This is a genomic window from Pseudenhygromyxa sp. WMMC2535 (assembly GCF_011083025.2).
Genome location: NZ_JABJWV010000001.1, coordinates 1,667,888 through 1,898,573, shown reverse-complemented (window position 1 = coordinate 1,898,573; position 230,686 = coordinate 1,667,888). Strand labels below are relative to the sequence as shown.

Sequence of the window (230,686 nt, the reverse complement as noted above, 5' to 3'; positions counted from 1 at the left end):
GGGCGGCCGGAGGCGCGCCAGCGCGGGTCCAGATCACCTGTGTCAGCTCAGCCCTTGGGCGGATGCTGGCAGGTGATCTTGTCCTTGGGCACGGTCCAGTGCGGCGGGAGCTCGGGCAGCGGCGGCGGGTTGGGTCCGCAGCCCGGGTCCTCGCCGTCGGCCTGCTGGTCGTAGTCGTTGTCGAAGCCGTCGGCGCAGGCGGTGCCCGAGTCGAGGGACTCGGGGTCGGGGTTCTCGTGGGCCCAGCGCTCGGGGATCGCCGCCCAGATGTGCGCGAAGAACTCGTCGTACTGCTGGACGAGCGCCGCGCTGCGGATGATCAGCGTGTTCTCGTCGTTGTCCCACTCGCCGGCGGAGGTCCAGTTCATCGACCCGGCGATCAGCACGTCGTCGTCGATGATCGCCGACTTCATGTGCATCTTGCCGCCCCAGGCCTCGACCTTGACGGGGATCCCCGCCGCGCGCAGCAGCTCGTGCTTGGTGTAGCCGTTCTTGGCCGCCGTCGCGTCGAGGATCACCCGGACCGCGACCCCGCGGCGGTGGGCGTCGATCAGGTCCTTGGTGATCGCCTTGCTGGTCAAGAAGAACACCGAGATGTCGATGCGCCGCTTGGCCGCCTTGAGGGCCGGGCGCACGCCCTCGGAGATCGCCTTGTCCTGGGGCGAGAACAGCACCTGGACCTCGGCGTCGCCCACCGTGGTCACCAGATCCTGGCCGTAGAGCGCCTTGCTGGCGGTCTTGAGCTGGTGGTGCTTGCCCGCGTACATCTCCTCGAACTCCTGGGTGTACCAGCGGGCGACCGTGGGCGAGTCGAGGACCAGGGCCAAGTTGGCGTTGTAGCCGCCCGTGCCCGAGTCGGACACGTTCGTCGAGCCGGTCCACAGCTGGTGGCCGTCCACGACGAAGAACTTGTCGTGCATGATCTTGTTGAAGGCCTTGCCCGTGTTGCCGTCCTCGCTCGACCCAAAGGGCTCGCGGCTGGCGTGGGTGGCCAGCAGGCAGGTGTCGCCGAGGTCGTAGGCCAGGCACTGCACGTAGCCGGCGAAGCCCTCGGGGCGCTCGCAGGGCGGGTCGGCGGCGAACTTCTTGTCGCGCTCGTCGCGGAGGAACTCGCGCTCGAGCTGCTGATCCGCGCGGCGGTCGTCGTGGACGTGCCCGCCCAGCGCCGCGATCATCGCGTCCGTGCCCGAGTAGTAGTTGTCCCCGTCGACGTCGCGGTCGACCACCCCGCGCACCTGCACGCCCCGGGCCTTGGCGCGGACCAGGGCGTCGAGCAGGACCTCCTGGTTGCGCATCCCGTAGACCGCGAAGTCGATCGACTCCTCGGCGCCCTCGATCAGCTCGAGCAGCGATGTGCAAAGCTCGACATCGCACTGCGAGGTCGGCAGCGCGCGATCGCTGGGGTCGTTGAGGATCAGCCGGATCGACCCCTCGGGGTCGCCCTCGGCCGGCCCCGCCGACATGTGCGAGAGCGCCATGGTCGTGGCCTCGGGGCTGTTGGTGCTCTCGCCGTCGCAGCTTGCGAGGAAGAGCAGCGTGCATGCCAACACCGAGGTGGGCCGGACCATGGAGGCCATCCTAGCGGGTGGTGTGCGACGTGGAGGTGACGAAAACAGTGTTTTGGTTGGCGAATTTGTCGCCGGAGCCACGTTCATGCGGCAAATTCAGAGATCTCTTCGTGGCGCTGATGGCGTATGGACAGGTGGCGCGCCAAACCCGTGATCTGGCACTTCGGTCCAGCTGGTGCCTCGGAGACAGTCGTCGGGGCCGGGAGGTGGAGCAGAAGCGCTGGGGCGAGTGCATCGTGTCGATGAGCTGCTCGAGAATTTGATCTCGGCCTACGCCAAATCCCAGAACATCCCCACTGTACACACGTCGTTGAGCCGATTTGGTGGTGGGAAGGAGTCACGTGCTCGGTAGGGACACGGACAAATGGTGCGACTTTGATGCTCTTTGTTCGGGTCCGGTCAGAATTGGGACAATGTGGTGCTGGGCGCCGTGGCTAGCCGAGCACCACGGTTTTGCTAGATTCTGCCGGTGACATCAGCTGACGCTCCATGTGTCTATTTGATCCACCGCTCGCCGGACAAGGACAAGGTCCGCGAGCTGGCCAGAGCGCTGCGTCAGGACTGGGCTGTCGATGTCTGGCTCGACGAGTGGGAGATCCTCGCAGGGGAGAACGTCGTCGCCAAGATGGAGGAGGGGCTGGCGAGCGCCGATGGGATACTGGTGTTCGTCAGCAGACTCGGTCTGGGCGACGCCCATGCCTACGAGGAGTACACAAAGGGGATCGCTGACGTCATCGCGGGGAAGAAGGGCTTTTTGATTCCGGTGCTCGATGGCGTCGGGGTGGACAGCTTGCCGGGCTTTCTCGGGCAGTACCGCGCGCTGATCCACGACGATGTCGGGACGATCGCGCAGGATATCCACGCTCACATGGGGGTCGACTTCGGCGACAAGCCGAAGCTCGGAGATCGATGTCTGGCCGCGGCGAAGAAGCGCAAGGCCGGGACAGGGGTCCCCGAGTACGTGTTCGTGGCGCATGCGCGTGGGGACACGCTGCGCGTGGCCAGGCTGTGTCGCGGATTGCTTCGTCGCGGCGTGCGGCCATGGTTCGACCTGTGGGATCTGCTTCCCGGCGGTGATCGAAAGCTGCAGTTGCAGGACGCGCTGCGGCGGGCGCCCGCCGTGTTGCTCGTCGATGGGCCGGCGGGCGCGGCGGCGAGCAACAGCGAGTATGGGCGAGTGCTCGAGGAGCGCGCCAGGGACAGCGGTGTGGTGGTCGCCGGCGTCGCCCTGCCTGGGGTGTCGGCGCCGGCCGGGTATGGGGCGCTCGAGGACGAGTCCTGGGAGCAGGCCCTCGACAGACTTGGAGAGCGGCTGGGGAGAGATCACGAGCGCCGGTCATGGCTGGGCCTGGAGCGCCAGGTGTTTGGTGATGACATGAGCCCCTACCTTGGACTGCGTGCGTTCGAGGAGCGAGACGCCCGATGGATGTTTGGACGGGACGAGGAGGTCGACGAGCTTCTCAGGCGGATCGAGGCGGGATCGGAGGCCCGCTTCTTGATGGTGAGCGGGGCGTCGGGCTCGGGGAAGTCGTCGCTGGTGCTGGGGGGTCTGTGCCCGGCGCTGCGCAGCGGCGTGCTCGAAGGCGCTCGAGTTTGGCGGATTGCGACGCTGCGACCTGGGCGTCGGCCCTGCGAGGCGCTGGCGATGGCGGTCCAGCGCCTTCGAAAGGAGTGCGGCGTGGGATCCGATCAGAGCCGCGATGGGGAGGCGCTCGCAGGCCTGAGAGACAGGCTCATGCGCGACTGCGAGACCCTGCGGCTGGAGCTGAGCCAGCTCCTCGAGCTGCGAGCCGGCGAGGCCGAGCAGCCGGCGATGCTCTTGCTGGTCGTGGATCAGTTCGAGGAGCTGTTTGCTCAGGCCGGGCTCGGTAGAGAGGAGGAGGGGGGCGGGTCATCCGACGCGGAGGCCTTCGTCGGCAACCTGATCGCGGCGAGCGAGGAGCCTGGCTTGCCGTGCTGGGTGGTCTCGACCTTGCGCGCAGACTTTTTGCCCAGCTGTGTGAATGTCTCCGCGCTGGCTGGGTTGCTCAATGGCGGGAGCATCTACTCTGCGTTGCCAGCGATGAGTGAGGCACAGATTCGTGATGTGGTAGAATTGCCAGCGCTGCGAGCCGGGTTCGAGGTTCAGGTGCGGCTGGTCGACAAGCTGGTCGATGGGGTGGTTGGACGCAGCGAGCGTTTGCCGCTCTTGGAGCACGTGCTGAGGGAGCTGTGGCGGCGGCGAGACGAGGCGTCCAGGGAGCTGTGCCATGCGTCCTATGCAGACGCGGGCGGGCTCGAGGGGGCGGTTGCGAAGACCGCTGAGGATGCGCTCGCCAAGCTGTGTCGGCCTGAGCATCTCGGCGAGCGAGGGCTGGCGCTGACGCAGCGGTTGATGACACGGCTCGTGAACATTGGGAAGGAGACGCTGAGGGACACTCGGAGGCGGGTGAGCTTGGACGAATTGGGCAGTGACGACGAGACGCGGCAGGTGCTCGGTGTCTTTGTTGGGGAGAATGCGCGGGTGCTGGTCGGCGACGAGGTCGATGGGGTGGAGGTGGTCGAGCTCGCCCATGATGCGCTGTTGCGGGAGTGGGGGACGCTCGTCGAGTGGGTGAACTCCGATCGAAAGGCGCTTCGGTTGCGGGCTGAGATCGCTCGAGACGCCGCGAAGTACCTGGGGAAGGACGTTGGCTGTGAGGGGGAGGACGAGCGCGCCGGGGGTAGAGAGGAGGCGCAGTATCTGTGGAGCAGGGGGCGAGTCGAGGAAGCTCGGCGGGTGCTCGAGGGGAGCTCGGTGGCGCTCAGCGAGCGGGAGGAGAGATTCGTTGCAGCGTCAGAGGAGGTCGCGCAGAGGCGCCGGCGGCGAGGGCTTGGCGCGAGCGTGGGTGTGTTTGTGGCGTTGTTGATCGTTCTCCTGTTCATCGTCGAGCTCAACGCCGAGAACGAGGCGCGGGCCGAGGAGAATGGTCGCTTGGCGAGAAAAAACGCCAAGCGAGCGGATCAAAACGCGGAATTGGCAGAGCGGGAGCGTCAGGCCGTCGCGGGCCAAAAAGGGCTGCGCGCGGCGCTATCAGTCGCGCACAGCGGCTACACGGTCGACGCTGCGCTGCTTGCAATTGAGGCTGCGGGGGTCTACGGCCCCGACTTTTCTGATCCCTCCCCTGCTGTCTACGACGGCATGTTTCGTGTGGAGGCTGCCGACCCGGCTGTCGAGTACGCGACCTTTGGGGGGCACACCGAGACCGTGAAAGTGGTGGCCTTGTCTCCCGAGGGTGAGCGCCTCGCCACCGGCGGGGGCAGGGCCGTGAGGCTTTGGGCGGTTGATACGAGGAAGGCGCTGGCGACCTTCGAAGGGCACACCAAGGCCGTGAACGCGCTGGCGTTCTCGCCTGATGGCAAGTGCCTCGCTAGCGCGGGCGAAGACGGGACGTCGAGGCTGTGGGAGGTGGAGACAAAGCAGGCGCTGGCGATCCTCGAGGGACATCGCGGGAGCGTGAACGCGCTGGCCTTCTCTCCCGACGGGAGACGGCTCGCCACGGCGGGCGAGGACCACACGCTGAGGTTGTGGGAGGTCGCGACCGGGAAGGCGCTGGTGAGCTTCGAGGGCCACACCGGGAGCGTGGAGGTGTTGGCCTTCTCGCCCGACGGTAGGCACATTGCGACCGGGAGCGAGGACAATGGGGCGAGGCTGTGGGGGGTCGAGACAGGAAAGGCGCTGATGAGCTTCGAGGGGCACACCGGGAGCGTGGTGGCGTTGGCGTTCTCGCCCGACGGTCGGCATCTCGCAACAGGGAGCTGGGACCATGGGGCGAGGCTGTGGGAGCTCGGGACAGGGAAGGCGCTGACGATCTTCGAGGGGCACACCGGGAGCGTGGTGGCGTTGGCGTTCTCGCCCGACGGTCGGTGCCTCGCAACGGGGAGCTGGGACTATACGGCGAGGCTATGGGAGGTCGAGACGGGGGAGGCGCTGATGCGCCTCGAGGGGCACACCGGCCTCGTGAGTGCGTTGGCGTTCTCGCCCGAGGGTCGGCGCCTCGTCACCGGGAGCTGGGACGGTATGGCGAGGTTGTGGGAAGTCGAGACAGGGGAGGGGTTGGCGATCCTCGAGGGGCACACTGGGAACGTGGATGCGCTGGCGCTCTCGCCCGACGGCAGGCGGCTGGTCACGGGGAGCTGGGACGGTACGGCGAGGCTGTGGGAGCTCGGGACAGGCAAGGGGCTGACGATCCTCGAGGGGCACACCGGGAGCGTGGTGGCGCTGGCGTTCTCGCCCGATGGTGAGCGCCTCGCCACGGGGAGCTGGGACCGGACGGCGAGGTTGTGGGATGTCGAGACCGGGAAGGGGCTGGCGACCCTCGAGGGGCACACCGTGAGTGTGGATGCGTTGGCGTTCTCGCCCGAGGGGAGGCGGCTGGCCACGGGGAGCTGGGACCAGACGGTGAGGCTGTGGGCGGCCGAGACGGGGGAGGCGCTGGCGATCCTCGAGGGGCACACTGGGTTCGTGGGTGCGCTGGCGTTCTCGCCCGAGGGGAGGCGGCTGGCCACGGGGAGCTGGGATCAGACGGTGAGGCTGTGGGATGTCGAGACGGGGAAGACGCTGGTGATCCTCGAAGGACACAGCAACACCGTGGATGCGCTGGCGTTTTCGCCTGATGGTAGGCGACTGGCCACGGGGAGCTGGGACGGTACGGCGAGGCTGTGGGAGCCGCGGACGGGGAAGGGGCTGGCGACCCTCGAGGGGCATGGAAATGCCGTGAATGCACTGGTGTTTTCACCCGAGGGTGGGCGCCTCGCGACCGCAAGCAGGGATCAGACTGCGAGGATCTGGGGGGTCGAGGCAGGAAAGGCAGAGGCGACCCTCGAGGGACACATCAATACTGTGAATGTGTTGGCGTTCTCGCCCGATGGGCGCTATCTCGCGACTGGGAGTGATGACGGCACGGCGAGGTTGTGGGAGGTCGAGACAGGTGAGGTGCTGGATACCCTCGAGGGCCACATGGGAGGCGTGAGAGGGTTGGCGTTCTCGCCCGAGGGTCGGCGCCTCGCCACGGGGAGCGAGGACCATACGGCGAGGTTGTGGGATGTCGAGACCGGGGAGGCGCTGGCGACCCTCGAAGGCCACAGCGGGAGCGTGAACGCGTTGGCGTTCTCGCCCAGCGGCGAGCGCCTCGCCACCGCCAGCGCTGACGGAACCATCAACATCTGGCCAATGCCCGAACTCGGCATCCGCCTATTGTGCAAACAAGTCGAGCACGCCACCCGCTACGCGGAGGTCGCCGAAATCTGCGACCCTCTCCTCTCCCAAAAATGAGCGGCGCGACCCGCTAATCAACACTCTCCCGCACCCCCGCCGCCACGGCCTCGGGCGCCTCCCAGGGCAACATGTGCCCCGCCCCCGCCACGACCACCTCCCGCCCCCGCGGCAGCGCCTCGACGAGGCTGCGCTGGTGCTTGGGCGGCGTCAGCGGATCCCGCTCGCCGTAGATCACCGTCACCGGAACCTCGACCTTGGCGAGGCGCTCGCGGACGTCGAAGTTGTCGCAGCTTTGCCAGTCACACAGCCCGGTGGGGTTCGGGACCTGGCGGACGCGCTCGGCGTAGGCCTGGCGCAGCTCGGGGCTGGCGTCGGGGCCAAAGGCGAACTCGAAGTCGAGCGGGGCCTCGGGGCCGGCGATGGACACGGCCTCGAGGAGCGCCGGGGCGACGCGCAGGCGGGCGCTCGAGCTGACCATGGCGACGCCAGCGATGGCCTCGGGGGCGTCGAGGGCCAGGCGCAGGGCGAGGCCGCCGCCGAGGGAGTGGCCCACGAGCCAGGGGCGAATCTCGAGGGCGCGCAGCCAGGCCAGCAGCCAGGCGGCGAGGTCTTCGACGTGGTGGTGATCGATGGCATCGCTGCCCTCGCGGCCGGGGAGGGCGATGGCGTGGACGTCGGCCCAGGACCAGGCGTCGGCGACCAGCTCCCAGCTCGACGCGGTCCCGCTCGCGCCGTGGATCAGGACCACGCTCGGGCCGCTGCCGGCTCGGTGCAAGCTGGCGACGGCGCGGTCTTCGACTCGGTGCAGGGCGGGCTTCACTTGGGGGCTCCAAAGAACTGCGGGTAGGCCGAGATCAGCACCTCGGCGGTCTCGCCGAGGTGGGCGGCGAGGGCTTCGCAGGCCTGGTCGGGGTTGCGGCTCACGGTGGCCTCGGCGATCGCCTGGTGCTCGGCGGCGACGTCCCTGCGCCCGCGCAGGCCGGCGTCGCTTTGCGAGGCGAGGTTGCGGTAGCGCTCGGTCAGGGCGTAGAGGTGCTCGCGAAAGCGCAGCAGATAATTGGAGGGGCAAGCCTCGACCAGGACCTGGTGAAAGGCGTGGTGCGGCTCGACGAATTGGGCCCGGGCCGCGGGGCTGGGGTCGTCGTTGGTGACGCGCTCGAGTACGTGGCAGGCGGCCATCACCCGCCCCTCCCAGACCAGGTCGCCGTGCTCGATGGCGTCGCGCAGGGCGAGCAGCTCGATGCGCTGGCGGGTCTGGGTGAGGTCGAGCAGGTCGGCGCGAGAGATCGGCGCGACCCGAAAGCCGCGCTGGTCCTCGCTGGTCACCCAGCCCTCCGCGGCCAGGCGAGAGGCGGCCTCGCGCAGCGGACCGCGGCTCATCTCATAGCGCTCGGCGAGGGAGACGAGCTTGAGCTTGGCGCCGGGGGCGACGCGTCCCTCGACGATCTCTGCGCGCAGGCGGTCGGTCGCGACCGACGCCTCCGTACGACGGATGGGCTGGTCCATGGCTTGGCGGGATTCTAGTGGGCGGGGAAAAGCAGATCCAGATGAAATTTCCATTTGATGTTTTTGCAGACATTTGTAGACTGCCGCTGAATCATGCGACTCGCATCTCTTTGCCAAAACGGCCGTGATTTCCTCGCTGCGCACCACGACGGCCAGATCCGCGATCTCAGCGCCGTCGATGCGACGCTCGGCGCCGACCTCGGAGCTTTGATCGCTTCGGGCGAGGATTGGTACCAGCGCGCGCAGGCGGCAGTGGGTCGGGCACCGGCCGCGGAGCCGGGCGCGAGCTACCGGCCCGTGGTCCCGCGGCCGCCCAAGTTCATGTGCCTGGGCCTCAACGACGTCGTCCACGCCCGCGAGGCCAAGCTGCCGATCCCCGAGTTCCCGGTGGTCTTCTCGCGGGTGGCCTCGTCGCTGATCGGCCACGGTCAGGCGATGCTGCGCCCGGCCGAGTCCGAGGCCCTGGACTTCGAGGTCGAGCTGGCGGTGATCATCGGCCGAGGCGGGCGACGGATCCCCGAGGCCGAGGCGCTCGATCACGTCGCTGGCTACAGCGTGTTCAACGACGGCTCGATCCGCGACTGGCAGCTGCGCGACTCTCAGTGGACCTTGGGCAAGAATTTTCATGGCACCGGAGCGCTCGGGCCGTGGATGGTCACCCCCGAAGAGCTGCCTCCGGGCGCCAGCGGCCTGCGCATGACCACCCGCGTGGGCGACGAGCTGTTTCAAGACGGCGACACGGGCAAGATGATCTTCGGCGTCGCCCGGACGATCGCGCTGCTCTCCGCCGCCCTCGCCTTCGAGCCGGGTGATGTGATCGCCATGGGCACGCCGGCGGGGATCGGCCACGCCCGCACGCCGCCGCGTTACCTTCGCCCTGGGGAGACCTGCACCGTGGCCATCGAAGCCATCGGCGAGCTGGCCAACCCCATCGCCGACGACCCGCCCCGCTGAGCGCGACGCCGGCCCGCACCCCTCGGACCTCAGCCTTCGGAGCAAGCATGAACGAGTCGCAAGACACCCTCGATCGCCGCGCGCAGATCAAAATCCGCGGCCTGCATCACCACGCCTATCGCACCGCCGACATGGCGGCCACCCGGCACTTTTGGGAGGACCTGCTCGGCTGCCCGCTGATCGGGACCTTCGTCGAGACCACCGACCCGGTCACCGAGAAGCCCTCGAACTACGTGCACACCTTCTTCGAGCTCGGCGACGGCTCGGCGATCGCCTTCTTCCAGTTCCAAGAGGGGCTCTACAAGCCCTCGGAGATCCTCGGCAAGCAAGACCCCTTCGACCACCACGTCGCCCTCGAGCTCGAGTCCAAGCAGGCGGTGCTCGCCCTGCGCGATCGTCTGCAGGCCGCCGGCTACGACCACATGGTGATCGACCACGGCTACTGCTACTCGGTCTACCTCCACGACCCCAACGGCATGCAGGTCGAGCTGACCACCAAGGTGCCCGAGACCGTGGAGATCATGGAGCGCCACGCCAAGACGGCCCGCGCGGACCTCGACAAGTGGCTCGCCGGGGTCACCGAGGCCAACAACGCCTACCGTCGCCTGCGCGGCGAGCAGCAGCCGGCCGAGTGAGGGAGTGAGGCGACGTGGGCGAGGTTCATCTGACCTTCGACAACGGCCCGCACCCCGAGGTCACGCCGCGGGTGCTCGACGTGCTCGACGCCCACGCCATCCACGCGACCTTCTTCGTGCTCGGCAAGCACCTGGCCACCGCCGAGGGCATGGCCATGGCCGAGGCCACGCGGGACCGCGGGCATCGCCTCGGCAACCACTCGTTTAGCCACGAGGTCCCGCTGGGCGAGGACCTCGGGCCCGCGGCCGTCGCCCGCGAGCTCGAGGGGACGCAGCGCCTGCTCGACGAGGTCTGGCGAGGCCCGCGGTGGTTTCGGCCCTTCGGCGGCGGCGGCAAGCTGGGCCCGCACCTGCTCTCGCCGGACAGCGTCGAGTGGCTGGTGGCGGGCAAGCACACCTGCGTGCTGTGGAATTCGGTGCCCGGGGACTGGCTGGACGCCGAGGGCTGGGTCGAGCGAGCGCTGGCCGACGCAGCGCGCCTCGAGCATGCGGTGATCGTGCTGCACGACATCTTGCCGGAGGCCATGACGCGCCTCGATGAATTCATCTGTCGGCTGCGCGAGGCTGGGCATCGCTTTGGCGATGACTTTCCTGCGGCGTGTCTGCCGATTGTCGAGGGGGCGCCTCGGGCTGGGCTCGAGGCCTTCGTGCGCGCGGCCGAGTGAGCGGTTGAATGAGCCGTCAGCGGCGGGCCAAGGTCGCGCGAACCTTCGCTCCGACTCGCTCGACAGGCTCGACAGGCTCGTTCCAATTGCCCGATGCGTCAGGGCTCAGGGCGCCGAGCTTTCTCGAGCCAGTCGCGCCGCTGGCTGCTCGAACAAGGGCGGGAAATACAGCCGAATCGAGGTCCCAACCCCGAGCTCGCTCTGAATCTCGAGGTGCCCTCCGCTTTGCTTGACGAAGCCATAGACCATGCTCAGCCCCAGCCCGCTGCCCACGCCCTCGGCCTTGGTGGTGAAGAAGGGCTCGCAGACCCGGGCGAGGAGCTCGGGGCTGATGCCGGAGCCGTCATCGTGGACCTCGACGACGACGAAGTCGCCGACGATGTCCTCACCGTCGACGCTGACGCGGGCGCCGGGGGGCATGGACTGGTTGGCGCAGCGCAGCTTCAGGTGGCCGCGGCGCTGGGTCATGGCGTCGCGGGCGTTGATGCACAAGTTGACGATCGCGCTGACGAACTGGGTGGCGTCGAGGCGGCAGTCGTGGGCGGCGGAGGCGGCGTGGACGTCGACCTCGACGCCGGCGCCGAGGGTGCGGCGCAGCAGCTCGGTGATCCGCTCGAGCTCGGCGCCGGGCTGGACGCGGCGCGGGCACAGCTCGCGCTGGCGGGCGAAGGCGAGCAGCTGCTGGGTCAGGCCCGCGGCCTGCTCGCAGGCGTCGAGGGCCAGAGCGAGCTCGGCCTCGAAGCTGGCGGCGTCCGCCCGGGCCATGCCCATGAGCTCGAGCTGGCCGGTGATGATCGTCAGGAAGTTGTTGAAGTCGTGGGCGAGGCCGCCGGTGAGCTGACCGATGGCCTCCATGCGCTTGGCCTGGTGGAGCTGGGCGTCGAGGCGCTCGCGCTCGCGCTCGAGGGCCCGGCGCGCGGTGATGTCGGCGACGCTGGCCCGGACGAGCAGGCGCTCGGGGTTGGGCAGGGGGACGAGGCGGACCTCGCAGGGGAAGGGCGCGCCGTCGGCCCGGCGGTGTTGCCACTCGAAGGTCTGCTCCTGGCCGGCGGCGACCAGGGCGAGCAGCTCGGTGATCCGCAGCTCGGAGGACTGGCCGTCGGGCTGCGTGGGCGGGCTGAGCTGCTCGACGCTGGCCCCGAGCAGCTGCCCCGGCGGCCAGCCGAAGATCTGCTCGGCCTGGACGTTGGCGTCGATCAGCCGCTGGGTGCCCACGTCGATGATCAAGATCGCCTCGGGGGCGTGCTCGACCAGGGCGCGGAAGCGGTCCTCGCTCTGGCGCAGGTGGGCCATGGACTCGAGGCTGGTGACGGCGTGGGCCAGGCGGGCGGCGATGCGCTCGAGCAGGCGCGCCTCGTGCTCGAAGCGCCTGGCCTTGGCGCAGTCGTGAAAGCCCATGAACCAGCTCGGGCCGAGCTCGGGCTGGATGGCCACGACCATCATGGAGCGCACGCCCTGCTGGTGCAGGACGCTGGTCGCGGGGATCGGCTCGACCCCCGGGCCGGGCTCGGAGCCGTAGCTGAGCACCACCTCGCGGGCGCGGGCGGTGGCGATCACCTTGTGTAGAAACTCGTCTTGCTCGTGGTCCTTGCCCTCGAGCACCAGCGGCCACGGCTCGCGGGTGTACTCGATGACGCCGGCGTCCCCGAGCGGGCGAAAGAGCTGCAAGAAGGCGCGATCGCAGGCGAAGATGTCGATGAAATTACGGATGGCCTCGCGCAGCAGATCGTCGACGCTGCGGCTGACGACGATGAGGTCGTCGATGATCTCGAGTGCGTCGAGGACGCGCTCGGCTTGCGACCGATCGTTCATGCTCGCTGAGGATAACAGCGCAGCTCACTTCCGGGCGGGACCCAAAACGAGCTCGATGGTGCGCGCGTCTGCGAGCCCGAGGCTGAGCTTGGTGCCCGCCGGTGCGCGGGTCAGCGCAAAGAAGCGACTGTAATTTTCACCACGTATATCGTGTCCGTCGATGGTCACGATCTCGTCTTTGGCGGCCAGCCCGGTGCCCGCCGCGGGGCCGCCGTGGCGGACGAGGGCGACGATGGTGCGCTCGTCGTTGGCCGGAGACCTGTCTTCTAGGGTGAAGCCGAGGTCGCCCGGCGCGTCGCCGGGGGAGAGGCGCCGGGCGATGAGGGTGATGTCGTCGAGGTCTTGCTCGGTGGGCTCGGGCGCGAGCTCGAGGGGGAGCCACTGGGTCTCGTAGCTGCTCTCGCCGCCAGTGAGGGGCATGACCATCATGTTCACCATGCCCGAGGGGACGCCCTCGAGCACGAAGCGGCCGTCCTCATCGCTGATGTTCTTGCGCTCGGGATCGGGGACGCTCGGGCCGCTGGTGTTGGCGAGCACCTGGATACTGGGGATGGGCTCGCCGCTTTCGAGGTCGACGACGCGGCCGCGGAGGGTGAGCAGGGGCTGGAGGGTGAGCTCGATGCCCTCGAGCTGCTGGCCGGCGTCGAGCTCGGCCTCGGCGGCGGCGTTGCCGAGCTCGGAGGTCACGCTGATCTCGTAGTGGCCGGCGGGGAGGTCGGCGATCTGCCAGCGCCCCTGGGTGCGGAAGAAGGACTCGCGCCGCCACACGCTCTGGGCCTCGCCGTGGATCGAGAGCTCGAAACGATCGGGCAGCGCGCCTTCGTTGGCGACGCGGACGACTCCGGCGAGGGAGGCACCCTCCTGGATGACGAGCTCGACATCGTCGCCGGGGCTGACGCCCTCGACGGAGGCCTCGCCGCCGCCCTTGCGCTGGGCGAAGACCAAGAAGGTGCCCTCGGGGAGCTGGTCGAGGACGAAGCGTCCGTCCTGATCCGTGAGCGCGGGCGTGTCGCGCCAGGCCGAGCGGACCATGAAGTTCTCACGCGAGCCGCTGGCGCCGGTGCGGTCGGACATGCGCTGGGCGCTGACGAAGGCGTCGACCACCGGGCCGCCGTCGGCGTCGACGACCCGCCCGCGAAGCTCGCGATCGTGGCGCGCGACCACGAGCTCGACCTCGGTGACGGCGTTGGCCTCGATGTTGACGAGCGCGCCTTGATCGTCGTCGTCGGTGGTCCCTGGCGCGCGCATGGTGCTGCCGCCCTTGCGGGCGACGACGCGAAGCTCCCCGGGGCGAAGCTCGTGGAGCTCGAACTTGCCGGCCTCGTCGCTGCGGGTGGAGGAGGCGCCCCTGCGCCGCCTGTCGCCACTTTGGACTTGGATGTCGACGCCCGCGACGGGCTGCCCGCTGGTGTCGATGACCCGCCCGCGCACGCCTCCGACCGCGGGGAGGACGAGGCGCAGGCCGTCGACGCTCTCGTTGTCGAGGGTCACGGAGACCGGCTGCTCGGGGCTCGGTCGGCCGCCGCCCCAGCCACGGCCACCGGCGTTGACCTCGTAGCGCCCGGGGAGCAGCCCGGCGATGACGAAGCTGCCGTCGGTGTCGGTCCGCGAGCCGCCGCGGGTGCTTCGCTCGCGCGCGCCCTCACCCTCGCTGACGGGCTGGGCCCACACGTCGACGTCTGCGACGACCTCGCCGGCGTCGTCGACGACCAGGCCGCGGAGCGCGAGACCTTCGCTGACCTCCCAGGTCGCGTCGGCGAGCGCGCCCTCGCTCAGGCTCAGCGCGGGGTAGTGCTCCGCGGACAGGTAGCCGTCGCAGCGGACGTCGACCTCGTACTCGCCGGGGATCAGCCCGCGAAAGCGGACGATGCCCCCGTCTTCGATGCGCGCGCGGTCGCGGTCGCTGTGCGGGAGGGTGAGGGAGACGTTGCCTCCTGGGCAGGGCTGGGGCTCGCCCTCGGTGTCGCTGGCGATCACCACGTGGCCGACGACGTAGCTGGCCGGGTGGGCGCGGATCACCAGCGGCTCGGAGGCCTCGGCGAGCCCGAGAAAGACGCGCTCTTCGGCCTCGCCATAAAAGGTGTCGCCGCGGGCGATCGGCTTGTAGCTGCCGGGGGGCAGGCCGGTGATGCGGAAGCGGCCCTCGGCGTCGGTTCGGACCACGCCCGAGGTCTCGCCGAGCTCGCTGGCGCCGCCGCCCGACTCGACGACGACGCCGGGCAGGCCCTCGCCAGTCTCGGCGTGGACGACCTTGCCCAGGAGCACGCTCTCGGGGGCCAGCGCGAGCACGACGCGCTCGGCGGGGGCGACGGCCCGGGTGCTGGCTTCGGCGTAGCCCTCGGCGCTGGCGGAGAGCTGCAGCTCGCCGGTGGCCGTCCACAGCTCGAAGTGCCCGTCCTCGCCCGACTCGACCACGGCCGCGCCGATCTCGTGGCTGCGGGCGGGGTTTTGATGGCTGAGGTTGGCGAAGACCTGCGCGCCCTCGATGCCGCCGCCGGCGATGTCCTCGACCACGCCGCTGACCTTCACGGCGCCGGCGTGGAGCTTCAGGTCGATGTCCTCGCGGGTCTGCCCGGGGCGCAGCTGCAGCTCGGTCTCCCAGCGCGGGCGGCCGAGGCCCGCACGCTCGCGCTCGCGCTCGAACCAGCGCCCGGGCACGAAGCCCGGGGCGCTGGCGACGACCTCCGTGGGCACGGGCCACAGGCCCTCGATGCGGTAGTGGCCGTTGTTCTCGCTGCGGACACAGCGGGGGCTGTCGTCGCCGAGACCTCGCAGGGCGCGTGAGTTGGCCATGGCGCAGACCTTCGCGCCGGAGACCGGGGTGTCGGCTTCATCGCGGACGGTCCCGCTGATCGCCGCCTTGTCGGCGCGGGTGAGATCGATGTCGAGGGCCGCGTGGCTCGCGGGGTCGAAGCCCGGGATGTTCGACACGCCCGCGCCCGCGTCCGCGAGCTCGTCCGTGTCGGCGGACTCGCTCGACGCACTCGGGCCGCCCGCGACTCTCCATGCCAAGAACGCGAGCATGACGAGCAGGGTGAAGATCGCGGGGGGCAGCCAGCGCGGCCGCGTGGATTGTGAGCTGGGGGCGTCGGACATCGGCGAGGACACCGAGTATATCGGTCTCCCGCCAAGCTCGCCGGCCGCCTCTTGGTGCTACTGCCCAAAGCCGCAGCCTCGCGACGACTCCTCGGGCGGATAAAAAGGCGGCGGCGCCATGGTGACCCGCGGCTCGACGTCCTCGCTGTCGTCGCAGGAAACTCGACGGAAGACCGTGGGCACGTCGACGTAGCGTCCGCCGTCGTTGTTGACCGACTGAAATTCCTGGATCTCGTGGTCGATGGTCCCGGAGAAGCGGTCGAGGTTGTAGCCAAAGGCGTTGGTCACGGCACAGATCGCGTCTTCCATCTTCCAGCTCAGGCCGTGGAACTCGACCTCGCCGTCGCGGTAGCTGCCGACGGCGTCCATGGACACGAGATACTGGAGCCGGTTCCGGCAGGGGCCGCGGACGGTCTCGGTCTTGGGCCCGTACCAGCTCTCGTTGAGGATCTCGCCCTCGAGCTCGGTCTCGCTGCCCTCGACCCGGCGGATCGTCAGGGTGAAGCGGCCCCATTCCTCGTACATCGGGTTGTAGGCGTGGGACTGCCACACGCCGGCGACCGGATCCTTGCAGGTGGCAGGCGGGGGCAGGCGCGCGCGCTGCTCGGCGACCGTGGCCGGTGCGCGGCCGGGGGTCAGGGTCAGGCCGATCACGAGGGCCGCGAAGGCCGCGCCTGCGAGGACTCGCCGACCCCTGGAACGCTGCATGATGCGCTGCTCGCGTGCTCCGCCCACCAAAGCAGGGTAGTGCGTGCTCTTGGTGACGAAAAGCCTGGCGCCATGACCTGCTGGAATTTCCCTGGTGGTCGTGTTAAGTCCGGCGGCTCGGAGGCAGGGCGGTCGAGAGGATGAGGTGATCGCGGTCGGACCCCTCGGGGTCGCAGATCGAGGAAAGTCCGGGCTCCAAAGGGCAGGGTGCTTGCGAAATGCAAGTCGGGGCGACCCGCAGGAAAGTGCCACAGAAAGCAAACCGCCGGCGTACGCGTCGGTAAGGGTGAAAGGGTGCGGTAAGAGCGCACCGGGCCCCCGGTGACGGGGGTCGCAGGGTAAACCCCACTCGGAGCAAGGCCGAACAGAGCCGCTCGCTGGACCCTCGGGGAAGGCGAGCTAGGGTAGCCCGCCCTCGTGCTCGGGTAGTGCCGCGAAGAAGAATGATCACCACCCGGGGGAGGCGACGAACTCGGGGACAGGACCCGGCTTACGACCCTCTCGCCCGCCTTTGCCTCCACCTTCGATCGTGCCCTCACCAGGTGCACGACCTCGGTGGGGGAGGGCTTCACCTTCGCCTCGCGGTCAGGTCACAGAGGCAGGTGGGTTTGCTAGCCTCGCGGGTCGATGTTTGCCAAATTGCAGAAGCCTCCGTCCAAGGTCAGGGGTTCCGCGACCAAGCGGTCTCCGCGACAATATGAAGCACTGCACGCCGAAGTCTCGAAGGGCGTGAGCCGAGACCTCGGCTCGGTGGAATTCGCCCATGGTCCGGAGGTCGATCGGGCAAATGACGCGCTCTCGTCGGATGCGTTCTCGCTCGGAGATTCTGTGTATCTGTCGTCGTCGGTCGTGCGCGGGGACGGGCAGATTCGGCCGGGGATGGAGCGGACCGTCGCGCATGAGATCGTACATACGACGTAGCCAGACAGCGCTTCGGTTATGAGGCGGTCCTGTCCGAGCAAGCGAGATCCTGGCGAGCGCAAGGGCTCCAAGGATGAATATCCCTACGTCTATACACAGCTGGCCGGCGTCGGCAGCATCCGCTACGAGTGGCCCATTGGGGCGGAGCTGGGCGAGGACACCGAGATGAAGGATCTCGGGAACCTGTTCAAGGTGTGGCGGGTTCAGGGCTTCGCGGTCGCCAAGACGGAGCTCAACGCCGGCGCCAAGGGGAGCGAGCTGCTGTCCAGGATCAAGGACCGGCAGGAGGTCCTGCTGATCGACGAGCAGGACAAGGGGATTGCACGCAGCGAGCGCGGGAAGAGCATCGTGACCGGCGTCAAGCGGCAGGTCGTCATGTTCGGTCGCAACGACTGCATGGGCGACGAGCTCTTCAACCATGGCCTCGCCTCGGGGCGGAGGCAGCACGTCGAGGGGCTCGCTCGCAGCCAGGGGATCTCGGTCATCTCCCCGGATGAAGTCGATCAGCTGATGGGCGCGGAGCAGGGCTACGCGCGCCACCAGGCGAATATCATCGCGTCTGCGATCGACGCGCTGCCGCGCTATCCTTCACTCTCCGGGTCGAACGACTCCGCCAAGGAGCGCGCGCAGAACCGGAGCGTGCTCATCGTCGAGGTGCCGGCGCCGCTAGTGTGCGCGCCAGAGGACTTGAAGGGCCCAGGCTTGGAGCACCGGCCGCTGACTTCGTTGCTCGTCAGTCATTTGTGCCCGACAAACTCCCTCCTCGCGCCTCGTCAGCGACCGGCGGTCCGGCGCCTGAGACCCTTCAAGTCCTCTGGCGCGCACACTAGCGACGTCAGGCGACGCGGCCGATCTGATGATGCAGCACCGCGAACGCAAGTACGACCGAGTCCGCGAGCGCTTCCTCGACGGCTGGCTCGATCAACTGAAGGTCGCCAGCGACAACGGCATCCACGAGTGCATCCTCGCCAAGGCGAGGCCCTACCTCGTCGAGCGCATCGTGACCTTCATCGACAGCGAGGGTTCTGCGACGATCTCCAGGCCCTCCGACAACGAGGCCTACATCCCCGGCGAGGACAGCGGCAAGGGCTGCCAGGGCGGTCGCGTCAAGCACAAGGGCGGCAAGAGCCAGACTTTCTGCGAGTGGTACGACATGGTCAAGGCGCTCTACCGTGAGACCTGCGGGAAGGACGGGATCGATCACGAAGACTGCCCCCTGGAGACACCGCCGATCACGCCGCTCTACGTGAGCGAGGAGCTGTTCAAGTTCTTCGTGCGGGAGGACCTGACACAGAGCTCGTTTCGAGCCCACGCTGCTCGGGTCGCGAACGAGGTCTATAACGGGGTCTATGACTACTGGTCGACCCGCCTGGACTCGACCGAGGGCAACACGGAGGACTCGGCGCAGATCAAGGCGATGCTGAGGTGGTTCATCGGTCGCCAGTTCCACGTCAAGGGCGATCGCGTGGACACCTCCGAGCCGAACAACGCGAACATCTACTCGTGCTTCTCGGCGTCGGGGCTCTTTGCTCCGCGCTACAGCGACTTCGTGTCGAGCTTCAACGAATTCCTGGGGCCGAAGTACGGCTTCCCCTACTGAGCACTCTCAGTAGGGCTCGACGTTCAGCCACAGCGAGAGCCAGGGCCACGAGCAGGCGGTCGAGGCGCTCCGACAGGGCTCGGGGGCGAGCTGCGTCGCGGCGTCGATGATCTCCGCCCAGGTCGCCCGCTCGTCGAGCACGAGCAGATGCGTGGGCGCCGAGGCGCCGCTCGCTGCGGGCTCGACTGGCGTGAGGATCTCGAGCTCCCCGTCGACGAGCGCGGCGAGGGTCGCCGCTCGCTCCCCCGCGACGTGGGGGAGCAGGCAGCGCAGCCCGCCCTGCTCGGTTGCGCAGGCCCGGAGGCGCCGCCGCTCGAGGGTGATCGGGATCCATACGTCGAAGGGGAACGCGTCCCCGTGAGCAATCGAGACGGCGTGGGCTCGGATCTCCTTGTCGAGCACACGTCCCCGGAGCTCGTCCACGCGCGCGCGGCCATCGATGACGAGGGCGTCGCCGGGGGAGCTCGTGGGGCGCTGGCCGGGGCCGATCGGCGTCGGGCTCTCGGCGACGAAGCTCGGCGGGCTGAGCTCGGTGAGCGGTGAGCGTAGGGGCTGGGGGTCGAACCAAGCCTTGCGGCCTTCGCCCGCGACCATGACCCAGACGAGCTGGCGGGCGGCGGGGCTGGAGACGCCGACCTCCTCGAGCATGAGCTGGGTCCTCAGCGCCCGGTTCTCCAGAAGCCCGAGGGCGAGGACCTCCTCGGGGTAGCCGCAGCGCTTCGCGCAAGCGGGGTCGAGGCCTCCGCCCGATCCTGGCGAGCAGCCTTCGTCCGGCGAGTCGACGATCTCCCAATACGCCTGGCCGCGGTCGAATTCGCCGTGGACACGCGCGACGAAGGTCGCCGTGTCCCAGGTGACGATCTCGCACGCGCCGTGGAGCGCGTCGACGACGTCTTGGGTCCGGTCGAGGCGAAGGCCGGGGTCGAGGGCGGAGAGCTCCCGCCCGAGGGCCTCGAGGGCTGCGGCGTCGCAGCGGGGGGGATCGGGCAGTAGCGAGGTGCCGACGAAGACCGCGCCCGCGATCAGGGCGAGCCCGAGGGCGGCTCCGACGAGGGCCTTCTTCTCGCGCGCCCTCATGTCAGTCGACCAGCAGCCCGAGCTCGCGGGCGACCTCGACGCGGCGATCTTGAAAGGGCACCCGCCAGCGCGTCGACCAGTCGAGCTCGAGGGCGTCCATGTCCCAGGCCGGCGCGGGGATCAGGTCGCGGCGGGCGAGCTCGCGGTGCAGGCGGATCTCCGCCTCGGGCTCGCGCGAGAAGGGGAAGGGGTTGCGGGCCTCGTGTTCGTCGAGGTGGGGGTACTTGTGGTCGTCGGCGGCGATCAGCTCGAGGAGCTCGTGGCCGCGGCGGTCCATATAGTCCAGGAAGGTGGCCGAGAAGGGGCCGGGGGGAGCGGCGTGCAGGCTCGGCTCGCGGGCCAGCCACTTGGCCCAGTCGAAGCCGTAGACGAAGTCGTGGACGTAGGAGAAGTTGATGGGGGTGGCCTGGCCGTAGAGGTGCTGGAGACCGCTGGCCTGGGAGAAGCGCCGGGCGAGGCGCTCGCGGGCCGCGGCGGGGGAGCAGCCGGCGTCGAGGGCCGCGACGACGCCCTGGCACAGGGCGAGGGCCGGGAGGTCGAAGTCCCAAAACAAGTTGCCGGGGAAGGCGGCGAGCTCGGCCAGGGCGAGCTGGGCGAGGCCCTCGGCCAGGGGCTGTCCGAGGAGCTCGGCCGCGTGCGCGGGCAGGCGAGCGAGGACGGCGGCGTGGACCTCGGTCAGGGCGCTGGGGCGCTCGCGCTCGGGGTCGAGGCTGCGCAGCGCCGCGGCCTCGCGGGCGAGGCGGGCGTCGACGGCCGCGAGCTCGGCGGTCACAGATCCCATCCGAGCAGGGTCAAGACCACGAGGACCACGGACAGGAGCAGGGCGCTGCGCCACTGGGCCTGGTGGAGCACGTACTTGTAGAGCCGCTGCTCGGCGAAGGCGTTGGTCTTGGCCTGGGGGCTGAGCTTGCGCAGCCTTCGCCAGTTGACGAGGACGACGACGATCACCAGGGCGCCGACCGGGGCCGGGACGACGCCCGACAGGCGCATGGAGATCGCCCAGACCAGCGCGGCCATGAGCACGACCCGCTCGATCAGCGCGCGCGCGGCCCGGTTGCCGTACTCGCTGGCGTAGGTCCGCTTGCCCCCGCGGCGGTCGCTCTGCTCGTCGGACAGGCCGCTGGCCACGGCGCTGCACAGCGCGAGCATGGCGAAGCCGGGCAGCAGCCACAGCTGCGTGACCCACAGGGCGCCGGACTGGAGGTAGAGCCCAAAGCAGGGCAGGGCCACGCCCACGCCGAGGCCCTCGAGCCACTCGCCGCCGCCGCGATAGTTGAGCTTCAGGGGCGGGAGGGTGTAGGCGACGAAGATCCCCAGCAGGCCGATGGCGGCGACGCCCAGGTGCGGGCGCGCGAGGCTGAGCTCGGCGTAGGTCGCCAGGCCGATGGCGGCGAGGCCGGCGACGATGCCCGCGCCGAGCAGCGCGCCCGCGGGCAGGATGCCGTCGGGGATCGTCTTGGGCGAGCAGCCGTCGGGGAACATCTGGCGCTTGATGCGATCCACGCGGCGGTCGCCCCAGTCGTTGAGGAAGACCACGTAGAGCAGGGCGCAGAGCGTGAAGCCGAGGCCGAGGGCGAGGGCTCGCCAGTCGAGCTGGCCGGCCGCGGCGACGCCCAGGGCCTGGCCGAGGACGGTCGGGACGAGGAGCTTGGGCCAGCTGTCGACCTTGGCCGCGTAGATCCAGCGAGCGATCAGGCTGCGCGAGGCCGGGTGCACGGCCGGAAGGTAGCAGAGCGGCGCGCCTGGGCACAGGGAGGCCGGGCAGGCGCGAGTCAGGACGCACACCGACGCCCCCAGGGACGCTCGTTCGCTCCACTTGGGCGCTTGCGCGAGGTCGAGGGGGGGACGTAGCGTCGTCCGGTCATGGGATCTGCCAGGCTTTGTTCATGGGCGCTGGGTTCGGCGCTGGCCGTGGCCGTCGGTGTCGGGCTCCCGGGCTGCGAGCGCGGCGAGGGCGAGACGGTGACGCCGGGCGAGGGCACGGCGACGCCGGGCGAAGGATCGCCGGACGCGAGCGCCGAGGCGCAGCGGGTGACCTTGCTGCGCGGGGCCACGGTGATGACGGCGACGGGGGAGACCTTCGCCCCGGGGGCCGTGCTCGTGACCGGGGCGACGATCACCGCGGTCGGGGCCGCCGACGCGGTCGCGGCCCCGGAGGGCGCCGAGGTCATCGAGCTCGCGGCCGGGCAGGTGCTGACCCCGGGGATCATCGACACCCACTCGCACATGGGCGTCTACGCCTCGCCCGAGCTCACGGCGCACAGCGACGGCAACGAGATGGTCAACCCGATCACGCCCTACGCCCGGGCGGCGGACGGCTTTTGGCCGCAGGATCCCCAGCTGGCCCACGCCCTCGCTGGCGGGGTCACGGCGGCGCAGATCCTGCCCGGCTCGGCCAACCTGATCGGCGGTCGGAGCTTCGTGATCAAGCTGCGCCCCAAGGCCCGCTCGGCCGAGGATCTGCGCTTCGCGGGCGCGCCGGACGGGCTCAAGATGGCCTGCGGCGAGAACCCCAAGCGGGTCTATGGCGACAAGGGCGGCCCGGGCACGCGCATGGGCAACGTCGCGGGCTACCGCGCGGCCTTTCAGCAGGCCGTGGAGTATCAGCGCCAGTGGGACGACTACGAGCGCACGCTCGCGCTGTGGGAGACCGGGCGCAGCGGCGAGGGTGAGGGCGACGACGCCCGCCCCGTGCCCCCGCCGCGGGACTTTGGCCTCGAGACCCTGGCGGCGGTGCTCGAGGGCGAGACCCTGGTCCACATGCACTGCTACCGCGCCGACGAGATGTCGCTGATGCTCGAGCTCGCGGCGAGCTTCGGCTTCCGGATCCGCAGCTTTCACCACGCGGTCGAGGCCTACAAGATCGCCGACCGCCTGGCCGCGGCCGAGATCGCGGCCTCGGTGTGGGCCGACTGGTGGGGCTTCAAGGCCGAGGCCTTCGACGGTGTGCGCGAGAACGCGGCGATGGTCAGCCGCGCCGGGGCCCGGGCGATCATCCACTCGGACTCGCCCGAGGGCATCCAGCGCCTCAACCAAGAGGCCGCCAAGGCGATGTACGCGGGGCGGCGCGCGGGCATCGAGATCAGCGAGGACGAGGCCCTGCGCTGGCTGACCATCAACCCGGCATGGGCCCTGGGCGTCGACGAGCAGACCGGCAGCCTCGAGGCCGGCAAGGCCGCGGACCTGGTGGTCTGGAGCGGCGACCCCTTCAGCGTCTACACCCGGGCGCTACAGGTCTATATCGACGGCGAGCTGGTCTACGCCCGGGAGGGCGCGCCCGGCCGCCCGCGCAGCGACTTCGACCTCGGCCTGCGCGACGCCCTGGAGGACGCACCATGAGCACATTTTGCAAGCACCTGTCGGGCCTGTGTCTGGGGCTGGCCGTGAGCCTGGCCGCGCCCGCGAGCCTGGCCGCGCCACCTGCTGGGCGGCGCGCCGAGGCTGCGGCTGCGCCCGCGGCCGAGTCTCCCGTGGCCGATAAATTGCTGCTCACCCACGCGAGGATCTTCGTCGGTGACGGCAGCGTGATCGAGGACGGCGCGATCCTGATCGAGGGCGGCAAGATCACCAAGGTCGGCGCGGGCGTGAGCGCGGCCGGGGTCACCACCATGGACCTCGGCGGCAAGCTGGTGACGCCGGGGCTGATCGCCGCCGACACCCAGCTGGGCCTGGTCGAGATCAGCCTCGAGGACAGCACCCGCGACGAGAGCCGCCGCGACGAGGGGGCGATCAAGGCCGGCTACGATCCGTCTTCGGCGATCAACGCCGACTCCAGCCTGCTCGCCATCCAGGCCGTGGAGGGCGTGACCACGGCCGCGGTCGCGCCCCACGGCGGGCTGATCAGCGGCGAGATCGCGTGGATCGATCTCCTGCCCGGGGCGCACGGTGAGCTGGTCGCCGCGTCGGCCGTGGGCGTGGCCATGAACTTCGGGCGCAGCTACGCCGGCTCGCGGGCGGCCAGCCTCGCCGAGCTGCGCCGCGCCCTCGACGACGCCGCCTGGTATCGCAACAACGAGAAGGCCTACGAGCGCGGGGCCGCCCGCGAGCTCGTCGCCCACCCCGACGACCTGCGCGCGCTGTGGCCGGTGCTCGACAAGACGATCCCCCTGGTCGTCCGCGCCCACCGGGCCAGCGACCTGCTCGCGCTCGGCGAGCTGGCCAGCGAGCTCGATCTGCGCGTGACCGTGGTCGGCGGCACCGAGGCCTGGAAGGTCCGCGAGCAGCTCGCGGCGGCCAAGATCCACGTGGTGCTCCAGACCACCCACAACCTGCCTGGGAGCTTCGACACCCTGGGCGCGCGCCTCGACAACGCGGCGCTGCTCGACGCCGCGGGCGTGCCCGTGGCCATCGCCCACTTCGACAGCCACAACGCCCGCAACCTCACCCAGGAGGCGGGCATCGCCGTGGCCAACGGGCTGGATCCCAAGGTCGGGCTCCAGGCGATCACGGCCAACGTCGCCGCGGCCTACGGCATGGACGCCGACTATGGAACCGTCACGCCGGGCAAGGTCGCTAGCTTGGTGATCTGGGACGGGGACGACCCGCTCGAGTTCTCGACCTGGGCCGAGCAGGTGATCGTGCGCGGCCACAGCCTCGAGATGCGCTCGCGCCAGACGCAGCTGCGCGAGCGCTACATGGACCTCTCGGACTTCCCCGAGTGAACGCGGCGTAGCCAGGCCCGCCCTGCTTACAAGGCGGGCCGGGGTCGCCCAAAGCTGGAGCCACAGCGCGGTCGAGTTTGATAGCGTCGCGCCATCATGCGTACCCGCGCGACGACCTTGGCCCCTGCATTTGCGCTCTCCATTCTCGGTTTGGGCCTCGGCCTCGGCTCTGGCTGCGGCGGCGAGCCGGCGACGGAGGACGAGGGCTCGACGGAGGACGAGTCGGCGGGCGAGAGCGCGGGCGAGTCGACCGAGGAGAGCGAGAGCGAGTCGAGCGCGAGCGAGAGCGAGTCGGACATCGGCACGCAGAGCGAGTCCGAGTCCGAGTCCGGGAGCGAGAGCGAGTCCGGGAGCGAGACGGACGCGCAGACCGAGACGGACACCGAGACCGGAGGCAGCCTCGGCTGCGTCGACGGGGCGGGCCTCGAGGAGGGCGAGCACATCTTCGAGATCGGCGGCTACGAGCGCCGCTATATCCTGCGCCTGCCGCAAAACTACGCCAGCGATCAGCCCTGGCCGGTGATCTTCGCGCTCCACGGCAACGGCGGAAACACCGACTACTGGGACACGATCGGCGGTGATCGTGACATTCGCACGGCCTTCGCCGACGAGGCGATCGTCGTGGTCGTCGAGGCCATCGACAATCAATGGCGCGACTACGACGCGGACCCCGAGACCTGGCCGGCGCGCATCGAGCTCGAGCTCGCCTACTTCGACGCGATCCTCGACAGCCTGAGCAGCGAGCTGTGCGTCGACGAGGACCAGGTGTTCTCCATGGGCTTCAGCGGCGGCGGGTCGTTCTCCGGGGTGCTGGGCTGCCGCCGCGAGTACATCCGCGCGATCGCGGTCGGTGGCAGCGTGATCTACTTCGACGCCGAGGACTGCGTGTCCACGCCGGCGGCCTGGATCACCATCGGCGACGAGGAATTCACCGACAGCCGCGCGGCCTTCCGCGACTTCTTTCGTGACCTCGCGGGCTGTGCGGAGACCTCGACCGAGGGCTCGCCGGAGGGCTGCGTGGACTATGAAGGCTGCGGGGCGGACACGCCGGTGACCTTCTGCGCGCACCCGGCCGGGCACGTGTGGCCGTCGATCGGCACCGACGCGACGCGGGTCTTCTTTCAGCAGTTCTACGCTGGCTGAGCGGCGGCGTGGGTGCATGCGCCTGGTGACGAGCCTCGACCGTGGCGCGCTGGCCGGATAGGATTGGGCATGCTCCCCCGGTCGAGGAGTCGTCGGCGCAAGGCCCTGCTCGTGGGCGCGGCGTCGCTCGTGGGCGCAGGGGTCGGTTGCGCACAGCGCCAGCTGGAGCAGGACCCGAGCTTCGCGGACATCCACCGGGAGCCTGTCTGCATGGTCCTCGTTGGCACCCACGGCTACTGGGAGGACGGGACCATCGACACGATCAACGACGATGAGAACGGGGGGAGCCTGTCGGCGTGCATGTGCATGAGTGAGGAGGAGTATGAGAAGGGCGAGCGCGACGAGGCGCTCGCGGACCTCATGCTCGAGGTCTGCCTCGCCTACAGTTCGTACCGCGGGTATGACTGGGATGACTGTGAAGAGGACCGCTACGACGGCGAGTGGATGTACTTCATCCACTGGTGGGACACGGAGGGGTTCGACTGGGCCTACGACGGAACCAGCTGTGAGCCGCCCGAGGCGTCCGAGTGCAGCGTGGGAGAAAGTCGGGGTCGCGTACCCATGTTGGGGTTGGGGTTGGGGATCGTGCTGATCTTGGTGGGACTGCGTCGAGGGATATGAGCATAATTGTGACGCAGTCGAATCTGCGGACGCGCCTGTGGTGACGGCGCCCTACGAAGGTGACCCGAGCGACGACTGCCTCAGCGATTGCGCCTACATCAACGAACCCCCCGGCGGGAGCTGCCCCGACAAGGACCCCTTCGAGTGCAACGGCGAAGCGCCCGGTGGCAGCGACGAGACCGGTGGGGAAGAGGCGGGGACGGATGGTGGAGACGAAGCGGGCTGAGCGCACACTGGCCGTCGATCGGCACCGACGCGACGCGGACCTTCTTTCAGCAGTTCTACGCTGGCTGAGCGGCGGCGTGGGTGCATGCGCCTGGTGACGAGCCTCGACCGTGGCGCGCTGGCCGGATAGGATTGGGCATGCTCCCCCGGTCGAGGAGTCGTCGGCGCAAGGCCCTGCTCGTGGGCGCGGCGTCGCTCGTGGGCGCAGGGGTCGGTTGCGCACAGCGCCAGCTGGAGCAGGACCCGAGCTTCGCGGACATCCACCGGGAGCCCGTCTGCATGGTCCTCGTTGGCACCCACGGCTACTGGGAGGACGGGACCATCGACACGATCAACGACGATGAGAACGGGGGGAGCCTGTCGGCGTGCATGTGCATGAGCGAGGAGGAGTATGAGAAGGGCGAGCGCGACGAGGCGCTCGCGGACCTCATGCTCGAGGTCTGCCTCGGCTACAGTTCGTACCGCGGGTATGACTGGGATGACTGTGAAGAGGACCGCTACGACGGCGAGTGGATGTACTTCATCAACTGGTGGGATGATCCGGATTTCGACTGGGCCTACGACGGAACCAGCTGTGAGCCGCCCGAGGCGTCCGAGTGCAGCGTGGGAGAAAGTCGGGGTCGGGCACCCATGTTGGGGTTGGGGATCGTGCTGATCTTGGTGGGGCTGCGTCAACGACGCTTCGTCTGACTGTGCGTTTCGATCCCGTCAGGGTGGACCACATACCTGGTGAGCAGGCTCGCGCGTCAGCTTGTATGTGCTGACCTCGATGGGTATCGTGAAGTATGACTGTGCGACGTCGACGCGCGTTCTTGTTGTCTGCTGGGCTGTGTGCAGGGCTGAGCGTGGCGACGCTCATGCCTGGAGGCTGCATCTTTCCTGACTATTGTATTCTCATTCAGTACAAGGGGATGGACTGGTGCAGTGAAATGAAGGGGGCCTCGATGTGGCCGGAGGGGCAACCCGAACTCGCTGATCCTGTCACGGAGGAGCATGTTGTCGCTTGTGTTTGCTTCAACTCGATCGAGCAGGAGATCCTCGATAATACGCTCCCCGCCGAGGACTATGATGAGCTGGCCGCCGAGATTGAATCCGCGGTCCGCGAGCGCTGCGCGGAGCTGGTCCCCGAGGGATATGAGCATAATTGTGACGCAGTCGAATCTGCGGACGCGCCTGTGGTGACGGCCCCCTACGAAGGTGACCCGAGCGACGATTGCCTCAGCGATTGCGCCTACATCAACGAACCGCCCGGCGGGAGCTGCCCCGACAAGGACCCCTTCGAGTGCAACGGCGAAGCGCCCGGTGGCAGCGACGAGACCGAGACCGAGACCGAGACCGAGACCGATGGCGACGAGGAGACCGGTGGGGAAGAGGCGGGGACGGATGGTGGAGACGAAGCGGGCTGAGCGCTGAGATGAGCGTGGACGCGCGCGTGGTCGGGAGACGAGGGCGGTCGCGGTCGCGGTCGGGAGGGGTGTGGGCGATGCCTGAGTCGTGCGTGTGCCGGTATTGTGGACGCGCCGGATCGCGTGGGTCACACTGTGCCGCGAGTGATGATCCCAAGGCGACCAGAGCACGCGTGGTCAGCGATTTCGACCTTTTCCCTCGCGGCGTGCTGCTGGTGTACGTCTGCCTGCGTCCAGGCCAACCCGGCCTTTCTCGCCGATGGTTCGCTCTCCGACACGGAGGAGAGCGGCGAAGGGGAGAGCGAAGGCGCGGACGCGAGCGGTGCTGAGGGGGAGAGCGGCAGCGGCGAGCAGGGCAGCGGGTCGGAGACGACCGAGGCATCGGAGACGACCGAAGCAATCGAGACGAGCGCGACGGCCGACACCGGCGAGATGATCTGCGGCGACGGTCAGCTCGACCCCGGCGAGACCTGCGACGACGGCAACGCCGAAAACGACGACGGCTGCATGACCAATTGCCTCGTCCCCGAAAGCTGCGCGGAGATCCTGGCCGTGGACGCGGAGGCGGCGAGCGGGGCCTATCTGGTGGATCCCCAGGGCAGCGGCGAGCCCTGGGAGGTGCACTGCGCCATGGACTTCAAAGGCGGCGGCTGGACGGGGTTCTTGGTCCAGGACACTTGCAACGGCCACCTCAGCAGCACCGTCGAGGCGATCTGGGAGGCGACGAGCGGCATCGACGACGCGTGCCGGCCCTACGCGGAGTACGCCGAGGGCGGGTCCCTTGGCTATGTTTGGGACATCGAGTTCCCCCCGGGCTTCTCGGCCTTCTTCTTGAGCGACTACGAGGTCAAGGCCATCGCCACGCCCGAGCTCAGCTACATCCAATTGCTGTGGAGCGTGCCCGCGATCTTTCCCAACGGCGCGCTCTCGTTTGGAGACGCCCACGCCGAGGGCCCGGTTGCGAATTGGGCCGCCAATGGCGGGGCCCTCGAGACCTTTGGCGAGGACGAGATCAAGCCCTACCCCGCACAGGAGACGGTGTTCGAGCTGTCAGAGCCCTCGGACACCCTGCGCATCGCCTGGGGCGAGTACGGTCAGATGCACGAGGGCCTCTACCCCTGGTGGTCGGGGCGGATCTATCTGCGCTAGTGGAACCCAGCGCGGCTCCTCGCGCCGGGGCTCACCACGGGCTCCTAGCTGGCCCAGGCAACCGGGGTCTCGCACTCGATGAAGGCGCCGAGCTCCTCCTCGCTGCGCCGCTCACCGTTGGCGTAGGTGTTGATGAACAGCTGCGGCGCGGAGGTTGTCGGGAGATCGGCGTCCCAGCCCTCGGGCGCGGGGTCGCAGCTCGAGGTCCCGGTGCAGCTCGCCGACTGGGTCGGGCCGATGATCACCACGCTGCCCGCCTCGAGGGTGCAGGTCACCATCATCGAGAGGTCGTTCCAGGCCGGGCAGATGCCCACGTTGTCGCGGTAGGCCTCCTTGGGATCTTGCGGCTCGATCACCGACCACCACGCGCCGATCTCTCCGGCAGGGCTGTCGCTGAGGCACTCGGTCGTCGTGTCCTGGGCCGTGAACGCGCGGTAGATCGTCACGTCCTCGAGCACGACGACCATGTCGCCGCGGGTGACCCCGCCCTGGAGGGCCGCCTTGACCGGGGAGTACTGGCCGCTCGGCGGTGGGTTGGTGCAGCTTTGGCTGACCATCTCGGGGACCTGGTCCGTGTCGAGCACGGTCCACAGCGCGAACTTGGCGATGGTCTCCTCGGGGAGCTCCATGCCCTCGGCGGTCCACGGCTGGAGCGCGCTGTGGTCGACCTCGCAACCAAAGTTGAAGTCCGCGGCCGCGGCGGCCTCGGCGGGGGCGGGCTCGTCGGTCGAGTCGGGGGTCGTGGGCTCGGGGGAGGTGGTGCTCTTGCAGGCCGTCAGCGAGAGCGCGGCGGACAGCAAGGAGAGGGGGAGGAGGGAGGAGCTGAAAAGTTGCATCGTTCGAGACCTGCGCCGTTTGTGTGTTCCGCGCAGGCGGCAATGTTGCCCTAGATGAACTGGGTAGTCACCCCGAGCCCGAACTGCCCCCGGGCGAGCGTCGGCTCGAGCTCAGGGCGCTGCGGGTCATGGTCGCGTCGGTGCGCAGGCGGTCTTTGGTCCGCAGCAAGCTGATCACGGCGACCGGCGGCATGACGAGGCTGAACACCGCCCACAGGTGTGGGGCCCAGCCCGGCCGGAGCGTGGCGAGGGTCGAGAGCCCGAGGTTCAAGGCGATGATCGGCCACAGCCGGCGGTCGACGAGATAGACGATGATCGCGGCCACGCCGGCGATCGCCAGAAAGTCGTAGGCGAACATCAGCTCGAAGCCGGCGCCGCCGAGCCAGGCGATCAGCCGGTGGCCGATCAGAAAGACGCTGATCAGCACGGGCAGGGCGAGGGCTCGCGGGTCGCCGAGGTGGCGGGACAAGACCCCGCGCAGGCTGAGCACGGTGGTGATCATGAGCGCGGCCTGGGCCCCGGAGACCGCGGCCCAGCTCGCGGCCGTGTAGCTGACGACGTCGGCGGATTCGAGCCCCAGCCAGACCGCGGGGAAGGACCAAAACAGCGGGGTGAGCACGCGCAGGGGCAGGCCCGGGCGACCTTCGAAGAGCCCGGGTTGAGCCGAGGCGAGGGCGTCTTCGATGTGCTGGAGCAGCGGCTCGAGGGACGGCCAGCGCTCGATGGGGAGCTTGGACAGGCCGCGGAGGATCGCCTGGTGCAGCGCCGTGGGGACGCGCTCGGGCTTGGGGATGTGCGCCGGCTCGCCCTCGAGCACGGCCTGCATCAGCGCGGGCATGGTCGCGCCGGAGAAGGGCGCCCGGGCATAGAGGGCGGAGAAGAGCGCGACGCAAAAGGCGAACTGATCGCTGCGCGCGTCCGCGGGGATGCCGGACCACTGCTCCGGGGCCATATAGGCCGGGGTCCCAATGAGCGCGCCGGTGCGGGTGAGCGAGGTGTCCGACGCGCGCAGCGATCTCGTTGGGCCGCCCGGATCCGTCATGTGGTCCGTCATGTGGTCCGTCAGGTCTGGGCTCGCGGCGCTGACCGAGGGGCGGCTGGGGGGGTCGTGTGGGCCGGGACCGTGGGGTTCGTCGGGCTGCGTGGCGACCCGGGCCAGGCCAAAGTCGACGACCCGCGGGCGGCCGTGGACGTCGACCAGCACGTTGTCGGGCTTGAAGTCGCGGTGGACCACGCCGAGCTCGTGGGCCGCCGCCAGACCGCGGCCGGCGGCCAGGAACATGCGCAGGATCTCGAGGCGAGTGGGTGCCGGCTCGTCCTCGCCGCGCTCGAGCCAGGCCCGCAAGGTCCGGCCGGAGATCAGCTCCATGGCGAGGTAGGGGACGCCGCGGGCCTCGCCGACCTCGTAGACCGAGACGATGTTGGGGTGGGTGAGGCGAGCGAGGGAGCGGGCCTCTCGGACGAGGCGCTCCCGGGCGACGCCGTCGTGGCTCGCCCGGGTCAGGAACTTGAGCGCGACCTTGCGATCGAGCTGCTCGTCGAGGGCCGCGACCACGACGCCCATGCCTCCCTCGCCGATGTGCTCGAGCACGCAAAAGCGGCCGAGGTGTTCGCCCGGCTCGAGGCGCAGGCGCGGGGTCTCGGGGGCCGCGTCGCCCTCGAGCGCCTCGACCTCCTCGCTGCCCTCGGCGATGGTGTCCTGTGCCAGCCCTTCGTCGAGGGTCTCGTCTTGCTGGCGGTCTGCGGAGAACACCATTTCGAGGTCATCGTAGTGACCCAGGTCCAGGTCAGGAAGGGGCGCGTGATGCCATTGAGCGCGCAATCACAGCAGCGCCATGCTCATGGGCGGCAAGCCCACGGGCAGCGGGGACTCGGGGAGCTCGGTGACCGAGTCCTCATTCAGGTCGAATACCCGTACACCGGAGTGGCCGATCGTGGTGTCTGCAAAAAAGGCTCGGGGGCCAGTGACCTCTAGTGCGCCAGTGACACTATGCAGATCTTCGAATGTGGGGATCAGCGCGTGGTCGTCGAGGGATACTCGCCATAGTGTGAATGACGCGAAGTCCTCGCTGGCTGCGCTGATCCACGGCCGTCCGAGGGCGTCCACGCCGAGATCCGCGAGCTGGAGCCGACCCAGATCATAGGCGGCGAAGGCGGCCGGGTCCATGAGCCATTCGCTCGTTCCTTGCCGTAGGTCAATTCGTTCGAGCCCGGATCCGAGCATGAGAATGACCCCCGGCCCACCCAATTCTGGGGGGGCTGGCACCCAAGGACCGATGCCCGCATTGAGCAAGGTGATCTCGTCGCCGCCCGGGTGGTCGGGGTCGAAGTCGAAGAGTGTGGGGATCTCGCCGTCCACCTTCAGAGGGATCAGCGCGGCGTCGCCGGTCGGCGCCCAGGTGCTGCGGTCGATGCGGTTGGCGCCCACGAACACGAGCGCGCCACAGGCGACGATCTCACCGAGCTCGGGGATCTCGTCGGCGTCGGCGAAGGCGCGAAGATCGACGGCGAGGTCGAAGCGCGCCCGCGCGGCGTCGAGGGTGGGGAAGCGCAGGCGCTGGAGCTCGCCGGCGCCGAACAGGCTGACCCAGGCGCTCGCGCCGTCGGGGCTCAGGGCGAGGTCGTAGGCGTTGGCGCTGGCCGAGGTCGCGCTCGCCGGGGTGATCGCAACTTGCTCGAGGAGCGCGAGCGCGTCGCTCGAGTCGAGCTCGTCGAGCCAGTCGAAGCCGTAGCGGTTGATGACGAACACGCGGCCGCGCTCGACCACGGGCACGGCGTCGGAGGAGGCCATGGCCAGGTCGGCGCGGACCTCGAGGCTGTCGAGGTCGATCAGCCCGACGGCGCCGGTGTTGAAGTCGGTGCTCGTGACCACGAGCTGCGTGGGCGCGGGGGCGGGGCTCGGGCAGTCGTCGACCTCGGGGTAGCCGGCGGTGAGCTCGGCCTGGATCAGCGTCGGCGGCTCGGCGGCGCTCGGGGCCTCGTCGCTGGTGCAGGCCGGGCTCGCGCAGGCGAGGGCGCAGGCCAAGGTGGTCGGGCGGCGAAGGGAGGGGAGAGGCGGATCGGCGCGCATCGTGATCATTGCTTTCGGGGGAGGTCGAGGTCGACGCGCAGCGAGCCCCACACGCTGCGGCCCGGAAGGGGGAAGCCGATGAAGTCGCTGATCCCCGCGGGGTAGGACTGCGTCGGCCCGAGCGCAGGGGTGATGGTGGTCTGGCGCAGGTTGCCGAGGTTGCGGACCTGGACGCCCAGCTCGACGCGGTCGGCCACGCGCAGGCTCAGGCCCGCGCCATGGAGCAGGCGCGGGGGCAGCTCCACGCGCCCCGAGAGGTCCAAGGTGTTGCCGGCGATCCACTCGAGCTCCCAAAACACCCGCGGCTCGAAGCCGACGCCGGCGCGGCCGAGGCGAAAGCGGTGGCCGCCGGCCGGGCGGGCGAGCAGGCTGTGGCGCGGGCGCCCGGGCAGGGGCTGGCCGTACTGCTCGGCCTCGGGGCTCTCGTTGCGGCTGTCGAGCAAGGTGTAGGCGAGGTCGAGGCTCAGGTCGCGGTCCCAGGCGCGCAGGCTCAGGCCAGCCTCGAGGCCGCGGACCCGCGCGCCGGCGACGTTTGTCGGGCGGATCACCGGGCCGCTGCGCACCCACTGGATCAGGTCCTCGCTCCAGGTCGCGAAGCCGACGACCTGGGCGAAGAGATCCACGGCCCCGCCGAGATCCTCGAGGTCGAGGATCAGCCCGCCGTCGACCTTGGTGCCCTGCTCCGGGCGCAGGCCCTCGTTGCCGACGAGGTAGCCGCGGTCGCCGAAGAGCTCGAAGAGCGTCGCAAAGCGCAGGTATCGGCCGACGCTGGCCCGGGCCTCGAGGCCCTCGACGAGCTTCAGCTTGCTGGCCAGGCGCGGCGACCAGCCGAGGACCACGCTGTCGCGGCCGGCGTCGTCGACCTCGCCCTGGCCCTCGGGCACGGCGAAGTTGCTGGCGGCCAGGTCCACGCGCAGCGCCGGGGAGATGGCCCAGCGCCGCGAGAACAGCCACTGCTCGAGCTCGACGCCCAGGCCCAGGCTGGTCCGCCCGCGGGTGGCGTCGCCGGAGGCGAGGACCTGAGCGTCCCCGCTCCCGTCTCCGCTCCCGCTCCCGCTCCCGCTCCCGCTCTCATCGCCGTAGCGCTCGTCGATGGTCACGCGCTCGCCCCGGGCCTCGGCGCTGAGCTCGAGCCACGCGCCGCGCCACAAAGGGGCGCGCAGTCGCGGGGAGATCCAGCCCTCGAAGCTCAGCGCGCGCTGGTCGTTGGCGGCCAGGCCGACCTCGCCGCCGAGGTCGCGAAACAGCCGGTCTTCCACGGCCAAGCTGGCGATCCACTCGACGTAGCCCCCGGGCCCGAGGCCGTCTCGGCGCACGCGGGTGACGTTGCGCAGCGAGGCCGTGCGCCCGCGGGCGTCGGCGGCCGGGGCCGCGGCGGTGCCCGGGATGCCCTGGGTCTTCCACCACCCGAGCAGCTGCGAGGACACGCGCAGGTGATCACGGCGATGATCCACGCGCAGCTGGGCGAAGAGCCGGTCGTAGTCGTTGTTGAGGCGCCGCGAGTAGCCGTCGTCCTCGGGGATCAGCGGGGTGTTGGCGTCGTCGTAGTAGGAGAAGTCGCCGCGCGCGCCCGCGTAGCCGATGCGCGCGGCGATCGACAGGTCGGGGCGCAGGGCGTGGGCGTAGCCGGCCCGGGCCTCGCGGGCCAAAAACGAGCCGAAGCCGCCGGCGAGCCACAGACGATCGTCGCCGCGGTGGACCTCGCCGACGAGATCCATGACGCCGCCGATCGCCGCCGCGCCGTAGCGGGCCGGCGCGTGGCCGCGGTGGAGCTCGATCCGGGCGAGGGCGTCGAGGGGGACCGCGCCGAGATCCACGACCCCCGAGAGGCTCCCGCTCAAGGGCGCGCCGTCGAGGAAGATCGGGACCTGCAAGCTCGTGCTGCCGCGCAGCGAGACCGCGCTGAACTGACCCAGGCCGCCGATCGAGCGCACCGTGACCCCCGGCGCGCGGCTGACCACGCTGGCGAGGTCGTCGGCCGCGGGTCGCCCGGGCTCGCTGGCGAGGTCGATGGCCGTGACGAAGCCGAAGCTGCGCCGGCTGAGGTTGCGCTGGGCGGCGAGGCCGTCGCCGCGCTCTCGACCGACGACGACCTCGGTGCGATAGGGCGAGGCGCTCGGGCGACTCGCGGAGCCGGCGTCGCTGCGTGTGTCCGGAGAGCTGGGCGGGCTCGAAGAGCCGGGCGGGCTCGGAGTCTCCAGCGCGCCTGGAGCGTCTGGAGCGCTCCCGGGCGAGATCTCCGGGGCGCCCTCGCTGGCAGCGTCGCTGCCTGGCGCGTCTTCGGCGGCGGCGGGCGAGGCGGACGCCGCGAGCAGCCCCATGCACGGCTCGGCCGCAGCGGAGGCGGTGGCCGAAGAGGATGGTGCGAGCGCGAGCGCGCACGCGATACGCATGAGGACCAAGGCGAGGGGCTCCCGTCTCACCGATGAATGGGGCGCGGGAGGCAGGTCTCCTGGCTCGCGGGTCGTTCGTCTTCGGCGCCTTCCCAGGTCTCCCCAGTGGCTCGGATGCCTCGACGTCGCCGCTCACAGTGGCGGGAGCCGCCCCGGATTCTCACCGGGTTCCCTCTTCGCCGCTCGCGCGGCACCGCCCGCGCTCGGGCGTCTGACGGCTTTGTTTCGCACAAAAGCCCCTTTCGCGTCCAGCGCCCCGTGAAGATCCCCGTCTTCGTCGCCGGCCCGCGCTCTCGCCACACCCGGGGCCTTCGGCGTATATCCCAGGACCCGACATGCGCACGCCCTTTTTCGCTCTGACCCTCGCCCTGTCGGCCACCGCGCTGACCGCCTGCCACCCCAAGACCGACGCATCACCCGTGAACGACCCAGGCACCAAGACCCAGACCGAGGGCGAAGACAACCCGCTCCTCGTCGCCAGCAGCTTGCAGTACGAGGCGCCCGCCTACGACGCCATCGAGTTCGCCGACTTCCGCCCGGCCTTCGAGCGCGGCATGGAGGCACACAGCGCCGAGATCGCGGCGATCACCAGCAACGAGGAGCCGCCCAGCTTCGAGAACACCGTGGTCGCCATGGAGCGCGCCGGGGCGATCCTCAACCGCACCGCCGACGTGTTCTTCAGCCTCACGGGCACGGTCTCCAACGATGAGATCCGCGCGCTCGAGGCCGAGATGGCCCCGCTGCTCTCGGCCCACGGCGACTCGATCGTCCTCGACCCCGCGCTCTTCGCCCGGGTCGAGGCGGTCTACGAGGGCCGCGACTCGCTCCAGGGCGAGGACCTGCGCCTGGTCGAGAAGGTCTACGAGGACTTCGTGCGCGCCGGCGCCAAGCTCGACGAGGCCGCCAAGGCCGAGATCCGCGAGATCAACGCCGAGCTGTCCAAGCTGACCACGCAGTTCTCCCAAAACCTGCTCGCCGCCGGGAAGGCGGGGGCGGTGGTCGTCGAGGACAAAGCTCGGCTCGCGGGCCTGAGCGAGAACGACATCGCCGCCCTGGCCGCCGCGGGCGAGGCCGCCGGGATGCCCGGCAAGTACGTGATCAACCTGCTCAACACCACGCAGCAGCCGGTGCTCGCCAGCCTCGAGGACCGCGCGCTGCGTCAGCAGATCTTCGAGGCCTCGGCCGAGCGCGCCGCGCAAAACGGCCCGGTGCTCCTGCAGATCGTCGAGCTGCGCGCGCGCAAGGCCGCGCTGCTCGGTGAGCCGACCTGGGCCAACTACGTGCTCGGCGAGCAGATGGCCAAGACCCCCGAGGCCGTGCTGAAGATGCTCGACGACCTCGCCCCGCGGGTCGTCGACAAGGCCAAGGCCGAGGCCGAGGCGATCGAGAAGGCGATCGCCGCCGACGAGCAGCGCTTCGAGCTCGAGCCCTGGGACTGGGCCTACTACGCCGAGAAGGTCCGGGCCAAGCAGTTCGACCTCGACGAGAACGAGGTCCGCGCCTACTTCGAGCTCGAGCGCGTGATGAAGGACGGGCTGTTCTTCGCGATGGGCGAGCTGTTCGGGATCCGCTTCGAGGAGCGCACCGACCTGCCCACCTACCACCCGGACGTGCGCACCTTCGAGGTCTTCGACGCCGACGGGACCAGCGTCGGGCTGTTCTACGCCGACTACTTCGCCCGCGAGGGCAAGCGCGGCGGGGCGTGGATGAACGCGATCGTCGGCCAGAGCGAGCTGCTCGGCCGCAAGCCGGTGATCGTCAACGTGCTCAACGTGCCCAAGCCGCCCGCCGGCCAGCCCACGCTGCTGACCTTCGACGAGGTCGGGACGATGTTCCACGAGATGGGCCACGCGGTCCACGGGCTGTTCTCGGAGGCCACCTACCCGAGCCTCGCGGGCACGGCGGTGCCCCGCGACTACGTCGAGTTCCCCTCGCAGTTCGAGGAGGACTGGGCCATCGACACCAAGGTCCTGGCCAACTTCGCCAAGCACTATCAGACCGGCGAGGCGATCCCCCCCGAGCTGCTCGACAAGCTGCTCGCCTCGCGCGAGTTCAACCAGGGCTTCGCCAGCCTCGAGTACATCGCCGCGGCCTTGCTCGACATGGAGTGGCACATGATCCCCGCCGACGCGAAGATCAGCGACGTCGACGCCTTCGAGCACCAGGCCCTGGCCAAGCACGGGGTGGACTTCGCCCCGGTGCCCCCGCGCTACCGCTCGAACTACTTCGCGCACACCTTCGCCGGCGGCTACTCGGCTGGCTACTACGCCTACCTGTGGACCGAGGTCCTGGCCGCCGACGCCTTCGCCTACATGGGCACTCAGGGCGGCCTGACCCGGGCCAACGGCGACCGCTTCCGCGAGCTGATCTTGTCCAAGGGCAACACCGTCGACCCCATGACCCAGTACGTCAACTACCGCGGTCAGGAGCCCACGGTCGACGCGCTGCTGGTCCGCCGCGGCCTCGTCGACGAGTGATCCCGGCGCAGGGCCGGCGCTCGGCCGGCGCTCGGCCGGCGCTCGGCCGGCGTTGGGGTTGTCGCGCCGCGAGTGAATTGAAGACGCGCCCGGTCCTGAGGACCGGGCGCGTTTTTCATTGGGCCCTGCGGCCTACTCGTCGTCGACGACGAGCTTGATGTCCACCGGCGGGTTCTCGAGGTCGGAGATGTTCGCGACCTTGATCCGCTCGAGGGCGATCGAGTAGACCCAATCCTCCATGAAGATCGAGCGCTTGACCCTCGAGTTGGACTTCGTCCACCAGTTGTTGCACTTGTTGGTGTAGTTGTCCAAGGTCTCGGGCTCGTCGTGGGGGACGCCGCCGAGCAGCTTGAAGCCGTCCTCGGTGGTCACCTGGTAGACCAGCAGACCGCTGAAGGTCATGATGTCACCATAGTCGCCGCCGCCGTTGCTCTCCTCGCAGATCGTCATCGGCACGGCGAGCAGGTCGCGGGCCTTGAAGTAGGTGAACGCGAGGTGGTTGGTCGCGGCGTCCGAGGTCGAGCCGCGGGTGCCGATGATCTCCTTGTGGGTCAGGGTCGGGTTCTCGAGATCGGTGTTATCGATGATCTGGAGCTGGAGGCCCTGGAAGTAGGCGAACGAGTCCATGTCGTCCGCGTCGTAGCCCATGGTCAGGAGGTGATCCTCGTCCATGGGGTGCATGTAGGTCGAGAAGCCCGGGATCTTGAGCTCCCCGAGCACCTCGGGCGCGTTCGGGTCGGCGAGGTCGATGACGAAGAGCGGGTCGGTCTTCTTGAAGGTGACGACGTAGCCGATCTCGTCACGGAAGCGGACCGAGCGGATGTCCTCGGTCGGGGCCAGGTTGTCGACCTGACCGAGCACGACGAGCTGGGAGCCGTCCTGCTCGAGCGCCGAGATCGTGCTGTGCACGTCGGGCGAGGGCAAGAAGCCGCTGGTCGTGGCGATGCGCAGGACCTCGTCGTACTCGTCCATCGAGAACTGGTTGAGCACGCGACCCTTGACCACGCCGCTGGCCTGGTACTTGGGCTTCTTGCCACCCTTCTTGAGCTTGAACTTGTGCAGCGAGGTGGCGTCGTCGATCTCCGGATCGATGTCCGGGAACCAGTCGGGATCGTCGGTGTAGGGCCGACGGTGACGGACCGCGATGTAGAGCGAGTCGGCGTCGGCATACATCGCGCCGGGCTGGCTGAGCATCGTGGTCGCGGCCATCGGATCGACCTCGTCGATCGCGAAGGACATCAGCGACAAGAAGCCCTCGGCGTCGCTGAGCTCCGAGATGTAGAAGTCCTCGCACTCCGACAGCGGCGCCTCGCTGACGGTGACCTCGTCGCCGTCGTAGCGCTTGTCGACGACCTTGGGCAGGAGGTCGAGGATCGGGGTGTTCTCGATCTTCTCGAGGTTCTGCGCGTGCAGCTCGTCGAAGAGCGCGTGGACCTCGGCTACGCTGTAGCCGTACTCGTCCTCGAGCCCGCACCACACGTTGGGCAGGTCGTCGGGCCAGTAGTCGAGGTCGTCGACGGCGTTGAGGCCGAACTCGGAGAACACGATCGCCGTGTGGATGTCCATGCCCACGCGGCGAGAGTTGAGGTAGGCGCCGTCGAACTCGAGCTCGCGGGTGAGCACCGGGTTCTCGCGGTCGCTGATGTCGAGGATCGTGATCCGCATCGGCGCGCCGTCGCCGGTGAAGTCACAACCGTAGCCGTAGGTGCAGTTGGAGGCCGGGTTGTTGGACCAGTAGCCGTCGATCAGCGAGTAGATGATCGCCTTGTCCTCGTGGACGTACATCCGCTTGGGCTCGCCCTTGATCTCGAAGGTCGAGAGCGTGTGCGTCTCGTCGGCCGGCCAGGCGTCGAGGATCCAGAAATTGCCGTCGGCGAGCAGGTAGACGTAGCCGCCGTCGTTCTTGACGAAGTCGGCCTCGTCGACGTCCTCGACCTGGGTGTTGGTCGTGGTGTACTCGCTGGCCTCCTCTTCTTCTTCCTCTTCTTCTTCCTCTTCCTCCCACCACCAGTCTTCACAGCTATAGGTGGCGGCGTCCACGGCCTTGTCGCGCTTGTACTGGAGGTTGGTCTCCATGGCCTCGATCAGCCTGGCCTTGAGCTTGGCGTCGAGGTCCTCGCAAGAGCCCGGGGTGAGATCGGCGTCGCCGGGCTCCTCCTCGACGGGTGGTTCGTCGGGTCCGGGGATGACGCAGCTCAGCGGCTGCGCGGCCATCACGGCCAAAATGAAGGGGTGAATGATTCGTGTTTGTTTCATGGTCGGGCGATCCTCAAGGTGCGTTGAACAGGGTTTCCAGGGGCGCTTCGGGGAGCTCGAGCAGGACCTCGTCTGGCAGGTGGTCGATCATGAACACGTAGGCGTTCATGGCGTGGCAGACCGAGTCCGTGCGTACGCGGCGATCGAGGGGGCTCCAGTACATGCCGCCATTGGCCATGTCTGGGTTCGCGGCCGCGTAGGAATTTTCGGGGGTATAGGTGGACTGCATCAGCAGGCGAAAGAGCGAGACGATCGCGTCGCGGTAGCGGTCGCAGCTGCCGGGGGTCGTGGCCTCGCAGTCGAGGTAGAGCACGGCGAGGACCTCGGCCATCCACCCGCTGCCGCTGCTCGACATCGAGTCGGTCCAGCGGCCGTGGCGGTAGGTGTCTTCGGGCTTGTGGATCTGCCGCGAGAGCAGCTCGTCGGTGCACGCGTAGACCTTGCGGCGCAGCTCGAGGTCACCGCTGGCGCGGGCGTAGTCGAAGAGCGAGAGGATCGTCCACGAGCTCGAGACCGGGTTGGGGCTGCGGTACTCGTCGCCGAGGTAGCAGCCTTCTGCTTCGATCTTGGCGAGCATGACGCCCGCCGTGCGCGAGGCGGCCTCGAGGTAGGTGGCGTCTTTCGTAGCCAGGTACATGCGCGAGAGCGCCGAGAGCACCTGGCCGGTGTAGAGCATGGACTCGCGCTCGACCGGCTCCCACTCGCCCTCTGCGTTTTGGTGGAGCTCGGGTGTCACGTGCCCGTCGGGGCTCTGCATGGACATCAGCCAGCTCGCCGCGAGCTTGGCGCTGCGCATGTACTTGGGGTCTTGGGTCAGCTCGTGGAGCTGAATCAAGGTGAAGATGGTCTTGGACGTGGTCCCCACGACCAGGCGCGGCTCGGGCTGCTCGTGGGTGGTGTCGAGCGAGTAGAAGAAGCCGCCGTAGCCCGGCTGGTCCGGGGCGAGCTGCTGCATCTCGAGCAGGAACTCCGCCGCGCGGTCGATGTGCTCGCGCAGGGCCTCGTCGTGGTCGTGCTCGTAGAGCGCGAGCAATGTATAAATCGTCGACGCGGTGTAGATCGTGTGCAGGCGCGGCTCGAGGTTGTCGTCGGCGGCCTGATAATATTTGTGCGTTCCACCGAGGCGCGGGTCGATCACGCGGAGGAGATATTTTTTTCCCGCGTCGATGTACTGGGCGAGGGCGGCCTTGCTGACGGTACGTACGGGCATGATGCCGTTTTTGAGCTCGAGGCCCCGACCCTCGTACTCGATCGCCCCATACTTGTGATTGCTCAACTCGACCACGAAGCGTGCTCGTGACATTCGGTCCTGGTCGAGCTTGGAGCGTGAGCGAGCTTCGAGGGTGGCCTCACTCAGCGCGGCGCACAGCTCGTCTCGACTCGAAGTGCCCTGAGCCTCGAGCTTGCCGCCGTAATACATCGAGACCACGACGAAGAGCGGGGATGTGGGCGAAGGTAGGTCACAGCTCGCTAGCGGCCCAGAGCTGGCGATCTGGCGTACGGAGGCGATCAGCTGGTCGCGGAAGCTGGCGTTGTCGAGCGCGGCGCTGGGCTGGCTCGAGGCCGCCGCGGCGGGGGCTTCGGCTTCCGGATCGGCGTCTATGTCCGCTGGCTGGCAAGCTCCGAGGAAAGGAGCGATTGCGCTCAGCCAGATTGCGACCAGGCCTGAACGGAGGGCTGGTAGTTCGACTCGCTTGAAATCGAGCAATATTCGTTCTCTTGTTGAGGCTCGAAGTGCCTGCATCTCGCTGGCCTCGGCCTTCGAATGGGCGTAGGTGCCATTCGCTTGACGGAGGAGCAGATAGCTCGACATGTTAGCTCCAGTTGACCTCGCGACAAGTGCGGTTTGAGCGCAAAATTCTGCGTTCAAGTGTCGACAGTGAAAACAACGGGATATCGAACGAGGTTCGCGGGAGACCGCGGTCCAGCAGCGCGCTCAGGGGTGAAGGCATATCCTCGCGAGACCGAGAGACTCATAATTTAAATCAGGTAACTTCGAGTCTTCGAGCGCTCACCGAAAAATCAGCGCACCGCTTCGCTGGCGAGTGAAGACGCTGGCCAGTAGACAAGCCGCTACCAGGCTTGCACGTGGTCGTGGAACCCACAGCTATCCGGCGGTCGAGGCGGCAGCCATGCTATGGTCCCGCCGTGCTCTGGTCCATCGTGACTTCAAGCCCGACAACGTGATGGTCGGCCCTGACGAGCGCCCGCGAGGGCCGTGTGCGACCGCCGCCCCGCACCCGTGTCCCACAGTGGCTGCACCACCAACTCGAGCGCGGCCTGGCCGTGAAGCCGGACGAGCGCCACCCCTCCATGCGTGCTCTGCTGGCGGCGCTGGTGTTCTCCTTCAAGCTCATGCACGGGCTGGCCTGAGCCTGCTACCTTGGGCGCGTGAGCGAACACCAAAACGCGCAGACGCCCATCGGCGAGCTCCCCGTCGAGGGCGTCGAGCTCGAGCCCGGCACGCTCATCACCCAGAGCAAGACCTACAAGATCGTCTCCCGTCTGGGCGAGGGGGGCTTCGGCAAGGTCTACAAGGTCTTCGATCCGATCATGAACCGCTACGCGGCGCTCAAGATGATCAAGACCAACGTGCCGGAGGACGAGCGCCGGCGCTTTCGCCAGGAGGCCCGGCTGTGCGGGACCTTCATGCACCCCAACCTGATCCGCACCCTCGAGGTCGGGACCACCCAGGATCACGGGCTGTTTTGGTTCGCGATGGAGTACCTCGAGGGCTCGGATTTGCTCGGCTACCTCAGCCGCGGCGAGCTGCTGCGCTGGCGACAGATCCGCGAGATCTTCAGCCAGACCCTGGACGCGCTGACCCACGTGCACGCCCGCAAATTCGTGCACTGTGACATCAAGCCGGCCAACATCTTCGTGGCCACGGACCTCTACGACTCCAACTTGCGCCTGGTCAAGCTGATCGACTTTGGCGTGGCTCGGGATCTCTCGGATCCCAGCCCGCCGAGCAGCCGGCGGATCATGGGGGACCCCTTCTACATGCCCCCGGAGCAGACCTACGCCAACCCGCAGCTCGACCCGCGCAGCGACCTCTACGCCCTGGGCATCACCTTTTACGAGCTGATCACCGGGGGGCATCACCCGCTCGAGGACCTCTTCGAGGTCCACCCCCGCGAGGCCCTGATCGCCCAGCGCGAGCGACCCTTCGTGCCGCCCAGCGCCTACTTTGGGGAGCACGTGGACCCCGAGCACAAGAGCGACGTCGACGGCTTCTTCGCCACGGCGACGGCCAAGAACCCGGCGGAGCGCTTCCCCAGCGCGGAGATCATGAAGCGGGCGCTGCTGCACGTGGTGGGGCCCGACGGGACCTGAGCCGCGCCCCGCCGCGCCCCGCCCCGCGACCCACGTTGCGCGGTATCCGTGCTAGTGCTCTGGCATGCCCCGACTCCGCGCGCTGGTGCCCTCGTTGGCCGTGTCCGTCCTCGCCTGTCGAGCCCCTCGGCCGGACGCGGGCGAGCAGCGTGGGGCCAGCCAGGTGGATGAGGGGCAGGCCGGCGAGGCGCAGGCCGGGCAGGTTGGCGAGGCGCGAGCTGGCGAGGCGCGAGCTGGCGAAGCGCGAGCTGGCGAGGCGCCGCCGACCGAGCCGAACACGGTGGCGAGCAAGGCCAGGGCCGATCGCCCGCGCCTGGATGTCCACGTCCACCTCGTCGACGACGCCGTCGACGAGCTGCTCGCGGCCATGGCACGCGAGGGGATCGATCGCGCGGTGGTCATGTCCTCGCCGCACCTCGACCGCGCACATCCGGCGGCGGATCGCTCGCAGCCCTTCTCGGGCTGGCGCGAGGCCAACGATCGCCTGCTGGCTCTGACCGCGGACCACCGCGATCGCCTGCTGCCCTTCATCACCCTCGATCCCGCGGCCGCGACCAGCGAGGAGCTCGAGCGCTGGTTCGAGGCGGGCGCCCGGGGGGTCAAGCTCTACCACGGCCACCGCAGCTTCCACGCGCGCCCGCTGGCGGATCCGGCCCACGACGCGATGTTCTCGTGGCTCGCGGCCAAGCACGCGCCGGTGCTGCTGCACATCAACACCTTTCGCTTCGAGGACGAGCTCGGCGAGCTGCTCGCGGCCTACCCCGAGCTCGAGCTGGTCTGCCCGCACCTGTGCGGCTCGCGGACCGACATCGATCGCCTCGAGCGGATCCTCGCCGCGCACCCGCGCCTGTTGGTGGACACCAGCCACGGCCCTGGCCAGCCGGGGATCGACGGCTTCCTCAACCTCGAGCGCGAGCACGAGCGGGTCCGCGCGTTGATCCAGGCGTCTCCGGAGCGCTTCTTGTTTGGCTCGGATCTGGTCACCGTCGTCCACCCCGACTCGCCCGAGCGCTCGCGCGTGGACTGGGACCAGCAGGTCGACGCCAACCTCGACCTGCTCGAGGCCGAGCGCTTCCACTTCTCGCGCCCCGACGCGTCGGGCAAGGGCTCGAGCTGGGGGGCGTTCGAGGGTCTGGCCCTCGATGACGCGACCCTCGACGCGGTGCTCGAGGGCAACGCCGCGCGCTGGCTGGGGCTCAGCGCGAGCCCGCAGGGCTCGGCGCCGGCGCGGTGATCGGCGAGCCCACGCTGGGCCGGAGCAGGGCGAGGAGCTCCTCGAAGGTCGCGCCGGCGTCGTCGGGGCGGCGCTGGATCAGCGTGACGGCGCCGCCGGGCGCGAGCTCGAGGCAAAACACGCCGGAGAAGCCGCTGGGCTCCACGGAGTAGCGGCCGTCGCAGAGCACCGCGCGCTCGCGGAGCTCGGCGGCGCTGCGCTCGGGCAGCTGGAGCTCGGCCTGGAGCGCGTCCGCGGCGAGGTAGAGCCAGCCGTCGGCGAACCAGTCGAAGCGCGCGAGCTCGGGGCGCGCGGCGAGGGCCGGGGAGAGGTCCAGAGGTGGTTGGCTGCCGGCGCCGAGGTGCCTGGGCGGGGACCACCAGGGCAGGCGCAGGGCGTCCGCGTGCATGGCTCCGTCGTCGTCGCGGTAGAGCGAGCGCCACAGCAAGTTGGTGAGGAAGAGCGGCTGCGCGCGGCCGCGGACGAGGCTGTGTCCGCGCAGCTGCGCCAGCTGAGCCTGGGTGGTCATCGCCCGGTGGTGCTGGACGCCGCACAGGCCCATGTAGAGCGAGCTGATCAGCAGGCCCCAGCGCGCGGGCCGGCGCGGGTCCTTTTGGGTTCGCGCCGCCCAGATCACCGCCACGGCGAGGATCAGCGTGTAGAGGGGATCGAGCACGCTGATCCAGTCCCAGGCCACGCGCGCCGAGGACAGCGGCCACCACAGCATCGTCCCGTAAGAGGTGAAGGTGTCGAGCAGGCCGTGGGTCGCCCAGCCCAAGGTGGTGGCGGCGAGGATCAGCGCGTCGACGCGCAGCTGCTGGCCGTGCTTGCCCTCGACCCAGTCCTGGCGCCGCGCCCACAGCCAGCAGGGGATCGCCGCGAGCAGGCCGCCGATGGGGATGAAGGCGAGGCTGTGGGTGAAGTGGCGGTGAAACTCGATGGCCAGCAGGGGATCGCTGGGGCTGCGGATCAGCACGTCGAGGTCGGGCGCCATGCCAGCGAGGGCGCCGAGCCAGCCGGCCCGTCGACCACCGAGGCGCTCACCGACCACTGCCTGGGCGACAGCTGCGCCGAGCACCCCCTGGCTCACTGGATCCACGGCCGGAGCTTGGCACAGGCGCCCACGCATCTCCACCGCAGCTCGGGTAGGCGGCTCGGGTAGGCGGCTCGCGTCGGCCGGTGCCGTCTGATAGACACCCCGCCATGCCTCTGGTGCGCACCCTCGCCCGCCTGGTCCGTGGTCCACAGCTGGACCTCTCCACCCTCCCCGTGTGGATGGACCCCGTCGAGCTCGCGCAGCTGCGGGCGATCGTCGAGACCCTGGCGCCCACGCGGGTGCTCGAGTGGGGCGCCGGGGGCAGCACCCGGGAGCTCCTCGAGCGCAGCCCCTTCATCGAGCGCTACGTGTCCATCGAGCACAACCGCGACTGGGTCGGGCGCGTCCGCCAGGTCGTCAGCGACCCCCGCCTCGAGCTCCACCTGGTCGAGCCGGCCGAGCCCGAGCCGCTCCTGCCTCGGGATCGCAAGTCGACCCAGGCCGAGCGCGACGCCCTCCAGGCCTGGCGGGATCGGGCCGAGCGCGACATGGCGCTGATGGGGGCCTACGTCGAGGCGCCGCGCCGCCTGGCCGCCGGGCCCGAGGGCGCGGCGCCGGTCTTCGACCTGGTGCTCGTCGACGGCCGCGCGCGCTGCCTTTGCGTGCGCGAAGGCATGACCTTGCTGCGCCCCGGCGGGGTGCTGGTGGTCCACGACGCCCAGCGCGAGGTCTACCACCAGACCTTGCGCGAGATCGGCCGTCCGGTGTTCTTGGAGCCGTGGAAGCAGGGCCAGATCTGCCTCGTCCGCAAGCCGGACGAGTCGGCCTAGCGCGGCTCCAACACCCGAATCAGCGCGTAATTCGCCTACCAAGGCGCAATTGTCGTGGAAGTTCTCACCAAGGCTCACGCCCACCTTTCTTGATACAGTCCGGCGCTCCTCGATGCCTGAAGTGCTCCGACGACTCGCCGCCGACCCGGCGACGCGGCTCCAGCCCAGCGACGGCGCGCGCTGGGACGCGGCCTTCGACATGGCCAGCGCCCTGCTCGGCGCGCTCGTCTTGATGCTGATCGCCCTGACCTTTCAGGACTATGGCATCACCTGGGACGAGACCTGGCACATGAGCTACGGGCGCCATGTGATCCACTGGTACGCCTCGGGCTTCGAGGACGACACGGCGCTCTACTACCGCGCCGACTACCTCTATGGCGGCGGCTTCGACGGCCTGGGCTACCTCGCTCGGCAGATCTCGCCGCTCGACAAGTACGCGACAATCCACCTGTTCGGCGCGCTGATCGGGGCCTTGGGCCTGCTCGGCACCTGGAAGCTCGGGCGCCTGCTCGGCGGCCCGGCGGGGGGCTTTGTCAGCCTGCTGCTGCTCGTGCTGACCCCGGTCTGGTACGGCCACATGTTCGCCAACCCGAAGGACCTGCCCTTCGCCGTCGGCTACGTGTGGGCGCTCTACTATCTGCTGCGCATCTTCATCACGCTGCCCGCGGTGCCAGGGCGCGAGTGGGTCAAGGCCTCGCTCGCCCTGGGCGCGGCGATGAGCGTGCGGATCGCCGGGCTGCTGACGATCTGCTACCTGCTGATGCTGATCGGCCTGTGGATCTTGTGGCGCGCCCGCGAGGCCCGAGACGCCAGGCTGATCCCCCAATACATCCTGCGCTACCTCCCGCCCTTCGCGCTGACCAGCCTGGGCGCCTGGGCGCTGATGTTGGTGCTGTGGCCGTGGGCTCAGCTCGCGCCCTTTCGCCGCCCGCTGATCGCCCTCGCGCGGATGTCGGCCTTCAACCTCCACGAGCGCAACATGCCCTTTGGCGCGCGCCGGGTGTCGACCCTCAACCCGCCGGGCGACTACCTGCTGCGCTACTTTGGCTTCAAGCTGCCCGAGCTGGTGATCGCGCTGGTGCTCGGGGCGCTGGTGGTCTTCGTGGTCCGCCTGGTCCGCCTGCGCCGCCGCGCCAAGAGCGAGCGCCTGGCGCAGGGGGGGCTGACCCCCAAGCGCCGGCGGCAGGCGCGGGTCCTGGCCAAGGTCGCCGACCCCAAGCTCGACGTCGACACCCCGCTGGCCCGCGAGCGCCGGCTGCTGGCGATCTGGGGGTTTTTGGCCTTCGCTATCCTGTTCCCGCCGCTCTACGCCATCGCCAAGCGCTCGCCGCTCTACGACGGCCTGCGCCACTTCTTGTTCCTGGTCCCGCTCTTCGTGGTCATCGCGGGCGTGACCTTGGCCGCGCTCACGCGGCGCGTGGCTCGGCGCTCGAAGGCCGCCGCCTGGGGTCTCCAGGCCGTCGTCCTCGCCCACTGCCTGCGCATGGTCGTGGCGATGATCCAGGTCCACCCCTACCAGTATCTGTGGTTCAACGGCCTCGTCGGCGGCCTGCCCGGGGCCTACCTGCGCTACTCCACGGATTACTACGGGGCCACCTACAAGGAGGCCTACGAGGACCTGCGCGAGCACCTGTGGGAGACCGAGCGCGAGCGCTTCTTGCTCGGGCCCTACGTGGTCTCGGCCTGCATGCCCGAGTTCGTGGCCAAGGAGTATCTCGGCCCCAACTTCGAGTGGCGCCGACGCAGCGGGCCCACGCCCGAGTTTTGGCTGGGCTACACCCGCAACAATTGCTACCTGCAAAAAGAGGAGCACCCCGAGGTCCTTCGGGTCGAGCGCCAGGGCGTCATGCTCAACATGACCCGGGACCGCCGCGCCGAGGACGAGCGCGACATGGTCAGCGGCGGCAGGACGCCGCCCAAGCGCACGGGGACCAAGAAGGACGCTCAGGCCGAAGCCGAGGCAGAGGACGCCGAGGCCGAGGACTCCGAAGAGACCCAGGAGAGCGACGCGGGCGATGGCTCCGACGAGGAAGACAGCATGAGCGAGGGCGCAGACGAGGTCGGTGACGCTGGAGACGACGCTGGCCGCAAGTCCGGGAGTGGTTCGAGCCCGAACCGGCGCTTTGGGATCGAGCCTGGCTCCGACCCCACGCGGCCCCCGCCAGGGCGAGAGGAGGTGGAGGGCTGATGGCTGACCAAGCAATGAAGAAACGAGGCGCCCTCGCGGCGCGCCCGGGCTGGCCCGAGCTGTGCTCGGCCGCCGAGGAGCTGCACGCGGCCGAGATCCTGCTTCAGGATCCGGTGGCCGCGCCGCATACGGCGATCCCCCACCTCCAGGCATTTTGGCGCCAGGCCACGGCCGCGGGCGCGGCCGCCGGGCTCGAGGGAGCCAGCGGCGGCGCCGAGGCCTGGCTGGGCCACGCGATCCCCGGCGTGAACGAGGGCGCCCGCAAGCGCCTGCGCGCGCAGCTGGGCGCGCTCCTGGGTGAGCGCGCGGCGGCCGAAGTCGGCCCTCGGGACCTACGTCGTCACACCAAGGCGGCCCGCGAGCTGCTCTCGGCCCTCGAGCCCGAGCTCGGCGGCCAGCCGCTGCGTCGGCGGAGGCGGCGGATCCTCCTCGGCGTCGCCGGGGTCTTCGTGGTCCTCGCCCCGCTGATCACCTACACGGCGCTCAACACCAACATCCCGGGCACCGGGCCGTGGCGGGCCGCCTACTACCCGGACCGCATGCTCGAGAGCGAGCCGCTGGTCGTCCGGGACGACACCGTCACTCACGCCTGGGAGGACCGCCCGCCCCTCGAGGAGATCCCCCCGGACAAGTTCTCGGTCCGCTGGGACAGCTGCCTGGTCGTCGACGAGGCCGGCCTGGCGATCATGCAGGTCAACGCCAACGACGGCGCCCGCGTGTTCCTGGACGGCGAGACGATCATCGACGCCTGGGACCGCGACACGGCCACCCGGCGCAAGGGCTTTGGCAGCGCGAGCCTCGACCTGGAGCCCGGCGTCCACCACCTGCGCGTCGAGTTCTACGAGAGCCTCGGGCGCCAGTCGATCTCGCTGGTCGCGTCCTTCGATGGGGCGGTGCCCAAGGAGATCCCCCGCGAACGCCTGCGCTATCCCGGCGACGAGATCGACGAACAAGACCCTTGCGCGGCGGTGCGCGCCGAGCTGCAATAGGAAGCCCGTGACCCCCAGCGCCCCGCCAGGCAAGCAAGAGGCGCGCAGCAAACACTGGGCCCGACACCTGCTCGCGCTCGCCTTGTTGGCGATCTGCGGCGTGCTCTCGTGGACCAGCGAGCGCGGCCGGACGCTGACCGCCGACGAGCCGCTGCACCTGATCCGCGGCCAGGCCTGGCTGTGGACCTACGACGCCCAGCTCAGCTACGCCCACCCGCCCCTGGCCAACGTGATCACCGCCCTGCCGCACATCGGCGGGGGCGAGGAGCCCTGGGGAGAGGACCGCGGCGTCGACGGCAGCCCGGATCCAGAGGCCAGGCTGCTCACGCGGATGCGCCGCGGCCTGGTCCAGCCCGAGCCGACGGCGACCCGGGCCGAGGCGATGCAGCAGCTGTGGCAGTGGGAGGTCGCCAACCCCCTGCGCGTCTCTCAGCACTACTTCACCCACGACTTCCAGCGCGCCGAGGCCGAGCTGACCACCAGCCGGCGGGTGATGATGGCGATCACCTTGGCCTTCGCGCTCTTCTTCTACCTGTGGACCGAGCGCCGCTATGGCTGGACCACGGGGATCCTCAGCCTCGCGCTGCTCGTCTTTCAGCCCACGCTGATCGCCCACGGGCGCCTGGTGACCACCGACATCCCAGCCATGGCCGCGGTCTTCCTCAGCCTGGCCGCGACCATCGCGTGGATCGAGCGCCCCGGCTGGGCGCGGGTCGGGTGGTTTTGCCTGGCGACCACCGTCATGGTCCTGACCAAGCACAGCGGGCTGGTGATCGTGCTGGTGCTCAGCGGCATGCTGATCCTCGCGGCGGGCCTGGGCCTCGGGGGCTTTGCTGGCAGGGGGGTCAAAGAGGGCGCGGGGGACGGGGGCGCGGCGCGCTGGCGCGGCTGGGGGCGGCGCGCCGCCGTGGTCGTCGGTCAGCTCGCCGTGGTCGCCGTCGTGATGATCCTGGCCATCGACGCCGCCTACTTCTTCGACCGCGTGGGCCTGAGCGTGTCCGAGATCATCGCCCAGCCCGAGCCCCAAAACTGGCTGTGGCGACGCTACCGCCACCAGCTCGTCGAGCGCAGCTTCCTGGGCAAGCTCCCCGACCCCCTGCCCATGCCCTTCCCCTACACCTGGCTGGTCGGCCTCGCCACGGTGTCCAAGCAAAACGCCTCGGGCCACGGCGGCTACTTCTACGGGCTCAACAGCCACCTCTCGCACCCGCTCTACTTCCCGGTGATGCTCGCCGTGAAGACGCCCCTGGGCGTGCTCGGGCTGCTCGGCCTGGCCGGCGCCAGCGTGGTCGGCATGGTCCGGACGCGGCGCTGGCCGAGCGTGGCCACCGGCGTCCTCGCGGTCTTCGCCCTGGTCAACCTGATCAGCTTGATGAGCTCGCACATCAACATCGGGGTGCGCCACGCCGCCACGCTCTTGCCGATCATGGCGCTCTTCGCCGGCCGGGCTGGGGCGCTGCTCTTCGACCCCGCAGCTCGGCGGGCGCTGTGGGGCGAGCGCTTGGGCCGCTTCTTCGAGCGCCCCCTCGCCCGCGCCGCGGTGCTGAGCCTGTGCCTGGGCAGCGGGGTCGCGGCGGTGGCCACCAGCTTCCCCGCCTACCTGGGCTACTTCAACGCCCTCGCCGGCGGCCCCGGCGGCGGTCGCTGGATCAGCGTGATCGGCGAGGACTGGGGCCAGGACCTCGGTGACGTCGCCGAAGCGGCCGAGGAGCACGGGTGGACGCGGGTGGCCTACTACTCCCACTTCCCCCTGCGCCGCGAAGCCCTCGAAGCCCGCGGCCTCGAGGTCACGCGGATGGGTTGCAAGCGTCGCTATCGCGGACCCGACCCGATGATCGTGCACCTCTCCGACTGGGTCCGGCGGCAGAACTGCTTTCGCTGGCTCGAGGGCCGCGAGCCGGTCGCCTTCGTGAACTACAACGTGCTGCTCTTCGCGCCCCTGGATGAAGCGGACGAAGCGGACGAGCTGCCGGCGCCAAAAGAGGACGCGACCGAAGACGCGGCTGGGGACACGACCGGAAACTGAGACCGGCGCCCGAGTTGATCATCATGCGATCCATTTGCATAGTTGTCCCATGCGAGCGGTCGAGACCAAGCAGGGGTTGGACAGCGCCGGGATCGAGCGGGCGCTCGAGCAGCTCCACGCGCTGGTCAAGGCGCGCGGGCTGAAGTCATCCGCCACGCGCGAGGCTGTCGCGCGGGCGGCCCTGCGCCGGCGCGGCCACTTCTCGGTGGATCAGCTGGTCGCGGACCTCGAGCAGAGCGAGGCGCCCGTCGTCCACCCGGCCACGGTCTACCGGGTGCTCCCGCTGCTGGTCGACGCCGGCCTGCTCCAGGTGACGCTGATCTCTCAGGGCCAGGGCACGCTCTACGAGCGGGCCTTCGAGCGCGAGCACCACGACCACCTGATCTGCACCGCCTGCGGCAAGGTGATCGAGTTCGAGTTCGAGGCCATCGAGGTGCTCCAGCGCGACGTCGCCGAGCGCTTTGGCTTTCGGCTCACGGGCCACGTGCACGAGCTGCTCGGAACCTGCACCGCCTGCCGCGACTGAGACTCCGAGCCACCACCTGCTGGCCCCGAGGCGCACCTGGATGCAACCGTATCCTGGATACAATGAGATTGATTCGCATTGTCTTCGGATCTCGATCGTGAAAGACTGCCGTCTCGAGAGAGCGAGGCGCGACCATGACGACGACGACGAGCACGACGACGAGCAGCAAACCCAACCTCTCCGGCGTCCCCGAGACCATGCTGTGGACGCTCCACAACCGCGCGAGCGAGGCCGCGCGCGCCGACGGGATGATCCGGGATCCAAAGTGCCTCGAGATCTACCGCGCCCTCGACTTCGACTACGAGCGCTCCTTTGGCGCCGCCGAGCCCTCCCATGCGATCCGCTCGGCGATGTTCGACGACGCCGTCCGCGAGTTCATCGCCGCCAACCCCGACGCGGTGATCGTCAACCTCGGGGAGGGGCTCGAGACCGAGCGCTACCGGATCCGCGATGACGACGGGGTCCTGTGGCTCAGCGTCGACCTGCCCGAGGCGATCGAGATCCGCGAGCGCTTCATCGAGGCCGACGCGCGCCACCGACACGTCGCCAAGAGCGCCCTCGACACGACATGGTTCGACGCCGTCCCCGAGGGCCGCCCGGTCCTGGTCACGGCGCAGGGGCTGTTCATGTACTTCGCGGCCAGCGAGGTGCGGGGGCTCTTGCGGGCCATGGCCGAGCGCTGGCCGGGGGTCGAGGTGATGTTCGACTACATCCCGCCCTGGCTCTCGCGCAAGACGACCTCGGAGAAGGGCTGGTGGAAGACGCCGCACTATCAGATCCCGCCGGCGCCCTGGGGGATCAAGCGCTCCGAGCTGCTGCCCACGCTGCGCGCGTGGCTGGGGGACTTCGAGCTCGTGTCCTTCGAGGTCTATAAATTTCCACGTGGGCTGCGGCGCGTGGGCTATGGCGTGCTCGCGGCGCTGCCTTGGATCAAGGACCACGCGCCGGGGGTCGTGCACATGCGGCTGCGCTGAGCGAGGGCGGCCCAGGGGCCGAGCCTGGACGGCGAGGGCTTTCGGCGAGGGTATGCGCTGCGCCATGGGGTGACGCACTTGCTCGAGATCGGCCGTGCCGAGGAAGCCGCGAAGCGCTGTCTCGACGTGGGGTATCTACTCGAGAAGACCCGCGAGCGGGGGGTGCTGGAGGTCGAGCGAGAGGTTCGAGCGGTCGCACGAGCGCAGCGGCTCGACGAGGGGAAAGGGTCTTTGACGACGCTCGGGCGAGCGTTGGGGGCTTGCGCTCACTGGGTGCGCGAGGAGCCGGACGCCCTGCCAGGGCTGCTACACGATCGCTTGTTGACCAACGCACCGGAAGTACTGTCAGCGTTGAAATGGCCGCCCCACCTCCCAGGCAGTCTGGCGCGCTTGCTCCATCCCTTGCAAGGGCATGGCATGTCTCGGGTCGTGAGGGGCCACCAAGGTAGTGTCATGGCGTTGGCCGTGCTCCCCGACGGCCGCGTCGTCTCCGGCTCCCGCGACAACACCCTGCGGGTCTGGGATATCGACTCTGGCCAGACCATCACCATCCACGGCGACGCGAGCTACATGAGCATCGCCGTCATCTCCCAGCACCAACTCGTCGCTGGCGACGATGTGGGTAACGTCCACTTCATCATCCTCCCAGAGTAGAGCCCGAGACCAAGCCTCGGTCTCCAAACCCACAGGGGATCCCCGAGGACAGCCGCGGACTCCCGAGTACTCGCCGACAGCCCAAGCACTGAGTAATTCCGAGTCCTTGCCTCCGAAAGACGCACAATCTCGAGGGCTTGGGGTGAGCATTGGCTTTCGACTTCTCGCTCTTCGACCTCAATCGACTGGTGCGAGTTCTTCTGCGGTGCTGGCCGCGAGCTCGGCGTAGTCGCGCACCGAGCGATTGGGCGATGAGGCGTAGCGCTCAGCGATAGCCAGATAGCACCCACAGCTTCATCACCTCACGCCATGTCGCCTTCGTCCCGGTGTCCGATCCGTAGCGTTCGTACACGTAGTCGTAGATCGCCTGCTCACCCTCACGCCACCAGCTCGGGAGCTCGAAGGTGTAGCCGCCCAGCTCGATGACCGTCGGCCACGTCTCGGGGGCGCGCTCCAAGGTGTAGAGTCTGTAGGACATTGACCGGCCCACCACCTGGCGCGGAGGGGGAGGGGGGCGGAGGGGGAGGGTCCTCATGCCTCATGGCTGCGCGCGCTTCGAACGCGAAAAGAGCGGGGCCATAGCGGTCCCGCTCTTTCAGTATTGGCTGCTCTGCGTGGGCTCAGCCCGCGGTGCGCGAGCGGGCGGTGGCGTTCACACCACCGGGAGTGGGGTCGGGCTCGCCTGACTGCGGGTCGGGATCCTCGTCCGGCTCGCTGACGGGGACGCAGTCGTCGTAGAACGCCCACACGCACTCACCGTCCGCGTCCACGCACTCGCCCCAGCTGACGAACTCGTAGCCCTCGGGGCACTCCGACTCCTCGATCAGCGGGCTGAGAGGGACGCAGTCATCGGGCTCGCAGGGCTCCTCGACCGCGATACCGCGCAGGTCTTCGGACTCGTCGCCGCTGTCGCAGGCGAGGGTGAGCAGAGGGAGGGCGAGGATCATCGTGCGCAGTGCCTTCATGGTGGTCTCTCTCGGGTGGGTGGGGACTCTTTTCCCGGGCTCTCAGTTAGTGTCCTGTATCACCTCTAATCGTGCAAATAATTATTCCTGAAAATTTGATTTTCTCTTTAGACGTGGCTGAGAGGTCATCTGTGGCGTTTCTCCCCGGTCACAATAAGCGCGCGATATGCAATTAGTTTTGGTCGTTTTTGTGACGGGTGAATCGACACACAAAGAGCGCACTTCGCGATACAAAGGGACATGCGCTCGAGTGTCCGGAGCACCCTCTCGGCGGCGGCGTTCATGCTGCTCGGCACCTCGGCTTGCGTTCAGGCCAACCCGGCCTTCGCGGAGCTCCACGCCGAGCTCTCCGACGAGAGTGACACGGGCACGGAGGACTCGGATACGGACACGGGGGGCGGCGAGCTGGTCTGCGCCCTCGAATTTCCGGATCCGCTGCGCGTCGTGGTCACCGAGCCCTGCGGGGAGACCACGGAGAGCGACACGGTCTACGAGCGCCACTTCTTGGTCGAGGCGGTCGAGGGCGAGCTGCTGCGCGGTTTCGATTGTGAGGCGGGCTGCGCGGAAGAGGGTTGCGCGACGGATGTGGCGCTGACCACCCGCTTCGTGGGCATGGACCTCGGCGGCGCGATCGCGGCCGGGCAGTGCGTGACGCTGCGGGCCAAACAGCCGACGCCGGGCTCCGGCTGTCGCTATCACAATGGGGCGGTGTGGCTGTCTGGTGAGCTCACCCCGCGGGTGATCGCGCGGGGCAGCGGCGAGGTCGAGATCCCGCTGACCACGGACATCGACCTCAGCGCCCTGGCACCGAGCTACGACGAGGTCGACGACTGCGACTGCGCCGTCTACACCGAGTCGTGTTGCGAGGGCAGCGCGCCGCCGGTGCGCTACGAGTTCACCGCGCCCCAAGACGGCGAGCTGGTCGAGCTCGGCGGCGAGAGCTACCGCTTCCAGGCCGTGCACGCCTACAACCTCGGGGGCTGCGCGGCCGAGGACGAGCTCGGCTGGGGGCTGGTGTCGGGGATCTGATCGGCGGAACATGGGGCCCGTGACCTCCCGTCCTTCGCGTCGTCGCCCGGGCGCCGGCTGGCTGCTGTGCGCGGCCGCGGCGGTGGGGTCGAGCGTGGCGAGCTCGGGCTGCGCCCACGGCCGGGCCGGCGCCGAGGAGCGTCAGGCCTATGTCGAGGCTCAGCTCCCGGAGCTCCAGGCGTGCTGGACCGACATCGCGGATCAGCACCCCGGGCGCGCGGGCTCGCTGCTCTTCGTGGTCGAGCTGCGCCGCGAGGGCAGCGTCGACTGGGTCGACATCGAGGTCGATGAGCTCGGCGTCGCCAAGCTCTCGGCCTGCGCCGTCAAGGCGATCAAGCGCTGGCGCTTCCCGGCCGGCGGGCGCCAGACGATCCGCTTTGGCGTGGGCTTTGCGAGCCCCGGGTCGAGCTGATCGGGTATCCTCGCGGCCGATGCCCGAGCCCATCGTCTCCCCGATCGACGGTCAGGTCGCCCACGAGTACGAGCTGCTCTCCCTCGACGCCGCGCGCGAGGTGGTCGCGCGCGCGCGGGCGGCTCAGCAGGTCTGGCGGCGCAGCGCGATCGCGGATCGCGTGGCCCTGTGCATGCGCGCCCTCGAGCACCTCGAGGCCAGGGCCGACGACTACGCCCGCGAGATCACCACGATGATGGGCAAGCCCCTGGGCGAGGCCCAGGGCGAGCTGCGCACGGTCCGTGGCCGCGTCGAGGCGCTGTGCGAGCTCGCCCCGCGAGCCCTGGCCGACGAGGCGCTGCCCGAGCAGCCGGGCTTTCACCGCTTCATCCGCCACGAGCCCGTGGGCGTGGTCCTCGACATCGCGGCCTGGAACTACCCGCTGCTCGTCGCGATCAACGTGGTCGCCGGGGCGGTGCTCGCCGGCGACGCGGTGCTGATCAAGCACGCCCCACAGACGGCGCTGTGCGGGGCCCAGCTCGCGCGCAGCTTCGCGGCCGCGGCTGCGGAGCTCGGCGCGCCCGCGGGCCTGGTCGCGGACTTCATGGTCAGCCACGCCGACGTCGCCGCGATCCTCGGCGAGCGGCGCGTGGATCAGGTCGCGTTCACCGGCTCCGTGCGCGGTGGCCACGAGGTGTTCCGGGCCGCCGCCCAGGATAATTTCATGTCCGTGGCCCTCGAGCTCGGCGGCAAGGATCCGGCCCTGGTCCTGCCCGACTGCGACTTCGAGTTCACCGTCGCCAACCTGGTCGAGGGCACGTTTTATAACGCCGGCCAGTCGTGCTGCGCGATCGAGCGCGTCTACGTGCACGAGTCGCTGTGGGACCGCTTCGTCGAGGCCTACGTCGCCGAGACCCGCAAGCTCAGGCTCGGGGATCCGCTGGCCGAGGGCACGAGCTTGGGCCCGGTGGTCAACGCCCACGCGGCGGCGCGGATCCAGCAGCAGGTCGCCGCCGCGGTCTCGGCCGGGGCCCGGCTGCTGACCTCCGACGACGACTTCGAGATCCCCGATCGCTCGCCTTGCTACCTCGCGCCCAAGGTCCTCGTCGACGTCGACCACGACATGGCGCTGATGAACGAGGAGACCTTTGGCCCGGCGATCGGGCTGATGAAGATCCGCGACGAGGTCGAGGCCGTGGCGCTGATGAACGACTCGCGCTACGGGCTGACGGCCTCGGTGTGGACCCGCGACGACGCCCGCGCCGAGGCCCTGGCCGGCGCCCTCGAGGCCGGGACCGTGTTTCAAAACCGCTGCGACTTCCTCGATCCTCAGCTGCCCTGGGTGGGCATCAAGGACTCGGGGCACGGCGTCTCGCTCTCGCACCTGGGCCTGCGCGCCCTGACCCGACCCAAGTCCTTCCACCTTCGCCGCCGCTGACCCCGAGCGCGAGCGCCCTGACCATGCAATTCGAAACTACCGATCAGCTCATCCAATTTCTCGACGACGAGGGCGTCCGCTTCCACAAGGTCGGCGTGTTCGACATCGACGGCGTGTTCCGGGGCAAGTACCTCGACCGCGACAAGTTCGAGTCTTCGCTGCGCAAGGGCTTTGGGTTTTGCGACGTCGTGCTCGGCTGGGACAGCCACGACCAGCTCTACGACAACGCCACGGTCTCGGGCTGGCACACGGGCTACCGCGACGCCCCGGCCAAGCTCGACCTGGGCACGGTCCGCAAGCTGCCCTTCGAGGACGACACGGTCCTGGTCCTCGGCCACTTCGCCGGGGACTACGAGGGCGTGTGCCCGCGCCGGCTGCTACACCGCTGCGTCGACAAGGCCGCGGCCATGGGCTTTGGCGTGCGCGCGGCCCTCGAGTACGAGTTCTTCGTGTTCCAGGAGAGCCCCGAGAGCGTGCGCAGCAAGGGCTTTCGCGGGCTGACCCCGCTGACCCCGGGCATGTTCGGCTACTCCATGCTGCGCTCGGGTGTCCACGCGGAGCTCTATCACGAGCTGCTCGAGACCATGGACGCCTTCGAGTGCCCGATCGAGGGCCTGCACACCGAGACCGGCCCCGGGGTGATCGAGGCCGCGCTGCACCACGACGAGGCCCGGGCCGCCGCCGACAAGGCCGCGCTGTTCAAGACCTACGCCAAGGTCCTGTGTCAGCGCATGGGCCTGATGGCCACCTTCATGGCCAAGTGGAGCAACGAGTACCCGGGCCAGAGCGGGCACATCCACATCTCGCTCGAGGATCCAAAGACCGGGGACAACCTCTTCACCGGCGCCGACGATGGCACGCCGGAGCTGATGCGCTGGTTCATCGGCGGCCAGGTCACGCTCATGCCCCAGCTGCTGGCCATGGTCTGCTCCACGGTCAACGCCTACCGCCGCCTGGTCCCGGGGATGTGGGCGCCGACCCACGCCAACTGGGGGGTGGAGAACCGGACCACGGCGATCCGGGCGATCCCCGGGGGCAAGGGCTCGCGCAGCGAGTACCGGGTCGCGCCGGCCGACGCCAACCCCTATCTGGCGCTGGGTGCGGCCCTGGCCAGCGGGCTGTGGGGCATCGAGAACCACATCGAGCCGCCGGCGGCCATCGAGGGCAGCGCCTACGACGACCCCGGCGCCGACGCGGTCCCGCTCCCGGGCACGCTGAGCGAGGCCACGCGCCTGTTCAAGGGCTCCAAGGTCGCCCGCGATCTCTTTGGTGACGCCTTCGTCGACCACTTCGCGGCCACCCGCGAGTGGGAGGATCGCCAGGCGCGCAAGCACGTCAGCGACTGGGACCTGGCGCGCTACTTCGAGATCATCTGAGCAGGTCCCGAGCGCGCTGCGGCCATCGAGCCGGGTGGGGGAAAAAGCGTGAAGGTGGAGGCCGGGGCGGACATGGAAGGGATCGACCTCGCCAACGGGGATCGCCGCGCTGCCTCTGACCCTTTGACGCCCTCCATGGCCCCGTGCAAGATCGTCCCATGACCCCGCGTGTTGGCCTCGCCTCGATCGGTCTTCTCGGCTGTTGTCTGATCGGCTGCGGCCTGCGAACCGACCCGGACTACACGCCGGTCTGCGTGGACAGTGCGGACGGCGTGGCCGACAGCGGCGGCACCGACGAGACGGCCGGGACCGACGACGGCGACGAGGGGGGCTCGGGCGAGGCGCGGGCCGGCTCCTGCCAAAACCCCATCGACCTCCCCTCGGGCGAGCCGATCGTCGTCCGCGGTCAGCTCGGCGGCTGCTCGGGCACCGAGGGCTGGTGCGGGGGCTCGGGCGGCGAGGACGTCTACCGCATCGGCTCGGTGACCAGCGACGTGTTCATCGACTTTCGCCCGCAGGAGACCGAGTTCAACCCGGTGCTCCGGGTGGTCCGCGAGGATCCCTGCGAGCCGGGCACGGTCGAGGCCTCGGAGGTCTGCGCCGACATCGTCAACTCGATCCCCGGCCGCGGCTTCTACGATCAGGGCGGCGAGGGCGACGTCTACTACATCATCGTCGACACCGAGCTCGGCCAGTCGGGCGCCTACGCCTTCGACCTGCGCTTCGGCGAGGAGGCCTCGCAAGACGAGTGCATGAGCTTCCTCGAGGAGCAGGCGATCGAGCTCGACGTCGGCGGTCAGTTCCTGTGGGAGGACGCCCTCGAGGAGGATCAGGGCCGCCTCGACAGCGGCTGCTCGGCCCCCGGCGCCGAGCTGGTGTTCCCGGTCTACCTCGACCAGGACGGCACCCTCGAGGCCGAGGTCACCTCGCTCGAGGCCGAGGAAGAGGGCTTCGAGCCGATCGTCTCGATCCGCACGGCCTGTGGCACGCCGACGGAGATGTCGTGCGGGTCCACGGCCGTGGCCGGCTTTGGCGGGGCGACCACGGCCCTGCTCGTGGTCGACCAGCTCGGCGTGACGGGCGGGCGCTTCTCCCTCGACGTCCGCTTTCAGTAGCCCGCTCGAGGTCGGCTCATAGCCGCTCGAAGAGCTCGACGAAGTTGCAGGGTTTGTGGCGGATGTCGAGCTGCGAGGCGAGGATCCGATCCCACGCCGTCCGGCACGCGCCCGTCGAGCCCGGGAGCAGGAACACCAAGGTCCGCTCGCACAGCGCCGCCTCGGCGCGGCTTTGGATCGTCGACGTCCCGATCTCCTCGTAGGACAGCCAGCGAAACAGCTCGCCAAAGCCGGGGATGGGCTTGCTGACCAGGGGGGCGAGGGCCTCGGGGGTGCCGTCGCGGGCCGTGATCCCGGTGCCGCCGGTGACCAGGACCACCTGGACGTGCTCGTCTTGGATCCACGCGGCGAGCTGGGCGCGGATGGCCCCAGGATCGTCGCGGACGAGCTCGCGGGCGGCGAGCCGGTGACCCGCAGACTCGAGGCGCTCGACGAGCAGGGCGCCGCTGCGGTCGTCGGCGAAGCTTCGCGTGTCGGAGACCGTCAAGACGGCGATTTGCACTGGCAAGAAGGCGCGCTCGCTCATGGTGGGAGTGTATGCCCGACAGCGCTCGCGTCCGGCGCTTTGCGATTCGGGCTGGCTCGTGGCATTGGATAGCCATGGTGGCCTCGGCGCTCCTCACCCTGCTCGTGCTCTCGCCCCCGGCTCTGCCGCCCGATATTGGTGACGTGCCCGCGGCCGATGATGGGTCTGGGTCCGGGTCTGGGGCCGCGGCCGAGCAGAGCAAGGACAGGGGGGCCGAGGACGCGCCAGGCGAAGACGCGGCCGGTGAGGACGTCGCCAGTGAAGATGTCGCTGGCGAGGACGCGGCAGGCGAGGAGCCGGTTGGCCAGGACGCGGTCAGCGAAGACCCCTCGGCGGCGGAGGTCTCCGCGGGCGAGGAGGAGGCGATCCCAGTCTCGCCAGCGGGGACGGGCGGGGCGGCTGCGGCTGGAGCTGCAGCTGCGAGCGCGCCGACGACGATCCAGACGCCCACCCAGCCCACGCCGCAGGTGCCCACGCAGACCGCCAGCACCGGCGCGAGCGTGCAGCCCGTCACGCCCGCGAGCGCCCAGCCCGTCACGCCCGCGAGCGCCCAGCCCGTGTCGACGTCGACGTCGGCGTCGGCGTACTCGAGCGCTCAGACGGCGCCGACGGGCTCGACGAGCGCGGCCAGCGAGGCGGCCGAGCCCGTCGAAGACGAGGCGCCCGAGGACGAGGAGCCCGAGTACGAGGAGAAGACCTACCGCAAGCTCGGCGGCTTTCGCCTGTTTCGCGTGGGGATCGCCCCGCGGATCGGCTACACCCACGGGACCAGCGATAAAAACGGCATCTTCGACCGCGACAAGTCGATCCAGAGCTCGATCGACAACGGAGAGGTCACCGCGACCGGAGCGGGGGACCTCGGCACGACCAAGTTCGGCGGCTTTCAGTACGGCTTCATCCTCGACGCCGAGGTCGTGGGCATCAACGTCTGGCTCGACTTCCACAAGTTCTTCCGCCCGGGCGGCATGTGGAGCCTGATGCTCGGCTACGACCACGAGTTTGGCTTTGGCGAGCGCCTGCGCCTCGACGTCGGCGTGGGTGGCGGCCTCAACAACGTGTTCTTGGGCGACTCGCTCTCGGCCCTCTACTACGACGAGGACAACCCCGAGTCCGTGAACATCGCGACCTTGGGCGTGGAGGGCCGGGCCATGGCCGACCTGCACATCAAGCTGGTCGGCCCGCTGTTCACCGGGCCTTACGCCTTCCTCGGCTACCACTACCTGTGGTCGGCCAACGTCTCCGAGGTCACCGTGGAGAAGGGCCTGCACTACAGCCTGGGCTGGAGCCTGCGCCTCGACTTCGCCGCGCCCAAGCTGATCGGCGGCAGGCGCACGAAGAAGGTCAAGAAGAAGTAGCGCGCGCCTGGCCGCCCCGGCTGTAGGCCCCGGGGCGGCGCGCGAGGGCGCTCAGCCGGTCGTGCCGGTGTCGGTGTCGGTGGTGTCCGAGTCGGAGCTGGTGTCGCTCGAGTCGGAGCTGGTGTCGCTCGAGTCGGAGCTGGTGTCGGACTCGGAGCCGGTGTCGCTCGAGTCGGAGCCGGTGTCGGTGTCGGTCGTGGCATCCCCGCTGCAGGCCGTCGCGTCCTCGCAGTCTGGGTCGTCGCAGTCCGTGAGCCCGTCGTTGTCGTTGTCGATGTCGTCGTTGCAGCGCGCCCCGGTCTCGGTGCACTTCAGGGAGCAAGAGGGGTCGTTGCAGTTGCTCAGGCCGTCGCAGTCGTCGTCGATGCCGCCGTTGTCGTCGACGTTGGAGCAGGCGGTGGCCGAGTCCTCGCAGGTGTAGCCGCAGGCCACGAGCTGGCCGCTCGCGTTGGTCTCCGCGGTGCTTGGGCCGCCGCAGATCCGGGGGGTGCTGCAGTAGACGCCGCCTTCGGGCAGGGGGATCACGCCGGCGCAGTCGTCGTTGGAATCGCACAGCCCCGTGCCGGCGCGGATCGTCACGGACTCGCCGTAAAAGACGCTACAGCTGCCGCTGGTGTCGCTCGAGCTGCTGTTTGGATCGCTGCTCTGATAGATGTGCAGGGCGAGCTGGTAGCGGCCGACCGGGAGCAGGGAGGTGTTGTGGATCTGGTAGACCAGCTCCGAGCAGCCCCCCGAGGCGATGACCGTCGACGAGTCGGTGGTCTCGAGGATGATCTCGATGCTCTCGATGTCCTGCTCCTCGCAAAAGGAGGTGTCGAGCTTGGTGGTGTCGTCGAGGACGACGCTCGTGTCTTCCGAGTCGCCGCAGGTCGAGAGCGTGCTGTCGAGCTTGTAGTTGATGTTGCTGGTGCCGCGGAGCTCGATCTTGGCGCGGCCCGTGCCGGTGATGCGAGCATCGCCAAAGACGCTCTCCAGGCAGGCGGCGGCGGCGGTGCATCCGCCAGCGTCACACCACCACTTGTATTCTGGCTCGGCCTCATCACCCGTGAACCTGTCGGTCTGGCCGATGCAGTTCTCGACCTGCGCGATGGTCTCGGCGTCGGACGCAGCGCAGCGCGACTCGCAGTTTTGCTGGGCGCTGTAGCTGTGGATGCCCACGTTGTCCGTGGTTCCCAGGGGCGAGGGCAGCATGCCGCAGGTCTCGGCGATCTCGCAGATGTTCTTGCACGCGTCCTCGTTTTGGTTGGTGCAAGCCGAGGTCTGGACAAAACTCAGGGGCAGGCCGAGGCCGAGGGCGAGCAGCAGGGCGTGGCGCTTGAGCGTGGTCATCGGGGCCTCCTCATCCATGCGAAGCCCACCCCGATCACGTTGAGGGCGACGAAGTCATTGGTCACGGCGCCGTCGGGTTCGACGTCACTGTTGAGCAGCGCGTCGAGGTCTGTGACGCTGATGTTGTGATAGAGGTAGACCCCGGCGCGCTCGGACAGGCGGGCCATGACGGAGGCCTGGACGCCGACCTCGAGGTCGAAGTCGCTGACCAGGGTCGAGCCGCTCTGGCTGGTGGCGAGGTCGCCGAAGTTGCTCGGGATCTGCGAGAGGTCGTGGAAGCCGAAGTTGCCGCCGAGCAGCAGGCGCCCGGAGAAGCTCCACCGGCGGTGGAAGGTGCGGGCGCAGCGTTGGCCGTAGTTCTCGACCCGGCGCTGCTTCCTGGGGTTGTCGCCGGGGCGGGGGAAGTCGTAGCCGCAGGGTCCGAGCGGGACGTCGAAGCCGGTGACCACCGCGAAGGTGAAGCCGTGGCGGTTCCAGTGCAAGTTGAGCTTGCCGTCGCCGTCGACCGAGCCGATCGAGTCCGGGTCGACGTCGTTCCACGAGGGCAGCGCGCTGCTGTCGTAGTTGGTGTGGCTGTAGCCGATCTGCCCGCCGAAGCGGCCGTAGCCGCGCTTGCCGAGGGGGTAGAGCATGCCGACGTCGAAGCGGAAGTAGTACAGCCGCTCGACCCGCAAGGCGCCGGGGCGCGAGGTGGTCAGCCCGCCGAACTGGCCGTAGATCGTCACCTCGTGGGCGTCGACCTCGATGCAGGTCGCGGTGATCGCCTGGCTGCTCTGCTTGCCGCTGGTCTGGCGGACCCAGACCAGGTAGCGCCCCGGCCCGCTGAGCGGCGCGTCGAAGTTGGCGCTCAGGCCCAGCAGCGTGTGGTCGGCCTCGAGCTCGGCGTCGCCCGTGTCCAGGGTGCTCCCGGGCTCGACGAGCACGCGCGCGTCTCGGCGCAGCACGATCCCGGGGTCTTCGATGATGAACTCGCGCAGCGGATCTTCATCGAAGGTCGAGAGCTCGGCGAGGTCGTGGGCCCAGTCGCAGATGTTGCCGTGGTCGACCCGGGCGATGCCGTACTCGAAGCTCGCGCGCGGCTTTTGCCCGCGGTTGACGCGCAGCGAGAGCGGGAGCTGGTCTTGAAAGCGAATCTCCGCGGGCAGGGGATCGAGGTGCACGGTGGGCTGACCGAGCAGGCGGCCGAGGACCTCCTCGAAGCCCTGGCGCCGGCCCTGGCGGCTCTCGACCGTGGCCGTGGCCGCGTCGAGGATCTCCGAGACGTCGACCCCCGAGAGCGGGTCGCGCTCGCGGGCGAAGAAGCGCACGAGGTCGATGACCTGGCCGACGACGACCATGTTCTCGCTGCCCTGGGTGCAGCTGACCGAGAGGGTCATCAGCTTGCTGACGCCCTGGCGCTGGAGCTCGCCGGCGAGGGTCGAGAGCTGGCGCTCCGTGCTGCCCTCGAGCCGGTCGGCGCCCACGGCCACGCCGCCTTCGAGGCTCGACTCGATGACCGCGAAGCTCGCGAGCATGTCGACGATCACGTCGAGCTGCTTGAGCGGGATGTTGCGCTGGCGAAAGTAGCGCTCGATCAGGCGGCGGATCTGCGCGGGGACCAGCCCGCGCTCTTCACAGTGGTCGTCGATGACCAGGCGGGTGAGGCCGTAGTCGTTGTTCTCGAGCCCCGTGAGGTCGGCGGTCACGAAGGTGCGCTCTTTGGGCGTGCCCTTGGTCGTGACCGAGACCAGCCCGCGGTCCCGGGTGATCCCGGTCTGCGTCGCGGCGTGGACGAAGTGGAGCTCGTAGTCGCCCTGGGGGACCTTGGAGACCTCGAGGCGGCCGACGAGGACGTCGTCGCGGCCGGGCTTGCGGGTGGTCGTGGCCGGGAGCGGCGAGCCGTCGATGACCACGAACCACGAGCCGCCGTCGTCGGCGGCGTCGAAGCTGACCTCGAGGGTGTCGGGGCCCGAGAGCGGGCGCAGGCCAAAGTCGCTGCGGTGGCCCGGGGCGAGGTGGCGGCGCCAGGGCAGGGCGAGGTCGTGCTGGTCGACGACGAGCACCGCGGCCTCGTCCGGGGGGAGCACGAGCAGCTGGGCCTTGCCCGCGCCGGCCTCGCGCGCGGGGATCTCGACGGCGGCCAGGTGAGCGGGCTGGGGCTCGGCGATCACGGCCTCGAAGCGATCCGCCGCGTCGCCGTAGTAGGCGACGATGACCACGCGCTCGAGGGACGCGAGCTCCCGGGCGCCGACCGCCTCGGTGCAGGCACGCGGGAGGTGGTCGAGGGTCCAGCGCGGGGAGCTGACGGTGCGGTCGTCGTGGACGCGGGCGAGCTGCTCGTCGACGAGGTCGCCGAGGGCGTCGCACTTGGGGTTTTTGGCGAGGGCCGCGAGGGCCCGGCGGGCGGCGACGAGGTCACCCTCGCCGGGCTCGAGCTTGGCCGCGCGGGCGACCTCGAGGGCGATCAGCGCGGGCCAGTCGTTGCTCGTGACCAGCTCGCCAAAGATCGCCGCGAGGGCCTCGTCGCTGGGCGGCGCGCTGTCGGCCGCGGGGCACAGCAGGGCCGCGAGCGAGGCGCGCTCGCTGGCGTCGAGCAGATCCGTGGCCTGGAGGGGGGCGCAGCGCTGGGCCGCGGCGGGCGAGAGCTTCGCGTCCGCGTCCGCGGCCTCGGCCTCGCCCTCCTGCGCGTCGCTGGCCGGAGCCGTGGCTTGGCTGGCCTGGCCGAGGGCTCGGGGCGCGCCCGCGCGGGCCTGGGCGCTGGGCCACAGCAGCGTGGTCAGGATCGCCAGCAGATATGAGAACGCTCGGGTCATGGGCAGCTCACCGTCACCTCGCAGCTGCGTCCGTCGACCTCGAGCCCGGCGAGGGGTCCTCCACGGACCTTGCCGCCGGCGTCGACCTGGATCGTCAACTTGCCTCGGCAGTCTACGTCACGCTGCACGAGCGCACCGCGGAGATCATCGGCGATCCGACTCGAACATCGGCTCGGACCCTTCGAGGGTGAGGCGGTCTTGCCCGCCGCCTCGTCGGTGCTGCCCGACTCTTCGTCGGGTTCGACCCAGCTCAGGCTCTGATCGAGGCTCAGGGTGTCGATCTCCCAGCTGCGCTCGACCAAGCTGGGCGTCGACGCGTTGACCTTGGCCGCCTCGCCGATCAGCTCGGCGCACTCGAAGCTAGCGACGCCCTCGGCGAGGGAGACCGTGGGCCGCGAGGTCCCGACGACGACCTGGACCTCGCCGAGGTTGGTGAAGCGCTGGCCGTCCTGGGTGAAGCGGATCTCGCAGGTCGTCGCCGCGGCCAGGGTCAAGGTCACGCCGCCGCGCAGCGTGTCGAGGTCGACCTCGCGCTTGGCCACGCGGCCGTCGTAGTCGGCGCGCAAGCTCCGGGTGCCGCCGCCGAAGTCGATCGCGAGCTCGCAGGTGCCGTCGCTGTCGGTCTCGCAGCGCGCACCACCTTCGCCGCCGAGCTTCACGGTCGCGCCGTCGACGGGGCGCTGGTCCTGGTCCTCGACGGTGACCGTGGTCTTGCTGCCGCTGATGTAGGCCGCGCGGCAGGCCGAGATCACGCGCGCGCGCAGGTCGTCGTTGTCGACGGTCTCGAGCCTGTTCTTGTCCTGGATCGAGACGTCGAGGGAGGACTCGGAGTCGAGCCCCAAGCTCGAGCCGGCCTCGCGGCTGTCGACCAGGCTCATGGCCAGGCAGGCTTCGAAGCCCGAGCTGGCCTCGCTGAGGAACACGGGCTCGGGGCGCGTGAGCATGTAGACCGCGGCGATCGCCGTGCCGGCGACGAGCGCCCCGAGGCCGAGGGCGGCGGGGGTCTTCCAGCGCGAGGTCTTGGTGAGGGCGCCTGCGTCGACGCTAAGGGTGGGCGCGGTGGCGGGCGCGACGGTGGGCGCGGTGGCGGGCGTGGGGTCGGTGGCGGGCGCGGGGTCGGTGGCGGGCGTGGGCGCGGTGGCGGGCTCGGCCGCGGGCGTCGGCTCTGGCGTGGGCGTTGGCTCGGCCGAAGTCGGGGCGTCTTCGCTGGCGTGTGCGGCGGGGCTCGGCGGGTGCTCGTCGGCCGCGGCCCCCGGCCCGCTGAGCAGCGGCATCTCGCGGCGCTTGCCCAGGGGCACGGGCACCACCTTCTTTTGCCCGGTCAGCCTGCGGTAGAGGTCGTCGTAGCCCGAGGGCAGCGGGTAGATCGTCGACGCGGCCAGCGGCCGGGGCACGTCGGCCTCGCTGGCGTCGTCGGCGAAGTAGACCGGGACATAGCGATGGTTGTCGCCGCCGTCGTCGTAGAGCTCCTGGAGGCTCAGGTGCGACTCCCACTTGACCCCGCGGCCCTTGCTGCGCGGGACCTCGCCCTCACACTTGGCGCGGTAGCCCGCGCTGGCGACGACCACGATCAGCTCGGCCGCGCGCATTTGCTGGAGCATCCAGCGCGGCCAGCCCTGGACCGGGGCGTCGTCGAACTGATCGATGATCGCGTCGACGCCCTCGTCGCGCAGGCGCTGGGCCAGCTCGAGCACGCGCTTGGCGTGCGCGGGCGAGTCGTGGCTGTAGCTGATGAAGACCCGCGTCGTCTCGGGGGCGCTCACCCGAAGATCCTAACGCGGGCGCTGCAAAGCGCGCTACTTGACCTTGCCCTGGGTCCAGGCGAACTGGTAGCGCAAGACCACGCAGTTGGACTTCATCTTCTTGGCGATATCGGAGGACGGCTTGGGGATCTTCAGGCGCTCGAGCTCGCCCTTGATCGCCGAGTCGAGGTCCGAGTTGCCGGAGCTGGCCTTGTTGTAGACCTTGTCGATGGTGCCGTCCTTGCAGATCTTGAGCTGAAACTTGTAGGGCTTCCCGGCCGGGAGCTTGGCTGCCCAGGCGGGGACCTTCATCGAGTTGAGGGCGGCCATCACGGAGGTCGCCCAGGGATCGCCGTCTTTCTTCAGATCCGACCAGCCGTTGGGGTCGCCAAAGGGGTCGCCGGTCGGGTCGAGGTTGTTGGGCAGGTCCTTGTCATAGGGGTTGTTGTCGGTCCGGTTCTTGTCGGAGATCTTGGCGTCCTTGTTTTGATTCTTGGGCTTGTCGTCCTTTTTGACCTCCTTTTCTTCCTTCTTCTCCTTCTCCTCCTCCGGCGGGGTCTCCTCCTCGGTGTAGGCCTCCTGGGTGGCCTCGTCCGGGGTCCGGGTCTCCTCGTTGATCGGCTTTTCGGGGATGTCCTTGGGCTCGACCCCGAGCTTGGTCAGCGCGCCGGGTTCGAAGTCGAGCATGAACTCCTCTTCGTCCTCGCCGCTGTCCTCGGCGGCGGCGCTGTTCTCCATCCAGATCATCAAGCCGACGAGCGCGCCGCAGAGCACGATCGCGCCGAAGAGCCCGCCAAAGAAGGCGATCGGCACCGCGAGCATGCCGCGGACCTCGCGGCCGACGGACACGAAGGGCGCGAGGATGGCCGGCGGTGTCTTGACCTTGAGGGGAGGATCGAGGGGTCGGAGGGGCTGGTTGGCTTGGTTCACGATGACCTTCCCGGGAGCCAGTGCTCAGAGTAGCAGGGGCGAGGGTGGAAACGGCTGACTCGGGCGCGCGCTTTCGCCGATGGCCGACACGCGGTGTCTATCCGGGTGTTCAGACAGCAAAAGAGATCGCCCACTCGCGAGTGGGAGCGAAGGCACAGCCGGCGTGTGCGCCGACCGCTCCCTCCCTACTCTTCATCGTCGAGGCGCGGATCCGTGACGAAGCCGACCTCGGAGACGCCGGCCTCCTGCAGGGCGATCATCACGTCGAGGACGCGCTCGAACTCGACGTTGCGGTCGCCCTGGATGAAGGCCATGCCGTCGTCCTTGATCTTTTGGTTGGCCGCGAGCTGCTCGGTCCACGCGGCCTTGTCGCTGTCGAGGGGGAGCGTGCCCATGAACACGCTGCCCTTGGCGTCGATGGAGATCACGGAGTACTCGAATTCCTCCTCGGTGATCTCCATGCCGGCGGCGTGGGGGACCTCGATCTTGACCTGCTCTTGGTGCATCAGCGGCGTCGCGACCATGAAGCCGATGAGCAGACAGAACATGATGTCGATGAGCGAGGTGACGTTGATCGCGGCCACCGGCTCGTCGCCGGAGGCCGATCCGTCGTGAGTGACGATCCCGCCCATGGGTGCCGACTCCCCTCGCGCCTAGAAGAAGTGGCGGCGAACGATGTTGAGGTAGTCGTTGCCGAAGGTCGACATCTCGGCCGAGAGGACCTTGAGGCGCCGGTTGAAGTAGTTGAAGGCGACGACGGCGGGGACGGCGGAGAGCAGCGCCAGGGCCGTGGTCACGAGGGCCTCGGCGATCGGCTGGGAGATCTCCGCGAGCTCGGCCTCGCCCTTGGCGGCGATGGCCAAGAAGGCGTCCATGATGCCCCAGACCGTGCCGAACAGGCCGATGAAGGGGGCGGCGGCGCCGGTCGTGGCCAGGAAGGGGAGCAGGGTCTCGAGCTTGGTGAGCTCGCTGACCTTGGCGCGCTGGAGGGCGCGCTCGATGTTGGCCGTGTCGTCCATGCGGTCGTGCATCGACTCGGTCGAGTCGCCGCGCTTTTTGACCTTGGACAGCTCGACGTAGCCAGCGCGGAACATGGCCGCGAGCGGGCTGTACTTGAGGCCCTCGGCCACGCGGTAGATGTCGTCGAGGCGCTTGGACTCCCAGAAGCGGTCGAGGAAGGTCACCGACTGGGACTGGGCCTGGCTGATCTGGATCAACTTGTAGATGATCACGAACACGCACAGGAGGATCAGCGCCAGCAGGACGATGACGACCGCGAGCACGATGCCCTTGGAGGCCGTGAGGAGCTCGACGAGCTTGACCTCGGCCAGGAGGGTCGTAGCGCTCAGCCCGGGGGCCTCCAGGAGTGGCTGCAATTGCGCGAAGATCACGGCCCGCGCAGGCTACACGGGGGGCCGGCGCCGGGGCAAGGGGCTGCGTGGCGTGTTCTTCCGCAACCTGCTAGACACGCCTGGTGACCCAGGCCCACCGTCCGCTTCGGCGCCTGCCCGCGCTCGCTTGCCTGACCTGCCTGGCCGGGGCGGCGGCGTGCGCAGAGGAGGCCAGCGTGCGCTTCTCGTGGCGGGTCGCCACCGACGAGGCCGCGCTCGCGGATCCGGACTCGGTCCCGCCGCTGCAGAGCGTGACGCAGTGCGCGGAGGTCGGCCTGGGGACCATCGAGATCTCGGCCATCGCCGCCGACGGCAGCGTGGAGAAGGTCTCGCGCTTCGCCTGCTTCCCGAGCCCCTTCGCGGACGGGGACAGCGTCGAGGGGCCGGTCCTCGAGCCGGGTGAGTACACCTTCGAGCTCACCGCCCTGCGCCGCAGCGGCCTGGAGTGGACCTGCGACGAAGAAGACGAAGAGGCTGGCGCTTGCGTCGGCCGGGCCAGCGCTGGGCCGACCTTGGTCTCCGTGGGCCTGCAGCCGAGCGTTGAATTCGTGCTCCTCGCTCCCCCCGAGTGTGACGACGGCGTGGACAACGACGGCGACGGCCGCGTCGACAGCAAGGACCGCTCGTGCCAGTCCGACCCCACGGGGCCCGAGGACGGCGACATCGGCACGGTCAGCTTCCAGCTCTCGCTGACCATGCTCGACAGCCCGGTGGTCCTGCCCAGGAACGTCCGCGCGAACACCGTGCGCATCGACATCGACGGGGAGACCGTCGAGCAGTTCACCGCCAGCGACCTCGAGCTGAGCAGCTGGCCGTTTCGCCTGCCGCTGTTCGCGGAGCGCCTCGACCCGGGCGCGCACACCCTCTCGGTCGTGCTCCTCGGCGGCGCGCAGCAAGACAGCGCCGAGCTCAGCGAGTCGCTCTCGATCGACTTCGAGGCCGACGACGAGCAGGCCGGCTACGTCGTCGAGCGCTTCGACTTCTCCAGCGATCGCTTCCTCGAGCCGATCGAGGACGACTTCCGGGTGATCCTCAGCGAGATCCCCTACCCCGGCGCCACGGAGAGCAGCGCCACGACCTGTCAGCTGCTCGACGGCGAGGCCCTCGACGCCATGCGCCTGCGGGTGCGCGACGAGAGCGAGCAGGTCCTCGACGCGGCCAGCCTCGGCTTCGACGCCGTCGGCGGCGCCGACGTCGACGACGGCTGGATCGAGCTGCCCTGCCTGGTCGCCCCGCTGAGCTCCTCCGCGCTGATCTGGGGCGGCTACACCCTCGAGGCCCAGGGCCTGCTCGGCGGCGAGGTCTGCTTCGACTCGACCTACCACGGCGTGCTCGGCCCCGACGAGCTCGACTACGTCGGCGTCGTCCCCCTCGCCCCGCAGGGCAACGACAACGCCCAAAACCTCTACCTCCAGCGCGTCGTCGACGACGAGGGCTATCCGCCCGCGGGCTGCGTCGAGTGCAGTGTGGACGACGACTGTCTGGAGGGCGCGTCGAACCTGCGCTGTGAGCAGGGGCTGTGCGTGCCCAACTGAGCCAAAAGAGCGCTTCTTTCATGTCCAGCGAGCCCAGCGAGTCCAGCAAGACCGGCACCAAGCGCCCGCCCCGAGCCGGCCGTCGCCTCAAGCGCGGCCACAAGGCCGAGGCCGAGGCCCAAGCGCAGGCGCAGGCCGAGGCCCAGGCGGCCGCCCCCGCGCCGGTGCGCAAGCGAGCGGTCAAGAGCGTGCGTCAGCTCGACCGCGAGGCCTTCGCCCAGGTCGACCGGATGATCGCCAGCTTCGCCCAGCGCCGCTTCGGCGGGCTGATGCCGAGCGTGGCCCGGGGCTTCTTGGGAGGCGCGCGCAGCGAGGCCGAGACCAAGCTGCCCGAGGTCCAGCAGGCCTTCGCGCTGTTCTTCGTCTACGGCTACCGCGACAACGCCGGCCGGCGGATCATCGACATGTTCCGGGAGTACGGGCTCAAGCTCGACCGTGAGCAGGGCCGGGTGCTCGATGCCCTCGAGCGAACGCGCCTGGTGGTGTTCGCCGTCGAGGGGAAGAACGAGGCCAACAAGCAGATCGTCGGGCGCGACCTGCTGCGCGGCCAGCCGATGACCGGGCTCGATCACAACCTCTTCTCCAAGGTCGGCCGTGGGGACGTGGTCTTGGCCTATATGTTCCCCGTGGGAGATATGTGGCGGCCGCTGGGGATGGCGACGATGGTGCGCCGGGCTCGGGTTCGGCAGTTCGATCAGGGGCTCGGGCAGCTGGCTCGGGAGCAGGGGTTCGCGGCGGCGGAGCTCGGGGAGAGGCGGCCGGGGCAGTTGTTCTGGTTGGCTTATCGGGTGGCTGAAGGGGTCGTGCGTAGTAAGGCCTGAGGGGCTTCGTCGAGGTCGGTGAGGGGCTTCGTCGAGGTTGGTGAGGGGCTTCGTCGAGGTTGGTGGAGGTCTTCGTCGAGGTTGGTGGAGGTCTTCGTCGAGGTTGGGAGTGTCTTGGTCTTTGGCTGAGTGTGTCTCTACGGCGGGCACGCGCACGGGACAGCAGGGGACCCTCTGCGCTCGGACAGTTGCTGACTCAGGCGTTGTTTGGTGGGGCGGATATCGGGGTTTTCGAAGGTCGTCGCGTCGAAGTTGCGGTACGTACGCAAAACTCGCTCAGAGGGTCCCCTGCTGTCCCTTTTGTGCGCGTCTTTGGCGGAGAGAGGCTCCGCTCCGGGTCGGTGGAGAGTGGCGCTGGTCGGTTGGAGGTCTGGGTGCTGGTTGGAGAGTGAGGGTCCCCGGGGCTGCTGAGTGCTGGTTGGTTGGAGGTCTGGGTGCTGGTTGGAGAGTGAGGGTCCCGGGGGCTGCTGAGTGCTGGTCGGTTGGAGGTCTGGGTGTTGGTTGGAGAGTTCGGGTCCCCGGGGGCTGTTGGGTGTTGGTTTGTTGGAGGTCTGGGTGCTGGTTGGAGAGTGAGGTCCCCCAGGGGGCTATTGAGTGTTGGTTGGAGGTCTGGGTGTTGGTTGGAGAGCTCGGGTCCCCGGTGCTGTTGGGTGAGGGGTGAATCCTCGAGGGGGAGGTGGGAGGTCGAGGCTTGGTGGGTGATTGGTTGGAGGCGCGTTTGGGGCGCTGGTTTGAGCGTGGGGTGGTGGGGTGCCGGTCGCTGCTCGTTTTTTGAGGGAGGGGAGATCGTCGTGCTCGTGGCGGGGCTTCGTGGCATGGTCGTGTGGCCATGGAGTTCGGTTGGTCTGAGGAACAAGAGCAGCTCTTCGAGGGGGCGCTGGCTTTCGCTCGTGAGCTGCCGGAGTCGGTCTTGGATGAGCAGAGCTTTCGGCGCGCGTTCGCGCGGCTGGGGGAGTTTGGCGCGCTCGGGCTGTGCATCGCCGAAGAGCTCGGTGGGATGGGGTTGGCGAGCTTGGACGCGGCGCGTGCGGTGGAAGGGCTCGGGCAAGGTTGTGCCGATTTGGGGCTGTTGTTCTCGGCGGCGGCCCATTTGTTTGCGTGCGCCGTGCCGATCGCGGCCCACGCTTCACCGGCGCTGGCGGAGCGCGTGGTGCCCAAGCTCTGCTCCGGTGAGTGGGTCGGAGCGAACGCGATCACGGAGGCGGAGGCGGGGTCGGATGTTGGGGCGTTGCGGACGCGCGCGCGACGCGAAGGGGACGAATATGTCCTCGATGGGGTCAAGAGTTATGTGACCAATGGCCCATTCGCGGATGTCTTCATGGTTTATGCGACAATCGATCCCGCGCATGGATATATGGGGGTGACGGGCTTCGTGGTCGAGCGAGATCGGCCGGGGCTTCGAGTGGGGGAGGCGTTCGAGACCATGGGCCTCGAGAGCTCGCCGATTGCTTCGCTCTACCTCGATGGGTGTCGCATTCCCGCCAGCAACCGCGTGGGGGAGGAGGGCTCGGGGTCGACGATCTTCGCCGAGTCGATGCACTACGAGCGCACGGGGCTGCTCGCGGCGTGGGTCGGGGGGATGCAGCGCGTCCTCGCTCGGGTCGTCGAGCACGCTCGGGAGCGCCGGCAATTTCGCCGGCCAATTGGTAAATTTCAGGCCGTATCGCACGCCGTGGCGGATATGATGTTCCGGCTCGAGTCGGCGCGGCTGCTGCTCTATCGCGCGTGTTGGGCCCGGGATCGTGGGGAGCAGGCGACGGCGGAGGTCGCCCTGGCCAAACTCGCCATTAGCGAGGGGGCGGTTCAAAATGCCCTCGCGGCGATTCAGATCTTTGGCGGCGCGGGCTACATCAAGGAGCTTGGGATCGAGCGCATGTTGCGGGACGCTGTTCCGACTACGATCTTTTCTGGGACGTCCGAGATTCAGCGTGACCTGATCGCCCGCGATCTCGGGTTGTGACCGGCGCCGAGGGGCGCGTGGACAATCGGGCGCGGGAGGCAGGCCAGGGGGCGGGTGTCGCTGGCGAGCCAGGGGGCTAATCTATTCACGTGAGGTCCGCTCGTAGTCGCGCCGGCGCGCCGATGGTCGACGGCTATCGAGTGCTGCGTGCGCTGCGAGACTCCGCGCACACGCAGAGCTTCGCGGCGCTGCGCGAGCGCGACGAGCGGCGTGTGCTCGTCAAGCTCTACGAGGTCGACGAGGCCGAGGTGGATCTGCGGATCGCCCACGAATTTCGGGCGATCCGCGAGCTCGAGATCGAGGGCCTGATCGACGTGCTGAGCTGCGAGCAGATCGGCGGGCGGATCGCGGTGGTTCAAGGCTGGTGCGAGGGGGTCTCGCTCGCCGAATTCGCAGGCGGGCGTGCGGTGAGCGTGGCCGACTTCATGACGATCGCGCGCCAGCTCGCCAAGGTGCTGGTCGAGCTGCATCGCTGCCGCTGCATCCACCGCGACATCAAGCCCAGCAACGTGTTCGTGGCGCCACAGAGCATGGCGCTGACCCTGGCGGCGCCGGGGATCTCGGTGCTGCTCGAGGGCGAGCGCCGGGAGGTCCACGATCCCTGGGTGATCGAGGGCTGCCTGCCCTATGTCTCGCCGGAGCAGACCGGGCGCACGCACCACGCGGTGGATCTGCGCAGCGACCTCTACGCCCTCGGCCTGGTGTTCTACGAGCTGCTGACCGGGCGCCGGCCCTTCGACGCGAGCACGCCCCTGGAGCAGATCCACGCTCACCTGGCGCGGCGGCCCCAGCCGGCGCTGCGCCACCGCCCGGAGCTGCCCACGGTGCTCTCGGCGATCACCACCAAGCTGCTCGAGAAGGCCCCGGAGCGCCGCTACCAGTCGGCGCAGGGCCTGCTCGCCGACCTCGAGCGGGTCGCGGCGGCGCTCGACTCGGGGGGGCCGCTCGAGGGCTTCACGCTGGCGAGCGAGGATCAGCCCTCGGTCCTGCAGCTGCCGCACCGGCTCTACGGTCGCAGCCGCGAGCTCGAGCTGCTCGGTCGGCTCTACCGCGAGGCCTGCAAGGGCAAGGCGCGCTGCGTGCTCGTCCGCGGGCCGACGGGGGTCGGGAAGTCTGCGCTCGTGGATCAGCTCGCCGAGCCGGTCATGGGGCGGCGCGGCTACTTCGCGCGCGGGCGCTTCGAGCGTGACCAGGGCGGCAAGCCCTACGCCGGGGTGTTCGCGGCCTTCGCCCAGATCGCGGATCAGCTGCTCACGCTCAGCGACGAGCGCCTCGAGGCCTGGGGCGTGCGGCTGCGCGAGCGCCTGGGCTCGAGCGCGGCGGTGCTGTGGGAGCTGGTCCCGACCTTGCGCCCGATCCTCGGGGACCTGCCGCCGGCCCCGGGCGTCGGGCCGCTCGAGTCGCGCAACCGCCTGGCGGTGGCCTGCGCGGGGCTGCTCGCCGAGTTCGCCCGCATCGAGCACCCGCTGGCCCTCGCCCTCGACGACCTCCAGTGGGCCGACGCGGCCAGCTGTGAGCTGATCGAGGCGATCTTGGTCGAGCCCCAGGTGGCGCTGCTGGTCGTGGTCACGCTGCGCGACGACGAGATCGTCGAGGGCTCGCCGGCCGAGCGCCTGCTCGACACGCTCGCGCGCGAGGGCAAGGCGGGAGGGGCTGGAGAGAAGGGGAGTGGAGAGAGGGGAGCGGACAAGCGCGCGCTCGGCCTCGCCGAGGTCTTCGACATGGAGCTCGGGCCGCTGCGCGAGGAGGAGGTCGCGGCGCTGGTCGCCGACACCCTGGCCTGGCCGGTGGATCGCGTGCGCCCGCTGGCGCAGATCGTCGCGCGCAACACCAGCGGCAACCCGCTGCTGATCGGTCAATACCTCACCTACCTGTTCGACCACGGGCTGCTGCGCCCGCGCGCCCGCGGCTGGGAGTGGGACGCGGAGGCCATCGACGCGGCGGGGATCCCCGAGGATCTGCTGGGCATGATGGCCGCCAAGCTCGAGCTGCTCGGCCCCGAAGATCGCGCGCTGCTGGCCGCGGCCGCGGTCATCGGCACGCGCTTCGACATCTCGGTGCTCGACGACCTCGTGGCCAGCGAGCGCCTCGAGGTCACCTTGGCCTCGCTGCTGCGCGTGGGCCTGCTCAGCTCCCTGCGCGGCGGTCGCTACGGCTTCACCCACGACCGCCTGCGCGACATGGCCTATCACATGAACGGCCCCGAGCGCCGGGCGCAGCTGCACTCCCTGGTCGGCGAGAGCTGCCTCGAGCGCAGCGGCTTCGGGGAGATGGACGAGTCCTTCTTCGACGTCGTCGATCACCTCGACATCGGCGCGGGGTTGATCCCCCTCGACGACGAGGCGCCCTCGCAGGCGCGCGCGCGGGCCCTGGCCTCGCTGGCCGAGATGGGCGAGGAGCAGCGCTCGATGCTCGCCGAGTTCAACGCGCTGGCCGGACACAACGCGCTGATCGGCGCCGCGCCGCAGGTGGCGATCCGCTACTTCGAGGCGGGGATCAAGCTGGTCGCGGGCCTCGACGCCGTCGACACCCGCGGCGAGGGGGCCACGACGCCGCCGGTGGCCATCGACCACGAGCTGCGCTTCGCCCTCGAGCTCGGGCGCTGCCAGGCCCTGGGCCTGGCGGGGGATCGGGTCGGCGCCGAGTTCTACTTCGAGCGCCTGCTCCAGGCGCCCCTCGACTTCGCCCGGGTCGGCCGCGCGGTCGCCAGCCGGGCGGAGATCCGCATCGCCGACAGCGACCGCAGCGGGGCGCTGCGCTGCGGCCTCGACGGCCTCGCGCGCCTCGGGGTCGAGCCGATCGAGGACTGGAGCACGCCCGACGACTTCCCGATCAACCGCCTGGTCCCGCTGCTGCGCTCGCCGACCCTGCGCGAGATCGGCGAGCGCAAGCCGATCCACAACGCCCGGCTCGAGGCCGCCCTCGAGGTGCTCACGGCGCTGATCCCCGTCTCGCACCTGATCGACCCGGAGACCCACGTGGCCTTCGTCACCGAGCACCTGCAGATCATGGTCGAGCACGGCCGCTTCCGCTCGGCGCCGGTGGCCCTGGCCTACGCGGCGATGATCGTCGGCACGGCCGTGGGTCAGCGCCAGCTCGCCCTCGAGATCGCCGAGCTCGCCCGCGAGCTCGCCCAGCACCGCGGCCCGGGCTCGCACCGCCAGCACATCGAGCCGCCCTACTGGGTCGTGGCCTCGTGGGTCCGGCCCTACGCCGAGGGCCTCGGCCCGCTGCGCGAGTCCGTCGAGCACGCGCTGGCGACAGGAGACCTCGAGGTCGCCGGCTACGCCACGGACATGGCCGTGTCCATGGGCCTGTCGGCGGGCCTGCCCCTGCAGACCATCGCGCGCATGGCCGACGCCGCCGCGCGGCGCCTGCGTCAGTGGCAGGCCGGGCCGCTCGAGGTCCGGGCCGAGGCCTACCTCGAGTTCGCGCGCCAGGTCGGGAGCAGCGAGGGGGCGCCCGGCGAGCTCGGGCCGTTCGAGCTGAGCTTGGCCCACAGGCCCTCGATCTACGTGATCCGCATGCTGCGGGCCTTCCAGCGCTGCCTGTACGGGCGCTGGGCCGAGGCCTACGCCGAGCTCGAGGTCATGGAGGACTTCCAGCGCGTGGTCTTCGGGGCCTGGCAGATGTGCGACGAGGTCCTGCTGCTCGGGCTGAGCGCGGCGGGCTGGGCCGGGACCGGCGAGTTCGAGGATCCCGAGATGCGCGAGGTCTTGCTGTGGACCACTCGCTTGTCCCAGGAGCTGCTCGAGACCGCGGCCGAGCTCGGGCCGGAGAACTGCAACCCGCGCGCGGCGCTGCTCGAGGCCGAGCTGAGCGCGGCCGAGGGCCGGGCGGTCGAGGCCCTCGCGGCCTACGCCAGGACCCACCGCGAGGCCGCGAGCTCCGGCCTGCCCTGGCTCGAGGCCCTGGCCTTCGAGCGCTGCGCGAGCTACCTGCGCGGCCTCGGCCTCGACGAGCTCGCCGACGGCTCGCTCCGCGACGCCCGCGAGCGCTACGCCGCCTGGGGGGCCCTGTCCAAGGTCGTGGCCATCGACCGCGAGTGGCCGGGGCTCGTCGACGACTACGCCAAGGTCGCGCCCACGACCTGGTCGGGCGAGGCCCGCAGCGCGCTCCCGGCGGGGGACCGGGCCCTCGATCTCGCCAGCATCCTCAAGGCTTCGCAGGCGATCGCCGGGGACATCCAGCTCGACGAGGTCGTCGGCCGGGTCATGGCGATCGCGATCGAGAACGCCGGAGCCGAGCGCGGCGCGCTGCTCTTGCTCGGCGAGGCCGGGCTCCAGCTGACCGCGCTGTGCACCGCCGACAGCTCCCTCGGCGGCGTGCTCGAGCGCCCGCGCCCGCTCGCCGAGGCCACCGCCGAGGTCCCGGCCTCGCTGGCGCGCTGGGTCGAGCGGACCCGCGAGCCCGCCGTGCTCGACGACGCCGGCGTCGACCCGCGCTTCGTCGCCGACATTTACATCGCCGCCCGGCGGGTGCGCTCGGCGCTGTGCCTGCCGATCATCAAACACGAGCGGCTGATCGGCTTGCTCTACCTCGAGAACAACCTCAGCCCCGGGAGCTTCACCAGCGAGCGCCTCGAGATCCTGGAGCTGCTCATGGCCCAGGCCGCCAGCGCCCTCGAGAACGCCCAGCTCTTCGAGGCCCTGCGCGGCAGCGAGGTCCGCTGGCGCTCCCTGGTCGAGGGCCTGCCCGACGTCGTGATGCTCGTCGACCCCAGCGGGCGCGTCGAATTCGTCAACCAAGACTCCGCAGGCGCGCGCGGCGAGGACGCTGAGGGGGGGCGCGTGCTCGAGGACCTCGTCCACCGCGAGGACGCCGACGCCCTCCACGAGCAGCTCGGCCGGGCGATGCGGGAGCTCGGTCAGACCGAGCTCGAGCTGCGCGCGCGCCTACGCGGCGGGGAGCTGCGCTGGTACGCTCTGCGCCTGGCCCCGATCGCCGTCGACGGGCGCGTAGACCGGATCATCGCCGTGGGTACGGACATCACCGAGCGCCGGGAGGCCCGGCGTGCCAAGGAGCAGCTCGAGGCGCAGATCCGTCAGCAGCAGCGCCTGGAGTCGATCGGTACCCTGGCCAGTGGGGTCGCCCACGAGATCAACAACCCGGTCCAGGGCATCATGAACTACGCCGAGCTGATCGCTACCATGAAGGACGTCAACGACACCGCGCGGGAGTTCGCCGACGAGATCGGCCACGAGTCCCAGCGCGTCGCGGCCATCGTCCGCAGCTTACTGTCCTTCTCGCGGGCCGAGGGTGAGGCGGCTGCGGCCGCGTCGACGGACGTGCGCGAGCTGATCCGCGCGACCCTCTTGTTGGTGCGCACGGTGATCGGCAAAGATCAGATCCAGCTCGAGGTCCAGATGCCCGAGCGCGCCTTGAACGTGCCTTGCCGCGAGCAGCAGATCCGCCAGGTGTTGATGAACCTGGTCACCAACGCGCGCGATGCCTTGTGCGCGCGCTGGCCGGGCTATCACCCGGACAAGCGCATCGAGATCGTCGCCGGTCGCGTCGAGCTCGGCGGGCGCTCGTGGGCGCGGATCAGCGTCAGCGATCACGGCGGGGGCGTGCCCTCCGAGGTCGTCGGGCGGATCTTCGACCCCTTCTTCACGACCAAGGGCCGGGATCAGGGCACCGGCTTGGGGCTCTCGGTCAGCCACGGGATCATCAGCGATCACGGCGGCGAGCTGCGCCTCGAGAACCGCCCCGGCGTGGGCGCGACCTTCCACCTCGAGCTGCCCCTCGAGACCCCCCTCGAGCTTCAGCAAGCGGGAGACAGCCATGAGTGAAGCCACGACATCGCCAACGACCCCCGACGTCCTCGCCCGCCGGGTCGCGGCGGCGGCCAGGCGCTGGCGGGTGGCGCCCCTGCGCGAGCGCCTGGGGATCTTGCGGGACGCGGGCGCGCGGCTGCGGGCGCGCGAGCAAGACCTGCTCGACTGCCTGCGCGCCGACGGGCTGTCGACGGCCCTCGCGCGCTTCTACGGCGGCTGGATCCTGCGCCAGGGCGCGGCGGATCTGCTCGAGCACACGGCCCGCGAGCTGATGCGGACCACCCCGGCCCCGGGCGAGACCCTGGTCCGCCGCCCCGACGGCGTGGTCGCGCTGATCACCCCGGGCAACTCGCCCACGATCAACACGGCGCCGCTGTTCTCGATCCTGCTCGCCGGAAACGGCGTGCTCATGCGCGCCCCGGCCCGGGACGGGGGCGTGCGGCTGATCGCCTCGGAGTGCATCGGGGCCGCGCTCGCGGACGCCGGCCACGACCCGGCCCTCGTCGAGGTCGTGACCGGTCGGACACGGCCGCTGCTCGAGGCCCTCTATGGCTGCGCGGAGGTCGACACGATCGTGTTCTTCGGCAACGCCGAGGCCGGGCGCGACGTCGCCGAGCGCGGCCACGCCGTCGGCAAGAAGGTCGTGCTCGAGCTCGAGGGCAGCGACTGCATGATCGTGTGGTCCGACGGCGACCTCGAGGGCGCGCTCGACAGCGCCATGGGTGGCTACGACTTCTCCACGCAGCCCTGCCCGATCCCCAAGCACTTCTTGGTCCACCCGGGCATCGAGGCGGACTTCGTCCACGGCCTGCGCGAGCGCGCCGCGGCCCTGCGCACCGTCGAGGCCGACCCCGAAGGCGGGCCGCTGGTGCCCATGGCTCGCCCGGCGCGCTACGAGCTCCTCGTCGAGGAGGCCCGGGCGCGCGGCGAGCTGGTCGTGGGCGGCTACCGCATGGACGCCCGCGGCGAGGCGCGGGCCGAGGGGATCTACGGCGCGCCCAGCGTGGCGCTCGTCGATCACAGCGCCGGCCTGCTCCGAAGCCCGCTCTTTTGCGAAGAGATCAACGTTCCGGTGCTCCCCGTGGTCCGCTTTGGCGAGCCCGAGGGCGAGGCCCAGCCGACCGACTCGGAGATCCTCGCGGCGATGCTCGAGCTCGTCGACGGCGTGCCCTTTGGTCTGCGCGCGTCGATCTGGACGGCCAGCGACGAGGTCGCGGCTAGCTTCGTGCGTGGTCTGGGTGACGTCGGCCTGCTCGTGGTCAACGGCCACCACGCCCAGCACCCGCGCTTCTTGTCGCCCTGGGGAGGACCCAAGCGCAGCGGCGGCCCCCACGGCGAGAGCCACCTGTTTTGGCAGAAGACCTCGCACCTCCAGGGCGTGGTCGCGCCGGCGGCGGTCGTCCGCGCGGCCCTGCTCGGCCCGCCCGACAAGGTCGGCCTCGACTTCGTGGATCGCGTGGCGACGATCACCTTGAACCGCCCCGATCGCCACAACGCCATCGACGCCGACCTCGCCGAGCAGCTCGGCGAGGCCCTGGATCGGGTGATCGCCGCGGCCGAGGCCGACGAGCTGCGCGGGGTGATCCTGCGCGGGGCGGGGTCATCTTTTTGTAGCGGCGCCGACCTGCGCATGCTCGGCCAGCTCGACGCCCGCGGGGCCCGACGCTTCATGCAGGAGGTCACCTGGAGCCTGCGCCAGCTCGAGCGCCTGCCCGTACCGATCCTGGCCCTGGTCCACGGCTTTTGCGTGGGCGGGGGCTTCGAGTTCGCCCTGCACTGCGACACGATCATCGCCAGCGAGGACGCCCGCTTCGGTCTCCCGGAGGTCCAGCACGGGCTGACGACCACCGCGGGGGCCTTTGGTCGGCTGGTCCGCGCCGTCGGCAAGCCGCGCGCGGCCCACTGGCTGCTGACCGGGGAGCGCTTCGACGCGGCCACGGCCCACGCGGCCGGCCTGCTCGCGCACCTCGTCGGCGAGGGGGCGCTCGACGAGGCGGCCGCGCGCTGGTCGACGCAGGTCCGCGCGCTGCCCCGGGCAGGGGTCGCGGCGGGCAAGCGCCTGCTCGCGGGCCTCGCAGGCCCCGACACCTGGCTCCCCGAGCTCGAGGGCTTCGAGGGCATCGTGCGTGCCCGGATCGACGCGCTCGGCCGGGGCCCACGAGGAGGAGGACGAGACGATGGATGATCTATCTGGGCGCGTCGCGCTGGTCTCGGGCGGGTCCCGAGGGATCGGGGCGGCGATCTGTAGCGAGCTCGCCGCGGCGGGGGCCGTGGTCGCCGTCAACTATCGCAGCAGCGCGGCCGCGGCCACGCAGGTCTGCGGGGACATCCAGGCCGCCGGCGGGCGGGCGCAGGCCTTCGCGGCCGACGTCGGGGATCCTCGCCAGGCGGCCGCGCTCGTCGCGAGCGTCACCGAGAGCCTCGGCAGCGTGGACATCCTGGTCCACAACGCCGGGCTCCAGCACACGGCCATGGCCCACAAGATGAGCGATCAACAGTGGGACGAGGCCCTCGCGGTCAACCTCAGCGCGGCCTTCTACCTGAGCCGCGCGGCGCTCCCGGCCATGCGGGCCGCGGGCTCGGGCTGCGTGGTCTTCGTGGCCTCGGCCTCGGGCTCCGTGGCCCAGGTCGGCGCCGCGGGCTACGTGGCCGCCAAGCACGGGCTGATCGGTCTGACCAAGGCCCTGGCCCTCGAGTCAGCGAACAAGGGGATCCGCGTCAACGCCGTGTCGCCGGGCATCACCGACACGGACATGGTCGCGGACCTCGATGAGCGGGCCAAGGCAGGCCTGCTCGCGCGCGTCCCCCTCGGACGAATGGCCAGCCCAGAAGAAGTGGCTGCCACCGTCGCGTGGGTGATCCGTGGAGCGAGCTACTCCACGGGGAACGTCTTTCACGTCAGTGGCGGAGTCGCCATGTGAGGGCAGGGCGCGCCCTCTCCAAGAAGGGATTCGAAATGGCAAAGACAAAGACCTTTTTGTACGAGGTCTCCGGCAAGGCTCACATCGCGGTTCACGGCAAGGTCCCGCCCTCTGACGAGGAGTGGCAGGCCTACCTCGATCACATCGTCAACCACGTCAGCGAGATCCGTGGGGTCCTGGTCAGTACCCTCGGCGGTGGGCCCTCGACGGCGCAGCGCCGGGCCGCCACGGAGCACTGGAACCGCTACGGGAGCACGCCCAAGATGGCGATCATGACCGTCTCGCCCATCGTGCGCGGCATGGTCAAGGCGCTCAGCTGGTTTCTGGGCACGAATTTGCGCGCCTTTGCCCTCGACGACTACGAAAACGCGCGCAAGTACCTCGGGCTTGGCGAGACGGACATCGACGAGATCGCCGAGACCGTCGAGCGGCTGCGTGGCGAGCTCGGCCTGCCACAGCAGTCCGCGATGGGCTCGCGCTCACCCGCCAGCGAGCGTACTCGCGCCTGATCGACCTTCGAGCGCCTCGTCTTCGGGCTGTCAGCATCGCGCTGGTGCCTTGGGTCCATGGGCCCGAGGCACCTCGTCGTTGGTTTCGGCGCCGAGCCCGGTGACGCGAGCGTGGCCGCGGTGAAGCGCCAGCGCGGCTTTCGGGGAGGGTCGGGCTACATGAATGCGCAAGCAATTTATACGGGAATCGGTGGTCTCCCCGTGTCACGTTGGACTATACGAGAGACATGAACCTGGGCCGACTGGTCACCGCGGCCGCAAAGGCGGCCCCCGAGGCGCTCGCCGTGATCGGTCCCAAGCGTCAGCTTCGCTACGCCGAGCTCGACGACGCCGCCGCGCGGGTGGCCGCGGGCCTGTCCGCCGCCGGTGTCCGCGAGGGCGACCGCGTGGCGCTTTGGATGGACAAGTCCTGCGACGCGGTCGTGGCCATGCAGGCCGCGCTGCGCCTGGGCGCCGTCTATGTGCCGATCGATCCCCAGGGTCCAGGACGACGCGCGCGCAAGGTGATCCTCGACTGTGGGGCGCGCTGCTTGATCACCGACGCAGGGCGGCCCAGCCCGCTGGCGGACGAAGATCCGCCGGTGCTCCTCGTCGGGGCCGAGGCCCCGGGCGCGCTCGCCTGGGCCGAGCTCCTGGCCAGCGCGCCGCTCGAGCGCGCGGGGCAGGGGGAGCAGGGCGAGCACGATCCAGAGGCCCTGGCCTACATCCTCTATACGTCGGGCTCGACGGGCGCGCCCAAGGGCGTGGGGATCAGTCACCGGGCGGCCTGGGCCTTCGTCGCGTGGGCCGTGGACACGCTCCAAGCCGGCCCGACGGACCGCTTCTCGAGCCACGCGCCCTTTCACTTCGACCTCTCGGTCCTCGACCTCTACGCGGCCTTCGCCGTGGGCGCGCGGGTCTGCCTGATCCCCCCCAGCCTCGGCCCTGGGGAGCATGTCGGCTTCATCCGTGAGCAGGGCATCAGCGTCTGGTATTCGGTGCCCTCGGTGCTGATGATGATGATGGAGCACGGCGGGCTGCTCGAGCTCGAGGCGCGGCTGCACCCGCGGGCGCTGCTCTTCGCCGGCGAGCCCTTCCCGATCAAGCACCTGCGTGAGCTGCGGGCGCACTTCGCCGACGCGCGCCTGCTCAATCTCTACGGCCCCACGGAGACCAACGTGTGCACGGCCTACGAGGTCACGACCATCGAGCCCGAGCGCAGCAAGCCGGTGCCGATCGGCGCGCCCTGCTGCGGCGACGAGGCCTGGGCCGAGACGGCCGCGGGCGAGCGCGCGGGCCCAGGCGAGACCGGCGAGCTCATGGTCCGTGGCCCGACCACGATGACCGGCTACTGGGGCCAGGCGCCCCTGGGAGATCGGGCCTACGCCACCGGCGACATCGTCCGCGTCCTCGACGACGGCAGCTTCGACTTCGTCGGCCGCCGGGATCACATGGTCAAGGTTCGAGGTATGCGCATCGAGATCGGCGAGGTCGAGGCCGCGCTGCTCGAGTACCCCGGGCTCAACGCGCTCGCGGTGCTCGTCGCCGGGGCGGGCCTCGACGCGCGCCTGGTCGCCTTCGTGCGCCTCGCCGAGGGCGCCAAGCCCCCCTCGCTGCTCGCGCTCAAGCGCCACTGCGCGCAACGAGTGCCGCGTTACATGGTGGTCGATCGTGTGATCTACGTCGATGCCCTCCCCCTGACGAGTACGGGCAAGATCGACCGCCGGGCCCTCGCCGAGCGCCTCGACAAGGAAGTCAGCCATGCAAGCCAGTGAAGTCAACCTCGAGCTCAAGCGCTTCATCACCGAACAATTCCTCGACGGTGATGGCAGCGACCTGGAAGACGCGACCCCGCTGCTCGAGTGGGGGGTGATCGACTCGATCGGGATGTTCGCGCTGCTGCGCTTCATCCAGGACGAGTTCGCCGTACAGGTCCCCGACGCCGAGGTCTCGCCGCGCAATTTCCATAGCGTCGCGGTCATGCAAGCCCTCGTCCTGCGGCTTTGGGACGAACAGGAGAAGAGCAAGGATGCGTGAACAATATGACGTCGTGATCGTCGGCGGCGGGCCTGCGGGCTCCGCCTCCGCCATGTTGCTGGCCGAGCGCGGTCGCTTGGTGCTGATGCTCGAGCGCGACGAGTTCCCGCGCTACCACGTGGGCGAGAGCCTCACGGGCACCGCCGGCGACTTCATCCAGCGCCACGGCCTGCTCGACGACATGGCGCGCTTCGACTTCCCGCCCAAGCCGGGCGTGCGGGTCGTCGGCCGTGACGCGCAAAACGAGTTCTACGTGCCGGTGCTGCGCCCGACCTGGCAGGTCCGGCGCGCCGAGTTCGACAACCTGCTGCTCGAGCGGGCCAAGGCCGCGGGCGCCGACTACGTGCGCGCCTCGGCCAAGGAGGTCCTGCGCGAGGGGGAGCGGGTCGTCGGCTTGAGCCTCGAGACGGCCGCGGGCGAGGAGGTCGTGGTCCGCAGCAAGGTGATGATCGACGCCTCGGGCCAGAGCGTGTTCCTCTCGCGTCAGGAGGTCGCCGGGCCGCGGCGCGTCGCCGCCTTCAACCGCCAGATCGCGATGTACTCGCAGTTCGAGGGCGTCGAGGCCGAGGAGCGCGACGGCGGGCGGACGACGATCATCTTCTACCGCGACACCTACCACTGGGCGTGGATGATCCCCGTGAGCTCGACGGTGGTCTCGATCGGCGTGGTCCTGCCGACGACCACCTACAAGCGCCGCGGCGGCACGGCCAAGGCCGCCATGGCCTGGGGCCTCGAGCACCTCAACCCCGAGCTCGCGCGCCGGGCCCAAAAGCGCGTGCAGGTCGAGGACATGCACGTCTCGCGCAACTACTCCTACTCGGTCAACCCCTTCGTGGGGGAGGGCTGGCTGTGCGTGGGCGACTCGCACGCGTTCACCGACCCGATCTTCTCCTTTGGCGTGTCCTTCGCTCTGACCGAGGCCCAGCGCGCCGTCGCGGCCATCGACGCCGTGCTCGACGCGCCCAGCGAGGAGGCCGAGCGCTTCGAGGACTACGCCCGCTACTGCCGCAACGGCCACAAGCGGGCCGGCGAGCTGATCCGCTACTTCTGGAAATTCCCGGCCTTCTTCTCGTTCATGACCCGCGGGCAGATGGGCGAGGACATCGTCCGCCTGCTCGCGGGCGACTGCTTCACCGACGAGCCCTTCCCGGCCAGCGTCGAGATGCAGCGCAGCCTCGAGGAGTCGCCGGTCGTCGACCAGGTCCCCGAGGGCCGCGCGCGGGAGATCGCGCGCAGCATCTACCAGCGCTTCGACTTCTTCCAGGGCGTCGACGCGGCCTTCTTGGACCTCGAGGGCGGCGTGAAGATCTACTTCATGCTGACCGAGGACGACATCGACCTCTACGACTCGCTCTACGACTTCGAAGAGCAGCTCTTCGAGGACTTCGGCCGCGACGACCTCGCCGTGGTCAGCTACACGCCGGATCTGGTCGACGCGATGCCGCCGCTGGAGGGCGTCTACACCCTCTTCGATCGTCGCAAGCGGCGCGAGGTCGAGCTGTGATCCACATCGGGCGCCCGGTGGTCGCCGCCGGTCGCCACGCGGTGGCCCAGACCGAGCTCGCCGCGGCCATGCGCCGGCGCCTCGAGGCCCTCGAGGGTACCGATGAGCTGCGCAAGATGGTCGGCTTCATCTACGAGCACTCGAGCATCGTCCAGCGCCACCTCGAGCTCGGCCTCGACGAGCTCGAGGCCCGCGAGGACTGGTACCTGGCCGTCAACGAGGCGACCATGTCCCTGGCCCGGCGGGCCCTCGAGCGGCTCTTCGAGCAGCACCAGAGCGACGAGCTCGACGCCATGGTCGTGGTCAGCTCGAGCTTCGCCGGCTTCCCCTCGCTGAGCCGGCGCCTGCAAGACGGCATGGGCCTGCGCCTCGACGCGCCCTGCTACGACCTCGCGGGGCTCGGCTGCGCCGGCCCGACCCACGGCCTGCACCTCGCCGACATGCTCGTGCGCACCGGGGCCGCCCGACGGGTCTGCCTGCTGTGCGTCGACGCCATGGGCACCCACGGCGAGAGCCGCGTGCACCACCAGGCGCCGACGATCTCTCAGGTCGTCGCCCACTGCCTGGCCTCCGACGGGGCCGCGGCGGTGCTCGTGAGCGCCGAGCCCCTGGACGGCCCTGGCCTGGGCTGGGAGGACTGTCGGCTGCGCTCGAAGCTGTGGCCGGACAGCCTGGGCGAGAACGACTTCACCGCCTCGGCCGACAACCAGCCCTTCATCGCCGTGGGCAAGGCGATCCGCACGCGCATCGTCGAGGAGCTCGGGCCGGTGATCAACGGCCCCGACCTCGACCCGGACACGGCGCTCTTTCACCCTGGCGGCGCGGCGCTGATGCGGGCCCTGGCTATGGCCAACCCTCAGCTCGCCCCGAGCCTGGCGATCTCCAGCGGGGTGCTGGAGCAGCGCGGGAACATCGGCTCGGGCTCGGTGCTGTGGGTGCTGCACGACGCCTGGGCGGCAGGGCGGCCGCTGGGGCCGCGCCTGCGATTGATCGCCCTGGGGCCGGGCATCGTTTCGACGATGCTCTGCCTCGACGGGGTCGAGGTGCGCTGAGGTCTCGCGGGCCAGTTGACCTGTCTCCCCGACCGGCGGACCAGGCCGGGCTCAGGCGCCACTGGGGGCGAGGAGCTCGGCCACGTTGGTGACCCGAGGGATGCGTGTGGCCCAAGCCTCCAGCTGTTCCAACGACGCGGTCTCGAGCTGGGCCCACTGGCCAGCATCTGGGACGAGGCCGCGCTGAGACAGCATCATCCCCAGGATGCGCAGGGTTCCCTCTCGTCGGCCCTCCTTTTGGCCTTCGAGGCGGCCCTCCTTTTGACCTTCGAGGCGACCTTCCTCTTGACCTTCGAGGCGGCCCTCCTGCTGGCCAGCGAGAAAGGTCCCGCACCTTCGTTCCAATTGACTGACTTGCATCTGTTCCTCCACGGGCATCGCGCCCAAGATGATCTCGCGGTGTTCCTTCGGGAGCGCCGCCAACACCGTCGCAGTATAGCGCTGTCGTAATTTCGGCGGCTGTCGACGGGCGACTTCCAGGGCGGTGACGGCCGCCTCGAGATCACCGTGATGCCCGTGGACGACCCCCGACAAGATCGTGTCGACGGGCTGTAGAAGTCCTTTGGAGACCGAATCCACCCGCGGGACGCTCCGTCGGTCGAAGACGTAGGGGTGGACCTTCAGGGCGGTCCCGATCTCCCAACTGGCCAGATTACGGGACACATTGTCCTGGAGGCTGACCACACCCAAGTGCACGGGAAGATCGTGACGATCCACGACCAGGCCGAGATAGGAGGCGATCCGTCGCTGCTTGTCGGGGTCGTGGTCGAGCTGAACCTCGAGGACGATCGCGGCGCCGTTGGCCTTGTCTTCTGGATCATCATGGACCAGGAGAAGGTCCATGCTCCGTGGGAGCACCCGCAAGACGCGCTCGGCGTCCCTGTGAAAGGCGGCGTGACGGTCGACGAGGCGGCCGGGGTCCCTGGTGAGGGTCCGGCCGTCGATCCCCCGGACGAGGCGGACGGCGAGGCCGGGGTCTCGATGGAAGAGAGAGACGAGTCCTTCGTGCAAAGTACTGAGCATTCCGAGGGCTTCTTCGGCCCCCGGCGCCAGCGCGTGCATGGTTTCTGACCCTGGCTCTCGACGAGCCCGGCCCAGTCACCGGCCACCGGTCGCTCTCGGGCGCGACACCCGAGGGACCCGTGGACGGTGGCCAGATATGGGGGAGCGCGCCTCCAAACTGATCGCACACTAGAGCGCTCGGACCTGCTCGAGCTGAGGATCATTGCCCTCGAGCAGGTCCTCGGCCGTCGTCGGCACCGACACGTCCGGGAGCGTGGGCCCGTCGCCGCGCGCGGGGTCGGGGCGGGTCATCCACGAGCCGCCGAGGGTGAAGCGCAGGTCGGACTCGGGCACCTCGAACCACAGCTGGTCGCCGGTGGTGTCGCGGTTGGCCCCGGTCGGCTCGCCGACCACCGTCGCGAGATCGTTGTCCGAGAGCTGGCCGACGAAGAGCTGAGCGCTGCTGTAGGTCGTCGGCGAGGTCAGGACATAGACAGCGCCCGAGAAGATCAGCTCGGGCGCTGGCGTGGGCACCACCGAGCCCAGCGCGAAGGAGAGCGCGTCGCCCGGGACCTCGATGGTCGGTCCGTCGAGCGCGACGCCAAAGCTCTCGAGCAGGGCCAAGAAGTCCGCGTTGGTGTAGACCGCCGCCTGCTCGAGGAGCGCGTCCGAGCGTCGCGCGCTGACGCTGAAGGAGGCGTAGGGCTGGCCGAGGTAGGCGAGCAGGGCGTAGGCCACGGTCACGTCGCCGCCGGGGTTGCGGCGCAGATCGATCGCGATCTTGGCGATGTCCTGGGCGTCGACCTCGGCCATGAAGGCGTCGAGGGCGGCCTGAAAGTCCGAGCCGTAGACGCACTCGTCGAGGTAGAAGACGCCGAGGTCGTTCTCGGGCTCGATCCAGTAGCCGACGAATTCACGCTCGGGGAAGGGGCTGACCTCGAGGCCGGCCACGATGGGGAGGGTGAAGGCCATGGCCTGGCCGCCTCGCTCGACCTCGACCTCGACCTCGACCTCACCATCGGCGACCAGGCCCATGGGCCGCAGCCAGTCGGCTCGAGGGAGGCGCTGGGCGGCCGCGTGGCGCAGGTAGTGGTCGTTGTCTCGGCTCACCTGTCGAGCGAGGGCGTCCATGAGCGCGTCGGCGCTCATGCCCCCGATCCCCGTGACCATGTCGCCCGCCTGGAGCTGGCCCGCGTCGCGGGAGACGACTGGGCCGCCCTCGAGCCACATCAGGGGCAGGTCGATGGACTCGACGCTCCCAGCCTCGAGCGAGACCTGGGCGTGGCCGTCCTCGAGCGCGGCGAGCAGCCGGCCGACGAGGAGGGCGAATTCCTCGTCGTCGGCCACGTCTGCGAGCTCGGCCTGGGCCTGCTCGATGGCGGCCTCGAGGGCATCGGAGCGGCCCTCGAGGGTGCGGTAGCTGGCCGCGTCGATCTGCTCGATCACATAGTCGAGGGCGTCTTCATAGGCCGCGGGCTCACCGGCGGTGTCGGACTCGTCTGCGCTCTCGAGGCCGTCGTCGTCCGCGCTCGCGCCGGAGCAGGCGAGGAGCGGACCCATGAGCAGCGTGCAGATGAGGGGAAGCTTTGGAGTGGTCATCGACCACACGAACACCGCAGCGGGGAGCAGGTGTCCCCACGTGGACGCACTCGGTGTTGGGTCAATGTGTGAGGAAGCTTGTCTTCACATTCGAGAAACGTTCAGATGTCGATGTCGAGCGGCGGCCCGCTCGAATTCACACCGCGAATTAGAAAACGAGCTTGGCGAGCGCACCTTCGCAGGGGTTTTGCGCGGGCAAGGTGGGGTCGTCCTGGCCCTCGGGGATGCACTGGTCGAGGTCCTTCTCGCGCAAGGACACCGCCCCGCTGGCGAGGCCGTCGAGGCCGCCGAGGGCCTTGGTGGTGTAGGTGATCGCGCGAGACTCCTGCTTGCGAAAGAACACGCGGTCGCGCTCGCGGTCGAGCTCGTAGCGCAAGGTGAGCGCCTGTTGCCCGTCGAGGACCTCGAGCTCGGCCTGGAGGATCTTCGCGTCGGGGTGGGCCGCCGCGAGGGCGGCGAGCTGCTGGCCAGCCGCGAGCCAGTCGTCGCCGTCGACGATCGCGGGGTCGGGCTCGGTGACGCCGACGGTGCCCCCCGTCCGGGTGGCTCGGACCTGGCCGATGGTCCCGGGGGCGACGCCAAAGTCGGCGAGCAGGGCCGCGTCCTTGGTCTCGAGAGTGGGCGCCGCATAGCGGGCGCGCAGGCGGGCTTCGATGGCTGGCCAGTGGGCCGCGTCGAGCTGAGCCTCGCGGTAGTCGTACTGACATCGGCGCGCGGCGGTCCGCAGCTCGCCGCGGGTCTTGGGCGAGCCCTTGGCGACGCATTCATCGACCACGGCCTCGAGCGCGGCCTGGTCCTCGACGCAGTAGGCGAGCTCGTCTTGGAAGCACGCCTCGGGATCGGCGGCGAGGGCCTCGAGCAGGGCTTGGCGCCCATCGGCGAGGGGCTCTGCGTCCGCGGGGTCGGTCTTGCAGCCGAGCAACGCGAGGGCCAGGGGGAGCGCCAGAGACAGTCGCGACATGGGCCCCATGCTAAGGAGTCGACACGCGCCGCGTCGAGGCCGGTCGGGTTTTCGCGCGGGTTGTCCGCGGGGCGCTGTGTGACAGACTCTCAGTCGACGAAGAGCCCCTGCTGCTCCACGAAGCGCACGATCGCGTCCACGCCCTCGCCTCGGCGGATGCTCGTGAACACGAAGGGCCGGTCGCCTCGCATCGCGCGTGCGTCGCGGTCCATGACCTCGAGCGAGGCGCCCACGTGCGGGGCGAGGTCGGTCTTGTTGATCACCAGCAGGTCGCTCTTGGTGATGCCCGGGCCGCCCTTGCGCGGGATCTTGTCTCCAGCCGCGACGTCGATCACGTAGAGGGTGAGGTCGCTGAGCTCGGGGCTGAAGGTCGCGCTGAGGTTGTCGCCGCCGCTCTCGACGATGATCATCTGGAGCTTGGGGAAGCGCTGGATCAGCTCGTCGACGGCGGTCAAGTTCATGGACGCGTCCTCGCGGATCGCGGTGTGCGGGCAGCCGCCGGTCTCGACGCCGACGATGCGCTCGCGGGGCAGGGCGTCGTTGCGGATCAGGAACTCCGCGTCCTCGCGGGTGTAGATGTCGTTGGTGACCACGGCGATGTCGTAGCGATCGCGCATGGCCTGGCACAGGGCGAGGGTCAGGGCGGTCTTGCCCGAGCCGACGGGGCCGCCGATGCCGAGGCGCAGTGGGTTTGGGGTCGTCATGTCTGGGTCTCCTCAGGAGCGAAACAGGCGGCTGTATTGCTGCTCGTGGCGGGCGCTGGCCAGGGCGAGGCCGGGGGCGAGGGGGCCGAGGGCGTCGTCGTCCAGGGCCTCCGCGGCGTCGATCCACCCGGGGATCTCGGCCATGGCCGCGACCAACACGCGCTGGCCGTCGGTCTGGCCGAGGGGCACGAGCTTGATCGCCGCGGCGACCTGGTTCTCGCAAAAGCCGAACGCGAGCGCGTGCATGGCCGCCCGGACGGGGACCCGCCAGCGCGCGCAGGCCAAGGCAAAGGCGCCCACGTAGGTCGTGTTCGGATCCCCGCGCGAGCCGGCGGCCTCGTCGACGCCGAGGTCGACGAGCAGGCGGGCGAGGGCCAGGCCCATGTGCCGGTCCTCGCGGGCGAGCTCTTCGCTCTCCCGCGCGGCGCACAAAAAATTTGTCCAGTGCGCGACCTGGCCGTGGTCGCCCGCGGCGTAGGCGGGGATCAGCCGGGCCAGCAGCGGCAGCTCCAAGCTGGCGATGGCGTGCTCGGCCACGCCCAGGATCCAGCCCGCGGCGCTCTCGCGGTCGTGGACCCAGCCGGCGCTCACGGCCGCCTCGAGGCCGTGGCTGTAGGCGTAGGCGCCGACTGGGAGCGCTGGGCTCGAGAGCTGGAGCAGGCGCAGGAGCGCCGCGGCGTCGAGCGGCTCGATCATTGCGAACCGTGCTCGTGTTCGTGACCACGAGCGCGCTCGCTGCCGTGCGCGAGGCCGTGCGCGTGCGCGTTGCCGTGCTCGTGCTCGTGCTCGTGCTCGTGCTCGTGACTGTGACTGTGACTGTGACTGTGACCGTGTCCGCCCGCGTAGGCGCCGGCCTCGGGCTCGAAGCTGGCCTGCTCGGCGACGACCTCGAGGCCGAGGCCGCGGACCATGTCGTCGAGGACGTGGTCGTGGAGGTAGCGGACGAAGCCCTCGCCGACCTCGAGGGCGACGTGGCGGTTGCCCAGGTGGTAGGCGGCGCGGGTCAGCGCGGTCGCGTCGGTGCAGCGCAGGGTCGAGACCGACTCGAGCGCGGCGACGACCGCGACGATCCGCCCGTCGCTGGCCCGCAGCCTGTCGCCGCCGCGCAGGCGGGTGCCTCGGGGCAAGATCAGCGCGGCCTCCTCGCCCGAGCCCAGGCGCACGCGCAGGCGGCTGCGCTGGCGATCCGAGAAGGGCAGGGTCAAGGTGGTCGCCGGCGGCAGGCCGGACGGGTCCGGCTCGGATCCGCCGCCGCCGGCCCGAGGGGCGATGCGTTCGCGCAGCTCGAGCATGGTCAAAACAGGAAGTAGCGCTGGGCCAGGGGCAGGACCTTGGCGGGCTCGCAGGTCAGCAGCTGACCGTCGGCCCGGACCTCGTAGGTCTGCGGATCCACCTCGATGGTCGGCTCCCAGGCGTTGTGGATCATGTCGCGCTTGCGCAGCTGCCGGCAGCCCTCGACCGCGCTCACGCGCTTGCGCAGGCCGAGGCTGTCGCCCACGCCGAGCTCGCTGGCGGCCTTGGACACGAAGGTCACGCTGGTCTCGCTCAGCGCCCGCCCGAAGGCCGCGAACATCGGCCGGTAGTGCACGGGCTGGGGCGTGGGGATCGAGGCGTTGGGGTCGCCCATGGGCGCGGCGGCGATCATCCCACGCTTGAGGATCAGCGAGGGCTTGACCCCAAAGAAGGCCGGCTTCCACAGCACGATGTCGGCCATGCGCCCGCGCTCGAGGCTGCCGACCTCGTGGGCGATGCCATGGGCGAGGGCCGGGTTGACGGTGTACTTGGCGATGTAGCGCTTGACCCGAAAGTTGTCGTGCTCGGCGGGGTCGCTGGCCAGGGCGCCGCGCTGGACCTTCATCTTGTGGGCGGTCTGCCAGGTCCGGCAGATCACCTCGCCGACCCGGCCCATGGCCTGAGAGTCCGAGGCGATCATGCTGAACGCGCCGAGGTCGTGGAGGATGTCCTCGGCGGCGATGGTCTCGCGGCGGATCCGGCTCTCGGCGAAGGCCACGTCCTCGGCGATGCTCGGGTCGAGGTGGTGGCAGACCATGAGCATGTCGAGGTGCTCGTCGATGGTGTTGACCGTGTAGGGCCGCGTCGGGTTGGTGCTCGAGGGCAGGACGTTGGCCAGGCCGGCGCACTTGATGATGTCCGGGGCGTGGCCGCCCCCGGCGCCCTCGGTGTGATAGGCGTGGATCACCCGATCTTTGAACGCGGCGACCGTGTTCTCGACGAAGCCCGACTCGTTGAGGGTGTCGGTGTGGATCGCAACTTGGACGTCGAAGCGCTCGGCGGCGGACAGGCAGTTGTCGATCGCCGCCGGGGTCGTGCCCCAGTCCTCGTGGAGCTTGAGGCCCATGGCCCCGGCGCGCAGCTGCTCGTCGAGGGGCTCGGGCAAGCTGGCGTTGCCCTTGCCGAGGAAGCCAAGGTTCATGCACAGGCCCTCGGCGGCCTGGAGCATGCGGTGGATGTTCCACGGCCCGGGGGTGCAGGTCGTCGCGTTGGTCCCCGTCGCCGGGCCGGTGCCGCCGCCGAGCATGGTCGTCACGCCGCTCATCAGCGCGTCCTCGATCTGCTGGGGGCAGATGAAGTGGATGTGGGCGTCGATCGCCCCCGCGGTGGCGATCTGGCCCTCGCCCGCGATCACCTCGGTGCCCGGGCCGACGACGATGTCGACGCCGGCTTGGGTGTCGGGGTTGCCGGCCTTGCCGATGCCGACGATGCGCCCGTCCTTGACCCCGATGTCGGCCTTGACGATGCCCCAGTGGTCGATGATCAGCGCGTTGGTGATCACCAGATCCACGACCTCGGCGGCGACGCGCTGGCTTTGGCCCATGCCGTCGCGGATCACCTTGCCGCCGCCGAACTTGACCTCGTCGCCGTAGACGGTGCGGTCGTCCTCGACCTGAACCCAAAGCTCGGTGTCGGCCAGGCGCACGCGGTCGCCGGTGGTCGGGCCGAACATCTCGGCGTAGGCGCTGCGTTCGATGCGGCTCACTTCAGCGCTCCCATGATCTCGCCGCGAAAGCCGTAGACTTTGCGCTCACCGGCGTAGGCGACCAAGGTGACCTCGCGGGTCTGACCGGGCTCGAAGCGCACGGCGGTGCCGGCGGGGATGTCGAGGCGAAAGCCCCGGGCCTGCTCGCGCGGGAAGTCGAGGGCGGGGTTGGTCTCGTAGAAGTGGTAGTGCGAGCCGACCTGGATCGGCCGGTCGCCGGTGTTGGCGACGCTCAAGCTGACGCGCTCGCGCCCGGCGTTGAGCTCGATGCTGCCTTCGGCGGTGATGATCTGACCTGGGATCATGGCTGTGCTCCTGTCGATTGCTGTCGACGGCTGTCGATGGCTCAGCGGATGGGCTGGTGGACGGTGACGAGCTTGGTGCCGTCGGGGAAGGTGGCCTCGACCTGGACCTCGGGGATCATCTCGGGGATGCCCTCCATCACGTCCTCGCGGGTCAGCAGCGTGGCGCCATAGTCCATCAGGTCCGCGACGCTGCGGCCGTCTCGCGCGCCCTCGAGCAGGGCGGCGGTGATGTAGGCCACGGCCTCGGGGTAGTTGAGCTTGAGCCCGCGAGCCTTGCGGCGCTCGGCGAGCAGCCCCGCCGTGAAGATCAGCAGCTTGTCTTTTTCTCGAGGGGAGAGGTCCATGGCGTCTGTCGCTCGTCCTTCGTCCTAGGTGTTCCAAACGCGGGGCCTGGCGACCCCCTGAAGTCCCGTATGCGCGCGCAGGGCCAGCCACGCGCGCTCGAAGCGGTCGCGCACGGCCGCGGTCGAGGCCGCGAGGCAGCGCCCGACGAGCACGCCGCGGATCCGCGTGAAGGCGATCCTCGTCGCGCCTGCCGTGTCGGCCGTGTCCTCGGTCTCGAGCGCGGCGCAGGCTCGCCGGGCGAGCTCGAGCTCGGCCTCCTCGGCGGGGGCGCACCACATGGTCCCGATCACCGGGCGCCCGTGCAGGCCCCAGGGCGCGTCGAGCAGCGCGCTCCCGCCACGGTAGTCGGCGCGCTCGAGCCAGCGCAGCGCGCCGTCGACCCGCAGCTCGATGCGCTGGCGCAGACGCCCGGCGTCGAAGCGCTCGCCGGCGGCGGGGCGGCCGAGGCAGACGATGTCCCAGCCCACCGCGCGCGCGCCGGTCTCGAGCTCGATGGTCGTGTCCAGCAGCGCGTCGGCGCCCCGAAACGCGATGGTCTCCTGGGGCAGGAGCTCGACGTAGGCCCCGGCCGCGGCGACGACTCGCTGGCTGATCGTGGCCAGCGGCCCGCGCGTTCGATAGAGCTTGCCCGCGCCGGGCGTGGTCAGCAGCGCCTGGCTGCCCGGGCCCGCGCGCAGCGTGAGCTCGAGGCGATCGCTGCCGACCACGCCCCCGGGCGGGTGGAGCATGTAGACGTGGCAAGGGCCGGCGGGGCCCTCGGGGTAGAAGGGCCGCTGGACTCGCAGCGGGCCGAAGTGGCGGCTGCGGGTCATCACGCTGCGCCCGCCTCGGGCCACGAAGCGCAGGTCGAGCTGCGCGAGCCAGCCCTCGTCTGGCGGCGGGCTCATGGCTTCGGCGGCGCTGCGCACTGAAGCAACCTACACCTTTGGCCTGGGTGGCGACCAGCGCGGCGGCTGGGATCGTGGGAGCGGCGGCTGGCTACGCCTTGGTGGGCTGCCCGGGTTCCACGGTCGTCGACCGGTTCATGCGTAGTTCATGACGGCTTGCTTGGTGATCGTTCGGTGATCGTTCGGTGGTGTGTCGATCAGGGTGGATCCTGCATGTGGGCGCGGAGCGATGGGGCGAACATGCAGGCGCCGCGGGCGTCGGCGTGGTGCGTGTCCACGATCAGGTCCGCTAGTCGCGATCGCGAATTGTGCGCAGCGAAAAAATTTGGGGTCCGCGATCAAAACAGCCACGAGCGCGCGCCAAACATTGATCTGCGGCAACTCGAGCGCGGCCTGTCGAGAACCGGCGATCGTATCCAAGCTGCGCGGGGCGGCTTGGATACGATCACCAGGAGCGCTTGGATACCGCGCTCGGCGCTGAGCATCGTCGCTCACCTCGATGTCTGAACGCCTGGAGGCTTGAACAACGAAGAAGGGGCGACCATCGCTGGCCGCCCCCCTCGCGTGCGCTCGAGCTCAGCGCCCGAGCTTCAAGGATCGCCGCAGCTGCATGTACTCGCCGGACACGCTGAAGGCGATCAGCCCCTTGAGCAGCTCGCGGCCCTCGACCTGGCCGCCGAGGCCACCTTGCAAGAACACCCGCGCGCTGACGTCGATGTTGTCGGACAGCAAGAAGCCGACCCGCGCCGCGGTGTGCTCGCAGCCGCGCAGCCAGGACTTGGTGTCCGCGCCGCCGCGCTCGATCACCTTGGCCACGGTCTTGCGCAGGTCGTCGACGCGGGCCGGCGGGAGGACCTTCTTGATCAGCTCGCCCCAGCTGCGCGCGCCCTCGCGCAGCTCCTTGGGGATCGCGACCTGCGGGTGGGTCAGGGCCACGGCGCCGTAGATCACGTCGCGCAGGCTGCCGCTCGAGGGCAGGACCGAGGCGGCGAGCAGGTGCGGGTGGCAGCGGGCCACGGCCCGGCCGGCGCGGACGGCCATGGCGGTGTCGGGCTGCTTGGCGAGGGCGTCGTCGCCAGCGAGCACGGTCGGGTGCACGCCGCCCTCGACGAGGGCGACGACGTTGAGGCCGCCGGGGGTGCCCTTGCGCGTGAACAGGTCCGGCGCGGGCATGTCGATGATCTGGGCGGCGAAGGCCAGCCAGCGGGCGACGCCGGGGGCCTGGAGGTTGACGGCCTCGCGCTTTTGGCGATCGAGGCCCATGGCGCCGTAGCTGCGAGCCTCGCGGGCGGCCATCACCGGCCACAGCAGGCCGTAGAGATCCGAGAGCCGGGCGTCGCTGACCAGCAGCACGTCGCGCCACAGCTTGCGCGAGATCGTCCCGCGCGGGGGCTGGTAGTCGGCGCTGGCCTCGTCGGCGAGCTCGAGCTCGGCCTCGTCGGCCTGCTTGAGGAAGCGCAGCGTCCGGGACACGACGATCGCGGCGTCGCGCTGCTTGCCGGCGAGGTAGAGCTCGACGAGGCGGTGGTAGCTGTCGTAGTCGAGCTGGTTGTCGCGGATCAGCGCCTGGACCTGCTCGATGCCCTTGTCGATGGCGTCGTCGCCGAGCTGGACCGAGAGCGAGATGACCTTGTCGCGGCGCTCGTTTTGCTTGGCGTCGCCCTCGGGGACGCCGCTTTGCCGGGCCAGGGCGATGGCCTGCTCGTAGGCGATCATCGCGGTGCGCTTGTCGTCGAGCTCGCGCTCGTAGAGCACGGCGATGCGATCGAGCAAGGCGATGCGCGGGCCGGGCTCGGCGTCCTCGGGCGTGGCCTTGAGCCGGGCGCGCAGGACCTTGGACAGCTCGCGGACCTCGCCGGCGGCCTCGAGCTGCTCGACGACCAGACCAAAGGCCTTGTCGTGGAGGGGGTCGGCGTCGAGCACCGCGATCAGCCGGGCGCGCAGCTGCTCGCCGCTGGGGTCGAGGTCGTGGGCGCGGACCAGCGAGGCCGCGGCGTAGCGGTACTTGGCCTGGATCGGCCCGTGGTCCTGGAGCGCGGCCAGGCGATCGAGGACGGCGACGGCCTCGGCCCACTGCCCGGCGTTGCTGTAGAGGTCGAGGGCCTTGTGGAGCAGGGCAAGATCCTCGCCGCGGCGGGCGAGCACGGCCTGCATCTGGGCGACGGCCTCCTCGGGGCGGTTGAGGGCCTCGGCCAGGGTGCTGGCGAGCTCGAGGCGCAGATCGAGGAGCTCGCCGTCCTTGGCCGCGCGGCGCTCGTCGTCCTCGGGCAGCGCGGCGAGCTCGGCCGCGAGCACGTCGACGAGCCGGGTCTGGGCCTCGGCCTTGGCTCCCGGGGAGTCGGCGAGCTCGACGAGGAAGCGCGCCGCGTCGGCGTAGCTGGGGTCGTGCTCGAGGGCGCGCTCGATCATCTGCAGGGCCTTGGCGGTCTCGCCCATGCCGCGGCGGGCCTGACCCATGCGCAGGTAGAGCTCGGCCTGGGCCCGGGGATCGGCGGTCTTGGCCGCGTCGCCCTGGCCGGTCTGCAGGGCCAGGCCCTGGTAGGCCTTGAGCGCGGCCTCCCAGCTCTCGGACTCGAGCTCGAGATCCGCGAGCGCGCGGGCGACCTCGGCGTTGCGCGGGTCCGACTCCTTGGCGACGCGCAGCAGCTCGCGGGCCTTGTCCTTGTCGTGGACCGCGAGCGCGCAGCGACCGGCGAGGGCGTGGGCGTGGGCCATGGCCACGCGATCGTCGGGGCTCTTGGCGCGCAGCTGGCTGACCCAGCGCTGGGCGTGCGGCCAGGCCTCCTCGAGGTCGCCGCGCTCGATCAGCAGCTCGGCGAAGCGCGCGGTGGCCTCGTCGTGGTGCGGGTCGAGCTCGATGACCTCGCGCAGCAAGGGCAGGCCGCGCTCGGGCCGGGCGAGGGTCTCGATCCAGGCCTTGGCGGCGGCGAACAGCCCGCGGACCTGCTCGCGCGTCTCCTTGGCGCTGCGGGCCGCCCGGACCTGGGCCTCGAGGGCCTCGAGGGGGCGCTCGCGCTGCTCGAGGATGTGCTGGAGCAGCGTCCAGCCGGCGCTGAGCGAGTCGTCGAGCTCGAGGGCCTCGCGGACCTGGGCCTCGGCCTCCTCGAGCTCGCCGGCCTGCTCGCGCATGCGCGCGACGTCGACGAGCATCTCGGCCCGGTCCTCGGGGCGCTCGGCCTCGGCGATGCGCTGGCGCAGCAGCGACTCGGCCCGGGCCTCGTCGCCCTCCTCGCGCAGCTGGGCGATCAGCTGGTCGCGCCACTTGCCCTGGGCGTCGCCGCCCTTGGGGTCGAGGTTGACGAGGGCCTCGAGGGCCTGGCGTCCGCGCTCGGCGTCGTCGAGGGGGCCCGTGGCCAGGGTGAGCAGCTCGCGGTAGGCCGCGACGCGCAGCGAGTCGTCGAGCACGGTGCTCTTGGCCCGGCGCTCGAGCAGCTCGGCGAGGCCGCGGTGGTTTTGCGCGGCGCGGTAGGCCACGGTCAGGGCCTCGACGGCCTCGACCACCAGCGGATGATCCACCGGCAAGGTCGAGACGATCTGCTCGCGGCAGTCCGCGGCGCGCTCGCTGCCGTCGGCCTCGCGGTCGAGCAAGGCCGCGCTCTCGGCCAGCAGCTCGCCGCGGCGTCCGACGTCGTCGCTGGCCTCGGTGAGCACCGAGAGCGCGTCGATCAGGCCCTCGCGGGCGCTGGCCGCCTCGCCGGTGTCGCTGTCGATCTTGGGCCGCAAGAGCGCGACGAGGGCCTCGGCGGCCTGGCTGTCGCCGCGGTCGCGCTCGATCAGTCGGCGATACTGGGCGATGGCCCCGGCCTCGTCGTCGAGGCGCTCGCGCATGAGCGCGGCGGCCTCGTGGCGCATGGCGCTGGCCTCGGCTGGATCGCTGGCGAGCTCGGCCCGGGCGGCGAGGGCCTCGGCGAGGGTCTCCCAGCGCTCGAGCGCTCGGGCCCAGCGCTCGCAGGCCGCGAGCGCGCGCTCGTCCTCGGGGGCGTCGGCGCGGGCATGCTCGGCCGCCTCGAGGGCGCCCTCGTGCTCGCCGAGCTCACCGAGGAGCTCGGCGGCCTCGAGCAAGGCGTCGACCCGGGCCGCGCCGCTCTCGAGCTCGGCGACGGTCAGCAGCCCGGTGGCGAGCTCGGCCGGCTTGTCGGCCTTGCGGTAGGCCGCGAGCGCGGTGCGCTGGAGCTCGAGGTTCTCGGGCTCGAGGTCGAGGGCGTCCTCGTAGATCGCCAGCGCAGACTCGAGCTCGCCGACCTGCTCGATGTAGATCTGCGCCGCGCGGGCGAGCACGCGCAGCTGATCGTCGAGCTGGGGCAGGCGGCGGCCGATGGCGCGCAGCTTGGCGGCGACCGGCGCCCAGCGCCCGGTGACCTCGGCCAGGCGCAGGAGCTCGTCGACCAGGGGCAGCTGGGCGTTGATCGAGACCGCGTCGACCAGGTCCAAGACCGCGCTCAGGGCGTCGCCCGGGGCCTGGAGGCGCTCTTCGCAGATCTGCGCGAGCTCGCGCAAGAGCACGATCTTCTCGCCCTCGGCCTGGCTGACCCGGGCGCGCACGGCCAGGGCATCGACCACGCGATCCCAGCGCTCGGCGGCCCGCGCCTCGCGCTCGATCCGGTTGATCGCCTCGCGGGCCGGGAGGTTGGCGGGCTTGCGCTCGAGCACGGCGATCCAGCCCTCGAGGTCCTCGGGGTCCGTGGGCTCGATGATCCTCGTGCTCGGCGCGCTGGCGACGGGCTCGGGCGCGGCCATGCGGTGATCGACCTGATCGGCCTTGTGCGGCGTGGTCAGGATCGTCGCGATCTCGGTGCGCAGGGTCTTGGGCTCGGGGCGCTGCTCGGCGTCGGGGTGCATGGCCGCTGCGAGCAGGGCGTCGACGCGGCGGTCGATGCCCGGGACCAGGCGCGAGGGCGCGGGCACGGAGCCCTGCGGCCGGCGCCCGGTGATGCAGCGGTAGAGCATCGCCGCGAGGGCGTAGGTGTCGCTCGCCGGGCTGGGGGCGGCGCTCGCCAGCAGCTCGGGCGCGGCGTAGCCGAAGTTCTCGCGCACGATCGTCGGCCGCGACCACGAGACCAGGGGCAGAAAGCCAAAGCCGCGCAGCTGGGCGCCGTCTTGGGTGATCAGCACGTGGCGCGGGTGGAGGTTGCGGTGGACCAGGCCCTTGGCGTGGACGATGGTCACCACCTCCATGAGCGGGCCGATGATCTCGAAGGCCTTGTCGAGGGCGAGGGGCTCGTGGGTCTCGTCGAGGAGCGTGGACAGGGGCACGCCCTGGACCGGATCCATGATCACCCCGAACATCCGGCCCTCGGACACGCTGCCGAGCAGGCTGACCATCGCGGGGTGATCGATGGCCGCGAGGCTCTCGACCTGGGCCGCGAAGCGCTCGCGCTCGGAGGTGCTCACCGGTCGCCCGATCACGCCGACCTCGAGGCCGACGCGGCGCCCGTCGTGGGCGCGGTCGCGGCACTCGAACCAGATCCGCGAGCCCACGCGCCCGCGCACGGTCTCGACGGCGAAGCGCGGCGGGACCAGGGTCAGCCCGCGGTCTTGCTCGGCGGCGGCCTCGAGGCCGAGGCGGGCCGCGTCCTCGTCGCCCTCGAGCAGCGCGAGCAGGGCGAGGTTGAAGCGGGCCAGGCGCTGATCGTGGGCGTCGGCCTCGCGGGTCACGACCTGCTGAAAGGCCTTGCGCGCGCGGTCGAGGCTGCGCTTGCGCCGGTGCGCCAGCCACACGCCACCGAGGCGCAGGAGATCGCGCGAGGGCAGGGCCTCGAGCCCGCCGGGGAGCGCCTCGACGAGGCGCTCGAGCTCCTGGGGATCCACGCAAAAGGCCGCGTCGACGCCGAGGTCGACGCGCTCGGGCACGCTCGCCAGGGCGCGGGCGAGCTCGAGCGCGGGCAGGTGCTCGCTGGCCCGAGACACGCGCTGCTCCCCGACCTCGGCGGCCTCGGCCAGGTGCGTGAGCAGCTTGGCGAGGTCGTCGACGGCGACGGCCTCGACGGCACAGCGCTCGCGCAGCGAGGCGGCCGCGACGGCGCTGAGCTCGGACACGAAGAGGTAGTGCGTGCGCGCCTGGGAGTCGGGCCGACCGGCGTCGGTGGCCTCGGCGATCTCGGCGAGCATCGCGAGGATCTGCTCGAGGTCCGGGTCGCCGAGCTCGAAGCCGACCAGCGCCAGGGTGCGGGTGCGGGCGGCCTCCTCGACGAGCTCGCGCAGGTCTCGGAGCTGGCTCAGGGGCGCGCTGGGGGAGGTGTAGAGCAAGAAGGGGTCGCCGCTGAAGCCGGCGTTGGCCGCCTCGAGCTCGCTGGCCATGGGGCGCTGGTGGGCGGCGCAGGCCTGGGCGAGGAGGTCGGCGTGCGCCGTGGCCAGGCAGGCGCGCCAGGGCAGGGCCCCGAGCGCGCGCGCGGCCTCGGGCAGCGGGGCGTCGTCCTCGCTCACGCGCCGCGGACCGATCAGCGCTTCCACGGCGTCGCGGCCACGCTCGCGCAGCACCCAGTCGAGCGCCGTCGAGCGATCGCCCGCGTCGATCAGCGCCTCGAGCTCGGCGCGCGCCGGCTGCTCGGCGTCGGCCGTCAGCGTCCGCAGCAAGCTCGGCCAGTTCGGCCGATCGGCGAGGATCCCGATCCCCGCGCCGGTCCAGAGCACGCAGTCACCGGCTTGGATTGCCGCCACCAATTCATGGGAAAGCTCAGGCATGTCGAGGTCTCGAGCGCACCGATGACCGCCCGCATCGCGGCCACTGGGCGCCCGATGGTCGCATCCGTGCGTGAGTTCGACCAGGCTCCTGCGATACAGTGAGGGGATTCACACATGGCTGAAATCATCGTGATCCGCTGCACGCAGCCTGCGCGCAGGGCTGTTCGGCGGCGGCGGGCCTGCTACATGGGGGCATGGCGAACGCCCCGAGCTACCTCCCCCCCCGCGGAAAGACCCTGGTCACCGGGGGCAGCGGCCACTTCGGCGCCAACTTGGTGCGGCGGCTGATCGCCGAAGGTCACGAGGTCCGGGCGCTCTACCAGCCCGAGGCCAACAACCGCGGCCTCGACGGCCTGGACATCGAGCGCTTCGCCGGCGACCTGCGGGACCGCGCGCGCATACTCGAGGCCGTGACCGGCTGCGGCCAGGTCTTCCACGCCGGCGCCAAGGTTTCCACGCGCTCGCCCTCGGCCCAGGAGGAGCGCGAGATCTGGGAGATCAACGTGCTCGGCACCCGCAACATGGTGCGCGCGAGCCTCGAGACCGGCGTGGATCGCTTCTGCCTGACCGGCTCCTTCTCGGGCATCGGCATCGACCCCGAAGATCCCTCGCGCCCGGTCCACGAGGGCATGCCCTTTTACCCCTTCATGGACTGGCTGCCCTACGCGCGCAGCAAGACCCTGGCCGAGCACGAGCTGCTCAAGGGCGTCGCCGACGGCCTCGACGCGGTGATCGCCGTGTCCACGGGCATCATCGGGCCCAACGACTTCTTGCCCTCGCGCACCGGCAAGACCCTCGTCGACTTCGCCGCCGGCCGCCTGCGCGGCTACATCCCCGGGGGCTCCGAGTTCGTGCGCGCCGCGGACCTCGTCGAGGGCCACCTGCTGGCCATGGCCAAGGGCAAGACCGGGCGGCGCTACCTGCTGTCGACGGAGTTTTTGTCCCTCGACCAGCTCCTGGAGCTCTTCATCGAGCAGGCCGGCGGGCGCAAGCCGCGGCTGCGCATGCCCGTGCCGCTGATGAAGGGCGTCGCGCAGCTCTACGCCAGCACCGTGCGCCGCGTGGCCCCCAACGCGCCGCAGCGGCTGACGCCCGGGGCGATCGAGATCCTGGCGATGAACCGCCACGCGGACATCAGCCTGGCGCGCGAGGAGCTCGGGTACGAGCCCACCTCCATGCGCGAGGCGGTGCGGGAGACCTACGCGTTCTTCTGCGAGGTCGGGATGATCCAGCGGCGGGCGGCCTGAGCCGAGGCGCTCGAGCGCTTCTAGGAGTGATCAGAGGCAAAACTGGTCGCCGAGCTCCGGGACGCCTGTGTTTTTGAAGGACATCGGCAGCGAGTCACACCACGACCCGGTGCAGTCCTGCTGGCGGGCGACGTGGAGGTGCGGGCTGCTGGAGTAGCCGGTGTTGCCAGAGTGACCGATGCAGTGGTCGATCTCGACGATGTCCCCGACTGACACTTCTACACGAGGTGGATTCGATCCTGATCAATGGGCGAGCGTGACCTCGTGGCGATGGACAGCGGCATAGGTGGCCCAAACGGCGCGCCAGCGTTTCGAGATGAGGAGGGCTCGCAGTGCGAGCGTTCCTCGCAGGCCAGGCACCTCCCAGGACTGCGCGGGGCGCTTGACGCGGCGTTGCATCGTCCAGCAGGTGCTCTCGGTCGCGCCGCTACCAATGGGCAGGTTGGCCGCGTACGACGACGCATAACGCATCAGTGGTTTGCGATGGCGTATGTAGCTGAGCGCGGCCGCGACCGCCGTGCGAGCGGTCGTGTCCCGGCCCGGCAGTCGCTTCGCCCGTTCCAGAAGACCTCGCCAGATCCGCTCGATCGCTCCGTCGTCGCGCAGGAGCTCGCCGCGATACCAGCTCTTCATGTTGAAGGGATCGCCCTCGGGCTCGCAGGCATCCACGACTGCATCGAGGTAGTTGCTCGTCAGGTGCTCGAAGTCGATCAAGGTCCGGACCTTCGCGTCGCTCGGCAGCACTCGAGCCAACGCCTCGGGCAGCGCACGCAGCTCGGGCGCGGCGTCTTGGACCACGTGAACCGGGAGCTGTGGGTGGCTACGGAGGATCCACGCCACGTCCGCCGCGACCCGCTCGGCGAGCTTTCGGACGTCCTCCCCCGCATCGGCTGCGTATCGCCAGGTGTGCAGCTCCTGTCCCTCCGCGTCGTGGATGGTGACGCTGCCCACCCACGCCTTTCGCCAGTGGTGCTCCTTGGGGGGCGGCGGCTTGCGGACGTACTCCGCGAGCCGCCGCTTCGGTCGCGCCGCCTCCGCGAGGTCGGCGTCGAGCTGCTCAGCCATGCGCACCGAGAAGCGATCGAGCCCGCAGCTGATCGAGGCCACTCCCGGCGGGATGGCCTCCACGGCCCTGCTCGCGGCCTCGAGCATGTCGACGTCTTCGACGATGTCGGCGGACATCAGCTTGACGCGCTTTTCGAGCAACGAACGGCTCGGAGGCCGCATCCCGACCACCCTCAGGATGTTCTCGAGCTCGCGGCTGTTCAGGTCCGCGCTCAGCTCACCAGCGATGCGGGCGAAGTCGGGGGTCAAGCGTCGGGCGATCATACCGACGCACAGCTCCAGCGGCTTGATCGTCGGCCCGTTGTGCACGCCGAGCTCCCGGTAGAGCGCCTCCTCGATCGTGTGCGGCCCCCAGCGTCCGTGGTAGGTCGCCGACGACCGCTGCGACAGGCGAGCGTAGCGTCGGCCTCCGACCTCGACCACGTCGGCCTCCGAGACAGACTCGCGCAAGTCGTCGTCCTCACGCTGCCACAGCACGTCTCGCATCAGCTCCGCCTCCAGATCACGCCGCTGCTCGAAGGTCGCATCTGGCCCGAGCTGCTCGTCGACCTTCTGCTTGATCATCGCCGCGAGCTTCCGCACCAGCTCACTGTTCGGCTTCTTGGGCTGCTTCTTGGGCTTTTTCCGGCTTGCCATGGTGACCTCCAGCCCAGCATGATCTCAGACCTCGGAAACCACAACCGGGGAGTCGCCGTCCTCCTGCAACGCGCTGGGGAGCCTGCTCAGGATCGGATCCGCCCCGCTTCTACATCGCTGAGGTGCGCATAGATCGACTGTGTTCCGTCATCATGGCGAATCGTGACCAGGTTCGCGCTTTGTTTGCAGTCGGCGATCTCGGCCTCGGTGGTGCTGCTGGAATAGCAGACTTCTCCGTCGTCCTTCGTGGTCACGACTTCACCGGAAGCGATGGGGTAGATCGGGGTGCCGACGGGCATGCTGAAGTCGAAGGCATAGTGGGATTGGCCGCCTTCGTTGTGGCTGAACACGCCGCCGTTTCCCTGTCCGACGGAGATGGGGGCGCTGACGTCGCCACAATCGAAGGGCAGCACGAAGTCGACGTTATGGTTGAAGCAGGAGGCCAGGTTACCCCAGATGTAGCCAACATCTCCCTCGAAATCGATCGCGTACCAGTTGCCAGTATAGACGGCGTCGGTACAGCGAGCCACGTCGTCGACCTCGACCTCCGCGCCGTAGGCCAGGGTGCCCAATGAGCTGGAGCTCTCGCGCGGCTCGGTGCGCACGAAGATGGCGTTCTCGGACACCCTCTCGATCACGCGCACGCGGGGGCAGCCTGGGGCTGGTCCAGGTGAGTAGTCAGAGCCCGATAAGACGACGTCGGTGACGGTCGCGCCCTTGGCGTAGAGGCTGGTGTCGATCTCGAGCGGACACTCGGTCGTGCTCGTGCTCTGATAGAAGGGCTCGGCGTCGTTGTTCTTGTAGTAGTTGGCCCGGCCATCGACCATCTCGATACGAAAGACATCGTCCGTACCGTAGCTGCCAAATAACCCTTTCGAATTTCCGCTCTCGTAGACCGCGATATTGCCGTCGCTGCGCAGGTAGATGGCGAAATTGATGTCCTCGTAGCTCTGGTGGGCGTCGTTGTGACCCAGGCCGATCATCTTGGCGATGTTGGTCTCGGAGGTCGAGAATCGCAGCACGCTGTCGTCCGGTGCAACCCTTCGCCGGGAAGACGCGCCGCTTGCCCAACTGGAGCCAGTTCCCGCGAGGCGGGTCAAGGCGGTGGCGGTGGCGGTGGCGAAGCGAACGTTCTTCCACGTCTCGGTGGCGAAGCAGTGGGCGTCGCCGCAGGCGACGACCACGGGCGCGGTGATCGTGGACTGCGTTTTGTAGAGGCTCGTGTCGAGGGCGAGCGGGTAGTCGATGACCGGCAAGAGCCTGGTGTGCACGACGTTTCCATTGTGGCGGTAGCGAACCTGGCCGTCGGCGAACTCGACGCGAAACACATCGCCGGTGTCGTAGGTGCCGAATTCACCCTGGAGGTGCCCGTCCTCATAGATGGTCAGCCTCTGATCCTCGCGCAGGTAGAACGCGAAGTCGATGTCGGCGTAGTTTTGATTGGCGTCGTGGTTGGACAGGCCGGCCATCTTGGGCAGGGAGTTCTCGCTCGTCGAGAACTCGACGTAGCCCTCACCGTCGAGGATCATCTGAGAGGATGATGCGCCCGCACCCCAGCCTTGGCCCTGGCCGATGTTGCGTGTGATCGTCCCCCCGCTCACCGTGACGTAGCGGGCGTTGGTCCAGACCTCCACTGGCATACATGCCGTGTCGTCCTGCGCGCAGTCCTGGACCTCGGCGTTGGTGATGGTAGCGCCGTCTTGATTGAGGCTCGTGTCGAGGGCGAGGGGGTACTCGAAGGTGGACGTCGTGTTGGTGTGAATGACGTCACCATTGTGGCGATAGCGGATCTTTTCATTAGCGACCTCGATACGGAACTCGTCGCCGGCTTCGTAGGTGCCGAAGTAGCCCTGGGAGTGACCATCCTCGTAGATTGCGATCCTCTTGTCGCTGCGCAGGTAGAACGCAAAGTCGATGTCCTGGTAGCTCTGGCTGGCGTCGTCGTGCGAGAGCCCCGCCATCTTGGCGAGAGTGTTCTCGTTGGTGGAGAAAGCCACGTAGCCGTCTCCCTCCGTGACCTTCTGAACCGACGAGGCGCCCGCGGTCCAGCCATTGCCCGCGTTGCGCTCGAGCGCGCTTCCGTCTGCGGTAGCAAATTTGACGTTCTCCCACAGTTCGGAGGGGATACAGCTGTCTTCGAGCCCGGTGCAGTCGTGGATGCTCGCGTTGGTGATGGTCGCGTCCGCATCGTTGAAGCTCGTGTCGAGTTCGAGGGGGTACTGGATGGCGGAGGTGTTGTTTGTGTGGATAACCTGGCCGTTGTGGCGGTAGCGGATCTGACCGTCGACCACCTCGATGCGGAAGAGGTCATCGATCTCGTAGTTGCCGAAGTAGCCTTTAAGGTGGCCGTCTTCGTAGATGGCGATGACTGTGTCATTGCGCAGGTAGAAGGCAAAGTCGATGTCGGCATAGTCCTGGTTGGCGTCGTTGTAGGAGAGTCCGGCCATCTTGGCGTGGTCGGTGTCGCTGGTCGAGAACTCGACGTAGCCGTCGACATTTTCCGCGAGCGAGTCGACCGAGGACGCGCCTGCGACCCAGCCCGAGCCGACGTTGCGAACCAAGGTGGTCGCGTCGGAGGTGACGAAGCGGACGTTCTTCCAGGTCTCAGCTGGCATGCATGAGGTGTCGCCTGCTTCGCAGGTCATGATGCCGGCGTTGGTGATGCTCGCTTCCGTGCCGCTGAGGCTGGTGTCGAGCTGAAGGGGGTACTGGACGACTCCGGCGCTCGAGTGAATTACCAGGCCATTTTTCCGGTAGCGAACTTTTCCCTCTACAACCTCGATCCTGAATATGTCGTCTTTCTCATATTCTCCAAAATTTCCTTTGGGTGAGCCATCCTCGTAGATCTGGAGGTCTCCGTCTTGGCGCAGGTAAAACGCGAAGTCGATGTCGGGGTAGCCCTGGTTGCTGTCGCTGAAAGAAAGGCCAGCCATCAGCGCGCTGTCGTTTTGTGCCGCGGTGAACTCGACGAAGCCGTCTTTGTCTTGGGCGATCTCCTGCACTGACGAGGCGCCCGCGGTCCAGCCCGTGCCTTCGCTGCGGGTCAAGGTGGAGCCATCGACTTCAGCGTTGACCACGTTCTCCCACTCGACCGCTTCGCCCGGATCGAGGACTTGATCGCGCAAGACGGCCTCGGATGCGGCGTCGTCGAGGGCCTCGTCGTCGACCATGCAAGCCAGGGGAGAGAGCGCTGCAGTGGCAAGCCAGCACACGGACCAAGGGGAGACCGAGTGAGTCGTCATCGTGGGCGACCACTTTATCAGTCCGAGCCATCGAAGAGGCCGTGCGTGGGCGGCCGAGGCCCCCGAAGACGAGATTCGGCGTGGCACCTGGTGTGCTATGACAGCCGGGTGTCTTCGCTCAGCGCTGCTCGCCCCCGCTTTGAAACAACCCGAGCTCGGCGCTGTCGATGGCGCGTGACGAAGCGACGCATCACCCTACTCGCGGTCGGTTTGTGTGCCTGCACCCGCCTCCCCGCGCCGACGAGCAGCGAAGACCGAGCAGACCCAGAAGACCCCGCTCCGTTCGAGGAGAGCGAGTTCATCAAGCCGTGCGAGGGCGAGACCTTGGCGCGGGCGAGGGCAGAGCTCGAGGCGATCGAGCAGAGCATCGAGGCGCTGGCACCCGGCGATGATCCCGAGCCGCAGTGGCGAGCGCTCGTGCAGCTGTTCGAGGGCGAGTGCTTCGCGCTGAGTCGGGTCTACGCCATGGACGCCGACGACGAGGCGCCGAGCAGCGGCCTGGCGCTGCGGACCTGGTGGGGGGATGGCGGCGCGCTGTGGGCCGAGGAGTTCCTCTCGCTCGAGACGACCTGGGAGCGGCCGAGCGTGCGCGTGGCCCTGTCCCCCGAGCTCACGCCGCAGCACCCCCTCGTCGACCTGCTCTGCCCCCTCGCCGAGCCCGACTGCGACCCCCAGACTCGCGGCTGGACGCTGCGTGCCAAGCAGGCCTTCGAAGATCACGCGGAGCGCCGCTGGGCTCGCTACCGTAGCGGGGACGAGGCGCTGCCAGGGGTGCGCGACTCGGGCGAGTGCGAGACGCTCGCGATGAGCAAGCCCGAGGCGCTGCGCTACGAGACCTGGCTCGAGTGCATCGATCACGTGTCCTTGCGCCGCTCGGTGTTTCCGATCGGCGGGCTGAAGGCGCCGCAGACGGGGTGGTTCGTGGTCCGTGGTCCGAGCGGCCGGAATTGCGAGGAGACCCGAGCCTTCGAGCTCGCCACGGGCAGGGTGTCCGTGACCGCGAGCTGCTCGGATTCGGCGCAGGCCGACACCGAAGGCGAGCCGCGAACGACGGGGGGGCGCGTACCCGTCGACGCGTTGCGCGAGGCCGTATGGATGGCCCTGTGGACGACGCAGATGCCACACGCCGACCAGCTGCTCGGCGACAGCGGCTATCCGATTCCCGACGCGATCGCGGTGATGAGCAGGGAGGAGGTCGGCGCGGGGGTCATGAGCGCGACCTTCTCCAGCGGCCAGACCACGCTCGAGTGGACGTATGTGCGCGAGGGCGAGCCCACGCTGAGCGGGGAGCTGCGCAGGCCCGAGGACTACGATGACGGCGCGCGGGATCACGCGGGGCGGCTGTTGGCGGTCGCCGAAGCGGCGATGGTCGAGGGCCCCGTGCCCGCGCGGCCCGACTGGCTCGGCGCGGCCGAATAGCCGAAGCCGCACCCTGGTTGGGGGCTCGTTCGCCGAGCCATCGATGTGCGCGGCTCGCCCGCTGGGGGGCAGAGCCGGCGCGCCCGCTGCGGGGAAGGCCCGGCGCAGCCAGCCACGGCCAGCGGCGCACGCGTGACGCTGGCCGGCCTTTTCCGTACCTGGAAAGCTGTCAGACTCCGCCCGTGGGCGAAGACCCGGACGAAGCGAGCCTGCGGGCGGACGAGCACGGGCGCAGGGTCGGCCTGTTGCTCATGCTCCTGGCGACTTGCTGCTTCATCGCGATGGCGTCCTTCGTCAAGCTCCTGCGCGAGGACGGGCTGAGCACGACCCAGGTCATGTTCTGGCGCATGGCCCCGGCGCTCCCGCTGGTCTGGCTCGAGATGCGACGTCGCGGGCAGAGGCTTCGCCCTACGGCGGCCGGCCCGATCCTCTGGCGCTCGCTGTTCGGGATCGGGGCCATGGCCTGCTACTTCTACGCGCTGCGGGCCCTGAGCATGGTCGAGAACGCGGTCTTGAGCCTGCTCCAGCCGGTGTTCGTGGCGGTGCTCGCCCCCCTGGTGCTCGACGAGCGCCTGCGTCGCTCGGCGATCTTCGCCCTGGGTCTGGGCGTGCTCGGCTCGCTCGTCGCCCTGCGCCCGGACCAGGCGCTGAGCCGCGACGTCCCCTTGCTGCCGATGCTCGTCGGCGTCGGTGCGGCGCTGTGCTCCGCCTGCGCGCACATGATGGTCCGCAAGGCCAGCGCCACGGACTCGGCCGAGCGCGTGGTGTTTTGGTTCACGGCGGTGTGCACCTTTGGCGTCCTGGCCCTCGGCCTCGCGCGAGGTGAGTTCTTCGGGCTGCCGGAGGGCCTCGCGCTGCTCCCGGCGATCGGGAAGATCGCCGGCACGGCGCTCTTTGGTCTCTCGGGTCAGGTGCTGATGACCCGCGCTTACGGCCGGGCTGCGGCGCCGATGATCGCCATGGTCGCCTACGCCGCGATCCCGATCTCGGTGGTCGCGGATCTGGTCACCTGGGGCGTGCACCCGGGACCGGACGCGATCCTGGGCTCGCTGATGATGGTCGGGGCCGGGCTGATCCTCGCCCGCGGGCGCTGAAAATCGAATCTGCGCGGGCTGTTCTGGCTCGATCCTCGCCGGTGCTCGAGAGCGACACGACTCGAACTGGAGGGCGGGCGCTCACGGCCGGAGGAGCTCGACCACGGGGCCCTCGCGCCAGCGCGGATCGAAGCTCGCGTTGGGGAGCTGCTGGCGCCCGCGGCTTGGCTGCCCGGCGGCGCCCCGGCGCAGCGCCTCGCACTGGGCCTGGATGCGCGCGAGGGTCTTGGGCGCGTCGGGGGTGAGCGCGGGGTCGAGGCTGCAGGGCGAGCCGATGTAGTGGAGCTGGCAGCTGTCGCCGGGCTCGTCGCCGCGGACATCGTCGAGCTCGCGGCCGTGGACCACGGGGCGGAAGCGGAGCTTCGGCGCGATCAGGGTCAAGGGCGTGCGATCCGGCGCGAGGCAGCAGTCGAGGTCGCGCTCGTTGGCGGGCTGGCGCGGGCGCACGAACCACAGCGTGCAGTCGTCGAGGGCCTGGATCTCGGGGTCGTGGAGGCGCTCGGCGAGGAAGCGATACTCGGCCTGAAAGGTGTACTCGTAGCGCCAGGCCGGGCGGACGACGAGCAGCTCGGCGCCGGCGAGGGCGATGGCGGCGGCGGCTCGCGACCAGCGCTGGCGGCCGAGGATGCGCCGCTCGAAGTGGTCGCCCGCGGCGCTGGCGAGGACCGCGAGCACCGGCAGCAAGAGCACGAAGTAGCGCGCGCCGGTCAGGCCGTCGTGGACCAAGGTGCGCCCGAGAGGGACGAAGATCAGCGCCAAGCTGGCCAGCGCCGCCGCAGGCAGCCGCCAGCGCTGGCCGAGCAGGGAGGCCAGGGCGCCGAGCCCAGCCAGGCTCAGGCAGACCACGGACAGCCAGCCCGGTGGCGTGACGGCCATCTGCCACAGCTGGGGGAGCATGCGCTCGCCGGCCTGGAGCACCGAGTCCAGGCTGGGCCCAGGGTGTTGGCTGCGCGCGACGATCTCGAAGTAGGCGTAGGCGCCGATCACCGCCCAGCACAGCCCAAAGACCAGGGCGTCGACGAGGCGCCGGCGTGGCGGCGCCCAGCTGGGCGCGCTGGACTGCTCGTGCTCGCAGTCGGCGGTGCGCAGCGCGGTCCACAGCGGGATCGCGGCGAGCTGCGGCCAGCAGTCCACCCGCGTGAGCGCGGCGAGCAGCACGAGGGTGATCGCCAGCAGCCGCGGGGCGAGGCTGGGATCCCTGGGCGTGCGCAGCCAGACCGCCCAGGCGGCCACGGCCAGGCTGCCCGCGAGCACGTGCTCGGCGCTCGAGGCCGACAGGCGCAGGGGGATCGGCGCGAAGGTCATCAGCACGCCGGCGACGAGCACCCCGGTCCGCGAGGCCCCGAGGCGGCGGGCGACGAGCATCACGAGAGGGACGGCGAGGGCCCCGATCGTGCGGTTCATGGCGAAGGCGAGGTCCTCGGTCCAGGGCAGCAAGGCGCGCAGGCCGAGCTGCAAGGCGGCGGCGCTCGTGCCAAAGCGCAGCTCTCCCAGGCCCACGCTCGGCAAGAAGGGGCCGTACCAGTTGCCCAGGCTGGAGGGGACGAGCGCGCGCAGGCCGAGGGCGAGGGCAAAGAGCGCGGCCATGGCCACGCCGTCCTCGGCGAGGGCGCGGCGCTGCGCAGGCTCGAGGGCTCGAGCCTCGCGCCAGCTGCGACGCGCCATGACCCCCGCGAGGATCATCGCCGCGAACCAGGCGAGCCCCGCGAGGCTCAGCGCGCGGGTGGGGCGGTCGTGGTCCGAGCGCATGTCGAGGTGCTCGGCGCGGACGAGGGTGACGATCTCTTCGTGGGGCTCGCCGACGAAGGTCCGGAGCGCGGCGTGGACCTCGGGGCAGCGGGCTTCGAGCTGCGCCGGCGCGTGGTAGGCCAGGCGCTCGCCGGTGTGGCTGGGCTCGCGCAGGCAGCCCTCGGGCGCGAGCAGGACCTCGAAGCTGTCGGCGTCGCGCGTCCACTGCATCCGGGTCTGGAAGAAGGCGGTGTCGAGGTGGCCGAGGGTGCAGGCGCCGGACTCCTGGGCGTCGGCCATGGTCGAGATCAGCGCGTCGATCTCTTCTTTGGGCAGGGCGCGCTCGCAGCTCTCGGTGAAGCCGGGGGCGGCGAGGGTGAGGCGAGGGGCGAGCGCGGTCAGGACCAGGACCAAGGCGAGCAAGAGCGCGGCGCCGAGCCGGAGGCGGGCCGTCGCGTGACGCCAGAGGCGTCCCCTCGGGTCACGCCGGGCGCTTGGCTGGAGGCGCATGCGCGAGCAGTGTATTTCAGATGGCGGATCGCACTCAGCAGTTCCGACTGGCGACAACCGAGAGCGCGGGCTGGTCGCGGTGTTCCCCTCTGTGCGCCGATATGCGACAAGCGAGACCATGAGCGCGAACGCCCCGATCCCTCCCCAAGACCTCCGCTGGCCCACTTACCAGCCGGGCCGCGGTGTCACGCTCGAGGCCGCGGTCTTCGACGAGGGTCGCAGCGGCGGCGCGCTGCGGGTGCGCGACAGCGCGGGCAAGGTCTACCTCGACGCCATCGCGGGCATCGGCAGCGCGGTCCTCGGCCACGCCCACCCGCGATGGCTCGAGGCCCTCAGCCGCCAGCTCGAGACCCTGGCGGCGGTGGCCAACACCTTCGTGACGGCGCCCCAGCAGCAGCTCGCGGCGCGCCTGGCCGAGCTCTTCCCGATCAAAAATGCTCGGCCCTTCTTCGCCAACTCTGGCACCGAGGCCACGGAGGCGGCGCTCAAGCTGGCGCTGCGAGCCACGGGGCGCGACGTGATCATCGCCTTCGAGCGGGCCTTTCACGGGCGGACCCTGGGGGCGATCGCGCTGACGGCCAACCCGGCCTACCGCGATCCCTTCGTGACCTGCCTGGGCGAGGACCATCAGCGCTTCGCGAGCATGAATGTGCTGCGCCTGCCCTTCGACGACCTCGGCGCGCTCGAGGCCGCGTTCTCGGAGTACGGCCCGCGGGTCGCGGGGGTCTTCGTCGAGCCGATCCAGGGCGAGGGCGGGATCTGGCCGGCGAGCAAGGCCTTCCTGCTCGGGGCGCGGGCGCTTTGTGATCGCCACGGGGCGCTGCTCGGGGTCGACGAGATCCAAAGCGGCTTCGGGCGCACCGGCTACTGGTCGGCGTGGGAGAGCATCGTGGGCGACGAGGCGCAGCCCGACATCTTGTGGCTGGCCAAGGCCCTGGGCAACGGCTTCCCGATCGGCGCCTGCCTGGCGAGCGAGGAGCTGGCGGCGCACATGGGCCCCGGCACGCACGGGACCACCTTTGGCGGCAACCCGGCGGCCTGCGTGGCGGCGCTCGCGACCTCGAGGATCATCGAGGAAGAACAGCTGCTCGCGTCGGCGGCCGCCCAGCTGCCCACGCTGCGGCGCATCGCCGAGCAAAGCCCCAACGCCGAGGTCGTCGAGCTGCGCGGGGCCGGGGCGATGATCGGCGTCCAGGTCGGGGCCCTCGACGCCGGCCGGGCCAAGGTCCTGGGCCCGGCGCTGCAGGAGGCCGGGGTCCTGGTGACCACGCCCGGCGGGCACACGCTGCGCCTGCTGCTGCCCTACGCGGCGGGCGAGGCCGAGCTGCGCGAGTTCTGGGCGGCCCTGGCCGCGACCTCGGCGGCCAACCCCGCGACCTGAGCTGGCGGCTGCGCGAGGGACTCGAGCGAGCGCCCGAGCTGGTGACCCTCTGGGCGAGCTCGGGCCTACTCGAGCTGCATCAGCCGCCCGTAGAACTGGATCATCGCCATGAAGTCTTCCTCGCGCAGGCGCTCGTCGAAACCGTGGAAGCGGGCGACGTCGGCCTCGTCCATGATGAAGGGCGAGATCCTGTAGATCTGCTCGGCCACGGCCTCGTAGTGGCGAGCGTCCGAGGCCCCCACGAAGAGCGTGGGCGCGACGGCGATCTCGGGCCGAGCCTCGCGCAGCGAGCGGGCGAGCTGCTCGAAGGCCGGGGCGTCGGTGCTCGACAGCCGCGAGACCTCGTTGCCGGCGACGAGGCTGACGGAGACCCGCGGGTCGTCGATGACCTCGATGACGTGATCCATGACGTCCTGGACGGTGTCGCCGTAGTTGAGGCGGTGGTTGATCTTGGCGCTGGCGTGGCTGGGGAGCACGTTGGCTTTGACGCCGCCTTCGATCACGGTGACGGCGGTGGTCGTGCGCACGGTCGCGGCGGTGGTCTCGTCGCCGAGCAGCACGGCGAGGAGCACGGGCTCGAACAGCCACAAGTTTGTGGCGATGAAGCGGATCGGGCCACGCATCTCGGGGCCGGCGGTCTCGAGCGATTCGCGAAACGGCCCGGCGACGGAGGCGGGCATCTGCTGGTCTTCGACGCGGGTGATCGCCTGGGCCAGGATCCCGATCGCGGTGTGCTCCGGGGGCGCCGAGCCGTGGCCGCCGGGGTGCTCCACGCTCAGCTCGAGGATCACGTAGCCCTTCTCGGCCACGCCGACGAGGGCGAGGGGCTGGGTCATGCCCGGGAATAGGCCGTCGGTGATGCCCATGCCCTCGTCGACGAGCAGCTCGGCCGTGACGCCGCGCTCGGCCAGGCGCGCGGCCATGGCCTGGGCGCCGGCGCCGGTGAGCTCCTCGTCGTGGCCAAAGCACAGGTAGATCGTGCGCGTGGGCGTGATCCCGGCGGCGAGCATGGCCTCGGCGGCCTCGAGGATCGCGATCAGCCCGCCCTTGTCGTCCATGCTCCCCCGGCCCCACAGCGCGCCATCGACCCGCTGCGCCGAGAAGGGCGGGTGGGTCCAGCGCTCGAGGTCGCCGGGCGGGACCACGTCCATGTGCGCGGTGAGGATGATCGGCCGGGCGTCGGGGTCGCTGCCCTGCCAGCGGTACATCGAGCTGTAGTCGGCGACGCGCTCGCGGGTGAGCGTGGCGTGGACCTTGGGGTAGGCGCGCTCGAGCGCGGCGTGCAGGGCCGTGAAGGGGGCGGGGTCGAAGTCCGCCGGGTCCTCGGGGCTGATCGTCTGTAGGCGGACGGCGGCGGCGAGGTGCTCGAGGGCCTGCTCGTCGTCGACGGCCAGCGGCTCGAAGGCGCCGGGCTCGAGCTGGCGCGAGGGCGCGCGCAGGGTGTTGACGACCACGATCGCGGCGAGCAGCGCGAGCGCGGCGAAGAGCGCGAGCAGGCCACGCCGCAGCCAGCGACGAGGGGGGGAGGGGGCGATGGTCATGGCGGCTGGCTACTCGAGGGCGCCCTGGCCCTCGCCGGGGAGCATGTCGGTGGTCGTGGCGCGGTAGACGAAGCTGCCCGGCTCGGTGCGCAGGGTCCATAGCGCCTCGCCCCCGGCGTCCTCGTCGAGCTCGCGGATCCGCGACCAGTTGATCGCCGGCTCGAACACCCCGGGCTCCTCGTGCATGGCCGAGTCGGTGACCATGATCCTGCCCGTGGGCATGCGGTCGGCGTCGCCGGCGATGGTCGAGACGAAGGTGTCGACGCTGTCGCGGTCGTCCCAGACCTGGGTGGCGGTCATGGCCTCGAGGTCGAGGGCGTAGCGCACGGCCCTCGACGAGAGCTGGTCGACGCCGAGCTCGGGGTTGCCCACGGCGTTGTCGTAGAGCAGCAGCGAGCCGTCGGCTTGCAGCTGCGGCGAGTGCTGGTGGTAGAACCAGGTGCCGGCGAGCAGCTCGAAGTCGCCCTCGGGGCCCAGGCGCCACACGATCTCGCCGCTTTGGTGGTCGATGGCCACGATCCAGTCCTGGTGGCGCATCGACAGCAAGATCAGGTCGCCCTCGATCTGCATCATGCCGTTGCCGTGGGTCCAGTCGTAGCCGGTGTCGCCGGTGGTCGTGTCGACGTAGGGCAGGCCGGCCCCGGGGATCTCGGTCACGCGCAGCGGGTCGATGTGGTCGAAGGCGTCCCAGGTCCACACGATGTCGCCGGCCGGGTCGATCTCGACGAGCAGGTCGGCGGCGACGAGCAGCTCGCCCCAGCCCATGGTCGAGTAGTCGACGGTCTCGAACGAGTTGCTCAGGGTCAAGATGTTGCCGTTGTCGAGCAGCGTGGCCTCGTGGTGGAAGGCCGAGAGTCCGTAGCTGTAGGAGTCGTGGCGGCGCTGAACCTCGCCGAGCTCGTCGAGGATGATCACGGCGCCGTCGCGGGCGGTGAGCAAGGTGCCGTCGGAGAGCAGCTCGATCCCGGCCCACACGGCGGTCGGCCCGGGGATGATCGGGTCGCTGCCGAAGTACCAGCGGGTCACGCCCTCGGTGTCGACGACGGTCAGGCCGTTGGGCGACCAGTCGGGGCCGACGCTGTAGTCGAAGATCCGAAACGCCGGGTCGATCTCGGCGCCCGCGGCCTGCTCGACGGTGAAGCTGGGGATGAAGCCAGGCAACGCGGCGCCGGTCTCGAAGTCGAGGCTGGTCTCGCCGTCGGGCCAGCGCAGGCTCAGGCTGTGGGCGCTGTCCGGCGCGAGGCCGCGGGCGCGAAAGTGGTAGCGGCGGCCGTCGTCTTCGACGGCGAGGACCTCCACGCGCACGCCGGGGTCGGCGTCCTCGGCCAGCTCGAGCGCGTCGACGGGGGCGTCGAACTCGGCGATCACGTCGACGATCATCGGCTGGTTTTCGTGCAAGATCAGCTCGGGCTCGCCGCTGAGCTCGGCTGGGTCGGCCTCGTCGCCGCAGCCGGCCAGCGCGGTCGCGGCGAGCAAGGGGGCGAAGAGCAGCGAGGTTGAGCACGAGCGAAGCGAAGCCATCATCGAGGGCTCATCTTGGCTGCTGCGCCCGCGATCTGTCCAGGACCGAGGCGCGCGCCCAGAGTTGCGCCCAGCGTTGGGTTCAGTCGAGCTCGAAGCGCTGGAGGGTGTCGCGGCGCACTGGCGTGCCGAGCAGCGAGACGAGGACCATCACGCCCAGGTTGGCGGCCAGGCCGAGGACGCCGATCTCGAGCTTCAGGGGGTTGAGCGCGGCGGCGAGCGAAGGCGCGAACACGCCCAGCAAGAAGAGCAGCACGACGACCGCGAGGCCCGCGCTGAGCCCGGCTTCGGCGCCCGCGCGGCTTGCTTTGCGCCAGTAGAGCCCGAGCGCGACCAGGGGCAGGAACTGGATCGGGATCGCGTAGGCGAGCAGCAGGAGATCGACGATCGAGGTGCCCTCGGTGAGGGCGAGCACGCCCCAGGCGAGCACGGCCATGGCGACGATCAGCAGGCGGATCGCCCGGGTCTGGCCGGCCTCGTCTTCGCGCAGGCGCGCGCCGGGGCTGGGCGGCGGCGGGAGCAGGCGCGCGGCCCGGGCCGCGCGCACCAGGCCGCGGCCCGCGGGGCTGTCTTCGAGGGGCAAGAGCACGTCGCGGACGAGGATCGAGCCGCCGGCGTGGAGCAAGGCGTCGCCGGTCGACATCGAGGCGGCGAGGATCGCAAAGCCGACGAAGGCGAAGAGCAGCGGGTGCAGGGGGTGCCCGGCCAGGCGATCGACGAGCCACAGCAGCACCGAGTCGTCACCCGGGCCGCCGCCGAGCACCGCGGCGAAGCCCAGGAAGAGCAGCGGGACCAGGAAGAACAGGAAGGTGGGGTACCAGACCACGGAGCGCTGCACGAGCCTGGCGCTGCGCGCCGTGAAGCACTTCATGAACACGTGCGGCCACATCGAGAACCCGAGGATCGAGACCAGGATCTCCGAGCTGTAGCGAGCCATGGAGGTCTTGGCGTCGGGGCCCGGCAAGGTCAGGTACTCGGGGGCCTCGACGACGACGCGGTCGAACATCGCGGCGACCGAGCCGAACATCTGCGTGGGGATCCAAAGCCCGAGCACCCACACGACGATCAGCATGGCCACGCCCTGGACCACGTTGGTCCAGCCGACCCCGCGCACGCCCCCGGCGATCACGTAGATCAGCACCGCGGCATAGACGATGGCGCTGCCCCATAGCGGCGGCCAGCCGGTGACGGCGTGCATGACCAGGCCCGCGCCCTTGAGCTGGATGACCAGGTAGGGCACGAAGGCCACGGCCGAGCTGAGGCCCATGAGCACGCTGACCCGGCGGCTCTCGAAGCGCGCGGCGATCAGCTCGGCTTGGGTCACGAAGCCCTCGCGCGCGCCGACGCGGCGGACCCGGGCGCCAAAGAAGAACAGCGGGACCAGGCCGACGGCGCCGTAGGCGAGCACGTAGAAGGCGTCGGCCCCCTTGGCGACCACGCGCTGGGGCGTGCCGAGCAGGGCGTAGGCCGAGAAGATCGTCGCCCCGATCACGAAGTACATGACCAGCGGACCAAAGGCGCGCTCGCCTGCGACGTAGTCGTTGGTGTCGCCCTTGCCCCGGCGCCCGGCGACCACGCCGAGGATCACGGTGGTGATCAGGTAGGCGACGACGACCGCGAGGGCGAGGGGCTTCATGGCTGCTCACCCAAGGGGTTGGACGGGGTGGGCTGGCTGGGCGAGTCGAGCTCGTCGAGCTCGCGGTCATCGACCACGCGCAGGCGGTAGAGCACGACCAGCGCGATGAAGTTGGCGGCGATCACCAGCAGCACCCAGGTCAGCGACCAGGGCAGGCCCAGGACCAGGCGCGGCTCGATGTGGTTGCCCAGCCACGGGTAGATCGGCCAGACCAGCGCGGCCGTGGACAGGGCGAAGTAGAGCAGCGCCAGGCGGGTGCCCCAGGGCCGCGATGGGCGGCCGCGAGCAGGGCGGTTCACGACTTGGACCGGTCGTTGTCCCAGCTCAGCTGCAGGCGCAGGCTCTGCCTGTCCTTCTTGGACTTGGCCTTGACCTCGAGGGTCACGAACTCGCCGGGCTCGAGCTCGACGACCTTGCTGTCGCGCTCGACCCGGACCGCGCCGTCGCGCACGCTGGCGGTGAGCGCTTCGAGGTAGGTGATCGCGCGCTCGCGGGACGAGGTGCCCTCGAATCCAACCTCTCGCTTCTTGTCGCCCATGGCAGCCGATCCATAGCAGCTCCAGCAGCTCCGGGCGAGTCATGCACACTGGGGCAGCTCGAGCACGAAGCAGGCGCCCTCGCTGTGCTCGCTGTCCTCGACCCACACCCGGCCGTGGTGGCGCTCGGCGACGTCACGGACGATCGCCAGGCCGAGGCCCGCGCCCGGGGTGCCGCGGCCGAGGCGGTGGAAGGGCTCGAAGATCACCTCGCGGGCCTCGACGGGCACGCCGGGGCCGTGGTCGCAGATCTCGAAGCGCCACGCCGCGTCGCCCTCGGGGGAGCTGGCCGCCGCGAGGCTCACGCTGATCTCGGTGGCCGCGGGCGAGAATTTGATCGCGTTGCTGAGCAGGTTGTCGAGGGCCTGGCGCAGGGCCGCGGGGGCGAACTCGGTGGCCGCGTGCTCGGGGGCCTCGAGCCGGACCAGGCAGCCGCGCTCTTCGGCCAGGGCTCGGGCGGCGTCGATGGCCTCGATGAGCACGGCCACGAGGTCGCCGCGGCCACGCTCGAGGGGGCTGGCGCGCAGGGCCGCGAGGTCGAGGAGGCTGCTCGACAGCGCCGTGAGCCGGTCGACCTCGACGCGCGCGTGCTCGAGGCTCTCGCGCAGCTGCTCGGCGCTGCGCTCGCGACGAAGCGCGACGTCGATGCCGGCGCGCAGGGCCGCCAGCGGGGTGCGCAGCTCGTGGGCCGCGTCGGCGATCAGCCGATCCTGGCTCGAGCGCGCGGCGGCCAGGCGCACGGTGGTCTCGGCGATGGCCTGGCGCAGCTCGCCGATCTCGTCGCGCTCGAGGTCCTCGGGCGGCGGGCGCTCCAGAGTCCCGGCCCGCAGCCTACGCATGTGATCGCTGAGGTTGGTGACCCGCCGGGCGAGGCGGCGCGCGTGGAGCAGCTGGATGGCCAGCAAGATCAGGCCCACGCCGGCGATCACCGCCGCGGCGATCCGCCGGTAGCTGGCCATCTCGCGATCGTGGCGCTCGAGGGAGGCGGCGAGCCACAGGCCGTAGGGTTGCCCGTCGGGCCCGTCGACGCGGACGAAGAGCTCGCGGTCGCGGCCGCTGGCGCCGTCGATGGTCCGCAGCATGGGCTCGAGGGTCAGGCGCTCGGGCGCCAAGCTGGTGGGGATCGAGGCGTCGAGGGGGTAGCGGGCGATCGCCCGACCCTCGGGATCGTAGAGGGCGCCGCGCGGGGTGAAGTCGCGGATCTGGCTGTCGAGGGGGGAGTCGAGCAGGTGCAGGTGAGGGGTGGCTGCGCGGTCGAAGAGGCTCACGGCTTCGACCCCGGCCTGGCCGAGCAGCGCGCGGTCGTGCTCGGCCAGGAGCACGCGGTCGAAGACCAGCCCGGACACGGTGATCGCCGCGACCAGCAGGATCATCGGCACGAGGGCGCCAAAGACCATCAGCCGCGCGCGCAGCTGCATCAGCGCGCCCCTGGCTCGTTGGCGCTGGCGCTGGCGTCGACGAGCAGGCGAAAGCCCACGCCGCGCACGGCCTTGATCTTGACGGAGTCCTTGCCGACCCGGGCCAGCTTGCCGCGCAGGTAGCCGACGTAGACGTCGAGCACGTTGGGGTCGCCCTCGAAGTTCGAGCCCCAGACCGCGCCGAGCAGGTGGCTGCGCGCGACGACCTCGCCCACGTGGCTGAACAGCTCGCAGGCCAGGGCGAACTCGCGGGCGGTGAGGTCGAGCTCGCCCTCGGGCCCGGTGAGCACGCGCCGGCGCCCGTCGACGCTGACCGGGCCGGCGCGAAAGAGGTCGAGCTGCCCGGCGCCGCGGCGGTGCAGGGCCTCGAGGCGCGCGAGCAGCTCGGCGAAGGCGAAGGGCTTGACGAGGTAGTCGTCGGCCCCGGCCTTGAGCCCCGTGACCCGCTCGCCCACGCTGCCCCGGGCCGTCAGCATCAGCACCGGCGTGCGCATGCCGGCGTCGCGCCAGCGCCGGAGGATCGTGACCCCGTCGACGTCGGGGAGCATCCAGTCGAGGATGATCGCGTCGTAGTCGATGTCGCGGGCCTGGGCCTGGGCCTGGGCGCCGGCGGTGCACAGGTCGACCTGGTGGCCCTCCTCGCGCAGGCCCTGGGTCAGGACCCGGGCGAGGCGGTCCTCGTCTTCGACGAGCAGCAGCTTCATGGCTGGGGCTCCCGCCTGGGGATCAGCCCCAGCTGGACGCTTGGGGGGAGCTCGGGCTCTCGCGCTGTCTCGGGTCCTTGCAGGGCGTAGACGTGGGCTCGGCCGGAGGTGTCGACATGGATCCGGCCCGTCTCGGCGAGGGCCTTGAGTCGGCCGCGGAGCTTCTTTTGGGACCAGCCAATTTGCTCGGCGAGCGCCGAGATGGTTCCGCGCTTTTTTGGGAGCATGGCGAGGGCCTCGAGCACGGGGTCTACGCTCGCTGGAGCGTCGCTTGGCGTAGGCTCGGGCGGGGTCGATGGCCTCCGCGGGCCCGCGCGCTCCTGGCTCGTGACGTGCCCCTCGTGCGCCGCGAGGGCGCCCGAAGGGAGGCGAGCGCGCTGGAGCTCGCGCTGGATCGCCCGCAGGAGCTCAGCGTTCGTCATGCTCGCTGGCGCGTCGAGATGCAAGATGACGCGCGCATCGTCGTGACGAACCGAAAGCCGGGCAGGCTGCGCGGAGTCGACCTGGTCAGGTGCGCTCGAGGGGCCGTCGACGAGCGCTCGAGGGAGCTGGACTGGGCCGCTCTCCCAGGCGAGAGGGGAGGCGCCTGGACGGGTTGCGAGCTCGGACATGAGGGCGCCCTCGCCTCGACCTCGGCGCACGAAGACCGGCATGCGGAGGTCCCGGTGGACGGAGAACTGCGCTGTCGTGCCGCCTTCGGCCACGCAGTCGGCGATGATCAGCGCGCGGCTCGAGCCGGCGAGGGTGTGATTGCGGCGCATGGCGGCCCAGCCTGCCCAGCGAGCCGTTGGCGCGAACTCGGATAGGATCAGTAGTCGGCCCTCTCGAACCTCCGGTCGCGCAGCCGCGCGGGTGTTCAACAGCCCTTCGGCCGACACGCCGACGACGGACCCCCCAGCCTCGAGCGCGCCCTCCATGGCCTCCGAGTCGACGCCGCGGGCGAGGCCGGAGATGAGCACGATGCCAGCCTCCGCGAGGGCGCGGCCTGCAGCCCTGGCGAAGGCGAGGCCGGCACGAGCTGCGCGTCGGCTGCCGCTCACACAGACGCCTGCCCCCTCGAGGAGTCGAAGGTTGCCCTGCGCGGACAAGAGCGTGGGAGCCCGCGCGGGGCCGAGGGACTCGAGGAGCTGGCGGGGGTAGCTCGGGTGGGTGATGGGCAGCAAGCGAGCGTAGGCGTGGTGGAGGCGCTCGACGACGAAGGCCTGCGCGGAGGCGCGACCCTCTGCCGCCAGCAGCCGCGCGTGGGTGCCGGCGAAGGGCTGGAGCGCCGTCGGGAGCTCCGCGGTGTCGAGGTCGACGAGGTCGAGGAGGCCGAGCCCCAGCTCCCGCGACGCGGTCAACACGAGGCCGTTGCGGTCGCGGTTCTTCTCGCCCTCGAGATGAAAGGCGAGCGTGAGCCAGTAGGCCAGCTCTTGACGGTCGTGGACCACCGCAGGGTTCATGTTCCCCCGATGTGCCGGGTCTTGGCCATGGTCAGAGGGAAGACCTGCGCGGGGCGCAGGAGTCGCGCGGCTTCCTTCATGGATTCACCGCTATCCCATACGTCATCGATCAACAAGACCCGAGTCGGGATGCTGACGTCTGGAGGGAGTCGAAAGGCTCCCTGGACGTTGCGCTGCTTGAGCAGACGGGAGCGGAAGTTCTTTTGTTGTCTGGTCTCACGGTGTTTTTCGAGCTCGATGAGCGGAAGCTCGAGCGCTGCGGCGAGGCTCGCGGCGAAGTCGGCGACGAAGCGGCCCGAGCGCGTCGAGGGCATGGAGCATAGGGCGTCGAAGCTGATCCCCGCAAAGACTCCGTCGGGATCGCGCAGCGCCGAGCATGCGGCGTCGAGGACCTCGCGGGGTGCGGGGAGACCGCCGTACTTTGCTCGCGTACGCTGCTTGTCGTGTCGGCGGAGGGCAGGAGTGCGCAGGGCTTCGTACACGACGTGCGGTCCGAGTTTGCCGAACTCACCGAGGCATACCGCGAGTGCGACCCGGCTCTGGCTGCGAAGCTCGCCGACATCAGTAATCGGGTTGCGCGGCTGCAAGGCCTGACTGCGAACCCGACGACGTCGAGCTACCGGAACCAGGTCCACATGTTCCAACGGTGGCTACGGGAGTATGGACTACCGGACGAGCCGCCGGTCGCTTCAGAGAAGGTGCTGGAGTATCTGCGTGAGCGGAGTAAGACGATCGCCGCGGTGACGCTGCGCAAGGACGCGATGGGGATCCGGCGGTGGCACCAGGTCGAGGACTTGGTGGACCCGACAGATGATGAGAGCGTGGTGGCTCTCTTCGTCGAGCTGGGCCAGCCTTGGTCGATGTCTGGGTAGGATCAAAAAAAGAAGTGATCTCTACATCCACCACTGGCACTATTTTACCACAGCGCCATGCAGTACGACTTCTCGGGACATGACAACCAGACGCCGCGCTCGACCGCGCGGTGGCTGTGGGACTTCCTCCAGGCGCGACGAAAGCTCACCCAACCGGATGGTCGAGCGCTCTTTGAGTACCGTACGACCACCGAGGAGCTCGAGCAGCTGCGCCTGCTGCTCATTGATCGCTTCCCCAGAGGTACGCACGACTGTGCCGCGTTTTGCCTCTATGCGGCCGAGTGGTGGCGGAGGCATGGGAAGGGCCTGACGTTCGCGGGCCTGCTCGAGTCGATCGAACTCGACGTCTCCTACACCCGCCTCTACGAGTCCATCGAGCGGGGCATGAAGTACTGGAACCGCCCCCTCCGCTACTTGGAGTCCGGAGGTCGCGGACGACGCGATTTCGTCGGTAGCTTGTCCCGCGAGGGCGGCCTCCCACTCCAGATGCTGCTGGAGACGCAGGGCTCAGTCCGTCGCTTCTTCCGTCGTCTGCTCAAGGAGCGGGCCATCGGCGAGATCGACGTCGAGCATGCCGAGATCGCTGCCCACGACCTGCCCAGGGCCTGGCACCACCCCGACATCTACGAACTCGCTACTAAGCTCATCACCCACGTCTGGGATCTTCGCGCGAGCATCGGCGAGTCCGAGCACCCAGTCGCGGATCTCGATCGCCTACAGCCTGGATGGCAAGAGCGGTTGCCCGTGCTCGTCGATGATGAGGTCGCGGTCGCCCTCGTCCGTGGACTCGTCCAAGACGCCCAGGAGATCGCCACTGGGGCGCGCCTGGGTCTCGTAGTCGAGACCCAGCTGAGCGCCAGTGAGGGAGATTGGCAGCTGCGCCGCGTCGTCGAGCTCCCCACCAAGATCCCCTCGCGAGAAATGTGGAAGCTCCTCGGTCTCGATTCGGCCTCCGAAGACAAGCCGCGCAGGGTTCGGCTACTCATCGACGACGGGAGTGGTCCGCGCCCTCTTGTCGTTGCTACGCAGTGGGAGATTGAAAAGCCCTTTGCCGCCAAGCCTCTGCTGAGCGGCAACTACGCTTCTCCCTCCCCCCACGAACTGGCTGTCGTCGCCCAAGCACGGGATCTATCGTTTCCACCGCGGATCCTCAAAGGCGGTGAAGCCCTCGACGAGGGCCCGTGGGTGTTCGTCTCGGACGAGCAAGACGAGTGCCAGACAGGCTGGAAGTTGGTTGCCCAGGGTTCTGCTCGTGTCCGCGCGACCGAGGTTCTGGTCGCTGTACGCGACAACTTCGAGCCCCAAACCGCCGAACTCCAGCCCTGCGGGCGGATCGTCGTCGAGGGCGTACTCCGCCTGCTCTTTCGACTTCCCAGGGGGAGCACCGAGTTTCTCGAGATCGAGTCTGATACGCGCTTCGTCGTTGAGGCGGCGGCGGACGAAGACGACGCCTATAGCTACCGCACCGACGGTCCGCTCTTTGGCGAAAGCCTTCGCCCTCCGGTCTACCAGGGGATCCCCGCGATCATCGAAGAGTCCCAGTTCGGAGTCCGCCGACAGGTTTCGCCCAAGGAGCTCGAATGGCGGCCGCGTGATGTGGGCAAGGACTGGGGTTCACTAACCAACGAGTGCATCGGACACGTCGAGCTCCGCTTGCGGCGCGCGGCGACGACGATCTTCTCGAAGTCCGTCCGAATCGTCCCGTCAGCGATGACCGTAGAGCTATCCCATGCTGAACTTCCCGGCTCGACGCAGCTCCGGCTCCATGGCACCAGAGCTCAGCAGGTTCAGGTTCAGCCCCACGTTGGCTTCGATAGCACGCCAGAGTCGAGTGGCGCTCATTTCGGCTGGACCTTCACCGCGAACGATGGCGCTCCGCCACGAATCATCATTCGGCTGACTTGGTCGATGGGCCGCAGCCTCTCGTTGCGCCTTCCCTTCCCCAACATAGGTGTGCGCTTCGTGGACCGCTCGTCGCGCGTGCTACCTAACGGTGCGACCATCGCCCTCGAGAACCTCCCGGGGTGCCAACTAGAGGCCATCCTCCCCCTTGGCGATATAGAGCCTATCCTGGAGGCCAAGCTAAAGAAGGCGCGCGACCGCAGTCCAGGCTTCGAAGACGAGTCGAGATTCCTCATCAGACTAAGGGACGCTACCCCCACGGGTACGTGCTCTTTTCGACGCCATACCCTCGATTTGTCGCGTGCAGTCGACGACGTGCGCCTACGCCTTGCGAGTTCGACCGAACTCAACGCCTACGTCCGGCTGCGAGTACAAACCCGTGCGTCCTGTATCGAGATCAACGTCAGGCGCTTCGCCATCGCGGCGATGGTCAATGCCGAAAGTACGGACGTCATCATCCTGCGCGACAAGAGCGAAACCTTTGTCGACGACCTTCTCGGCGAAATGGAGTTCTCGCGCATCCCGATCACTAAGCCCGAAGCTGAGGCGGTGACGATGGTGCAGTCCGAGGTCGGCTGGACGGTCGGAGACCTGACCGAGGACGCGAGTGCTTGGCTAGTTGTCGGCCGTAGTCAAGGTCGCTACCGTGCACGTCCGGTCATCTGGAAGCCGCCCGGGATCAGCCCATCTGTGCCAGAGCTGAGTGAGATAACCACTCTTGCCGAGGCTGTGGCGATCGCCTGGAAAGACAGGCGCATCGCCGCACTCGAACACATCCTCGACACCCTCGCGGCAAATCCTCACCACGTCGAGTGGGCTGCCCTCCTGCCTTTCTTATACTCTTTGGCGGAGCTTCCAGCGTCGACCTACGACCTGCTCGACGTCATGGTCCGGAGGCCCGCGATCTGTGTCTACTCGCTCCTCGGCGCGACGGCACGCCTCGACTTTCGCACTCTGTGGGAGAGCTTTGAAGACCTGAGCTTCGCCTGGGAACTCGTCCCCGTACGAGCCTGGGTCGCCGGCTTTCAAATCTGGTGGGCCCAACAAGAGGCCATGGTAGCCAAGTTCCCCGAAGAGCATCACGCGATGATGCGCGAGAGCCTCCGCTCGCACATGCGTCGCACCCTCAACGCCGTCCATGAGCAGCTGCACGCTTTCAAGTTGATCCGCGATTTGATTGAGGCCGACCTGTTTGAACTCGACCTGGGCCCCTACCTCCATATGGTGTCCAAGGGCCTTGGCCGCAAGGCCTTGTTGGCCGATCGAGACAATGCCCACATGGACCTGCTCCGTACCCATGCGAACGACCCCAACTGGCCAGTGTTCCGAGCGATCCGCGAGCTCTCGGAGAGTTTGCCCGAGCAAATCCCTGCCAGCTTCGACTCCGTCGCGCGCTTCAAAGCTTCTCCTCCCCGCTCTCGGCGATGTGTCGTCTTTGCGCCGGTACAGGCCGCGCTTGCAGCCGTTTGCGATCTCTCCTTGACTGCCGAGCAGATCTTCGCCATCCGACAGATTCAGGCCTTTGACGTCGATTGGTTCGATCATTGCTACGACATTTCGCTGGCGTGCGCCATCGGCATCACCCTCGAGGCCAATCCGAAATCCTTCCAATGAACGACTCCACCGCGACAACCAACTTCTACTCTTCGCTGACCACCGATCTCGTCCAGCGCTCCTCACGGGCAGTGGTCAGCTATCTTAGCCCGCTGTCTCCCGGCTTGCGCCTCTTCCTTCGCCAGCACCTCGACAAGCCCCCTGGACAAGAGGGTAGCTTCCTCGCCGACCCGGTGTTCGAAGCCACCTTCGGCTGGAAGGAACACGCCGAGAACATGGGGGAGCTCGCCGGCAGACTGCTCGACCCGGCGCTCGTCGACTCCATGGACGCCGCGACCAAAGATCGTTTCGAGCGGCGGTTTCACCCCTACACCCACCAGGTTGCGGCCTGGAAGACCCTACAACGTAATCCCCCGCAATCTGTCGTAGTCAGCAGTGGCACCGGATCGGGGAAGACCGAGTGCTTCCTCGTCCCCATTCTCGACTCTCTTGCCCGCCAACGCGTCCAGGGCCAACCTCTCGTGGGTGTGCAGGCCCTTTTTCTGTACCCCCTCAACGCACTCATCAACAGTCAGCGCGACCGGCTGCGTGCATGGACGGCTGGATTCCAAGGTGACATCAAATTTTGCCTGTACAACGGCCAGACGCCCCAACAGGATCCTCCTGTAACCGAGACGCGAAAATATCCGCAAGAGGTGATGGGTCGCCCATCGCTGCGCAAGGCTCCTCCCCCCATCCTCATCACCAACGCCACCATGCTCGAGTACATGCTGGTTCGCCAGGATGATGCGCCGATCATCGAACACTCGAAGGGCCGACTCCGATGGATCGTCCTCGATGAGGCCCACACCTACGTGGGCTCACAGGCCGCCGAGATCTCCTTGCTCTTGCGTCGCGTCCTCCACGCCTTCGATGTCGAGCCCGAACAAGTTCGATTCATCGCCACCTCGGCCACTATCGGGAAGAAGGGTGATCCCGATGCCCTGACGCAGCTACAGCGATACCTCGCCAACGTGGCCGGCCTCCCAACGGATCGGGTCCACGTTATCGAGGGCACCCGTGAGGTCCCACAGCTTCCGCAAGCGCTCGAACGAGAGTCCAGGCCCCTCCCTGACCTCGACCAGCTTGCGGCGTCGCCACCGAAACGGCGCTACTCGACCCTGGCTGCCGTCGATGTCGCGCGAAAGCTACGCAATACTCTGGCGGAGAATCCCGCACCAGTCGGCGATCTTGCGACAAAGGTCTTCGGCTGCGCCGAGCCGGCAGACGTCGCCCGCACGCTGCGTCTGCTCGATATCGCTCGCACGGCCAAGGATGGCGACACACCATTCTTGCCCCTGCGCGCTCATCTTTTCCAGCGCACGCAACCGGGGCTGTGGGCCTGTGTGAATCCCAACTGCACCGAGAGGCAGCCCGAACTCAAAGAGGGCTGGCCCTTCGGCCACGTGTTTCTCGAACACCGCGAGAAGTGCAAGTGTGACTCCCTCGTGTTCGAACTCGTGATGTGCCGTCGCTGCGGGGTCGAGTATCTGGGATGCGAGAGCGGCGAAGGTGATACCGCAGATGGTCGCGCGCGCCTGAGCGTCGTGGGACTGCACGATGGAGACGCCGAGGATGACGATGGCGATGAGGACGATGCCGAGAACACCGACGAACTCGATTTTGCCACCAACTCGAGTCCCAACAACGATCGGCAGCTCATCCGCTGGGTTGCCACTCCAACCGCCGAGCCCGAGGGCGGGCTACCAGTCGAGATTGACGTTCAGACTGGTGTGTGGTCCGAGCGTTCAGATCCCAAAGTTGCAGGTTTCTTCATGTCACAGTGGCTCCCGAACGGTTCGAGGTGCCCACGTTGCGGTGAGCACGAGTACAGCCGCGGCGACATGCTGCGAACCATGAACCTGGGTGCTCCTTTCTTGCTCGGTGTCTCGATACCGACCCTGCTCGAGCACGTTCCGCCCAAGGAGTCGGCGCTCACGCGGCCCTTCGACGGACGGAGGATCATCACCTTCAGCGACAGCCGGCAGGGGACGGCTCGCTTCGCCCTGAAGTCGCAGATCGAGGCTGAGCGGAACTTCGTACGCAGTTATCTGTATCATTCGGTTCAGAGCCGCATTAAGCCTGCATACTCCGAAAGCGATGTCTCAGAGCTAAACGCCAAAGAGCAGGTGCTCGCCATGCCTGGACTTTCGGAGCAGGCGCTCGATATTATCAAAACAGAGGTTGAGGAACTACGAAGGAAAATCGCCGCTCCCGCAATCGGGGTTCTCTCTTGGAGGGAAGCCATTGAAGGTCTCGCACAATCCAACGCGCTCAACTACTGGATCTTGCCCGCATGGAAAATTGCAGGACGGAATTTCTCCGCACAGGGCCTCGCCGAGTTCCTCATCTTGCGGGAGGTAGCACGACGGCCCATGAGGCAGAATTCAGTCGAGACCCTTGGGCTCGTGAGGGTCGCGTACCCAGAGTTCAATGATGTCGAAGCCCACGGACTCCCCTCGGCCGTATCGCGCGAAGGTCTGACAGTGGAGGACTGGTCAAGCCTCCTGAAGCTACTCTTGGATCTCGTCATTCGGAGTAATACTGCCATCGTCATTGACCAAGATTGGAAACGATGGATGGGGACACGAATCGTGCCTAAGTTCATCTTGGGGCCTCATGCCGAAGAAGCTCAACGAAACAAGCAGATGCTCTGGCCCTACATCCGAAGGGGGTCGGTGAGGTCACGCTTTGTCAACCTGCTCGGTCGTGCTCTCGACCTCGATCTTAGCCTTGCTGAAGACCATGCCCGAATCAATGATCTTCTTCTGGCGGCGTGGGATCGGGCGCTCCGAGTGCTTCAACGCTCCAACGATGGGCACCGCCTGAGTTTTTCGAAGTCAGTCATGCTGACTAGCATTCAGAACGCCTGGTTTTGCCCAGTCACTCGCCGCGTCCTCGACACGACCTTCCGCGGTTACACCCCCTACATTCCGCGTGAGGTGACCGGATCTCTAGTTTGCGAGGAGGTCGCCATGCCTCCGCTCAAGTACCCTTTCCCCGAGGGCGGCGACTCGACCGGTCGTGCTGTTTCTGCTCAGACCCTCAAGACGTGGCTTGAATCTGATCCTCAGATAAAGACCTGCCGCGAGCGTGGGATCTGGACAGACTTCAGCGATCGCATCGCCACGTCCGCCCGCTACTACCGAGTGGAAGAGCACTCGGCTCAGCAGTCTGGCCACCGGCTCGAGAAGATCGAGAAGGAATTCAAGGAAGGCGCGGTCAACGTCCTGAGCTGCTCGACGACGATGGAGATGGGTGTCGACATTGGCGGCCTCTCAGCGGTAGCCATGAACAACGCCCCCCCTGGACCCTCCAACTTTCTGCAGCGTGCGGGCCGGGCTGGGCGTCGCGGTGAGACTGCAGCGGTCAGCCTCACCATGTGCAGGGCAACCCCACACGGCGAAGCGATTTTCGCTAACCCCCAGTGGCCCTTCGTCACCCCAATCCACGTCCCTCGCGTCTCTCTCGACAGCGACCGCATCGTCCAGCGCCACATCAACGCGCTGTGCTTGACCCACTTCCTGGCAGAAGCAGGCTCGGAGGCCCTCAAACTTCGTGCGGGGTGGTTTGTTGAGCGCCCGGGCAAAGGCGGGCGCTCCGCTTCCGATCTATTCTTGGAGTGGCTCGGAGATGACTCCCGCAAAACCGACTCGCGCCTCCAAAAGGGCGTGGCCGATCATCTCGTGCGCGACTCCAAGCTTCAAGGACAGTCTCTCGATTACTTGCTCGGGCAGTGCGTTGAGAGGCTCGAGGCTGTGGTTTCGCCGTGGCGCGGCGAGTTTGAGCGACTCGTCTCCGATCTCGAGGAAGTTGGCGGACCGCCAAAGAAGGGAGAGACTGCCAATCCGGCTCAGCTCGGGATTTCGCGCCGCCTTCGCAGGCTCCGCCACGAGTATCTCCTTGGCGAACTCGCCACCCGCGGCTTTCTCCCGGGCTACGGGTTCCCTACCGGTGTCGTGCCCTTCATCAACAGCACGATCGAAGATTTGCGCGCAGAGGAAGAGCGCCGGAAACGACGCCGCGAGGGGGCCGTCGACGACGGAGAGCGGGAAGACGGTCCCTCACGCGGTCGCTCGTGGGCGACCCGTGAGCTGCCCAAGGCGATCCGCGAGTACGCCCCGGGAGCTCGCGTTGTCCTTGACGGCAAAGTGTTCACGAGCGATGGTGTCACACTGAATTGGCAGACGCCACCCGGCGATCAGCCTTTTCGAGAGATCCAAGCGCTCCGTAGTGCCTGGCGCTGTCATGAGTGCGGTAACAGCTCGACCAGCCCCCACGACGTCTCGACATGCGAGGGTTGTGGCGGCACCTCGCTCTATCAGTTGCCCTACTTGCAGCCTCCCGGCTTCGCCACGAACATCTTCTCCGTCGCCGACAACGATCTGAGCAACATGCCTTTCACGCCCGTCGAGGCCCCATGGATCTCGGTTGGCCCAGAGCCGTGGGTCCCGCTCCCGCGGCCAGAAGTTGGCAGGATGCGCGCGAGCGCTGATGGCTCGATCTTCCACCACAGCGCGGGGTCGGCCCGTCACGGTTACGCAATTTGCTTGGTCTGTGGTCGCGCCCAAGCTGAGGTCGAACCACCCGCCCCAAAAACTCCTCCGCTGCCGCGTGCCATGCAAGATCACTACAGGTTGCGCGGTGGGAAGGAGCGCGATAATGCCGGTCACTGTCCTGGCAACCAACGCCATCACGCGATCAAACGCCACTACCGTTTGGGGGTCGAAACCAGGACGGATGTGTTTGAGCTCCAGCTCACGGAGGTGCCGAGCGGACACATAGCGACCTCGCGCAAGGCACTCAGTTCGGTCGCCGTGGCGTTGCGTCGTGCGGCAGCGGAGCATATCGGCGTGGAGGACAGGGAGATTGGCTGGGCCGTCATCCCGGCTCGCGCGATCTCGGGCGGACTCGGAAAGTCCATCGTCTTGTATGACACAGCCGCAGGTGGAGCTGGCTTCGTCGCTTCGATCCCCGCCAAACTCCTCGACCTACTCCGTCGGGCGCGCGAATTGCTCAAATGTCCCGTTCGGCAGTGCGACAAGGCTTGCCACGGTTGCCTGCTCAGCTACGACACTCAGCACGAGATCAAGAACCTCGACCGTCGCGTTGGCGCAGACTTACTCTCAACCGCGCTGCTGGATGCCCTGCAACTCCCGCAGGAGCATCTAGTATTCGGCGACGATACGAAGTCTGAGTACCAGCCACTGGAGGTTGCCGTTTCGCGCGAACTCCGCAATGCTCATGCGCAGGAAATCCGCGTCTACCTCGCTGGCGACCCCGAGTCGTGGGACCTTGCTGGCTGGTCGCTGCGCTCAGCGCTGTTGAGGTGGGCGGCGGCCAACATCGTCATCAACCTCTGCATCCCCGCCGGCATCGTTGACCAACTCGATGTCTCGAACCGAAGCGTGCTAGCGGTTCTCATCAAGGGGCTCGGGTTGGAGGTCCACGAGTACCAGCAGATCTTGCCCACTCACCTAACTGTGGAAATTGGCGGCTCCGAGCGCGTACGCTGGTCGACGTTGAACCAAGATTCGATGGTTCCAGGCCCGGCCTGGGCCAACGTCGATGTCTGCGTCTACAAGCGAGATCAAGATCCGCTTGTCCCTCTAGCGAGCAAGCCCCTCAGCGCGGAGGACATTCGCCCTCCCGCGCCCCAGAACGATACCGGAGGTGACTACCACTGTGTGGAGGTTTTAGGGCAGTTCCGAGGTCCGCTCTCGAACTTCGGCCGGAATTTCTGGAACGTCGTGTTCTCCAGGGTTCCAGCACTTCGACAACGGCTCGAGTCGGGTGTCGAACTCAGCTCGCTCGAGTATACAGACCGCTACCTGAGGAGCCCCCTCATGCTCCGTGCGCTCCTGGAGACCTTGAAGCAACTCCAGGAGCAGTTTCCCCCGGTCCTCACAACGGCGACCCCGATCTCCATTCGGACGACCCCAATGCCGCCTCAGCAAGGTAGGTCGAGTTCATTCGAGGATAACTGGCCCAACGGAAGCGACCGGCGAGATGTCGCCAAGACGGCCGCTGCGCAGCTCGATCTCGCTATACAGTTCACGGAGCTCGACAAGAAGCACCTCGCCCACTACCGAGGGTTTAACTTGAGTTGGAGCACGGGCGAGACGTGGCACATGCGTCTGGACGAGGGCTTCGGTTTCCTAGGAGTGACAGGGTCGTCATCGCGCGTACGCAGCCGGAGTTCTCGAGGGCGTTCATGGCACCGTGCCTTTCCATTCAACAGCCCGATCCAGACACAGACCCAGAGGTTGCTTGGCGATGAGCCTCATGTCGACCGACGAGTGGCTCTGCCGAGCTACTTGTACGTCGAGCACATCCCGGACTAGTGGGGCATCGAAGGCCGTGCAACGGTCGGGTCCAACTTGCAGCTCCTAGCAGAAGTTGTCAACCGGGGCGGATCCGATCCTGAGCAGGCTCCCCAGCGCGTTGCAGGAGGACGGCGACTCCCCGGTTGTGGTTTCCGAGGTTTGAGATCATGCTGGGCTGGAGGTCACCATGGCAAGCCGGAAAAAGCCCAAGAAGCAGCCCAAGAAGCCGAACAGTGAGCTGGTGCGGAAGCTCGCGGCGATGATCAAGCAGAAGGTCGACGAGCAGCTCGGGCCAGATGCGACCTTCGAGCAGCGGCGTGATCTGGAGGCGGAGCTGATGCGAGACGTGCTGTGGCAGCGTGAGGACGACGACTTGCGCGAGTCTGTCTCGGAGGCCGACGTGGTCGAGGTCGGAGGCCGACGCTACGCTCGCCTGTCGCAGCGGTCGTCGGCGACCTACCACGGACGCTGGGGGCCGCACACGATCGAGGAGGCGCTCTACCGGGAGCTCGGCGTGCACAACGGGCCGACGATCAAGCCGCTGGAGCTGTGCGTCGGTATGATCGCCCGACGCTTGACCCCCGACTTCGCCCGCATCGCTGGTGAGCTGAGCGCGGACCTGAACAGCCGCGAGCTCGAGAACATCCTGAGGGTGGTCGGGATGCGGCCTCCGAGCCGTTCGTTGCTCGAAAAGCGCGTCAAGCTGATGTCCGCCGACATCGTCGAAGACGTCGACATGCTCGAGGCCGCGAGCAGGGCCGTGGAGGCCATCCCGCCGGGAGTGGCCTCGATCAGCTGCGGGCTCGATCGCTTCTCGGTGCGCATGGCTGAGCAGCTCGACGCCGACCTCGCGGAGGCGGCGCGACCGAAGCGGCGGCTCGCGGAGTACGTCCGCAAGCCGCCGCCCCCCAAGGAGCACTGGCGAAAGGCGTGGGTGGGCAGCGTCACCATCCACGACGCGGAGGGACAGGAGCTGCACACCTGGCGATACGCAGCCGATGCGGGGGAGGACGTCCGAAAGCTCGCCGAGCGGGTCGCGGCGGACGTGGCGTGGATCCTCCGTAGCCACCCACAGCTCCCGGTTCACGTGGTCCAAGACGCCGCGCCCGAGCTGCGTGCGCTGCCCGAGGCGTTGGCTCGAGTGCTGCCGAGCGACGCGAAGGTCCGGACCTTGATCGACTTCGAGCACCTGACGAGCAACTACCTCGATGCAGTCGTGGATGCCTGCGAGCCCGAGGGCGATCCCTTCAACATGAAGAGCTGGTATCGCGGCGAGCTCCTGCGCGACGACGGAGCGATCGAGCGGATCTGGCGAGGTCTTCTGGAACGGGCGAAGCGACTGCCGGGCCGGGACACGACCGCTCGCACGGCGGTCGCGGCCGCGCTCAGCTACATACGCCATCGCAAACCACTGATGCGTTATGCGTCGTCGTACGCGGCCAACCTGCCCATTGGTAGCGGCGCGACCGAGAGCACCTGCTGGACGATGCAACGCCGCGTCAAGCGCCCCGCGCAGTCCTGGGAGGTGCCTGGCCTGCGAGGAACGCTCGCACTGCGAGCCCTCCTCATCTCGAAACGCTGGCGCGCCGTTTGGGCCACCTATGCCGCTGTCCATCGCCACGAGGTCACGCTCGCCCATTGATCAGGATCGAATCCACCTCGGTTGTCAACGAATCCCTCCCCGCGCCAGCTGCAGCACCCGCCGAGCCTTCTCCACGTTGAATTGATCCGACACCGGGCCAAACCGCATCCACGCGTGGCGTCCCCCGCTGTCCGCCGCCAACCCGGTAGCGAACGAAGAACACCTTATCGAGTGTTTTTGCCAGATTCGAGGGGGACGGGGTGTTTGGGGTATCCGGCCATCGTGGCCGGACACCGGCTCCGTTTGCAGATGCACCTTGCTGACCGCATTCGGAACAGTGACGTTGTGGGACGCTCGTCTGTTGTCATTGACCAATACTGTGGTTGGCCAATCGGGTGTGCGTCAAGTTGGGGTGAGCGGAGCCGGCCAGCTCTCGGGCCGGCTCCGTTCATCCATGCTCGTCATGCGCCGCCCTTTCGGGCGGCGCGCCCCGCCAGCCATGGGTAGAGCGAGGGCAAGATCACCAGCGTCAAGATCGTCGAGGTCACCAGCCCGCCGACGACCACCGTGGCCAGCGGGCGCTGGACCTCGGCGCCCACGCCCGTGGCCAGCGCCATGGGCACGAAGCCCAGGGCCGCCACGAAGGTGGTCATCAGCACCGGGCGCATGCGCTCGCCGGCCGCGTCGCGGGCGGCCGCGGCCGCGCTCGCGCCGGCGTCTTGCTTGGCCAGCAAGGTGCTCATCAAGACCACGCCGTTGAGCACGGCGATGCCGGTCAGCGCGATGAAGCCGACCACGGCCGAGACGCTCACGGGGATGCCCCGGGACCACAGCAGCAAGATCCCGCCGACGCCGGCGAAGGGCACGTTGAGGTAGATGATCGCGGCCGGGCGCACGCGCCCGAACACGAAGATCAGCAGCAGCATGATGCCCACGAGGACCACGGGCACGACGATGGCCAGGCGCGCCCGGGCCTCCTCGAGCTGGGCGAACTGACCGCCCCAGCGCAGGCGCACGCCCTCGTGGGTCTCGGGCTGGGCGTCGACGCGGCGCTGGGCCTCGAGCACGACGTCGCCGAGGTCGCCGCCGCGGACGTTGAAGCCGACGACGATGCGCCGCACGCCGCGGTGGCGGCTGACCAGGCCGGGGGTCTCGAGCTGGACGATCTCGGCCACGCGCTCGAGCGGGACGACCTCGCCGGCGGGGGTGGCCACGGGGACCTGGGCGAGGGTGAAGGCGTCGCCCTCGTGGCCGAGGCGCAGGCGGATCGGCACGCGCACGGGCCCGTCCCAGGTCTCGCCGACCTCCACGCCGGTGCGCAGGCCGGCGACGAGATCGAGGACGTCGCCGGGGCTCATGCCCAGGCGCGTGGCTTCGAGCAGGCGCGGGCGGATCTCGATCAGCGAGACCGCCGGCGGGGCCATGATGCGCACGTCGCTGGCCCCGGGGACCTCCTCGACGATGGCCTCGACGGCCTCGGCGGCCGCGCGCAGGCTGTCGTGGTCCTCGCCGTAGATGTTGATCGCCACGTCGGTGACGGCGCCCTCGAGCAGCTCGTTGAAGCGCATCTGGATCGGCTGGGTGAAGCCGAGCTCGGCCCCGGGGGCGTCGGCGTCGATCGCCGCCTGGACCTCGGCGATCAGCTGCTCGCGGTCGAGGCCCTCGCGCCACTGCTCGCGCGGGCGCAGGCGCACGAATACGTCGGCCTGCTCGAGGCCCATGATGTCCGTGGCGACCTCGGGGCTGCCGATCCGGCTGGTCACCGAGATCACCTCGGGGACGCTGCCCACGGCGCGCTCGAGGGCCATGGCCTCGTCGACGGCGGTGTCGAGGGAGATGTCCGGGGCGCGGGTGGTCTGGATGACCAGGTCGCCCTCGTCGAGCTGGGGCACGAAGGAGCTGCCGCTTTGCGCGAACGCGAACCCGCCGGCGCCGAGCATGGCCAGGGCGGTGATCAGGATCAGCGCCGGGTGGGCCATGGCCGCGCGCAAGATCGGGGCGTAGCCGCGCTCGAGCACCCGGACCAGCCACGGGTCGCGCTTGGGCAGGTGCTCGCGGCGCAGCCAGCTGGCCGCGGCGGGCACGGCCGTGAGGCTGAGCAGCAGCGCGCTGACCAGGGCGAAGACCACGGTCAGCGCCATCGGCCGGAACATCTTCCCGTCGACGCCCTGGAGCGTCAGGATCGGCACGTAGACCAAGATGATCGCCAGCATCGACACGCTCACGGGGCGCGCGACCTGCTGCATGGCGCGGACGATCCGCGCGCGGGTCTGGTCCCGCGCCTCGTCCTTGGCCCCGAGCTGGAGCTCGTGGAATACGCGCTCGACCATGACCACGGCGCCGTCGACGAGCAGGCCGAAGTCGATGGCCCCGAGGCTCATCAGGTTTCCGGGCACGTCGAAGGAGACCATGCCGATCAGCGCGCCGAGCATCGACAGCGGGATCACGGCGGCGACGAGCAGCCCGGCGCGCACGCTGCCGAGCATCGAGAGCAGCACGATGATGACCAGCGCGGCGCCCTCGAGCAGGTTCTTGGCGACGGTCCGCAAGGTCGCCTCGACGAGCACGCTGCGGTCGTAGACGACCTCGGTGTAGACGTCCGGGGGCAGCGCGGCCTCGATCTCGGGCATGACCTCGTGGAGCCTGTCCATGAGCTCGAGGGCGTTGTCACCGCGGAGCATCTGGACCATGACGTAGACGGTCTCGCCCTTGCCGTCGGAGGTGGCCGCGCCGATCCGCGGCTGCGAGCCCTCGACGACCTCGGCGAGCTCGGCGAGGCGCAGCGGGGCGTGGCTCGGGGCGCCGGCGGCCTCGAGGGTGCGGCTGCGCTCGTGGCCGACGCCCGAGGGGCGCTGGGCCTCGACGGCCAGGGCCCCGAGCTCGGCGGCGCTCTGCGGCCAGAACACGCCGCGCAGCAGGGCCTGGCCGGGGCCCGCGGGCAGGGTCGAGCCAGCCACGGCCCCGGTGCCCGCGCGCAGCGAGCCGGTGAGGTCGGCGAAGCTGATGCCCGCCAGGGCCAGGGCCAGGGGATCCGCGACCACGTCCAGGGTCCGCCGGTGCCCGCCCCAGATGTTGACCTCGACGACGCCCGGGGTGGCGCGCAGGGCCGGGGCGATGTCGAGGCGGACCATCTCGTAGAGCTCGGTGGGGGTGCGCTCGCTCGAGCTGACCGAGATCTGGAGGACCTCGCCGAGGCCGCCGGTGAAGGGGCCGAGCTCCGGGGCTTCGACGCCGGCGGGCAGACCCGAGAGGCTGGCGAGGCGCTCGGCGACCTGCTGGCGCGCGAGCCAGGGGTCGACGTCGTCGGCGAATACGGCGGTGACCGAGGAGATGCCGTAGCGCGACAAGCTACGCTGCTCCTCGAGGCCAGGCAGGCCGCCGAGGGCGACCTCGACCGGGCGGGTCACGGTGCGCTCGAGCTCGCTGGGGGTCAGGCCCGGGGCCCGGGTCAGGACCACGACCTGGTTGCCGGTGACGTCGGGCAGCGCGTCGAGCTCGAGCTCGCGGGCGCCGATCAGCCCGGCGATGGCGGCGATCATCAGCAGGCCGAGGACCAGGGCGCGGTGGTCCACGGACCAGCGGATCAGGTCCGCGATCCGCCCGGCGTTCTCGGCGACCTCGAGGGCCTCGCTGTCATCGTTGACGCTCAATGCTGGTGCCCTCCCTCGCCCGCGGAGGGCTCTCGTCCGATGCCGAGCACGGTCTGGGCGTCGGCGGCCACGCGATCGCCCACGCGCAGGACCTCGCTGCGGACCAGCGCCGAGCTCCCGGCGCTGCGCAGGACCTGAACCTCGACGACTTCGGGCTCGCCCCTGTCTTCGCCCCCACCCCTGTCTTCGCCCCCACCCCTGTCTTCGCCCCCACCCCCGCGCCGGGCCACGAAGGCCTTGCCCTCGTGCAGGCGCAGGGCTCGGCGCGGGACCTCGAGGATGCTCGCGTCGGTGCTCGAGATCGACACGCGCCCGCGGACGCCGTCGGAGAGCTGGCGCTCGTCGGCGGGCTCGTACCAGGCCAGGACCCGGCCGAGGCCGGGCTCGATGGCCGTGGCCACGGGGGCCGAGGCGAGCGCGAAGCGGCTGCCGTCGAGGCCGATGAACTCGAGCTCGACGCCCTCGGGCAGGGCCCCGCTGTAGGCGACCTCGATCCGGGCGCGACCCTGGCCGAGGATCTGCGCGAGGCTCTCGCCCGCGTCGACGACCGCCCCGGGGACGGCGTCGAGGTCCGCGACCACGCCCTCGATGGGCGCGCGCAGGATGACGGTGCCGCGGCGCAGCAGGGCCCGGCGCTCGTCGGCGTCGATGCCCGCGGACTGCAAGGTGGCCAGGGCCAGGCGGCGCTCGGCCGAGAGCTTGCCGATGCCGCTCTCGATGTCGAATACGTCGCCGGCGCCGACCAGGCCATCGCCGCGCAGGGCCTCGAGGCGCTCGCGCCGGGCCTGGTGCGAGTCGAGCTGGGCCGAGGTCCCGGCGAGCACGGCCGCGGCCTCGAGCAAGACCGGCACGCGCAGCTCGACCACGCCGTCGCCAACCACAACGCGGTCACCCACGTCCACGGAGGCCGCGACGACCGTGCCCTGGAAGGGCGCGTCGAGGCGCGAGTGGCTGGCGGCGGAGGCGACGACCTGGGCGGGGAGCTCGAGCAGGGCGGCGTCGGTGGGCCGCTCGACGGGGATCCAGGCGGTGGCGGCCGAGCGCTCACCCTCGCCGCCGCCCGCGTTGGCGTGGGCATCCTGGGCCGCGTCGTCCTCGCTCGTCGGCGCGGTGCAGGCCGGGGCCAGGGCACAGATCCAGGTGAGCAGCGCGAGGCCGCGCAGACGATCGAGGTGATCGAGGTAGTCGAGGCGGGGCTGCTTGGGCCGGGCCTTGGCGGGGCGGGTATGCCTCGGAGTCGATGTCACGGGCTTGCAGTCGTGCCGGTCGTTGGGGCGGGTGTCGGGCTGGTTGGGAGGGCGAGAGATGTCGTGGATGGTGGCGCTCATGGCTGGGCCTGTGCTGGCGAAGCGCCGCCCTCGCGGCCGGCCGCGATGGCCTGGAGGTAGAGCCAGGCCTCGACCCGCGCCCACACCCAGTCGGCCTCGGCCGTCGCGAGCTCGCGGGCCACGGCGTCGCGGCGGGTCTGGGCGAGGAGCAGCATGGGCAAGGTGCCCTCGCCCTCGCTCAGGGCGGCCTCGTGGGTCTCGACGAGCTCGACCAGGGCGGGCAGGGTCTGGTCGCGGAGGATCTCCATGCGCTCGCTGGTGTGGTGGAGGTCGTGGAGGGCGACGAGGAGCGTGGCCGAGAGCTCGAGGACGCGCTGGTCGGCCTCGGCGTCGGCGCGCCGGGCCGCGGCGAGGTCGACGGCCTGCTGGCGCTGGTTGTGGTCGCGGACGGGGATCGTGGCCCCGACGACGCCAAAGAGCAGCACGTCGCCGCTCGACTCGAGCTGACCCGAGACGCCGGCGTTCATCACGGTGGCCCGGCTCGCCTTGGTCTCCTTGGCACGGGCCTTGGCCGCGCGGGACTCGAGGCGGCGCAGGGCGACCTCGGGCAGCTGCTCGAGCTCGGCGAAGCGCTGACGGATCTCGTCGTGGCTGGGCAGCTGCGGCGCCGGGTAGTCGCCGCTGGTCCGCATCGGGGCCGTCGCGCGCACGCCGGTCTCGCGGGCGAGGGCGAGGCCGAGGTCGTGGACCTCGCCCGCGACCTCGATGGAGATGGCCTGGATCTGCGCCGCCATGGCCCGGGCGTCGGCGACCTCCAGGCGCGTGACCACGCCGGCCGCGTGGGCGCGCTCGAGGGCCGCGACGCGCTCCTCGGCCGCGCTCAGCTCGCGCTGTACGAGGACCTCGCGGCGCTCGGCCTCGTGCAGGCGGATCCACGCTCGAGCCGCGCCCAGGGAGCGCTCGAGGGCGATGGCCCGGGTCTCCGCGGCCATGACCTCGGTCTCGGCCGCGGCCGCCTCGCGCCGCTTCTCGCCGTAGCCACCCAGCGACCAGCCCTGGGTGATCGTGCCCTGGAGCTCGAAGCCCGCCTCCTGCGAGGGAGGCAGGCGCGCGCCGGGCATGACCTGGACCTGTAGACCCTGGCTCAGGCGCGGGAGCGACTCGTCGCTGGCGCGCTTGTCGGCCACCGCCTCCTCGAGGCCGGTCAGCGCGGGGGCCTGGGCGCTCGCGTTCACGGCCTCCTCGAAGGTCAGCCGAGTCTGGAAGTGATCCTCGGGGTGGCCGTGGCCATGGCCGGGATCCTGGCCATCTGCCTGGATGTCCGGTCGGACATCTGGCTGCGCCTCGGGGAGCGCCGGGGCGGGGGGCGAGGCCGGAGCCGGCGCGACTTGGGCCGTGGCCCCAGCGCCGAGGGCGAAGAGCAGCGCGAGCGTCGAGGTCGATGGCACGGCGGGTTCATGCCACGGACGCGAATTTGGAGTCTGAGAGCAACCTGAGAAAGTCTTTAGAAAAGTCGGCGACCCTCGCGCCTTGTCGCCCAGCCGCGCGAGAGCGCGGCTCTACGGCCCTGCGACAATCGTGCGCACGCAGCCGCGGCGCGGGCCGAAGACCAGATCGATGAACCATCGATCCCGCTTCCCCAGCCGCTGCGCCCCCGAACCATGGCCAGCACCCGTGAGCGCCGCCTGCGTCGAGGCCCCCGCGCCGACCTCGAGCTGCGCCCGCGCCTTTTTCGAGGTCACGAGCGCGCGTTGTTCGAACACGATCGAGTTGGAAGCGGGCACATCGCCCGCGCAGATCGGCTGGTCTTGCGCCTCAGTCATCGTCGCGTGGCCTTTCCAGGTCGACATCATTGAGCAACCTGGCATCGAACATCGCGAGCCTGCGCGAGCGGAGATCACCAGCGGTACCCCAGCGCCAGATCCAAGCGCGGACGCGCAGGAGGGGCCGTACTTTTCCCTCGGATCTTCCCTGTTACAGCTGCCCGTCCTCTACGAGACTGAGCGCGGCTTGAATACAGGTCGGAATTTCGGTCGTCACGTGAGGAGCTTGCGACGCGCGCGGGGAATGACCCAAGAGGCCCTCGCCGAGCGCAGCGGTCTGTCCGCAGACACCATTCGCAGGCTCGAACACGGTAGCTTCTCTCCCAGCCTCGACACGCTGCGCAAGCTGTGCAGCGGCCTCGACTTGATGCTGAGCACGCTCTTCGAGAGCTTCGAGCTCGGTGATCGCAACGAGGCCCGCGAGCTCCTGGATCTCCTGGGGACGAGGGCGAGCTACGAGCTCACTCTCGCCACCACGATCTTGCGCTCGCTCTTCGAGGCTCTCGACTACGCGGCCGCCGAGGCCCGAAAAGGTGGCGATGGCTGAGGCGCTCGTCTGCAATATGTAGGTTTGCCTGGCGCGACCGGGAACATTTGCCGGTCGCCTCTCGCGGCCTCGTGTTCGCGCTCACCTCGCGCGAGCCCGCATCGGTCGAAGTGTGCACAATGAAAATCGGCGCCCCGAGCTGTTGAAGCTCGAAGCGCCGAGGGTGTGCCCGTGAACGGTCCGCAGTGCGGGAGGATGCGCGTCGATGGGCTCAGGCGGCGGCCGTGCGGTCAGGCTGGCCGGGATTCGGGCCGGTGCTGGTGGTGCTGCTGGTATCGGCGTCGGCCGAGATATCGGCGCCGACGTCGTCGTTGGCCGCGGGGACCTGCTCGCCCGTGGGCTCGTAGGGGAACTCGGGCGTCCGGAGCAGCCGCATCAGCGCCTGAAAGCGCCGCTCGGGCAGGCTGGCGAAGTAGCCGATGGCCGAGGGCAGGTCGCCAAAGACCTCGGCGATCCTGGCGAAGTGCGGGTTGTTGAGCACGTTCTCTCGCAGCAGCGGCTTGCAGCCGGCCGGGTTGGCCAGGAACTCGCGCACGTGCTGGAGCAGGCGGTGGTGGTACTCGGGGTCTTCGATGATCGCCCCGATGGACTCGGCCCGGGGGTGGGTGCCGTCGAGCATCTGCTCGATCTGGCGCTCGAGCTCCTCGAGCCCGCCGGGGATCGCCGCGAGCAGCTGCAGGTCGTAGATCGGGTCGGCGTGGGTGACCTGCATCAGGTGGCCGATGATGGCGTCCTGGTGGGTCATGAAGCCGGTGGGATCCATCATCGAGGCCGGATCGTCGAGGAAGCGCAGCAACGCGTGGAAGCTGAAGGTGATGTTCTTGCTGTGGTAGTAGTCCGCCGCACAGGGGATGATGAAGAAGCGAAACATGTCGATCGCTCCAAAGATCATCTGTGTACGGTTGGGATAGGACCCCACGTAGCCAAGGTTTTGAAGGTTGCGCAGCCTGTCCTCGATCCGGCGGGGGAAGGCATAATTCGCAACGGTGTAAGCCGCGCGCTGTGCCTTCCCTCGGATGGCCTCTCGGTCCCCGAGCGTCCGTCGGATCAAGACCCAAGGCCGCTCGGTGAAGCGGGCCAAGTTCTCGTCGTTCACGGTGCGAAAAACGTAGCGCACTACGACGGCGGTGTGCAAGAGGTTTCCGAGAATTTCATTCACATGAGTTACATCCCGTCTTGTAAGTCACATGTGAATAACGTTCACAACATGGATTAAACGTTGTTTTAACCAGGCTCGAGTCCACTCAAAGATCACTCTGAAGCTGATTACAGCGCTTGAATGTGATTCACAAAAATTAGGCGCAGAAGACGCGAGGAAGGTGCGCCCTAAACGCCAAATTGTGTGTCAGATGGTCACGCATGTGAAATCTGATTCGCACTCGATGGTGCCGAGCACACCAAAAAGTCGACCTCTCGGACCCGCGGCTTACACTGCCGGCGCCATGATCCGCACCCGACGCGCTCCCCGAATCTGCGCCGCTCTGGCGTCCCTCGTCGCGCTCTCCACCTTCGGCCTGACGGCCTGCAAGGGCGAGGAGAAGCAGCCAGAAGAGAAGGCGGAGCCCGAGCCCGAGCCCGAGCCCGAGCCGGATCCGACGCCCGCCGAGCCGCGCTTCGATCTCTCCGGGCCGACGCCGCCCGAGACCAGCGCGGCGGTCTTCGCCGTCGACGGCGCGCTGCTGCCGATCGGCTGCTTCGACAAGGACAAGGGCGCGCTGAGCTCGGGCGCCGACTGTGTGGCCCTGGTCGCCGAGGGCTCCGAGGTCTACATGGAGGACAGCTTCGGGAAGAAGGCGCTCGAGAAGACCGAGGCCGGCACCAAGAACTCGACCTGCGGCGACGAGGGGGCCATCCCCGTGGCGGCCCTCGGCTCGGGCGCGAGCTACGACTGGGCCGTGTGGCCCAAGTCCGTCGGCCCGACCCTGACCCAGATCGACCCCGAGACCTGGAGCGACCGCGGCGCTCGCCTCGAGGAGGCCGAGTCCAAGGCGATCCAGGAGGCGATCTCCAAGGTCCGCAACGTCCAGGGCGACTTCCTGCCCAAGCAAAAGGCCAGCGTCGACATCGACGGCGACGGCAAGGAGGAGCTGTTCGTGTCGGCCGTGCTCGACAACCCCGGGGACCCCGGCGCCTACCTCGTCAGCGGCCTGTTCATGGCCCCCGGCGGGGACCTGGCCAACATCGTGCTGATCGACAAGGGGGATCGGGGCAAGGGCGACATCATCCGCCTGCGCGCGGTCGTCGATCTCGACGGCGACAAGACGGCCGAGCTGTGGACGGGCGTGACCTTCGACGGCGGCAACGGAGACCGCATCGTGCAGCTCGTCGATGGCGAGCCCAAGGCGCTGAGCAAGTGGACCTGCGGCGCCTGAGTCTTCGGCCGAGTCTTTGGGTCGTCTCCGACTCGTGATCGTCGGGTCGCGTCTGGCTGTCGCCAGGGCGACCCGACTTCATTTTTGGGCTCCTGAGTTGCGCGCTCAGAGCCCGCTCTCGAGGCAGCTGTCGAAGGTGGCCTTGCAGGCGGCGAGGGCCTCGGGGCTGTCGGCGCAGGTCGTGCACAGCGCGTGCTGCTCGAGGCAGGCGTCGACCACGTCCTGGTCGTAGCTGGACATGCACGGCTCGAGATCGAGCTCGCCCACGCAAAGATCGAAGTCCGCGGCGCAGGCCGCCATGTCCTCGGGGTAGAGCGCCTCGCCGGCACACGCGGCGTAGCCGTCCACGCAGGCGTCGAGTGACTCCTGCGGGCAGCTCGGCTCGCAGGCGTCGCAGGGCTCGGGGTTTGTGCAGTTGTCGAGCAGGGCCTCGCAGGCCGCGATGTCCTGGAGGGTCTGGGCCTCGGCGATGCAAGCGGCGTGGATCTCGTAGCAAGCGGGGTCGCCCTCGCCCTCGGTCTCGCCTTCGGTGTCGGTGTCTTCGCCGGTGTCGGCGTGGGGCGGGGGCTCACCCTCGTCGTCGCCAGTGTCATCATCATCGTCAGCATGGGGCGGGAGCTCACCCTCGTCGTCGCCGCTCTCGCCTTCGTCGTCGCCGCTCTCGCCCTCGCCACCGCTGGATTCGCTGTCGTCACTGTCTTCGTCGTCTGCGCCGGCCTCGTCGGCGTTGCCCGAGCTCCCTCCCTTGCCGCAGGCCTCGACGCAGGCGTCGAGCAGGTCTTCGCAGGTCTCGGACTCCGCGGGGCCCTCGGCGTCCTCCATGCAGTCCTCATAGTCGTCGTAGCAGGCCGCGTAGGCCTCCCAGTCGTCGACGCTGATGTCGATGACGCAGGCCGAGCTCAGGCCGAGGGCCAGGCCGGCGGCGAGGTGGCCCGCGAGGCGCAGGGCGAGGGGCGGGGTCGAGGGGAGCGCACGAAAGTAATCTTCGAGTCGAGCCATGGTCCTGCTGCAACACCGACGGCCCGCGGGGGTGTCACCGCGCTCGGGCAGATTTCACGGGCCTGCCGCTCGCGGCGGCGCGGGGCGTGGCCACGCCTGGCTCTCGGGTGCGCAGCTGCTACGTTTGAGGCCCCATGCTCGGCCCGGGACCCAAGCCCTACGTGGGCATCACGGCGGCGCTGGGTCCCACGAACACCGGCAAGACCCACCGCGCGGTCGAGCGCATGCTCGAGCACCGCAGCGGGATCATCGGCCTGCCCCTGCGCCTGCTCGCCCGCGAGATCTACGATCGCGTCAGCGCGCGCGTCGGCGAGTCGCGGGTCGCCCTGGTCACCGGCGAGGAGAAGCGCGTGCCCGCGCACCCCGACTACTGGGTGTGCACCGTCGAGTCGATGCCCATGGACCGCGAGGTCGACTTCCTGGCCGTCGACGAGATCCAGCTCGCCGGCCACGCCCAGCGCGGGCACGTGTTTTGCGATCGCCTGCTCCACGCCCGCGGCCGCCTCGAGACCTGGTTCATGGGCGCCGACACGATCCGCCCGGTGCTCGAGGCGCTCGTGCCCACGGCCGACGTCCACCGCCACCCGCGGCTGTCGCAGCTGCGCAGCGCCGGGAGCCTGTCGCTGGGCGCCCTCCCGCCGCGCACGGCGATCGTCGCGTTCTCCACGGCCGAGGTCTACGAGCTGGCCGAGCGCCTGCGTCGGCGGCGGGGCGGGGCGGCGGTGGTCCTCGGCGCCCTCTCGCCGCGCACGCGCAACGCTCAGGTCGCGCTCTACCAGGCCGGCGAGGTCGACTACATGGTCGCGACCGACGCCATCGGCATGGGTCTGAACATGGACGTCGACATGGTCTGCTTCGCCTCGCTGCGCAAGTTCGACGGGGTCGAGACCCGCGAGCTCGAGATCGCCGAGCTCGCGCAGATCGCCGGGCGAGCGGGGCGGGCCCAAAACGACGGCCAGTTTTGCACCCTCGCGCCGCTGCCCGAGCTCTCGCCCAAGGTCGTCGAGGCCATCGAGCTCGGGCGCTTCCCGCCGCAGCGCCGGGTGATCTGGCGCAACAGCGAGCTCGACTTCGACTCCGTCGACGCGCTGCTCGAGTCGCTGCGCCGCAAGCCCCCGCGCCGGGTGCTCGAGCTCGTGCGCCGGGCCGAGGACTTCGAGGCGCTGATCCAGCTGGCCGCCCTCGACGAGATCCGGGCGCTGGCTCGCGGTCGCCGGGCGGTGGCGCTGCTGTGGGAGGTCTGCCAGATCCCCGACTTTCGCAAGCTGCTCTTCGACGGCCACGTCAGCTTGCTGGCCGAGATCTACAAGCAGCTCGCCGGCCCGCGCGGGCGCATCGATCCGGGGTGGATGGCCGAGCGCATCGATCGCGTCGACGACACCGAGGGGGACATCCACGCGCTGATGACCCGGATCGCCTTCGTGCGGACCTGGACCTACGTCAGCAATCACCGCCGATGGATCATCGACGCCGAGCGCTGGCAGGCGCGCACCCGGGCGCTCGAGGACCGGCTCAGCGACGCGCTCCACGAGCGCCTGGTCGCGCGCTTCGTCGAGCGCGAGGCTCGGTCCGCGGCCAGCGTGGGCCATCGGCGCGGGCGCAGCTCGAAGCGCGCCGAGGGCGGCGCGCGATCGCGGCGCTCGAGCATCGATCGCGCCGCCGTGGCCGACGGCCCCTTCGCCAAGCTGCTCGAGCTGCGCCCCGACGAGGCCGCGCTGCGGGTCGAGGCGCAGCGCGACGTCGAGGGCTGGATCGAGGGGCTGATCGCGGCCGAGCACGCGCGCTTTGGCCTCGACGATCGCGGGCAGATCCTCGACCGCGAGGAGGACGACTGCCCGATCGCGCGGCTGACCCGAGGCGCGGAGCTGCTGCGCCCCGAGGTCGCGCTGCTGGTCGCCGAGGACCTCGGCGCGGGCGCCCGCGCTCGGCTCCAGCGCCGGCTGATCGCGTGGTCGCGGGACTTCGTGCACCAACTGCTCGGGCCGCTGCGCGGGCCGGCCGTGGACCGGCTGTCGAGCGACGCCCGCGGTCTCGTCTATCAGCTCGAGCGCGGCCTGGGCACGATCCACCGCGAGGCCGCTCGAGATCAGCTCCGCCAGCTCCGCGGCCGCGATCGCGGCCTGCTCGAGAGCATGGGCGTGCGCGTGGGGGCCAAGATGATCTGGGTGCCCAAGCTCTCGCGTCCGGCGGCCCTGCGCGAGCGGGCGCTGCTGTGCTCGGCGGCCCTGCCCCCGGGCGTGCGCGTGGAGATCCCCCGGCCGGGCGCCGTCTCCCTGGCCGTGGACCCCGAGGTCGACCCTGGCGCGTACACTGCCGTGGGCTTCCCGGTGTTCGGCGAGCGGGGGATCCGGGCAGATATCCTCGAGCGCGCCGCGGCCGAGCTCTCGCAGCTCGCAGACGCGGGAGAGGGGCGCTTCGTCGCGCCGCCGCGCCTGGCGAGCCTCACTGGGCTGCGCGCGGATCAGCTGCCGGGGTTGCTCGAGGCCCTCGGCTACGTGCGGGTCGAGGAGGGGGGGCGAGCCGACGATGGTGATCCGCGGGCGACCCTCGAGTGGACGCGCGACCCTCAGTGCCGAGCGTCTTCCCCAAGGACCAAGCGCAGGCGGAGGCGATGAGCGTCGAGATGCTCGAAACAAAAATTCACCGGCCGCTCACCGCTGGCCTGCGACCATCTGTCACAGGACAGGGCGTCGCATGGCCCGCGCGCGCAGAACTCTCTAGATCGACCGGACATGAAGATGAACATGATCTCCCCTCGCACCTCGTTGCCCGCCCTCGTGCTTTGCCTCTCGGCCCTCGCCTGCTCCGACGACGGCGGCAGCGAAGGTGAAGATGAAGACGTCGGTGAGACCGAAGCTGGTGAGACCGACACCGGCGAAGAGGGGCGCGCGGTCGAGCTGAGCTTCGCCGCCGCGGTCGCGGGGGAGCCCGCTGCCTGCGGCACCACCTACGAGGGCGTCGGCAGCTCCGCGAGCGCCGTGGAGATCCAGGACCTGCGCTTCTTCGTGTCCGAGATCGAGCTGCTCGACGCCGAGGGCAGCGCGACGGCGCTGACCCTCGAGCAAGACGGCCTGTGGCAGTACGAGAACATCGCGCTGCTCGACTTCGAGGACGGGACGAGCGCCTGTGCTGATGCCGGGACCACGGAGATCAACGACACCGTCGTCGGCACCGTCCCGGAGGGCGACTACGTCGGCCTGCGCTTCGTGCTCGGTGTGCCCTTCGAGTACAACCACCTCGACGTCGACCTCGCGCCCTCGCCCCTGAACGTGGCCTCGATGTTCTGGGCCTGGCAAAGCGGCTACAAGTTCGCGCGCGTCGACCTGCGCGTCGGCGACGAGGGCGACGCGTGGTTTTGGCACCAGGGCAGCACCGGCTGTGAGTCCGGCGCGTCCGAGGAGGCGCCGAGCGACGCCTGTGCGCGCTCGAACCGGCTCAGCGTCGAGTTCGCGGACTTCGACCCCGCGAGCCAGCGGGTGGTCTTCGACGTCGGCGCGCTGCTCTCCAACATCGACCTGACCACTGACGGCGGCGGCGCGCCGGGCTGCATGTCCGGCGTCGACGACCCGGAGTGCACGCCGCTCTTCACCGAGCTGGGCCTCGATCTCACAACCGGGACCTGCGTGTCCGACTGCTCGGACCAGGCGCTCTTCCACGTCGAGTAGTAGACTCCCGGACATGGCGATGGCGACCCGCGCGACGAGCAACGCACGCTGGCGAGGCCTGGGGGCCGCGCTCGCGGCTCTCGTCTGCGCGGGGGCCTGCGTCGTCGAGGACGAGGGCTCGATCTACGACGAGCTGCTGGTGACCCCGGAGAGCTTCCCGGATCCGCAGATCCCCGAGGACAACCCGCTGACCGCGGCCAAGGTCGAGCTCGGCCGCCATCTCTTCTACGACGAGCAGCTCTCGGCCAACCAGACCCAGGCCTGCGCCGGCTGCCACTTCCAGGAGCTGGCCTTCAGCGACGGCCTGGCGCTGCCTACCGGCTCCACCGGCGAGGTCCTCGAGCGCAACTCCATGGGCCTGGGCAACACGGCCTACGCCACCAAGCTGACCTGGGCCAACCCCACCCTCGACACCATCGAGCAGCAGATCCGCGTGCCGCTCTTTGGCGAGTTCCCCGTCGAGCTCGGGGTCACCGGCCACGAGGACGAGGTGCTCGCGCGCTTCGCCGAGGATCCCTTCTATCTCGAGCTCTTCGAGGCCGCCTTCCCGGAGGCGGAGGTGCCGGTGACCTGGGATAATTTGATCCGCGGCCTGGCCAGCTTCGTGCGTGCCATGAGCACGGCGAGCTCACCTTACGACCGCTTCACCGCGGGCGAGGAGGACGCGATCAGCGAGTCGGCCAAGCGCGGGGCGGATCTGTTCTTCTCCGAGGTGTTCGAGTGTCACCACTGCCACGGAGGCTTCAACTTCTCCTTGGCGGTCAAGCATCAGAACACCACCTTCACCCAGCAGTCCTTTCAGAACAACGGGCTGTACAACATCGACGGTGAGGGCGGCTACCCCGAGGGCAACCGGGGGATCTACGAGTTCACCTTCGAGGACAGCGACATGGGCCGCTTTCGCCCGCCGAGCCTGCGCAACGTCGCCCTGACCGCGCCCTACATGCACGACGGCAGCGTGGCCACCCTCGAGGACGTGATCGAGATCTACGCCGCCGGCGGGCGGGTGATCCCCGAGGGCGAGGCCAACGCTGGCGACGGCCGCGAGAACCCCAACAAGAGCGGCTTCGTCTCGGGCTTCCAGGCCACGGACGAGCAGAAGGCCGACCTGATCGCCTTCCTCGAGAGCCTGACCGACGAGGACTTCGTCACGGATCCTCGGCTCTCGGATCCATTTCAGTGATGGGTTCAGTGATGGGTTCAGTGATGGGTTCAGTGATGGGTCGAGTGATGGGGAGTGGGCGAGATGCGCCGCGGAGATTTTTTCGCGCGCCGCGGTCACGCTCTGCGGGATAGCCCGTAGAGCGGGCTGTCATGCCCAACGCACGCTCACTTCGCCTCCTCCCCACCACCTTGGCCCTGACCGCGCTCTTCGCTCTGACGGGGCTGGGCGCCTGCGCCGGCGGCGAAGAGCTCGATTCCGAGGACCCGCTCCTGCGCGCCGCCGAGGACGTCCAGGGCGTCAGCTACGAGCTCAGCACCGCGGCCGCGCTGTCCGACGCGGACATCCAGGGGATCGTCGACTTCGTCCAGGCCCAGGCGCAGGACGTGCAGAGGGCCGCCGTCCAGGTCCAGCGCGTCGCCGCCGATGCCGACGCTGACGCCGACGCCGACGAGCTGACCACGCTGAGCATCGAGCTGTGGGCCGCCGAGCTCCCCGGTGAGGGGCTCGAGGCGGCGCTGAGCCAGCAGTTCGCGGTCCTCGACGGGGCGGCGCTGAGCGTCGTCGAGCTGGGGATGGGTCCCGCGCCGGACCCCGTGGCGGGTCACGGCATCGAGCCGGGAGACTCGCCCGAGGTGATCGAGCAGAAGATCGTCGATGATCTGCGCGCGCAGGGGATCGAGGGGGAGATCGTGGTCACGGTGACCCCGACCGAAGATGGGCACCACGAGATCTCGGTGGAGGTCCACGACGAGCAGGATCTGGGCGCGCCGGAGTAGGCGGCTCGTGTCATCATGGGCGGGCCGCCCACGGTGATGAGCCACATCACGGCCACGGGCGAGCCCTCGACCGCCGATGCTCGCGCCCCAGACACTCGCACGACGCTCGATGCAGCGGCGCCTCTGGACCCTGTCCGTGGCGCCGCTCGGCCTGGTCGTCGGTCTCGCGTCGGCGGGCCTGGCCGGCTGCCGCGGGGAGCCGCGGGCGGTGTCCAGCGAGGACGGGCCGGTCGAGCCGCGAGGGTCTCGAGACGCCGCGGCGGGCCCGGCGGCACAGGACCCGGAGCTCGCCCTCGACGTCCTCTTCGAGGATCCCGTGCTGCGGAAGATCGTCGCCCTCGCCGAGGCCGACAGCCAGGTCGAGGATCACGCCCGCGTCCTCGCCGTCGACATCGGCGCGCGGCTGACGGGCTCGGCCGGGCTGGTCGAGGCCGAGCTGTGGGCCCAGGGCCAGCTGCGCGACTGGGGCCTCGAGGCGCGGCGCGAGGCCTGGGGCGAGCTGCCGGTGGGCTTCGAGCGCGGCCCCGCCCGCGGCGCGATGATCCGCCCCGAGCGGCAGACCCTCGAGTTCGGGACCTGGGCCTGGACGCCGGGGACGGGCGAGCCCGTGCGCGGCCAGGCCCTGCTCTACCCGCAAAGCGACGCCGAGCTGCGCAAGCGCGAGCCCTACCTGCGCGGCGCCTGGGTCCTGGTCCCGCGGGTCGAGGGCCGGCCGCTGCTGCCGCAGGGAGAGCTCGGTGAGCGCGTCGCTCGGGCGCTGGACAAGGCGGGGATCGCCGGCCTGGTCTACGCCGCGGGCGACCCCGAAGACACGCTGATCCACACCTGGGGCAGGCCGTGGATCGACTGGGACGCGCTCCCGCGCCAGGTCGAGATCCGCCTGCGCGGGGATCAGCACCACGAGCTCAGCGAGCGCGTCGCCGCCGGCGAGTACGTGCAGCTCGAGTTCGCCGTCGACAACCACTTCGTCGACGGCCCGCTGACCCAGCACAACGTGATCGCCGAGCTGCGCGGCGACGAGCGCCCCGAGGAGGTCGTGATCATCGGCGGCCACCTCGACTCCTGGGACGGGGCCGCGGGGGCCGTGGACAACGCGACGGGGGTGGCCACCGCCATGGAGGCCGCGCGGCTGATCGCCGCCGCCTGCGAGGCCACGGGCGAGCGCCCGGCTCGCACGATCCGCGTGATGCTGTGGACCGGCGAGGAGCAGGGCCTGCTCGGCTCCACGGCCTGGGTCGAGGCCAACGCCGAGGCCCTCGCGGGGATCTCGGCGGTCTTCGTCCACGACAACGGCACCAACCCGATCTCCGGCCTGCCCGTGACCCCCGAGATGCTCCCGCAGATGCGCGAGGTCTTCGCCCCGGTCGCGGCCCTCGAGCGCCGCCGCGCCGCCTTGGACCCCGAGGGCGAGGCCATGGAATTTCGCCTGCGCGTGGCCGAGTCGTTGATCGTCGAGCCCAGCGACAGCGCGCCCTTCATCGACGCCGGCGTGCCCGCGTTCTTCTGGGAGCAGCGCGGGCGCTCGGACTACGACTACTTTCACCACACGCAGCACGACAGCTTCGCGGCGATCATCGACGATTACCAGCGGCGCTCGGCGCTGATCGTGGCCTTCGCGGCCTGGGGCGTGGCCGAGGCCGACGCGCTCGTCGAGCGCCACAACAGCGCGCCCTTGCCCCCGCGGCGCCTGGGCGTGGCCCTCGAGGGCAACCAGATCACCGGGCTGACGGGCGACAGCCTCGGGGCCGCGGCGGGCATGGACATCGAAGATCGCATCGTCGAGATCGAGGGCGAGGCCGTGGGCAGCGCCAGGGAGATCACCGACGCGCTCCAGCGCGGAGGCCCGCGCAAGCAAGTGGTGATTCAGCGCGGCGGCGAGCGCCTCGAGCTCGGGGTGGACTGGTCTGGCAGCGCGGGCGAGACCGAGCGCCTGCGCCGACGCGAGGAGCGGGCGCAGGTCGCTGGACCGGAGTCGGGCCCGGACGCGGGCGAGTGAGCCGAGGCCCTGCGCGTCAGCCCTCGGCCGCCCAGGCGACCGCCGCGTCGAGCTCGTCGTAGCCAAAGCTGCGGATCTCGGCTTTGACGAAGTGCTCGGCGAGGTGGGGCGCGAGCTCGGCGAGCTTGATGTCGGTGGCCAGGGCGACCCGGTCGATCTTGCGGTGGTGGTCGCGCAGGAACTTGGCGTGGCGGATGAAGCCGCCGATGCTCTCCCAGCCGGGGAAGTGCTCGGCGTGGATCACCAGGCCGTTGAGCTCGCCCTCGCTCTCGATCCACGGATCCACGAGCAGCGCGAGGTGGTCGAAGTCCGTGGCGCGCAGCGGGCCTTGGGGCTCGACGACCAGCACCCCGATGTCGGTGAGCAGGCGCCGGGTGAGGCCTCCGCTCTGGGGCAGCTCGGCCAGCCAGGCCGCGGCCTGGTCGCGGTCGTCGCTGGCGAACACGCGCATCGGGCAGGGCATCAGCAGCCGGGCGAAGTTCACGGACTCGCGGATCCAGTGGACGTCGGAGACCACCGCGCAGCCCTCCATGAGGCGCAGGCTGCTCGGAGCCATGCGCGCGTCCTCCCAGGCTCCGCCGGCGCTGAAGCGCTCGAACTCCGGGCCGAAGTAGTAGAGCAGGCGGACCTTGTGGCCCTCGCGGCGGGCCGTGTCCATGAGCGGCTCGAGGACCTGGATGTAATCCTCGCGGGTCACGGTCCCCACGGCTTTCACGCCGACCACGCCATCAGGAAGGTCTTCAATCAACTCGAGCATGCTGCGGGTATAGCAACCCACCCCACCCGACCCGACGCAGAGTCTGCACAAAGAGGCAGACCGAGCGCAGATCCCTCGCCATGTCTCGCCGGGGACGGTTGGGTCGATCTCGGGCGAGGAGAATCTCCTCGCTTCGCGTCGCCGCGAGGAGATCCTGGACAGTCATCGAGTGGCGCTCTTGCCTGCGTAAACACCGTACTTTGCAAGTAGTCGGGGTTTTTGAGTTTTTCTGGGGCGGAATGCGGCACGCCAGCTGCAACGCTTGGATGGCACGAGCGCGGCGGGTTGCCGCGTTACACGAAAAGGATTTCCACCATGGGTTCATTTACTCTCATTCTTCTGGTCGCCTGGGCCATCGTCGCCCGCTTCTGAGGCCGGCATGGCAGCGCCCGACGAAAGGTCGACGCGAGGCTCGGCCCTTCGGGCCTACTTCGCCGACTTCAACTTCATCGAAAACCTGCGCGATCTCCACACCAACGTCCGCGGGGACATCCTCGCCGGGCTGACGGTTGCGATGGTGATCTTGCCCATGGCCCTGGCCTTTGGAGAGGCCTCGGGGCTGGGCGCGAGCGCGGGCTTGTGGGCGGCGATCGCCGCCGGGTTGGTCGCCGGTCCCCTCAGCGGCTTTCGCTGGTCCGTGGGTGGTCCGACCGGCCCGATGACAATTCAGCTGCTGGCGATCCTGGCCCTCTATCCCACGGCCGATGGCAAGCCGGATCTGGCTCTGGCCACGACCGCGGTGATCCTCGCCGGCCTGATGCTGATCGCCCTGGGCGCCCTCAAGCTCGGCCGCTTCATCCGCTACACGCCTTACCCCGTGGTCTCGGGCTTCATGACGGGGCTGGGGCTGATCTACATCATCTTGCAGATCAACCCCTTCTTCGGCATCGGCTCGGCGTCGAGCATCGGTGACGCCTTCGCCGAGATCCCCTCGCTGGTCCACGACATGAACACCGACGCCGCCGTCGTCGGTGGCCTGGCCCTGGCCGCGACCTTGGCGTGGTCGCGCTGGGTGAAGATCGCGTGGCTGCCCGCGCCGCTGATCGGCCTGGTGGTCGGCGTGGGCGCGGCCGCGATGCCCGGCATCGACGCGCCGATGATCAGCCCGGTGCCCACGGGCCTGCCCAGCCTCCACGTCCCGGATCCCTCGCTCTTCAATCGCGCCCTCGTGCCCGCGGCGACCCTCGCCGCGCTGTGCGTGTTCGACAGCCTGCTGACCGCGCTGATCGTCGACAACCTGACCTCCACGCGGCACAACAGCGACCGCGAGCTGGTCGCCCAGGGCGCGGCCAACGTCGCCTCGGGCCTCTTTGGTGGCATCGGCAGCGCGACCAACACCATGCCCTGTGTGGTCAGCGTCAACAGCGGGGCCAAGACCCGGCTGGCGACCATCGTCATGGGCCTGGTGCTGCTGGCTCTGGCCCTCGGCCTCGGCCCGCTCGCCAGCTACATCCCCATGCCCGCCCTGGCCGCGATCCTGATCAAGGCTGGCTGGGACATCGTCGACCTGCGCGTGCTCCCGGTCGTCCGTGCCCTGCCGCGCTCCGACAAGCTCGCCTTTGGTCTGGTCGTCGCCGCGACCGTGGGCTGGGACCTGCTCTCGGCCATGGCCCTGGGCCTGGCGGTCGCCTTCTTCCGCTTCGTCAAGGACAGCGCGGACCGCTACGAGCACGCCCTCGACGAGCAGGCCGAGGTCATCGCTCGCCAGCGCGACGTGGCCATCGACCGCTTCTTGGAGCGCTACGAGCTCGACGACCTGCGGGCGATCGTCGCCGAGCACGGCGTGGACGTCGAGGACAGCGAGGCCTGCGCTCGCGCGCTGCGAGCCTCGGTCCGCGAGCGCCTCGAGCTGCTGCGCCCGCACGGGCCGCTCTTCTTCGGCGCGGTGTCGTGGCTACAGGACGCCGTCCAGCAGCTCCAGGGCAAGGACGTGCTGCTGGTCGACTGCGGCGCCCTCGACAGCGTGGATCTGTCCGGCGCCTACGCCCTCGCCGACCTCGTCGCGGCGGCGCACCGCGAGGGCCTGCTGGTCGTCGTCGTCGCCCTCGAAGAGGAGACCAAGCGGGTCTTCGAGGACCTCGACGAGCTCCAGAGCGTGCCTCCGGACTGCCGCTTCGAAAGCTTCGACGAGGCCCTGCTCCGGGCGATCGGCGAGATCGAGGCGAGGGCACACCGCCGGCGCCTGATGCCCAAGCGCGAGGTCTCGACGGCCTCGATGCGCATCGCCAGCGCCAGCGCCTGAGCGCCCCCCGTCGGCCACGGCCGCCGCGAGGGCCGCTGGTGTCGAAGCCGGCGGCCACAGCCGCCGTCGCGGGCGTGGGCGTGGCCGTGCGGGATGACTCTATGTGGACACAGGTGTCCGCTGAGCGTGACATCGGCTATTGTCACCGCGTGAGCGGCCCGATCGTAGAAACCACCGCAGGCGAGGTCGAAGGAGCGCGCGTCGAGGGCGTGCGTCGCTGGCTGGGCATCCCCTACGCCCAGGCCGAGCGCTTCGCCGCGCCCGAGCCTCCCGCGCCCTGGCAGGGCGTGCGCAAGGCCGACGCCTTTGGCCCGCAGTGTCCGCAGATCTTTGGTCACAAGCCCAAGAACGCGCAGTACCAGGCGCCAGGCTACGACGAGGCCCGCTGCCTGGGGATCAATGTCTGGGCCCCCGAGGGTGAGCCCGAGCGCCCGCGGCCGGTGTTCTTTTGGATCCACGGCGGCGCCTTCACCCTCGGCTCGGCCGACATCTATGACGGGGCCGCGCTCGCGCGCAGCGGCGACGTCGTCGTGGTCAGCATCAACTACCGCCTGGGGGCGCTCGGCTTCGTCAATTTCGAGGACGCCCTCGACCTGCCGCAGCTGCCCTCCAACCTCGGCCTGCGCGACATGATCGCGGCCCTCGAGTGGGTTCGGGACAATATCGCGGCCTTCGGGGGGGATCCTGGCCAGGTGACCATCGCCGGTGAGTCGGCCGGATCCATGGCGGTCTCGCTGCTGATGATCTGCGAGCGGGCCTGGCCGCTCTTTCACGGCGCGATCATGCAAAGCGGCGCGATCAGCTTGATCCACGACCGCGCCAAGTCCACGGGCCTCGCCCGCCGCCACCTCGAGCAGCTCGGGATCTCGGGCAGCGGCGAGGCGGCCCTCGAGCAGCTGCGCGGCCTCGACGTGCGCAGCTTGCTGCTCGCCCACGGTCAGGTCGACAAGCTCGAGGCTGGGGGGATCGCCGCGGCGCCGTGGTTCGATGGAGACCTGCTGCCTGCCTCGCTGCCCGAGGCCCTCGAGCAGCGCCACGCCCCGGTCCCGCTGATCGCCGGCGCGACCCGGGAGGAGTCGCGGCTATTCGAGCTCGCGCGCATGGACATCCTGCCGCTGGGCTGGCCGGCCCTCGAGGCCGTGCTCGAGCAGCGCCTCTCGGCCGAAGACGCCGAGCGCGTGCTCGCGGCCTACCCCAGGACCAAGCGCGGGCGCCGGGACCTGGCCACCGACCTGGCCTTTGCGATCCCGACCAGGACCTTCGCCGAGCGCCACGCCTCGCAGGGCAACCCGACCTGGTACTACCGCTTCGACTATTCTCACCCCCTGTTTGGCGCCTGCCATGGCATCGACCTGCTGATGCTGTGGCCGGGCACGAGCTTGCGGGCGACCCTCGCTCGCGGCGGGCCGCAGACGGGCAAGCGCCTCGCCCTCGCCAAGCGCATGCGCGGGCACTGGGCCAGCTTCACGCGCACCGGCGAGCCCGGCTCCGGGTGGCCGCGCTACGAGCTCGACTCGCGCCAGGTCTACCTCTTCGACAAGACCGACGAGGTCGCTAAAAATCCCGACGGCGACAAGCTCGAGGCCTGGCACGGCGTCGTGATCGGCCCCGGGGCGAGCTCCGAGGCGCCCGCTGCGTCTCGAGGCTCCTAGGAGCCCGGTGGTGAAACGCAGCGCGGCTCCTGGCGGCCCGAGCGGGGCGAGTCGGGTGCGGGCGGGCCCCGGGGAGGGCGCGAGGGGAGGCGGGGACCTGCGGCCAGCGTGAAATGGCCGCGGCGTCCGCTATGCTGCCGGCGATGTTCCGCCTCCTCGATCCCCGCAAGCTGAAGATGGTCACCGCCGAGGACGCCCTCCCTGGCCGCGACGCCCCAGCCTTTGGGATCCCCGAGCTTCACTTCGTCAGCGGCGCGCGCATCGTCCCGCCCTTCCCCGAGGGCCTCGAGCTCGTCGACCTGGGCATGGGCTGCTTTTGGGGCGCCGAGCGAAAATTTTGGCAGACCCCCGGGGTCTACTCGACCTCCGTGGGCTACGCCGGCGGCCACACCCCGCACCCCACCTACCGCGAGGTGTGCAGCGGGCAGACCGGCCACACGGAGGTCGTCCGCGTGGCCTTCGATCCCAAGGCGCTGCCCTTCGAGCGCGTGCTCGCCGTGTTCTGGGAGGGCCACGACCCCACCCAGGGCATGCGCCAGGGCAACGACGTGGGCACGCAGTATCGCTCGGCGATCTACGCCCACGGGCCGCAGCAGCTGGCCGTGGCCCGGGCGTCGCGGGAGGCCTATCAGGCGGCCTTGCGCGCGGCTGGACGGGAGCTCGAGATCACCACGGAGCTCCGCGAGGCCCCGGCCTACTACTACGCCGAGGCGGATCACCAGCAGTACCTGGGCAAGAACCCCGGCGGCTACTGCGGGCTCGGCGGGACGGGCGTCGCCTGCCCCACGGGGCTCAAAATCTAAACTGCCAGCCGAGGGTGACCCGCGCCGCGCTGCGCTCCTTTCCGGTGCGCTGCTTGCCGGTGCGCGCCTCGTCGACGGCGAGGAGGACCGTGCCCGCGGAGAAGACGCCCGCGCCGGCGCCCACCAGGGCGAGGCCGGCCGTGCTCGTGGTCCACAGCGAGGGGCATAGGTCGGGCCCGTCTGTGGGCACGATGTCCTTGCTCGCCGCGTCGTTGGCACATTTTCCGCTCATGGTGAAGAGCACCGCCCCGCTGGCGATCAGCCCCGCGCCCACGAGCATGGCGCTGATCTCGGCGGGGAGGGGGAGCAGCCGCTTTTGTCGCGCCGGTTCGGGGGCGACGGGCACGACGGGGACGACAGGGGCAGGTGCGGGTGCGGGCGCAGGTGGCTCGACCACGGGGGCCGGGGCGTCCGTCGAGATGGGCGCTGGCTTGGTGGCGAAGATGAATTCCAGCGCCTCGCCCTCGGCCTCCGGGGGGGAGAAGTCGGTGATCAGCGGCTCGGCCGAGCCATCGACGGCCTCGATCCAGAGCCGATAGCTGCCCCCGGTCAGGGTGCCGAGTCGGACCTGGGCGGCGTAGTCTTCGTCGCCCAGGTCGCCGTCGTCGCCGTCGTCGCTGTCGTTGCTGTCGTCGTCGAGTGAGAGCGCGGGCGGCTCGGTCTGCTCGACCCGCTCGCTGGCCGCGACCGGCCGCTCGTTGAGATAGACGCGGCAGTCCACCCAGCACTTGACCAGGACGTCCTGTCGCGGGAGGGCGTTGGCGGCCTTGATCCGCTCTCTCCACAGGCGCTCGACCTTGGGCCCGTAGCGCTCCGCGGGCAGGGTGTGATCCCAAGGCGCGGAGCGGAGCCCCTCGTCGAGGGCCGCCCGCGCCATGGCCTTGTCGCGGGCCGTGAGGTAGGCCCGCGCGAGGCTCACGTAGGCCTCGGCGCGCAGGGCGAGGACCTCGGGGTCGGCGGCCAGCGCTGGCGTGAACTGGGGGAGTTGGGCCAGGGCCTGCTCGAGGAAGGGGATCGCCTCCTTGGGTCGCTGATCCCCGAGCTCGATGCCCTGGCGCAGCGCCTCGATCGCGCGAGGGTAGGTCATCTCTTCGCTGGTCGCGTCGGCGGGAGCGGCCGCGTTGGTGGCCGCGTCCTCGTCGAGGATCTCATCTTCATCGAGAGTCTCGGTCTCGGTCTCGGTCTCGGTCTCGGTCTCGGTCTCGGCGTCGAGATTGGCCGCGTCGTCGCGCTCGGACTCGAGGCTCGCCTCGTCGTCTCGCTCGGCTTCGGCTTGGGCCGGCGGACTCATCAGCAAGAGCGAAGTGAGTAGACTGTGGATCATCGCGGCCCCCAGTGACGGTGATTGGCCCAGAGCGGATCGTTCATGTGCTCAATCCCTCTCGCTGAGCTTGATGCTGTTCTTGCTGAGTCTGGCTTCATATGATTTTCCTGGCTCGAGCTGGATTGTGCCAACGTCTTTCCACGCGCCATTTTGTCGATACTGGATGCGGTGCTCACCCACTGGGAGGGTCACGAGCTTTCTGGGCTCGGCGATGCCTTTTCGCTGGCCAGAGACTCGAACCTCGGCCCACTTGAGCCGCCCGGCGATGAACGCGACGGAGACCTGGGGCTCGAGGACCTCGACGCTCGCCTCGGCAGCGTCGCCGTCGGCCTCGCCGCCCGTCTCGGTCTCTGTCTCGAACTCGAGGCCCGTCTCGACCTCGAGGAGGAGCGTCTCGAGGCCGGTCTCGGTCTCGAACTCGAGGCCGGTCTCGGTCTCGAACTCGAGGCCGGTCTCGGTCTCGTCCTCGTCGAGGGTCTGGAGCTCGATGATGGCGTCGGGGACCACCCCGGGCTGGAGCTCCAGGCTGAGCAGCTTCTCGGGGAGCTCGGGCGTGATCGCGCGGATCCAGGACACCCCCGGCTTGAGCCCCGAGATGCGAAACTTGCCCTCTTCATCGGTGTAGGAGGAGAGGAGCACGCCGGTCCCCGCGTCGGAGCCATCCTCGTAGGAAGCTTCGATCCTGGCGCCAGCGACCACCTCTCCCGAGCCCTCCATCACGACGGCGCCGGCGATCACGGCCTCGGGCTCGAGCTGGAGGTCGAAGATGTCCTCGGGGGCCTCGCCCGCGTAGGTGCCGTGGGTGTAGCCGCTGGCCCAGGCCATCAGCTGCAGGGGACCCGCCTCGACCCACATGGAGAAGCGGCCCTGGGCGTCGGAGAGCGCCAAGCTGCGCGCGCCGTTGATGATCGTCACGAGCGCGCCCGGGATGGCCTCGTCTTGCATGCCGCGGACGCGGCCGCGGATCTCGACGCCGCCCTCTTCCAAGCTGGCGTCGACCTCTCGGGTCTTCTCGCCGGGCCACACGCAGACCGGCAATTTGTACTGGGGCAGGTAGCCGGTGGCGGAGGTGCTCAGCTCGTAGTTGCCGGGGGACAGCCCGGAGAGCTCGTACTGCCCCTTCTCGTTGGTGAGCGTGCAGCGCGGCGCGCTGGTGAGCTCGATCGGCGCGTCCTCTTCGACGAGCCAGGCGCAGACCTGGGCCTCGGGGACGGCCTTCTTCTCGCCGCGGATCTTGCCGGTCATGCTGCCGGGCTCCTCGGTCCAGGCGCGCGGCGGCAGCGGGGAGAGCTCGCAGCGGGACTTGCCCGCGGGCGCGAGCGCTCTCCCGCCGTCGAGCCAGTTGGGCACGAAGGGGTTGGTCGTCGCGGCGGGCGGGAGGTTGTGCTCGGGCTCGGCCTCCGGCGCGGCGGACGAGGCCTTGGACTCGCTCAGGCGGGCGCGCTCGTTTCTGGCTTCGATGATCAGCGAGGCGACCCAGCCGCCCACGCCCAGCAAGAGCAACAGGCCCATGAGCGCGGGCAGCCGGCGCGAGCTCGCGGGCGCGCCCACCTGGGTCCGCCCCGTGGTCGTGAGCTCGGTCGCCATCGTGTTGGCGTCGATCCTCAGCCCGGTCAAGGTCGCCGGCGCGGTGACGTCGGAGATGTGCTCGAGCACCGCCTCGATGTCCGCCATCGACTGAAAGCGGTCATCGGGGTTCTTGGTCAGCATGCGCATCACGAAGGCCTCGGCCTCGATGGGCAGCTCGGGGGCGAAGCCACGCATGGGCGGCGGCATGGTGTTGATGTGATGGTTGATGGTCTGCATCGGGCTGTCGCCGCGGAAGGGCGGCTGACCCGTGAGCAGCTCGTAGATGACCACGCCCAGGGAGTAGATGTCCGAGCGCGGGTCGGTCTTGCCGGTCAGGACCTGCTCGGGGGCCATATAGGCCGCCGTGCCGATCACCTGGCTGTCCTGGGTCAGCTCCTGCGAGCCGCCCGGGTCCTCGCGCTTGGCGATGCCGAAGTCGAGGACCTTGACGTGATCCCGCTCGAGCCCCGGCCGGTGGTCGAGCAAGAAGCAGTTGGCTGGCTTGATGTCGCGGTGGATGATCCCGTGGCTGTGCGCGGCCGCCAGCGCCTTGACCAGCTGGCGGGTGAGCTTGCGGACCCGGTCCCAGGGCAGGCGGCCCGACTCGCGCAGGAGCTTGCTGAAGTCGCGGCCCTGGAGCAGCTCCATGACGTAGTAGAAGTCGCCCTCCTCGAGGCGACCGAAGTCGAGGACCTGGACGACGTTGGGGTGGTCGATCTCCGAGGCGGCCCGCGCCTCTCGCTCGAAGCGCTTGGCCGCCGTCTCGACGTCGGCGACGTCGGCCCGCAGGGTCTTGACCGCGACCTGGCGGCTGAGCTGGATGTGCTCGGCGATATAGACCGAGCCCATCCCGCCGTCGCTGAGGTGGGAGATGACGCGGTAGCGGCCATCGATGACGCGCCCGATCATCGCGGGGGTGGTCATCTGGCAGGTCGGCTCTTCGGTCTGTGTGGGTTGCTCGGGCGATGGGTCGGTCATCGTGTCTCCTCGCTCTTTGCTGGCAGAGGGCCATGGGGCCAGGCCGGGGTCGCTCGTGCCTTGGTGGGGGCGGTGGGCGCGAAGTCTTCGCGAGAGAACATGGTCGTCGGCGCCGAGTCGTCGGTGGCTGCCGGGCGGGGCAGGCCGAGGACCTCGTCGCGGCTGATGTACTCGGTCACTGGGATCGGCGTGGCGTCGGGCTTGGCTGCGGGCGCCGGTCTGGGGGCGGGCTCGGGCCGCATCAGCACCTGGGTGGCTGGGGTGGGCGCGGGCTGGGACGCAGGTAGCTGGGCGGGCGGCCACGCCGGCGCGTGCGCGGGGGGATCATCGCGCCAGAGGATCTCCGTCCTGGGCTCGTGATCAGGACCCCCGGCGCGGGGTTGTAGTGGCGTCTTTTTCGATCTCGGTCGCGACGCGCGGAGGTTTCGAATCCAGATGACGAGCCCGAGGACGAGCGCTCCGGCGATGACCGTGAGGGATATCTGACCAAGCATGGCGAGCTTTCGGTGGTGGCTCCGCGCGGCCGCGCACCGCCAGACGGGTGGTGACATAGCGAAGCCTCGGGGTGGCCATGACTCATGACCATTGGTCGCCCGACCACCCCGTTCGTTATTTGAGCTGCTCACCCCGATGAGGTGATGCGGCGATGGGGCGCGGGCCAAGCCCGCGGTCTGCCCACCGCGCGGGCGGCTCAGATCCCCTGCTGATCCAGGGCCCGCTGGATCGCCGAGATCGCCCCCTCGGGGTCTCCGGGCATGTCCACGGGGGTGTTCGCGTAGCGGCTGTCGAAGCCGAGCTCGCCGCGGTGGTAGCCGGCCTTGAACTCGGTGAACTTCAGGCCGTGGGCCGTGGAGATCAGCACGGTGCGGTCGTCGGGTCCGATCTCCTTGCGCTCGACGAGCTGCTCGAGACAGGCCAGGGCCACGCCGGTGTGCGGGCAAGAGAACAGCCCGGTCCGGTCGGCGCGGGCGCTGGCGTTGGCGAGCTGCGCTTCGCTGGCCTGGAGCACCATGCCGCGGGTCTCGACCAGGGCGCGCACGGCCTTGGGCAGGCTGACCGGGTTGCCGATCTGGATCGCCGAGGCCAGGGTCGGCTTGGCGGTCACGGCCTCGAAGTCCTGTTCACGCAGGTCGCGGCCCTCGGCGCGGGCGCGCTCGTAGGCCCGGTAGAGCGGGTTGGCGTGCTCGGCCTGGCAGCAGACCAGGCGCGGCGGCTCGCTGATCAGCCCGAGGCGCTGCATCTCCATGAAGCCCTTGGCGATCGCCGAGACGTTGCCGAGGTTGCCGCCGGGGACCAGGATCCAGTCGGGGACCTCCCAGTCGAACTGCTGGACGATCTCGAAGGCGATGGTCTTTTGGCCCTCGACGCGCAGCGAGTTCATGGAGTTGGCGAGGTAGATGCCGGTGGCCCCCGCGGTGGTGTCGGTCAGGCGCTGGACGACCTTCATGCACCCGTCGAAGTCCGTGTCGAGGCTACAGACGATCGCCCCGTTGGCGATGGGCTGGACGAGCTGGGCGGCGCTGATCTTGTCGGCGGGCAAGAGCACGACCACGGGGATGCCGGCGGCGGCGCCGTAGGCCGCGAGCGCCGCCGAGGTGTCGCCCGTGGACGCGCAGGCGATCGCGCGGATCGGCTGACCCTCGGCGCGCATCTGCTTGACCGTCGAGACCAGCACGGTCATGCCGAGGTCCTTGAACGAGCCGGTGTGGCTGGTCCCGCACTGCTTGATCCACAGGTCGCGCAGGCCGAGCTGCTGGCCGTAGCGCTCGGCCCAAAACAAGTTGCTGCCGCCCTCGAAGAGCGAGACCACGTTGGCGTCGGCGATCTGCGGCTGGACCCACTCCTTCTTGCCCCACACGCCGCTGCCGTAGGGCCAGGCGTTTCGCAGGTAGCGCTCGTCGAACAGGCGCATCCACGCGGCGGGCGAGCGGCTGCGCAGGGCCTGCTCGTCGTGGCGGACCTCGAGCAGCCCGCCGCAGCTGGGGCAGCGGTAGATGATCTCGGTCAGCGAGTGCTGGCCGGCGCAGCCGGCGACGCAGGAGAACCAGGCGCGGTGAGGCATGGGCTTCGATTCTTACCGCATGTCGAGGGTGGGGGCGTAGAGCCCGCCCGCGGGCTGCCCTGGAGCAGGGGTTGTCGCGCGCGCAGGCCCGCGCAGGCGCCTCCCCGCGCAAGCGCCTCGAAGCGGGCTCGTCGCTGGCGGCTCAGCCCGGCAGCGGCCCGCGGATGCGCTCGAGCAGGTCCCAGACCATGCGCGCCGTGGCCCCCCACAGCGGGGGCTCGGCGATGCGGTACTCGTGGCGCTCGTAGCTCTGCCCGCGCCACTCGACCTGGCCGGCGTTGACGTAGACGCCGGGGTCCATGAGCTGGCTCAGCGAGGGGGTGAGCACCCGGGCGACCTCGGGGCTGGCGCGGCGCGGCTGCCACGGCCCGCGCACGCGGCCGACGAAGGGGATGATCATGTAGCCCGTGGGCGTGGGCACGGGGCTGAGCCGGCCGAGCACGTCGACCTGCTCGCGCTGGAGCGCGACCTCTTCTTCGGCCTCGCGCAGGGCGGTGTCGAGGAGGTCGCGGTCGCTGGGCTCGGGCTTGCCGCCCGGGAAGGCCAGCTGCCCGGCGTGCTGACGCAGCGCGCTCGAGCGCTCGATCAGCACCAGGCTCGGGTCCATCCCGGGCGCGCGGCCGTTATCGAGGAGCAGGCCGATGACCGCCGCGAAGCGCAGCGCGCCGGGCTCCTCGAGGACGTCGTGGGTCCCGTCGAGGCGCAGGCCCAGGTCGGGGGGCAGGAGCGCAGGGCGCTCGGGGCCAGGCTTCACGGGGCGATGACCGCTGCTAGACGGAGAAGCTGCTGCCGCAGCCGCAGCTGCCCGTGGTGTTGGGGTTGTCGAACTTGAAGCCCGCGCCCTGGAGGCCCTCGACGTAGTCGATGGTCGTGCCCATCAGGTACATGAAGCTCATCTGGTCGCAGACCAGCTTGACGCCGCTGGACTCGAACACGTTGTCGCCCTCGACCTGCTCGTCGAAGTAGAGGTCGTACTGGAAGCCGGCGCAGCCGCCCCCCATGACCTTCACGCGCAGGGCGTAGCTGTCCTCGATGTCCTCGGCCTTGCGGATCTCGACGACCTTCTCGGCGGCGACGGTGGTCATGTTGAGGGCGCCGGCCATCAGCGGATCCGCAGCGGTGGAGGCGTTGTCAGTGGCGGGTGCGGAGGCTTCGGTGGTCATCTCGGACATGGCTTCCTCGACGCTCCCAAGCACACGTTCACGTGCACGGGAGGTTATTGAGAGCATGGTCGGGCTGCGCACAAGGGTCAACCTCTCCATTGGGCTAGAGCGGGCGTGAACGGGGTTCTAACCCAACGTTCATGTCACGGTGGGTGAGGTTGCGGTTGGGGCGCTGAGCTCGATGTCCGCGCGCGCTCTGGGGCGCCAAGATAGCTGGCAGACCGCTCAAATAGCCTTCTAAACGATGTTTTGATGGGATTTTATGGTTTGACAGCGCCGTCGGCGTCCGCCTAGGGTGAGGCCGCCCGGCCCGCAGCAAGGGTCGTGTGTAGACCTCGGTACTTCGAGAGACGAGAAAACCTCATGCAACGAAGCAGCTCGATCGCGCTCGCCCTGGCCGTGCTGACCCTCAGCGCTTGTGAAAGCCGGGAGGAGCGGATGCGCCGGCAGATGGAATTCGACAGCACCGCCCCGCAAGACGGCAACCCCGCCGACGAGGTGGAGAAGATCCCGGCAGACCCGACTCGGGACGCGCTCGAGGCCGTGTTGAGCCCGATCTACGCCGCCGACGGGCTGCCCGATGTCAAGGTTGGCGACGTCGACGCCGAGGACCGCAACTACGCCATCGAGAACCCCGGCGCGCTGGCCATCGTGGTGGTCAAAGACGGGCTGTCCGAGGGAGACAAGGCCAAGGCGATCATCCGCGGCGTGGCCGAGGCCGACGCCTTCGCCGTGCGCAACGACAGCGAGCTCTACTTTTCGGAGCAGCTCAACAAGATCAAGAACAGCTTCGGCGTGGAGCAGCGCGACATGATCCCCCAGGTCTACGCCGACCTGCGCCTGCTCGACTTCTTCGCCTCGGACGCCGCCGACGCGGCCATCGCCAAGCTCGGCGGCGAGCTCAAGACCGCGGCCGAGGAGATGAAGGCCGACTACATCGGGCGCAAGGACGAGATCTGGAGCACGTGGATGGGCGTCAAGCTCTACGCCCGGCGGATCGTCGCCTACGACCAGCCCTTCAAGTCGGTGCTCCGTAGCCTGCGCAAGCAGTTCGACATGAAGGAGCCCGAGTCGATCACCTGGACCACGGCCCACGACCCGGTCTTCGCGGCCTGGGCCAAGGAGATCGACGAGGACGACGAGCTGTTCAAGATGCTCACCAACCTGGCCGAGCTCCGCGATCAGGAGGAGTTCCGCGGCAACACCCACGCGCGCTGGGCCATCCAGGGCTCGGACGCGATCCCCGAGGAGGCCAAGGGCGTCGAGCTCGACGCCGAGCTCGGCTTTGGTGTCTACCGCGAGGACCTCGGCGGCGGCTACCAGGAGATGATCATGGTCTTCAGCCCCAAGCTCAAGGGCAACGCCCTCAAGGAGGCCTACCTGCGCTCGCTGATCTACCGCCAGGTGTTCTCCGACTTCGCGACCTTGTCGGCCGCCGGCGGCGACTTCGAGGACGGCCAGGTCCCCGACAAGCACGACGCCGACTATGCCTTTTGCGCCTCGCGCATGGCCCTGGACGGGATGATCACCGACTTCGGCGACGACAAGGCGATCCTCTCGGGGCTCGCGGCCGAGGTCCCCAACGAGGACAAGCTGATCTCCGAGGCCGTCGACTGCGTGCTCCTGCGCATCCCCGAGGGCATCAACCGCGGCACCCCGGGCGACGACGCCCGCCCGCCGGCGCCGGCGACCCGCAACGCGCTCTTCCAGATGCTCGCCCGCTTCACCAAGGTCGACGTCGACCTCGACAACATGAAAAAGGACGTCGAGAAGACCGCCGAGGTCGAGGACGCCGAGGCCTTCCTCAAGGCCTACAACGAGGACAAGAAGAAGGGCGGCTAGGAGCCCTGGCTCGAGCCCAAGAGGGTCGCGGTCGATGCCGCGGCCCTTTTTGTCATCCGGGTTTTTGTGCGGGGCTCACAGCGCTTGCTGCTGCGTCTGCGTCAGCAAGGGGAAGACCTCGCGCGTGAAGGTCTTCCGCCCGGCTCGCGCTTGCATCTCGCGGTGCTGCTGGGTGCTCATGGCGCGCACGAGAGCCTGGCGGCGCTGCTGCGTTTGGGTCTGCGAGCCGGTGAGCCGCTCTTGTTGGACGTAGCGCCACAGGTCGTTGCCGTCGATGCTCGCCGGCAGCGGGCTCGTGTGGTCGAGATCGGTGATCAGCTGCCGGGCCTGCTGCGCGAGCGCGTTTGTGGTGATCAGGTAGTGAAAGGCCGCGCGGGCATGCTCGTGTTGCCAATCCATGCGTCGGCCGCGAGCGTCACCGGCCCAGGCTAGATAGGCGCGATTGCGGTTGCCGCGGCCCAGGTTGTTGGCGTAGGACCACAGCCGCGCGGCGTCGTCGTGCTCGAGGTTGACGTGGCTCTTGTCGCGCGCGAAGTCCCAGACGACCTTGTCCTTGCTGGCGTACTCCTTGTCGCCGTCGTAGCTGTTCCTATTGTCTCGTTTGTGCTCGCGCAGCGTGCTCGAGGCCGCGTTCTTGATCGAGCGGATCAGAGTTTGGGGGAAGCGCTGCGCAAAGGCCTGGGCCCCGAGCGCCTGGCCGGACTCGATGATCTTGACCTGATCGGTGCGCACGTCCGCTCCGAAGTAATTGTGCTGCGCGCGGAGGTAGCGACCGAGGCTCATGGCCTTGAAGCTGTCCCAGGCGTCGGCGATCATGATGTCGTCGAGCTCGGCTTGGGTGTAGTCGTTGGAGAGGTGATTGTTCTCGCCGCGGCGCAGCTGGTTGGGGCTGGTCACCACCCACCCGTGGTCGGCGCCAAAGCCCGCCGTATAGTCCACGCCCACGACGTAGACCCACTGGTTTTGAGTCGACTGGATGATGCGCGAGGCGACGACCTGGGCGTAGCTCAGGCAGCGCGCGGCCTTGAGCTCCTCGGCGACGAAGCGGTTGAGGTGCATGTTGTTTGCTTTGCCCCAATTCGTTGCGTCGGCGTCGCTGGTGAGGTTGGGATGAGCGCGGCGGATCGCAGCCAGGATCGTGTCGAGGAAGCCCTCGTTTTGCCAAAGTGAGTGGATGATGAACTCGAACTTGGCGTAGACCTCACCGCTGGTCGCGGTGACAGAGGCCCGGCGGTTGGCGGTGCGGATCGAGAGGCCCTTGGTGTTGTTCAGGGCCTCGACCTCGCCGAGGCGCTGAACGCTGTCGCCGCCATCGCCGGCGCGGCTGCCCGCGGGCGTGCGATCGAGGGCCCGCTCGACGCTGTAGCCTTCGACCACGTCGCGGGCGAGGGCGTTGGCCTGGCGCTCGTGGGGGTCTCCCTCGCCGCCCGCGGCCGCTGGCGAGCCGACGCCGCCGCGCTGCTTTTGGACGTAGTGCACGGCCTCGTGGGTGGCCGCGAACAGGTCGGGGCGCTCGCTCGCAAAGCCCACGTGTTCGCCGATGGCGTAGCCGCGGGCTTCGAGCTGCGAGGAGGCGCTCCGGGCCAGGTGATCGGTGTGCGCGACCACGCCGTCGATGCGGTGGCGACCAAAGGCGGCCTGGATCGTGTCGCGGTGAGGGTAGGGAGTTCCCGGTCCGAGCACGCCTGCGCGGGCGATGGCTTGCTGGCGCTTGGGGTCGGTGGGGGCGGGCCCCCTGCGATCGGCGAGGCGCTGGAGCGCGTGGAGGGAGGCGACGCGGGGGCTGGCGTCGGCGAGGCGCTGGAGCGCGTGGAGGGAGGCGACGCGGGGGCTGGCGTCGGCGAGTGCCTGGAGCTCGCCATCGCCCGCTGGCGCGGGCTCTCGGACGTCGGGCTTGGCGCTGTGCTTATCAGTGTCGTGTTGGTGAAGCGCTCGGGGCATGGCACGCTCGCCTGTGTATGATTAGACCATGGCGCTGAACTTCCCGTCTCGCGTGGCTGGGTCGCTGGTAATTTTTGCACTGCCCGTCTTCGCGGATGGTTGCTCGGGCCACGGGGAAGAGCCGCTGGCAGGCGCAGCTTCCGAGGTCCAAGGAGAGCCGGCGGCCGACGCTCCGCCTGAGTCTGCGCTCGAGCTCGAGGTCGTGGTCGAGGCGTCGGGTGGGGCCCAGGAGGAGAAGGTCTCGCCTGGGATCCAGGAGCCTGCGGTCCAGGAGCCCGTGGTCGAGGAGCCCGCGGCCGAAGAGGCCCAGCCCCCGACCGATGCGTCGGCGCTCGAGGTCGAGGCGCTCGAGGGGCAGACGCTCTACCCGATCGCCCTTCGAGACGGCGCGCTCGCGCTCGCGTCGACCTCGACGCACCCCGTGCTGATCATGGATGGCGAGGTGATGGCGCTGCGTCCCAAGCAGAAGGTCACCCGCGAGCCGAGCAGGGGCAGGGGCCTCCCTCCAGCGCACTCTTTGTACGGGTCGAACCTCTACGTGGCCGACTTCGCCGTCGGCAGCCTCGAGGCGCCCGTGTTCGCCGTCATGTCGCTCATCGAGGCGGGGCTGCGCGGAGACTACACCGCCTACGACTACCGCCTCGGCGAGCAGGGCTGGGAGGCGGTCAGCTACGGGGGGGACGAGCTGATCGAGTACTACGCGAACTTGCTGAGCATGCCGGAGGGGGTGGTGTTGGGGGTGAGCGCCTACAAGCTGGCCGGCCAAGACGATGATGATGATGACGACGATGACGATGACGATGATGACGACGACGGTGAGGGGGGCGCGGCCAAGAAGGCGCTGGTCGTCCCGCCGCAGCGCCTCGTGCCCTTGCACGGGAAGCCAGCGCAGCTCCCAAAGCTGCCCGAGGGCAGGCACCTGGAGTCGGCCGTGGTCACGAAAAGCGGGGCGCTCGTCGCTCTGAGCAAGCGCGAGAAGATCTGGGAGGTGTTGGTCTGGTCTCCTGGAGCGGTCGAGCCGCGGGTGGTCGCGCTCCCGCGGGAGGGCAGGGCCAGCTCTCTTTCGCTGTGGACTGCCGACGACCGCGTGCTCGTGGGCGGAGGGGACGTCGAGAACGACTCCTATCTCGTGCTCGGAACGCCCGCGGACGGGAGCGCCGCGTGGCCCGAGATCCCCGTGGACCGCCCGAGCGGCAGCGAGGAGGGGTCGATGATCGAAGCGGCGACGATCACGGACCAAGGCGAGCTGTGGATCGTCACCGGTGACTGGTATCCAAACTCCTTCTTGTCGGAGCCGCACCTGTGGCGACGACCGGCGCCCACGCCTGGAGTCGCGGAGCCGCCGGCTTGGGAGCCCGTGCGCCTGCCCCCGGTCGCGGCGCCCAGCGACGCCCGCACGCACTGGGTCTACGGGCCGAGGGGGCGCTGGGAGAAGGTCCCGGGCGAGCCGGCGCCTGCGGCTGGCGCGAAGCAGGTGCCCGCGGCGGACAGGTCCTACGACGCGGTGCGCGAGCTGCTGTGGGCGGAGGGCACGCTGTGGATCCTCGCCGAGGACTCGCTGGCCTATCGCGGGGAGCTGGGCGACGAGACCGACGGGCTGCGCATGGTCGTCTACGCCAGCGAGCCCGCGCCGCTGGTCGAGCTCCCGAGCGCCGGGGAGCTCTACCTCGAGCGCCTCGGGCCTCACGCCGCGAGCCAGGCGGCCCAGCCAGGCGACGCGGCCTGCCGGCGCTTCACCCTCAGCTTGCTCGTGGATCCCAGCGAGCAAGCCGAGGGGGAGACGAAGGACGCGCTGATCCAGCGCTACCGCAGCAAAAAGAGCCGGCTGATCCGCGCCACGGAGGGGGAGGTCAGCGTGCTCGCGCGGACCCACGCGTTTGGTCGGCCCGAGCCCGAGGCGCTGACGCTCTTCGCTCGAGCCTCGGATCGGGCCAAGGCCAAGCAGCTGATCGCCAAGACCCGCGAGCTGCTCGAGGTCGAGGTGAAGGCCGACTGCGCCGGGCGGGAGATCGTGGAGATGATCGACGGCGAGCAGGCCGACTGAGAGCCTGTGAATCTTTCCCGCACGACGCCATGCACGCCTCTGAGGCGCTGGACTCAAACCGCGTTGATGTTGATCACGGCGGTGCCACCGAAGTCGTAGTTGTACATGTCGACCACGATCAGCACCGTCTGTCCGGCGACGAGCGCGGTGGTGATGCTCGAGGTGACCTCACCGTCGTTGTTGTCGTTGCACGCCAGCTCTTCGCCCCAGCAGACCTCGTCGCGCAGGTAGAGCACCGTGTCCTCGTCGGAGCCGTGGGTGTCGAACACGTACTCGCCGTCCGCGGGGGCGGTCCAGCTGTAGACCAGCTCCTCGCCAAAGCCGCCGCAGCTGCCGACGAAGAGGCCCTCGCCCCAGGAGAGCACGCCCTCGGCGCTCACGGGCGCCATGCTCTCGAGCGCGATCGGCTCGGGGCACTCGAGCTCCTCGATGTGCAGGACATAGTCGCCGATCGAGTTGGCGTAGGCGCCGTCGAGGCTGATGGTGATCGACTCGTTGGCGAGCAGCCCGACCTGGATCCTCGAGTCGGGGTCGACCTCGTCGCCGACGTCGTAGTAGTTGTCGTTGCAGGCTAGCCACGGTCCGTCCTCACACAGGCCGGCCTTCGCCGAGAGCACGGTGTTGTAGCTGCTCCCCAGGCTGTCGATGGAGAACAGCCCGTCCTTGGGGGCGGTCCAGGTGAACTCGACGTCGCGCCCGCCGTCGCCGCCGTCGCAGGCCTCCGAGTCGTCCTCGGCGTCGGCGTTGCTGCCCATCGTCGTGACGGGCAGGCCCTCGAGGTTGAAGTCGCCGCAGTCGGGGAGGCCGCCGGTGTCGGTCTCGCCGGTGTCGGTCTCGGTCTCGGTGCCGGAGTCGGTCTCGGTGCCAGAGTCGGTCTCGGTGCCGGAGTCGGTCTCGGTGCCAGAGTCGGTCTCGGTGCCGGAGTCGGTCTCGGTGCCAGACTCCGAGGAGTCGGTCTCGGTGCCAGACTCCGAGGAGTCGGTCTCGGACTCGGTGTCGCTGGAGTCGGTCTCGGACGAGCTCGAGTCCGTGGTGTCGGTCTCGGAGTCTGTCGAGTCGGTCTCGGACGAGTCGCCGTCTTGGGCCTGCGTGTCCGAGTCGTCCGTGCCAGAGCCGGGGATGCAGCCCACCGAGAGCAGGCAGGTGTGGAGCAGACAAAGAGAGCCGAGGAGCGTCTTGGGATCACGCATGTCGGGGCAGCCTAGCCGATGACATCAGGTGCGCCAGATCGGTCGATGGTACTTTGACCTCGGTTTCGGAGTTCGCGCAGAGTCGAATCATCATGAGATTGAGATACATGTTCGTTACATTGCCAGAACCGCGTGGGAGTGTGCGGACTCGGTGTCATCGCCGAGCTCGTCGCGGACAAAGGTGGAGTAGCACCATGATGAATCCAACACGTTTTCTGGTCCTCGCCTCGTTTCCGCTGATGCTCGCCGCTTGCGATCCGGCGCTCGTCGTCGATGCCGACGACGACGAGCTCCGGGCGCTCAGCGAGCTCCCCTCCACGCTGTTTCAGCCGTATCACGGACGTTGGGAAGGTCTGGCCGTCCAGGTCGACGGTCAGACCAACTACGACTACGAAGCGACGATCCAGCTGGCGCCGGGCATCTGCACGATTGACGGCGTAGATGTCTATACGGCGCAGTGGGACTACTTTCACCTCGGGATCACCTGCACCAGCGAGCTCTCGCTGCAGGGCATGGCCTCTACGATGGATGGGTATACGCGGTGGTACTTCTCCGACACCAACGTCAGCGGGCCCTGCACTGACGGTCTCGTCTCGCTGACGGAGACCGACGACCCGGATGTCATGTGGCATACGTGGCAGGACATCAATGGTGTCCTCGATGCAGAGGGGGAGGTCACGCAGGTGGCGATCTGCGGCGTGAGCACCGGCGAAGACTAATTTCCGATGTTCATTTCATGATGCTCTCTTCATATTTGAAGAGAGCATCATTTTCGCACACGAGTGCGCGGCTAACAGTGTAGCGGGTAGCCGTCCCAGGGCAGGCGCCCGAGCAGGCCGGCGGCCACGGGCACCCACCAGTCGAGGCCGTCTTGGTTGCCGAGCTCGTCGAGGATCATCTGCCGGGTCCGGGCGGCCTCGCCGGCGCGGGCGGCCTCGATCGCAATGACCATCATCGGCCCGAGGTGGCGCTGGTCCGAGAGCTGGGCGCGCTCGAGGGTCGCGGCCGCGCCGTCGAGGTCGCCGAGCAGCGCTCGCATGGCGATGACCTCTTCGCGCTGGCCGTCGTCGGCGCAGACCATCCAGGCGCGATCGAATTCACGCTCGAGCACGAGCTGGAGGTGAGCGGGGGGCGAGCGGCGGACCCGGGCGAACACGGACTGGGGATCGTAGGGCGGATACATCTCGGCCAGCTCGGCGCCGTGGGGCAAGACCGGGTCGCGGCCGTCCTTGTCGTCGTCGAGCAGGCGCTCGGCTCGGGCGGCCAGGCCCCCGAAGCCGCCGAGGATCGCCACCGCGCCGATCTCGCGGGCGCGCCAGCCGTGGCGCTGGCCGGCCTCGGCCTCGAGCTCGAGCCAGGTCACCGCGTTACGGAGCAGCCCGCGAGCGAGGTGGTGATCCAGGGCGACGTTGGCCGGTTGCATCGCATCACCATGCCACGCTCGGGAGCGGTCGGCTAGGAGCCCGTGGTGGAACCCAGCGCGGCTCCTGGCGCTGGGATTTTCGTCGAGGGCGCGAAGCCAAAACGCAGCTGTACCGGGCGTACTGCAAGTTTTGGCGACAACGCACTCGGCGAAAAGACCAAGCGAGGTGTCGTGTTGGGTTTCACCACGGGCTCCTAGTGGGGGCGGCCCCGCCCGCGCGCCCCGAAGCGCAGGCGTGGTGAGGGCGAAGCTCAGGCCGGGGGAGAGGCGGCCTCGTTGCGGACGACGGCCATGATCTCTTCGTCCGCCAGGGTCTCGTTGCGGCCCTTGGCGTAGTTGAACACCCGATCCACGAGCTCGTCGTTGGGCTCGATGCCCCGCTCTCGCAACCAGTAGATCACGTTCGACCGCCCACTGTAGTGACCGATCTCGATCTCTTGCTGGCGTCCGAACACGCGGGCGGGTACCGCCGAGTAGACGCGGTCGGCGAGCTCGAGCTCGCCCTTGGCCTCGGCCTTGATGATCGCCGCCGCGTGCACGCCGGTGGCGGTGCGGAAGGCGTCGCGCCCGACCAGGGGGTAGCTGGGGTGAATCGGCACCCCGGTGTACTCGCTGACCTTCTTCACGTACTCGACCAGACACGAGAGGTCGTGGTCCCGGGGGTCGAGGCGACCGAGCAGGTAGAAGTTGAGCAGCAGGTGGTCCATCGAGGTGTTGCCCACGCGCTCACCGATGCCCAGGGCGCAGCCGTGGGCGCGATCGAAGCCCCACTCGAGGGCGAGGGTCGCCAAGGTCAGCGCGTGGCCGCGGTCGTTGTGCCCGTGCCAGTCGAGCTTGACCCGATCCTCGACGCCCATGCCCCGCAGCAGGCCGCGGGTGAAGTTCAGCAGGCTGCGCAGGCCGTTGGGCACGGCGTGGCCGCAGGTGTCGCAGAGCACCAGGCGCGTGGCGCCAGCGTCGATGGCGGTGCGGAACAGGGTGTCGAGGGTCTGCGGGTGCGAGCGGGTGGTGTCCTCGGTGACGAAGGAGGCCGGGAGCCCGTTGTCGACGATCAGCTCGAGGGCGGTCTTGGTGTGGTGGACCAGGCGCTTGACGTCCCAGCTCTCGGCGAAGGCGCGGATCGGGCTCGAGCCGATGAAGGCGGTGACCTCGATGGGCACGCCGACGCGCTGGGAGATGTCGATGATCGGGCGGATGTCGGCGGCCACGGTCCGCGCGGCGCAGTTCGGCAAGATCCGCAGCTTCTCCTCGACGATCATCCGCAGCAGGGCCTCGACGTCTTCCTGGGCCCGGCGCCCAGCGCCGGGCAGGCCGAGGTTGACGACGTGAATGCCGAGCCGGTCCATGAGTCGGACCAGCTCCATTTTTTGTTCGATGCTTGGGTCGCGCACCGAGGGCGACTGCAACCCGTCGCGGATGGTCTCGTCGACAAAGCGCGGCTTCCGGGCCTGGGGCCGGCGCATGTCGAGTTCGTTCCAGTCGTAGACGAGGGCGGCGACGTCGGTGGTGTCCAGCATAGTTCGGCTCACATTCCCGGGACGAGCCCGTCGATGTCATAGAAGCGGTCGAGCTCTTCGACGATGGCCTCGACCATGGCGTCGTCGAGCTCGTCGTCGTCGTCGATGCTCGCGGCGAGCATGTCGCGGAAGACCACGATGCCCTCGAGCTTGGCCTCGCCGTCGGCGTCGTCGTCGGGGGCGGGGGTGCCCTCGAAGTAGATCGCCGCGCGCGGGTCGGCGCCGGCGCGGATGTGGTCCTCGCCGACCCAGCGCTGGATTGCGATCGGGGCGGTGGCGAGCAGCTTGAGGATCTGGTCGGGGAGGCTCTCGAGCACCTCTTCGAGGCGGCGGACGAGGTCGTCGCGCTCCTCGGCGGGGACTGGGGAGTCGGCCGCGACCCCGACAGCGGCGACGTCGCGGCGGCGCAGCTCGAGCAGGGTCTCGGTCCCGGCCGCGTCGTCGCCAGCTTGGCGCTGGGTCAGGCCGAGCTGGTAGAGCAGCTCGGAGGCGCTGCCCTCGTCCGCTTCGCGCTCGACGGCGGCGACCAGCAGCTCGATGCTCTCGGCGTGGCGGTCGAGCTCGCTGAGGGCGGCGGCGCGCATGCTGATCCAGGCCGGGTCAGCGCGCAGCTCGGGGTCGACCTCGTCGAGCAGCTCGAGGCTCTCTTCGGGATCGGGGTCCTCGTGGGCGAGGCGGACCTGGGCGAGGAGCAGGTAAGCTTCGGCCGCGGGCTCGGGCTCGAGCTCGCCGCGCTCGAGCAGCTTGCGGAGCACATCTTCGGCGGCGTCGAAGTCCATCAGGTCCGCGAACAGCTCGCCGGCTTCGATGTAGACCTGGGGATCGTCGGGCTCGGTCTCGAGGGCCGCGGTGAAGTTGGCGACGGCCGCGTCGGCGTCGCCCTGGGCCCAGGCGACGAGGCCCTGGAGGTGGAGGAAGTTGGGGTCGTCCGCGGCGACGCCGGCCTTGGAGGCGATGTCGAGGACTTTGAGGGCGCCGTTGAGGTCGCCACGCTCGAGGGCAGCGTGGGCCTCGTTGAGGGAGGCGCGGAGGTCGTGACTCATGGGTGGGACCGTAGCCGCCGGCCTCGTGGAAGTCATGCTAAGCCCCGGGGCGTGGACCGAGACGACGTCGTGAGCGCCCTCATGCAGATCCTTGGCGAGCGCTGGGTGACCAGCTTGGCGATGCGCGATCCCGAGGATCACGCGCCCTACGCCACGCCGCTATTTTACGCCCTCGCCGAGCCGCGGAGCATCGGTGATCACGCGGCGCCCGTGCTGATCGTCGCGAGCGATCCCAATAGCCACCACGGCCGCTTGACCGGCGCTGGACCCACGCCGATCGCGGCTTCCGTCTACCTCGAGAGCGAGGCCGTCGGCGAGCTTCGCGGCGCGCAGCTGCGCGGCGTGCTGATCTGCGAGACGCTGTGCACCCCACCCGCACGCGAGGCCCTGCGCGCGCGCTACCTCGAGCGCCACCCGATCGCCACCGACACCCTCGCCGGCGGACGCCACCGGCTCTACGCCCTCGTCCTGACCTGGGCCAAGCTGACCGACAACCGCCTGGGCTTCGGCGCCCACCCGGTCGTCGAGTTCACTTTGGGCTGGTCTGGGGCGCCGGGCTTGTCTGCGAGCCCCGGGCAATGAAAGAGTCGCCCTCGTGAGCGAGCCCGAGCAGACCGCAAAAGACGAGGTAGACAGCGAGCCCAAGGGTCTGAAGCTCTATACGAAGATCCTGATCGGCATGGTCGTGGGCGCGCTCGCGGCGATGATCTGCAAGCAGCTGCTGACCGGCCCCGACGCGAGCCTCGCGCTGTTCGCCGATCTCGACGCGCTGCTGCGCTTTGGCGAGCGCTGGATCGAGCCGATCGGCAGCCTGTTCATCCGCGCGATCATCTTGACCGTCGTGCCCCTGGTGTTCACCTCGATCGCCACGGGCATGCACTCGCTGGGGGACCCGCGCAAGCTCGGGCGCCTCGGCGGGCGGACCTTGCTGGTGTTCATGTCGACGGCCTTCCTGGGCGCCTGCCTGGCCACGGCGCTCTACATGCTGATCCAGCCCGGGGCGGTGATCTCGGCGGAGACCCGCGACCTGCTCGCGGCCCAGTTCAGCGATCAGGCCGGCTCGAAGATGGCCGCGGCCGGCGAGGCCCGCGAGTACTTCTCGGGCTCGGCGCTCCAGATCATCGTCGGCCTGGTCCCCGAGAACATCGTGCTCTCGATGACCAGCAACCGCGACCTGCTCAAGGTGATCTTGTTCGCGCTGGCCTTTGGGGTGGCCCTGAGCCTGGTCGACGAGGCGCGCGCGCGCCCGGTGGCGGCGGTGCTCGAGGGCATCAACGAGGCGATGATCAAGCTGATCGGCCTGCTGATGAAGCTCGCGCCCTACGGCGTGACCGCGCTGGTGTTCATGGTCGTGGCCCGCTTTGGCCTCGACGTGCTCGAGGCCCTCGCGCTCTACACCGCCGTGGTCCTGCTCGCGCTCGCCGCTCACCTGGTCGTGGTGCTCTTCCCGCTAGTCCGTCTGCTGGCGGGGCTCAAGCCCCTCGCGTTCATGCGCGCGATCCGTGAGGTCTGGATCACAGCGTTCTCGACGAGCTCCTCGGCCGCGACCTTGCCGACGACGATCCGCGTGGCCGAGGAGGAGCTCGACGTGCCCAAGCCCATCGCCGGCTTCGTGCTGCCCCTCGGCGCCACGGTCAACATGGACGGGACGACCATCTATCAGGTCATCGCCGTGCATTTCGTGGCCCAAGTCTGGGGCGTGCCCCTCGACGGGTCGGCGCTGCTCACCTTGGTCTTGGTGGCGATGCTGATGGCGATCGGTGCCGCAGGCGTGCCCGGCGGCGTGATCCCGCTGCTTTATGTGGTGATGGTGACCGTGGGCATTCCCGAGGCCGTGGTCGGGACCGGAATTGCGCTCATCTTGGGGATGGATCGCATCCTCGACATGTGTCGCAGCGCGATCAACGTCGTCGGTGATTCGGCCACGGCGGTGATCATCAGTCGGCTCGAAGCGCGCGGCGAACCCGGCGCATCACCGTGAGTCAACATACCCCCGTGCGGATGACAAGGTTTGTGTGCGCCGCCATACTCTCGACGAATCCGGCGTCCTGGGGGGTTTTACCCGGGCGCGGGTGAGAGATCAGCGACCAGCCATGGACACCTTCCCTCAGGCGCAACCGCGCGAGGCCCTCGAGTCTGTGGTCATCCGCTTTGCGGGTGACTCCGGCGACGGGATGCAGCTCACCGGCAGTCAGTTCACCCACTCGACTGCCCTGATGGGCAACGACCTCGCAACCTTCCCCGACTTCCCGGCCGAGATCCGGGCGCCCGCGGGCACGACCTACGGCGTGTCCGGGTTCCAGATCCACTTCGCGGCCCACGACATCATGACGCCGGGTGACGCCCCGGACGTGCTCGTGGCCATGAACCCGGCGGCGCTCAAGACCAACCTCGGCGATCTTCGCGAGGGCGGCTTGTTGATCGTCAACACCGGCGCCTTCGTGAAGGGCAACCTCAAGAAGGCCGGCTACGAGGGCAACCCGCTCGAGGACGGCAGCCTCTCGGCCTACCGCCTCGTCGATCTCGACATCCAGAAGATGACGGTGGCGGCCGTCGAGGCCTTCGAACTCGGGTCCAAGGACGCGCTGCGCTGCAAGAACATGTGGACCCTCGGGTTGGTCCTGTGGCTCTTTGGCCGCGAGTACGCGTCGACCATCGAGTGGCTCGAGCAGAAGTTCGCCAAGAAGCCGATCATCGCCCAGGCCAACATCGCGGCGCTCAAGGCCGGCCACGCCTACGGCGAGACGGCGGAGCTGCCCAGCGGCATCGGGCCCTACGAGGTCCCCAAGGCCAAGCTCGAGCCGGGCGTCTACCGCAACATCCAGGGCAACGACGCCCTCGCCTGGGGTCTGACCGCGGCCTCGCAGCTGTCCGGGCTGCGCATGGTCCTGGGCACCTACCCGATCACCCCGGCCTCCTCGGTGCTCCACGCCCTGGCCAAGCTCAAGAACTTCGGCGTGACCACCTTCCAGGCCGAGGACGAGATCGCGGCGGTCTGCGCGGCGATCGGCGCGAGCTGGGGCGGCGCCCTGGGCGTGACCACGACCTCGGGGCCCGGCGTGGCGCTCAAGGGCGAGGGCATCGGCCTGGCGATCATCCTCGAGCTCCCGCTGATCATCGTCGACGTCCAGCGCGGCGGCCCCTCGACGGGCCTGCCCACGAAGACCGAGCAGTCGGACCTCCTCCAGGCGGTCTACGGCCGCAACGGTGACGCGCCCTTGGCCGTGCTCGCCGCCTGCACCCCCGGCGACTGCTTTTTCATGGCCATCGAGGCCGCCCGCATCGCGGTCAAGTACATGACCCCGGTCATGCTGCTCAGCGACGGCTACCTGGCCAACGGCGCCGAGCCGTGGCGGATCCCCAAGGTCTCCGACCTGCCGCGCATCGAGGTCGAGTTCCCCAAGGACAAGCCCGAGGGCTTCCACCCCTACCTGCGCGACCCCGAGACCCTCGCGCGGCCGTGGGCGATCCCCGGCACGCCCGGGCTCCAGCACCGCATCGGCGGCCTGGAGAAGGGCTACGACAGCGGGAACATCTCCTACGACCCCGACAACCACCACAAGATGACGAAGACGCGGGCCGCGAAGATCGCCGGCATCGCCGACGACATCCCGGTGCAGACCGTCGAGCAGGGCGAGGACAGCGGCGAGCTCGTCGTCGTCGGCTGGGGCTCGACCTACGGGGCGATCACCCAGGCCGTCGCGCGCGCGCGCGCAGCCGGCAAGAAGGTCTCGCAGATCCACCTGCGCTACCTCAACCCGCTGCCGCGCGGTCTCGCCGAGCTGCTCGGCGGCTTCGAGAAGGTCATCGTGCCCGAGATGAACAACGGCATGCTGTCGAAGATCCTGCGCTCCGAGTTCCTGATCGACGCCGTCGGCGTCAACAAGATCGCTGGCCAACCCTTCAAGGTCAGCGAGATCGAAGCCGCCATCGAGGAGAACCTGGCATGAGCCCCTCTGAACTCACCAAGAAGTTCACCCGCAAGGACTTCATGTCCGACCAGGACGTGCGCTGGTGCCCCGGCTGTGGCGACTACGCGATCCTGGCCACGATCCAGCGCACCTTGCCCGAGGTCGGCGCGGATCCGTCGAAGACCGTGTTCATCTCGGGGATCGGCTGCTCGAGCCGCTTCCCCTACTACATGAACACCTACGGCTTCCACAGCATCCACGGCCGCGCGCCCGCGTTCGCCACGGGGCTGAAGCTGCAAAACCCCGAGCTCGACGTCTGGGTGATCACCGGCGACGGCGACGGCCTGAGCATCGGCGGCAACCACCTGATGCACCTGCTGCGGCGCAACGTCGACCTTCAGCTGATCCTGTTCAACAACCGGATCTACGGCCTGACCAAGGGCCAGTACTCGCCGACCTCGCTCGTCGGTCTGCGCTCGCCCTCGACCCCGCTGGGCTCCGTCGACCAGCCCGTGGTCCCGGCGTCCTTGGCCCTCGGCGCGGGCGCACACTTCGTCGCGCGCTCCGTCGACACCTTCGCCAAGCACCTCGGCCCGACCTTCGTCGCCGCGCGCGAGCACAAGGGCACGAGCTTCATCGAGGTGCTGCAAAACTGCCCCGTGTTCCATGACGGCGCTTGGGGCCACATCAAGGACAAGGCCGGCGTCGGCACCGACGCCGCGCTGATCCTCGAGCACGGCAAGCCGATGCTCTTCGGTGAGAACAACGACAAGGGCCTGCGCCTGCGCCCCAACAGCCTCGAGCTCGAGGTCGTGACCGTCGGCGAGGGGGGGATCAGCGAGAGCGACATCCTCGTCCACGACGAGACCAACCGCGCCATGGCCTTCCTGCTCGCCGGGCTCGAGCCGCCGAGCTTCCCCTTGGCCCTAGGTGTGCTCTATCGCCAGGCTGCGCCCACCTACGAGGCGGCCGCGCTGGCGCAGGTCGACGCCGCCAAGGCCAAGGACCCGGGCGATCTCGACGCTTTGCTCCACTCCGGTCACACCTGGACCGTGGAGTAGGGCGAGTCCGTCCAAAACCGAGCGGCCTCCGCCCGGGTGCATCGGCGCCTGCGCGGAGGCGCTCTCACGTTTACGCTAGCGAATTCGACGCGAACGCGGCGCTAGTTCACAATGGCGAAGAACGAATCCTCCGCGCTGGTCGCCGTCCAAGGCCCACCCCCGCGATGATGGACCGGCGCTCGCCGAGATCTGCGAACCCCCCAGGAGAACAATAGACATGAGCCTGAACTCGACCCTCAAGTCCCTCAAGGTCGCCGCGTTGCTCGGCGGTGTCCTCGGCCTCAGCTTCGGCTGCGTCATCAACCTCGAGCAGCTCGAGCCCTGCGACAGCGGCTCCAACAACAAGCTCAACGACGACGGCGAGTGCGTGTGCCGGGTCGGCTACGAGTGGTGCGATCCCTACGACGAGGACGACCTCAACTGTTGCGACGACGACAACGACAGCGTTGGTGACGACGTCGATGACGACGACGACGACGACGACGACGACGACGACGACGAGGTCGGCACCGACACGGACGACGAGACCACCGGCGACGACGACACCGACACCGGCGTGCTCCCGCCCGAGGACTGCTCCGCCGACGAGGAGGGCTACTACTGGTGCACCCATGACGACGACATGGGCCCCGAGGGCAGCCAGTTCTTCATCTGCGTGGACGGCGTTTGGGAAGAGAGCGCCGACGTGATGACGGAGATCTGCGAGTTCGACGGCTACGACTTCGCCTACGGCTGCGTCGACGACGGCAGCGAGGTGATCTTCGAGTGCGGCGAGGGCTCGGGCGACGCCTGCGACAACGACGACCTGCCCTACTGCGCCGACTCGGACACCTACGCCTACTGCGATTGGAGCAAGGAGACCTGGGTGTCCTGCCAGTACTACTGTGAAGAGGTCGGCATCGACGGCGTCACCTACGAGTACGGCGAGTGCGACGACAGCGTCGAGGACGACGTCGCCTGCTACTGCTGCGACAGCGTCGACGAGGACTGCCCGATCAACTTCTGATCCCGCGGTCGATCCTCGAGCGAACCCGTCCCGGCTCCGGCCGCGGCGGGTTCACTCGTTTGGGCTGGTGGTGCGGCGAGCCGCGTGCAGGCCCGCCGCCAGGCGACGGGCGCCCTCCTCGAGCTCCCCGGCCTCGTAGAAGGACACGCTGAGGCGTACGAAGCGGCTCAGGTCGCGGTCGAGGGCGCAGCGCTGGCCAGGGATGACGCGGACCTCGGCGGCCTCGAGGGCGGCCGCGTGCGGGCTGCCCTCGGCGAGCTGGAGGCGCTCGCCGAGGTCGAGCCACAAGAAGTAGCCGCCCTCGGGGGCCTGGAGCTCGAGGCCGGGCAGGGCCCCTCGCAAGGCGGCCGTGAGCGCCTGGGCGCGGCCCGCAAAGGTCTCGCGCAGGCTCGCCACGTGGCCGGGCAAGAACCCGCTCTCGAGGGTGTGGTGGACGATGTGGGCGATCACGGGGTTGAGGCCGCCGCCGCTGCGCAGGGCCCCGTGCCAGGACAGGCGCTCGATCAGCGCGGGGCTGCCCTGGGCCCAGCCCAGGCGCAGGCCGGGGGCGAGGATCTTGGAGAAGGAGCCCAGCGAGAGCACGCGGCCGCTGTCGACGTCGCTTTTGAGGTCGCTGTCTACGCCAGCATGGAGGGCGGCCTCGAAGCCGGCGAGGCTCCCGGGGCCGCTCGGCCCGTAGTGGAGCAGGGCGTAGGGCTCGTCGGCGATGATCGTGAAGTCGAAGGCCTCGGCCAGCTCGATCAGCCGGCGCGCGCGCTCGGGGGCGAGGCTGACCCCGCTGGGGTTTTGAAAGCTGGGGATGCAGTAGAGCAGGTCCGGGCGCAGACCGGCGGCGAGGCGGGCGGCGAGGGCGTCGACGTCGAGGCCGCGCTCGTCGACGCCGACGCCGGTGAGCCGCAGGCCCGCGCTCTCGAAGATCCCGCGGGCGAGGAAGTAGGTCGGGTCCTCGCAAACCACGAGGCCGCCGGGGCGGGCGAAGACCTCACAGGCCAGGCTCAGGGCCGAGGAGATGCCCGCGGTGATCAGCAGCTCGTCGGCGTCGACGGGCTGGCCGTAGCCCGCGCGCAAGAAGGCCGCGAGGCTGGCCCGAAAGTCCGCCGTGCCCGCGAGGGTGCCGTACTGGAGCACCAGCCGGCTCGCGGTCGCGCTCAGCTGGGCCTGCGCGGCCTCGGCGATGGTGGCCAGGGGGAGCAGGCGCGGCGAGGGCTGGCCGAGGCCGAAGTTGATCACCCCGGGCGGCGTCGCGCTCTGGACGAAGCGGCCGCCCTGGGAGGTCAGGCTCACAGGCCGACCACGTCGTCGTGGACGATCAGCGTCCAGCGTAGCTCGACCTGCTCGCGGCCGAAGCCCGCCAGCGCCACGGTCCAGCGCAGCATGCCGTCGCGGTCGGGCTTGACGCCCTGGCTGGCCGAGCCGAACTCGACCTCGACCTTCTCGAGCTCGGAGACCGCGATGCGCTCGCGTAGCTCGATGGTCTTGGCCGCGGCCGAGAGGTTGCTGAGCTTGATCTCGACCTTGCGAGGCTTGCGGGTCCAGGCGCTCATCATCCGCCGCTCGACCTCGAGCTCCTCGACCTCGCGGTGCACTCGCAGGCTCGGGTCGGGGCCCCAGCCGAGTTCGAAGCGCTCGCCCGGGGCGACGTAGGCTAGCGAGGTCCGCCCGACCAGGCCGCTGTTGCGGATCAGGTCGACGGGGCCGGCGAGCAGGGGGAGCTTGGCCGCGTTGGCGTGGCGGCTGCGCAGCATGACCGCGGGGACGAGCTCGGGGGCGCACAGCAGCGCGACCTCGGCCGGCGCCTCGAACTCGAAGATCGGGACGCGGTGGGGGCGGCCGTCGCCGGGGACGCTGGCCTTGGTGGCGGCCGAGAGCAGCCGGGCCTCGCCGCCGTCGTCGATGCCCGGGAGCTCGTCCACGGCCTCGCTGGTCGCCGGCTGATCCGCGCCCAGACCGACGTCGTGGAGCTGCTCTTCGCGGGCCTGGACCTCGACGGTGCTGCCCCTGCGTTGGACTCGCAGGGGGTCGTCGTGGAGCCGGGGCGGGGCAACCCCGAGGCTCGGCCGCTCGGTGCTGAAGCGCAGCGCGACCTCGCTCCAGTCCTCGCCGGTGGCCTGCCAGACCGCGGCGTCGCAGCGCAGGGCGACGCTCGCCTGGTCGTCGCCCTGGCCCTCGCCCTCGCTCTCGATCAGCCGCGCGCGGTGCCAGGGTCGCCACATCGCGCCGGGGACCAGGTAGTCGACGCGCAAGCGGACGCGGCGGGCGACCGGGCCGGTGTTGTGGAGCTCGAGGCTGAGGTCGGCGCGCAGCTGGCTGTCGAGCTTGCTGCTCGCGCCGAGCAGCACGCGGAGATCCTTGAGCGCGTCCTGGAGCTGCTCGAGGCCGACGTCGATGTGCCGGCGCTCGAGGCTGAGCTCGCGCAGCCGCGACTCGAGGTCGAGGACCTGCTCGCGCCAGCGCGGGCGCTCTTGTCGGCCCCAGGCGACGTCCTCGTTGATCTCGCCGAGGGTCAGCTCGAAGAGCTGATGCAGCGAGCCGAGCTCGGCGTCGATGCGCGTGCGGTGGAGGATCTTGGCCTCGAGCTCGCGCTCCTTGTTGCGCAGCTGCTCGCGGATCTCGGCGACGTCGGTGGGCAGCTCGGACTCGGCGCTGACCCGCCGGCGATCGATGGACAGGTTGCGGACCTGGAGGTCCTCGGGCAGGGGCGCGTCCTCGCCGGGGGGCGGGCTCAGGCGCGCGCTGAGGGTCTTGTCGACGAGCACGGGGGCGACGCCGTGGATGAACACGCGGACCCGGCCGGGGGGCAGCTCGATGACGCCCTCGCGGGTGACCATGGCGCGGTCCTCGAGCAAGGTCACCTCGGTGACCGGGACCAAGGCGATGAGCTCGCGGGCGCCCTGGCCAGGCGCCGCGTCGGGGGTGGTGAGTGCGGGGCTGGCCATGCTCAATGCTCCCTCCGGTTACCACCCACGAGCTCGTGATCCTTGGGCAAGGTGATCGTCCAGGCCGCGCTGAGCTTGCGCTGGGCGCCGGCCGGGACCTCGACGGTCCAGTGGCGCCCGCTGGTCAGCGGGGGATCGTCCTGGTCGTAGTCTCGCCAGCTGGGGCTGACGGACTCGAGCACGAGCTCGACGTCGGTGGTGCTCTCGGGCACGTGGGGTAGACGCTCGCGGACCTCGATGGTCGCGGCCTCGGGCAGGTGGTTGGCGACCTCGACCTCGAGCTCGTGGCGCAGCTGGAGGCTGCGCTTGAACATGCCCGAGCTGTCCTCGTTGAAGCGGACGTTGCGGGCGATCTTGATCGCCTGCTCGACGCCGAGGCCGAGCTCGATGCGCCCGTCGGCGGGGACGAGCTCGAGGTCGGTGGTCAGCGTGAAGCGCCCGTCGATGTACACGTCGACGGGCCCCGGGAGCAGCGGCGCCGCGAGGGGGTTTTGCAGGCCGACCACGCGGAACACGTCCTGGGTCTCGCGCGGGATCGCGATGTAGTGGGCCTCGCACGCGGCCCCGCGGGCGTCGATGGTCAGGGTCCGGAAGCTGACGTCGTTGTCGAGGTCGATGGGATCGTTGGCCGCGAAGGCGTAGTCGAAGCCCGCCTCGGAGGTCGGCCAGTGGTGGCGCGAGGGCGGGGTGCTGCCGTCGAGGCCCCTGGCCCGGCGGACCGCGGCGTCGATCAGATCGAAGGCGGCCCCGAGCTCGACCCCGGAGGCCCCGGCCTGCTCGTAGAGCGCGCGGGTCTGGACGCGCTGGAGCGAGCCGCGCTTGGGCTCGTCGGCGGGGGGCAGGCGCAGGCGCCCGTAGTCGAGGAGCTCGCGGCCGACGACCAGGGCTGGCGCGGTGGCGGGCTCGAGCGCCGCGTCGTCGTCTTCGTAGGACAGCCCGAGGTGCCCCGCGCCGCCGCCGGCGTCCTGGGCCTGGATGCCGGCCGAGCCGAACAGGCTGGACTTCGCGGACTTGGGCATGGCCGGCATGGGGGCGCCGGAGGGCATGGCCGCGGCGGGCGGTTTGGAGGGCGCGGGCGGGACGTCCCGCCGAGCGCGGCGCTTGGACGACTGCTGCTGCGGCACCGGGAAGCCCGGCATGGCCTGGCCGCGCGAGGGCGGGGCGCCGGAGGTCATCGCCGCCCGGCGCATCTCGAGCAGGTCCTCGTCGAGGTCGAACTCGGCGCTGTCGGCCAGGGTCTCGAGGCGCTCGCGGGCGCTCGGCGAGCGGGTCACGCTCTGGGGCACCGCGGTCGCCAGCTTGGCGCTCAGCCGCCCGCCGCCGCGGGCCTCGGTCTCGCGGCCGAGGTCGCGGTCGTAGTCGCTGTAGAGCTCGGCTGCGCCCACGGGCGGGCTGCGCCACCCGGTCTTCGCCGGAGGCGGCTGGCGGCGGCCGATCTTGACGGCCTTGAGCTCGGGGAGCTCGGTCCACTGCTGGGGCGTGGCCGTGGACAGGGTCAGGGCCACGTCTCGCCAGTCCTCGCCGGTCGCCTGCCCGACCATGGCGCGCAGCTCGAGGCTGGCCGAGCGCATGCTGCGATCCAAGCGAATGGCATACGCGGGGGCCCAGCGAGCGCCGGGCACGAAGTAGCTCAGCTCGACGTGGATGAGCTCGGCGAGGGCCCCGGCGCCCGGGGGGAGGTCGAGGCCGAGGACCGCGGTCTTGCGAATCTCGTGGGGGCGAAGGTTGCGTTGCGGCGAGGTCATGCGCTCGCGCTCGCGCAGGGTGTCGAGGCGCTCCTTGGCCTGGCGGACGCGCTCTTGGACCGCGGGCAGCTCCTCGGCGAGGCGCTCGCTGAGCTCGCGGCGGAAGGCGAGCAGCTCGAGGCGAGCCGCGGTCGGCGAGGGCTTGGGCGTCTCGCCGAGGGCGGGGGCGCCACGCGGCCCGAGGGTCAGCAGCCCGAGGCGCTCGTTGGCCTTGTTGAGCAAGTTGAGCTCTTCGTTGGCCAGGGCGAGCTCGAGCTTGGCGGCCTCGAGATCGTCGTCGGTCGGCGGGGGGAGCTTGGGATCTTCCGCCGGGACGCCGACGGTGACCTGGAGGCTGCTGGCTAGCGGGGCGCTGCCCTCGGCGCTCGACACCTCGACGCGCACCGAGGCGTCTTCGATGGTCAGGGGGAGCCCGACGAGCTGGACCCTGGGCGGAAAGCTGGGGCCCTCCCGGCGCAGCTCGGCGCGACGGACCACCAATGCGCCCCGGCGATAGACCGTCACGGCGCGCACTTCGGAGCTCAGTTGGGGAAGTTCGGCCGTCACCATGGTGGGCCGCGAGTATGACACGCGGCGCTCCCAAATGGCATGTGAAGCGTCGTGGCCAGGCACGCCGTGAAGCCTGCCCACGGGGTCGGGCGGCCGAGCGGCCGGTCAGCGAGCGCCTCGGTGGTCACCTCGAGGGGCAGGGCACGGCGTCCCCGCGAGCCGAGAGGCGAGACTGATCACGACCACGACCGCGACCTCGAGGGTGTCGCTGGGTCTGACCGCACACTAGCGACGCCCGGGCTTGGTCGCGTTGTAGTTTTCGTGGGAGAGGACTTCGACGGGCTGCGGGGAGCCTTCGTCGGTGCGGAAGAGCAGGCGGTAGCGACGACCGATGGGTACACTGATGACGTCGCGGTCGTGGCGAAGACGCTTGCCATTGAACTGGTGCCAAGGCGCGCCCTTGCTCACCGCGTCGAGGATTGTCCGCGCACGCAAGACCAAGTTCTTGCTGGGGAGGACGTGCAGGTCGATGGGATCATCCTCGAAGGTGGCCAGCCACTCGCGCTTCTCGTCCCTGGGATCTCGATCCCCCTCGTCACCAGGCTCGGCTTCTTCTGACGCGCTCGCACCTCGTTGTTCTTTGGTGGCGCAGATCAGGCAGAAGCTGCCCTTGCCTCGGTGACCGCAGGGGAAGGTCTTCTTTCTAGACATGGCGACCCTCCGCGTTCATCTGTCTTCTCATCGAGATCATGTATACGCCTTTCGTGGGGGCAGGCAAACCCAGCGCCTGCCTCGCGCCAGGGCGTTTTCACCCCGCTCGCAATCCAGTTGTTCAAATCGTAGCTGGAGTTACGAGAACCTTGTCCTGGGTGACCCAGCTCAAGGCCGGTTGGTGAATGAGGCGTCTGCGCAGGCATAAAGGGGGGAGCACCCCCCTGTATGCGCCCTATACGCGTAGCGAGGGCGTCACCAGCCGCAGCTGCGGCCCTCGTTTTGTTGCTCGAGATAGCTCTTCAGCGGCTCGAAATACTCGAGCATGGGGCCAGCATCCATTTGTCGCGTGCCCGCGATCACCTCGAGGGCGTCGGGCCACGGCTTGCTGGACCCGAGCTCGAGCATGGCCCGGAGCTTGGCCCCTGCCTCCTTGCTGCCGTAGATCGAGCAGGTGTGCAGCGGCCCCTCGTGACCGGCGGCTTCACACAGCGCGGCGTGAAACTGAAATTGGAGGATGCGAGCGAGGAAATAGCGCGCGTAGGGGGTGTTCGCCGGGATGTGATACTTGGCGCCCGGATCGAAGTTCGCCTCGCTGCGCTCGACCGGCGCGGACACGCCCTGGTACTCGTTGCGCAGCTTCCACCAGGCCGCGTTGTACTCACCAGGGGCGATCTCGCCAGAGAACACACCCCAGCGCCAGCGGTCGATGAGCAGGCCAAAGGGCAAGAACGCGATCTTCTCGAGGCCGTCGGCGAGCTGCTTGTTGATCACCGCCTCGGGATCCTCGCTGACCTCGTCGAGGAGACCGAGCTGATTGAGGTAGGAGGGCGTGATCGAGAGGGCCAAGGTGTCACCAATGCCCTCGTGGAAGCCGTCGTGCGCGCCGTTTTGAAACAGGATCGGCTCGTCGTAGTAGTAATGGTAGTAGTAATTATGACCAAGCTCGTGATGGATCGTAACGAGGTCCTCCATGTCGACCTTGATGCACATCTTGATGCGTAGATCGTTGTTGAAGCCGACGTCCCAGGCGCTCGCGTGGCACTGGACATCGCGGCCCTCGGGCTGCACGAAGAGCGAGCGCTCCCAGAAGGTCTCGGGCAGGGGGTCGAGGCCCAGGGACACGAAGAAGCCCTCGGCGGTGGCGACCATCTTGCGCTCGTCGAACGCGGCCTTCTTCAGGCCCTCGGTCACGTCGATGCTCGGCTGGTCGGGGTAGGGGACCATGTCCTCGTAGACGTTGGGCCACTCCTGGGCCCAGAGGTTGCCGAGCAGGTGCGCGGGGATCATCCCGTCGGCGGGGACCTCGTCGGCGCCGTACTTCTCGGCGAGCTCGGCGCGGACGTGGCAGTGCAAGGCGGTGTAGAGCGGCTTGACCTGCTGCCACAGCCGCTCCATCTCGGCGGCGAAGGCGTCCGGGGCCATGTCGTAACCCGAGCGCCACAGCTCGCCGACGTCGGCGTAGCCGATGTCGCGGGCGCCCTCGTTGGCGAGCTCGACGAAGCGCTGATACTTGGGTCGCATCGCCGGCGAGATCGTCCGCCAGCCCTCCCAGGCCGCCAGCAGCTCGTCGTAGTCGTCGCTCGTCGCCATGATCTCGATGGCGTCGGCCATGTCCTTGCAGTCGTCGGCGGACTCGTCCTCGCAGCCCCACTTGCCGGTGCCGTACATGCTGTCGAGCTTGGTGGCGATCTTGGCCAGCTCCTCGCGCTTGGCCGCGTCGGCCGGGGCGGGGACGGTTGGCGAGACCTTCAAGAGCTGGAGCTGGCGGGCCGTGGCGGGATCGGCCGCGACCCCCTCGAAGCGCTGCGCCCCGGCGATCGCCGCGTTGAGGTAGGCCATGGACGCCTCGGTGGTCGCGGCCACGGCCTGCTGGTGTGCCTCGGTGATGTCGGTGGCGTTTTGCCACTCGGCCTCGGACTGCGCGACCCACAACTCGCGCAGCTTGGTGTCGACCTCGGCCACGTAGGCCTTGGCTTGCTCGGGGGTGGGCGCGTCGGCGTCCGAACCGCCGCCGGCCTCGGCCGCGGCTTTTGCCTCACCTTCGGCGCTCGCGGACTCGCCGTCTTTGGTCGCGCTGGCCCCCTGCTCCTTGGACTTGCAGGCGATCGTGGGCAGGGTCGAGAGGCAGGCGATGGCGCTGAAGCAAAGTCGCGTGAGCGGTGCGGTGGGAGAGCGCATGGGCGCCACGCTATCAAGGAACTCGGCTCTCGGCGCGGGGGGATCGGCAAATTCCTGCCCCGCGAGGTCGCGCCGAGCAGGTAGGATCGGGGCGTGGTGGACTCCATCCCCGAGTACGACGCGGTGATCATTGGCGCCGGTCTCTCTGGACTGTGTGCGGCGCAGCGCCTGCGCGAGGCGGGCAAGCGCGTGCGGGTGATCGAGGCCCGCGAGCGCGTGGGCGGGCGGACCTATACGACGCAGGTCGACGGTCAGCCCGTCGACCTCGGCGGGCAGTGGGTCGGGCCGACCCAAGACCGCGTGCTCGATCTGTGCCGTCACCTGGGCGTCTCGACCTTCGAGCAGTTCCACGCCGGCGGCGAGGGGGAGGGGCGAGGCAGCGAGCGCATGCTCGAGTTCGCCGGCGAGGTCCGGCGCTACAAGGGCTTCTTGCCCAAGCTGCCGGTCTTCGCCCTCGCCGAGCTCGGGGTCGCGATCGCCCGCCTCGATCGCCTCGCGCGGCACGTGCCCTGCGACGCGCCCTGGCGCGCGCCCCAGGCCAAGCACCTCGACGCGCTCTCGGTCGAGGCGTGGATGCGCGAGAACCTGCGCACGGCGGGGGCCCGGGCGATGATCAGCTCGGCGACGGAGGCGATCTTCGCCGAGCACCCGAGCAAGATCTCGCTGCTCTACTTTTTAAACAGCCTGCACGCGGGCGGCGGCCTCCAGCGCCTCGCCGAGGTCGAAGACGGGGCGCAGTGCTGGCGGATCGACGGCGGCGCCCAGCAGCTGTCCACGGCCCTGGCCGAGCGCGTGGGCGCGGAGCGGATCTCGCTGGGGGATCCGGTCCGCGCCATCGAGCAAGACGAGCGCGGCGTCCGGGTGATCTCGGCCAAGGGCGAGGTCTACGGGCGCCGGGCGATCCTCGCCCTCGCCCCGGCCATGGCCCGGACGATCGAGTTCTCGCCGGCGCTCTCGCCCGCGCGCGCGGACCTCCACGAGCTCATGCCCATGGGCTCGGTGATCAAGTGCGTGGTCGGCTACGAGCGCGCGTTTTGGCGTGAGCGCGGGCTCTCGGGCGAGTCGGTCAGCGAGTCGCTGACGGTGCGCATGACCTTCGACGCCTGCGGCCCGGACTGGCGGGGCACCGAGCAGCGCGGCAGCGGGCCGGCGCGGCTGATCGCCTTCGCCCTCGGGGATCATGCCCGCGGGCTGCGGGGCCTCGAGGCCGGGGCTCGGCGGGCGGCCGTGCTCGCGGATCTCGTGCGCCTGTTCGGGCCCGACGCCGGCCGGCCGGTCAGCTACGTGGATCTCGACTGGAGCGCCGAGCGCTGGTCCTCGGGCTGCTATGTCGGGTTGATGCGCCCAGGTCACATGCACGTGCTCGGGGCGGCGCTGCGGGCCGTCGAGGGTCGGCTGCACTTCGCCGGCAGCGAGGCGGCTACCCGCTGGGTCGGCTACCTCGACGGGGCGATCGAGTCGGGGGAGCGGGCCGCCGCAGAGCTGGCGCTGGCGCTGACCTGAGCTCCTCTGCCAAGATCCGAGGGTGGGAGACAGCTTCGTCCTCGCGCGCCCCGGGCAGCCGGTGTGGGTCGGTAAGAACTGCGAGGGCGCGCCCGCCCAGGCCCAGGTCGTCGAGCTCGCCGCGGCCGCGGAGCACGAGGCCGACGAGGTGCTGCGCGTGGGGTCGCAGCGCCTGGCCCAGGTGCCTCGGACCCACGCGCTGGCGCTCTCGCGGGCGGCGGACGCCTGGGGCTGCGAGATGGGCGTCAACGAGCATGGCCTGGCGGTGCTCGGCGAGGCCGTGTTCACGCGCCTGCCGGTCGCGCGCGAGGATGAGGGCGGGCTCTCGGGCCCGGCGCTCCAGCGCCTGGCCCTCGAGCGCTGCCGCTCGGCCGACGACGCCCTCGCGCTGATCATCGAGCTGCTGGCTCGCTTCGCCCAGCGCGGGTGGGCGGCAGGCGCGGGCGGGCTCGGGCACGCGGCCTTCTTGCTGGCGGACCCGGAGGGCGCCTGGCTGCTCGAGAGCGCCGGCGAGCTGTGGGCCGCGGCCAGGGTCCGCGGGCGCAGGGCGCTGAGCGGCGCCCTGACCATCGACGACGACTTCGACAAGATCCACCCCGGCGCGCTCGCCTTCGCCCGCGCGCGGGGGTGGTGTCGGAGCGGGGCGGACTTTGGTTTCGCGCGCTGCTTTGGGGATCCGCGGCGGAGCTTCTGGGTCGGGGCGGCGCAGCGCCGGCGGCGAAGCACGCGGGGGCTGATCGCCGCCAGCCCCGGGGGCGCCCGGGCCGAGGAGCTCGCCGCGCTGCTGCGGGATCACGCTGGCGCCCCGCCAGGCGCGGGCCTGCGCATGCCCTCGATCTGTGCCCACAGGGCGGGTCACACCTCATGGCTGCCCACGCGCAGCTCCAGCCAGACCTGCGCGAGCATGCTCGCCACGCTGCCCCGAGGCGGCGCCCCGCGGGTGTGGATGACGGGGACCTCCTCGCCCTGCCTGAGCGTGTTCAAGCCGCTTTGCTTCGCGCCCTCGCCGGCCTGGCGCGAGGTCCTGGGGAGCGAGGGGGAGAGCGCCGAGGGGTTGTGGTGGGCCCACGAGGCCTTTCACCGGGCGGTGCTCGCCGACTGGGACGCCCGGGCGCAGGTCGGCGCGGCGGCCCGCGACGCGCTCGAGGCCCGGGCCTTCGCCCATGTCGACGCGCCCCTCGACGACGCGGCCTGCCTGGCCATGTGGCGCGAGCATCGAGCCGCGCTGCCGAGCTGGCGCGCCGAAGCCGAGGCGCGCCCGGTCAGCGCCGGCGGGTCTCGCCTCGGCGACGGGGCGCGCTCGCTTCGTCGCTACTGGCTTGGGCGCACGCGCTGAGGGCTTGGGCGCACGCGCCGAGGGCTTGGGCGCACGCGCCGAGAGTTTGGGCGCACGCGCCGAGAGTTTGGGCGCACGCGCCGAGAGTTTGGGCGCACGCGCCGAGGGCAGGGGGCCGCTCGGCTCAGAAGGGATCGCTGATCATGCTGCCGGCCTGAGGCCTGCACTGCCACGGCCCAAAGAAGATCAGCGAGCGCTTGCAGGTCACCGTCATCACGCCGTGGGTGGTCCGCAGCTCGTAGCGATGTTGAAAGGCGTTGGCCTCGCCGATGCGCGGATCGTCGTCGAGGACGATGCAGCTCGAGTCGAGATCGCAGGCGTGCTGCTTGGCGGCGGCCTGGACCTCTGGCGTGATCTTGCCGTTTTGCCAGGCCTGAAACGAGATCACCGCCGCACCCACGAAGAGCGCGACGGCGAGGATCCTGCTGCCCGAGCCCGACGCCATGGCTCCAAATTGCCACGGCGCCGCGGGGAACACCAGCGCGTCAGCGACCGATGCCGGTATAGAAGAAGCCGAGCGCTTCGACCTCTTCGCGCTCCCACTGGTTGCGGCCGTCGAAGAGCGCCTTGCCCTGCATGATCTCGGCCAGGCGGGGGAAGTCGGGGCTCCTGTACTGGCGCCACTCGGTGGTCATGATCAGCGCGTCGGCGCCCTTGGCCGCCTCGTAGGGGTCGTCGAAGAACTCGATGCCAAAGTTCTCGACGCTGTCCCCCAGCGCCGCCATGAAGTTGGGGCCGGCCTCGGGGTCGGTCAGGCGCAGCTTCGCGCCGTCGCTGGCCAGGGAGCGGACGATGCTCAGGGCCGGGGCCTCGCGGATGTCGTCGGTGTTGGGCTTGAAGGCCAGGCCCCAGATCGCCAGGGTCTTGCCGGCGACGTCGCCGAATTGCGCCCGGATCTTGCGGACCAAGACGAGCTTTTGACTCTCGTTGATCCGGTCGGCGGAGGCGACGATGGACATCGACAGGCCGTGCTCGCGGGCGGTGCGGATCAGCGCGCGGGTGTCCTTGGGGAAGCACGAGCCGCCGTAGCCCACGCCCGGGTACAGGAACTTGTTGCCGATGCGCGCGTCGGAGCCCATGCCCCGGCGGACCTCCTCGACGTCGGCGCCCACGGCGTCGCAGAGGTTGGCGACGTCGTTGATGAAGGAGATGCGCGCGGCCAGGTAGGCGTTGGAGGCGTACTTGGTGAGCTCGGCCGAGCGCGCGTTCATGAACAGCAGGCGCTCGCTGGTGCGGAAGAAGGGGTGGTAGAGCCGGTGCAGGAGCTCGCGGGCGCGCTCGTCTTCGGTCCCGATGATCACCCGGTCGGGGTGCATGAAGTCCTGGACGGCGACGCCCTCCTTGAGGAACTCGGGGTTGCTGGCGACCACGAAGTCCGCGTCGGGGGCGATCTCGTTGATGATCCGCGTGACCCGCTCGGCCGTGCCCACGGGCACCGTGCTCTTGTTGACGATCACCGTGAAGTCGCTGAGGTTCGCGGCGACGTCGCGGGCGGCCTGAAACAGGTAGTCGAGCTTGGGCGCGCCGTCGGTGCCACCGGTGGGGGTGCCCACGGCCAGGAAGATGATCTCGGCGTGCTTGGCCGCGTCGGCGTTGCTGGTCGTGAACTTCAGGCGGCCGGCGGCCACGTTGCGCTTGACGAGCGGCTCGAGGCCGGGCTCGTAGATCGGGATCACACCCTGCTTCAGCCCCTCGATCTTGGCCTCGTCGATGTCCGCGCAGACGACGTCGTTGCCATGATCGGCGAAGGCCGCAGCCGCGACGAGTCCCACGTATCCAGTGCCGATGACGCTGACTTTCATTTGGCCGCGGAGGATACGACAATGAGTCAGCGGCTACCACGCAGGCCGCGTGAGCGCGCACAGGCCGAAACCTCGCGGGCGCGCCTTTGTCCATGGCCAGCCCATGATCCACGACGACGACGCGAACCACGATTCCAGCGCTGAGCAGTCCAAAACCGCGGTCGGGAGCGAGCTGGCGGCTGGGGATGAGGGCGGCGCTGGGGAGGAGGACGGAGCCGGCGCCGAGCTCGAGGGGGAGGCCGCAGACTCTGCGGAGCCGGCTGACTGGGTCGGGGACGCCGGGCTCTCGGGGGAGCAGGTCTTCGCGGCCGAGTCCACGCCGAGGCTGCACTGGGCGCTGATGATCCTCGGGCCGATCGGCCTCGCGGCCGCGATCTTGGCGAGCCTGTGGAGCTCGAGCCGCTTCGTGCAGCGCTCGATCAACCTCCAGGTCGAGGCGCGCTGGCAGCCGGGCTCGCCCCTCGGGGTGCGGGCGCAGACCCTGGGGCCGGACCTGCGCCCTGTGGACACGCAGGTCGCCGTCTCGGCCGCGCTGATCGACGCCGCAGGGCAGACGCACGAGCTGGGCGAGCTCGCGGCCGTGGGCGAGGGCCTCAACCAGGGCACGCTCACCGTGCCCGAGGGCCTCGCCGCGGGCTCCGGCGCGCTGCGCTTGAACTTCTTGGCGCCGGGGCTCGAACCTTTCGAAGAGCGCCTGCCCGTGGAACTCGGCCCGCGCTCGCCCGACGCCTCCGAGGGCCAGCAGGTCATCGCCAAGAGCATGCTCCAGTGGGCCGACGACACGGACCCGCAGCCCGAGGGCGTGCGCATCGACCTGCGCCCCGAGGGGCGGCTGCTCGCGGGCTTCGACAACCGCATGTTCTTGCGGGTCACCGATCCATCGGGCGCGCCCTGGCGACCTGATGCTGGTGATGCCGACGTCCAGGTGCGGCTGATCTCCGGCGAGTTTGGTGGCGAGCGCGGCTCCCTGGACGAGCCGCCGGTGCTCTACGAGGGCCGCGTGGACAGCCTGGGGTTGGCGAGCTTCAGCGGAGTGCTCAGCTCCGACGTGGTCCGCTTCGAGGTCCGCCTGGCCGGCGGGAGCGAGGGCGGCTCGTCCGAGGGCGAAGGCGAAGGGAAGGGGGCGGAGTCCGGGAAGGAGCAGAAGGGGGCGACGCCGGAGAAGGTGGCCGAGCCGGAGAAGGGGACCGAGCCGGACAAGGGGGCGGCGCCAGACAAGGGGACCGAGCCGGACAAGGGGACCGAGCCGGACAAGGGGACCGAGCCGGACAAGGGGACCGAGCCGGACAAGGGAGCGGAGCCGGAGAAGGGAGCGGCGCCGGACAAGGGGACCGAGCCGGTCGGGGGCGAAGTGAAGGGCGAAAGCGCCCGGTTCGGTGGCCCCAAGCGCCGGCTTCGTTTCGTCAGCCACGCAGGCACCGTGCGCGTCCACGCGTCCACGGATCTGGCCCGGCCGGGCGAGGTCGTGCAGGTGGGGATCGCGGCCATCAGCGCGCGCCGGCCGGTCTTCGTCGATGTCCACGGACCCCAGGGCGCGTGGATCGACACCTTCACGCCGCCGCTGCGCATGCCTCAGGAGCGCGAGTGGACGATCCCCGCGAGCTTCGAAGTGGGGGGGGAAGCGGGCGGGAAAGCGGGGACCTTCGTGCAGTTCGAGGCCTACCAGAGCGTGCTGCGCCCGGAGGACTCCTCGGCCTTCGCCCGCGTCCAGCTCGTGGCGCCGGGCTCGTCCTCGCGCGACGCCCTGGGTCCGCTGATCCATCGCCAGCGCGCGCAGCTGGAGCTCCCGCGGGTGGATCGCCAGTTCGAGCGCGAGCGCGAGCGCGCCTACCTGCGGGCGATCGAGGCGGCCCTGGACGCGAAGCAGGCGGCGGGGCCGAGCGAGGAGGAGCTCGCGCGGGCGCGCGCGTTCTTGATCGGCAGCCTCGAGGCCGTGGTCTACGGACCGCCACAGGCGCTGAGCACCCGAGGTCGTGAGGAGCAGGCGCTGGCGGCCACCAAGCGCCGCTGGACGGTCGCGATCCGCTGGTTTTTGCTCGGCGGCGGCGGATTGTTCATCCTCCTGCTCGGGACCATGGTCTGGCGCAACCAAAAGCGGCTCGAGAGTCAGACGAACCTGGCCCTGGGCCTGGCGGGCGGCGACGCTCCGGTCGACGTGGCGCTGGCCGAAGACCAGCAGCTCGCGCTGATCCAGGCGCGGCGTCAGGTGCTGGCTCGCGGGGCGCTGACCATCGCGCTGATGGTCGTGGCCTTGTTGCTCACGGTTGCGATGCTCGAGAGCCTGGTCTGGGAGTACTGATGCGCGCGATGATCTTGGCCGCTGGCTTTGGCACTCGTCTCGGCGAGCTCACCCAACTTCGACCCAAGCCCATGCTCCCGATCTGCGGGGCGCCGCTGGTCCGCTGGGCCGTGCTGTGGCTGCGCGCCCAGGGCGTGCGCGAGATCGTCATCAACCTCCACTACCTCGGGGAGCAGATCATCGAGGACCTCGGGGACGGCTCGGCGCTGGAGGTGGACATCACCTACTCCCACGAGGAGGGCCAGATCCTCGGCACGGGCGGCGGTCTGCGCCAGGCCAGGCGCCTGCTCGACGACGGCAAGGGCGGGCCCTTCGTCGTGGTCAACGGCAAGATCCTCACGGACCTCGAGCTCGCGCCGGCCCTCGCCCGGCACCGCGCCGGCCGCTACGAGGCGACCATGGTCCTGCGCGAGGACAGCGAGGGCGTGTGGGGCGGGAGCCTGGCCGAGGACCAGCGCGAGGGCTCCCTGGCCACCTTCTTGGGCGAGACCCGGCCGGGGGCCGCGGCCGGGCCGGCGATGATGTTCACGGGCGTGCACCTGATGCAGTCGAGCTTCCTGGATCGCGTGCCCCCCGAGGGCGAGCAGTGCATCGTCCGCACGGCCTACCGCCAGCTCTTTCGCGAGGACCGCGTGGGCGCGCACATCCACCGCGGCTACTGGTGGGAGCACTCCACCGTCGAGCGCTACCTTCAGGGCGTCGCCAACGTGCTCGACGGCAAGGCGCGCCTGGCCTGGGCCGAGGCCCCGGTGGTCGGCGTCCACCCCGACGCGATCATCGAGGCGGAGGTCGAGCTGGCCGAGCAGGTCTACGTGGGTCCGGGGGCGCGGGTGGGCCGTGGCGCGGTGATCGGGCCGCACAGCCAGATCGGCGCCGGCGCGAGCGTGGCCGCGGGGGTCCGCGTGGAGCGGGCCGCGGTCTGGCCGGGGGTGCAGCTCGAGCGCGATCTCTGCGACGCCGTGTGCACGGGCGCCTGAGGCTCACTTGCGAGCGGCGCGGGCGGCCTGAACCAGGCGCGCGAGCTCGTGGCGCGAGGCCTCGGCGGCCTGGGCCTCGGGCGACTGGCTCAGGCGCTGGAGGACCTTGTAGGCGTCGGGGTAGCGGCGCTCGGGGTCGCGGTCGAGGTTGCGGCGCAGGACCTCGGAGAGCTTGGGCGAGAGCCCCGACACGCGGCGGCTCGAGTGCGAGATGTCGAAGCGGACGATCTCGTCCATGGTCTCGAGCTCGTTGCCGGCGACGAAGCAGCGCTCGCCCCGGAGCAGCTCCCAGAGCACGACCGCGAGGGAGAAGAGGTCGCTCTTGACGGTGGCCTTGCCGCTGCCGGTGACCCGCTCGGGGGCCTTGTAAGCCACGTGCCCGGCCTCGGCGCTGGTGTAGTCCGCGGCCAGCCACTTGCTGCTCGCCGAGCCGAAGTCGCCGAGGACCACGTCGCCGTCGACGGACAAGAACACGTTGGCCGGGCAGATGTCGCGGTGGAGGACCTCGAGGCACTCGAAGTCGTCGTCGTCGCCATCACCCTCGTCGTCGCCCGCATCGGCGTCGGCGTCGGCGTCGTCGTCGTCCGCGCCTTCGCCGGGCTCCTGGCCGAGGGCATCGGCCACGCTGCCCACGCCCTCGCAGGGGACCTCGAAGGTGTGGACGTAGCGCAGCGCGTCGGCGAGCTGGCCGAGGATGTAGACGGCCAGCTCCTTGCTGAGCGCCCGCGGTTCGCCGCGGTCGTGGCCGAGCAGCACCGAGAGGTCCACGCCCTCGACGTAGTCCATCACGTAGAAGTCGACGCCGTCTTGGGTGCCCGCGGCGCGCAGGCTGGGGATGCCCGTGTGGCTGAAGCTGCGCAGCAGGTTGGCCTCGTGTGCGAACTGCGCCTTGAGCAGGGCATGCTCGGCGCTCTGGCTGGGCATGAGGATCTTCGCCAATTGGGTGGCCGGCGCGTCCTCGGGGGCGCTCTCGGGGCGGGCGTAGTAGAGCCGTGTGACGGAATTCAAGACCGGGATCGGCCCTAACAAGCGATAGCCGCCGAGGCTGTGCAGCTCCATGCTCCGAGTGTGCAAGGCGCGGATCCGCCTGTCCAGCGTCCGTTAGCGGGCCCAGGGGCGCCCCGCCGCGTTCGCGCGCGCGTGGCTCCGAGGGCGTCGAGGCGGCCCTGGCCGGCCTCCCGGGCCTCGGGCAAGGCGTCGACTTTGTTGCTAAAACCCCCGCGGGTGAGCGGGCCGAGGAATTTTTTCGAGGCGAGGCGTGGAGGCAATTCCCGCCCCGCGCCCGTCGTGATCCTCGGCGGTGGGCTCACGGGGCTCAGCGCCGCCTACCACCTCCGAGGCCCGCGCTTCATGCTCGTCGAGCGCGAGGGCGAGGTCGGCGGTCACGCCCGCTCGCGCCGGGAGGACGGCCACACCTTCGACGTCACGGGGCACTGGCTGCACCTGCGCGACGATCGCAGCCGCGCGCTGCTGGCCGCGCTCTTCGACGAGGGCGGCGAGAGCGGGGGCGGGGACCAGCGCAGCGCGCTGCCGAAGTCCTGGGTCGAGGTCGAGCGCAAGACCAAGATCCACAGTCACGGCGCGACCCTCGAGTACCCCTTCCAGGCCAACTTGCACGGCCTCCCCCTCGAGGTCGTGCAGGAGTGTCTGCTCGGGCTGGTCGAGGCCCGCGAGGCCGCGGCCCGGGGCGAGCGCTGGGCCACGGCGCCGAGCAACTTCGAGGAGTACGCGCGCGCGCGCTTCGGCCGGGGCATCGCCCGTCACTTCTTCGTCCCCTACAACACCAAGCTGTGGGGCATGCACCCCAACCGCCTCGCGCCGCAGTGGGTCCAGCGCTTCGTGCCCGAGCCCGACCCCGCGCAGATCATCGCCGGGGCCATCGGTCTGCGTCAGACCGGCCTGGGCTACAACGCGCGCTTCATCTACCCGCGCGCCGGGGGCATCGACGCGCTGCCCAGGGCCCTGGGTCGCGCCCTCGAGGCCCGGGCCAGCGCGGGCGAGGGCGAGCTGCGCACGAGCTGCGCCGTCGAGGCCATCGACCCCGTGGGCCGGCGGGTCAAGCTCGAGGGCGAGCCCGACTGGATCCGCTACCAGTCGCTGATCTCCACCATCCCCCTGCCCGAGCTCATCGCGCGCATGGAGTCGGTCCCGGCCGCGGTCCGCGAGGCGGCGGCGGCCCTGCGCTGGGTGCGGTGGCGCTACCTCGACCTCGCGACGGCGACCCCGGTGCCCGCCGACTGGCACTGGACCTACGTGCCCGAGACCCGCGTGCCCTTCTTTCGCGTCGGCGTCTACTCCAACGCCGTGGCCGCCATGGCGCCGCCGGGGGCCGGCTCGCTCTACGTCGAGCTCAGCGATCGCCAGGCCGCCCCGGACATGGCGGGGATCGCCCGCGCGCTCGTGGACATCGGGGCCCTCGCGGCCGTCGAGGACATCCGCTTTTCTCGCACCCGCGATATCGAGTACGCCTACGTCGTGTTCGACGAGGACCACGGCCCGGCCACGGCCACCATCTTCGACTGGCTCGCCCGCGTGGGCGTGCGCTCCTGCGGGCGCTACGGCGCCTGGATCTACAACTCCATGGAAGACAGCATGCTCTCGGGGCTTGCCGCGGCGCAGTGGGCCGTGGGCGAAGACGAGGACGCCGCGGCCACCGAGGCCGTGGCTCGACGCGAAGCGGGGCGCTCGTGAGCGAGACCTCCCAGACCCCCCCGGCCTCCGCGGCTCCCCCGGCTCCCCCGGCTGGGCCCCAGCCCGCGCGCGAGCCCGAGCTCAGCGTGGTCATCCCGATCTACAACGAAGAGCAGATCCTCGAGCGGAGCGTCGGCGAGCTCGTCGCGGGCCTCGGCGCCCTGGGCATCGACTTCGAGATCGTCCTCGCCGAGAACGGCAGCCGCGACCGCACCGTGGCGATCGCCGAGGAGCTGGCCGCGCGCTGGCCCGAGCGCCTGCGGTGGTTCTCCTACCCCGAGCCCAACTACGGCGGGGCCCTGCGCGAGGGCATCTTCCGCGCCCGCGGACGCTTTTTGGTCTGCGAGGAGATCGACCTGTGCGACGTCGACTTCCACGAGCGCGCGCTCGCCTTGCTGCGCGCCGACGAGGCCGACCTGATCATCGGCAGCAAGGCCATGGCCGGCGCCCACGATCACCGCCCGGTGTTTCGCCGCGCCGCCACCCGGGTCTACAACGCCATGCTGCGCGCGAGCCTGGGCTTCTCGGGCACCGACACCCACGGGCTCAAGGCCATGCGCCGCTCGGTGCTCGCCCCGATCGCCGCGCGCTGCATCGTCGACTACGACGTGTTCGCCTCGGAGCTGGTGATCCGGGCCGAGCGCGAGGGCGTGCGCATGCTCGAGATCCCCGTGGAGATCGAAGAAAAGCGCGCGCCCTCGATCAACTTGGTCCAGCGAGTCCCGCGGGTGCTCGGCAACCTCGGGCGGCTGATGGTCTCGATCCACCTCGGGCGGGACCTCGGTGACATCGGCAAGCGGCGGTCCTGAGCGCGGGCTTCAGACTCCTCGCGCTCGTGCGTCTGTGCCCCCTGTGTCCCCACGCGGTGAATTCGACCCGCGGGGTGCCCGCAAAATGATCGGCGCGGACCGGTGGTGCGACACTCATGGGCATGGACTGGCTGTGGTCGCGCACCAAGGGCTCGCTCTCACTCGCGCTGTGCTCGAGCGCGCTTTGCTTGGGGGCCTGTGTCGAGCAGGGCGAGGCGGACGAGGGCGAGGCGAGCGAGACGGGGGCGGAGAGCGGGACGCAAACGGGGACGGAGGGAGAGCCCGAGACCGACACCAGCACGGACGCCGACGAGGGCGAGGGTGAGGGTGAGGGTGAAGCGGACAGCAGCGAGGGCGAGACGGAGGGCGGCGAGGCGCTGAGCTGCTGGTACATCGCGGAGGCGGGCCACGGCCCCGCGAAGCTCGCGCTCGGCCCCAGCGGGCAGCTCTTCTCGCTCGCGACCCGCGACGATCTCGGCAGCCTGCGCGTGGTCGAGCACGGGCCCGGGGGCGAGGCGCTGTGGGTCGCCGAGTATGCGGACGCGCTCGGAGCGAGCGTCGAGGGCAGCGACGTCGCCGTCGACGACGCGGGGCGGATCTACATCACCGGGCAAGTCAGCGGACAAGACGAGGACAGCGACGCGCTGCTCCTCGCCTACTCGAACATCGGGGAGCTGCTGTGGTCCCAGCGCTTCGGCGCGGGCGCGAGCGGGGCCCGAGGGCTGCGCGTCGACGCCGAGGGCAACGCCTACGTGACCGGCTTCGCCTCGGGGGCCTTCGAGGGCGAGGACCACGAGGGCGGGACCGACTCCTTCGTGGCCAAGTTCTCCGCCGCGGGCGAGCAGCTGTGGCTCGTCGAGTTCGGCAACGCCTACGACGACCGCGGCGAGGCCCTCGACGTGCACGAGACGGGCGTCTACGTCGCGGCCAGGCAAAACCTCGCGGCCGTCGACGACGAGGGCTTCGCCAAGTCGCGGATCATGCTCGTCAAGCTCACGCTCGCCGGCGCGATCTCGTGGACGCGGGTGTTCAACGAGAGCGGCCAGATGTGGTGGCCGCGGGACCTGATCATTCACCCCGAGGGCGTGGTCAGCGTGGCCGGCTCCTACACCATCCCGAGCGACGAGCCCGAGGGCGACACCACGGGGGCGATCGTGGCCGGCTACGACCTCACCGGCCACGCCGAGTGGCTCGAGTACATCTCCAGCCCCGGCGTCGTCAGCGGCGGGGCGCTCGGGCTCGGAGCGGACGGCAACATCTACTACGCCGCGCAGGTCCTCGACATCGGCGGCGGGGCGCTCGGGCCGGACATCTTGCTCGTGGCGCTCACGGCCGCGGGCGCCGTCGCTGGGAGCGTGACGCGCGACTACGGCCTGGACGACTACACGCAGGACATCGCGGTGGGCTCTGGGGACGCGGAGCTCTACCTCAGCGGGGGCTACTCGGGCTGGGGCTTCGTCACCCAATACTGTCCCGCCTGAGCGCCGCGTTGACAGCCAAAACCATGTCCTGTCATCGTGCGGCCCTCCCCTGGAGCGGCCTTGTCCACGATCGTCAGCCTCGACCTCGACGACCTCGACTGTTACCACGCGATCCACGGCCTGGACGCGCCGGCGCAGGCACAGGGCGCGCAGCCGGGCCTCGCCCTCGAGCGCTGGCTGCCGCGCTTCCTCGACGTGTTCGCGGCCAAGGACGTGCGCGCGACGATCTTCGTGATCGGCAAGGACCTCGAGCGAGACCTGCGCGAGCGCGGGGGCCGGGGCGCCGAGGTCCTCGCCCGGGCCAAGCACGACGGCCACGAGCTCGCCAACCACGGCTACGCCCACGCCTACGACATGGTGCGCTGGTCCGAGGCCGAGATCGCCGAGGACCTGCGCCGCTGCGACGACCTGCTGCGCGAGCTCGGGGCCGCGCCCAAGGGTTTTCGCGCCCCGGGCTACACCCACGACCGGCGCATGCTCTTGCAGGTCGCGGGCCTCGGCTACCGCTACGACAGCTCGCTGCTGCCCTCGCCCACCTACTACCTGGGCAAGCTCGGGGTCATGGGCCTGCGTCGCCTGCGGGGGCGCAAGTCGGTCTCGCAGCGCGGCGGCGCGAGCAGCTTCCTGGGTAATACGGCGGTGCACCTGCTGCCGGAGCTCGGCCTGTGGGAGATCCCGATCTCCGTCAGCCGGGCGCTGCGCCTGCCGCTGATCGGCACCTTCTTGCTGCCCGACGCCCCGCCGATGATGACGCGGCTCCAGGGCGAGGCCCTGCGCCGGGAGGCCGCGCAGACCCGCCACCTGCATGTCGAGCTCCACGCCATCGACCTCGCGGATCCCGAGGCCGACGGCCTCGACTCGGCGCTCGTCCGCGCCGCCCGCGAGCTCGGCACGCCCCTGGATCGTCGCCTCGAGCGGCTCACGGCCCTGCTCGCGGCGCGCGGCGGCGGGACCTCGATCGCCCGGGCGATGAACCGCTCGCTCTGAGCCTGCGCCCGGGCTCGACTGCGCAACTCGTCGCACGGGGGCGGTCGTCAATTTGAGGGCGCAGGCGGGTGTTACTCTCCGTCAATGCGGACTCTCGCGCTGGCGTGCTCGGGCACGCTCTTGCTCCTGGCCTGTAGCGACGATGGAACCAGCGCCTCCGAGGAGGGCACGACCGGCGACGACGAGGTCGGGACGAGCTTCTCGGGCACGGACACGGACACGGACGCCGGCACGGGCGAGGACAGCGGGAGCGAGGACTCCGGCGAGGGCGAGAGCGGCGAGACCGACACGGGCACGGGCACGACCGGCGGCGAGCTGGGCTGCGAGGAGCCCTCGAGCTACGACGCCTCGGGCACCCAGGAGTGGCTCGACGGCAGCTACGTGGCGAGCGTGTCCATCGACGACCCGAACAGCTGCACGCGCAGCTACAGCCTGAGCACCACGTCCCCGCTGCGCGACGGCGTCCCCGACAACCCGCGCCAGATCCTCGAGCAGGACACGGGCCCGCGGCTGCGCTCGGGTCACGACCTCTTCGACGCGCTCTACGCCCTGGCCATGGAGGAGGTCGGCGAGTGCAGCGTGTCGATGATCACCGACTACGCCTTCAACTTCGGCGGCTCCGTGCCCTGCGGGGCCGACGGCTGCTTCGAGACCGGGCGGCTGTGGCATTACGTGTGGACGCGGGACACGGCCTACGCCATGGACCTCGGCCTCGCCGACCTCGACCCGGCGCGGGCCCGCAACTCCCTGGACTTCAAGCTGTCCGAGCGGCGCTCGGGCGGGGACCTGCAGATCGTCCAGGACACGGGCAGCGGGGGCAGCTACCCCGTCAGCAGCGACCGCGTGACCTGGGCCCTGGGCGCGGGCGCGACCTTGGCCGCGCTCGAGGACGACGCGCGAGCGGCCTTCGAAGCGCGGGCCTACGAGGCCCTGCGCAACACCACGCAGCACGATCGCGGGATCGTCTTCGACCCCGAAGACGGGCTCTACCGCGGCGAGCAGTCGTTCCTGGACTGGCGCGAGCAGAGCTACCCCGGGTGGACCGCCGAGGACGTGGTCCACATCGCCCAGAGCAAGTCGCTGAGCACCAACTTGGCCCACCTCGCGGCGCTCGAGCTGCTCGCCGAGCTGGCCGAGGCGCGCGGCGAGACCAGCGTCGCCGAGGAGGCCGCGAGCTGGGCGACGGCGCTGCGCTCGGCGCTCCAAGACCGGCTGTGGATCGACGACCTCGGCCAGTTCTCGAGCCACGTGACCACCGGCCTCGACCCCGCGCCGACCCGGCGCATGGACCTGCTCGGCTCGGCCCTGGCGATCCTCCTGGACGTGGCCTCGGACGCGCAGGCCCAGGAGATCCTCTCGGGCTACCCCCACTATGGCCCCGGCGCCCCGGTGCTGTGGCCGCAGCAGCAGTACACGCCGATCTATCACAACCGCGGCGAGTGGCCGTTCGTCACCGCCTACTGGCTGCGCGCGGCGGCCCACGCCGGCCACGACGCCGTGGCCAGCAAGATGATCCGCGCGCTGATCCGCGGCGCCGCGCTCAACCTCTCGAACATGGAGAACTTCGAGGCTGGGAGCGGCGCGGTCTGGGTCGACGAGGGCGACACCAGCGGCCCCGTGGTCAACTCCCAGCGCCAGCTGTGGTCCGTGGCCGCCTACGTGTCCATGGTCCACCAGGTGCTCTTCGGCCTCGAGCCCACCGGCGAGGGTCTGCGCGTCGAGCCCTTCGTGCCCGCGCAGGTCCGCGCCGAGATCTTTGGCCAGACCAACGCCTTGGTGCTCAACGACTACCCGCTGCGCGGACGCAGGATCACCGTGGTCCTCAACCTCCCCGACGACGCCGGCAGCGGGGCGCTGAGCGTGGGCGAGCGCCGCGTCGACGGCCAGGTCGTCGACGCGCTGATCCCCGACGCGCTGCTCGTCGACGGCGCCCGCGTCGAGGTCGACCTCGCGGCCGGGAGCGCCGCCGCGACCAGCCTCAGCGAGCGCGACGCCAGCGACTACCGCGAGGTCTTTGGCCCGCGCACCCCCTCGATCTCCGCCGTCGAGGCCGTGGACGGCAAGCTCCGCCTGAGCTTCGACATCGCCGGCGAGAGCGCGGCGGACCTGAGCCTGCGGGTCTACCGAGACGGCGAGCTCGTCGCCGAGGGCCTCGCCGGCGACGTCGGCAGCTGGACCGACCCGGACAGCGCCGCCGCGGGCGAGGCCTCGCCCTGCTACTCCGTGGCCGCCAGCTACGCCAGCGGCAACGCCTCACAGCACGCCTCGCCCGCGTGCTGGTGGGGCAGCGACCTCGCCCACATCCAGGCCTTCGACGCGACCAACTTCGAGGCCGTGGGCGGCAGCGCCGTGACCAACTGGGGCCGCTTTCACTACGAGGGCTGGGGCGCCGCCGGCGACAGCCTGACCTTGCCCTCGTTCACCGCCACCCAGGGCGGCCGCCACCTGTTTCAGGTCGACTATGGCAACGGGGCGGGCTCCGTGGACACGGGGATCACCTGCGCCGTCAAGCGCCTGCGAGTCGAGCGGGTGTCCGACGACGCCCTCGTCGGCGAGGGCGTGCTCGTCATGCCTCACCTGGGCAGCTGGGACCGCTGGGAGGACTCGAACCTCGTCGCCGTCGAGCTCGAGGCGGGGGTCGAGTATCGCGCGGTCATCGACCAGGACGAGGACACGATCAACATGTCGAGCTTCTCGCACTTCGAGATCTACACGGGCGGGCTCGGGGGCGTGGACGGGGCCTACAACCAGGTCAACATCGCCGAGCTGCGCGTGCTGGCCAAGCCCTGAGGGCGAGGGCCCTGGTGACCGAGTCGAGCGACATCGGCACTTCGTCGCCCGTGTGAGCGGCACTCCAGCCTCCTGCGGACGCATCTACTTCCACAACATAGGCGGGTTCGCCGAACTCTGCGGCGGTCGCACGAAGACGACGTTTCGGAACCGCGGGTTGTACCTCGCTGTCGTTCGCGCCCGGCTGGTCGAGGCCATGCAGCGGCGTCGGGAACATCGACCGAAAACCACAGCGCGTCGGGGACGGTCACCCGGAACCGCTGGGTCTCGAGGCCCTCGCCGAGGTTGACGATGACCCCGCCCGGGTGCTCGGCCAGGAAGCGTCGCACGTGCTCGTCGAACAGGATGGAGCGCAGGGCGTGGGACGGCTCGGCAGCTCCGAAGGACCGCTCGTAGTCATAGTCGATGGCGTCGTAGATCCGCACGGCGTCGGGATCTCGGAGCACGCCGTCGGGCCGCTTGGCTTCGGTCGCCCGGTTGTGGAGTGTCCAGAGCATGGTCTCGGGCACGTCGGTCAGGGTGGGTTGCATGGTGCCTTCCGATTCCGACAAACGCGGGCATGGGGGGCTTCCGCTCTGCGCGTCTCGCTATGAAGCTCGGCGGAGAGGTATCGATCCGGGCTGAGCCTCGGGTCCAGGGGCCCGGAGTTGAAGGAGGGCCTTCGTTGGGAGCGTCCAGGAAAGCCTCATCGACGTCCCGATCCGACATGCCACGCCTTCACGCTCTGCTGGGCCGCCCACATCGCGCCATAGCGCCCCCCCTCCACCAACAGCTCGTCATGGCGGCCCTGCTGGACCACGCGTCCGTCGTCCAGCACGACGATCTGGTCGGCACCGGCGATGGTCGAGAGGCGGTGCGCGATCACGATGACGGTCTTGTTCTTCACGAGCGCGTCGATGGCACGCTGCACGGCACGCTCGCTCTGGGTGTCCAGCGCGGCGGTCGGCTCGTCCAGGATCACGATGGGAGCGTCTTTCAGCAGCGCCCGGGCGATCGAGATGCGCTGGCGCTCCCCCCCCGAGAGCCGGCCGCCGAGGTCGCCCAGGCGCGTGTCCCAGCCATTCGGGAGCCGCTCGATGAAGTCGAGGCACTGGGCATCCCGCGCGACCTGGGACAGCTCGGCCTCGGTCGCCGAGGGGCGCCCCATGAGGATGTTGGCGCGCACGGTGTCGTCGAACAGGTAGACATCCTGGAAGACGACGGACACGAGCGAATTCAGCGCCTCTGGCTCGAGAGCACGCACATCGACGCCGCCGACGGTGATGCGGCCCACCTGCGGATCGGCGTGACGCATGAGGAGGCGGGTGAGGGTGGTCTTGCCGGAGCCCGAGGGGCCGACGAGAGCGGCCATCGCACGGGCCGGCAGCGTCGTGCTCACATCGCGCAGCACGGGCTCGTTGGCGCCTGAGTACGTGAACGTGACCCCGTGGAAGCCGACCTCCCAGGTCTCGGGAGCGCGCCCCTCCGGCGTCACGGGCAGCGGTTCGATGGCGAGGAGCGCCTCGACTCGGGTGAGCGCCGTCTCGATCAGGGCGAAGAGCGCGGTGTAGTTGATGACGTTGGACAGCGCGGCGACGAAACGCGTCATCAGGACGATGACCGCGGCGAGCACGGCGACGTCGAGAGAGCCCCGCACCACGAACGCCACGCCGAGCATAGCGATGGACAGCAGGCCGACCTCGATGACGGTCGAGATGAACACGGATGGACGGGCGTTCTTGCGCTGGTACTGCGTCTGGATGTCCTGGAGGTGCTGGAAGCCGGCGTGCAGCGCCTTGGCACGCGATCCGTCCGCGCGGGAGGCCCGCAGCACCGCGAGCCCCTGGGTGTACTCGACCACGTCGCCGTTGGTCTTCTCGTGGGCGTCGGCGAGGGCCTGGAACCCCAGGTCGAACGCCGGACGCCGCCAGCGGTACAGGAAAGCCACTGTGGGGAAAGCGACGAACAGCGCGAGACCGAGACGGACGTCGAAGAAGAGCGTCACCGCCGCTACCACGAGGGGGGTCACCAGGGCATTTAGGATGAGGTCGGCGACCATGGTGACATACGCGATCTGCTCGTCCACGTTGCCCAGCAGGGCTGAGTGCAGCTCGCCCGAGCGCTTGTCCGCGAGCTTCTCGAGGGGCATGCGTCGCAGCTGCTCGCCGAGAGCCAGCCGGAGTCGGTGGATACTGTGGGCACTGCCGCCTCGGAACTCGTAGCCGCTCGCCCACCACTTGACGGCCGCCGACGCGATCCCGAGCAGCGTCATGGCCGTGAGCCACACGAAGGCCGCGCCGCGGTCGTGCTCCGCCAGTACAGCGACGAACAACGGCAGCACGCACGCCAGGGACAGTCCCTGCAGGACTGCCGCGATGAGCACGCCGAGCAGCGTTCGTCGCATGGTGGGGGCGTCGTTGCCGAGGCTCGCCATCAAGCGACGGTACGTGTGTCGCCAAGGCACAGGCCCGTTCGTGCTCATGGCGATGCCTCCGTGCTGCTGCGCGCGCCGAGCGTCCAGTGCTGGGCGTCGAGGTAGCTCTTCCAGAGCGCTGAATAGACGCCGTCGGCGGCGACCAGTGCATCGTGCCGGCCGTGCTCGACGAGGGCTCCCCCGTCGAAGACGAGGATCTGGTCGGCGTCCCGGATGGTGGACAGCCGGTGGGCGATCAGGAGCACCGTCTTGCCCTGCATGAGCTCGGACAGCGCGGTCACCAGCGCGGCTTCGTTCTCGGGATCGGCGAAGGCGGTGGCCTCGTCCAGGACGAGGATCGGTCGGTTCTGGAGGATGGAGCGTGCGATGGTGATGCGCTGGCGCTGGCCTCCGGACAGGAACAGGCCGCGCTCGCCCACCTGGGTCTCATAGCCGTTGGGGAGGGCCTGGATGAAGTCGTGGGCCTGGGCGGCCTCAGTGGCCGCCACGACGTCTTCCATCGTGGCGTCGGGGGCGCCGAGCCGGATGTTGTCCACCAGCGTGCCGGAGAACAGGAAGGTGTCCTGGAACACGAAGGAGACGTGCTGCATGAGCGCATCGGTCGAGAGCTCGCGCACGTCCACGCCGCCGACCTCGACGCTCCCCCCGGTCGCGTCCCAGAACCTCGGGATCAGACGCGCCACGGTGGTCTTGCCCGCACCCGACGGCCCCACGAGGGCGGTGACCGTGCCTGGTCCTGCGTAGAACGAGACGTCCCTGAGCGCGTCGGACTCTGCTTCTCCATAGCGGAAGCTCACCTCGGTGAAGCGCACGCTGGCGTCCTGGGGCGGGCCCGACTGTGCGGGCGTCGGCAGCGAGGGGAGAGCTAGGACCTCTTGGATACGGACGACCGAGAGCTTCACGGTCTCGACGAGGCGCTTCAGCATCATCGCGGGTGCCATCGCCTCGGCCATGCCCGTGCAGAACAGCAGCACACCGATCCAGGCAGGGGCATCCAGGCTCCCGCCCAGGAAAAACACCGCACCGAGCCAGGAGACCACCGTCAACGTAGGCACGGGGCCGAGCGCAGCATTCATCACCCGCCCGGAGAACGCCGAGTCCCCGTACCACGCGATGACGACGTCCCGGTACTCTCCGAGGGACCGTTCGTATCGACCGAAGGTGCTCACCCCGGTGTCGAAGGTCCGCACGACGGGCATGGCCTGGACGAACTCCACCACCGCGGTGGTGACGTGCTCCCGGGCCTCCGTGTAGCGCCGGAACATCTCGTCCACGTTGTGCATCATCAGGCTCGCCCCCGCGAAGCCAGCGACCAGGACCGCGGTGGCGGCGAGGGCCAGTCGCCAGTCCAGGTACAGCAGCAGGCCGAGGGTCACCAACGGGATGGCGTAGGCGCGGGCGTACAGCGGGGTGCTGTCGGCGACGAAGACATGGAGCGCCTTGACATCGTCGTGGATGATCTTCGACAGCGCGGAGGCGCCGATCCGCTCCGTCTCCCCAAGTGACAGGGTGCCGAGGTGCGCGGCCAAGCGGGTGCGCAGGAGGTTCTCGAGACGGAACGCGGCGTAGTGGGACTGGTTGAACGACTGGGATCGGAGGACATAGGCGGCGACCGTGCACACGAGCGCTCCGACCAGCGGCACCCAAGGCCACTCCGCTTCGTGAGCGCGCATCAGGGCGGCCAGGGTGAGGCTCAGGAACCCCAGGGCGCCGAGGGTGGCCAGGGAGCTAGCGATCGACAGCCCCATGGCAAAGCGGATCTTCGCCTTCACGGGCTCCATGATGTCCCAGGCGCTCTGGGAGGTTCCTTGCTCGCTCATGGCTACAGCCCTCGCTTGCCGTCGGCCCAGAACGGAATCGCGGAGATATCGACCGAGAACCACAACGCGTCGGGGACGGTCACTCGGGAGCGCTGGCCCTCGACGCCCTCGCCGAGGTTGACCCCGGCTGGGTCTGCGACGAGGAACTGCCGAACGGGCTCGTCCAAGCACAGCGCGTGCGAGGGCTCGCCGGTTCCAAAAGACCGCTCGTCGTCGAGCAGGAGATTGTTGGCAGGATCGGGCATGGCTCCAAACCGAAAATGATTTTCAATTTCTTTTATCATATGATTGACAAGTGGTCAAGCTCATCCGGATTCGACCACGATCCCGCTACCGAGACTCATGAACCTCTCTCCCCGTGCCACCACGACGCAACTCGCCATCCTTCGAGCGGCCATCAGCTGCTTCGCCGAGAGTGGCCTGCAGGCCACGTCGATGCGTGAGATTGCCCGTCGGGCCAGAGTGACGCAGCCGCTGATCCACCACTACTTCGGCTCGAAAAACGGGCTGATCGAGGCGGTGCTCGAGGCGTCGCTCGAGGCGTCGCTCGAGGACTACAAGGAGGTCCAGGGCGGGGTTGGGGCCGCGGCCGCCTCCGCGTCGGCGGCGGGTGATGCCGGGGCAACTCGAGCTGAATTTCGCTGCGTGAAACACGCGACCTGATCTGGCCGCGGCGAAGGAGGCACGGCCAGCGGTCGGGTTGCTGATCGAGCGATCAGCGCTGAAGTTGTTCGTCGTCTCGAGGAGAGGAGGGGTTGTTGGGGCCTCACACAGCGAGCAAGCTCTCGTTCCCGCCGAGGCGCCCGAGGCGCCGGGAAGCGTTCCCCGCGCCGCGACCCATGCATCTGACATGAGCTAAGTACGCGCCCGTAATTCATTCGTTTGGAGTTCCTACACGCCGCAGCCTCACCAACCCGGACCCGGTCCACTCCGGTCCAGGTGTCGGGGCTGGCCGACGTAGTCGCGTTGGCGGCGGCGCCCGACCACACCTGCGCGCTCGTAGGGGACGGCAACGTGTGGTGTTGGGGGGGCAACCTCCGCGGTGGTCTCGTGCACCCAGACCCCTGGCGAGCGACTGGGCTTGGGGGCCGGTGCTGAGATTCACCGACTCGAACGAGCGGCCAAAGCGAGGCTCAAAGAAGGCTCGCAAACCCTCTGACATCTGCGAGGGTCCGTTCTCCCCAACTCGTCGGGATGGCGTCTCGACTTCGTGGCCGCCATTCACGGTGCGATGGTCATTCAGGTTGGTCGGCGGCGAGCTCCGCATGACCCAGTCAGCGAGACGGTTGGCCGCGCTCTCCATTGGGTCGTCGGTGCGGCCGATCTCTAGCTTACTCTGAACTCGAGGCGCGAGGGCGTCGGTCCGGGAGAGTCGGGGGCCGCCGTTGCTGCGAGTACGTCAACGTCACGATGATAGTTTTTGAGGGGCCGTGTCAAAACTGTCCGATGATGTAGGTCAGAGCTTCACTATCGTACAGCTCTCCTGACGGTGGGCGCCCACCCCTCACCGCTGGCTCGGCGTGAAGAAGCCGGGAGGCGCGAAGTTGCTCCCACATTCACACGCATAGAGCGTAGTCACCCGATGCTTGCCCTCGCCGAACCACAGCACGAATAGACCAACCCCAAACCCCTCTCCCGTGCCCCACCACAACACCTCGGAGACGCCATCGGCGTCGAGATCCGTGATCCCCGCGACGACGTAGTTCGAGAGCGTAAATTCATCATCCTCGTCGCCGAACACCTCCTTCAGCTCGCTCCCCGCGAATGCAGCGATGACCCGCAAGTACCAATCTCCCTCGTCCTCATCGTCGGGAGGGACCGCCTCGAGCACGGCAAGCGTATCCACGCCATTGCCGAAGTTGCCATGGACCTCGAGTTCGGACTGCCAGACACGGTCACCCATGCCGGCGAGCGTCTTCACCGCACTCGTGCGCGAGGGTTTTGAGGGCGTTACCGGCGTCAAGCGGGCACTCGCCGCGGGGGGCTGGTCGAGCAGCACGAGCACCGGGGTTCGTGGAGGCGGCAAGGTCCCTCCCGAGAGCTCCAGGACGGGCGAGGGGGTGCCCTCACGCGGGATCACCGTCCATGGTTTTGTACCTTCCGCATCGACGACGAAGACGGACTTGGCCTCGGTCGTGCAGGGCGTCCGGTCATCGGACTTGCTAGCGGGGTACTCGTCCGCGTCACACAGGACGTGAAGGTAACCCTCGTCTGGATCGTACCAAGCGATCTCTAGACCCTCGACGATCGACCGGGTAGTGGGCTGCCCCGACGCAGGGTTCGCCGGCGTCATGGATGGTGCGGGAGGCTTCGACGCAGGCGACTTCGACGCGACGGGTGGCACCACATGTTCCTCTGCGTCGGCAGGTGCCATATCGGGTCGAGCACACTGCGTGCCCATCAGCGATATGAGGATGGCTAGTGGTGCCCGCATGCCGCCAGCATATCGTTTGACGCAGCACTCGAGCAATCTCTCAATGGTGGCATCCTTCGCTGCCCAGACCGGAGTCCTCACACGGAAACACGCAGAGCAGGGCCCCGGCACCGCAGGCCGTGCCAACCACCACCTCGATCTGCTCGAGTGTCCTTCGAGCATGGGCGCGTGTCGATGCAGGATTCAAGGATGGATAGCCGGCAGAATTCCGCGGCTCTCGTGCTCTTAGGCCGAATCGATGACTTCTCCGACTTGAATATTTTCTGATGGCCCACTCCCATGCACAAATCGGTTGTCGCGGCAGCTGTCCTCGACATTCTAAAAATATCGACATCTCACGTCGATATGATTGCAGCTCGCTGCCGTCGGAGAGGGTGAAGCCGGCGTACTCAAGTCCAGTCATCGGACACTTGGACGTTTGGCGCGATCGAGGTCTCTGCGCTTCCGGAGCCGGGACCCCAGTCGGATCCCCAGTCGGGCCTCCAGTTCAGTGGAGCGGCGGCTAAGACATCCAATCCAGGGTCGGCGGGGTGTGAACATCGCGCCCATTTCGGACCCACTATAACTACAGGAGAGCCTCATATGTTAGGGGGCTCGTTCTTCAGCTCATTGCCCGAACTCGTCAGCCCGGAGGACGGTGGTCCTGCCTGCGAGGGGGGCGTGCCTTGACTTCGACGCGTTCTAGAAACTCCCGGTCAGCTCCGGCTACGAGCCCGAAGAACTCGTGGTGCCACCTGAACAGGGCCGCGGCCACGTAGACCTCGTATTCGAGCCACCTTTTGTAGCGGGACAACTCTTCCGGTGACGGCGAGGACTCGGTCGAGGTTGTCACTGCCACGAAGACCCACATCTGCTCCTTGGCCGCGAACGGCCCGCCCCCGCCAAACGCGAGTTCACCTCCGAAACCGGGCCCATCTTCGATCTTGGTCAGGCTTGTCTCACCGGTGTCGAGTTCGACAGTGATCCGTGCAGCCACCGGTGAACGCATCACGTGAACCGAGTCAGCTTGGAGGATGCGCGTCTCCGACACATAAAACACGACTGTGCAGTTCCTGGGAGGCCACTCGGTCGGCACCATCGGGCTAAGCAAAAAGCCCTCTTCGACCATCGCTTTTGGCCCGTCCACCTCGTGCTGATCCGGATAGCCTCCTGCACGCTTTGCCTCTTCTGCCAACGCGATGGCCGTGTTCGGGCGTGGCACTGCGGCATTGCAGGCTTTCGGCGGCATCTCCTCGGGCTGTTCCACTTCCGTGACCTCGACAGGGCTGGCTTTCGGCTGTGCGCGGTCGCCGCTCGTACATGCCGCCGCGAGGAAAACGGAGATCGCGAGGTGTCGGTGAACCATCATATGTTCGGGAACTCCTTCCTGAGTTCGTCGTTCGAAAGATGGAGCGACGACAGCTCGCTTGGCCGGCTGGCGAAGCTCGGGGTCGGTCAGGTAGCGGGCCAGCAGGTCATCGGCGTGAGTTCGGGCTCCGAAGGGGTAGGCCGAGGGTCACGACGATGACCTCGGGGTCGGCGAACAGGGCGTCGAGCTCCTCGCTCCAGGCCCGGAGCTTGGCCTCGTCCGCGAACGCCCGGCCGTACTCCTTGAACGGGTGGACCAGCCCCCCTGCGTCGTCCACAGGGGCTCGTCGAGCTGCGCGCGCGAGCCGGCGTAGATCCGCTCGAATTGACGGCCCACTTGCCCGAGGCAGAGCAGGCGCTGTTCATCGCTCGCCGACTCGAGATTGTTGGGGCCTCACACAGCGAGCGAGCTCTCGTTCCCGCCGAGGCGCCCGGAAGCGTTCCCGGTGCCGTGATGGGGCTCGCGCGAAATGCGCGGGTGGGTTTCATGCGGTTGGAGTTCCTACACACCGGAAACCTGTTGCCCTCAGATCAGAGACGAAAATCCCAGCGCCAGGAGCCGCGCTGGGTTCCATCACGGGCGAATAGAGCGGCGACCGGCTTGAATTCGCACCGCCAGGCACATCTTGGCGGCCCCGTGGTCGTTGTCGCTCGGCGCTCGCAGTGGGTCCACCACAGCTTCGGCCTCGCTCCTCGCCACGGAACCGCCAAGACGCACCTGAGGGCGCGCCTTCAAACCGATCGCCGCTCTAGGTCTCTGGCTCGGCCTCGACATCTTCGGGTGCGGCCTCGGCCTCGACATCTTCGGGTGCGGCCTCCGGCTCGGCGTCTTCGGGCTCGGCCACGGCCGCGCCCCCGGAGGCGGGGCGCCCGGCGAAGGACTCGACGTGGCCGTGGCGCACGAAGCAGCCCTGACCCTCGAGGTCCTCGACGGCGCCGAGGGGCATGATCGCCGGCCCGCCGGTCTTGGGCGCCTCGTTGGTCTTCAGCGCGTGCATCGGATCCCAAAAGTAGCCCTCCCAGTCGGTCCAGCGCACCTCGGCCGGGGCGAGCTTCTCGAGCAGCTCCTCGGGGTAGCCGTAGGCGAGGTGGGCGTCGGCGACGGCGACCAGGGCGAGGTCGCAGACCGGGAGCGCGTCGGGCAGGTTGCCGGCGACGAAGCCCGAGGCCGCGTCGTTGGCGAAGAGGGTGAACTCCTGGGGGCCGTCGGCGGTCTCGACCCGGAAGTGGGCGAGCAGGGCGTAGGCCTCGACGCTGCGCACCGGCAGGCGCATGCCGCAGTGGCGGTTGGACACGCTGCAGTTCTTGCCCGCGCCCCAGTGCGGCGCGTGGCTCTCCCCGCGCTCGCCCTGGCGGTAGAACTCGAGGGTGATCGAGATCCCGGGGATCGAGGTCTCGAGCTTGCTCTGCGCGCCGGCGATCTCGTGGCGGTAGTAGAGGTCGGCGCCCTTGCGGCGCAGCACCTTCTTGGTCCCGCAGAGCATCGCGTGGTTGCTGCCGGGGTTGAGCAGGCCCCCGCGCAGGCCGCCGAGGTTGGCGGTGTGATCGTAGTGATCGTGCAGCGGGCAGACGATCAGCGTGTCGACCTCGGGCAGGGCGTCGAGGTCGAGCAGGCGCATGTTCCTGCCCTTGCCGCGCACGCCCTTGGGGATGACCAGCGCCAGCGAGTTCTGGCTCGAGGCGATGTGCAAGATGTTGGTCCCGACGCCGCGGGTGTAGAGGGTAAAGGCAGTCTGTGAGGGTTGGCCGGCCTCGCAGACCGCGGACTGGATCTGCGCTCGGGCCTGTTTGTTCTTGCTCTCGGCGAGGACCGAGCTCGACCACAGCCCCGCGCACGCGAGGCCGCCGAGGCCAGTCAGTCCCTGGAGCATTTGACGCCGCTTCATGGCCATGAGTCTGGCACATCGAGGGCCTCGCGGCCGCCCCCCGGGCGGCGAAACTACTCGGCGACGAAGATACAGGCGCGCATCGATGGCACCACGCCACCCGAGCAATTGCCCAGGCCATCGACGTAGCCCGCCGGCGGGGACCATTGCTTGTCGGCGTCGCGATTGATCGCAACGAACACTTCGTCATCACCCTCACCATCACTACTTTCGTAGGTGACGCGATAGACCCAAAACCAGTCTTCGAGTAGCACGACTTGGCGCAGGCCCCGACGTAAGGCCGGGTGGGCCTCGCGCAGCAGTCCGGCCGCCTGGACGTTGGCCAGCGATGCCTGTTCTTCGCCGCTGAGGTCCGTGAATTTCTGCATCTTGCGGTTGTCGGGATCGGCCTCGCCCTCGGTGCCGATGTCGTCGCCCTGGTAGAGCATCGGCACGTTGCGCGGCGAGGTCATCAAGAAGGTCTGGGCCAGGCGCAGGCGCGCGTAGGCGTCGGCGCTCTGGGCCCCGCCGGCCTCGGTCAGCGCGCGCCACTGGTCGTGGTTGCCAAAGAAGTTACCCATGACCGCGCCGGGGTAGCCGCCCGCGCCGCCCATGGTCTCCTGCTCGACGAGGTAGGCCGTGTCGTTGGGGATCGAGAATACCGCGAGGTCGCGGACGCTCTGGCTGAAGGTCAGCAGCGCGTCGCGGGTGGTCTGGTAGTAGGCCTCGTCGACCTGACCTTGGACCATGTCCTCGCGCACGTGGTAGCGCGCCCAGCCGCCGAGGGACTCGCCGACCATGTAGAAGATCGTCGGCTCGATCGACAGCGCGTGGTCGTCGACGGTGGTCTCGATCTCGTCGACCACGGCCTGCTTGAGCGCGCGGACGAACACGTCGTCCATGTGCTTGAGGGCGTCGGCCCGGAAGCCGTCGAAGTTGAACTCCTGGACCAGCCACAGCGCGTGGTCGACGACTGTGGTCACGGCCTCGGGGTTGCCCCCGTAGTCGAAGTCGGGCATCGCCGGGGTGAACCAGCAGTTGATCCGTCCGGCGTCCCAGTTGCCGTCGCACCACGAGTGCGGGAAGAACCACTCGGGGTGCAGGGAGTAGAGCTCGGCCTCGATCTGCACGTGGTTGGCGACGAAGTCCGGGAGCACGCGGATGCCCCGGCGGTGCGCGGCGTCGACCAGCGCGCGCAGCTCCGCGGCGGTGCCGAAGGCCGGCTCGACCGCCGTCTCGTAGCCCAGGTCGTCGAGGTGGGTGTAGCCCGTGGCGATCGGGTGATAGGAGTGGTAGCTGGAGAAGCGCCGGTCGTCGTCGATGCCGACCGCCGGCTGGGAGTTGTGCGAGTTGATCACCGGCGAGCTGATCCACAGCGCGTTGATGCCCATGGACTCGAAGTAGCCGTCTTCGAGCTTGGCGAGGATCCCCGCGAAGTCCCCGCCCTGCCACTGGCTGCGGAAGTCGTCGACCTCGGCCAGGCTGCCCTGGCCGTTGTCGATGTCGTTGCTCGGATCGCCGTTGAGGAAGCGGTCCGTGAACACCTGGTAGACGATCGCGTCTTGCCAGCGAAAGTCCGCGTAGCGCATGCCCTGGCCGATCCACATCGGGATGAAGAGCGGGCGCAGGTCCGCGCCCTCGCTGGTCTTCCAGCGCAGCAGGTAGCTGTACTTCGAGGCCGGGAGGTCCGCGGCGGCCAGGCGCAGGGTCTGGGTGCTCGCGTCCCAGCCCGAGCTCACGTCGATGTCCTCGCCGTTGAGCCGCGTGCTCCCGCTGGCCAGATCGATCTCGCCGGCGCCCGCGTAGCGGATCACGAGCTCGTAGGCGTCGTCCTCGGTCGCAAAGCAAAACACGAAGTCCCCGACCACGCGATCGGGGGTGCAGTCGGCCGCCTCGATGCACGCGCCGCTGAGCGGGTCGCAGACCTCGCCCTCGCCGCAGCTGACCCCCTCGCACAGGTCGGCGCCCTCGCTCGTATCCGCGCTCGTGTCGGTGCCAGTGTCGGTGTCGTGGCCGAAGCCCGAGGTGTAGTCGTCGCTGGCCTCGTCCTCGCTCTCGCTGCCCGGGTCCTCCGGCGCGCAGGCGATCAGCACCAGGGCGGGGAGCAGGGCGAGGGCGCGATCGGCGAGGGACCCAGGTGTCATGGGCCGAGTGTAGCGAAGCTCGGGCCGAGCGGGGCTGCGGCTCAGCGCTCGCGCAGCTGGTCTCGCGTGCGCTGGCCGTCGACCTCGACGACCTCGGCGTCGACGACCGCGCCTTGGCGCGCGTCCGCGCTTTCACGCCCTGGACCAGGGGATCCAAACCCGCCGCCGAGACCGGAGCCGAAGCCGATGACTTTGATCGAGCCCTCGGCCACACCCTCGCTCAGCCGCTTTTGAAGCCGCTTTTCGATCAGCTTGGCGGTGGCTCGGCGTGCCGGTGGCAGCATCATCGTCAGGCCAAAGAGGTCGGTCAGCACCCCCGGGGTGATCAGCATGACCCCGCCGACGAGGATCAGCAGCCCCGAGAGGACGCCATCCTCCGGGAGCTGACCTCGCGTGAGGGCCTCGCGGTAGTCCGTCAACGCTCGTCGGCCCTCTCGACGCGCGAGGGTGGCCCCAACGAGGCCAGTGATCGCAACCAAGGCGATGGTCGGACCCACGCCCATCAACCCACCGATGGTGATCAACAGGTAGAGCTCGGCCAGGGGGACGAGGGTGAAGAGGAGAAAGAGGCGACCGATCACGCGCGCTCAGGCTAGCACGTGCGCAAAAAATTACTCCCCGCGTGCGCGGGGAGCGTGCTAACCCGAAAGCATGACTCCCAAGCAACGGCGACAGACCAAGCGACGCATCAAGCACCTCGACTCGCGCATCGACATGCTCGAGCGCCAGATCGCAGGCGAGAAGATCGGTAGGCGCAAGAAGGTCGCCGACGTGCTCCGAGCGCTGTTCGAGCGCGCCCTCGAGAACAATCAGGAGCTGCGTGAGATGTATGAGCAGGCCGACAAGGACGGGGACGGGAAGATCAGCTACGAGGAGATGGAGGAGCTCGTCGAGGTCCTCGCCGAGTGGCTCGACGACAACTACGAGCCCGAAAACGAGTGGCTCGAGAAGCTCTCGGATCTGGGCATCGAGATCCTGGCTTGGGTGATCCTGACGATCGCACGCAACTCCGGTGACCGGCTCAAGCGCCGGGCGCGGCGCCTCAAGCGGCGCCGTGCGAAGCTGGATCGCAAGCTCGTCAAGGCGGCCAAGAAGGCCGCGACCGCGAAGGCCCTGGCCAAGACGCCCAAGAAGGCCGCGGCAAAGAAGACGCCCGCGAAGAAGGCCGCGGTCAAGAAAGCCTCGGCCAAGAAGACCTCGGCCAAGAAAGCCGCCAAGAAGACCTCGGCCAAGAAAGCCTCGGCCAAGAAAGCCGCCAAGAAGACCTCGGCCAAGAAGGCTGCCTAGGACTACTTGGTCAGATGGGGATCGACAACGATCCCCAGCTGTGATCTGCTGCGGGGGTGACTCCAGAACAAATCTCCCGGGTGGGGGCCGAACTCGAGGAGTTTCTCGGCTACATCACTCATCAGATGGGTCGCAGCGAGCGGCGCGAGGCCCTCGCCAACTACATGCGTGGGCTTCTCCTCGATGGCGAGCGCAAGAGCATGGTGCCCATCGCTCAGCGCCTCGCAGCCGCGCCCGGTGACAGCGAAGCCATCCGCCAGCGACTCCAGCAGGCGATCACGATCGCTGATTGGGACGAGTGGGAGCTGTTTCGCCGACTCGCCCTGCGCGTCGAGGACAAGCTCCCGGGCCTCGACGCCTTCGTCATCGACGACACCGGCTTCCCCAAGAAGGGCAAGCACTCCGTCGGGGTACAGCGTCAGTACTCGGGGACGATGGGCCGCGTCGACAATTGCCAGGTCGCAGCAAGCCTCCACCTCGCCAGCGAGGCGGGCGGCGCTTGCATCGGCATGCGCTTGTTTCTTCCCGAGGTCTGGGCCAACGACCCAAGGCGCCGGACCAAGGCAGGCGTCCCCGAGGAGCTCTCCCATCAAACGAAGCTCGAGCTCGGCCTCGGCATGCTCGACCGCGCCCTCGAATGGGGGCTCGCGCCTCGACCGGTGCTCGCCGACGCGGCCTACGGCGACTCGACGGAATTCCGCAAGGGACTCGAAGAACGCGGGCTCCACTACGTACTGCGCATCTCCGGCAACGCGGTCGTATGGCCGCCAGGGACGTGCCCGAGCCCTCCTCCGTCCAAAGCTCCCGGCACCAGGGGGCGGCCACGAACAAAGTGGGTCTCCCCCGAAGGAGTCGAGCCCGTCTCGGTCGAAGAGCTGGCGAAGAGCTTGCCTGCCAGGCGCTTCCGTCACGTCGAATGGCGCCACGGGACGCGCGGGCCTCAGCGGCGGCGCTTCGCGGTGCTACGCATCCGAACCGCGCACCGGCATCGGTCAGGGCACCCACCGGGTGAAGTGCAGTGGCTGCTGTGTGAGTGGTCCTACAAGAAGAAGGAGCCAACCGCGTTTTATTTGTCGAACTTGCCCGCGAAGACCACGGTCAAGAGGCTGGTCTACCTGGCCAAGCTTCGCTGGCGGATCGAACGGGACTACCAGGAGATGAAAGGGGAGCTCGGCCTCGACCACTTCGAGGGACGAACATGGCGAGGCTTCCACCACCACGTCGCCCTGGTCGCCGCGGCTCACGCCTTTCTCACGCTCCACCGCGTGATTTTTTCCCCGGAGGACCCGGAGGCGGAAAGCACAGCGAGCCGAGCCGGGGCTGACCATCCAGGCATTCCGAGCGTTGCTACAAGTGGTCCTGCTTCACTTGCTGGGTCACTGTCCCATGTGCGGACGTGACATCGACCCACGGGGGCCACCGATCAGGCCCTCGCGGATGTGATCAAGTCGTACTAGGAGCCCGTGGTGAAACCCAACCCGGCGCCAGGAGCCGCGCTGGGTTCCACCACGGGCTCCTAGAGCGACCCTCGAGGACTCAAGCCTCGCCGGGCCCGTGCGCGGGCCGGGCGGGGAAACGGTCGTGGAAGGCGTCGAGGTACTCGCGCAGCAGGGCCAGCGAGGGCACGCGGCAGCCCAGGGTCCGCATGTTGCCGTAGTGGCCGACGACGGTGCGGTCGAGGAAGATCAGCTCGGTCGCCGCCTGGAAGCTGGACATGCGCTTGACCGAGGCCGGGACGAGCTTGACGACCTCGTCGTGGATCGTGGCGCGGCCGTAGTCGAAGACCGCGGCCTCGAGGAAGGGGTTGGCGAAGGTGTCGCGCCAGCGCTTGTAGAACTCGTCTTCGGGCCGCGGGCCGCTCTCGCGGCGCACGCCCAGGCGGAACAGGGCCTCGTCGACGCCCGCGTAGTCCTCGACCAGGCCGCGCTCGATCACGTCGCGGTAGGCCATGACGATGTCGAGCTCGAGCCACTTGGCGCAGCCAAAGTCGTAGAGGACGATCTTGCCGTCGGGGCGGAAGGCGAAGTTGCCGGGGTTCGGGTCGGCATGGATCACGCCGAGCTCGAAGATCTGGCCGCACATCATGCGAAAGAGGTTGCGGCCGAGCTCGTCGCGCTGGGCCTGGCCGTAGCCGATGTCCTGGAGCTGGGAGAGCTGGTCGCCGGGCTCGTAGCTCAAGGTCAGCACGCGCTTGGCCGAGCGCGTGCCGACGACCTCGGGCAGGACCATGAAGTCGTGGCGGCCGACGTGGTAGTTGCGGAACAGCCGGACGTTGCTGGCCTCGTTGGTGTAGTCGAGCTCCTCGTGGAGCCGGGCCCGGACCTCCTTGAAGGAGGCGTTGAGGGCGTCGCGGCCGACGTCGACGATCCCGCTGGCGCGCAGGGCGATCTTGAGCTGGGCGAGGTCCGAGTCGACGGCGTCCTCGACCCCGGGGTACTGGACCTTGACCACGACCTCGCGGCCGTCGTCGGTGCGCGCGCGGTGGACCTGGCCGATCGACGCGGCGGCGAAGGGGGTCTCGTCGAAGTCCTCGAAGAGCAGCTCCGGCGCGGACCCGAGCTCTTGCTCGATCTGCTCGCGGATGACCCCGAAGTCCATGGGGGGGGCCTCGCGCTGGAGCTTGCCGAGGGCGTCGGAGATCTCCTTGGGCAGCACGTCCTGGGCGATCGAGGCCATCTGCCCGACCTTCATCACGGCGCCCTTGAGCTCGCCGAGGGTCTTGGCGATGCGGTTGCCGGACTCGCGGTTGGCCTCCTCGCGGGCGGCGGCGGCGGCCTCGTCGGACTGGAACAGGGCCTTGACCTTGGTCTTGGCCATGTTGCCGGCGACCGAGGCGGTCATGCCTGCCAGCTTGAAGAAGCGCTTGCCACGGGAGGGAGGGGAGGCCACCGCCACAGACTGTGCCCGGACTCCGGCGAGGGTGCAACACGCGAGCCCGAGCCGAGCCGCTATGCTCCAGGCCGTGCGACGGATTCGAGCGCTCCATGTGGTCCCCTCGTTGTTGATGTCTGCTTCGCTGCTGGGCTGCCCGAGTGAGCCGGAGCCGGGCGACGAGCAAGGTGAAGGCGAGAGCTCGAGCGGCGCCGAGAGCGAGAGCGAGAGCGAGACCGAGGCTGGGACCGAGAGCGAGGCTGGGACCGAGACCGAGGCTGGGAGCGAGACCGAGACTGGGACCGAGACTGGGACCGAGACCGGCAGCGAGACGGAGACGGACACCGGCGCCCTCGCCTGCGAGCTCCTCGACGAGGTCGAGTGCGAGGCGCGGGCGGACTGCTTCCCGATCTCGGGCAGGCCCGCGTCGGCGCAGCTCGACTGCCTCGAGCCCGCGCGCTTCGGCCTGTGCTCGAGCACCGACCTGTGCAGCGACGCCGAGACCATCTACCTCGACCCCGAGGGCGGCTGCTGGTGGTTCTCCTCGGACTGCATCCACGACGCCGCGGGCTGGCAGGCCAACGCCGCGGCCTGCCCAGACCTCGACACCTTCGACGCGCTGCCCGAGTGCGGCGGCTGAGCCTCAGCCGCCCGAGCTGAGCTGCTCGGCCTCGATCCCCGGCGGGGTGTCGTCGTCGAGCTGATCGCGGTAGCCGGCCGGGAGCACGACCTTGGCCTGGCGCCCGCGCTTGCCTCGGACGGCGCGCAGGGCCTGGTCGGGGAAGGGCTCGTCGGCGTCGCAGCCAGCGAGCAGCGCCTCGAGCTCGGCGAGGCTGTCGACCTGCATCAGCTGCTCGCGCAGCGCCGTGCTCCCGCGAAAGCCCTTGGTGTACCAGCTCGCGTGCTTGCGAAAGGCTCGCAGCGCGAGGGCCTCGGGGCTCGGGGGGGCGTCGGTGCGCCGGTGGCTTCGACGCGGGCGTCCGCGAGGTCGCCGGGGCGCCGAGGCGGAGGGGTCCGAGCCGGCGCTGCCCGAGTCCGGGCTGGCCGAGCCGGCGCTTCCCGAGTCGAGCTCGTCCGAGTCGTCGCGCTCGCGCTCGCGTCCTCGCGCGGCCCACTCGGTCATGGCCGCGGCGTGCTCGAGCATGATCTCGGCGACCTCGCCGAAGCGCGGCGGGGCCTCGATGATGCGCCCCGCGCAAGCCTGGGCGAGCTCGCGAAACAGCCACGGCCGGCCGAGGCAGCCGCGCCCGACGATCACCCCCGCGCAGCCGGTCTGGGCCATCATCCGCAGGGCGTCTGGCCACTCCCAGATGTCGCCGTTGCCGAGCACGGGGATGTCGAGCAGGTCGACGAGCTCGGCGATGGCCCGCCAGTCGGCGCCGTCCTCGTAGAACTCCAGGGCCGTGCGCGCGTGCAGGCCGACGGCGGCGCAGCCTTCTTCCTGGGCCACGCGCCCGGCGTCGCGGAAGGTGATCAGCGAGTCGTCGATGCCCTTGCGGAACTTGATGGTCACGGGGACCTCGCCGGCCGCCTTGACGGCGGCGGCGACGATGCGCGCGAGCAGCCGCGGCTTGGCGGGGATCGCCGCGCCGCCGCCACGGCGGGTCACCTTGGGCACGGGGCAGCCAAAGTTCATGTCGAGGTGATCGATGGCGCCCTCGCCGACGAGGCGCGCCACGGCCTGGCCGACGGTGCTCGGGTCGACGCCGTAGAGCTGGAGGCTGCGCGGGTGCTCGCCGGGGGCGAAGGCGGCGAGGCGCTGGGTCTTGGGGTTGCCCTCGACGAGGGGGCGGGCGGTGATCATCTCGCTGACGAAGAGCCCGGGGACGGTCTCGGGCGCGGGCGTGCCCAGGCCGGCGGCGGCGAAGCGCCGGCACAGCGTCCGAAAGGGGGGATCCGTGACCCCGGCCATGGGCGCGAGGACCACCGGCGGCCATAGGCGCAGCGGGCCGATGCGCAGCGGCTGGGGGCCGGCCGGGTTCGTGTCGGCGCCCGCGCTCATTGCCACTGGGCCCAGAAATCGCACTGCTGCGTGCGCAGGCCCTGGCCCTCGCCGGTGGGCACGTCGAGCTCGAGGTAGGGGTCGACGCCGGCCTGGTAGACCGGCCCGGGGAAGTCCTCGCCGGCCGCGAACGCGCCCCAGGCGTCCTGGAGGGTCGCGGCGATCTCGAGGTCGCCGGCGTTTGGCTGGTACTCGAAGCCCTCGAAGAGCGTGGCGAAGTTGCCGAACAGGTAGACGAGCTCGAGGCCGTGGAAGGCGAGCTGCTCGACGCCGGGCAGCACGGTGTAGTCGTCGTAGGAGAACTGGTAGCGCCAGCTGGGCGTGCCGCCCTCGGCCGCGGCCTCGGCCGCGCGGCGGGCGTTGCAGATGAACTTGAGGTCCGTGGTCAGCGAGGCCCAGGCCGCGCTCGGGGAGTCGTAGTCGGCCACGGGGTAGGCGGCGAGCACCTCGTCGGCGTAGATCGAGAAGCTGGCGGCGACCAGCGCCTCGTACTGGGCCTCGCTGAGGTCGCTGGGGGTGTCGCGGAAGGTCTCGTCGCGGTTGCTGCCGACCACGAAGGCGGCGTCGACCTCTCCGGCGCTCAGGGCCTCGAGGGTGGTCTGGGGCAGGACGTCGCCGTCGACCGCGGGCCCCCAGCCGCGGCCGATGCCCGCGACCTCGGGGTAGCCGTTGGGCTCGGCGAACATGATCTCGGCGGCGGGCGTGGCCTGGAGGCAGGCGATGGCGTCGTCGCCCTGGCAGCCCAGAGAGTCCTCGAGGGTCTCGCTCATGTCCTGGATCGAGGCGAGCCCGCGCTGGTCACAGGTGCCGCTTTGGACGATCGCCGCGCGGAACAGCCCCGCCGCCGCCGGCGAGCCGACGAGGGCGCAGGTGTTCACGGCCCCGGCGGACTCGCCGAAGATCATGACCTGCCCGGGGTCGCCACCGAAGCGCGCGATGTTGTCGTGGACCCACTCGAGGGCGAAGATCTGATCGCGCAGCGCGTTGTTGCTGGGGACGCCCAGGTCCGGCGGCGCGTACCAGCCCAGCGCGCCCAGGCGGTAGTTGAGGGTCACGACCACGGCCCCCTGGCTGGCGGCGAGGATCGCCCCGTCGTAGAGCGGATTGACGGCGCTGCCGACCGCGTTGCCGCCCCCGTGGATGAAGACCATCACCGGGCGGTCGGCGCCCTCGCAGGCCTCGGGCGACCACAGGTTGAGCTGAAGGCAGTCCTCGTCGCCGGTGGTGGTGGGATCGCTACCCGAGACCGCCAGCTGCACGCACTCGGGACCGAAGCTGGTCGCGTCGCGCGGCTCGGTCCACGGCTCGGGGGCCTGGGGAAAGGCGAAGCGCAGCGCGCCCACGGGGGGCGCGGCGTAGGGGATGTTCGAGAAGCGGACGATCCCCTCGACCTCGCTGGGGCCGCCGGCCACCGGGCCGTAGGTGGTCTGGATCGTGGTCTGGGCTGGGTCCTCTTCGCAGGACAGGCCGCCCTCGGTCCCGCTGTCTCCAGTGCCCTCGCCCTCGGAGCTCTCGGCGCTCTCGGCATTCCCGGTGTCGATCTCGTCCCCGCCGTCCGCAGAGCTCTGTCCGCCGTCGTCGGAGCAGGCCAGGCCGAGGCAGGCGAGGGCCAGGGCCGCCGCGAGTGCGACCGTGGAGGTCGCTGGAGAAGCTGCCGGGGGATGCGCGAAGGCGACGCGGGCGAGCATGGCCAGACGGTAGCGCAGGCGCCGGCGCCAACGGCGAAACTCTGATCGGCGTGAGCTTTTCCCCCATGATTCAGGCGCAAAGCGGGCTCAGCCCGGCGTTGACCACCCCCCCGGTCATGGCACACTGCCGGCCATGCGTTCGCTGTCGATCCTGTTGACCGCCACCTTCGCCCTGATCGGGCTCAGCGCCTGCGACAAGGGCAAGGAAGCCGACAAGGCCGAGGACAAGGCCGACAAGGCCGAGGACAAGGCCGACGAGAAGGCCGACGCCAAGAAGGCCGGCGAAGACGACAAGGTCTCCGCCGCCCAGCAGGCCGTCGAGGACAACCCCGAGGCCGGCTGCATCCACGGTGAGGAGCCCGTCGAGAAGCCCGAGGGCTCCTGCGAGCACGGCAACACCGCCGCCCCCGGGGCCTCGACCGGCCACTTCGGGGCCGAGTTCGCCGTCGCCGAGGCGCAGTCCCTGTCCACGGTGCTCGCCGCCGGGCTGCCCACCGAGGCCGTCAAGGTCACCGGCACCGTCGAGGCCGTGTGCCAGAAGAAGGGCTGCTGGATGGTGATCAAGGACGGCGACAGCCAGGCCCGCGTGCTCGTCGAGGGCCACGCCTTCGCGATCCCCATGGACGGCAAGGGCAAGGCCGCGACCGTCGAGGGCACCCTCGAGGAGAAGCAGCTCGACGAGACCAACGTCGCCCACCTCAAGAAGGACGGCGACGACACCATCGAGGGCGACGGGCCGCGCAAGGAGTACTTCCTGCACGCGACCGCCGTCGAGCTCGCGCCGAACGCCTGAGCCCGAGCCTCTCACCAAAAAGCCAGCCCGCGATGGGCTGGCTTTTTTGTTGGTGAGAGATGCGAGTGGTGGACCCGGGGGCGGCTCAGCGCTCGATCACCAGGCTGCGCTCGCCGGCCTCGAGCTTGATCCGCAGCTGCCCGCCGAGCTCGTCGGCGACGAAGAGCCAGCCGCGCTCGGCGGCCGCGAGCGCGCTCGCGTCGGCGACCTGGGCGATGGCGCCGTCTTGGTCGTGGACGCCCGTCGGCGCCTGGTCCATGGCGATCACCTCGATCTCGACGCCCTGGACGAAGACCGCCCCGGGGCTGAGCGCGACCTCGAAGCTCGCCCCCGCGTCGCTCGTGTGGACGGTCGTGCC

Annotated in this window: 174 protein-coding genes, 1 other RNA gene and 1 riboswitch (1 of these 176 only partly in view); of the genes, 85 read left to right on the top strand and 90 right to left on the bottom strand. The window is 69.6% G+C overall.

The genetic code is table 11. The annotated features are described in order from the left end of the window. Positions 1-47 precede the first annotated feature (47 nt). Positions 48-1,568, bottom strand: coding sequence for a phospholipase D-like domain-containing protein (locus G6O69_RS07135; protein WP_172302773.1), 1,521 nt, complete (start codon positions 1,566-1,568; stop codon positions 48-50). A 499-nt stretch (positions 1,569-2,067) separates the two neighbouring features. Here G6O69_RS07135 and G6O69_RS07130 point away from each other — a divergent pair, with 499 nt between their 5' ends. Then, positions 2,068-6,861, top strand: coding sequence for a TIR domain-containing protein (locus G6O69_RS07130; RefSeq protein ID WP_172302772.1), 4,794 nt, complete (start codon positions 2,068-2,070; stop codon positions 6,859-6,861). Positions 6,862-6,874: 13 nt separating this feature from the next. Here G6O69_RS07130 and G6O69_RS07125 read toward each other — a convergent pair whose 3' ends face one another. Further along, entirely contained in the window at positions 6,875-7,624 is a 750-nt protein-coding gene (locus G6O69_RS07125) for an alpha/beta hydrolase (protein WP_172302771.1), read from the bottom strand. Next, positions 7,621-8,310, bottom strand: coding sequence for an FCD domain-containing protein (locus G6O69_RS07120; protein WP_172302770.1), 690 nt, complete (start codon positions 8,308-8,310; stop codon positions 7,621-7,623). Before G6O69_RS07120 ends, G6O69_RS07125 begins: the two co-directional genes overlap by 4 nt. 93 nt (positions 8,311-8,403) lie before the next feature. Between G6O69_RS07120 and G6O69_RS07115 the strand changes: the two genes are divergently transcribed. From G6O69_RS07115 to G6O69_RS07105, 3 genes are read left to right on the top strand one after another with little or no spacing between them, the layout of a single operon-like run. After that, complete coding sequence (locus G6O69_RS07115) at positions 8,404-9,264, top strand: fumarylacetoacetate hydrolase family protein (RefSeq protein ID WP_172302769.1); 861 nt, start codon at positions 8,404-8,406, stop codon at positions 9,262-9,264. A 47-nt stretch (positions 9,265-9,311) separates the two neighbouring features. Beyond that, entirely contained in the window at positions 9,312-9,899 is a 588-nt protein-coding gene (locus G6O69_RS07110) for a VOC family protein (RefSeq protein WP_172302768.1), read from the top strand. Between the two features lie 14 nt (positions 9,900-9,913). Then, on the top strand, positions 9,914-10,564 hold the full coding sequence (locus G6O69_RS07105) for a polysaccharide deacetylase family protein (RefSeq protein ID WP_172302767.1): 651 nt from the start codon (positions 9,914-9,916) through the stop codon (positions 10,562-10,564). Positions 10,565-10,669: 105 nt separating this feature from the next. On the opposite strand, the gene G6O69_RS07100 is transcribed toward G6O69_RS07105, so the two are convergent. Genes G6O69_RS07100 through G6O69_RS07090 form a run of 3 tightly spaced genes read right to left on the bottom strand, consistent with a single transcriptional unit; the run spans position 10,670 to position 16,180 of the window. After that, positions 10,670-12,376 carry an ATP-binding protein gene (locus G6O69_RS07100; RefSeq protein ID WP_172302766.1) on the bottom strand — a complete coding sequence of 569 codons (1,707 nt, stop codon included), beginning with the start codon at positions 12,374-12,376 and terminating at the stop codon, positions 10,670-10,672. Positions 12,377-12,400: 24 nt separating this feature from the next. Further along, complete coding sequence (locus tag G6O69_RS07095) at positions 12,401-15,472, bottom strand: carboxypeptidase regulatory-like domain-containing protein (RefSeq protein ID WP_172302765.1); 3,072 nt, start codon at positions 15,470-15,472, stop codon at positions 12,401-12,403. Between the two features lie 57 nt (positions 15,473-15,529). Continuing rightward, positions 15,530-16,180: a hypothetical protein gene (locus G6O69_RS07090; RefSeq protein ID WP_172302764.1), complete on the bottom strand. Its 651-nt coding sequence runs from the start codon at positions 16,178-16,180 to the stop codon at positions 15,530-15,532. 132 nt (positions 16,181-16,312) lie between these two features. Between G6O69_RS07090 and rnpB the strand changes: the two genes are divergently transcribed. Both rnpB and G6O69_RS07080 read left to right on the top strand, forming a co-directional pair. After that, an RNA gene (rnpB, locus tag G6O69_RS07085) (RNase P RNA component class A) lies at positions 16,313-16,689 on the top strand. A gap of 118 nt (positions 16,690-16,807) precedes the next feature. Next, the gene (locus tag G6O69_RS07080) at positions 16,808-17,101 is read left to right on the top strand and encodes a DUF4157 domain-containing protein (protein WP_172302763.1); all 294 of its coding nucleotides are present in this window, start codon (positions 16,808-16,810) and stop codon (positions 17,099-17,101) included. Between the two features lie 203 nt (positions 17,102-17,304). On the opposite strand, the gene G6O69_RS07075 is transcribed toward G6O69_RS07080, so the two are convergent. Then, positions 17,305-17,499: a hypothetical protein gene (locus G6O69_RS07075; RefSeq protein WP_176396687.1), complete on the bottom strand. Its 195-nt coding sequence runs from the start codon at positions 17,497-17,499 to the stop codon at positions 17,305-17,307. A gap of 461 nt (positions 17,500-17,960) precedes the next feature. On the opposite strand from G6O69_RS07075, the gene G6O69_RS07070 reads away from it, so the two are divergent. Then, a complete protein-coding gene (locus tag G6O69_RS07070) occupies positions 17,961-18,701 on the top strand; it encodes a hypothetical protein (protein WP_176396686.1) in 741 nt (246 codons plus the stop codon). 6 nt (positions 18,702-18,707) lie between these two features. Here the strand turns inward: G6O69_RS07070 and G6O69_RS07065 are convergent, their stop codons facing one another. The 3 genes from G6O69_RS07065 to G6O69_RS07055 are packed head-to-tail and all read right to left on the bottom strand — an operon-like array spanning position 18,708 to position 21,494. After that, positions 18,708-19,778 carry a hypothetical protein gene (locus tag G6O69_RS07065; RefSeq protein ID WP_172302761.1) on the bottom strand — a complete coding sequence of 357 codons (1,071 nt, stop codon included), beginning with the start codon at positions 19,776-19,778 and terminating at the stop codon, positions 18,708-18,710. A gap of 1 nt (position 19,779) precedes the next feature. Continuing rightward, positions 19,780-20,550 carry a ferrochelatase gene (locus G6O69_RS07060; RefSeq protein ID WP_176396685.1) on the bottom strand — a complete coding sequence of 257 codons (771 nt, stop codon included), beginning with the start codon at positions 20,548-20,550 and terminating at the stop codon, positions 19,780-19,782. After that, on the bottom strand, positions 20,547-21,494 hold the full coding sequence (locus G6O69_RS07055; RefSeq protein WP_172302759.1) for a prenyltransferase: 948 nt from the start codon (positions 21,492-21,494) through the stop codon (positions 20,547-20,549). The genes G6O69_RS07060 and G6O69_RS07055 overlap by 4 nt, the downstream gene beginning before the upstream one ends. Before the next feature lie 147 nt (positions 21,495-21,641). On the opposite strand from G6O69_RS07055, the gene G6O69_RS07050 reads away from it, so the two are divergent. The 8 genes from G6O69_RS07050 to G6O69_RS07015 all read left to right on the top strand — a co-directional run bounded on the left by G6O69_RS07050 (position 21,642) and on the right by G6O69_RS07015 (position 28,983). After that, on the top strand, positions 21,642-23,117 hold the full coding sequence (locus G6O69_RS07050; protein WP_172302758.1) for an amidohydrolase: 1,476 nt from the start codon (positions 21,642-21,644) through the stop codon (positions 23,115-23,117). Next, a complete protein-coding gene (locus tag G6O69_RS07045) occupies positions 23,114-24,439 on the top strand; it encodes an amidohydrolase family protein (protein WP_172302757.1) in 1,326 nt (441 codons plus the stop codon). Before G6O69_RS07050 ends, G6O69_RS07045 begins: the two co-directional genes overlap by 4 nt. A 96-nt stretch (positions 24,440-24,535) precedes the next feature. Next, positions 24,536-25,582: an alpha/beta hydrolase-fold protein gene (locus tag G6O69_RS07040; protein ID WP_172302756.1), complete on the top strand. Its 1,047-nt coding sequence runs from the start codon at positions 24,536-24,538 to the stop codon at positions 25,580-25,582. 69 nt (positions 25,583-25,651) lie between these two features. After that, entirely contained in the window at positions 25,652-26,203 is a 552-nt protein-coding gene (locus G6O69_RS07035) for a hypothetical protein (RefSeq protein ID WP_172302755.1), read from the top strand. A 40-nt stretch (positions 26,204-26,243) separates the two neighbouring features. Continuing rightward, the gene (locus tag G6O69_RS07030) at positions 26,244-26,429 is read left to right on the top strand and encodes a hypothetical protein (protein WP_172302754.1); all 186 of its coding nucleotides are present in this window, start codon (positions 26,244-26,246) and stop codon (positions 26,427-26,429) included. 137 nt (positions 26,430-26,566) lie between these two features. Then, positions 26,567-27,118 carry a hypothetical protein gene (locus G6O69_RS07025; RefSeq protein WP_172302753.1) on the top strand — a complete coding sequence of 184 codons (552 nt, stop codon included), beginning with the start codon at positions 26,567-26,569 and terminating at the stop codon, positions 27,116-27,118. A gap of 95 nt (positions 27,119-27,213) precedes the next feature. Next, positions 27,214-27,834, top strand: coding sequence for a hypothetical protein (locus G6O69_RS07020; protein WP_176396684.1), 621 nt, complete (start codon positions 27,214-27,216; stop codon positions 27,832-27,834). Positions 27,835-27,981: 147 nt separating this feature from the next. Continuing rightward, positions 27,982-28,983 carry a fibrinogen-like YCDxxxxGGGW domain-containing protein gene (locus tag G6O69_RS07015; protein ID WP_172302751.1) on the top strand — a complete coding sequence of 334 codons (1,002 nt, stop codon included), beginning with the start codon at positions 27,982-27,984 and terminating at the stop codon, positions 28,981-28,983. A gap of 44 nt (positions 28,984-29,027) precedes the next feature. Here the strand turns inward: G6O69_RS07015 and G6O69_RS07010 are convergent, their stop codons facing one another. From G6O69_RS07010 to G6O69_RS06995, 4 genes are all read right to left on the bottom strand, one after another. Next, the gene (locus G6O69_RS07010; protein ID WP_172302750.1) at positions 29,028-29,819 is read right to left on the bottom strand and encodes a hypothetical protein; all 792 of its coding nucleotides are present in this window, start codon (positions 29,817-29,819) and stop codon (positions 29,028-29,030) included. A gap of 67 nt (positions 29,820-29,886) precedes the next feature. Next, on the bottom strand, positions 29,887-31,575 hold the full coding sequence (locus G6O69_RS07005; protein ID WP_172302749.1) for a serine/threonine-protein kinase: 1,689 nt from the start codon (positions 31,573-31,575) through the stop codon (positions 29,887-29,889). Positions 31,576-31,641: 66 nt separating this feature from the next. Further along, positions 31,642-32,889: a hypothetical protein gene (locus G6O69_RS07000; protein ID WP_172302748.1), complete on the bottom strand. Its 1,248-nt coding sequence runs from the start codon at positions 32,887-32,889 to the stop codon at positions 31,642-31,644. A gap of 5 nt (positions 32,890-32,894) precedes the next feature. Further along, on the bottom strand, positions 32,895-35,282 hold the full coding sequence (locus G6O69_RS06995; protein ID WP_172302747.1) for a TonB-dependent receptor: 2,388 nt from the start codon (positions 35,280-35,282) through the stop codon (positions 32,895-32,897). 31 nt (positions 35,283-35,313) lie between these two features. Continuing rightward, positions 35,314-35,495, bottom strand: a riboswitch (cobalamin riboswitch). A 122-nt stretch (positions 35,496-35,617) separates the two neighbouring features. Between G6O69_RS06995 and G6O69_RS06990 the strand changes: the two genes are divergently transcribed. After that, complete coding sequence (locus tag G6O69_RS06990; RefSeq protein ID WP_172302746.1) at positions 35,618-37,759, top strand: M3 family metallopeptidase; 2,142 nt, start codon at positions 35,618-35,620, stop codon at positions 37,757-37,759. Positions 37,760-37,891: 132 nt separating this feature from the next. Here G6O69_RS06990 and G6O69_RS06985 read toward each other — a convergent pair whose 3' ends face one another. Together G6O69_RS06985 and G6O69_RS06980 are read right to left on the bottom strand one after the other, a co-directional pair. Continuing rightward, positions 37,892-40,015: a beta-propeller domain-containing protein gene (locus tag G6O69_RS06985; protein ID WP_172302745.1), complete on the bottom strand. Its 2,124-nt coding sequence runs from the start codon at positions 40,013-40,015 to the stop codon at positions 37,892-37,894. Between the two features lie 13 nt (positions 40,016-40,028). Continuing rightward, positions 40,029-41,723 carry a beta-L-arabinofuranosidase domain-containing protein gene (locus tag G6O69_RS06980; protein WP_176396682.1) on the bottom strand — a complete coding sequence of 565 codons (1,695 nt, stop codon included), beginning with the start codon at positions 41,721-41,723 and terminating at the stop codon, positions 40,029-40,031. Between the two features lie 512 nt (positions 41,724-42,235). Between G6O69_RS06980 and G6O69_RS06975 the strand changes: the two genes are divergently transcribed. From G6O69_RS06975 to G6O69_RS06965, 3 genes are all read left to right on the top strand, one after another. Then, positions 42,236-42,388, top strand: a complete 153-nt coding sequence (locus G6O69_RS06975; protein WP_172302743.1) for a hypothetical protein — start codon at positions 42,236-42,238, stop codon at positions 42,386-42,388. Positions 42,389-42,406: 18 nt separating this feature from the next. Beyond that, positions 42,407-43,351 (top strand): serine/threonine-protein kinase, encoded by a 945-nt coding sequence (locus G6O69_RS06970; RefSeq protein WP_172302742.1) that lies wholly within the window; start codon positions 42,407-42,409, stop codon positions 43,349-43,351. A gap of 64 nt (positions 43,352-43,415) precedes the next feature. Beyond that, complete coding sequence (locus G6O69_RS06965; protein ID WP_172302741.1) at positions 43,416-44,585, top strand: amidohydrolase family protein; 1,170 nt, start codon at positions 43,416-43,418, stop codon at positions 44,583-44,585. On the opposite strand, the gene G6O69_RS06960 is transcribed toward G6O69_RS06965, so the two are convergent. Further along, entirely contained in the window at positions 44,548-45,663 is a 1,116-nt protein-coding gene (locus G6O69_RS06960) for a metal-dependent hydrolase (protein ID WP_172302740.1), read from the bottom strand. The two genes, G6O69_RS06965 and G6O69_RS06960, sit on opposite strands and share 38 nt — an antisense overlap. Positions 45,664-45,767: 104 nt before the next feature. Between G6O69_RS06960 and G6O69_RS06955 the strand changes: the two genes are divergently transcribed. The 7 genes from G6O69_RS06955 (at position 45,768) to G6O69_RS06925 (ending at position 53,787) form a co-directional block, all read left to right on the top strand. Continuing rightward, positions 45,768-46,430, top strand: a complete 663-nt coding sequence (locus G6O69_RS06955) for a hypothetical protein (protein WP_172302739.1) — start codon at positions 45,768-45,770, stop codon at positions 46,428-46,430. 121 nt (positions 46,431-46,551) lie between these two features. Continuing rightward, positions 46,552-48,618 carry a glycosyltransferase family 39 protein gene (locus G6O69_RS06950; protein WP_172302738.1) on the top strand — a complete coding sequence of 689 codons (2,067 nt, stop codon included), beginning with the start codon at positions 46,552-46,554 and terminating at the stop codon, positions 48,616-48,618. Beyond that, positions 48,618-49,607: a PA14 domain-containing protein gene (locus G6O69_RS06945; RefSeq protein ID WP_172302737.1), complete on the top strand. Its 990-nt coding sequence runs from the start codon at positions 48,618-48,620 to the stop codon at positions 49,605-49,607. The genes G6O69_RS06950 and G6O69_RS06945 overlap by 1 nt, the downstream gene beginning before the upstream one ends. 7 nt (positions 49,608-49,614) lie before the next feature. Further along, a complete protein-coding gene (locus G6O69_RS06940) occupies positions 49,615-51,633 on the top strand; it encodes a hypothetical protein (protein ID WP_172302736.1) in 2,019 nt (672 codons plus the stop codon). A gap of 49 nt (positions 51,634-51,682) precedes the next feature. Beyond that, entirely contained in the window at positions 51,683-52,159 is a 477-nt protein-coding gene (locus tag G6O69_RS06935) for a transcriptional repressor (RefSeq protein WP_172302735.1), read from the top strand. 134 nt (positions 52,160-52,293) lie between these two features. After that, complete coding sequence (locus G6O69_RS06930) at positions 52,294-53,133, top strand: class I SAM-dependent methyltransferase (RefSeq protein WP_172302734.1); 840 nt, start codon at positions 52,294-52,296, stop codon at positions 53,131-53,133. A 417-nt stretch (positions 53,134-53,550) separates the two neighbouring features. Next, entirely contained in the window at positions 53,551-53,787 is a 237-nt protein-coding gene (locus G6O69_RS06925; RefSeq protein ID WP_255215722.1) for a hypothetical protein, read from the top strand. Between the two features lie 265 nt (positions 53,788-54,052). Here the strand turns inward: G6O69_RS06925 and G6O69_RS06920 are convergent, their stop codons facing one another. Next, entirely contained in the window at positions 54,053-54,265 is a 213-nt protein-coding gene (locus G6O69_RS06920) for a hypothetical protein (RefSeq protein WP_172302732.1), read from the bottom strand. Between the two features lie 142 nt (positions 54,266-54,407). Next, on the bottom strand, positions 54,408-54,752 hold the full coding sequence (locus G6O69_RS06915) for a hypothetical protein (protein ID WP_172302731.1): 345 nt from the start codon (positions 54,750-54,752) through the stop codon (positions 54,408-54,410). Between the two features lie 240 nt (positions 54,753-54,992). Here G6O69_RS06915 and G6O69_RS06910 point away from each other — a divergent pair, with 240 nt between their 5' ends. The 5 genes from G6O69_RS06910 to G6O69_RS06890 all read left to right on the top strand — a co-directional run bounded on the left by G6O69_RS06910 (position 54,993) and on the right by G6O69_RS06890 (position 60,101). Then, on the top strand, positions 54,993-55,781 hold the full coding sequence (locus G6O69_RS06910) for a hypothetical protein (RefSeq protein WP_172302730.1): 789 nt from the start codon (positions 54,993-54,995) through the stop codon (positions 55,779-55,781). 19 nt (positions 55,782-55,800) lie between these two features. Next, positions 55,801-56,193 carry an AgmX/PglI C-terminal domain-containing protein gene (locus G6O69_RS06905; protein WP_172302729.1) on the top strand — a complete coding sequence of 131 codons (393 nt, stop codon included), beginning with the start codon at positions 55,801-55,803 and terminating at the stop codon, positions 56,191-56,193. Between the two features lie 19 nt (positions 56,194-56,212). Then, positions 56,213-57,610 carry an aldehyde dehydrogenase family protein gene (locus tag G6O69_RS06900; RefSeq protein WP_172302728.1) on the top strand — a complete coding sequence of 466 codons (1,398 nt, stop codon included), beginning with the start codon at positions 56,213-56,215 and terminating at the stop codon, positions 57,608-57,610. A 23-nt stretch (positions 57,611-57,633) separates the two neighbouring features. After that, a complete protein-coding gene (locus G6O69_RS06895) occupies positions 57,634-58,986 on the top strand; it encodes a glutamine synthetase (protein ID WP_172302727.1) in 1,353 nt (450 codons plus the stop codon). 158 nt (positions 58,987-59,144) lie between these two features. Continuing rightward, positions 59,145-60,101: a hypothetical protein gene (locus G6O69_RS06890; RefSeq protein WP_172302726.1), complete on the top strand. Its 957-nt coding sequence runs from the start codon at positions 59,145-59,147 to the stop codon at positions 60,099-60,101. A gap of 16 nt (positions 60,102-60,117) precedes the next feature. Here G6O69_RS06890 and moaB read toward each other — a convergent pair whose 3' ends face one another. Next, positions 60,118-60,627: a molybdenum cofactor biosynthesis protein B gene (gene moaB, locus G6O69_RS06885; RefSeq protein ID WP_172302725.1), complete on the bottom strand. Its 510-nt coding sequence runs from the start codon at positions 60,625-60,627 to the stop codon at positions 60,118-60,120. A gap of 74 nt (positions 60,628-60,701) precedes the next feature. Here moaB and G6O69_RS06880 point away from each other — a divergent pair, with 74 nt between their 5' ends. Then, on the top strand, positions 60,702-61,982 hold the full coding sequence (locus tag G6O69_RS06880) for a hypothetical protein (protein ID WP_172302724.1): 1,281 nt from the start codon (positions 60,702-60,704) through the stop codon (positions 61,980-61,982). Positions 61,983-62,033: 51 nt separating this feature from the next. On the opposite strand, the gene G6O69_RS06875 is transcribed toward G6O69_RS06880, so the two are convergent. The 6 genes from G6O69_RS06875 to G6O69_RS06850 form a co-directional block, all read right to left on the bottom strand. Beyond that, positions 62,034-63,311, bottom strand: a complete 1,278-nt coding sequence (locus G6O69_RS06875) for a hypothetical protein (RefSeq protein ID WP_172302723.1) — start codon at positions 63,309-63,311, stop codon at positions 62,034-62,036. Continuing rightward, positions 63,308-66,103 (bottom strand): hypothetical protein, encoded by a 2,796-nt coding sequence (locus tag G6O69_RS06870; protein WP_172302722.1) that lies wholly within the window; start codon positions 66,101-66,103, stop codon positions 63,308-63,310. The genes G6O69_RS06875 and G6O69_RS06870 overlap by 4 nt, the downstream gene beginning before the upstream one ends. Further along, the gene (locus G6O69_RS06865) at positions 66,100-67,866 is read right to left on the bottom strand and encodes an SEFIR domain-containing protein (protein WP_172302721.1); all 1,767 of its coding nucleotides are present in this window, start codon (positions 67,864-67,866) and stop codon (positions 66,100-66,102) included. Before G6O69_RS06865 ends, G6O69_RS06870 begins: the two co-directional genes overlap by 4 nt. Before the next feature lie 33 nt (positions 67,867-67,899). Next, entirely contained in the window at positions 67,900-68,775 is an 876-nt protein-coding gene (locus tag G6O69_RS06860; protein WP_172302720.1) for a hypothetical protein, read from the bottom strand. 185 nt (positions 68,776-68,960) lie between these two features. Further along, complete coding sequence (locus tag G6O69_RS06855) at positions 68,961-69,407, bottom strand: biopolymer transporter ExbD (RefSeq protein ID WP_172302719.1); 447 nt, start codon at positions 69,405-69,407, stop codon at positions 68,961-68,963. A gap of 21 nt (positions 69,408-69,428) precedes the next feature. After that, on the bottom strand, positions 69,429-70,166 hold the full coding sequence (locus G6O69_RS06850) for a MotA/TolQ/ExbB proton channel family protein (RefSeq protein WP_346017011.1): 738 nt from the start codon (positions 70,164-70,166) through the stop codon (positions 69,429-69,431). Between the two features lie 83 nt (positions 70,167-70,249). Between G6O69_RS06850 and G6O69_RS06845 the strand changes: the two genes are divergently transcribed. The 11 genes from G6O69_RS06845 to G6O69_RS06795 all read left to right on the top strand — a co-directional run bounded on the left by G6O69_RS06845 (position 70,250) and on the right by G6O69_RS06795 (position 88,261). Next, positions 70,250-71,701, top strand: a complete 1,452-nt coding sequence (locus G6O69_RS06845; protein ID WP_172302718.1) for a hypothetical protein — start codon at positions 70,250-70,252, stop codon at positions 71,699-71,701. A 20-nt stretch (positions 71,702-71,721) separates the two neighbouring features. Beyond that, the gene (locus tag G6O69_RS06840; RefSeq protein WP_172302717.1) at positions 71,722-72,522 is read left to right on the top strand and encodes a hypothetical protein; all 801 of its coding nucleotides are present in this window, start codon (positions 71,722-71,724) and stop codon (positions 72,520-72,522) included. 829 nt (positions 72,523-73,351) lie between these two features. Further along, positions 73,352-74,482, top strand: a complete 1,131-nt coding sequence (locus G6O69_RS06835) for an acyl-CoA dehydrogenase family protein (protein ID WP_172308158.1) — start codon at positions 73,352-73,354, stop codon at positions 74,480-74,482. Between the two features lie 89 nt (positions 74,483-74,571). Further along, positions 74,572-80,274 (top strand): AAA family ATPase, encoded by a 5,703-nt coding sequence (locus G6O69_RS06830; RefSeq protein ID WP_172302716.1) that lies wholly within the window; start codon positions 74,572-74,574, stop codon positions 80,272-80,274. After that, entirely contained in the window at positions 80,267-82,444 is a 2,178-nt protein-coding gene (locus tag G6O69_RS06825) for an aldehyde dehydrogenase family protein (protein ID WP_172302715.1), read from the top strand. Before G6O69_RS06830 ends, G6O69_RS06825 begins: the two co-directional genes overlap by 8 nt. Then, entirely contained in the window at positions 82,386-83,180 is a 795-nt protein-coding gene (locus G6O69_RS06820) for an SDR family NAD(P)-dependent oxidoreductase (protein ID WP_217909788.1), read from the top strand. The genes G6O69_RS06825 and G6O69_RS06820 overlap by 59 nt, the downstream gene beginning before the upstream one ends. Before the next feature lie 35 nt (positions 83,181-83,215). After that, entirely contained in the window at positions 83,216-83,689 is a 474-nt protein-coding gene (locus G6O69_RS06815; protein WP_172302713.1) for an STAS/SEC14 domain-containing protein, read from the top strand. Positions 83,690-83,916: 227 nt separating this feature from the next. Further along, positions 83,917-85,443, top strand: a complete 1,527-nt coding sequence (locus tag G6O69_RS06810; protein ID WP_172302712.1) for an amino acid adenylation domain-containing protein — start codon at positions 83,917-83,919, stop codon at positions 85,441-85,443. Continuing rightward, on the top strand, positions 85,430-85,705 hold the full coding sequence (locus G6O69_RS06805; RefSeq protein ID WP_172302711.1) for an acyl carrier protein: 276 nt from the start codon (positions 85,430-85,432) through the stop codon (positions 85,703-85,705). The genes G6O69_RS06810 and G6O69_RS06805 overlap by 14 nt, the downstream gene beginning before the upstream one ends. After that, positions 85,698-87,209 (top strand): NAD(P)/FAD-dependent oxidoreductase, encoded by a 1,512-nt coding sequence (locus tag G6O69_RS39330; protein WP_217909787.1) that lies wholly within the window; start codon positions 85,698-85,700, stop codon positions 87,207-87,209. Before G6O69_RS06805 ends, G6O69_RS39330 begins: the two co-directional genes overlap by 8 nt. Then, complete coding sequence (locus tag G6O69_RS06795) at positions 87,206-88,261, top strand: hypothetical protein (RefSeq protein ID WP_172302710.1); 1,056 nt, start codon at positions 87,206-87,208, stop codon at positions 88,259-88,261. Before G6O69_RS39330 ends, G6O69_RS06795 begins: the two co-directional genes overlap by 4 nt. A gap of 51 nt (positions 88,262-88,312) precedes the next feature. Here the strand turns inward: G6O69_RS06795 and G6O69_RS06790 are convergent, their stop codons facing one another. The 10 genes from G6O69_RS06790 to G6O69_RS06745 form a co-directional block, all read right to left on the bottom strand. Then, positions 88,313-89,323 carry a hypothetical protein gene (locus tag G6O69_RS06790; RefSeq protein ID WP_176396680.1) on the bottom strand — a complete coding sequence of 337 codons (1,011 nt, stop codon included), beginning with the start codon at positions 89,321-89,323 and terminating at the stop codon, positions 88,313-88,315. Positions 89,324-89,452: 129 nt separating this feature from the next. After that, complete coding sequence (locus G6O69_RS06785; protein ID WP_172302707.1) at positions 89,453-90,862, bottom strand: S41 family peptidase; 1,410 nt, start codon at positions 90,860-90,862, stop codon at positions 89,453-89,455. A 148-nt stretch (positions 90,863-91,010) separates the two neighbouring features. After that, positions 91,011-91,823, bottom strand: coding sequence for a hypothetical protein (locus G6O69_RS06780; RefSeq protein WP_172302706.1), 813 nt, complete (start codon positions 91,821-91,823; stop codon positions 91,011-91,013). Positions 91,824-91,912: 89 nt separating this feature from the next. Continuing rightward, positions 91,913-92,527, bottom strand: a complete 615-nt coding sequence (gene ureG, locus G6O69_RS06775) for an urease accessory protein UreG (protein WP_172302705.1) — start codon at positions 92,525-92,527, stop codon at positions 91,913-91,915. Between the two features lie 12 nt (positions 92,528-92,539). Next, positions 92,540-93,223 carry an urease accessory UreF family protein gene (locus G6O69_RS06770; protein WP_172302704.1) on the bottom strand — a complete coding sequence of 228 codons (684 nt, stop codon included), beginning with the start codon at positions 93,221-93,223 and terminating at the stop codon, positions 92,540-92,542. Further along, complete coding sequence (gene ureE, locus G6O69_RS06765; RefSeq protein WP_172302703.1) at positions 93,220-93,819, bottom strand: urease accessory protein UreE; 600 nt, start codon at positions 93,817-93,819, stop codon at positions 93,220-93,222. Before ureE ends, G6O69_RS06770 begins: the two co-directional genes overlap by 4 nt. 2 nt (positions 93,820-93,821) lie before the next feature. After that, positions 93,822-95,525 (bottom strand): urease subunit alpha, encoded by a 1,704-nt coding sequence (gene ureC, locus G6O69_RS06760; RefSeq protein ID WP_172302702.1) that lies wholly within the window; start codon positions 95,523-95,525, stop codon positions 93,822-93,824. Beyond that, positions 95,522-95,830, bottom strand: coding sequence for an urease subunit beta (locus tag G6O69_RS06755; protein WP_172302701.1), 309 nt, complete (start codon positions 95,828-95,830; stop codon positions 95,522-95,524). The genes ureC and G6O69_RS06755 overlap by 4 nt, the downstream gene beginning before the upstream one ends. A 41-nt stretch (positions 95,831-95,871) precedes the next feature. Continuing rightward, positions 95,872-96,174 (bottom strand): urease subunit gamma, encoded by a 303-nt coding sequence (gene ureA / locus G6O69_RS06750; RefSeq protein WP_172302700.1) that lies wholly within the window; start codon positions 96,172-96,174, stop codon positions 95,872-95,874. Positions 96,175-96,198: 24 nt separating this feature from the next. Beyond that, the gene (locus G6O69_RS06745) at positions 96,199-97,062 is read right to left on the bottom strand and encodes an urease accessory protein UreD (RefSeq protein ID WP_176396679.1); all 864 of its coding nucleotides are present in this window, start codon (positions 97,060-97,062) and stop codon (positions 96,199-96,201) included. Between G6O69_RS06745 and G6O69_RS06740 the strand changes: the two genes are divergently transcribed. After that, a complete protein-coding gene (locus tag G6O69_RS06740; RefSeq protein WP_176396678.1) occupies positions 97,061-97,207 on the top strand; it encodes a hypothetical protein in 147 nt (48 codons plus the stop codon). The two genes, G6O69_RS06745 and G6O69_RS06740, sit on opposite strands and share 2 nt — an antisense overlap. Positions 97,208-97,638: 431 nt before the next feature. On the opposite strand, the gene G6O69_RS06735 is transcribed toward G6O69_RS06740, so the two are convergent. After that, entirely contained in the window at positions 97,639-103,743 is a 6,105-nt protein-coding gene (locus G6O69_RS06735) for a protein kinase (protein ID WP_176396677.1), read from the bottom strand. 194 nt (positions 103,744-103,937) lie between these two features. Between G6O69_RS06735 and G6O69_RS06730 the strand changes: the two genes are divergently transcribed. Then, a complete protein-coding gene (locus G6O69_RS06730) occupies positions 103,938-104,990 on the top strand; it encodes an NAD-dependent epimerase/dehydratase family protein (protein ID WP_172302697.1) in 1,053 nt (350 codons plus the stop codon). A 30-nt stretch (positions 104,991-105,020) separates the two neighbouring features. Here the strand turns inward: G6O69_RS06730 and G6O69_RS06725 are convergent, their stop codons facing one another. From G6O69_RS06725 to G6O69_RS06715, 3 genes are all read right to left on the bottom strand, one after another. After that, positions 105,021-105,206 (bottom strand): hypothetical protein, encoded by a 186-nt coding sequence (locus G6O69_RS06725; protein WP_172302696.1) that lies wholly within the window; start codon positions 105,204-105,206, stop codon positions 105,021-105,023. Between the two features lie 27 nt (positions 105,207-105,233). Further along, a complete protein-coding gene (locus tag G6O69_RS06720; RefSeq protein WP_172302695.1) occupies positions 105,234-106,691 on the bottom strand; it encodes a hypothetical protein in 1,458 nt (485 codons plus the stop codon). 86 nt (positions 106,692-106,777) lie between these two features. Further along, positions 106,778-109,933, bottom strand: a complete 3,156-nt coding sequence (locus G6O69_RS06715) for a peptidoglycan DD-metalloendopeptidase family protein (RefSeq protein WP_176396676.1) — start codon at positions 109,931-109,933, stop codon at positions 106,778-106,780. Positions 109,934-110,107: 174 nt separating this feature from the next. Between G6O69_RS06715 and G6O69_RS06710 the strand changes: the two genes are divergently transcribed. Both G6O69_RS06710 and G6O69_RS06705 read left to right on the top strand, forming a co-directional pair. Continuing rightward, a complete protein-coding gene (locus G6O69_RS06710; RefSeq protein WP_172302693.1) occupies positions 110,108-111,352 on the top strand; it encodes a hypothetical protein in 1,245 nt (414 codons plus the stop codon). Positions 111,353-111,534: 182 nt separating this feature from the next. After that, a complete protein-coding gene (locus tag G6O69_RS06705; protein WP_172302692.1) occupies positions 111,535-112,446 on the top strand; it encodes a DMT family transporter in 912 nt (303 codons plus the stop codon). Between the two features lie 81 nt (positions 112,447-112,527). On the opposite strand, the gene G6O69_RS06700 is transcribed toward G6O69_RS06705, so the two are convergent. After that, a complete protein-coding gene (locus G6O69_RS06700) occupies positions 112,528-114,684 on the bottom strand; it encodes a hypothetical protein (RefSeq protein ID WP_172302691.1) in 2,157 nt (718 codons plus the stop codon). Between the two features lie 118 nt (positions 114,685-114,802). Here G6O69_RS06700 and G6O69_RS06695 point away from each other — a divergent pair, with 118 nt between their 5' ends. After that, entirely contained in the window at positions 114,803-116,065 is a 1,263-nt protein-coding gene (locus tag G6O69_RS06695) for an aminotransferase class III-fold pyridoxal phosphate-dependent enzyme (RefSeq protein ID WP_172302690.1), read from the top strand. Between the two features lie 65 nt (positions 116,066-116,130). Here G6O69_RS06695 and G6O69_RS06690 read toward each other — a convergent pair whose 3' ends face one another. From G6O69_RS06690 to G6O69_RS06650, 9 genes are all read right to left on the bottom strand, one after another. Next, on the bottom strand, positions 116,131-117,606 hold the full coding sequence (locus G6O69_RS06690; RefSeq protein WP_172302689.1) for a M20/M25/M40 family metallo-hydrolase: 1,476 nt from the start codon (positions 117,604-117,606) through the stop codon (positions 116,131-116,133). Between the two features lie 9 nt (positions 117,607-117,615). Further along, a complete protein-coding gene (locus G6O69_RS06685; RefSeq protein WP_176396675.1) occupies positions 117,616-119,127 on the bottom strand; it encodes an aryl-sulfate sulfotransferase in 1,512 nt (503 codons plus the stop codon). Between the two features lie 82 nt (positions 119,128-119,209). Beyond that, positions 119,210-120,763 (bottom strand): sodium:solute symporter family protein, encoded by a 1,554-nt coding sequence (locus G6O69_RS06680; protein ID WP_172302687.1) that lies wholly within the window; start codon positions 120,761-120,763, stop codon positions 119,210-119,212. Further along, entirely contained in the window at positions 120,760-121,062 is a 303-nt protein-coding gene (locus G6O69_RS06675) for a hypothetical protein (protein ID WP_172302686.1), read from the bottom strand. Before G6O69_RS06675 ends, G6O69_RS06680 begins: the two co-directional genes overlap by 4 nt. Continuing rightward, positions 121,059-121,301, bottom strand: coding sequence for an amphi-Trp domain-containing protein (locus tag G6O69_RS06670; RefSeq protein ID WP_172302685.1), 243 nt, complete (start codon positions 121,299-121,301; stop codon positions 121,059-121,061). The genes G6O69_RS06675 and G6O69_RS06670 overlap by 4 nt, the downstream gene beginning before the upstream one ends. 39 nt (positions 121,302-121,340) lie before the next feature. Continuing rightward, positions 121,341-122,717: a HAMP domain-containing sensor histidine kinase gene (locus tag G6O69_RS06665; protein WP_172302684.1), complete on the bottom strand. Its 1,377-nt coding sequence runs from the start codon at positions 122,715-122,717 to the stop codon at positions 121,341-121,343. Beyond that, complete coding sequence (locus G6O69_RS06660; protein ID WP_172302683.1) at positions 122,717-123,421, bottom strand: response regulator transcription factor; 705 nt, start codon at positions 123,419-123,421, stop codon at positions 122,717-122,719. Before G6O69_RS06660 ends, G6O69_RS06665 begins: the two co-directional genes overlap by 1 nt. Further along, positions 123,418-124,863, bottom strand: a complete 1,446-nt coding sequence (locus tag G6O69_RS06655; protein WP_172302682.1) for a DNA-processing protein DprA — start codon at positions 124,861-124,863, stop codon at positions 123,418-123,420. Before G6O69_RS06655 ends, G6O69_RS06660 begins: the two co-directional genes overlap by 4 nt. Then, positions 124,860-125,345, bottom strand: coding sequence for a hypothetical protein (locus G6O69_RS06650; RefSeq protein WP_176396674.1), 486 nt, complete (start codon positions 125,343-125,345; stop codon positions 124,860-124,862). The genes G6O69_RS06655 and G6O69_RS06650 overlap by 4 nt, the downstream gene beginning before the upstream one ends. 3 nt (positions 125,346-125,348) lie before the next feature. Between G6O69_RS06650 and G6O69_RS06645 the strand changes: the two genes are divergently transcribed. From G6O69_RS06645 to G6O69_RS06630, 4 genes are all read left to right on the top strand, one after another. Beyond that, on the top strand, positions 125,349-125,735 hold the full coding sequence (locus G6O69_RS06645) for a site-specific integrase (protein ID WP_176396673.1): 387 nt from the start codon (positions 125,349-125,351) through the stop codon (positions 125,733-125,735). A gap of 57 nt (positions 125,736-125,792) precedes the next feature. Then, positions 125,793-129,251: an STY4851/ECs_5259 family protein gene (locus G6O69_RS06640; RefSeq protein ID WP_172302679.1), complete on the top strand. Its 3,459-nt coding sequence runs from the start codon at positions 125,793-125,795 to the stop codon at positions 129,249-129,251. Then, positions 129,248-135,574, top strand: a complete 6,327-nt coding sequence (locus G6O69_RS06635; RefSeq protein ID WP_172302678.1) for a DEAD/DEAH box helicase — start codon at positions 129,248-129,250, stop codon at positions 135,572-135,574. The genes G6O69_RS06640 and G6O69_RS06635 overlap by 4 nt, the downstream gene beginning before the upstream one ends. A 169-nt stretch (positions 135,575-135,743) precedes the next feature. Further along, entirely contained in the window at positions 135,744-137,198 is a 1,455-nt protein-coding gene (locus tag G6O69_RS06630) for a hypothetical protein (protein ID WP_172302677.1), read from the top strand. 401 nt (positions 137,199-137,599) lie between these two features. On the opposite strand, the gene G6O69_RS06625 is transcribed toward G6O69_RS06630, so the two are convergent. The 4 genes from G6O69_RS06625 to G6O69_RS06610 form a co-directional block, all read right to left on the bottom strand. Beyond that, positions 137,600-140,788: a CusA/CzcA family heavy metal efflux RND transporter gene (locus tag G6O69_RS06625; protein WP_255215720.1), complete on the bottom strand. Its 3,189-nt coding sequence runs from the start codon at positions 140,786-140,788 to the stop codon at positions 137,600-137,602. Next, positions 140,785-142,116 carry an HlyD family secretion protein gene (locus G6O69_RS06620; protein ID WP_172302676.1) on the bottom strand — a complete coding sequence of 444 codons (1,332 nt, stop codon included), beginning with the start codon at positions 142,114-142,116 and terminating at the stop codon, positions 140,785-140,787. Before G6O69_RS06620 ends, G6O69_RS06625 begins: the two co-directional genes overlap by 4 nt. After that, entirely contained in the window at positions 142,113-143,504 is a 1,392-nt protein-coding gene (locus G6O69_RS06615; RefSeq protein WP_172302675.1) for a TolC family protein, read from the bottom strand. The genes G6O69_RS06620 and G6O69_RS06615 overlap by 4 nt, the downstream gene beginning before the upstream one ends. A 111-nt stretch (positions 143,505-143,615) precedes the next feature. Beyond that, a complete protein-coding gene (locus G6O69_RS06610; RefSeq protein WP_176396522.1) occupies positions 143,616-143,879 on the bottom strand; it encodes a hypothetical protein in 264 nt (87 codons plus the stop codon). 187 nt (positions 143,880-144,066) lie between these two features. On the opposite strand from G6O69_RS06610, the gene G6O69_RS06605 reads away from it, so the two are divergent. Then, a complete protein-coding gene (locus G6O69_RS06605; RefSeq protein ID WP_255215719.1) occupies positions 144,067-144,426 on the top strand; it encodes a helix-turn-helix transcriptional regulator in 360 nt (119 codons plus the stop codon). 211 nt (positions 144,427-144,637) lie between these two features. On the opposite strand, the gene G6O69_RS06600 is transcribed toward G6O69_RS06605, so the two are convergent. Further along, on the bottom strand, positions 144,638-145,522 hold the full coding sequence (locus G6O69_RS06600) for a hypothetical protein (RefSeq protein WP_172302674.1): 885 nt from the start codon (positions 145,520-145,522) through the stop codon (positions 144,638-144,640). Between the two features lie 346 nt (positions 145,523-145,868). On the opposite strand from G6O69_RS06600, the gene G6O69_RS06595 reads away from it, so the two are divergent. Continuing rightward, positions 145,869-146,798 (top strand): hypothetical protein, encoded by a 930-nt coding sequence (locus G6O69_RS06595; protein WP_172302673.1) that lies wholly within the window; start codon positions 145,869-145,871, stop codon positions 146,796-146,798. A gap of 105 nt (positions 146,799-146,903) precedes the next feature. Here G6O69_RS06595 and G6O69_RS06590 read toward each other — a convergent pair whose 3' ends face one another. Next, complete coding sequence (locus G6O69_RS06590; RefSeq protein WP_172302672.1) at positions 146,904-147,797, bottom strand: hypothetical protein; 894 nt, start codon at positions 147,795-147,797, stop codon at positions 146,904-146,906. A 134-nt stretch (positions 147,798-147,931) separates the two neighbouring features. Here G6O69_RS06590 and G6O69_RS06585 point away from each other — a divergent pair, with 134 nt between their 5' ends. The 5 genes from G6O69_RS06585 (at position 147,932) to G6O69_RS06565 (ending at position 155,399) form a co-directional block, all read left to right on the top strand. After that, a complete protein-coding gene (locus G6O69_RS06585; protein ID WP_217909786.1) occupies positions 147,932-150,412 on the top strand; it encodes a helicase-related protein in 2,481 nt (826 codons plus the stop codon). A 117-nt stretch (positions 150,413-150,529) separates the two neighbouring features. Then, complete coding sequence (locus G6O69_RS06580) at positions 150,530-151,462, top strand: MbnP family copper-binding protein (RefSeq protein WP_172302671.1); 933 nt, start codon at positions 150,530-150,532, stop codon at positions 151,460-151,462. Between the two features lie 13 nt (positions 151,463-151,475). After that, entirely contained in the window at positions 151,476-152,645 is a 1,170-nt protein-coding gene (locus G6O69_RS06575; protein WP_255215718.1) for a methanobactin export MATE transporter MbnM, read from the top strand. 131 nt (positions 152,646-152,776) lie between these two features. Then, on the top strand, positions 152,777-153,403 hold the full coding sequence (locus tag G6O69_RS06570; RefSeq protein WP_172302670.1) for a hypothetical protein: 627 nt from the start codon (positions 152,777-152,779) through the stop codon (positions 153,401-153,403). Positions 153,404-153,512: 109 nt separating this feature from the next. Further along, positions 153,513-155,399 (top strand): M20/M25/M40 family metallo-hydrolase, encoded by a 1,887-nt coding sequence (locus G6O69_RS06565; RefSeq protein ID WP_172302669.1) that lies wholly within the window; start codon positions 153,513-153,515, stop codon positions 155,397-155,399. A gap of 16 nt (positions 155,400-155,415) precedes the next feature. Here G6O69_RS06565 and G6O69_RS06560 read toward each other — a convergent pair whose 3' ends face one another. Beyond that, entirely contained in the window at positions 155,416-156,156 is a 741-nt protein-coding gene (locus G6O69_RS06560) for an STAS/SEC14 domain-containing protein (protein WP_172302668.1), read from the bottom strand. Between the two features lie 379 nt (positions 156,157-156,535). On the opposite strand from G6O69_RS06560, the gene G6O69_RS06555 reads away from it, so the two are divergent. From G6O69_RS06555 to msrA, 3 genes are all read left to right on the top strand, one after another. Further along, entirely contained in the window at positions 156,536-158,398 is a 1,863-nt protein-coding gene (locus tag G6O69_RS06555) for a SulP family inorganic anion transporter (RefSeq protein ID WP_172302667.1), read from the top strand. Between the two features lie 38 nt (positions 158,399-158,436). Next, positions 158,437-160,050 carry a carboxylesterase family protein gene (locus tag G6O69_RS06550; protein WP_217909785.1) on the top strand — a complete coding sequence of 538 codons (1,614 nt, stop codon included), beginning with the start codon at positions 158,437-158,439 and terminating at the stop codon, positions 160,048-160,050. A gap of 143 nt (positions 160,051-160,193) precedes the next feature. After that, the gene (msrA, locus tag G6O69_RS06545; protein ID WP_217909784.1) at positions 160,194-160,853 is read left to right on the top strand and encodes a peptide-methionine (S)-S-oxide reductase MsrA; all 660 of its coding nucleotides are present in this window, start codon (positions 160,194-160,196) and stop codon (positions 160,851-160,853) included. On the opposite strand, the gene G6O69_RS06540 is transcribed toward msrA, so the two are convergent. From G6O69_RS06540 to erpA, 6 genes are all read right to left on the bottom strand, one after another. Beyond that, positions 160,843-162,177 (bottom strand): hypothetical protein, encoded by a 1,335-nt coding sequence (locus G6O69_RS06540; protein WP_176396672.1) that lies wholly within the window; start codon positions 162,175-162,177, stop codon positions 160,843-160,845. The two genes, msrA and G6O69_RS06540, sit on opposite strands and share 11 nt — an antisense overlap. Positions 162,178-162,225: 48 nt before the next feature. After that, positions 162,226-164,724, bottom strand: coding sequence for a serine/threonine-protein kinase (locus G6O69_RS06535; protein ID WP_172302664.1), 2,499 nt, complete (start codon positions 164,722-164,724; stop codon positions 162,226-162,228). Then, positions 164,721-164,903, bottom strand: coding sequence for a hypothetical protein (locus G6O69_RS06530; protein WP_176396671.1), 183 nt, complete (start codon positions 164,901-164,903; stop codon positions 164,721-164,723). The genes G6O69_RS06535 and G6O69_RS06530 overlap by 4 nt, the downstream gene beginning before the upstream one ends. Before the next feature lie 512 nt (positions 164,904-165,415). After that, positions 165,416-166,786, bottom strand: coding sequence for a threonine synthase (gene thrC, locus G6O69_RS06525; protein ID WP_172302663.1), 1,371 nt, complete (start codon positions 166,784-166,786; stop codon positions 165,416-165,418). A 142-nt stretch (positions 166,787-166,928) separates the two neighbouring features. After that, on the bottom strand, positions 166,929-167,540 hold the full coding sequence (locus G6O69_RS06520; RefSeq protein ID WP_172302662.1) for a CoA pyrophosphatase: 612 nt from the start codon (positions 167,538-167,540) through the stop codon (positions 166,929-166,931). Between the two features lie 16 nt (positions 167,541-167,556). Further along, positions 167,557-167,889, bottom strand: a complete 333-nt coding sequence (gene erpA / locus G6O69_RS06515; RefSeq protein WP_172308152.1) for an iron-sulfur cluster insertion protein ErpA — start codon at positions 167,887-167,889, stop codon at positions 167,557-167,559. A 423-nt stretch (positions 167,890-168,312) separates the two neighbouring features. On the opposite strand from erpA, the gene G6O69_RS06510 reads away from it, so the two are divergent. After that, positions 168,313-169,791, top strand: coding sequence for a hypothetical protein (locus G6O69_RS06510; protein WP_172302661.1), 1,479 nt, complete (start codon positions 168,313-168,315; stop codon positions 169,789-169,791). A 75-nt stretch (positions 169,792-169,866) separates the two neighbouring features. Here G6O69_RS06510 and G6O69_RS06505 read toward each other — a convergent pair whose 3' ends face one another. After that, positions 169,867-171,732 carry a DUF4157 domain-containing protein gene (locus G6O69_RS06505; protein WP_172302660.1) on the bottom strand — a complete coding sequence of 622 codons (1,866 nt, stop codon included), beginning with the start codon at positions 171,730-171,732 and terminating at the stop codon, positions 169,867-169,869. Positions 171,733-171,760: 28 nt separating this feature from the next. Here G6O69_RS06505 and G6O69_RS06500 point away from each other — a divergent pair, with 28 nt between their 5' ends. Then, a complete protein-coding gene (locus G6O69_RS06500) occupies positions 171,761-173,776 on the top strand; it encodes a hypothetical protein (protein WP_172302659.1) in 2,016 nt (671 codons plus the stop codon). Between the two features lie 53 nt (positions 173,777-173,829). Here the strand turns inward: G6O69_RS06500 and G6O69_RS06495 are convergent, their stop codons facing one another. Further along, positions 173,830-174,966, bottom strand: coding sequence for a hypothetical protein (locus tag G6O69_RS06495; RefSeq protein ID WP_172302658.1), 1,137 nt, complete (start codon positions 174,964-174,966; stop codon positions 173,830-173,832). 194 nt (positions 174,967-175,160) lie between these two features. Between G6O69_RS06495 and G6O69_RS06490 the strand changes: the two genes are divergently transcribed. Further along, positions 175,161-175,685 carry a hypothetical protein gene (locus tag G6O69_RS06490; protein ID WP_172302657.1) on the top strand — a complete coding sequence of 175 codons (525 nt, stop codon included), beginning with the start codon at positions 175,161-175,163 and terminating at the stop codon, positions 175,683-175,685. 71 nt (positions 175,686-175,756) lie between these two features. On the opposite strand, the gene G6O69_RS06485 is transcribed toward G6O69_RS06490, so the two are convergent. From G6O69_RS06485 to G6O69_RS06475, 3 genes are all read right to left on the bottom strand, one after another. Further along, positions 175,757-176,389 carry a hypothetical protein gene (locus G6O69_RS06485; protein ID WP_172302656.1) on the bottom strand — a complete coding sequence of 211 codons (633 nt, stop codon included), beginning with the start codon at positions 176,387-176,389 and terminating at the stop codon, positions 175,757-175,759. A gap of 251 nt (positions 176,390-176,640) precedes the next feature. Beyond that, positions 176,641-177,906, bottom strand: a complete 1,266-nt coding sequence (locus G6O69_RS06480) for a LeuA family protein (RefSeq protein ID WP_172302655.1) — start codon at positions 177,904-177,906, stop codon at positions 176,641-176,643. Between the two features lie 8 nt (positions 177,907-177,914). Further along, entirely contained in the window at positions 177,915-178,949 is a 1,035-nt protein-coding gene (locus tag G6O69_RS06475) for a tetratricopeptide repeat protein (RefSeq protein ID WP_172302654.1), read from the bottom strand. Positions 178,950-179,000: 51 nt separating this feature from the next. Here G6O69_RS06475 and G6O69_RS06470 point away from each other — a divergent pair, with 51 nt between their 5' ends. From G6O69_RS06470 to G6O69_RS06450, 5 genes are all read left to right on the top strand, one after another. Continuing rightward, on the top strand, positions 179,001-179,531 hold the full coding sequence (locus G6O69_RS06470; protein ID WP_172302653.1) for a hypothetical protein: 531 nt from the start codon (positions 179,001-179,003) through the stop codon (positions 179,529-179,531). Between the two features lie 13 nt (positions 179,532-179,544). Next, a complete protein-coding gene (locus G6O69_RS06465; protein ID WP_172302652.1) occupies positions 179,545-180,930 on the top strand; it encodes a dicarboxylate/amino acid:cation symporter in 1,386 nt (461 codons plus the stop codon). Positions 180,931-181,042: 112 nt separating this feature from the next. Next, positions 181,043-182,899, top strand: coding sequence for a 2-oxoacid:acceptor oxidoreductase subunit alpha (locus G6O69_RS06460; protein ID WP_172302651.1), 1,857 nt, complete (start codon positions 181,043-181,045; stop codon positions 182,897-182,899). Next, the gene (locus tag G6O69_RS06455) at positions 182,896-183,921 is read left to right on the top strand and encodes a 2-oxoacid:ferredoxin oxidoreductase subunit beta (RefSeq protein ID WP_172302650.1); all 1,026 of its coding nucleotides are present in this window, start codon (positions 182,896-182,898) and stop codon (positions 183,919-183,921) included. Before G6O69_RS06460 ends, G6O69_RS06455 begins: the two co-directional genes overlap by 4 nt. A 217-nt stretch (positions 183,922-184,138) precedes the next feature. Next, on the top strand, positions 184,139-184,927 hold the full coding sequence (locus G6O69_RS06450) for a hypothetical protein (protein ID WP_172302649.1): 789 nt from the start codon (positions 184,139-184,141) through the stop codon (positions 184,925-184,927). A gap of 51 nt (positions 184,928-184,978) precedes the next feature. Here the strand turns inward: G6O69_RS06450 and G6O69_RS06445 are convergent, their stop codons facing one another. The 5 genes from G6O69_RS06445 to G6O69_RS06425 form a co-directional block, all read right to left on the bottom strand. Beyond that, complete coding sequence (locus G6O69_RS06445) at positions 184,979-186,211, bottom strand: PLP-dependent aminotransferase family protein (protein ID WP_172302648.1); 1,233 nt, start codon at positions 186,209-186,211, stop codon at positions 184,979-184,981. Continuing rightward, entirely contained in the window at positions 186,208-187,863 is a 1,656-nt protein-coding gene (locus G6O69_RS06440) for a mucoidy inhibitor MuiA family protein (RefSeq protein WP_172302647.1), read from the bottom strand. Before G6O69_RS06440 ends, G6O69_RS06445 begins: the two co-directional genes overlap by 4 nt. 2 nt (positions 187,864-187,865) lie before the next feature. Further along, on the bottom strand, positions 187,866-190,157 hold the full coding sequence (locus G6O69_RS06435; protein ID WP_176396670.1) for a mucoidy inhibitor MuiA family protein: 2,292 nt from the start codon (positions 190,155-190,157) through the stop codon (positions 187,866-187,868). A 225-nt stretch (positions 190,158-190,382) separates the two neighbouring features. Continuing rightward, positions 190,383-190,808: a hypothetical protein gene (locus tag G6O69_RS06430; protein WP_172302645.1), complete on the bottom strand. Its 426-nt coding sequence runs from the start codon at positions 190,806-190,808 to the stop codon at positions 190,383-190,385. 255 nt (positions 190,809-191,063) lie between these two features. Beyond that, entirely contained in the window at positions 191,064-192,989 is a 1,926-nt protein-coding gene (locus tag G6O69_RS06425) for a M2 family metallopeptidase (protein ID WP_255215716.1), read from the bottom strand. Between the two features lie 93 nt (positions 192,990-193,082). Here G6O69_RS06425 and G6O69_RS06420 point away from each other — a divergent pair, with 93 nt between their 5' ends. Both G6O69_RS06420 and G6O69_RS06415 read left to right on the top strand, forming a co-directional pair. Then, entirely contained in the window at positions 193,083-194,492 is a 1,410-nt protein-coding gene (locus tag G6O69_RS06420) for an FAD-dependent oxidoreductase (RefSeq protein ID WP_172302644.1), read from the top strand. A 22-nt stretch (positions 194,493-194,514) separates the two neighbouring features. After that, positions 194,515-195,828, top strand: coding sequence for a carcinine hydrolase/isopenicillin-N N-acyltransferase family protein (locus G6O69_RS06415; RefSeq protein WP_172302643.1), 1,314 nt, complete (start codon positions 194,515-194,517; stop codon positions 195,826-195,828). Positions 195,829-195,952: 124 nt separating this feature from the next. On the opposite strand, the gene G6O69_RS06410 is transcribed toward G6O69_RS06415, so the two are convergent. Together G6O69_RS06410 and G6O69_RS06405 are read right to left on the bottom strand one after the other, a co-directional pair. Continuing rightward, the gene (locus G6O69_RS06410) at positions 195,953-196,273 is read right to left on the bottom strand and encodes a hypothetical protein (protein WP_172302642.1); all 321 of its coding nucleotides are present in this window, start codon (positions 196,271-196,273) and stop codon (positions 195,953-195,955) included. A 40-nt stretch (positions 196,274-196,313) separates the two neighbouring features. After that, positions 196,314-197,630 (bottom strand): UDP-glucose/GDP-mannose dehydrogenase family protein, encoded by a 1,317-nt coding sequence (locus G6O69_RS06405; RefSeq protein ID WP_172302641.1) that lies wholly within the window; start codon positions 197,628-197,630, stop codon positions 196,314-196,316. A 103-nt stretch (positions 197,631-197,733) separates the two neighbouring features. Between G6O69_RS06405 and G6O69_RS06400 the strand changes: the two genes are divergently transcribed. Both G6O69_RS06400 and G6O69_RS06395 read left to right on the top strand, forming a co-directional pair. Next, positions 197,734-199,929, top strand: a complete 2,196-nt coding sequence (locus G6O69_RS06400; RefSeq protein WP_172301226.1) for a hypothetical protein — start codon at positions 197,734-197,736, stop codon at positions 199,927-199,929. Further along, on the top strand, positions 199,929-200,906 hold the full coding sequence (locus tag G6O69_RS06395) for an NDP-sugar synthase (RefSeq protein WP_172302640.1): 978 nt from the start codon (positions 199,929-199,931) through the stop codon (positions 200,904-200,906). Before G6O69_RS06400 ends, G6O69_RS06395 begins: the two co-directional genes overlap by 1 nt. Before the next feature lie 3 nt (positions 200,907-200,909). On the opposite strand, the gene G6O69_RS06390 is transcribed toward G6O69_RS06395, so the two are convergent. Further along, a complete protein-coding gene (locus G6O69_RS06390) occupies positions 200,910-201,980 on the bottom strand; it encodes a serine/threonine-protein kinase (protein WP_176396669.1) in 1,071 nt (356 codons plus the stop codon). Positions 201,981-202,193: 213 nt separating this feature from the next. On the opposite strand from G6O69_RS06390, the gene G6O69_RS41965 reads away from it, so the two are divergent. From G6O69_RS41965 to G6O69_RS06365, 5 genes are all read left to right on the top strand, one after another. Beyond that, positions 202,194-203,597, top strand: coding sequence for an NAD(P)-binding protein (locus G6O69_RS41965; protein ID WP_172302638.1), 1,404 nt, complete (start codon positions 202,194-202,196; stop codon positions 203,595-203,597). An 86-nt stretch (positions 203,598-203,683) separates the two neighbouring features. Then, a complete protein-coding gene (locus G6O69_RS06380) occupies positions 203,684-204,406 on the top strand; it encodes a glycosyltransferase (RefSeq protein WP_346017138.1) in 723 nt (240 codons plus the stop codon). 116 nt (positions 204,407-204,522) lie between these two features. Further along, positions 204,523-205,887, top strand: a complete 1,365-nt coding sequence (locus G6O69_RS06375; protein WP_176396667.1) for an SBBP repeat-containing protein — start codon at positions 204,523-204,525, stop codon at positions 205,885-205,887. 60 nt (positions 205,888-205,947) lie between these two features. Continuing rightward, positions 205,948-206,874 carry a polysaccharide deacetylase family protein gene (locus G6O69_RS06370; protein ID WP_172302635.1) on the top strand — a complete coding sequence of 309 codons (927 nt, stop codon included), beginning with the start codon at positions 205,948-205,950 and terminating at the stop codon, positions 206,872-206,874. Positions 206,875-206,958: 84 nt separating this feature from the next. Then, positions 206,959-209,664, top strand: a complete 2,706-nt coding sequence (locus G6O69_RS06365) for a hypothetical protein (protein WP_172302634.1) — start codon at positions 206,959-206,961, stop codon at positions 209,662-209,664. Here G6O69_RS06365 and G6O69_RS06360 read toward each other — a convergent pair. From G6O69_RS06360 to G6O69_RS06345, 4 genes are all read right to left on the bottom strand, one after another. After that, positions 209,616-210,194, bottom strand: a complete 579-nt coding sequence (locus G6O69_RS06360) for a class I SAM-dependent methyltransferase (protein ID WP_172302633.1) — start codon at positions 210,192-210,194, stop codon at positions 209,616-209,618. The two genes, G6O69_RS06365 and G6O69_RS06360, sit on opposite strands and share 49 nt — an antisense overlap. 155 nt (positions 210,195-210,349) lie before the next feature. Further along, positions 210,350-212,077: an ABC transporter ATP-binding protein gene (locus G6O69_RS06355; protein WP_217909783.1), complete on the bottom strand. Its 1,728-nt coding sequence runs from the start codon at positions 212,075-212,077 to the stop codon at positions 210,350-210,352. A gap of 44 nt (positions 212,078-212,121) precedes the next feature. After that, complete coding sequence (locus G6O69_RS06350) at positions 212,122-213,897, bottom strand: ABC transporter ATP-binding protein (RefSeq protein ID WP_172302631.1); 1,776 nt, start codon at positions 213,895-213,897, stop codon at positions 212,122-212,124. 2 nt (positions 213,898-213,899) lie between these two features. Next, the gene (locus G6O69_RS06345; RefSeq protein WP_172302630.1) at positions 213,900-214,142 is read right to left on the bottom strand and encodes a hypothetical protein; all 243 of its coding nucleotides are present in this window, start codon (positions 214,140-214,142) and stop codon (positions 213,900-213,902) included. 97 nt (positions 214,143-214,239) lie between these two features. Here G6O69_RS06345 and G6O69_RS06340 point away from each other — a divergent pair, with 97 nt between their 5' ends. Both G6O69_RS06340 and G6O69_RS41960 read left to right on the top strand, forming a co-directional pair. Then, positions 214,240-214,560 (top strand): helix-turn-helix domain-containing protein, encoded by a 321-nt coding sequence (locus tag G6O69_RS06340; RefSeq protein WP_172302629.1) that lies wholly within the window; start codon positions 214,240-214,242, stop codon positions 214,558-214,560. 276 nt (positions 214,561-214,836) lie between these two features. Further along, positions 214,837-214,995, top strand: coding sequence for an RCC1 domain-containing protein (locus tag G6O69_RS41960; protein ID WP_346017010.1), 159 nt, complete (start codon positions 214,837-214,839; stop codon positions 214,993-214,995). 406 nt (positions 214,996-215,401) lie between these two features. On the opposite strand, the gene G6O69_RS06330 is transcribed toward G6O69_RS41960, so the two are convergent. The 6 genes from G6O69_RS06330 to G6O69_RS06305 all read right to left on the bottom strand — a co-directional run bounded on the left by G6O69_RS06330 (position 215,402) and on the right by G6O69_RS06305 (position 222,268). Continuing rightward, positions 215,402-215,800, bottom strand: coding sequence for a hypothetical protein (locus tag G6O69_RS06330; RefSeq protein WP_176396666.1), 399 nt, complete (start codon positions 215,798-215,800; stop codon positions 215,402-215,404). 1,153 nt (positions 215,801-216,953) lie between these two features. Next, positions 216,954-217,679 (bottom strand): hypothetical protein, encoded by a 726-nt coding sequence (locus G6O69_RS06325; RefSeq protein ID WP_172302627.1) that lies wholly within the window; start codon positions 217,677-217,679, stop codon positions 216,954-216,956. Between the two features lie 106 nt (positions 217,680-217,785). Next, on the bottom strand, positions 217,786-217,956 hold the full coding sequence (locus tag G6O69_RS06320; RefSeq protein WP_172302626.1) for a hypothetical protein: 171 nt from the start codon (positions 217,954-217,956) through the stop codon (positions 217,786-217,788). 471 nt (positions 217,957-218,427) lie between these two features. Continuing rightward, positions 218,428-219,564 carry a hypothetical protein gene (locus tag G6O69_RS06315; RefSeq protein ID WP_172302625.1) on the bottom strand — a complete coding sequence of 379 codons (1,137 nt, stop codon included), beginning with the start codon at positions 219,562-219,564 and terminating at the stop codon, positions 218,428-218,430. A 53-nt stretch (positions 219,565-219,617) separates the two neighbouring features. Further along, complete coding sequence (locus tag G6O69_RS06310; RefSeq protein ID WP_172302624.1) at positions 219,618-221,687, bottom strand: alpha-amylase family glycosyl hydrolase; 2,070 nt, start codon at positions 221,685-221,687, stop codon at positions 219,618-219,620. Positions 221,688-221,728: 41 nt separating this feature from the next. Next, positions 221,729-222,268, bottom strand: coding sequence for an FxsA family protein (locus G6O69_RS06305; RefSeq protein WP_346017009.1), 540 nt, complete (start codon positions 222,266-222,268; stop codon positions 221,729-221,731). A 70-nt stretch (positions 222,269-222,338) separates the two neighbouring features. On the opposite strand from G6O69_RS06305, the gene G6O69_RS06300 reads away from it, so the two are divergent. Then, complete coding sequence (locus G6O69_RS06300; protein WP_172302623.1) at positions 222,339-222,974, top strand: hypothetical protein; 636 nt, start codon at positions 222,339-222,341, stop codon at positions 222,972-222,974. Positions 222,975-223,030: 56 nt separating this feature from the next. Beyond that, positions 223,031-224,374, top strand: coding sequence for an IS701 family transposase (locus G6O69_RS06295; protein ID WP_172302544.1), 1,344 nt, complete (start codon positions 223,031-223,033; stop codon positions 224,372-224,374). A gap of 136 nt (positions 224,375-224,510) precedes the next feature. Here G6O69_RS06295 and G6O69_RS06290 read toward each other — a convergent pair whose 3' ends face one another. Next, positions 224,511-225,863 carry an AarF/ABC1/UbiB kinase family protein gene (locus G6O69_RS06290; protein ID WP_217909781.1) on the bottom strand — a complete coding sequence of 451 codons (1,353 nt, stop codon included), beginning with the start codon at positions 225,861-225,863 and terminating at the stop codon, positions 224,511-224,513. 73 nt (positions 225,864-225,936) lie between these two features. On the opposite strand from G6O69_RS06290, the gene G6O69_RS06285 reads away from it, so the two are divergent. Further along, positions 225,937-226,485 (top strand): hypothetical protein, encoded by a 549-nt coding sequence (locus G6O69_RS06285; protein ID WP_172302621.1) that lies wholly within the window; start codon positions 225,937-225,939, stop codon positions 226,483-226,485. 3 nt (positions 226,486-226,488) lie between these two features. On the opposite strand, the gene G6O69_RS06280 is transcribed toward G6O69_RS06285, so the two are convergent. Together G6O69_RS06280 and G6O69_RS06275 are read right to left on the bottom strand one after the other, a co-directional pair. Beyond that, complete coding sequence (locus G6O69_RS06280) at positions 226,489-227,847, bottom strand: tRNA-dihydrouridine synthase (RefSeq protein ID WP_172308148.1); 1,359 nt, start codon at positions 227,845-227,847, stop codon at positions 226,489-226,491. After that, positions 227,844-229,535 carry a carboxylesterase family protein gene (locus G6O69_RS06275; RefSeq protein ID WP_172302620.1) on the bottom strand — a complete coding sequence of 564 codons (1,692 nt, stop codon included), beginning with the start codon at positions 229,533-229,535 and terminating at the stop codon, positions 227,844-227,846. The genes G6O69_RS06280 and G6O69_RS06275 overlap by 4 nt, the downstream gene beginning before the upstream one ends. A gap of 133 nt (positions 229,536-229,668) precedes the next feature. On the opposite strand from G6O69_RS06275, the gene G6O69_RS06270 reads away from it, so the two are divergent. Then, entirely contained in the window at positions 229,669-230,328 is a 660-nt protein-coding gene (locus G6O69_RS06270; RefSeq protein WP_172302619.1) for a DUF4920 domain-containing protein, read from the top strand. An 85-nt stretch (positions 230,329-230,413) separates the two neighbouring features. Here the strand turns inward: G6O69_RS06270 and G6O69_RS06265 are convergent, their stop codons facing one another. Beyond that, positions 230,414-230,686: the final stretch of a glycoside hydrolase family 31 protein gene (locus G6O69_RS06265; RefSeq protein WP_172302618.1), read on the bottom strand. Its footprint extends 2,319 nt past the window's final position; 273 of the gene's 2,592 nt are visible here — the last part of the coding sequence; its start codon lies beyond the right edge, outside the window; it ends in the stop codon at positions 230,414-230,416.

Coding starts and splice junctions, on each gene's coding strand:
- G6O69_RS07135 (WP_172302773.1), bottom strand. CDS start 1,568: ATGGTCCGGCCCACCTCGGTGTTGGCATGCACGCTGCTCTTCCTCGCA.
- G6O69_RS07120 (WP_172302770.1), bottom strand. CDS start 8,310: ATGGACCAGCCCATCCGTCGTACGGAGGCGTCGGTCGCGACCGACCGC.
- G6O69_RS07115 (WP_172302769.1), top strand. CDS start 8,404: ATGCGACTCGCATCTCTTTGCCAAAACGGCCGTGATTTCCTCGCTGCG.
- G6O69_RS07110 (WP_172302768.1), top strand. CDS start 9,312: ATGAACGAGTCGCAAGACACCCTCGATCGCCGCGCGCAGATCAAAATC.
- G6O69_RS07100 (WP_172302766.1), bottom strand. CDS start 12,376: ATGAACGATCGGTCGCAAGCCGAGCGCGTCCTCGACGCACTCGAGATC.
- G6O69_RS07095 (WP_172302765.1), bottom strand. CDS start 15,472: ATGTCCGACGCCCCCAGCTCACAATCCACGCGGCCGCGCTGGCTGCCC.
- G6O69_RS07090 (WP_172302764.1), bottom strand. CDS start 16,180: ATGCAGCGTTCCAGGGGTCGGCGAGTCCTCGCAGGCGCGGCCTTCGCG.
- G6O69_RS07080 (WP_172302763.1), top strand. CDS start 16,808: ATGTTTGCCAAATTGCAGAAGCCTCCGTCCAAGGTCAGGGGTTCCGCG.
- G6O69_RS07075 (WP_176396687.1), bottom strand. CDS start 17,499: ATGCAGTCGTTGCGACCGAACATGACGACCTGCCGCTTGACGCCGGTC.
- G6O69_RS07070 (WP_176396686.1), top strand. CDS start 17,961: ATGCAGCACCGCGAACGCAAGTACGACCGAGTCCGCGAGCGCTTCCTC.
- G6O69_RS07065 (WP_172302761.1), bottom strand. CDS start 19,778: ATGAGGGCGCGCGAGAAGAAGGCCCTCGTCGGAGCCGCCCTCGGGCTC.
- G6O69_RS07050 (WP_172302758.1), top strand. CDS start 21,642: ATGGGATCTGCCAGGCTTTGTTCATGGGCGCTGGGTTCGGCGCTGGCC.
- G6O69_RS07045 (WP_172302757.1), top strand. CDS start 23,114: ATGAGCACATTTTGCAAGCACCTGTCGGGCCTGTGTCTGGGGCTGGCC.
- G6O69_RS07040 (WP_172302756.1), top strand. CDS start 24,536: ATGCGTACCCGCGCGACGACCTTGGCCCCTGCATTTGCGCTCTCCATT.
- G6O69_RS07035 (WP_172302755.1), top strand. CDS start 25,652: ATGCTCCCCCGGTCGAGGAGTCGTCGGCGCAAGGCCCTGCTCGTGGGC.
- G6O69_RS07025 (WP_172302753.1), top strand. CDS start 26,567: ATGCTCCCCCGGTCGAGGAGTCGTCGGCGCAAGGCCCTGCTCGTGGGC.
- G6O69_RS07020 (WP_176396684.1), top strand. CDS start 27,214: ATGACTGTGCGACGTCGACGCGCGTTCTTGTTGTCTGCTGGGCTGTGT.
- G6O69_RS07015 (WP_172302751.1), top strand. CDS start 27,982: ATGATCCCAAGGCGACCAGAGCACGCGTGGTCAGCGATTTCGACCTTT.
- G6O69_RS07010 (WP_172302750.1), bottom strand. CDS start 29,819: ATGCAACTTTTCAGCTCCTCCCTCCTCCCCCTCTCCTTGCTGTCCGCC.
- G6O69_RS07005 (WP_172302749.1), bottom strand. CDS start 31,575: ATGGTGTTCTCCGCAGACCGCCAGCAAGACGAGACCCTCGACGAAGGG.
- G6O69_RS07000 (WP_172302748.1), bottom strand. CDS start 32,889: ATGCGCGCCGATCCGCCTCTCCCCTCCCTTCGCCGCCCGACCACCTTG.
- G6O69_RS06995 (WP_172302747.1), bottom strand. CDS start 35,282: ATGCGTATCGCGTGCGCGCTCGCGCTCGCACCATCCTCTTCGGCCACC.
- G6O69_RS06990 (WP_172302746.1), top strand. CDS start 35,618: ATGCGCACGCCCTTTTTCGCTCTGACCCTCGCCCTGTCGGCCACCGCG.
- G6O69_RS06985 (WP_172302745.1), bottom strand. CDS start 40,015: ATGAAACAAACACGAATCATTCACCCCTTCATTTTGGCCGTGATGGCC.
- G6O69_RS06965 (WP_172302741.1), top strand. CDS start 43,416: ATGCCCCGACTCCGCGCGCTGGTGCCCTCGTTGGCCGTGTCCGTCCTC.
- G6O69_RS06955 (WP_172302739.1), top strand. CDS start 45,768: ATGCCTCTGGTGCGCACCCTCGCCCGCCTGGTCCGTGGTCCACAGCTG.
- G6O69_RS06945 (WP_172302737.1), top strand. CDS start 48,618: ATGGCTGACCAAGCAATGAAGAAACGAGGCGCCCTCGCGGCGCGCCCG.
- G6O69_RS06935 (WP_172302735.1), top strand. CDS start 51,683: ATGCGAGCGGTCGAGACCAAGCAGGGGTTGGACAGCGCCGGGATCGAG.
- G6O69_RS06930 (WP_172302734.1), top strand. CDS start 52,294: ATGACGACGACGACGAGCACGACGACGAGCAGCAAACCCAACCTCTCC.
- G6O69_RS06925 (WP_255215722.1), top strand. CDS start 53,551: ATGTCTCGGGTCGTGAGGGGCCACCAAGGTAGTGTCATGGCGTTGGCC.
- G6O69_RS06920 (WP_172302732.1), bottom strand. CDS start 54,265: ATGTCCTACAGACTCTACACCTTGGAGCGCGCCCCCGAGACGTGGCCG.
- G6O69_RS06915 (WP_172302731.1), bottom strand. CDS start 54,752: ATGAAGGCACTGCGCACGATGATCCTCGCCCTCCCTCTGCTCACCCTC.
- G6O69_RS06910 (WP_172302730.1), top strand. CDS start 54,993: ATGCGCTCGAGTGTCCGGAGCACCCTCTCGGCGGCGGCGTTCATGCTG.
- G6O69_RS06900 (WP_172302728.1), top strand. CDS start 56,213: ATGCCCGAGCCCATCGTCTCCCCGATCGACGGTCAGGTCGCCCACGAG.
- G6O69_RS06895 (WP_172302727.1), top strand. CDS start 57,634: ATGCAATTCGAAACTACCGATCAGCTCATCCAATTTCTCGACGACGAG.
- G6O69_RS06890 (WP_172302726.1), top strand. CDS start 59,145: ATGACCCCGCGTGTTGGCCTCGCCTCGATCGGTCTTCTCGGCTGTTGT.
- moaB (WP_172302725.1), bottom strand. CDS start 60,627: ATGAGCGAGCGCGCCTTCTTGCCAGTGCAAATCGCCGTCTTGACGGTC.
- G6O69_RS06880 (WP_172302724.1), top strand. CDS start 60,702: ATGGTGGCCTCGGCGCTCCTCACCCTGCTCGTGCTCTCGCCCCCGGCT.
- G6O69_RS06875 (WP_172302723.1), bottom strand. CDS start 63,311: ATGACCACGCTCAAGCGCCACGCCCTGCTGCTCGCCCTCGGCCTCGGC.
- G6O69_RS06870 (WP_172302722.1), bottom strand. CDS start 66,103: ATGACCCGAGCGTTCTCATATCTGCTGGCGATCCTGACCACGCTGCTG.
- G6O69_RS06855 (WP_172302719.1), bottom strand. CDS start 69,407: ATGGGCGGGATCGTCACTCACGACGGATCGGCCTCCGGCGACGAGCCG.
- G6O69_RS06840 (WP_172302717.1), top strand. CDS start 71,722: ATGTCCAGCGAGCCCAGCGAGTCCAGCAAGACCGGCACCAAGCGCCCG.
- G6O69_RS06835 (WP_172308158.1), top strand. CDS start 73,352: ATGGAGTTCGGTTGGTCTGAGGAACAAGAGCAGCTCTTCGAGGGGGCG.
- G6O69_RS06825 (WP_172302715.1), top strand. CDS start 80,267: ATGAGTGAAGCCACGACATCGCCAACGACCCCCGACGTCCTCGCCCGC.
- G6O69_RS06815 (WP_172302713.1), top strand. CDS start 83,216: ATGGCAAAGACAAAGACCTTTTTGTACGAGGTCTCCGGCAAGGCTCAC.
- G6O69_RS06810 (WP_172302712.1), top strand. CDS start 83,917: ATGAACCTGGGCCGACTGGTCACCGCGGCCGCAAAGGCGGCCCCCGAG.
- G6O69_RS06805 (WP_172302711.1), top strand. CDS start 85,430: ATGCAAGCCAGTGAAGTCAACCTCGAGCTCAAGCGCTTCATCACCGAA.
- G6O69_RS39330 (WP_217909787.1), top strand. CDS start 85,698: ATGCGTGAACAATATGACGTCGTGATCGTCGGCGGCGGGCCTGCGGGC.
- G6O69_RS06790 (WP_176396680.1), bottom strand. CDS start 89,323: ATGCACGCGCTGGCGCCGGGGGCCGAAGAAGCCCTCGGAATGCTCAGT.
- G6O69_RS06785 (WP_172302707.1), bottom strand. CDS start 90,862: ATGACCACTCCAAAGCTTCCCCTCATCTGCACGCTGCTCATGGGTCCG.
- G6O69_RS06780 (WP_172302706.1), bottom strand. CDS start 91,823: ATGTCGCGACTGTCTCTGGCGCTCCCCCTGGCCCTCGCGTTGCTCGGC.
- ureG (WP_172302705.1), bottom strand. CDS start 92,527: ATGACGACCCCAAACCCACTGCGCCTCGGCATCGGCGGCCCCGTCGGC.
- G6O69_RS06770 (WP_172302704.1), bottom strand. CDS start 93,223: ATGATCGAGCCGCTCGACGCCGCGGCGCTCCTGCGCCTGCTCCAGCTC.
- ureE (WP_172302703.1), bottom strand. CDS start 93,819: ATGCTCGAGCTGCGCGAACGCATCGCCCCTCGGGCCGGCGGCGGCGGA.
- G6O69_RS06755 (WP_172302701.1), bottom strand. CDS start 95,830: ATGATCCCAGGTCAGATCATCACCGCCGAAGGCAGCATCGAGCTCAAC.
- ureA (WP_172302700.1), bottom strand. CDS start 96,174: ATGGACCTCTCCCCTCGAGAAAAAGACAAGCTGCTGATCTTCACGGCG.
- G6O69_RS06740 (WP_176396678.1), top strand. CDS start 97,061: ATGGCTTCGGCGGCGCTGCGCACTGAAGCAACCTACACCTTTGGCCTG.
- G6O69_RS06745 (WP_176396679.1), bottom strand. CDS start 97,062: ATGAGCCCGCCGCCAGACGAGGGCTGGCTCGCGCAGCTCGACCTGCGC.
- G6O69_RS06735 (WP_176396677.1), bottom strand. CDS start 103,743: ATGCCTGAGCTTTCCCATGAATTGGTGGCGGCAATCCAAGCCGGTGAC.
- G6O69_RS06730 (WP_172302697.1), top strand. CDS start 103,938: ATGGCGAACGCCCCGAGCTACCTCCCCCCCCGCGGAAAGACCCTGGTC.
- G6O69_RS06720 (WP_172302695.1), bottom strand. CDS start 106,691: ATGGCAAGCCGGAAAAAGCCCAAGAAGCAGCCCAAGAAGCCGAACAGT.
- G6O69_RS06715 (WP_176396676.1), bottom strand. CDS start 109,933: ATGACGACTCACTCGGTCTCCCCTTGGTCCGTGTGCTGGCTTGCCACT.
- G6O69_RS06700 (WP_172302691.1), bottom strand. CDS start 114,684: ATGCGCCTCCAGCCAAGCGCCCGGCGTGACCCGAGGGGACGCCTCTGG.
- G6O69_RS06695 (WP_172302690.1), top strand. CDS start 114,803: ATGAGCGCGAACGCCCCGATCCCTCCCCAAGACCTCCGCTGGCCCACT.
- G6O69_RS06690 (WP_172302689.1), bottom strand. CDS start 117,606: ATGACCATCGCCCCCTCCCCCCCTCGTCGCTGGCTGCGGCGTGGCCTG.
- G6O69_RS06685 (WP_176396675.1), bottom strand. CDS start 119,127: ATGGCTTCGCTTCGCTCGTGCTCAACCTCGCTGCTCTTCGCCCCCTTG.
- G6O69_RS06680 (WP_172302687.1), bottom strand. CDS start 120,763: ATGAAGCCCCTCGCCCTCGCGGTCGTCGTCGCCTACCTGATCACCACC.
- G6O69_RS06670 (WP_172302685.1), bottom strand. CDS start 121,301: ATGGGCGACAAGAAGCGAGAGGTTGGATTCGAGGGCACCTCGTCCCGC.
- G6O69_RS06665 (WP_172302684.1), bottom strand. CDS start 122,717: ATGCAGCTGCGCGCGCGGCTGATGGTCTTTGGCGCCCTCGTGCCGATG.
- G6O69_RS06660 (WP_172302683.1), bottom strand. CDS start 123,421: ATGAAGCTGCTGCTCGTCGAAGACGAGGACCGCCTCGCCCGGGTCCTG.
- G6O69_RS06655 (WP_172302682.1), bottom strand. CDS start 124,863: ATGAACCCTGCGGTGGTCCACGACCGTCAAGAGCTGGCCTACTGGCTC.
- G6O69_RS06640 (WP_172302679.1), top strand. CDS start 125,793: ATGCAGTACGACTTCTCGGGACATGACAACCAGACGCCGCGCTCGACC.
- G6O69_RS06635 (WP_172302678.1), top strand. CDS start 129,248: ATGAACGACTCCACCGCGACAACCAACTTCTACTCTTCGCTGACCACC.
- G6O69_RS06630 (WP_172302677.1), top strand. CDS start 135,744: ATGGCAAGCCGGAAAAAGCCCAAGAAGCAGCCCAAGAAGCCGAACAGT.
- G6O69_RS06620 (WP_172302676.1), bottom strand. CDS start 142,116: ATGAGCGCCACCATCCACGACATCTCTCGCCCTCCCAACCAGCCCGAC.
- G6O69_RS06610 (WP_176396522.1), bottom strand. CDS start 143,879: ATGACTGAGGCGCAAGACCAGCCGATCTGCGCGGGCGATGTGCCCGCT.
- G6O69_RS06595 (WP_172302673.1), top strand. CDS start 145,869: ATGATCCGCACCCGACGCGCTCCCCGAATCTGCGCCGCTCTGGCGTCC.
- G6O69_RS06590 (WP_172302672.1), bottom strand. CDS start 147,797: ATGGCTCGACTCGAAGATTACTTTCGTGCGCTCCCCTCGACCCCGCCC.
- G6O69_RS06585 (WP_217909786.1), top strand. CDS start 147,932: ATGCTCGGCCCGGGACCCAAGCCCTACGTGGGCATCACGGCGGCGCTG.
- G6O69_RS06580 (WP_172302671.1), top strand. CDS start 150,530: ATGAAGATGAACATGATCTCCCCTCGCACCTCGTTGCCCGCCCTCGTG.
- G6O69_RS06575 (WP_255215718.1), top strand. CDS start 151,476: ATGGCGATGGCGACCCGCGCGACGAGCAACGCACGCTGGCGAGGCCTG.
- G6O69_RS06570 (WP_172302670.1), top strand. CDS start 152,777: ATGCCCAACGCACGCTCACTTCGCCTCCTCCCCACCACCTTGGCCCTG.
- G6O69_RS06565 (WP_172302669.1), top strand. CDS start 153,513: ATGCAGCGGCGCCTCTGGACCCTGTCCGTGGCGCCGCTCGGCCTGGTC.
- G6O69_RS06560 (WP_172302668.1), bottom strand. CDS start 156,156: ATGCTCGAGTTGATTGAAGACCTTCCTGATGGCGTGGTCGGCGTGAAA.
- G6O69_RS06555 (WP_172302667.1), top strand. CDS start 156,536: ATGGCAGCGCCCGACGAAAGGTCGACGCGAGGCTCGGCCCTTCGGGCC.
- msrA (WP_217909784.1), top strand. CDS start 160,194: ATGTTCCGCCTCCTCGATCCCCGCAAGCTGAAGATGGTCACCGCCGAG.
- G6O69_RS06540 (WP_176396672.1), bottom strand. CDS start 162,177: ATGATCCACAGTCTACTCACTTCGCTCTTGCTGATGAGTCCGCCGGCC.
- G6O69_RS06535 (WP_172302664.1), bottom strand. CDS start 164,724: ATGACCGACCCATCGCCCGAGCAACCCACACAGACCGAAGAGCCGACC.
- thrC (WP_172302663.1), bottom strand. CDS start 166,786: ATGCCTCACCGCGCCTGGTTCTCCTGCGTCGCCGGCTGCGCCGGCCAG.
- erpA (WP_172308152.1), bottom strand. CDS start 167,889: ATGGCCGGCGCCCTCAACATGACCACCGTCGCCGCCGAGAAGGTCGTC.
- G6O69_RS06510 (WP_172302661.1), top strand. CDS start 168,313: ATGCAACGAAGCAGCTCGATCGCGCTCGCCCTGGCCGTGCTGACCCTC.
- G6O69_RS06505 (WP_172302660.1), bottom strand. CDS start 171,732: ATGCCCCGAGCGCTTCACCAACACGACACTGATAAGCACAGCGCCAAG.
- G6O69_RS06500 (WP_172302659.1), top strand. CDS start 171,761: ATGGCGCTGAACTTCCCGTCTCGCGTGGCTGGGTCGCTGGTAATTTTT.
- G6O69_RS06495 (WP_172302658.1), bottom strand. CDS start 174,966: ATGCGTGATCCCAAGACGCTCCTCGGCTCTCTTTGTCTGCTCCACACC.
- G6O69_RS06490 (WP_172302657.1), top strand. CDS start 175,161: ATGATGAATCCAACACGTTTTCTGGTCCTCGCCTCGTTTCCGCTGATG.
- G6O69_RS06485 (WP_172302656.1), bottom strand. CDS start 176,389: ATGCAACCGGCCAACGTCGCCCTGGATCACCACCTCGCTCGCGGGCTG.
- G6O69_RS06480 (WP_172302655.1), bottom strand. CDS start 177,906: ATGCTGGACACCACCGACGTCGCCGCCCTCGTCTACGACTGGAACGAA.
- G6O69_RS06475 (WP_172302654.1), bottom strand. CDS start 178,949: ATGAGTCACGACCTCCGCGCCTCCCTCAACGAGGCCCACGCTGCCCTC.
- G6O69_RS06460 (WP_172302651.1), top strand. CDS start 181,043: ATGGACACCTTCCCTCAGGCGCAACCGCGCGAGGCCCTCGAGTCTGTG.
- G6O69_RS06455 (WP_172302650.1), top strand. CDS start 182,896: ATGAGCCCCTCTGAACTCACCAAGAAGTTCACCCGCAAGGACTTCATG.
- G6O69_RS06450 (WP_172302649.1), top strand. CDS start 184,139: ATGAGCCTGAACTCGACCCTCAAGTCCCTCAAGGTCGCCGCGTTGCTC.
- G6O69_RS06440 (WP_172302647.1), bottom strand. CDS start 187,863: ATGGCCAGCCCCGCACTCACCACCCCCGACGCGGCGCCTGGCCAGGGC.
- G6O69_RS06435 (WP_176396670.1), bottom strand. CDS start 190,157: ATGGTGACGGCCGAACTTCCCCAACTGAGCTCCGAAGTGCGCGCCGTG.
- G6O69_RS06430 (WP_172302645.1), bottom strand. CDS start 190,808: ATGTCTAGAAAGAAGACCTTCCCCTGCGGTCACCGAGGCAAGGGCAGC.
- G6O69_RS06425 (WP_255215716.1), bottom strand. CDS start 192,989: ATGCGCTCTCCCACCGCACCGCTCACGCGACTTTGCTTCAGCGCCATC.
- G6O69_RS06410 (WP_172302642.1), bottom strand. CDS start 196,273: ATGGCGTCGGGCTCGGGCAGCAGGATCCTCGCCGTCGCGCTCTTCGTG.
- G6O69_RS06405 (WP_172302641.1), bottom strand. CDS start 197,630: ATGAAAGTCAGCGTCATCGGCACTGGATACGTGGGACTCGTCGCGGCT.
- G6O69_RS06400 (WP_172301226.1), top strand. CDS start 197,734: ATGATCCACGACGACGACGCGAACCACGATTCCAGCGCTGAGCAGTCC.
- G6O69_RS06395 (WP_172302640.1), top strand. CDS start 199,929: ATGCGCGCGATGATCTTGGCCGCTGGCTTTGGCACTCGTCTCGGCGAG.
- G6O69_RS06375 (WP_176396667.1), top strand. CDS start 204,523: ATGGGCATGGACTGGCTGTGGTCGCGCACCAAGGGCTCGCTCTCACTC.
- G6O69_RS06365 (WP_172302634.1), top strand. CDS start 206,959: ATGCGGACTCTCGCGCTGGCGTGCTCGGGCACGCTCTTGCTCCTGGCC.
- G6O69_RS06360 (WP_172302633.1), bottom strand. CDS start 210,194: ATGCAACCCACCCTGACCGACGTGCCCGAGACCATGCTCTGGACACTC.
- G6O69_RS06355 (WP_217909783.1), bottom strand. CDS start 212,077: ATGGCGAGCCTCGGCAACGACGCCCCCACCATGCGACGAACGCTGCTC.
- G6O69_RS06350 (WP_172302631.1), bottom strand. CDS start 213,897: ATGAGCGAGCAAGGAACCTCCCAGAGCGCCTGGGACATCATGGAGCCC.
- G6O69_RS06345 (WP_172302630.1), bottom strand. CDS start 214,142: ATGCCCGATCCTGCCAACAATCTCCTGCTCGACGACGAGCGGTCTTTT.
- G6O69_RS06340 (WP_172302629.1), top strand. CDS start 214,240: ATGAACCTCTCTCCCCGTGCCACCACGACGCAACTCGCCATCCTTCGA.
- G6O69_RS06330 (WP_176396666.1), bottom strand. CDS start 215,800: ATGGGTGACCGTGTCTGGCAGTCCGAACTCGAGGTCCATGGCAACTTC.
- G6O69_RS06325 (WP_172302627.1), bottom strand. CDS start 217,679: ATGATGGTTCACCGACACCTCGCGATCTCCGTTTTCCTCGCGGCGGCA.
- G6O69_RS06315 (WP_172302625.1), bottom strand. CDS start 219,564: ATGAAGCGGCGTCAAATGCTCCAGGGACTGACTGGCCTCGGCGGCCTC.
- G6O69_RS06310 (WP_172302624.1), bottom strand. CDS start 221,687: ATGACACCTGGGTCCCTCGCCGATCGCGCCCTCGCCCTGCTCCCCGCC.
- G6O69_RS06300 (WP_172302623.1), top strand. CDS start 222,339: ATGACTCCCAAGCAACGGCGACAGACCAAGCGACGCATCAAGCACCTC.
- G6O69_RS06280 (WP_172308148.1), bottom strand. CDS start 227,847: ATGAGCGCGGGCGCCGACACGAACCCGGCCGGCCCCCAGCCGCTGCGC.
- G6O69_RS06275 (WP_172302620.1), bottom strand. CDS start 229,535: ATGCTCGCCCGCGTCGCCTTCGCGCATCCCCCGGCAGCTTCTCCAGCG.
- G6O69_RS06270 (WP_172302619.1), top strand. CDS start 229,669: ATGCGTTCGCTGTCGATCCTGTTGACCGCCACCTTCGCCCTGATCGGG.